Raw genomic sequence first — 230,686 nt, 5'->3', positions numbered from 1 at the left:
ACGATCGCCAGGTCGCGCTGCGCAGGGTCGGCGTCATAAAAGGGGTAACGGCCCATCAGCACAATCTCCTGCGAGGTAAACGAAAGCGTAATGTTATTTTGCTGAGCCAATACCGCCCGTTTTTTGGCGAGCTCTTTCAGTTTGTATTTCCGAAGGTCGCGGTCATGGAAAAGTACCGAGCCTGAAGTAGTGCCCAGTTCGGCAGAAAGCACTTTAATCAATGTGGATTTTCCAGCACCATTAGCGCCCACAATCGCCCAGAATTCACCGGATTTGGCAGAAAAGCTGACATCTTCAAGCAATTTTCTGCCCCGTACCTCAAAACCGGCGTTGCGTACATGGATCATAGCCGTTTCCGTTTTTGTTCCCACAAAATATATATGAAGAACGGGGTGCCGAGCATCGCCGTGAGAATGCCGATCGGGAGTTCCGACGGCGCTGCGATGGTGCGGGAGAGGGTGTCGGCCAATGTAAGTACAATGGCCCCTGAAAGTGCCGATCCGATGATCAGTGTCCGGTGATTGGGTCCGAACAACGTGCGTATAATGTGCGGTACCACCAGTCCGACAAAGCCGATTGTCCCCGCAACGGCCACTGAAGCGCCTACGCCTATGGTCGCGAGGATGATCACCTTTTGCTTCAACGATCTCATATTCACGCCGAGGCTGGCCGCCTGGCTTTCGCCGAGCACAAGCAGGTTCAGTGCCTTGGAAAGGTAGGGCATGAAAATGAGTGAAATGGCTACGAATGGTGCCACGGCTATTACCGACGTCCAGCTGGCCCCGCCGAGGCTGCCGAGATTCCAGAAAGTAATGCTCCGAAGCTGGGCGTCGTCGGCGAGGTAGGTCATCAGGCCCGTCATCGCGCCCACGAACGCGTTGATGGCGATCCCGCAAAGCAATAATGTGGTCACCCCGCCCTCTCCGGTGACTTTGGAAAGCTGGTATACCAATAATGTGGTGCAGGCTGCGCCGAGGAAAGCGACAAACGAAATGCTGTACGCGCCGGCGAGCTCGTTCAGCATTCCGAAATATCTAACGTTGAGCATAATGACGAAAACGGCAAAAAGGGACGCGCCGGAAGTGACGCCAATGAGCGTGGCGTCGGCAATGGGGTTGCGGAAAAGTCCCTGCAACGACGCGCCTGCGATGCCCAATGCGGCGCCGATGAGCACGGCGAGGCATACGCGGGGCAACCGGATGATCCAGAAAACAATCGATTTCTGTTCCTCGACCCCCGTTTCGGCAATCCAGCCGAGTTTGAACGCGATGATTTGCCAAAGTTCGCTTACCGAAATGGGCAAAGCGCCTGTGCAGGCGGAGAAAATAACGCAGGCCAGTAGGACCAAGCCCAATATCCACACCATCTTGCCCGTTGAGGAAGGCAAAAAGTGTTTCTGGAAGGTTTCCTCCCTTGTCGTTTCCAGCTCGTTTAAAGTTTCTGTCAGCATTGCCCGTTACTTTACTTTTAGGGAAAGTTCAATAGCCGCTTTGCCAAGCCGGGGCCCGAAACCGGTTAGGAGCTGGCCGTCCATGGCCACAATCTTTCGGTTTCTTCCGGCATTGGTACTCGCCACGCCCGGTACTTTCAGGAGGCCGTCCATGCCTTCGAGACTTTCGAGGCCACTGGAAAACAGTACGAGCACATCCGGGTTGGCGGTAATGAGCGATTCGGCAGTAAGTGGTTTGAAATCAGTAAAGCCGCTTACTGCATTCTTGTGACCGGTCAATGCAAACATTTTGTCCAGTGAAGTGCCGCTGCCTGAAACCATCAGCGTGCCTGTTCCGCGTGCGTAGATGAAGAGTAATTTTTTCGGATTGGCCGGCGCGGGGATTTTCGCCAGGTCGGCCTGTAATGCTTTGACCATTTTCTCGGCCTGTGCATGGGCATTGAAATAAGCCCCGACCTCACGGATGAGCCGGATAGTGCCCTCTTTGGAATATTCATGCTTGAATGCGACCAGTTTTTTGCCGCTGCTATTGAGTTGCTTCACGACTGCTGGCGAAAGCATGCTCTGGTCGGTGTAAACGATCACGTCGGGGTTCAATGCGAGAATACCCTCGGCCGCAATGCTGCGGTTATGCCCGATCTTCGGAAGTTTTTCCAGAGAGGCGGGGTAGGTACTCGTCACATCCACGCCTACGATCTGTTTTTCGAGACCAAGCCCGACCAGGATTTCACTCAATGTCCCGTTCGCGGACACGATCCGGAGTGCTTTCGCATTACCGGTCCCAGCCGTGAAAAGGGTTAGTATTAAACTGATATAGAATCTCGGAATGGGCTGCATTTCAGGTTTTACTTTTTAAAGGAAAATATTTTATCCACTTCCAAAACCAGCAGCGCTTCCTGGAACATCGTCCTGATCTCCTCCAACTCGGTATCGTCGAAAGAGAGCATGAAGTTCGGGATGGGCGATGGTAACAAATGGGTTTTGCCGTTGGGAAGTGCTTCGCCGAGGTCATGGAGGTGGTATTGATCATACAAAATGGATTGAAAACCCCTCAAACCGTCCTCTGTAAATACAAAAAGCACGTTACCATAGGCGAAATTGAAATGCGTGCAGCAATTACACTGTCCGATGTAGCCTTTGCCCGTGTGGCTCAAAATCCGTAATGAGTTGTATGAATGCGAATCCTCTTGCATAGCCTCTTGATGATCATGGATATTAATGCCAGGCATTTATCTGAGGCAAATATATGGTATTAATTTAGACCAAGTATAAATAGATATTAAAAATTTACTTCTGCCTTCCCGGAATCGTCTGCCAGACTTCTTATTATTGTAAATTGATAGGTTGCCCAACTGATTGTGGGTGACACCCGATACGAACTGTTTCATTCCTATATCTGAACGCCGTTGAAAAAGCTTGTTACCAATCTGACCTTCTGGGTCCTGACGGCCATTACCGCAGGCGCATTGCTCGGTCATTATTTGCCCGACCAGGCGGTTGAAATGAAATTTCTGGGCGAAGGTTTCATTTCGGTAGTGAAGCTTTTTATCAATCCGATCATCTTCCTGACCATCACGCTGGGCATCGTCGGAATGGGCGACCTGAAAAAGGTGGGCAAGGTAGGCGCCAAAGCATTGCTCTATTTCGAAGTGGTAACGACCCTCGCTCTTGTCGTGGGGATTATTGTCGCCAACATCATCCGTCCGGGCGAAGGCGTGGTTACCGATTCACTACAAAAAGGGGATATTTCCAAATATGCCGGCAAAGCACACGATTTCAGCTGGCTGCAATTTTTCTTCGACAATGTGACGTTGCAGGTTTTGCTTTTTGCGCTCGTATTCGGTTCGGTACTGAGCCGTATTGAAGCCAAACAGCGGATTATCGACGGGTTGAATTTTGTGTCCACATATGTTTTCAAAGCCCTGCACCTCGTCATGATTTTCGCGCCCATCGGTGCATTCGGCGGCATGGCGTTCACCATTGGTAAATATGGTATTGACACCCTGTTACCGCTCGCAAAGCTCATGGGTACCGTGTATGCGACGATGGCGGTATTCATTTTTGGAGTTTTAGGATTGATTTTGCGGACTTACAAAATTAGCCTGTGGCGTTTTTTGAAATACATCCGTGAAGAACTGCTGATCGTGCTCGGGACCTCCTCTTCCGAAGCAGGGTTGCCTTCATTAATGGATAAATTACAGAGAATGGGCTGCTCCAAACCGGTAGTAGGGCTCGTGGTACCGGCAGGATATTCCTTCAACCTCGACGGGACGACCATTTACCTCTCAATGGCGACCATCTTCCTCGCGCAGGTTTTCAATGTGCATTTGAATATAGGCCAGATATTTTCGCTGATCGGCATTCTGATGGTCACTTCAAAAGGTGCCGCGGGTGTGACAGGCAGCGGTTTCGTCGTCCTGGCCTCGACATTGACGGCCATTAAAGTAATCCCGGTCGAAGGATTGGCACTTCTTCTCGGTGTCGACCGTTTCATGTCCGAAGCCCGCGCGATCACCAATTTCATCGGCAACGGCGTCGCCACCATTTGGCTCGCGAATAATGAAAAAGAGTTTGATCGCAGTAAAATGGAATACGCGTTTAATAATATTCAGGAGACGGAGAATGTAGTGACGGATAATTTGAGTGATGTGATGCAGCCGGAACAGACGAAATTGTAATTTAATTTGAGTTTTTAACAAAGTACCTTTTATATGTCCAATCAGAAAACACTTCATATACCGAGCCGGGCGAAGCGGCCTTTTATTGGCGAAGAATTTGATTTGAAGAAATGGGATGATGTTCAGCCTTTCTTCGAAAATTTGAAAAACAGGGAAATCAACTCGTTGGAAGATTTGAAACAGTGGTTCTCCGACCGCAGCGAGATTGAATCCTACCTCTCCGAAAATTTTGCATGGCGCTACATCCGCCAAACTTGCGATACAGCCAATACCGGCCTGATCAATGCATTGCAATTTTTTATCACGGAAATCCAGCCGAAACTGGCGGAATATGGCAATGCGCTCGATAAGAAAATTGTCGAGAACCCGTTCCTCGGCGAGCTGACCGAGCCCGGTTTCACAGTCACGTTGCGGGGCATGAAAAAGGCGATCGAGATTTTCCGTGAAGAAAATATCCCGGTAATCACCGAAATGCAGACCGAAGAGCGCAAATATGGCGCTATCGCCGGTGCTATGACCGTCACGCTCGATGGCGAGGAGATGACATTGCAGCGTGCCGCCGACCGCCTGCAGTCTACCGACCGCAATGTGCGGGAGGAGGCCTGGCGTGCCATTAGCGGACGCCGTTATGAAGATCACGGCAAGCTGGACGATCTGCTGAACAAACTCGTCGCCCTGCGCGATACCGTAGGCCGTAATGCCGGTTTCAGCAACTACCGCGATTATATGTTTGCGGCAATGGGCCGTTTCGATTACACCCCGCAGGACTGTTTCAATTTTCACGGCTCGGTGAAAAAGGCGGTTGTGCCTATTTTGAATGAAATGGCAGCGGAACGGAAAGCTGCATTGCAGGTAAGCGAGCTCCGTCCGTGGGATACGAAGGTTGATCCCAAAGGATTGGCGCCTTTGAAGCCATTTGAAACGGGCGAAGAGCTTTTGGACAAAACAATCCGTGCTTTCTCACGCCTGGATCCGTTCCTGGGCGATTGCCTGCGCATTATGAAAACCATGAAGCACCTCGACCTGGAATCACGGAAGGGCAAGGCGCCGGGTGGTTATAACTATCCGCTCGACGAAATCGGTGTACCGTTTATCTTCATGAACGCGACTTCGAACCTGCGCGACATGGTTACGCTCCTGCACGAGGGTGGGCACGCGGTACATTCGCTCGTGACGCGCGACCTGACGCTGAATTCGTTCAAGCACACGCCTTCGGAAGTGGCGGAACTGGCCTCCATGTCGATGGAGCTGATCACGATGGATTTCTGGGATGAGTTCTTTGAAAATGAAGAAGATTTGAAACGCGCCAAGATCACGCACCTGGAATCGATCATCGAAACGCTCCCCTGGGTGGCGACGGTGGATAAGTTCCAGCATTGGATGTACGAAAACCCGCAGCACACACCGGAGCAGCGCACCGAGGCGTGGACGGGCATTTACGAGGAATTTACGGATTCGGTCATGGACTGGTCGGGATTGGAAAACTTCAAAAAGTACTTGTGGCAGCGCCAGTTGCACATTTATGAAGTGCCGTTCTATTATATTGAATACGGTATCGCGCAGCTCGGGGCGATCGGTGTTTGGAAAAACTACCGCCAGGATCCGGCGAAAGGCCTGAAAGGCTACCTGGACGCGTTGAAATTGGGCTATACCGCTACCATCGGCGAAATTTACCAGGCGGCCAACATTCCGTTCGATTTCTCGGAGCGGCATATTGCTGAGCTGATGCAGTTTGTACGGGATGAACTGGCCGAATTAAAAAAATAATATTTCAACGGCCCGCAATTTGGTGGTTATGAAATTGGCGGCTATTTTTGCGCACAATACTATGAACGATCAAAGAAATGAAATTCAATAAAATAGTTGCTTTTGTTGCGTGTGTGGTGCTTCTTTCTTCTTGCGAATACCAACGGTTCAACCGCAAGGACCAGAAAGACGTGAATGCCGGTAACGAGTGGGTATATGGCGTAAGCCCTGATTCCCTGCCACGTCAGATGTCATTCAAGTATGATGCGAAGCCTGAGCTGGATGCCCGCGTAAACGATATCCGTGCGAAACTTTACGGTGGTAAAATTCCTAGCTCGCTGGTAAAAGAATAGCGACCATTCATTGAGAAAATATACGAGATATCCCCACGAAATGGGGATATCTTTTTTTTGCGCCGTTTTCTCTGTTATTGAACAATTTTAATATCGGGTTACGCGTATTATCCTTCTGGATTCTGCCCATTGACTAAGTGAAGTTGTGACGATTGAACATTTTTAATTTACTTTACGTATTCGAGGCAGGGCGAAGCCAAATTTTTAGAAAGAAATAAGCGATTAAAAAGTATTCAAAACATGAACATAGCTTTGGTCACCGGCTCTGCCGGACTAATTGGAAGTGAATCGGTTGCTTTTTTGGCTGGCAAGTTTGATCTGGTCATCGGAGTCGATAATAACCTTCGCCAATACTTCTTCGGCGCGGACGGAAATACCGAATGGAACCGGAACCGTATCGAAGAGGCGTTTGGCAACTATAAACACTATTCGGCGGACATTCGCGAGGTGAGCCAGCTCGAACCCATTTTCAAAGAGTACGGAACGGACATCAAAATGATCGTCCACGCGGCAGCGCAGCCAAGCCACGACTGGGCGGCTCGCGAGCCGTTCACCGACTTCGGCGTGAATGCGGTTGGTACATTGAATATGCTGGAAATGACCCGCTTGCACGCACCCGAGGCAGTGTTCATTTTCACTTCTACCAACAAGGTTTACGGGGATAACCCCAATTACCTGCCATTGGTAGAGCTAGAAACCCGCTGGGAAATCGACGAGAACCACCCGTATTTCGAAAACGGTATCGACGAAAGCCACAGCATCGATCATACGAAACACTCGATTTTCGGGGCTTCCAAAGTCGCTGCCGACATTATGGTGCAGGAATATGGCCGCTATTTCGGTATGAAAACGGCTGTTTTCCGCGGAGGATGCCTTACAGGCCCTAACCACTCCGGTGCGCAGTTGCACGGCTTCCTGGCTTACCTGATGAAATGTGCCATTACCGGAACACATTACACGATTTTCGGTTACAAAGGCAAGCAGGTTCGCGATAATATCCACAGCCACGACCTGGTGAACATGTTCTGGCATTATTACCAAAACCCGCGCCCGGGCGAAGTTTACAACGCCGGCGGTGGCCGTTTTGCTAACTGCTCGATGCTCGAAGCCATCGCATTGTGTGAGCAGATTACCGGAAACAAACTTTCTTACTCTTATTCGGAAACCAACCGCATTGGTGACCACATCTGGTATGTAAGCGACCTTTCGAAATTCAAGTCGCATTACCCGGATTGGAACTGGGAATACGGCCTGACGGAAACGCTCACGCAAATCCACGACGGGATCTCTTCCCGACTAGGAGTAAAAACGGTATAAATTACATCTAAAGCCTCCGGAATAACCTCCCGGAGGCTTTCGTAACTCTCTCCCATGCCAGAAAATTACGTCATTATTATACCCCAATTCAATGACTGGGAGGCGCTGAATCTGCTGATAGAAAAGATTAATGCGGATTTAGATACCCCGATCCTTCAAAATACTACGCTGCTCATCGTGGACGACTGCTCCTCCCGCCTGCGAACCGAGCCATTTGCTGCGTTTGGCGGCAAGGAGCTGAAAGTGTTGCGGCTATACCGTAACCTCGGACACCAAAAAGCGATTGCGATCGGATTGTCGTACGCAGCGGAACATATGCAGACCGACAAGGTGATTGTGATGGACGCGGATGGAGAAGATGCACCGGCGGACATTAATAAGTTGGCAGCCAGATCGATCGAGGAGCCCGGTAAAATTATCTTTGCAGAGCGTAACAAGCGCACCGAAGGCATTTTGTTCCGGTCCTTTTATGTGATTTACAAATACATTTTCAAACTGCTCACAGGCAAGGTGATTACTTTCGGGAATTTCAGCCTTGTACCACAAAGCCGTTTGCAAAACCTGGTACGCGTGTCTGAAATCTGGAACAACTATCCGGGAGGCATTATCAAATCGCGGATACCCTACGATTCGGTACTCACGAACCGCGCTAAAAGGCTCGCGGGAGAGAGCAAAATGAACTTCGTTTCGCTGGTATTGCACGGTTTGAGCGCTATTTCGGTGATGGTCGATACCACAGCGGTCCGTATCCTGATATTCTCGATATTCATGTCGGGCATCGCCATTGCTTTCATATTCTTCATTCTTTTCCTGAAACTAATCGGGAATGCAACGCCAGGGTGGGCGTCGACATTAGGCAGCACACTGATGATCCTCATGCTGCAATCTTTCCTGATTTCGCTATTTCTGGTGTTTATGGTGCTGCAATATCGCTCGCAGCAACATTTTATCCCCGCCGTTCATTACCGCGATTTCGTCGAGAAAGTAGAGTCTTTTAGCTAGTCGTATGATCAGTTTTGATAATTCTCCTCCTGTATACTGGCTTATAGGCTACTTATTGGCGGGTTTTGTCATTCTTGCTTCACAATACAAATCAGTATCGACCCGCACGTACCTGCTGACGGGCGTCATACTGATCGTGTTCATGCGCTTGCCGGTGATCGTTTTCAACCGCGAGCTCAACCAGGACGAGAGCCAGATGCTCAGTCACGCGATCACACTTTTTCAGGATCCGGTTTACTGGCGGTCGGTGGATGGGACCACGATAGGCCCCCTTGACAATTATCTGCTTGTTATTCCAAAATTATTTGGTTTTCAGCTCGATTACAGCTCTGCCCGCTTTATGGGGCTGCTATGTGTAGCTGGCGCATGGCTTTTGCTTTTTTCTTCCATTAAAAACTGGTTCGGAACAGCTATCGCCCGGCGCATTTCCATTGTACCACTGCTTTTCGTGGCATTCACGCAGGAAATCGATTTTGTGCATTATTCGAGCGAGCAGCTTCCGGTGTTGCTGCTTGCCTACTGCGTCTGGCAACTTTCGCGCCTCGATCCTAAAATGGCACCGGCAACGTCCGGGCTCTATTTTCTGGGTTTGGCAGCGGGAGCCGTACCGTTCGGTAAGCTGCAAGCCATACCGCTCGTCGCGGTGCTCGTATTGTCGGCGTTTCGGATCGTTTTCCAGCGTTTTCAGCGGTATAATGAATGGAAATCTGCCATTGCATTGATCCTCGGCGGACTCACCATACCACTGTTTTTTCTCGCATTCACACTGTTCTTCGGTGTGTTCGACGATTTTATCGATTTTTACCTGCTGGGCAATGCCATTTATGCAGGTGGAGCGGGCTTTCTGGACATTCCTTCGCAGTTCTTCAAAATCATCGCATTATCCACCGACTTTCAGTTTTTCAGTCTGGCCTTAATAGTTCCGATGGTCATTGGACTGGTCAGGATAGTAAGGCTCCACCTGCCTGGTAAAATGGATTTCCATGTGCCGTTTACGATTATCCTTCTGATTCTGGCCAGCATTTACGCGGTTACCAAGTCGGGCAATGATTTTATACATTATCTTAATTTCTGCATTATTCCCTGGACATTACTGGCTGCTTACGGGCTGTCGGCAGTTGAAACCTGGTCGTTTGCATTTCCGGCAGTGATAATGCTCTGGTTTGGCGGCTACGATGCGCTCCATTTTGTAAAAGAGCGGCGGCTGAATGCCTTCGACTCTGTGGGCAAGACCAGGTTGCAGGAGAGCCCGGTAGTGACTGAAATCCTGAAAAGGAGGAAGGAAAGCGATTATATGGTGGTATGGGGCTGGAACTGTTCCTATTATGTAGAGGCGCAACTGGCGCAAGGCACCGCTGAAAATCACTCAGAGCGCTCGATTTTCGAGCATCCGATGCGCGATACTTATCGCAAGCGCTACCTATCGGACCTCGGGCGGACGCAGCCTGCATTTGTGCTGGACGCCGTTGGCAAGAACAGCCATTGGGTACAGGACAAAAAAACTCAGGGCATCGAAAGCTACCCTGAGTTGAATCAATATATCCGTAATCATTACACTTTGCTCGGCGAATACGACGATGTGCGGTTGTATGTTCGCAACGATCGCATGGCGGTTCCCCGGGCGGCGACTCTACGATAGAATGTCGGTCGAGGCGGTGCTTTCGGCCTGCAACAGATCACTCAGCGTCGTTTTGTCCAGTACCGCGAGGTTGGCATCTCTCCATCTTTCCAGCACAGTACGCAGGCTGCAAGTCTCTTCATCCTTGCAATCATCGCATTTGCCATAGAAAAACATCGAAACGCAAAGCGCGGGTGCAATAGGGCCGTCGATAATCCGCAGCACCTTGGAAAAGTTTACTTCCGCAGGCGGGACGCGCAACAGGTAGCCGCCGCCTTTGCCCTTCTGGCTTTGAAGCACGCCGTTATTTCGGAGGTCGAGCAGGATCGCTTCGAGAAATTTTTTCGGAATCTTCTCTTTTTCAGCGATATAAGAGATCAGTACCGGTCCCTTTCCATATTGTTCCGCCAGAACTTTGAGGGCCTTCAGAGCGTATTTAGCTTTTTTCGAAATCATTGTTGATCAATGTACTTTTGGGTCAGCAAGCGTAAAGATGAAACATAATTTGGTGAAACAATAATTCCCGATCAGTTTCTGGGTGGTTTTCCGCCGTTCAAAAGCCCCTGCATTCTTTCCAGCGTCTTTTTCTCGCCGCATAGCGAAAGAAATGCTTCCCGTTCGAGGTCGATCAGGTATTGTTCCGAAACCAGTTGCGGATAGCTCAAATCACCGCCATTGATCACATATGCCAGTTTACCTGCGATTTTAGCATCGTGGTCGCTGATGTAATTGGCAAGGCGCATTTGGGTAATGCCTGCCAGAAACAATGCAATGCCTGTTTTGCCCTGTACTTTAATGTCGAAACGCGGCTTGGGCTGGGTATAGCCATTTTCAGCCAGGTCAACCGCCGCCTGTTTTGCTTCCGCGATTAACCGGGACCGGTTCAGTACGATCTGGTCTTTTTCTTGCAGATAATTCATCGCTTTCGCCTCATGCGCGGATGTGGATACCTTCGCCTGCGCGATATTCATGAATGCATTCTGCAAAATGTTCAGCTCCGGATCACCCGCCTGGTACATGTCCGAGCAGCGCAGTGCCATTTCCTTGGTACCGCCGCCGGCTGGGATCAATCCTACGCCAAATTCAACTAACCCAATATAGGTTTCCGCATGCGCAACCACTTTATCCGCATGTAATGTGAGCTCGCAGCCGCCCCCGAGCGCGAGGGTATGAGGCGCCACCACCACCGGAATCGACGAATACCGAGCCCGCATCATGGTTTGCTGGAACTGCGAAATAACGAGGTTAATCTCATCGAACTCCTGCTCAATGGCGTACATGAACAACATCGCCAGGTTAGCCCCGGCAGAAAATGCCTCTGCGGCCTCATTGCCGATCACCAGTCCGCGAAAATCCTTCTCCGCAATGCTGATACCTTTTTGTATGCCCTCGATTACCTCCGCGCCCATCGTATTCATTTTCGATTTGAATTCGAGGTTCAGAATGCCATCGCCAATGTCGTAGAGGTTTGCGCCGGCGTTTTTCCAGAGAATATTGTTGGATAAATTGCTGAGTAAAATGAAGCTGTCCTGCCCCGGGATACGCTTGTAAGATTTGGAAGGAATATCATAATACAACCGCTTGCCATTCTCTACCTTATAAAAAGCCTCATTTCCGCCTGCCAGCATTTCATACACCCATTCGGCTGGTTTCAGATCCAGCGATTCCATGATCGCCAGCATGTTTTTAACACCAATGGCATCCCAGGTTTCGAAAAGGCCATATTGCCAGCCAAAACCTGCCGTAATCGCCTGGTCGATCCGGAATATTTCGTCCGAAATCTCAGGAATGCGGAATGTGGCGTATTTGAAGACATCGGCAAATGTTTTTCTGTAAAAATCACCGGCTTTGTCCTTCCCTGCTACCAGCGCGCCGAAACGTTTGTACACGTCGCTAATGGCTTTGGTACCTTCCAACGTTTCGAATTTCACTTTGCCGGACGGGACATATTCCAGCGTTTTGAAATCCAGCGCCAGAATCACCGACTTGCCTTTCTCGTCTTTGATTTTTTTATAAAAACCCTGACCCGTCTTATCGCCCAGCCATTTATTGTCAAACAGCTTTTGCATGATTTCGGGCAACACAAATGCATCGCGGGACTCATCTTTGCCTTCTCCGGAAGCATACAAATTGTTCGCCACATGCACCGTGGTATCGAGCCCTACCACATCCGAAAGGCGGTAAGTGCCTGATTTCGGGCGTCCGGCTACGGGGCCGGTCAGTTTATCTACTTCATCCACCGTGAGTCCCATTTCTTCGGCCACGCGGATGGTTTGTATCAATGCGTAAATGCCGAGCCTGTTGGCAATAAAGCCCGGCGTGTCCTTGCAGAGCACCGTGGTTTTACCCAAAAACAATTCGCCGTAATGCATCAGGAAATCGACTACGCCCTGGTCGGTATCGGCAGTAGGAATGATTTCCAGCAGGCGCAGGTAGCGCGGCGGGTTGAAGAAGTGCGTTCCGGCGAAATTTTTGCGGAAATCCTCGCTCCGGCCCTCGGCCATTAAATGGATCGGGATACCCGAAGTGTTGGAAGTTATCAGCGTGCCGGGCTTGCGGAGCGCGTCCACCTTCTCGTAAAGGCTTCTTTTAATATCCAGCCTTTCAACCACGACCTCTATTACCCAATCGTAATTTTTGATATCGGCCAGGTTGTCGTCGAAATTGCCGAGTTTGATCCGCGACGCGAACGCGGGACTGTACAACGACGCCGGCGTCGCTTTGAGCGTAGCCTGGAACGAATCATTCACGATCCGGTTGCGAAATGCAGGGTGATCGGTGGTAATGCCTTTGGCCTTTTCGGCATCGTTGAGGTCTTTCGGTACAATGTCGAGCAGGAGCACTTCTACACTTATATTGGCAAAATGACAAGCAATGCGCGAGCCCATAATGCCTGAACCAAGAACAGCTACTTTACGAATGGAACGATTCATTTCTACTAAGGTTGGTTTTCAGGATTTGATTGATGATTATTCCAGGTCCCCGGCGATTTCCCCGGCTTTGAGCTTCTGGTTTTCTTCCTCCACCAATCGGTTTATATCTTTAATGACATCAAAAAACACGACCAGCTTATCGAGCGGTATTTTGTCGCGGACCATTGTATTAAACGAAATCACACCCTCGCGTGCGAGTTCGCGTTTTTCTTTGCCAAGCTCGGTCAGCACAATGCGGACGAAACGCTTGTCGTCTTTACTCACTTCCCGGCGGATCAGGCCTTTTTCTTCGAGATTTTTGAGCATCCGCACAAGGCTGCGCGGCTCCATGCCAAGTAATGGCGCTATTTTTGTAGCCGGCGTGCCGTGTTCGATGTCGATATTCAGCAGGACATACCCGACGGCCATTGTCGTGTCAAAACGGGCGGCATAGGCATTGTACATCCTCGAAATGGAATGCCACGCCCACTTAATCTGGAAATCAATTGTTTTTTCCTTACGCATCGTTTCAAAAGCTATTGGTATCAGGAATGCCCCTATCACAAATGTAAGCAATGTGATGAGTATTATGCAAGCATACTAATTTGTGGCCAATAAAAAACACACCGCCCCGGAAGGTGACGGTGTGTTTCTATCTCTTTTTGCAATTATTTCTCGCTGATCAGCTTGTCCATTAAGGTATTGAAGTCGGTCACGAACTCGTCGTAATAATGGCCGGTGCCGGGGCCGTTGAAACCGGTGTGGATCTCCCGGACTTTACCGTGCTTGTCGATAAAAATGGTAGTCGGGTAGGACATCACCTTGTTCAGCATCGGCAACGCCTTTGCAGTGGAAGCGTCGGAGCTGGTGCCGGCAAGTACCACCGGGTAGTCAATTCCAAAGCGGCTTACCATCCGGTCGATTTTAGGGTTTGCGATCTCCGGCTTGTCGTTCCGCTCGAATGAGAGTCCAACGATCTCGACGCCACGGTTTTTGTTCTTTTTGTACCACGGAGCGAGGTAATTGGTCTCATCCATACAGTTCGGGCACCACGAGCCCATAATCTGGATAATGACGGGCTTGCCTGCAAAACGTGGGTCTTGCAATGACCAGGTTTTGCCTTTGGTGTCTTGTAATGAGAAGTCGACGCTTTCAAAGCCTGGTTTAAGGAATGTCATTTTGGTAGCATCGGGCAGCTTGGCGTTTGCATCGGGTTTCGCAGTCCAGGTTTTAAATGCCTTTACGCCCGACCACTGGTTGCCTTTCAATGAGCCATCGGGCTGGAAACCTGCTTTGAAAAGCATAGCGAAAGAACCGTCGAAAGTGGACAAAAAGAGGCTGTCGCCATTTACACTGCCTGTCAGGAAGCGGTAATCACCGGTTGGGGTCAAAAACGAGCCGGTTACGTCGGTACCCTGCTGCGTGAAGTTCCCAACGGCAATAGTTTCGTCGCCGGTTGCGGGGTTTTTAAATGTAGTGGCCCATTTACCGCTCACATTGCGGCTACTTCTGGCCTCGCCTTTCTTGAAAAACTTATAATTTTCCCCCTGCTCCGCTTCGAAAGGCAATGAACCTGACACCGCTCCGTTGGCATAGCGATAGTAGGTGCCTTTCAATTCATCGCCGGTCGATTTGGCGACGATCTTGGCGTCGAACATCATCATGGGGATCACGAGTGAGTCGTTCTGGAAATAGCTGCTGTCCATTTTGAGCTTTTCCGTTCCGTTAATGATATGCACAGTGAGCGTTTTGCCGTCCGGGTTTTGCGAAATATCAAGTATCAGGGGCAGTTTCTGCTTATCCCGGCTCAACGTCGCGCGCCAGATGCCCGACTTTACGGGAGTGTCAGCGAATGCATTGGAATTGATGGACAGGATAAAAAATGAAAGTATTCCAAACAATAACAGGAGTCTCATATTCAATTTGCTGGTGTTTAATACGATGTGTGGTGCTGAAATTAATTCCCCGCGCGGGCGTGATTCCTACGCTTGAAAATTACTAAGTTTGTAACTGCCGCTTTGCCGGAAATAGTTCCTCAGTACATTGCTTTTAACAAATGGATTCGCCTAGTACCTACCACGTTCCCGTCATGTTGTCCGAGTGTCTGGAAGGCCTTCAAATACAGCCTGATGGCATTTATGTCGACGTTACTTTCGGTGGCGGCGGGCATTCCAGGGCCATTCTGGAAAAACTTACGACTGGCCGGCTGCTGGTGTTCGATCAGGACCCGGACGCCGTAGCCAATGCGCTGGAATTCAAGGACGACGACCGGTTTACATTCATCCCGGCCAATTTCAGGCACCTCAAACGGTATTTGAAACTCAATAAAGCGCCGCAGGTGAACGGCATCCTGGCCGATCTGGGCGTTTCGTCGCACCAGATCAACACGCCCGAGCGGGGGTTTTCTACCCGTTTTGACGCCGACCTGGACATGCGCATGAACCCGAATATCGAAAAAACGGCCCGTGAGGTGCTCAAAACACGTTCGGCAGCGGAATTGCAACGCATTCTGGGGATGTACGGAGAAGTTACCAACGCCCGCACTGCCGCGGAGGCAATCATCGCAGCCCGATACAATTCGCAAATCGAAACCGTTAATGATCTGAAAGGTATTCTTATGCGCTACGCGCCGAAGCACCGCGAGAATAAGTATTTCGCGCAGGTGTTCCAGGCATTGCGGATCGAGGTGAATGACGAATTGGCGGTATTGGAAGAGTTTCTCACGCAGGTACCCGAAGTGCTCGCGCCTGATGGGAGGCTTGTGGTGATGTCGTACCATTCGCTGGAAGACAGGCTGGTGAAAAATTATATTCAGAAAGGGAAGTTTTACGGAGAGGTCGAAAAGGACTTTTATGGGAACGAGATCAAGCCGCTGAAAAGCGTGACACGTAAACCCATCGAAGCGACTGCGGAAGAGGTAGCCGTGAATCCGCGCGCCCGGAGCGCCAAATTGCGGATTGCGGAAAAGGCGTAATTTGAAACACCCCGAAACATGGCAGAGAATAGAAGAAAACCCAAACCAATTCCGCCAAAACCGCCAAAACGGAAGCGAGAATACTCCCTATTCAACTGGCTGAACAGGTTTTTGCCGCTCGATAAGGTTTTCGGCGAGAAGTTGCCCGGGCAGGAAGAACGTCTGCCGGTCAAATATTTTTACTATTTCGGCTGGGTGATCATATTGCTCGTAGCTTACGAGCGGATCGGGTTCCAGTCGGAAGATTATGTGCGGAAAAGCATTAAGCTTAAAAAGGAAGTCGATGACCTGAAGGCGGAATATACTTCCATCCATGCGGAGTATGAGCGGGCCGGGAAGCAATCGGTGGTGGTCGAAAAAGTGCAGGCCGAAGGATTGGTCGAAAATCTTACCCCGCCCAAGAAAATCATTTTAAAAGAAGACGAAGAATAGCCGCGCCTCATGAGAAACGAAGTCGAAAGCGGTCAGAACAACAAAAAAGCGCTGATCAACCGGGCCCGTTTGGTCGGTTGGTTACTGTTCGTATTGGCGATCATGGTTTTCGTGAAGCTGATACGGGTTCAGTATTACGATACCTTCAAAGGAAAAACCTGGGCCGAATATTCGGAAAAGAATGATCTGAAACTGGATACGATCCCGGCCATGCGCGGCAATATATATGCCAGTGATAACAGCCTTTTGGCCACCTCATTACCCTATTACTATGTAGGTTTTGATACAAAAGTCGCCGACTCGTCCTATTTCTATGACCACATCGACGAGCTGGCATCGCTTCTAGCCAAAAACTTCAAGGAAAACACGGCCGAAGGCTACAAAAGCAAGATCATGCGCTACCGCGTGAGCAAAAGCAAGCGTTACCTGCGTCTGAAAAGCAAGGAGATCACACATTTGGAACGTGAGCGGCTCAAAAAATGGCCGTTTTTTGCCAAAAACCGAAAAGGCGGCGGCGGTAAATTCGAGACGATCTACAAACGCTACAAGCCGTTCAGCCCGATGGCCGACCGCACGATCGGCGGCATCGATCCGAAAAGCGGCCGGGGCTACATCGGTCTGGAAGCCAGTTTCGACAAGCAATTGGAAGGAAGGCCCGGTATTGGTTGGGTGGAAAAAGTGGAAGGCGGGCTAAAAATTCCGGTTGGCGACGCATTGAACGTACAACCTGCGGCCGGAAGAGATATTTATACGACGCTGGATATGAATTACCAGGAGCGTACCGAGATCGCATTGCGCCGGAAGCTCCTCGAAATGGACGCAGACTTCGGTTCGGTGATCATCATGGAAGTAGCTACGGGCGAGATCAAGGCTATGGCGAACCTTACCAAGCGCGGCCCCGGCAAGTACGAAGAAGTTTTTAATTACGCCCTGGCGGGTAGCAACGACCCGGGCTCTACATTCAAGCTCGCCACGATGATGGCTTTGCTGGAAGAAACGCAAATGGACCCCGACCAGGTGATGGTCAATACCGGTAATGGCGCGATGAAGTTCCGCAACCATGTGATCCGCGACGCACACCGGGGCGGATTCGGTACCATTACCGCTTCGCAGGTTTTGGAGAAATCATCCAATATCGGCATTGTGCAGCTCATGCAGCGATATTTTGCCAACAAGCCCGACAAATACCTCCAATACCTGAAACAGTTCCACTTGAACCAGCCGACGGGCATTCACATGAAGGGGGAGAAACCGCCATTGATCCGCGACCGAAAATCGAAGCAATGGAGTAGCTATTCGATGTATTTCATGGCGCATGGCTATGAAATGCAAATGACGCCTTTGCAGACACTCGCATTTTATAATGCAGTTGCGAACAATGGTTACTGGGTGCGCCCGATGATCGTGCGGGAGATCCGGAATGCGGAGGAGATCGAAGACAAAATCCCTCCATACGTGGAGGATAAGCCGATTTGCTCGCCCGAAACTATCCGGAAAGTGAAGAAAATGCTGGAAGGTGTGGTAAATGCCGGTTTAGCCAAACATATCAAAAGCGATTTATACCAGATTGCCGGGAAAACCGGCACCGCACGGAAGCTCATCGACGGGGTTTATACGGAAGGCAAAAACTACACCTCGTTTGCAGGCTATTTCCCGGCTGATAAACCCAAGTACAGCTGCATCGTAATCATCGATAATCCGAAAAGCACCGGCGCGGATTACACCCGCTATGCCGGAAGTGTGGCGGCCCCGGTTTTCAAAGAGGTTGCCGACCGCATTTACGCTTACGACGTGGCCATTCAGAAGCCGGTAAGGGATTCAGTTCCTGAAAAATCGGAGGACGTGAAATGGGCAGGCATTACTGAGGACCTTAACGTGATCAGCAAGTCATTGAACATGACGCCGGCGCCGGGAGAAAGCGGGTACGCGGCGGCGTCGCTTTACAAAAAGGGTAAAACCAAATGGAACCCACGCGATGTTGAATCACGCGATGTGCCCGACCTGCAAGGGATGTCGATGCGAGATGCCTTGTATTTGATGGAAAACAAGGGTTTCAGGGTAACATTCAAAGGCTCGGGCAAGGTGGTGGAACAATCGCTGCCGCCGGGCGCCAACAAATCGGGAAGCAAGACGATCCTGCTTACATTACAATAATCCTTCATGGAAAACGATCAAGTTTTGAGCAGCCTGCTCGGCGAAGTTAAAGGAGCCATTATCCATGGTTATGCCGACGTTAAGGTCAAGAATATCATTCTGGATTCCAGAAAAGTGTTGCCGGGAAGCCTCTTCGTCGCGTTACGCGGCACCCAGGTGGATGGTCATCAGTTTATTGAAACTGCCGCAGGGCTGGGGGCAATCGCTATTTTATGTGAAGAGTTGCCAGAAAACGTAAGGGAAGATGTTACCTATATTGAAGTAGAAGATTCGGCCGGTGCAATGGGCCTGATCGCCGCCGCATTCTACGGGCATCCTTCCAAAAGAGTAAAACTAGTGGGTGTTACCGGTACCAACGGCAAAACGTCGGTGGCTACTTTCCTTTTCCAGTTGTTCCGGGCGCTTGGCTATCGCTGCGGCTTGCTGTCGACGGTCCAGAACCAGATCGAGGACGACGTAATCCCTTCCACCCACACCACGCCCGACGCGGTCGCGTTGAATGCATTGCTCGCGCAAATGGCCACCAGCAATTGCAGTCACGTGTTTATGGAGGTAAGCTCACATTCGGTGGCGCAGCACCGCATTACCGGCCTGCATTTCGCGGGGGGTATTTTTACCAACATTACCCACGATCACCTCGATTTCCACAAGACTTTCGATAATTATATCAAGGCCAAAAAGGGCTTTTTCGATGCATTGCCCAAGTCCGCATTCGCATTGGTGAATGTCGACGACCGCCGCGGATCGGTGATGGTGCAAAATACCAAAGCGCGTATTGAAACCTATTCGCTGCAAACGCTCGCAACTTTCAAAGGCAAGATTATCTCGGATACGCTCGCGGGCATGCACATGGAGATCAACAACCAGGAAGTCTGGTTCCGTGTGATCGGCCGTTTCAATGCCTATAATTTGCTTGCAGTATATGGAGCAGCGGTGCTTTTAGGTGAAAAAGAAGAGGGAGTTTTAACCGAACTTTCCAACCTGAAAAGCCCTCCGGGCCGCTTCGAACAGTTCCATTCGGCGGACCACATCGTGGGGATTGTGGACTACGCACACACACCCGACGCGCTCGAAAATGTGCTTGAAACGATCACGCATTTACGGCAGGGGAATGAGCAGGTGGTGACGGTGGTAGGCTGCGGAGGTAACCGCGATGCCGAAAAGCGCCCTAAAATGGCCGAAATCGCCTGCCGGTACAGTAACCGCGTGATCCTGACGTCGGACAACCCGCGTTTCGAGGAGCCGATAGACATTCTCGACCAGATGCGTAAAGGCGTACCGCCATTGGATTACAAAAAAACAACCGTGATCGAAGACCGTCATGAGGCAATTCTGAAAGCGGGGCTCGAAGCGGCGCCGGGCGACATTATACTGATCGCGGGCAAAGGACATGAAAATTACCAGGATGTGAAGGGAGTAAAACACCATTTCGACGACAAGGAAGTGCTGATGGAAGTGTTCGCGAAGCGCGCCGGCAATTAAAAGTCAGCATGCTTTTGGCGTAGTCTATTAAAAAAACCAATTTTGCAGCCGTCATCCCAACAAGCTTTTTCATGCTCTATTATCTCTTCGAATATTTAGACAAACAATTCAACATCCCCGGGGCCGGGGTATTCCAGTACATCTCGTTCAGGGCATTGGGTGCGACGGTTTTGTCACTTTTCATTGCGGCCGCATACGGAAAGTCTATCATTAACCTGCTTCGGAGAAAGCAAATGGGCGAATCGATCCGCGACCTGGGGCTTGCAGGGCAAATGGAGAAGGCGGGAACGCCTACCATGGGTGGTTTCATTATCCTGGCCTCGCTGCTGATCCCGGTGTTGCTGTTTGCGAAGCTAAGCAATGTCTACATTGTTTTGCTGCTTATCACAGCCCTTTGGACGGGCGGAATCGGGTTTCTGGATGATTATCTGAAGAAATTCAAGAATAATAAGGATGGATTGGCCGGCCGATTCAAGATTGTGGGCCAGGTAGGCCTGGGACTGATTGTTGGTATTACCCTTTCTTTCAACAACAATGTGAAAATCAGGGTGTACGATCAGCCGGTGCTGAGTTCGGGCCTCGGGGAGGTACAACGGTATCGCGACATTATACACCCGACGGTTACTACCATTCCATTTATCAAAAACAATGAATTTGATTATAAGACGCTGCTTTTCGGTTGGTTGCCAGAGGAATACACCTGGGTAATCTACACGATCATCGCGATTTTTATCATCACCGCCATTTCCAATGGCGCCAACATTACCGACGGTATCGACGGCCTTGCCGCCGGTGTGTCGGGCATTATCGCGCTCACGCTGGGTGTGCTGGCCTATTTGTCGGGTAACACCAAGTTTTCGCAATACCTGAACATCATGTATATCCCCAACTCAGGCGAGTTGGTAATATTCTGTGCGGCATTCATAGGGGCTTGTGTCGGGTTTTTATGGTACAATGCGTACCCGGCGCAGGTGTTTATGGGCGATACAGGGAGTTTGATGCTCGGCGGGGTCATCGCGGTAGTGGCGCTGGCGATCCGCAAAGAATGGCTGATCCCGGTTATGTGCGGTATTTTTATCGTCGAAAACGCGTCCGTGATATTACAGGTCAGCTATTTTAAATACACTAAAAGGAAATATGGTGAAGGGCGAAGGATATTCCTGATGTCGCCGCTGCACCACCATTATCAGAAAAAAGGCATTCACGAAGCCAAAATTGTAACGCGGTTCTGGATTGTAGGCATTATCCTCGCGATTTTGACACTGGCGACTTTGAAGTTACGATAGAAGGGAGGAAAGGAGGAAGGGGAAGAAAGGGAGGAAGGGACTGTCATCTTCCTTCATCCTCCCCTTCCTCCATCCTCCCTTTACTCCCCATAACCAAAAAGCTCCAATTCATACGAATCGGAGCTTTTTGTGGTTTTTAGTCTGATGATATAGGGGTAATTTATTCTCGTAGTTCCATTAACATCTCATCAGTGATCTTGTTCTTATCCTTGAAGTCGGCCACAGTTTCGGTGAAATCGTTCTGGAGGTTTTCCACATTCTGAAGATTTTTATAAACACCGTCGTAGATCTCGTTCAGTGATTTATCGAGGTTCTGGACGTTGACGTTCATGTTTTCTGTTTCAATCTGACCAATCTTCTTGATCACGGCAGTCTCGCTGTTCTTCAAATCCTCGATCTCGCGCAGGATTTTCTCCATGGTCTTAAACTTTTCGATCTTATCCATAAGTCTTTTCAAGATTGTTTCAGGGTAGATGTTTAAAATATCATACCAAAGCAGATGGACCTCCCGGTAAAACGAGCCGGTTTATTGCTTTTGAAAACTATGAAAACGAAAAGCTTCGCATTACTCTGGCTCGCGGTTTTACTGCTGTCGGTACCCTATATTTCAGCCCAAACCCCCGAAAAAACGACCCAGTGGAAGGGTTTTGAGAAAGTCGAATTCACATTTCAGGACCGGAATGCGTGGTATGTAAAACCACAAAAAGCGATTGAAGGCAATCCTTGGGTGTGGAGGGCACATTTCCCCACATGGCACACGGATATGGACAGTATTCTGCTCTCACGCGGTTTCCATGTCGCCTACGTCAATACCAACGACATGTTCGCGCATCCCAAAGCGATGCAGGTTTGGGACGCATTCTACGATTACCTCGTGAAGGAAAAGCATTTTGCTCCCAAAGTCGCGCTGGAAGGCGTAAGCCGCGGCGGGTTGTACGTTTACGGCTGGGCAAAGCGTAACCCCGATAAGGTAAGCTGCATTTACGCGGAGGCGCCCGTAGCCGATCCGAAAAGCTGGCCGGGCGGCAGGGGAAACGGCAAAGGCTCGCCTAAAGACTGGGAAGCGTGGAAACAAATCTTCAACATAAGCGAAGAGCAAGCTGCTAACTTCACCGACATTCCATTGAACGACCTGGGCGGGCTGGCGGCTTTCAAAGTGCCGATTGTCCACGTCGTAGGTTTAAAAGACGAGCACGCGCCCGTAGCCGAGAATACCGACTTGTTAGTCAAAAATTACCTCGCAGCAGGCGGACCTGTGAGCGTGTACCCGATGACGCGGGGCGAGCAGACGCTCGAAGGCCACCATTTCCCGATCGAGCATCCCGAATTCTTTGCGAATTTCATCGAAGAACATAGCGTACCTGTTCAAAAACCACTGCTTCACACGCCTTACATTACTTTGAATAAGGGCCTGGGCAATGCATTTGAAAAGTTCAGAACCGCAAAAAAGGGCACCGTCGCCTTCCTGGGAGGCTCCATCACCCACAACCCTGGCTGGCGTAACAAGACGTCGCAATATTTACAGGAGCATTTCCCCGACACCGAGTTCACATTCATAGCCGCCGGCATACCATCACTCGGCAGCACGCCGCATTCGATGCGTTTCAGCCAGGATGTGTTTGCGAAGGGGACGCCCGATCTGCTTTTCGTCGAAGCGGCGGTCAACGACCGGGGCAATGGGTTTAGCGAAAAGGCACAGATTAGGGCATTGGATGGTATTTTAAGGCAAATGTATGCTGCTAATCCCAAAGCGAATGTCGTAATGATGGCCTTTGCCGAGCCGAAAAAGAATGACGATTATGAGGCGGGCAAAGAGCCAGTGGAGGTAGGCGTCCATGAGCGGGTGGCGAAACACTATGGCGCGGTTTACATTAACCTCGCCAAGGAGGTGTACGAGCGCATCAAGGCTGGCGAATTCAGCTGGAAATATGATTTCAAAGACCTGCACCCGTCGCCGTATGGCCAGGAAGTCTACGCGCAGACAATCAAAGAAATGCTGAAAATGGAATCGCCGGCGACCGGCGAAGTTAAACTACCGATGCCGATGGACCGGTTCAGCTACGACAAAGGCAGTTATCATAAGCTGGAAGAAGCCAAAAACCTGAAAGGTTTCACCCTCGATCCCGACTGGAAACCCAAAACGAAATTCTCCACCCGTGAGGGATTCGTTGATGTGCCGATGCTCACCACAGAAGCCGCCGGTTCGTCATTGGATTTCGAATTCAAAGGCCGTGGAGTGGGTATCGCCATCATTTCGGGCCCGGATGCGGGAAAGATCACTTACACGATCGACGGCAAAAAGCCTCAGACGCTCGATACTTACACACCTTGGAGTAACCAGTTGCACTTGCCGTGGTACCTGATGCTAAGCGACGAGTTATCAGCGGGTAAGCATAAGCTGCATTTGACGATTTCGACTGAAAAGAATGAGAAGAGTGAGGGGAACGCACTTAGGATTGTGCATTTCCTTGTTAATGAGTAAATAGCGTTTAATTTTTCACACAAAGGCACTCTGGACTGATAGAGTCGTTAGATCGATTGATTTCGGCAATTTTTTGCAAGGGTATGCCGACAAGGAAGAAAGTATTTTCCGAAAAATTCTCGACAAAGATACTTTCGCGCAGACGCGGACCGACGGACGGACAATTTACTGGGATGGATTGACAGAAATGATCGACTACGACGGGGAGATCATATCAGCGCCGCTCGATTTCTGCCCGGACGTCCTCTTTCAACATTCAAGCCTTACCTAATTCCGTCCCGTCTGCGTCGTATAGGTACTCTCAAAAATCTTATCCGCATTCCCCGCCTCAAAACCATCGCGTCGGTGCTTTCTTTGGATTTCACCTGCTGGCAGATTCGTAAACCACGGCAAAACCTTCCGCTCCGCAAACTCCACATAAGATCCGGAAATGCGCAGCTTTTCGCCGTTTGCAAACTCTGCGTCCAGCATTTCGGCCACGGTGGAGCTTTGTAGCAGGCCGCCGTCCGGGCTCACCTTTATTTTACCACCGGAAGTATTCAGTTTAATACCGTGTTTTTCTAGAAAATCGTTGAATGCGGCGACAGTATTGTATCCTTCGGGCAGGTTATGGACGCTGATGGTGAAATGGTTGAGGTAATAGCGGTTGTAAATTACCCAGGCAGCGTATTCACTTTCTTTGAGCAATGACTGGTAATCGGCGACGATAGGTGTGCGCCACAATGGCTGGTGCAGGAATGCGTCCACCGCTTCCCCATTGTCGAGATCGAGGGAGTCGACCGGGTCTGTGGCGACCTCGTCGGTGTAGCTGAGGATGATGCGCTGGCTTTCTTCGGAAAGGTCGCCTACGCGGAGCTCGCTCACGAAAATGCGCGGGTCTGTTTCGCGCGGCGGGCTATACCACCAGGCATCGAGTTTTTTGCCTTCGAAAAAATAATGGTCGCGCTTTTCGTAGCCATAATGCAGGAATATCTTTTCAAAAGACTTCACACCCAGTTGCGGCACGCCCATCGTGCGAAATGCAATATGGTCGTTTTCGATGTCGGCGGTGCTTTTGACGATGCCGTCGCTTACCATCGCGTCGAGGATTGTGCGCACGTCCGGCACACGCTCCTTGTAGCGGCGCATAAGGCCGTTTAATACAATGTCGAGAGTGGCGAGTTTATCGGCTGACGTTCCCATATTTTTCGATGTTTGATGATTAATGTAATTGCTCGTCAGCGCAGTCGAAGGCCGTTTGCAGTACCGGCCTTCGACCGCCCCGGCGGCCCGGTGCGCTCAGGCTGACGAGCCTTTGTTATCCTTTCGACAATTCCGTCGATCGTACCTGCGCGGCGAAAATGCCTTTTTCAAGCGTTTTGTCCAGTTCACCGGCCTCGAACTGGCGCAATGCGGCCTCGGTGGTGCCTCCTTTCGACGCTACCGCTTTGATCAGATCGTCGAGCGACTTATCAGCAGTATTGATCAGATGGTAAGATCCCAGCATCGTTTGCTTCACCAGCAATGCGGCCACCGATTCTTCGAAACCCATTTGCTTACCTGCCTCGATCATCGCTTTCACGACATAAAAAAAGTAGGCCGGACCGCTGCCGCTCAATGCCGTTACTGCGTTCAGTTGGTCCTCATCTTCCAAAAAGACCGACCGCCCGGTTGCATTAATGAGGTTTTCAATTTTACGCAGCTGATGTATATCTACCTCGGGCGACGCGGAGTAAGCCGTAATGCCCATTCCGAGCATGGCCGGGGTATTGGGCATCGCCCGGATTACCGCTTTATGGTCCAATGCATTCTGAATGCCTTCGATCGTCACACCGGCCATGATCGACAATACTACCTGGCCGGGTTTGATGACTTCTTTCAGCGCCCCGGCAACCGAAAGGAAGTCCTGCGGCTTCACCGAAAGGATGATCAGGTCGTATTCACCGATCTGCGGGCCGATAATGCCCGTGATCACGCCCGGCTGGAAGCTTGTGAGGCTGTCGAGACGGTCGGTGCTTTTTTCAACCAGTAAAAAATCCTGGTTTTTGACGAGGTCGAATTTCAGGAAGGCGCGGGCGAAGGCCATGCCCATGTTGCCGCAGCCGATGATAGCAATTTTCATTTTTGGACTAACTAATGGTATCGTAAGGATTTTGGCGAATTACGTAACTTTTAAGGAATTATCTGTCCTGAACAACCCGTGCAGATTAATTAATGCTGAATGAAAAGAGAAAGCGGTATGTTCTTTGTAACACTGGTTAGCTTTGCGGAAGGATTTAACAGCGTTGCATTGGATAAGTAAATGTGTCGAGAAATAAAATTCTGCTTTCTGGATTTAGTTCAACCTAATATTTTGAAAAACAAGCTTAAAGCGTTTGTTTAGAATTTGATAAATCCCTGCTTGCCAAATTATCTAATTATATTGTAATACTCCTATTATGGCTATAAAAGTTGCTATTTCGCATAAAACAAGATATAAGTTCGACCGGAGTGTTTCGCTTTCACCGCATATTTTCAGGTTACGGCCCGCGCCGCATTCGCGTACGCCGATAGAGGGCTATTCGCTGAAAATTACGCCTGAAAATCATTTCATCAACTGGCAGCAGGACCCATTCGGAAATTACCAGGCGCGTGTCGTTTTTCCGGAAAAAACGACCGAGTTGAGCATCGATGTGGAGGTGATCGCCAAGATGCAGGTCATCAATCCATTCGATTTTTTTGTGGAAGATTATGCCGACAAATATCCGTTTCAATACGAACCGACATTAGGCAAAGAGCTCGGGCCATACCTGGAACCCCGTGAGAACGGGCCGCTTTTGACGGACTTTATCCGGAATCTGAAAATTCAGCAGGATATTAAGACGGTCGATTTTCTGGTTTACCTCAATCAGGAGCTTTACAAGGCTATTCATTACAATATCCGGATGGAGGTAGGCGTACAGACCTGCGAGCAGACGCTCACGATCCAAAGCGGTTCGTGCCGCGACTCGGCGTGGCTACTGGTGCAGATTTTGCGGCATTTGGGTATTGCGGCACGGTTTGTGTCGGGTTACCTGGTGCAGCTTACTTCGGATATCAAGTCGCTCGACGGGCCTTCCGGGCCGGAGGCGGATTTTACCGACCTTCATGCGTGGACCGAGGCGTATGTGCCCGGCGCGGGATGGATCGGCCTCGACCCAACTTCCGGGCTTTTCGCCAGCGAGGGGCATATTCCGCTTTGCTGCACGCCCGATTATGCCAGCGCCGCGCCGGTTTCGGGCGCTACGGATGTGGCCGAAGTTACTTTTGAATTCGACAACAAGGTTTTCCGCATTCACGAAGACCCGCGTGTAACCAAGCCTTACTCGGAGGAACAATGGGCCCAGGTAATGCAGGTGGGTTATGATGTGGAAAAGGATTTGCAGGAAAACGATGTGCGTCTCACGATGGGTGGCGAGCCTACGTTCATTTCCATCGACGATTTCGAATCGGCCGAATGGAATACTGCGGCCGACGGGCCGTTGAAGCGGCAGCTGGCTTATGACCTGTCATTGAGATTGAAAAACCGTTTTGCACACGGGGGATTGCTGCATTTTGGTCAGGGGAAATGGTACCCGGGCGAGCAGTTTCCACGTTGGCAATATGCACTGTACTGGCGCAATGATGGCGTTCCGATGTGGAAGAACGACGATCTCGTGGCCAAGGAAGGCGAAACGAAATTCACATTCCGGGACGCGGAAATTTTTACAGCCGAATTGACCAAATACCTCGGCATTGACACCAATAACATTACCCCAGCCTATGAAGACCCCATTTACTGGGCGTTGGAAGAGGGCAAGCTTCCTGTTAATGTCGATCCGTTGAAAGTGAATCTGAAAGATTCCATAGAACGCAGGACTTTGGCGAAATTGCTGGAAAAGGGCTTGAATAACCCCGCCGGATTCGTGATACCTGTCAAATGGGAAGAAAATGGGAAGCATTGGACGAGCACAGCCTGGCAGTTCCGCAGAGGTAACTGCTTCCTCATTCCCGGTAATTCGGCGATGGGTTACCGCTTGCCGTTGAAATCTTTGCCCGAAATCGCCAAGGAGCGGCGCGAACAGCCAGTGGACCGCAGCCCGTTCGAGGACTTGCCCGTACTGGCCGATTATCAGCCGATCGTGCAGGCACGGTATGGTACGGTGGCGCCTGATTATCAATTGCCCTTGAATATCCAGCCGGTTGATACAGAAGAAGATTTAAAGAAAAAGAAAGAAGAAGAATTACAAAATAGCCTGCTTTTCGACGTGCCGGTGATCAAAACGGCACTTTGTGTGGAGGAACGCGACGGCATTGTCTATGTTTTCCTACCGCCTACCGATTACCTCGAGCATTACCTCGACCTGATAGCTTCGATAGAAGCCACCGCTGAAAAGCTAAAAATGCCGGTGCGTATTGAAGGTTATCCGACGCCATCGGATTACCGCGTACAAAAACTGATTGTAACGCCCGATCCCGGCGTGATAGAGGTGAATATCCATCCTGCGAAGAACTGGCAGGAATTGGTAGATAACATCAGCGCATTGTACGAAGAAGCATTCTTCTCACGCCTGGGGACAGATAAATTCATGGTCGATGGCCGGCATACTGGTACCGGTGGAGGCAACCACGTAACTATTGGCGGTGCCAAGCCTGCCGACAGCCCGATATTGCGCCGTCCGGACCTTTTACGCAGCCTGCTGACCTACTGGCAGCACCATCCCGCATTGAGCTACCTTTTTGCAGGCCCGTTCATTGGCCCTACCAGTCAGGCACCCCGTATCGATGAGGGACGCGACGAGCGACTTTACGAAGTTGAAATCGCATTTGATCAGATTCCCGAAGACGGCGAAGTGCCGTTCTGGATGGTGGACCGCATTTTCAGGAACCTGCTCGTAGATATTACCGGAAATACCCACCGCTCGGAGTTTTGTATGGATAAACTCTATTCTCCCGATTCTTCGACGGGCCGGCTGGGTATCCTCGAATTCCGTGCTTTCGATATGCCGCCGCACAAGCATATGAACCTCGTGCAGACGCTGCTCATACGCGCGCTCATCGCGAAGTTCTGGAAAGAACCTTACAAACATAAGTTGATCCGCTGGGGGACAGAGCTCCACGATCGTTTTCTGCTGCCGCATTTTGCCTACCTCGATATGGTGGATGTGGTGAATGACCTGAAAGCGGCCGGCTACAACTTCGATATTTCGTGGTTCGACCCGTTCTTCGAGTTCCGTTTCCCGCATTATGGTGGCATTACTGTTGACAATATCCAATTGGAACTTCGCTTGGGCATCGAGCCGTGGCATGTTTTGGGGGAAGAATTGTCTAATGCTGGTACCGCGCGGTTTGTGGATTCTTCGCTGGAAAGATTGCAGGTGAAAGTGAGCGGATTTGTGGAAGGAAGGCATATTCTGGTCTGCAATGGTTGCCGGGTACCGTTGCGGAGTGCGGGCATTAAGGGCGATTATGTCTCCGGAATCCGCTACAAGGCCTGGAACCCGCCATCGGCATTGCACCCGACGATCGGGGCCGATGCGCCGTTGGTTTTTGATATTGTGGATACCTGGAATAACCGTATATTGGGCGGTTGTACCTATTTCGTTTCGCACCCCGGCGGGCGCAGTTTTGATACTTACCCCGTCAATAGCTTCGAGGCCGAATCGCGCAAAATCAGCCTTTTCCAGGGATTCGGGCACACGCCGTCGGCTACCCGCGAGGTGCCGGTGATCGAGAAGACTGAGGCGGGCGTATCCAGGTTTGTGGCCGAAACGAAGAAGGAAATGAAAAGCGACACCCCGATCGAATTGATCAATCCGGAGTATCCTAATACGCTGGATTTACGCAAATTCTGGAAATCGCGGTAGATTTGCAGTATAACCCTGATCTTGAATATGCTTACCGAGGCTTCCGTGAACCTGTTGCAATCCTACCAAGCCGGACTGACTTCTTACGATGAGGTGCTGGATACTGACGGAAAGTTGAAGCCTTACTGGCGGGCGCTGTTTGCCACGTTGGAAAAATTGGGCATTACAGAACTCAAAAGCCGGAATCAGGAGATTATCAGCAAGTTGCGCGAGAATGGCGTGACTTACAATGTCTACGGCAGTCCCGATGGCATGAACCGCCCCTGGCAGCTCGACCCGATCCCGTTCCTGATCGAACACCGCGAATGGGACCGGATCTCGAAAGGGTTGCAGCAACGGGCGCATTTGCTGGATCTGGTTTTAAAGGATCTTTACGGGCCGCGGAATCTGGTAAAAGATGCCGTTATCCCCGCTGAACTTGTTTTTGAAAACACAGGATTTTTACGCCCCTGCATTGATATCAAAGTCCCTGGTCCACGACAGCTGACATTGTTCGCAGCCGACATGGCACGCGGACCCGACGGCCAGATGTGGGTGCTAGACAGCCGCACGCAGGCACCGTCGGGATCGGGTTATACGCTCGAAAACCGCATTGTGATGAGCAAACTGCTGCCCGAGCTGGCCGACGGCATGTATGTGAGTAAGCTCTCACCTTTTTTTAATAGCATTCAAAACACCGTTCTGAGGCTTTCCGATAAAAGCCGCGACGCCCCCAATATCGTTTACCTCACACCCGGACCGGGCAATGAGGCCTATTTCGAACACGCCTACCTGGCCTCATACCTGGGTTATACGCTTGCTCAGGGAGACGATCTGCTCGTACGCAATGGAAGTGTATGGTTGAAATCCATTGACGGTTTACAAAAAGTCGATGTCATCGTGCGGCGTGTCGACGACGACTGGTGCGATCCGCTGGAATTGCGCGAAGATTCCCGCCTGGGCGTGCCCGGCCTTTTGCAGGCGATCCGCCTCGGTAATGTCCAGGTTATGAACCCGCCGGGCTCGGGAGTACTGGAAAACCATGCTTTTCTGGCATTTATGGAGAATATATGCCAATACTTTCTTGGGGAAAAGCTGCTTATGCCAAATGTCGCCACCTGGTGGTGCGGGCATCAGAAAGAACTGGCCTACGTACTCGATAATATCGATGAGCTGATCATTAAAAAGGCTAACCGAAAATCGAAATTCAGCTCTGTTTACGGACGCACACTTTCAAATGCGAAGAAAGCGGAGCTGATAGCGATGATTACCCAGCGACCGCATGATTTTATCGCGCAGCAGGAGGTAAGTCTTTCAACCACTCCCTCATTGATCGACGGCGTGATCGAGCCGCGGTATGCCGCTTTGCGGGCATTTTTGGTGGCGGATGAAAGTGGCTACCACGTCATGCAGGGCGGGCTCACGCGCAGTTCGGCGGTGAAAGACCGGTTTGTGATCTCCAACCAGCAGGGCGGTTTCTCCAAAGATACCTGGATCGTTTCCGACAAATCCGACGAACCACAGGAAAGGGTCGTCCTCAATACACCTGCCGCTGTCAATAAGCATGTTTCGCTTCCGAGTCGGAGTGCCGAAAACCTGTTTTGGGTCGGTCGCTATTGTGAGCGGGCAATGGCGGTGATCAAGTTCATGAATATTACCATCAATGTCCTTAATCTAGATCGTAACTTCGGCGGGTCGGCGAAACAGGAACATATCAAGGTGCTTTTACAGTCGCTTACGCACGTTTCGTCTGCCTATCCCGGGTTTTTAGACGGCGATGAAAAGCTGAACGATCCTTATAAGGAGATTATCGCGTTGATTTCCGACAACTATCGCCCTGGGTCGATCGCTTCCAATATCGGCTCGTTTCTGAATGCCGTAGGCGCGGTACGGAACCAGTGGGAGCTTGAAATATGGCGGATCGTTGATTTGATCGACAACGGTTACCATGAGATCCGGAATGCATCGCATATGAACAGTACCAACATCCAGCGGACGCTCGACGGGTTGTTTAATAATATGTTTACGTTCCTGGGCGTGATAGCGGAGAGCATGCCGCGGGATAACAGCTATCTGCTGCTGGAAACGGGAAAACTGATTGAAAGGATATTGTCTCGTGTGAGTGTGATCCAGTCCAATTTTGGCGTCGGACGTTCGGCTGCCGTGGAAAATGAGCTGATCGAAGCTACGCTGATCAACAATCACATGCTGGTGAATTACCGGCAGATCTACAAATCGCATTTGAGTGTGGAGGCGATGCTGGATATGATTTTGCTTGAAACACGGCTGCCGTATTCGCTGGCTTACATGCTCGATGAGCTGGCTAAAAACCTGGCCGCATTGCCCACTACGACACGCGGTGAGCGATTAAATGAGGCCGAAAAGCTCGCTTTGAAAGCATCGACGTTGATAAAGCTCTCGAATATACAGGATCTGACCAGGTGCAATGACAGCGATGAGCGTGCGGAGCTTTTCAGCCTGCTTTCCGAAGTGGCGCGGCTGATTAGTGCGGTGTCGATTTACCTGACCAACCAGTATTTCAGCCATACACTGATACACCACTCTTTTGAACCGATGGACTACGATACGGATGAAGTATAAGCTGATCCATAAGACGGAATATAAATATGCCGAGGCCGTGAACAACTACCATAGCCTGGTGTGCCTCACGCCGCGCATGCTGCCCGATCAGCTTTGTCAGGATTTTAGCATTAAAATAACCCCGGAACCGGCGCAGATCTGCGAGCGCGTCGATTTTTATGGCAATACCACGCATTATTTTTCCCTGCATTCGCCGCACAAAACGCTTACCGTGCTGACGACCGCGATCGTAGAGCGTTTGAAGGAACGTACGGGCTCGCTCTTCATTCCGTCGTCGGTAACGAGCAGGGAAGCGAGGGAGCGACTCACGAGTGATCGTGCAATGAAAGTTTCCTTTTTGGAATACACGTTACCCAGCCCCCTGGTGAAGTGGGACGCGGAAATCAGGGCATATGCCGGCGATTGCTTCGATGATGAAGCGCCTTTGTACGATTGCATTGCCCGGCTTTGTGCGAAGATTTACAGGGAGTTTAAGTTTATGCCGGATTTTACGACGGTGAACACGCCGATTAAGGAAGTATTGGCTGCTAAAAAGGGCGTTTGCCAGGATTTTTCACATCTGGCCATCGCCTGTATCCGCAGTTTCGGTTTCGCGGCGCGCTATGTGAGCGGGTATCTGGAAACGCTTCCGCCTCCGGGCAAACCCAAGTTGCAGGGCTCCGATGCTTCGCACGCGTGGATCTCGGTTTTTATACCCGATTACGGCTGGTGCGATTTTGACCCCACAAACAATGTCGTCCCGGGTGAGCGGCATATTGTGACAGCCTGGGGCCGGGATTACAGCGACGTGCCACCGCTGAAAGGCATTATTTTCAGTTACGGAAAACACACGCTTTCGGTAGAAGTGGACGTGATCCCGGTATAATGCAAAATTAGGCCACATTTGCCGCGTTTTTTAAGAGAATGGTTCCGGTAAAGAATTTGAGAATTGGCCGTTGTTCTATAATTTTACCAGATCGTTTTGAAATAAGTGTACAAAACCTCTTTTAATGTAACCGCGCAGGTCGGTCTGTTCAGATGAAATGATCTTGCAGTGGTTTCTTCTAAGAATTAATAATTATCAGAATTACGAATGAAAGAAATAGCATTTAGAGATGCCATTCGCGACGCTATGTCGGAAGAGATGCGCCTTGACAAGAGTATTTTTTTGATGGGTGAAGAGGTTGCGGAATACAACGGTGCTTATAAGGCGAGTCAGGGAATGCTCGATGAGTTTGGTCCCGACCGCGTGATCGATACGCCTATCGCGGAGCTTGGCTTTGCGGGGATTGCGGTGGGAGCTGCCGGAAACGGCCTGCGTCCTATCGTGGAGTTTATGACATTCAACTTCTCGCTGGTGGCGATCGACCAGATCATCAACAGCGCGGCTAAGATTCTTTCGATGTCAGGCGGCCAGTTTGGTTGCCCGATCGTTTTCCGCGGTCCGACCGGTAATGCAGGTCAGCTCGGAGCGCAGCACTCGCAGAACTTCGAAAACTGGTTTGCCAACACGCCGGGTCTGAAAGTGGTGGTCCCTTCGAATCCTTACGATGCGAAAGGCCTTCTGAAATCGTCTATCCGCGACAACAACCCGGTGATCTTCATGGAATCGGAAGTAATGTACGGTGATAAAATGGCTGTTCCCGAGGAAGAATACCTCATTCCACTTGGAAAAGCGGATATCAAACGCCAGGGTAAGGACGTAACCATCGTCTCTTTCGGTAAAATGATCCCCCGCGTGGTAATGCCGGCGGTGCTTCAACTCGAAAAAGAAGGTATCGACGTGGAAGTAGTGGATTTACGCACCGTCCGTCCGATCGACTACCCTGCCGTGATCGAATCGGTTAAGAAAACCAACCGCTGCGTGGTGGTAGAAGAAGCCTGGCCACTGGCTTCCATTTCTTCGGAAATCGCTTACCATATTCAACGCCATGCATTTGATTATATGGATGCGCCGGTGATCCGTGTTACGAGCCGCGATGTGCCTCTTCCATATGCGCCGACGCTGATAGAAGAAATTCTGCCAAACGTGAAGCGCACGGTGGACGCCGTGAAATCGGTGCTTTATAAATAATCCTCAGAGATTCACAGCAAAGCCAATACCGAACCAGGTTTTGGCTTTGTTGGTTATACCCCCTGATGTCAGTGTTAGTAAGTTTCTCATTTGAAAGTGGTTATTAATTAAATACTATTCCGAAATAGGCAGAATACTAGTACTTTTGTGCTTTGAACGCTCCTTGATGTAGACTAACAAATCAATTCAGATTATGCAAGAAGAACGAACAAGATATTCAGAGGAAGAATTAAGGGAGTTTGAAGAACTGATCCGCGGCAAGCTGGAAGCGACAAGAAGTGAGCTCGAATATATTAAAACCGGTTTAAGTAAAAAAAACGATAGCGGCACGGACGTAACTTCCGGTGCGGCAAAATTAGTGGAAGACGGGGCGGACGCGAGTGAACGCGAAAACCTGAGCCAGTTGGCCGCGCGTCTCCAGAAATACTCGGTACAGCTGGAAAATGCGCTGATCCGCATTAAAAACGGTACCTACGGCGTTTGCATCGATACCGGCAAACTGATCCCGAAAGAGCGGCTGCGCATCGTACCACACACACAGCAAACTATTGAAGCGAAACTGAGAAGAGCGAGCTGATTCTTCAAACCAAAAATAGAACGCAAGAGAGGTTATTCCAGAATGGGGTAGCCTCTCTTGTTTAAAAGCGGCCACAGCGTGGCCTTTTATTCCGCTTCGCTGCCCAGTACTTCCCGAAAAACCTCCATTAATCCTTCGGAGGGCTCCTGGCCTTTGTTTTTAGATTTGAAATACTCCTGAAACAGCTTTTCCATGCTTAATGAGAGGTCGACTTCGGAAGAAGTATCGGCCACCTCGCTTCGCTTAATCTGCGGAATGATCTGAACAATGCCCGAATGCGCTTCCATTAACCGCTTTTTGTCGGAGGCTTCGAGGTAATTGTCTGAAATGATGGTCAGTTCGATCAAATCTTCCGAATGTTCACCGAGCCATTCGATTGCTTCATCAATGCTATGAAAGCTTTTACGGCGCAGCTTTTTGCCTTTCAACAATTCAATAGGCTTGTAGCCGACTAGCTTCCCAGCCTCCGCTTCGATCAGGATCACATATTTGGTTTGATTGGCTTCTGAAAAACTGTACGCTAATGGGCTGCTGGAATAGACAGCCGGCGCCGGTAACTTATCGACCTGATGAAAGCGATGCAAATGGCCTAATGCAATGTAATGCACCTGTTTCGGGAAGTTTTCGGTGTAAATGGCCTGGGCGCCGCCAATATGCAGTATCGGCCGCTCGTCGTCAGGCTCTTCGGGTATCGGGCCGCCTTTTTGCATGACGAATAAATGCGTGGCAAGCAGGTTAAAACCTCTCTCATCGAGGTATTGATCTGCGAGCGTTTGCCAATGCTGCTGTAAATGCACGCGCAATGCTTCTTCCGATTCCTCGACGCCGAGGAATGTTTTCAGACGTTGCTCGTTTGCGTAGGGCGTGTGCAGCACGCGCAGAGGGAAGGGGGCATTAGGAAGGCTGATTTCTAGGAAACCCGGCGCGGTTTTGATAATATCCACCTGACCTTGCGTGCAAAATGGCTTGACTTCGGTATTTGGAAATCCGACGAACAGAATGCCGCAAACCTTGGCGAGCGCGTCGGGTACCTGAATGCGCTCGGGGGAATCGTGGTTGCCAGCGATGGCGATGACTGCGCGGATGCCGTTGGCCGACAACCGGTGCAATGTACTGTACAAAAGCTCGGTTGCTTCCGACGACGGGTTGAAGTTGTCGAAGAGGTCACCGGCAACGACGATCGCGTCGACCTGCTCGCGCTCCGCTATTTCGCAGATTTCTTCGAGTACCAGTCGCTGTTCGTCGAGGCGGGAAAAGTTATCGAGCTTTTTGCCGATATGCCAGTCGGCCGTGTGCAGTATTTTCATTCGTGTCGTTAATTTAGCGAAAATAACAGATCATTTCCGAAGTTTTGAAATACATTAAAACCTCTTTGAAGGCATTGAACGGCTTGCTTTGGTTGCTGCTGGCAGTTGTAGCGACGGCATTGTGGGGCTGCGGCAGCCCTTCCGGCAAGCCAGGCGCGGGCGGCATTGCCATTTCATTCGACGACCACTTTATCAAAGAATGGTACGAGCTCCGGCCATTGTTCCATAAATACAATGCAAAAGCGACTTTCTTCATCACGTGTCCCGACAGCCTGAATGCAGAAGAAGTATCGATGTTGAAACAGTTGGAAAAAGAAGGCCACGAAATCGGTTTCCACGGAACCGTTCATGCCAAATCTACCGAATTAATGGCTGCCGGCGGACCGAAAGGATATATCGAAGCCGAGCTCGAAACGGGCCTGCGGCATATGAACGCGGCGGGTTTTAAACCCACATCGTACGCGCACCCGGGCGGGAACCATAATGATCGTGTTGATTCAGTGCTTTTGGCGAAGGGCTTTACGGTTTTACGTGATGTAGCCATTTCGAGAAGGAAATATAAAGGCTTTCAATTCTACGCATGGCCTCCGCGATGGATGAATGCGATTTACTACCCGTTCGATGGGGCGCAGCAAGTGGATGCGTTAATGATCGATTACGACGAGGTGACGGGGGAAGAAGTTGCCGAGGCTATTCAGGAAGCAAAAGAGAATGGCACGGCAGTGATGGTTTTTGGGCATGAACCTTTATACAGCGCTCCTCAGAATGGTAAGTATGGTTTCAATGTAAGCTTTCTGGCTGCGGTTTTACGCGAGGCCCACAAGCAGGGATTGAAATTCTACACGATGTCGGAGCTGCCGAAAACCCGTTAATCAACGTCCGAATTTACGGTCCTTGTAGGCAAGAAGCGGTTTTTCAATGTAGTTGTAGGAAAAAGTGGCCACTGCCACCGAGCCGATAAAGCTCAAAATATAAAGCACTACCTGATAACCGGCGTCACGCCAGCCGGGCGCGTACATTTCGAAGAGATTGATGATCACGACAATCACTGCGACGTGGTACAGGTATAGGCCATAGGTAACCTTACCCAAATGGTCCATTGCCGGGTGACCCAGGTTCACGATCGTATTCGGATTACACGAAACATTCAGCACGAAGAAGGCGAAGAACAGGGCGTATACTTCAAGGAATGCGAAGAAATGCACGCCTGAAAAGAACAATGCGAGCAGGATCGCGTAAGCGGCTATTTGAATGTCTTTCCTGAAAACGAAGTTCAGGATCCGGGTTTTATCCTTGTAAACCAGCCATGCGCAAAAACCTCCCAGCGCCATTGTTTGAATGCGGAACTGCCCGAGGAAAGTGGAGATCATTGATTTTCGGGTTTCTTCCGACGGATCGACGATTTCGAGTCCTACGTAAAGCAGCCCTGCCGTCAATAGAAGGAAAAACAGCAGGATGGGTATGCGTTTTTTGGGATACTTGATCAACCAGGGCCAGAGGTAATAAAACTGCTCCTCTACGCCGATTGACCATGTTTGTGCGCACCAGTAAGGCAGGTCGTAGAGCACGAATGCAAAATTGGGTAAAACGAGCAGGAGCAGGGCGAGCCTTTCCGGCAGGTCTACCGTCAGCTGTTCCTCAATTCCGGGATAATCGAATATGGCGATGTGCGGGAACACCAAAAAGGATAATCCGATAATGAGAAAGTAAACAGGCCAGATGCGGAATACGCGGCGCAGGTAAAACTTTTTCGCATCGACATCGCCGAACCGTCCACGTTCTTCGAGGAGCAAATAGGTGATCAGGAATCCACTCAGTACAAAGAACAGCCCTACACCAAGCCTTCCTGCATGCTGTATAATGGGTATATCATATATATTGGCAATGCCCAACGCATGCTTGGCTTGTTCGAGGTGGTGAAATACCACCAGCGTCGCCGCAATAGCACGGATACCGTTCAGATTTGGGAAATAGCGCTTTTTCTTGTCCACCACCAGCTTTTTATTCAAACCAGGCCATCCATTTCCCCTGCACCTTCATAACCTGCTCTATCAGGTCGCGAACGGCGCCGCGGCCTCCGTTTTTGGGAGAAATATAGTCGGCGATAGCCAGGATTTCATCGGCGGAATCGGCCGGGCATGCGCCCATTACGCTTGTACGCATCACCTCGTAGTCGGGAAGGTCGTCACCCATAAATACGATTTCATCTTCTGTCAGACCGGTTTCTGCGAGGTATTTTTTGAAAACGGGCAATTTGCCATCCGGTGAGGTGCCGATGAAAATATCAGTTACGCCGAGGTATTCGAGCCGTTTACGGACACCTACCTGGCTCTGGGCGGAGATGATAGCCACACGATAACCCATTCTGACCGCCCGGTTGATGCCATAGCCGTCGCGTACGTTGAAAATGCGGGGTTGCTCGCCGGTTTCGAGGGCGATGACGCTGCCGTCGGTCATGACGCCGTCGATATCAAAAATGAAGGTGGTAATGCGCTTGAAACGTTCCGTAAGAGTCGAATCCATGAATAGCCGAATTGTGAATCCTGCAAATATAGCCTAACTTTTTTCGCGACAGTGAGGCTTCTTATTATTTTGAAATGTAGAGATTGCGGATTTTGTCGGTGAGCAGGCGGTAGATTTCCGTATAATCCTCGTTGGTTTCCTGCAAATATTCGAGGTGGCGTGCCGTGGTTTTCCAGTCGCCGCGCCGGGCCGGGCCGGTTTGCCCGATGGAAGGGTCGTCGGAAAGCAGGGCTTTGTCGATCGTTGTTTGAATGAGCGGTTTCAGCAGATCGAAATTGAGCTGTTCGCGGTCGAGGAGGTCGTGGGAGATTGTGAGCATGTAATTCGTGAAATTGCTCGCAAAAACCGCAGCTACGTGCAGAATGAAGCGCTCGTCGGAGTCCATTCGCGTTACGTTATTGCTCACGCTCGAAGCAAGTTGCGTTAATTTGGCTTCAATGAGCTCATTGCGCGACTCGATGCAGAACGGCAACTCGCTGTAATCCATTTCAACATCCTTTGTAAAAGTCTGCAACGGGTAGAAGACGCCCGTGTGGACATATACGTCGCTGTAAATCTCCACAAGTTTCTGAAATTCAGCGAGCGACCGCGTACCCGACGTGTGCACGAGGATCACGCCCTCGGGCAGCACAATGCGTTGGATCACACTCTCGATAGCATCGTCCGTCACCGCGATCACGATCACTTCGGCTTCGCTTTCCGAGAAATTGAGATCGGGCTGGATATTAGTATCATACAACGACGAAGCCAGCTGACGCGCCTTCTGCGTATCGCGGCTGTACACCTCGCAGATCCAATGCCCCGCATCCTCAAACGCCTGCGCCAAGTGCCAGGCCACGTTACCAGCGCCAATGAAGGAGATTTTCATACCAAAAGATTGAAATCTTCAACAAGATATTCGTAGAAAGGCAACTTCCCAAATCAGTGCACCACGGGCGCGACCTGCTCCGGCGTTGTAATGCCGCCCGGTAGCTCCATAATGCGCATGTTTCTGAAATGGATCTCGGCGCCTTCGGCTTCGAGGCAGATGTAGCCTTTCTTGCGCTCGGAGGCGCGCAGGCCGTTGACGAATTTGCCGTTGACAGAGAGTTTTACGGTGCCGTCCACGGCCACAACCACATATTTGTTCCATTCGCCTTTGCCTTTGCAGCGCTTTTCGAGGGACTTGCTGCGAATGCCGCGCGGATTGTCGGGGATGGCCGTCATGCCCATGGTCGGGAACAGCTCGCCGTGGACGTAGTCGTCGGTGGCGTTATGCTGGGGGGCATAGTCTAGTTCCAGCATTTGCACTTCGATGGCCTTCGTGAGCGGGTCGTGTTCCTGGGGAGTGCCTTCACTCCATATAAATACGCCGGAATTGCCGCCGGCTTCCATATGTTTCCATTCCACTTCGAGGATGAAGTTTTCGTACTGCTTGTCGGAGCGCATCACACCGATGGGCTTGCCCGAGCAGATCAATGTGCCGTTTTTGACTTTCCAGGTTTCTTTGGATGTATTGACGTCGACCCAGCCGTTCAGGTTTTTTCCGTTGAATAGAGGCACAAATGCGAGATGATCATTGCTCTGGGCATATAACCGACCGTTAAATAATGCATAAAGGACCAAAATAGCCACTTGTAAACGCATAAGGCGCGATTTGTTGCCGGCATCAGTTATTATTGTAGCATTCATCATCTAACTAGGGGTTCAGCAATGAAAATTTTAAAAGGAGTGATTACCATTTTATTACTGAATGCCACTTTCACACACGCTCAATACGCCTCGTCAGTTGCAGGAGGTGTGGATGTCGGTTTAGGCCTGGGTAGCAATTCGTGGGCCCCTTCTGTAATGTATCACGAGGAGGTAGGGCCGCAAAAACTTCCGTGGCTCCGGCTGGGGCTTGGTTTCAGGGCATGGGGCTATTATGCGGGTCGGACCAATCTGGACACCAAACGCGTTGCCGGAATTGAAGATTACCTGGAATACCGCGATGTGTCGATCAACGGGATAAGCTTTCTGGCGGGCGTCAATGTGAGTTTCTGGAAGCTGGATATCGGCGCTAATACCGACTTGCTGGGTTTGACCTTTGGCTCCAAGCGGCACGGCTACTATGAAAAGAACATCCCCACGAACGGCACCGGCAAGCCGTACTACAACCAATGGTTAGCCAGCAGGCCAACGGTATTCAATGCATTACCGCTCGCGCTCCGGAGGAACAGCGGGCAATCGGAGGCTTTCGTGCGTTTCAAGGCCAGCCGGAGGGTCGGGGTGAAGGTTGGTTACACTTACGGACGGGTTACCTATACGACCAGGAAAATCGACGATTTCAATGTTTACCTCGATAACAACCAGCGACATGTGTCCAAAGTTTACGGCATTCCGTACATCGCATTGGCCTTTGCAGTAGAGGATTAACAAATGAATTTCTCAAACATACTTGTAATTCAATTTGTTAAACTCTATATTTGCACTCCCATTTTGCGATGGGACTGTCTTGTTACAGTGTAAATAATTGAAAATCAATTTAATTTTTTTGTTAATCGTGGATACGTTAAGCTACAAAACCATCTCGGCGAACAAAAACACAGTAAACAAGGAGTGGATTGTTGTGGATGCTGAAAATGCAATTCTTGGTCGTTTGGCCAGCGAAGTTGCTAAAATTATCAGAGGCAAACACAAAGCAAGCTACACTCCTCATGTGGATTGTGGAGATAACGTAATTGTTATCAACGCCGATAAGATCAAGTTGACAGGTAAGAAGATGTCGGACAAGGTTTATGTTCGTCACACTGGCTACCCAGGAGGTCAACGTTTTCAGACTCCTCGCGAGTTGCTCGAAAAACACCCAGAGCGTGTGATCGAGAAAGCCGTAAAAGGCATGCTTCCAAAGAACCGTTTGGGACGTCGTTTATTTACAAACCTGTTTGTTTACGCTGCCGCAGAACACCCGCACAGCGCACAGCAACCAAAGCAAATCCAATTGTAATTCATGGAAGTGATCAACACAATAGGTAGAAGAAAAACAGCCGTTGCTCGTATTTACCTGACACCAGGTAAAGGAGATATCAAGGTAAACGGCCGTGACTACAAAGAATATTTTCCATTTGAAGTACACCAGATCGTTCTTCAGCAGCCTTTCGCTACGATCAGCGGAGGAAATGGTTACGATATTAAAGTAAACGTTAGAGGTGGTGGAATCTCAGGCCAGGCGGAAGCTATCCGTATGGCGGTTTCACGTGCACTGGTTCAATACAACGGCGAATTCCGTGGCGCATTGAAAAAAGAAGGATTCCTTACCCGCGACCCACGTATGGTTGAGCGTAAGAAATACGGACGCGCTAAGGCACGCAGAAGATTCCAGTTCTCGAAACGTTAATATTTCGTCCAGACGTTGCTTATCGTGCCCGATGCTTCGTGCTGCGTAACAAGTCTAAAAATATTTTTTAATCAAATTCGGCAATGGCACAAATAGAATATAAAGAACTATTGGATGCAGGTGTCCACTTTGGTCACCTTACCCGCAAGTGGGATCCACGGATGGCTCCATATATCTTCATGGAGAAGAACGGGATCCACATCATTGACCTGAACAAAACTTTGAGCTGCCTCAACGAAGCGGAAGCTGCGCTGAAACAGATCGTTCGTTCAGGACGTAAGATCATGTTTGTTGCTACTAAAAAACAAGCTCAGGAAATCGTAACGGAAGAGGCGAAACGCCTTAAAATGCCTTACGTAACTGACCGCTGGTTGGGTGGTATGCTTACAAACTTTGGCACGATTCGCAAGTCTTTGAAAAAAATGCAGACTCTCGAGAAGATGCTGAAAGACGAAGCCACGGTTAGCAATATTGCGAAAAGAGAACGCCTGATGCTTACACGTGAAAAGGACAAACTGGAAAGAGTACTAGGTGGTGTAGCGGACCTTACTCGCCTTCCAGCAGCACTTTTCATCGTTGATGTAAAACGCGAGCACATTGCGGTTGCAGAAGCAAAAAGATTGAACATCCCCATTTTTGCGATCTGCGATACCAACTCAAACCCTGAATTGGTTGACTTCCCAATCCCATCGAACGACGATGCTTACAAAGCGATCTCGTTGGTAACACTGGCGATCGGTAAAGCTATCGAAGAAGGTTTGATGGAACGCAAACAAGATAAAGACGATCAGCGCCTGGTTGAGGAAGAAGAAGCGAAACGTGCGGCTGACAAAGGTGAAGAGGCAGCGCCTCGCGCCGAAGTTGCCAGCGTAGAGGCTGCTGAAAGCGACGAAGAGTAAAAAGGGCAATATGGTGCAGTTTCTAACTGCTCATAGTTGAACATACAGAGTAGCCCATAGCCTCTTGCTATGGGCTACATTTTTTTAAATATTAATACAAAAATACTTATTCACGATCATGGCAATTACCGCACAAGATGTAAACAAACTCCGCCAAATGACCGGCGCGGGCATGATGGATTGTAAAAAAGCCCTGCAGGAAGCAGATGGCGATTTCGACAAAGCCGTTGATATTCTCCGTAAACAAGGACAGAAAGTTGCTGCAAAACGTGCCGACAACGCCGTATCAGAAGGAACCGTTCTGATCAACATCAGCGAAGATGGTACCAACGGTAAACTCGTTGCGCTGGCTTGTGAAACTGAGCCTGTATCGAACGTGGAAGATTTCAAAAACCTTGCGCAGTCTATCCTTGAAAAAGCAGTAGCGGATAATATCGCAGACAAAGACGCGCTTCTGGCTGCACCTTTGGCTGACGGCCGCCCTGTATCGGAGCACATGATTGAGCTTACTGGTAAATTGGGAGAGAAACTGGAAATCAGCGCTTACGAAAACGTTTCAGCGGATAAAGTTGTGCCTTACATCCACTCAAACGGTAAATTAGGCGTATTGGTAGCATTCGGTGGTGTAAACGGAACGGATGTTGCTGACCTTGGTAAAGACGTAGCCATGCAGATTGCCGCGATGAAGCCGGTTGCTTTGGATAAAGACGGTATCGACGCCGCTACTATCGAGCGCGAGATCGAAGTGGGTAAAGAGCAGGCACGTGCAGAAGGCAAACCAGAAGCAATGCTTGAGAAAATTGCTCAGGGTAAACTTCAGAAGTTTTACAAAGACAGCACCCTGCTGAACCAGGAGTTTGTAAAGGATTCCTCACTGACTATCCGTCAGCTGCTTGAAAAAACTTCAAAAGGTTTGACAGTAACTACATTCAAACGTGTAGCGATCGGCGGATAAGCCTTTTAGCAACAAAATATATTGACAACGCCTGGTATCTAATTTGGACACCAGGCGTTTTTTTTCATATTTACAGAAAGTTAAATGCAATTTAATTTTCAGCACACGCTATCGGCGGCTTTCATCAAGGCAGAATGGTTGAAATACGGAACGCTCCGTATCAGGAGCATAATTCGACAGACGAAGAATTAGTTAGACTTTTCCTTGAATCGAAGGACAATCGTCATTTTCAGAAGCTTTATGAGCGCTATGCCGTGAAGGTTTACCAAAAATGCGTCACACTTACAAGAGACGCCACCCGGGCCGAAGACATTACGCACGATGTCTTTCTTAAACTGATCCATAAAATGGGCACGTTCAAGACCGGTTCTAAATTTTCCACCTGGCTTTTTACCATTACCCATAACCACTGCATGGATCTCGCGCGCGTAAGCAAGCGCAAGATCACACTCGTCCATGGAGAGTCGCCCGACCGGGGTGAGAAGGCCGAAATATGCCTTCAAGGGCTTTTTGAGGAAGACGTCAACCTGACAATCCTGAAAGAGGCACTGGACCTGCTTGATCTCGAAGACAAGGCGATGGTCTATCTCCGCTACCTCGACGATCGCAGTATCCGCGACATCGCGGGTATTTTCCGGACGACCGAAAGTGCGGTTAAAATGCGGCTGCTGCGGTCGCGCAGGAAGCTTGGGAAGTGGTACCATAAACTTTCGGATAGGGGCAATTTTTTTTGAAAGCGTGAGAAATTGCTTTACTTTGACCGCTACCTCCTCATTTGTCAGCCCTAAAAAGATGAAAATTTAATGAGTATGGTCCCACTAAATACATTGACTATGAATCAACTACTTCAACGAACTTCCTTTATTGCTCTAATTTTACTCGCATTTTTGACATTCCCGGCCGCTTCTCAAAATAAGGTCGACCTTTCCAATTCGATCGCCTCCGGCAGGCTGAAAGCCGCCAAAGATACTGCCTGGCGCAAGATCGAATTCGGGGCTAACCTGAACCAGGGTTCGTTCAGTTCGAACTGGACGGGTGGTGGGGTGAACTCGATCGCATTGGGCCTTTTCCTGAATGCATTAAGTGAAAAGAAGGTGGGCAAGAACTCGTGGAGAAATGACTTCCAGGGCCAGTACGGTATCGTCCGTAACAAGGGCCAGCAAAGCCGCAAGAATGTTGACCGGATTTTCTTCGATACTAAATATAACCGTGAACTGACGAGCAAATGGAGTCTTTTTGCGAATGTGAACTTCCTGTCGCAGTTCGGTAGTGGTTATGAATATTCTGATACCAGTGACGTCAAGCGGAAAGTGTCGGGTATCCTTTCGCCGGCTTACCTGACCGAGGCAATCGGTATCGAATACCGCCCTGTTCCCTACTTCTTTATAGACCTTGCACCCGGCGCATTACGCCAGACGATCGTTGTCGATAAGGATCTGTACGTAAATACGCCCGACCAAAAAAATTATGGCGTGCCCATTGGCAAGCGTGTGCGGACGGAAGCGGCGCTGATCCAGCTGGTAGCCAATTTCGACAAGGATATCGCGAAAGACGTGAACCTTAAATTCCGTTACCTGATGTTTTCGAGCTTCAAACACCCTTTGAATATAGATAACCGCCTTGACGCCCAGCTGACTGCGAAAATCAATAAATATGTCAACGTTAACCTCGGCGCCATCATGGTTTACGACGAAGACCAGAGCAATAAGATCCAGTTTGCTCAGGCCCTCAGCATAGGCTTTTTGTTTGCTTTTTAATCTAATCAACTAACCTCATCTTGTTATGTTAAAGGAATTCAAAACATTCATCGCCCAGGGCAACGTGTTGGACCTCGCTGTCGGTGTCGTCATAGGTGCGGCATTCGGGAAAATCACTACTTCGCTGGTGGAGGACATTATCAACCCGATTCTCGGCCTGATCCTTGGCGGAGTAGATTTTACGCAACTTAAGGTGGTACTGAAAGAAGCTGTCGGGGAAACACCGGAAGTAGCGATCAGATACGGTAACTTTATCCAGACTCTCATCCAATTCCTGCTCATTGCCTGGGTAATATTCCTGATCGTGAAAATGGCTAACAGATTGAGATTATCGGAATCGTTGAAGAAAGAGTAGAACTAGTTTAAAGATCATAAATAGTATTCGAGAGGCATATTTCCTGTGCCTCTTTTTTTATCCATGTTATTGGGAGGGCATTAAAAAAAGTTTTCGGCAAAAGATTTACCTTCGTGGTTATTGCAGATTGTTCAACGTTTAATTCGATTCTTGTGCAAAAAAAGGTGACGATTTTGGGTGGCGGGGAAAGTGGCGCAGGAGCTGCTATTCTTGCAAAATCCAAAGGTTTTGAAGTTTTTTTATCGGATAAGGGCCAGTTGCATCAGAAGTACGCAGACATTCTGAACAGTAAAAGTATTCCATTTGAACAGGGGCAGCATTCGGAAGAGCGCATCCTCCAAAGTGACCTTGTGGTGAAAAGCCCGGGTATTCCCGACAAGGTGCCTCTAATCGTCGCTTTAAAGGAAAAGGGCATTCCGGTGATCTCTGAAATAGAGTTTGCCTCGCGTTACACGGACGCGAAGCTGATAGCTATTACCGGCAGCAACGGTAAAACGACCACGACACTGCTCACTTACCACTTGTTGAAAACGGCAGGTTTGAATGTGGGTCTGGCAGGCAATATCGGCGATAGTTTCGCCTGGGCCGTCGCAGAAAAGTATTTTGATTATTACGTGCTGGAAATCAGTAGTTTTCAGCTCGACAATATCATCGATTTCCATCCGTATATTTCCGTTCTCCTGAATATCACTCCTGATCACCTCGATCGTTATGGGTATGATTTCCAGAATTATGTGAATTCCAAGTTCAATATTATCCGTAACCAGACTGCCGCTGATCATTTCATTTATTACAAAGAAAGTGAAGTAATTGAAAAGGAGCTCGATAAGAGAAACCCGGCTGTTGGAAAGGTGGAGGTATCGTTGGGAGGTACATTGGAATCAGGTTCGTATCTCGAAAACGGGCAGCTGATTTCAAGCATTAATGGACACGCATTTAGGCAGGCGTTCAGCGAGTTGCCGATCAAGGGCCCGCATAATGCGATTAACGCTCTGGCTGCAATTTCAGTGGCACAATTGCTCGGTATCGATGTCGGAAAGATCAGCGAAGGCCTGAAATCGTTCACCAACGCGCCCCACCGGCTAGAACAGGTGGAAGTGATCGGTGGCGTAACCTATATCAACGATTCCAAAGCTACCAATGTGGATTCTGTTTTCTACGCGTTGGGAAGCTTCGATCAGCCGGTGATCCTGATCGCCGGCGGTGTGGATAAAGGGAACGATTATTCGCAGATTGAAGAACTGGTTAGGGATAAAGTGAAGGGGCTGATAGTGCTGGGAAAAGATCCGGCGAAACTTGAAACCTACTTTTCCGGCAAAGTGCCGCAAATATATGTCACCGAGGACGTCCAGGATGCTGTTAACAAAGGGAGAGATTGGGGCGTGCCCGGGGACATCGTTTTGCTTTCACCAGCCTGCGCTAGTTTTGATTTGTTCAAAAACTACGAGGACCGGGGCGATCAATTCAAAGCTGCTGTCAGAAACCTTGTTCAATAACCATCCCTGACAACCACTGACTATTCTTGACAACAAATCATTAGCCGGCAAACGATATGGATTTCCTGAACAAGACAAGGGAAGATACCCAGGCATGGTTTAGCAAAAATCTGAAAGGCGACCCCTGGATATGGGGGATATGCATTATCATGCTGATGTGGAGCATCGTGGTGGTGTATAGCGCCTCGGTGAAGGACGCTTACAGCCAGATGGACGGCAATACCGAATATTACCTTTACAAACATGCATTGCTTTGCGTGCTTTCACTCGCGGTAATGTACTTTGTGCACCGCGTGCCGTACATCAAATTCGTGTATGTGACGCGGCTCGCCGTGTGGAGCTCTATCCTGCTGTTGATATTCACGATGTTTTTCGGGACTTCGGTGAACGACGCGGCGCGCTGGATCGAGATCCCCGTGATCGGGCAGCGCTTCCAGCCTTCGGAGTGGGCCAAGGTCGCATTGGTGGCACATTTATCGCTGATTTTGGCGAGGCATATCAAAGGCGGTTGGAATACCCGTGAGCTTTTCATGGAGCCGCTCGCACTCGTGGGCGTCGTATGCGGGTTGATTTTCGTAAGCAATGTCTCGACGGCGGTCATGCTGGCAGGCATTTGCTTTTTACTGATGTTCGTAGGCAAAGTTCCGCTGCACTACCTCGCATTTACGGCCCTGGGTCTGGTATTTTTCGCGACCATCGCCATTTTGCTGAACTCTACCCAGCGGTCTGGAACGGCGCAGAGCCGGATTTCGACCTTTTTTGATAAGGATGTCGTGGTTTACCAATCCCAGCAATCCTACATGGCTATGGCCCGCGGCGGGTTGTATGGAGAAGGTGTTTCCAAAAGCCGCCAGCGCCGTTTCCTGCCCGAACCTCAGAAAGACTTCATTTTCGCCGTGGCCGTGGAAGAGTACGGAACACTAGGCGGTACTGCGTTGATCGTCCTGTATCTGATCCTCTTATACCGTGGGCTAAAAGCCATCGAGGCGACTAAGCGACCCTTCGGAGGGCTGCTTTCGGCGGGACTGACATTCATAGTGGTGAGCCAGGCGTTTTCGGCTATGGCCGTGACTGTCGGCCTGGTGCCGGTAACGGGGCAAACGCTGCCGTTTTTCAGTCAGGGTGGAACGTCGCTGCTTTTCACGGGCATTGCAATGGGCATGATCCTCAGCGTGAGCCGGGGCGAGATCGTCGAGGAAAAACGCATTTAACATGGCAAAAAGAATCATTATCAGCGGAGGAGGCACCGGCGGGCATATTTACCCGGCTATCGCTATTGCCAATGCATTGCAGCACCGGGAGCCGGACACGGAAATCCTGTTTGTGGGTGCATTGGGTAAAATGGAAATGGAAAAGGTCCCTCGTGCGGGTTATAAAATCGTAGGACTTCCCATCGCGGGCATTAAAAGAAGTCTTTCACTGGAAAACCTGACCCTTCCGTTCAAGATGTTCCGTAGCCTGATGAAGGCAAAAGAGGTGATCAAGGACTTCAGGCCCGACGTAGCTGTGGGTGTGGGAGGCTTTGCGAGCGGGCCGCTGCTCATGATGGCGTCGATGGCCGGTATCCCGACTTTAATCCAGGAACAAAATTCCTATGCGGGCATTACGAACAAGTTCCTCGCCAAAAGAGCAGCTAAAATATGCGTTGCTTATCCCGGTATGGAGGCCTTTTTCCCGAAAGAGAAGATCACTATGCTCGGTAATCCGGTACGCAGCGACATTACTTACGTGCATTTGAAACGAAGCGCGGCTCTGGAACAATTCGAGTTGCGCGAGGGTTTGAAGACGCTATTCGTCATGGGTGGAAGCCTTGGCGCGCGGTCGATCAATGAAAGTATTGCTGACGGGGTGGGCAAGCTGGTAGATGCCGGTTATCAGGTACTGTGGCAGACCGGAAAAAACGATGTTGATAAAGCCAAAGCTGCCATTGAAAAGCTCGGAACCGACCGCGTGAAGGCATTTGACTTTATATATACAATGGATCTGGCCTATGCCGTGGCCGACGTGGTGGTGTCACGAGCAGGCGCATTGTCGGTTTCGGAGCTGTGCCTGGCTGCAAAACCGGCGATTCTGGTTCCGTTTCCATATGCCTCGGAAGACCATCAAACCAAGAATGCAATGAACCTTGTCGACAGCAATGCCGCGATTCTGGTGAAAGACGCGGAAGCGCGCGAAAGGCTGGTCGACCAAGCATTGGCCCTGCTGGACGATGTAACGCGTCAGCGCGAATTGCAAACGAATATCAACAAACTGGCTCGTCCCAGCGCGGCCGACGATATTGCTGCGGAAGTTTTTAATTTGATCCAATAACCCCAAGATTTGAATATGATGTCATCCTCTGTGACAAACTGGAAGTATATCTATTTTGTAGGAATAGGCGGAATCGGAATGAGTGCGCTTGCCCGCTGGTTTAAAGCCAATGGGTTTGAAGTGGCTGGTTATGACAAGACCATGACCACACTCGTCGGTAAGCTGATAGAAGAAGGTATTCCTGTAACGCTTGAAGATGACATTTCGACCATTCCGGCGGCATTTACTGCCGATCCGCAGCAAACGCTCGTTATTTACACGCCGGCCGTCCCGGTGCAGCACAAGCAAATGCATTATTTCCGGGACGAAAATTTTCTGATCCTGAAACGCTCACAGGTTTTAGGCATTTTAACCCAAAACCTGAGAACGATCGGTGTTGCTGGTACGCACGGGAAAACGACCACGTCCTCGCTCGTAGCGCACATCCTGCGTCACGCGCATGTGAACAGCACGGCGTTTTTGGGAGGTATTACCCAAAACTACGGTACCAACCTGCTCCTCAATGAGCCTACCGACAAACTGGAAGAGGTCTTTTGTGTGGTCGAAGCGGATGAGTTCGACCGGTCGTTCCTGACATTGTTCCCCGAAATCGCGATCGTAACGTCCACCGACGCCGACCACCTTGATATTTATGGTAAGCACGAAGCAGTCCTCGAGTCCTTCCGGGATTATGTGAGTCAGATCGACGAGCATGGTGCATTGTTTATGCGCGAAGGGTTGGAAATCGCGGACAGCAGCAAGGCGAAAGTATTTACCTATTCATTAAATAGCGGTCCCTACCACGCAGCGAATATCCATATCGAGAACGCCCGCTTCGTATTCGACCTGATCTATCCCGGTGGCGTGATTGAAGGTATTGCGATGAAAATCCCGGGCTATCACAATATCGAAAACTCGATTGCGGCGAGTGCAGTGGCATTATATATTGGTATTGAACCAGCGAAGATCAAAGAAGCGCTGGAAAGTTACGGAGGAGTGAAGCGCCGCTTTGAATACCAGGTTGAGGAAGAAGGCAATGTGTATATCGACGATTACGCACACCATCCTACGGAAATAGAGGCATTCCTGTCATCTGTAAAGGGTTTGTATCCGGGTCGGCATGTAACGGCGATATTCCAGCCGCACCTGTTCACCCGCACGCGCGACTTTGCGGAGGGCTTCTCGGAAAGTTTATCACTCGCCGACCGCCTTTTGCTGCTGGACATTTACCCCGCGCGCGAGTTGCCGATCGAAGGCGTCAATTCTGAAATGATCCTTGGCAAAGTGACCTCGCCGGATAAACAACTGGTTGCAAAAGAAGAAGTTTTACAACTTTTAAAGGAATTAAATACGGATATTGTGGTCACGATCGGAGCCGGGGATATCGATACTTTGGTAGGACCGATCCGCGATTTGCTGCAAAATCCAGTTGCGAATAATTAGTCAAAGCATTTTTAATATTACTAAGATGTTACGTAAATTTGACTATTCATGGCTTTTGTTGAAACGTAGTTTGTGGCTTATTTTGCCAATTGCCGGCATCGGTATGGCGGAAAGCAAGCTCGGTCAACAGCGTTGTACAAATCTCGTAATATCTATCCAGGGCGATTCAGGTACACGATTTCTGAACCAAATGGATGTGCAAATGCTGCTGACGGAGAACGGCGGCGATCCGCTGATCGGGAGCAGGCTCAGCGATGTGGCCCTGCACGATCTGGAAAACCGCGTCAACCGTAACAAGCTTATTAAGAAATGTCAGGTTTTTCGTGACCTCAGGGGCAATATAGTAGTCGAAGTTGAGCAGGAGAAACCGCTTGCGCGCTGGATTAACACTTCGGATAATGGGGAAATGCGGAACACATCGGGATACTATATCAACCACGAGGGCGTTTTTTTTCCTCTATCAGAAAGTTATTCAGCAAGAACGTTACTGGTTTCAGGGGCGTATTTCCAGAACCCTCAAAAGCTGAGGTCCGAAAAGGGCGCTCAGGTTTTGGAGTTATTGCGTTTTCTGAACACCGACCCGTTCTGGAAAGCACAGGTTACGCAAATGAATGTGGATAAGGATGGTGAGGTAGACCTTCGGACATTACTGGGCGACCAACGGATCGAACTGGGTATGGCGGAGGATTTCGAGTCCAAATTCAAAAAGTTGCGCATCTTTTACGATAAGGTGCTCAGCAAAGATTGGGGCAGGTATAAAAGAATTAGTGTTAAGTTTCAGGATCAAATAGTTTGTGAATAATAATTCACCATCAGCATGGCACACGATAAGATTGTAGTTGGGGTAGATATTGGAAGTACGAAAATAACCGTGGTCGCTGCGCAAGGTTCAGCGACGCGTCGCAACAATATCGAGATTTTGGGCTTCAGCGAAGTCCCTGTGCCGGCAGGAGCAGTAGTAAATGGCTCCGTTGAAAACATTAAACAGGTTGGCAGCGCGATCAAAGAGGCACTCGCGGAAGCGTCGTCCCGGTCGGATCTTGATATTGGAGTTGTAAATGTAAGCTTTGGCGGTACGCACGTAAAAGTGAGTCCGCAGAGCGACGGGGTGATCAGGCCTTCCGCATCATCGGGCGAAGAAGTAACCCAACGGGATGTCGACCAACTGGTCGACGATATGTACCGCGCGAAAATTGAGCCGAACTTCGATGTACTGCATGTATTGCCGATGGACTTTACGGTGGATAACTCGACAGGCGTGCGTGAGCCGGTAGGCCGCACGGGCATTAAGCTCGGGGGGAATTTCCTCGTGATTTCTGCCAACAGCCAGTCGGTGTTGCGTACCAAGAAAAGCCTCGCCGAAGCCGACCAGGCGCTGAAATGCGATAAACTGGTGCTTGCTCCGCTGGCAACCAGCCTGGCCGTATTGACCGATAATGAAATAAAAGCGGGCATCGCCATGGTGGATATCGGCGACCATACCACGGACGTGATCATCTATCACGACCGCATTGTGCGCCATATCGCGTCATTCCCGATTGGCGGGCGGCACATTACTGCCGATCTCGAAGTAGGATGCGGTATTCAGTTCGAGAATGCGGAACATTTGAAAAAGGAATACGGCGTGGCAGTTTCGGCTGACGTGCCTTTGAATGTAGAAATTCTGATTAATTACCTGGCCGGCCGCCAGCCCAAACCGGTTTTGAAAAAGAATGTAGCATTGATCATCGAAGAGCGATTGAAAGAAATTGCGGCGATGGTGTATGCGGAGATCATTAAATCGGGTTACGCCGACAGGCTGATCGGCGGGCTTGTCCTCACCGGCGGCTCCGCAAACATTCCGGAGATAGAGGCTTTGTTTGAAAGAATCACCGACATGTCGGTACGCGTAGGCTACCCTGAGAACCTGGAACGGACTGCCAAAGCCGACGCGGTAAGCAATGCCGCTTTCAATACCGCCATCGGGCTTGCGTGGGCAGGTCTGAAATCGGTCGATTCGCGGATAAAATCCGTTTGCAGGCCTGCATCGGCATTCAATACAGGCAATGTGGTGCAGAAGGAACCAGTGAAAGAGGTAAAAGAAGCGCAGAAACGAAACGGAACGTTTTGGGATAATATTACCGGTATTATAGGAAAGAAAGACGATAGTCTCGGAGACTATTAACAGCCATATCACGCATACTCAACCCCGGAAAGAATATGAACAATAGCTTGTTGCACGCATTAGACCAGGACTATATAGTGAACGAAATCATCAAAGACCCAAACGGAGAAGGCCACGGCGAGCCGGCTATCATCAAGGTAATTGGTGTCGGCGGGGGAGGTAGCAATGCTGTGAACTACATGTTTGAGAAAAAAATCAAGGACGTGGAGTTTGCGGTTTGTAACACAGACAGACAAGCGCTTGCCAACAGCCCTGTACCCGTGAAAATCCAATTGGGGGCAACTTTGACACAAGGCCTGGGAGCCGGTACCGATGCTTCGAAAGGAAAGGAAGCGGCTTTGGAAACGATCGAAGAAATAAAAGGGCTTCTGGGAGGCTCTACACAAATGGTCTTTATCACGGCCGGTATGGGCGGTGGAACAGGAACGGGGGCCGCGCCGGTGATTGCGCAGCTTGCCAAAGAAATGGGCAAACTGACGGTGGCTGTCGTAACAGCACCTTACACCTGGGAAGGACTTGACAAGAAAGAGCAGGCGCTCGAAGGTATTGAGCAGCTGAAAGAATATAGCGATACTGTTCTCGTCGTTTTGAACGACAAGCTCGAAGAACTGTACGAGGACATGACATTGACGCAGGCCTTCGCGGAAGCGGACGGTATTTTGCTCAATGCGGTGAAAAGTATTTCCGAGATCATTACCACCAATGGTAACATCAACACCGACTTCAAAGATGTGGAGAAAGTGTTGAAAGGTGCCGGACAGTCGGTAATGGGAACGTCGGAGTCCACCGGCGCCGATCGCGCGCAGAATGCGATCAAGGAAGCGCTCGATTCGCCGCTATTGAACGACCGCGATATCCGCGGCGCGAAAAGGATCCTCGTAACGCTCGCTACCAGCAAGAAGAAAGAGGCTACTATGCGGGAGCAGCGCGAGATCTGGCAATATGTGCTTTCACAAGTGGGCGGCGAAGCACGGATGTTCAAACTGGGTACGATCACCGACGATTCGTTGGGCGATAAGCTCCGGGTTACCGTAGTGGCGGCTGGTTTTGACAGTATCGAATCGCCGATCCCCGGTATTCAGCTCAAAGGCGTCAAAGGACAGCCTCTGCAAGCCCCCGTGATTGTGGAAGAGCCGAAAGAAGAAATTCCCGAACCGGTGGCTGTGGATGAAGAGGAACTGGTATTGACCGGAGAACTGGAAGAAAATACGCCGACGGGTTCGATCGACCTCGTTCTGGAAGATGAAAGGGTAACGCACGGCTTCGAGCCGATCAATATTTCGCTGACGGAAGTCGAGCCGACGAACGACTGGACGGACGAAGATGCCCTGAAAATGGAAATGATGATCAAATCATTCCGCGATGGGCTTGTGAAATTCGCTGATCTGGAAGGTCCGGCTTTTCGCCGGAGCAGGGTTGAGCTTTGGAAGCGCCCCGCCATTCCGGCACATGAAATGGAACAACACTGGCTGAAATAGTAAAAAGGGAGCGAAGAGCTCCCTTTTTTAATGTCCTAGAAATGAATAAGCTGCCCGGCTTGTATTTCAAGCAGTTCCTTATACAATGCATTTGAAATGACATTATCGCTGTAATGCGAGCGTATCTGCGCAAGCTTCACGCGTAACGCGAGCGTATTCATGCCCAGGTAGCTGAAAACGTCGTTCAAATGGCTCAATGCGATGGCCGCGCCTTGCATATTGGAAGATAATCCTACCAATGCGGCTTTTTTATTGGAGAAACTGTTGGGGTAGGGCAGTCCGTCGATAAATGCTTTCAGCACGCCAGGGTATGAACCGTTGTACTCGGGCACGATGAATACGAACTTGTCGGTTTGTTCCAGCAATGATTTCAGGTTGTTAAATGCTTCATTCTTACCGCTGTTCGCATACAATGCCGAGACCGTAAAATCATCGGGCAGGTTCACCAGATCAAGAATAATACTGGGCGCGTGCAGTTGTTGAAGGATTCCCTGATAATATTCCGCTATTTTCCTGGACATCGAGTTGGGCCGGTTAGTGCCAACGATGATCACGATAGGAGATGTGGATGGAGTCATGTGCCGGTTAATGTTCTGTAACTGGTAACAAATAAAGTTTGAAATTGTTCTTTCGATGCCGTTACCAGTGGCAAAACTAACCGTCAAACCGACACGTTACCAGGCCGGTTTTCATGATACACAACAATTATTGTTATATTTGAGCCCATTATTCAACATGAAATTGAAATAATTATCTGATTTTCAGATTATTATACATAAATCAACCCACATAAAATATGTCCTGGTTTATTCGGAAAGAGAAAGGTATCAATACACCGACTGAAATGAAGCGCGAAGCGCCGGACGGTTTGTGGTATCAGTGCCCCAATTGCAAAAAAATCACTCCTACCAGGGAACACAAGCAGAATGCTTTTACCTGTCCGCATTGTAACTACCACGAGAAAGTGGGGTCCGATGTGTATTTCAACCTGCTTTTCGATGACAACGAGTTTATCGAGCTCGATGCCAACCTCATATCCGGCGACCCGCTGGGCTTCGTAGATACGAAGGCTTATCCCGACCGGATCAAGTCGACCATGAAGAAGACCGGGCTGAAAGATGCGGTACGCACAGGTCATGGTAAAATGAATGGATTGGACCTGGTGATCGCATGTATGGATTTCAGCTTCATCGGCGGTTCGATGGGCTCGGTGGTAGGGGAGAAAATCGCCCGTGCGATTTCTTATGCCCTCGAAAAGAAGATCCCGTTCCTGATGATTTCGAAGTCGGGAGGAGCCCGGATGATGGAGGCGGGATTTTCGCTGATGCAGATGGCCAAGACCTCGGCACGCCTGGCGCAATTGTCGGAAGCCAAGGTGCCTTATATTTCATTGCTAACCGACCCTACAACCGGAGGTGTTACGGCTTCTTATGCAATGCTCGGCGACTTCAACATTTCGGAGCCGGAGGCATTGATCGGTTTCGCGGGCCCTCGGGTTATTCGTGAGACGATCGGCAAAGACCTGCCAAAAGGTTTTCAAAGTGCCGAATTCGTGCTGGAACATGGGTTCCTTGACTTTATTGTCGACCGTAAGGATTTGAAAGATAAATTGACAAGCCTGCTGAATATGCTCAAATAGGTACTATTATTTAGTAAAGCGGCCCGTCAGGTTATCTGGCGGGCCGCTTTGCTATTATGGTGTTCGATTCATTTGATCAGGGACAGGCATCTTTCCGGCGCGTGTCGGTAATATCGTTGATCTTCCAGCCGGTGTTTGTTTTGATCAGATTAAAGACGTTGACGCCGCAATGCGAAAACTTATCGCCCAGATAAAACTTGTAGGGTGCCCAAACGACGGCCATTGGCCCGTCGATGGAGACTTTGACCTCGTAAATGCGTTCGTCCCATTTATCCTTGTGCGGTGTACCGACGGCCTTTACGAAGCTGTCCACGGTACCTTTGTGCGCGACGGTGGAATCGGCGGCATTTTTGGAAATGGAGGTTAATGTGCATTGTTTGGTAAACACGCTGCGTACGGCGGTAGAGTCGCCGTTTCGCATTCCGTCGAACAGTTTATCAACCACCTGGCGGGCATCGGTTTCGTCCGATGGGCGTGTGGCGGCGTTTGCTGCATACGAAAGTGTGTTTGCGAGTAATGCAAGTGTTAGGAAATGGCTAATACGTTTCATTGGTATAGTTTTAACAAAAACTTAATTTTGAGCCCCTTTGTAAATTTTGGGAGTCGATATGTCGGAAAAAATAGTCAAAAAAGTAGATATAAGGAACAGACGGGCCTCGTTCGAGTATTTCTTTCTGGAAGAGTTCACGACCGGTATGGTGCTCACGGGCACCGAAATCAAATCGATCCGGCAGGGTAAGGTCAATTTTCAGGATGCTTACTGTTTTTTTATGGATGGAGAGTTGTTCATTCGCAGCCTTCACATTTCACCTTACACAGAAGGTACGCATTACAATCACGAACCCATGCGCGACCGCAAGCTGTTGATTACCAAGCGGGAGCGGAGGAAATTGACAGAAGGATTGAAAGACCAGGGGCTTACTATTGTGCCAGTACGATTGTTCACCAGTGAGCGTGGCTTAGCGAAGTTGCATATTGCATTAGCGAAAGGCAAGAAGCTTTATGACAAGCGCGACAGCATCAAGGAGCGCGACGTGAAGCGGGAGAACGATCGGGCTGGTTATTAATACGCGCCCCGGCGAGTGTGAAAAGTGCTAATGAGGTGATAATGGGCACTTTCGGATAGATTTTTACAACAATATTGGAAAATACCGGATCGTCTTTTTCTGGTGAAAAATTCTTATATTGTGGGAATTAACTACCACAGGGCTCATGGGTAAAGTACTGGTTCTGAATCAAGATTATAGCGCACTAAGTGTTTGCACGGTTCCGAAGGCATTTTTGCTGGTTTATATGAAGAAAGCGGAAATGCTCGCCGAATCTCAACAGGAACATCTCAGGACTGTCAACGACAGGTATCCCATGCCAGTCGTCATACGCCTCCATCGCTACATACACATACCATACAGGGGCGTAGTCATGACCAGACAAAACCTCTTCAAGCGGGACGGCAACAGGTGCCAGTATTGCGGAACCCACGATAATCTGACACTGGACCACGTGATGCCGAAAAGCAGGGGAGGGAAAACCACCTGGGACAATTTGGCCACCGCATGTAAAAGATGCAACTCCCGCAAAGGAGACCATACGCCGGAAGAGGTTGACATGCCCTTAAAGCAGCGACCGTTCCGGCCTTCTTTTTTAATGTTCATCCGGGACTTTTCGGGCATGGCTGATGTAGAGTGGCTGCCCTACCTCGGATCGAAAGAGCGGCATTGCTGAAATCCCCTTCATCCGGCTGACGAGCAGACTTTTAAGCGCCTGAATGGTGCACCTTCGCCCAGTTTCCAAATTAAATTATCCAACCCTTCGGAATTTAATCTGGAATCGCGTAATTTTGCGTCCTAATTTTTCAAAAATACTTGTTGAACTAATTTTCAGCCGTTTAGCTCGGCGGCTGATGTATCCAAGAGCCATTATTCCTATTTATGTCTAAGGAAAAACAAAATCAACCGCTTCCCGAATTCGATTGGGATAAAGCATCAGACAAGGGTTTCGGAACTGCTTATTCATCTGCTGACCGTACCCGTCTGGAACAAATGTATGAAACTACCCTTTCTCCGGTTTCGGAAAAAGAAGTAGTTAAAGGTGTTGTAGTAGGTATTACAGACCGCGAGGTGATTCTTAACATCGGTTTCAAATCTGATGGTATCGTTTCATCCAATGAATTCCGCGACCTGCCAGGTTTGAAAATCGGCGACGAAGTGGAAGTTTACGTAGAGAACCAGGAAGACGCACAAGGTCAGCTGGTACTTTCACGCAAAAAAGCGAAAGTTATCACTGCATGGGATAACATCCAGAAATCATTCGATGAGGATGTTGTTATCGATGCAAATGTTAAGAGAAGAACCAAAGGTGGTCTTATCGTTGATATTTTCGGCATTGAAGCATTCTTGCCGGGTTCACAGATCGATGTGAAACCAATCCGCGACTTCGACGTATTCGTCGGAAAGCGTATGGAAGTAAAAGTTGTGAAAATCAACTACGCTAACGATAACGTAGTAGTATCTCACAAAATCCTGATCGAGAAAGACCTCGAAGCACAACGTCAGCAGATCCTGAACAACCTTGAAAAAGGTCAGGTACTGGAAGGCGTGATCAAAAACATGACCAACTTCGGTGTGTTCATCGACCTTGGTGGTGTTGACGGTCTGTTGCACATTACTGATATTTCATGGGGCCGTATCAACCACCCATCTGACCTGTTGTCACTGGATCAGAAACTGAACGTGGTTGTTCTGGACTTCGACGAAGAGAAAAAACGTATTTCTCTTGGTTTGAAACAACTCCAGTCGCACCCATGGGATTCTCTGGCAGACGAAATCCAGGTTGGATCGAAAGTTACAGGTCGCATCGTTAATGTTGCTGACTACGGCGCTTTCCTTGAAATCAAACCAGGTGTAGAAGGTCTGATCCACGTTTCTGAAATGTCATGGTCTCAGCACCTGCGCAATCCACAGGAGTTCATGAATGTGAACGACGAGATCAGCGCGGTTGTATTGACGCTTGACCGTCAGGAGCGCAAAATGTCTTTGGGCATCAAACAATTGACCGAAGATCCTTGGACTCAAGGTTCATTGAAAGAGAAATATGCGATCGGTACCCGCCACAAAGGAGTAGTTCGTAACCTGACCAACTTCGGTCTGTTCATCGAACTCGAAGAAGGCATTGACGGTCTGGTACACGTTTCTGACCTTTCATGGACTAAGAAAATCAAGCATCCTTCCGACTTCGTGAAAGTAAACGACGAGCTGGAAGTAGTTGTACTTGAACTGGACGCGGACAACCGTCGTCTGGCTCTGGGCCACAAGCAGCTTGAAGAAAACCCATGGGATACTTTCGAGAGCATTTTCGAAGTAGGTTCAGTACACAAATCTACCATCGTTGCGAAAGGTGACAAGTTCGCTACACTCGAACTTCCTTACGGAATCGAAGGTGTTGCTTCTATCAAAAACCTTGCGAAAGAAGACGGAACATTTGCTGAGGTAGGTGAGAGCCTTGACTTCACTGTTCTTGAATTCCTGAAAGACGAGAAGAAAATCGTTTTGACTCACTCTAAAGTGAAAGGTGTTCCTGCTGAGGAAAGAAAAGAGCCGAAAGCTGCAAAAGCTCCTGCTACTGAATCCGTGAGCAAAGAAGCTGAGAAATCAACTTTTGGAGACCTTAGCGTTCTGTCTGCTTTGAAAGAGCAGTTCGAAGAGAGCGAGAAGAAAGGAAAAAAGTAAAATAAGTTGTGGTGCGGAAGAATTTTTTAATACTTTTGCACCCGGATTAGCTGTCAGCCTTGCGCCGGCAGCTAATCTTTAAAAATGGTTCCGTGGCCGAGTGGCTAGGCAGAGGTCTGCAAAACCTCGTACAGCGGTTCGAATCCGCTCGGAACCTCCCCTTGAATTGTGGTCATTTTCCCCAGATTTTGCACACAATAAAATGCCTGAAAAATACCATTTGGATTAAGCTTTTTGAAAGAGCTCCAAATGGTATTTTTTTTGCTAGTTGATTGAAAATCAGCGCGTAGAATTTTTGTAACCCGGGTTAAATTAGGGATGCAAATTAGACAAATTATAAATAAGATGGTGGGGTAAAATATCCCTTAAATACTTTTGTGGATAAAAAATCGTGAGCTAGTTTTGTCTGTTGAAGAATAATGAATAGTTGATTATGAATATACCATTCCGAATGGACGCTAAGTTTTGTTCCTTCTTTAATTACTCAAAAACCTTTGTAGCTATCCTCTTAGCTATCTTTTTAAGCGTACCTACTTTAGTATCTGCGCAGGATAGCACTGCTACTGCCGCCGCGGCACCTGCCGGTGGTGGAGATGCTGCAAAAGGTGAGTCGATCTTCAAAAATAACTGCGCCCAATGCCACGCTCCGACTGACGAACGTGTGGTTGGCCCGGGTCTGAAAGGCGCAAGTTCCCGTCACGATTTTGCTTGGCTCTCGAAATGGGTACGCAACTCTTCAGCGGTGATCGCATCAGGCGATGCTTACGCTGTCAAAATTTACAACGAATATTCGAAAGCTCAGATGACGAGCTTCCCGAATCTTTCGGACGATGATATCAAAGCGATCTTCGCTTATGTGGATCAGGCGTCTGCTGCTCCTGCCGCTGCTGCGGGTGGTGCAGCTGCTGGCGGTGCTGCGGCTGCTGCCGGTGATGCCAAAGGCGGCGCGCCTTCCGATCTGTTCGTGATCGTATTAGTTGCATTGGTCGTAGTAATGGTACTGGTACTCGGCGTTTTGCTGGTTATCGTATCGCTTCTGTCCAAAGCCGTTAAAGGCGGATCAGCTGAAACCGAGGCTCCTGCCGGTGAAGGTTTCGGGGGTTTGCTGAAAAGAATCACGGTCGATCCGGCTATCCGTTCTGCGACACTCTGGATATTCGTCCTGCTCGTTTTGAAGTCGACTTTGGACGGAGCGTTTAATGTGGGCGTTCAGCAGGGATACGCTCCTAAGCAGCCTATCTCTTTCTCTCACAAACTGCACGCAGGCGAATATAAAATCGACTGTAACTATTGCCACACCGGCGTTAACCGCGGTAAGTCGGCGCACATCCCTTCTGCTAACATCTGTATGAACTGCCACGGTGTTATCAAGAAAGAATCTCCTGAAATTCAAAAGATTTATACTTCTATCGAGAACAACCAGCCTATCGAATGGGTGCGCGTTCACAACTTGCCCGACCTGGCTTACTTCAACCACGCACAACACGTAAACGTAGGTGGCCTGGAATGCCAGAACTGCCACGGCGAGGTGGAGAAAATGGAAGTAATACAGCAACGTTCGTCACTGACGATGGGATGGTGTATTGATTGTCACCGTAAAACTGAGGTAAATACCAAAGACAATCAGTACTACGATAAGCTGGTACAGTTGCACGCTTCTGAAAGTAAAGAGGCTTTGAAAGTAGCGGATATTGGTGGTCTGGAATGTTCTAAGTGCCACTACTAATCAAGAAATTAATACCGGATACAACTCATTGTATTGAATAGTTTTATGGAAAATACTAATAAAAGATACTGGCGGGGACTTGAAGAGCTGAGGAATGATGAGAAGTTTGTAAAAGATGCAAGTTCAGAGTTCCCAAGCGCACCGACCGAAAGTCAGTATGAAAGCCTGGTGGATGGCGTAGGTACCCATCGCCGTGATTTCCTTAAAGTTTTGGGCTTTGGAATGGCGGCTGTATCCCTCGCTGCCTGCGAAGCACCGGTCAAGAAAGCCATCCCTTACGTTAATAAGCCGGAAGGCGAATTTCCTACTATATCTAACTGGTATGCATCCACTTACGCAGAAGGTGGAGATTACGCGAGTATCCTGGTCAAAACCCGCGAGGGCCGACCAATTAAAATAGAAAGCAATTCCCTTTCAAAAGTATCTTACGGTGTGAGCTCACGGGCGCACGCTTCGTTGCTCGGCTTGTACGATAACGAAAAACTGAAAGGCCCTAAGAAAGGAGAAGATACAAAAGTAAGCTGGGAAACTGTCGACAAGGAGATCGCTGATCAGCTTGGACAGATCGCAGCAAAGGGCGGAGCCATCCGTATCCTTACTTCCACGATATTGAGCCCGTCGACCAAGGCGGTTATTGCAGATTTTACTGCAAAATATCCAACCACAACCCATGTCGTATACGATGCCAACTCCTCTTACGCAATTGTAAAAGGTAATGAGTTGTCATTCGGCAAAGCGGTTATCCCGTCTTACGATTTCAGCAAAGCGAAAGTAATCGTAGGCATCGACGGCGACTTCCTGGGAACATGGCTTGCCCCTGATACATTCTCGAAACAGTTTGCCGAAACACGTCGTGTAAGCAGTGATAAAGAGGGTAAAAAGGAAATGTCCCGCCTGTATCAGTTCGAATCGACCCTTTCACTGACTGGCGCCAATGCGGATTACCGTACTGCGGTAAAACCTTCACAGATCGGTCTGGTAGCAGCGGCGCTTTACAACAAAGTAGCAGCGAAACTGGGCGGCGCTTCTATTGCCACGCCTGCATTGAGCATTCCTGAATTGGACAAAGCAGCAGCTGAACTTGTTGCGGCAAAAGGACAGGCATTGGTTGTATCGGGCATCAACGATCCTTCGGTGCAAGTAATAGTGAACGCGCTGAACAGCCTGCTGGGAAGCTACGGTTCGACTATCAATCTGGATAAACCTGTAAACTATCGCCAGGGTAACGATATCGCTACCAACCAGTTGATCGACGAGGTTAAAGGCGGTAAAGTTTCTGCATTGATTTTGTGGGGTGCCAATCCGGTTTACGACCACCCACGTGGTGCTGAGCTGGCGGGCGCATTGCCACAGGTTTCATTGAGCGTATCGTTTAACGACCGTGCAGATGAAACATCTTCACTTTTGAAATACATCCTTCCTGCACCCCACTACCTCGAATCATGGGGTGATGCGGAACCCGTTGCAGGATCATATAGCTTGATGCAGCCGGCGATCAGCTTGATTTTCAGTACTCGTCAGGCACAATCATCGCTTTTGAAATGGGTAGGAGCTTCGGCTGACTACCATGAATATGTAAAAGCCTATTGGAGAAAAAACATCTATCCGCAAGCCGGAGGTGGTGACTTCGAGAAATTCTGGATTAAATCGCTGCACGACGGTGTGTTGGATGTGGCTTCGGCCTCCACGGGTGCTGGCGCAACATTCGCCGGAAACCTTCCTACCGCTGCCGCTGCGATTGCAAAGAGATACAAAGCATCGTCATCAGGACTTGAACTGGCGATTTTCGAAAACGTAGGTTTGGGTACCGGCTTCGCTGCAAACAACCCATGGTTGCAGGAAAACCCCGATCCGATCACAAAAGCTTGCTGGGATAACCACGCAGGTCTTTCACAAAAAACTGCCACTGAACTCGGCCTTGCGCAGGGTGACGTCGTGAAAGTAGATGTGAAAGGTAAATCGGTTGAATTGCCGGTGATCATTCAGCCTGGCCTTGCGCAAGGAACAGTAGCAGTAGCAATTGGTTTCGGACGTGAGAAAGCGGGTAAATCTGCCAATGGTGTTGGTAAGAACGTATTCCCGTTTGCCACATTCACCGACGGCTTCCTGAACTTCACACCAGGCGAGGTAACTGTTTCGAAAACAGGCGAGACGCGCGAAATCGCTCAAACTCAGACGCACAGCACAGTAATGAACCGGAAGTCGGTTCTGCAAGAGACAGTATTGGCTCACTTCCAGAAGGATCCGATGGCGGGACGCTTTGTTCCGAAAATCCAGACTTCCGAAGGCGAGGTTGATGCAACAGACTTGTCGCTCTGGAACGGCCACAAATACAAGAACCACTCGTGGGGTATGGTGATCGACCTGAACACATGCTTCGGTTGCGGGTCTTGCGTGATCAGCTGCCAGAACGAGAACAATATCCCAGTTGTAGGTCGTCAGGAAATCATCAATGCCCGTGAAATGCACTGGCTGCGTATTGACCGCTATTACAGCAGCGATGCAGATGTAGAAGATTTGCGTGGATTGGAAATTGCTTCTGAAAACCCTGAGGTAACGTTCCAGCCAATGCTTTGCCAGCACTGTAACAATGCTCCTTGCGAAACGGTATGTCCTGTATTGGCAACGACCCATAGCTCGGAAGGCTTGAACCAAATGGCTTATAACCGTTGCGTAGGTACAAGGTATTGTGCAAACAACTGCCCTTATAAAGTACGTCGCTTCAACTGGTTCAAATATTTTGATAACGACAACTTCGATTATGCATTCAACAATGACCTTGGTAAAATGGTCATTAACCCTGATGTAACAGTACGTTCAAGAGGGGTTATCGAGAAATGCTCGATGTGCGTTCACAGAATCCAGGAAGCAAAACTGACTGCGAAGAAGGAAAGAAGACGCATTGTTGACGGTGAAGTAAATGTGGCTTGTGCATCTTCATGCCCGACAGACGCGATTACTTTTGGCGATATGAACGATCCGGAAAGCAGAATTTCGAAACTGCTTGAAGTCGAAAGAGAAGGACGTGCATTCCACATGCTGGAAGAAATCAACGTTCGTCCGCAGATTTCTTACCTCACCAAAATCCGGAACAAGGATGCTGCCGCCAAAGCGGAGAAGGTTGAGAAAGAGCACGCTTAATATCAGAGTTTAGAATTATTGACGATCCAATCATTATAAATAAATAGTAGTATGCATGTTACTTCACCTGTAAGAGAACCGCTGATTCAAGGTGGGAAAACGTACGCGGACGTAACGGAAGACATATGCCGGCACGTGGAGGCAGCTCCAACGAAAGAATGGAAAATTGCTTTCGGCCTTTCGCTCATCGTACTGGCATACGGATCTGTGTGTCTTGCTTGGACCTGGTGGGAAGGCCTCGGAGTTTGGGGTTTGAATAAAACAGTAGGTTGGGCCTGGGACATCACCAACTTTGTATGGTGGGTGGGTATCGGTCACGCGGGAACGCTGATCTCCGCGATCCTCTTGCTCTTCCGCCAGAAATGGAGAACTTCCATCAACCGTGCAGCGGAAGCGATGACGATCTTCGCCGTAATTTGTGCTGCTTCTTTTATTTTGATGCACATGGGTCGTCCCTGGATGGCTTACTGGGCTCTTCCATTGCCAAACGCGTTCGGTTCATTGTGGGTTAACTTCAACTCACCGCTCGTTTGGGACGTATTTGCGATCAGTACTTACTTCTCGGTTTCACTGGTTTTCTGGTACATCGGTCTCATTCCCGACCTTGCTACCATCCGCGACCGCGCAACCAGCAAAGTTTCGAAATTCATGTACGGCACATTTGCAATGGGTTGGGACGGTTCAGCGAAAACCTGGGCTCGTTACGAATACATCTCTCTGATCCTTGCGGGTCTTTCTACACCACTCGTACTTTCGGTACACACCATTGTAAGTATGGACTTTGCTACCTCGGTGATTCCGGGATGGCACACGACCATCTTCCCTCCGTACTTCGTTGCAGGTGCGATCTTCTCCGGATTTGCGATGGTACAAAACCTGATGCTTATCACGCGTGTAGTTTATAAACTTGAAGACTACATCACCCTCGAACACATCGAGACGATGAACAAGGTAATCACGCTGACCGGTTCGGTAGTAGGTGTGGCCTATATTACTGAATTCTTTATCGCATGGTACGGTGGGGTTGAATACGAATACTACGCGTTCTTCAACCGTATGACCGGCCCTTACTGGTGGGCATACTGGGCGATGATGACCTGTAACGTAATCTCTCCGCAGCTTTTCTGGTCAAGAAAACTGCGTCGCAGCATCACGTTTACATTCTTCATTTCTGTTGTGGTAAATATTGGTATGTGGTTCGAGCGTTTCGTAATTATTGTAACCTCACTGCACCGCGACTACATTCCTTCAAGCTGGTCGATGTTCTCGCCAACGAGATACGATATCGGGGACTACATTTTCTCCTTCGGTTTGTTCTTCACATTGTTCCTCCTGTTCTCGAAATACCTGCCGGTAGTAAACATGGCGGAAGTAAAAGCGGTATTGCGTTCAACTTCTGCGCAGCTGCCTGCTAAGATCGCCGGAGTTGCAAAAGTAAGACAGCGCGGAGCTGCCGAACCCGCTTACAATAAGGATCAGGAATAAAAAGCATTGCGTAAAAGCGAATTATAGAGATTATAATTAAGTAATAGTATGGCAGAATTATCTGGTAAATATTTGGTCGGAGTTTACGACGATGACGATACTGTTCTTCACGCGGTTCCCAAGTTGAGAAAGGCCGGTGTGAAAATTAAAGAAGTATATTCTCCATTTCCTATCCACGGGTTGGACGAAGCACTGGGGCACCCAAGAACGCGTATCGGTATCGCTGCCTTTATGTTTGGCGTGACAGGATGCTGCTGCGTGCTGACGTTAATGATTTGGACAATGGGATATGACTGGCCGATGATCATCGGTGGTAAAGATCCTATCTCGATTCCTAACTATATCCCCATTACATTCGAAGGAACAGTACTTTTTACTGCATTCGGTATGGTGATTACCTTCTTGATTTCAAATGGACTCGGACCCGGTACCCATTTCCATCCAAGGTTTGATGTACGGGCTACAGACAACAAGTTCATCATGGCGATCGAGGTGAGCAGAAACTCGATGAGCGAAGAGGAGATATCGAGAGCGTTGAAAGACAGCGGCGCAGAAGAAGTCAACATTAAGCAATTCTAATGGAGTTTAAAGCAATGAAATTTAAAGATTTATATAAATATCTATTGGTTGCTGCCGTATTGCTTACTGCTGCCGCTGGTTGTAAAAAGGATCCTAACAATCCCGGAAAGGAATATGCACCAAACATGTACCTGCCCGTAGGTTATGAACCATACAAGCAGGAAAAAGCCAACCCCATCAACCCGCAGGGATTAACCATGCGTCTGCCGGTGGCTGGTACCGTTGCAAGACGTAACTATCATACGCAATTCGGTAACTCTGATTCAGCCGTTGTCGATCTGATGGTATACAACATTCCCGCCGATAGCATTGAGATTGCGGAAAGAGTACTTAAAAACCCGGTTCCTCTGAACGAGAAGACTTTGGCAGAAGGAAAGGTATTGTACGACAGATATTGCCAGCACTGCCACGGTGCAACCGGCGCCGGTGACGGAAAAGTGGGAGCGATGTACAAAGGTGTTCCCAACTACGCAAGCGACGCTTATAAGAACCTGAATGAGGGACATATTTTCCACGTGATCACACACGGGAAAGCGCGCATGTGGCCTCACGGATCGCAGATCAATCCGGAAGAACGCTGGAAGATCGTACACTACGTACAGAAATTGCAGAAAGGGGCTTAAGTACAATTTTGAAAACAGAGAAATAATTTAAATAATGGCATCAGCACATTCGATTCCTTCTATTGAAGAACGGTTTGAATTTACATCGGGAGCTAAGAGAAGTTTGCTCATTGGTGGCGGTGTAGGACTGGCTCTTGTACTATTAGGAGCATACCTCGCAGCCAATGGCGGTGGTGGTCATGAAGTGGCTGCACATGGAGCAGAACATGCTGCGGCGGCAGGCCATGCGGCGGCTGAGCACGGAGCGGCAGCTGCAACACATGGCGCAGACGCACACGGCGCTGCGGCTGAGGGCGGTCACCATGCCAAGAGCTGGGTGGCACGCATTTGGGCCAACCTTTGGGTAAATGGTGTATATTTTACCGGGATGTCCGTTGTGGGGATGTTCTTCCTTTCTTATAACTACCTGGCGCAAGCCGGTTGGTCTGCGGTATTCAAAAGAGTACCTGAGGCGCTTCCCGCATTTCTTCCTTTTACAGGTGCAGTGCTTCTGATTACTTTCCTTTTGGGTGGACATGATTTGTTTCACTGGACACACAAGGGGCTGTTTGAAGTAGGCGGCGCGGAGTATGACAAGATTATAGCCGGTAAGCAGGGATATTTGAATACGCCTTTCTTCGTGGGACGCCTTGTTATCTATTTCGTAGTTTGGTACCTGATGTGGAAAAAGCTTCGCAACCTGTCATTACAAGAAGATGAGATCGGCGGAACTGAGTTCTATGAAAAATCAATCCGCCTTGGCACTGCATTTCTTGTGGTATTCGGTGTTACTTCGTCTACCTCTGCCTGGGATTTTGTGATGTCAATCGACACGCACTGGTTCAGCACCATGTTCGGTTGGTATACTTTGGCTAGCTGGCACGTTGCCGGTCTGGCGGTAATTACCCTGACCATCGTATTGCTTCGTGAAAGAGGTTACCTGAGAGCGGTTAATTCAAGCCACTTGCGCGACCTTGGTAAATTTGTATTTGCATTCAGTATTTTCTGGACATATGTCTGGTTCGCACAATTCCTTCTGATCTACTACGCTAACCTTCCGGAAGAAACGATCTATTTCATCGAGCGTTTCCGTGGACACGGTGGATTCTACAAAGCGCCTTTCTTCATTACATTGTTCCTGAACTTCTTCTTCCCGTTCCTCATCCTGATGACCCGTGATGCGAAGTTCACGCATTCGATCCTGAAAGTAGCTTGCTGGAGTGTAATCGTCGGACACTGGTTCGATTTCTACACCAACATTATGCCTGGAACAGTCGGTGCGGAAGCTTCGATCGGTCCATTGGAGTGGGGCTTCTTCCTGATCTTCCTTTGCGCGTTTGCATATACCATCGCAAATCAATTGACCAAGGCAAATCTGATCCCGAGAAATCACCCGATGTTGGAGGAGTCACTGCATCACGATATCGCCTAATTGCAAAACCAGTAAATCATCATGTATATTATTATCGCATTAGTTGCTCTTGTATTTATTGTCCTCACCGGGGTGGTTATATCCAGGTTGCAGGGTGTTTTGAAGAGTATCGACAAGACCGGTTCTGAGGAGGTTGAAACGTCTGGTAATAAAGTAAACGGTGCCATGTTTATCGTGATCCTGATTGGGGGCGCTGTTTCCATCACCTGGTCATACCTGCATGCACGTGAGTTTTTCCTTCCTGAGGCATCTTCGATCCACGGTAGAAGAACCGACGACCTGTTCTGGTTCTCGATGGGAATTCTGACTATCCCTTTCATCCTGGTAAACTTCCTGGTATTCTATTTCGCCTGGAAATACCAACACAAAAAAGGACACCGAGCTACATTCTATCCTGAAAACCATAAGCTTGAATTGGTCTGGACTATCATCCCTGCTATTGTAATGGCATTGCTGGTATTTACAGGCTGGAAAGCGTGGTCGGATATCACAGCGGAAGCTCCACGCGATGCGGAGGTGATCGAGATTACCGGTAAGCAGTTCAACTGGATCGCGCGTTATGGCGGTGTTGATAATAACAAACTAGGTGACTACAATTATAAATTGATTGATGCACAAAACGAAGTTGGTATCGATTTGTCGGATGAAAATTCGTTCGATGACTTTACCAACCCTTCTGAAATGCATATCCCTGTAGGCCGTCCGGTGCTATTGAAAATCCGTGCCCGCGACGTGTTGCACAGCGTTTTCATTCCTCACATGCGTGTGAAAATGGATGCAGTGCCAGGTATGCCGACCAAATTCTGGTTCGTACCGGACAAAACAACCGCTGATATGCGTGCCGAAACCGGTAACCCGAAATTTGACTACGAGATTGCTTGTACGGAGGTATGTGGACAAGGTCACTTTTCAATGAAAATGAGATTGATCGTAGACGATGAGGCTACATACAAGAAATGGGTTTCAGAACAGGCTACTTTCCTGTCGACTTACCCAGAGTATCTTGCGAAAGTTCCTGAGAACCTGAAAGCAAAGGCCATGAAATATGTGCCTGCCGAAGCAGCGACTCCTGCGGCTGACAGCTCAGCAACCTCTGCTGGCGGTGCCGGAGCAAGTTCTAGTCTACGATAATTCTATTAATTAAAATTACAATAAAAGTATATGTCAGCTATTGAAGGATTGGAAACAGCTCACCACCACGCAGACGAGCATGACCACCACCACGAAGCACAAAGCTTTTGGCAGAAATATATATTTTGTGAAGATCACAAGGTAATTGCCAAGCAGTATCTGATCACGGGTATTTTGTGGGCTATTATCGGGATTACCATGTCGGTGATCTTCCGTATTCAGCTGGGTTTGCCCGATTCTAACCTGTCCTGGTTGAAGCCTGTTTTGGGTGGATGGATCAGCGACGCTGGAAAGCTGGATCCCAACTTCTACCTGGCTTTGGTTACGATGCACGGTACCATCATGGTATTCTTTGTATTGACGGCCGGTTTGAGTGGTACTTTCAGTAACTTCCTCATCCCACTTCAAATCGGAGCGCGCGATATGGCGTCAGGTTTTATGAACATGCTGTCATACTGGTTCTTCTTCCTGGCCAGCGTGATCATGTTCGCTTCTTTGTTCTTGCAACAAGGACCTGCTGCCGGTGGCTGGGTAATTTACCCCCCATTGAGCGCGTTGCCGCAAGCGCACCCGGGCTCAGGCATGGGTATGACATTGTGGTTGGCTAGTATGGCATTCTTTATCGTTTCGCAGCTGTTGGGTGGTATCAACTACATTACTACTGTTATCAACCTGCGTACTAGAGGTATGTCTTTCGACCGTCTGCCTCTGACGATCTGGTCATTCCTGATCACCGCGGTATTGGGTCTGATCTCTTTCCCTGTATTGCTTTCGTCTGTATTGCTGCTGATCTTCGACCGTCACTTCGGTACCAGTTTCTATCTTTCCGACATTTATATCAATGGTGAAGCGCTGCCAAACGTGGGTGGTAGCCCGATCCTGTTCCAGCACTTGTTCTGGTTCCTTGGTCACCCTGAAGTATATATCGTACTCTTGCCAGCTTTGGGTATTACATCCGAAGTAATCGCAACAAACTCACGCAAGCCGATCTTCGGCTACCGTGCGATGATCGCTTCCATGCTCGGTATCGCATTCCTCGCGTTTATCGTATGGGCGCACCACATGTTCGTAACAGGTATGAACCCGTTCCTGGGATCTGTCTTCATGTTCCTGACGCTGATTATCGCGGTACCTTCTGCGGTGAAAGGTTTTAACTACATCACAACACTCTGGAAAGGTAACATCGTGTTCACCCCCGGTATGTTGTTCTCGATCGGTCTGGTTTCTCTGTTCGTATCAGGTGGTCTTACCGGTATTATCCTGGGTAACAGCGCATTGGATATTCAATTGCACGATACCTACTTCGTAGTTGCCCACTTCCACCTGGTAATGGGGGCTGCGTCGGCATTCGGTCTGTTCGCAGGGGTTTACCACTGGTTCCCTAAAATGTTCGGCCGCATGATGAACACCACATTGGGTCAGATTCACTTCTGGATGACATTCATCGGAATTTACCTGGTGTTTATCCCAATGCACTACGTAGGTATCGCGGGCTTCCCTCGCCGTTACTACCAGTTCACCAGCTACGACTTTACGCATAAGTTCATGGATATGAACATGTTTATCTCCGTTGCAGCGATATTCACCTTCCTTGCACAGTTCATTTTCCTCTGGAACTTCTTTTACAGCATTTTCAAGGGAAGAAAAGCTCCGCAAAACCCATGGCGTTCAAACACGCTCGAATGGACTGCTCCTATTATTCCGGGTCACGGAAACTGGGAAGGCGAAATTCCTGCGGTATATCGTTGGTCATATGATTACAGCAAACCGGGTGCCAAAGAGGACTTCATCCCTCAGAACATCCCGTATTCTCAAACACCTGAATCGAACTTCCCTCATGAGAATGAGTTGATCGCGACAGAAAAGGTGATTGAGTCACAGAACTTCAATGACCAGTTCAAAACACATCATTGATCTTAAAGCGAATCGCCGGTTCCGGCGATTCGCTTTAAATACGCTCATTTCGCTGTACCTGGTAGTAATAGCAGGCGGCGTCGTGAGAAGCACAGGCTCAGGAATGGGCTGCCCCGACTGGCCTAAATGCTTCGGCAGATGGGTTCCTCCTACCGAAGCATCACAACTTCCTGCCAATTACAAGGAGATTTACGGTGCCAAGCTGAAAGGAGAAGTCGAGTTTAATGCGACGAAAACCTGGACCGAGTACGTAAACAGGCTTGTAGGAGCGCTTACGGGCATCATTATTTTTTTGATGCTGCTGGCCTCCATTCCTTTTCTGAAATCGGGAAACAAGCAAATATTCTTTTGGAGCCTCGCGGCTTTTTTGTTGACGGGCTTCCAGGGTTGGCTCGGTGCGAAAGTAGTTTCTTTCGAGTTGCACCCGCTGATCGTCACAGTACACATGCTGCTCGCCATAGTGATCATTTTCATCGTGCTCTATGTGTTTACATGGGCTGGTTATGTTGGGAAAGTGCTCACATTGCGTGAAGGTAGCGAGAAAGTGCTTAGTGGAATCGGGATCGTGGTCATGGCGCTGTCTTTGTTCCAGATCCTGCTCGGAACGCAAGTACGTGAGGCAATGGATGTAGTGATAATGCAGCTCGGTTACGATGCAAGGTCACAGTGGATCGATGAATTAGGAGCTAATTTTTACATACACCGGTCGTTTTCAATTCTGGTCTTTATTGTGAATGCAATCTGGATCAACAAAGTTTTGAAATCAGGTAACCAGGGCACAGCAGCGGGTAAAATCGCAAGGGCTTGCTTCTGGATATTGATAGCGGAGATCGCAACAGGTGTGATCATGGCGTATTTCGGGGTTCCCGCATTTGCGCAGCCCGTTCACCTGACATTCGCGATACTTTTGATCGGCTTGCAGTTTATCGTCTGGCTGGTTGTGAATGGTAAGAAGTATTTAAAATATGAAGGCGTGGCCGCGACGGCTGGTAGCCAGTTTTAGAATTTTCAATTTCTGTAATAATGATTTCAGTAGAGGAAAGTGTAAGCGGGGTTGGGAAGATCAGAGAGAGATTAGGGGTTTTATTTGAATTATTGAAATTCCGGCTGGCGTCGTTGATTGCCTTCTCCGGGGCAATGGGATATTGCCTGGGTTCGCGGGATGTGAAAGCCGGCGATATGGTACTTTTTGTGCTCGCATCGATCGGTATTACCGGTGCAGCGAACATTATCAACCAGATTTTGGAAAAAGATCTGGACAAAATGATGAAAAGAACGGCGTCAAGGCCGTTGCCAAGCGGAAGGATTACCGTGGAGCAGGCTGCTGTCTGGGCGGTTATCCTCGGAGTAGCTTCGCTGGTGATATTTGTGATGGTATTTAACCTGACAACGGGGCTTATTTCCCTGCTGTCGCTTGTGCTTTACGGCTTTGTTTATACGCCGTTGAAGCGCGTCGGTCCGATCGCGGTGTTCGTGGGTGCATTCCCCGGCGCATTTCCTCCGATGATCGGTTGGGTAGCAGCTACAAACCATTTCGGTCTGGAACCTGGTATCCTGTTTGCGATCCAGTTTTTCTGGCAATTCCCGCATTTCTGGGCGATTGCATGGGTGCTGGACGAAGATTACAAAAGAGCAGGTTTCAAATTGTTGCCCGCCAACGGTTTGAAAGACTCTGATACGACATTGCAGATCATGATCTATACCTTGTTCCTGCTTCCGATTGGCTGGTTGCCGTACGAGCTGGGAATGACGGGCATCAACTCCGCATTCATTGCGACGATTTTTGGGGTTTTGTTCCTCGCGCAGACGTTCCATCTCATGCGCAAATGCACAGACAAGACCGCGAAGCAGCTGATGTTCGGATCGTTCATTTACCTGCCGATCGTGCAGATTGCTTTTTTGTTGGATAAATTGTGATATTGAATCGAGAGAAAATGGAAAACGTTCAGCAATATAAATTGGAAAGAGAGCCGCAGGAAACACTGGCGATGGACCCGAAGAAGTTTATTCTCTGGCTGTTCCTCGTGACGATCATCATGCTTTTTGCCTCTCAGAGCAGCGCCTACCTCGTGCGCCGCGCGGAAGGTAATTGGCTGGAGTTCGAAATGCCGCAGATATTCTGGTACAGCACCGTGGTGCTCATAATGAGCAGTGTAGCGATGCAATGGTCCTATTTCTCGGCAAAAAAAGATCAGTTCCAACAATTGAAAATAGCAATTTCTATTACTTTTGTACTCGGCCTGATCTTCCTTTATATGCAGTTTCAGGGCTGGAAAGAGCTGGTGGCGATGAATGTTTATTTTGTAGGAAACCCGTCTGGCTCGTTCTTTTACGTGTTTACAGGACTTCACGGTTTCCACATCATTACCGGGCTGATTGTTTTGGTATTTGCGTTATTCTCGGCATTTAAGCTGAACGTGCATTCCAAAAATCTGAGAAGAATACAGATCAGTGCTACGTACTGGCACTTTTTGGATATACTCTGGTTATACCTTTTTGTTTTTTTATTGACCTTTAATTAATAATTTTTTTATCAATGGCTTCACATGTAACAACACCCGGCGCGGTAGAACCCAAAATGTGGTTGGGGGGTATTGAGCCTATGAAAGCGAGTTACGGTAAACTGATGATGTGGTTCTTCCTCATCTCGGATACCTTTACTTTCTCTGCCCTGCTGGTGGCATATGGTACAGCCCGGTTTAGTTTCCCTGCATTCACCGGAAAGCACGAAGATTTTACCTTCTCCAACATGTATTGGCCGGTACCTGAAAGGGTTTACGAAGCCGTACCATTCCTGCACGGCATTTCCCTGCCGCTGGTGTTTGTTGGTATCATGACATTCATCCTCATCGCGAGCTCCGTGACGATGGTACTTGCAGTGGAAGCTGGTCACCGCATGGACCGCGCGAATGTTGAGAAATATATGCTTTGGACAATCCTCGGCGGTTTTACTTTCCTTGGTTGCCAGGCTTGGGAATGGAGCCACTTTATCCACGGAACCGAAGCCGGTTCGGTAATGAAAGTGATTGAAAACGGCACCTGGATCGAGAAGACGATCTTTGGAGCTAACCTGACGGAGAACCAATACGGGCCTCCTGCATTCGCCGATTTCTTCTTCTTCATCACCGGTTTCCACGGAACGCACGTGTTCTCAGGTGTGATCCTGAACATTCTGATCTTCTTCCGTGCTGCCACAGGGTTCTACGACAAAAGAGGAAGCTACGAAATGGTTGAGAAAGTAGGTCTCTACTGGCACTTTGTGGATCTGGTTTGGGTGTTTGTGTTTACATTCTTCTACCTGGTTTAATTTATAGGACAATATTTAAAATTGAAGTAAAATGGCGGAAGTACATCATCACCACGTACATAACCAGGATCCCGAAGCAGGAGCTGAGCAACGTAAAGCGATCTGGAAGACTTTTTGGATTCTTTTGATCATCACCTCACTCGAGTTCTTGATCGCATTTACAGTTCCCCACGGAATTTTGAAGATTTCTATCTTCATCATCATGACGATCGTGAAGGCATTCTATATCGTAGGGGAATTCATGCACTTAAAACATGAAACAAAAACGCTGATCTGGTCGATACTCGTTCCGATAATATTTGTTGCCTGGTTGATCCTGGCGCTCATGCTCGAAGGAAATGCGATTTTCGAGGCGATTTTCGGATAATAAATTAGAATGAGAAAATTTCCCAAAGCCGGATTACTGATCGTCACATTAGTAATACCGGCTTTGATTTTTGCTTTACTGAAACTGTTCGGAACGAACCATTACGATCTGCCCTATTTTGTGGCGGAGAAAGACGGAAAAGGTTCGGTGATCGTGCAAAGCGGCGACACGCTGTTTCACAAGGTTTCTGCGGGTTGTGGCATATTCGGAGGCGTAAATCTGGATGGACGATTGACGGTGGTAAGCAGAATGCCATCGGAATGTGGAGAGCCTTGCGAAAGGGCGACGGACGAGTTGGAACGGATAGCGGCATTGAAAACAGCGATTCCCGAATTGCAGGTATTATTGGTTGCTACGGATACGGTAAGACGTGGAGAATGGCAATCGGTGAAAGCGGATAGCGCCACGATAGTAAGCTGTTTTACGAAGGAACTGACAGATGCTGCCAAAGGAAGTGATGCTTTAAATGGTCGAGCCGGGCAAATAGTACTGATCGACCGCGATAAGCATGTCAGAGGCTGTTATAAAGCCGGAGATGGAGAGGAAACCGACCGGCTGATGGCCGAGATCAAGATCCTCGATTATGAAAAGAAGAATGAGAAATAAGGTGGTATGGCTACATTAACAATCGAAAGAAAACCAAAGTACGAACGCATAATCAATATCCTGGCCATCGTCATTCCGGTGGTGGTTGCATTGTTGCTGGGAATCCGGCAGAAGATTGACCTCGGCACGTGGACGAAAGTATTGCCGCATATTATCGGGGTGATCAATACCCTTACGTCCATGTTGCTGATCATGGGCTTCTATTTTGTTAAGCAGAAAAATATTTCCGCTCACAGGCAGACTATGACGGGGGCATTCTTGCTAGGAGCTGTGTTCCTGGTGTGCTATGTGCTTTATCACATTTCCAACGAGGCAACACCATTTGGCGGGACAGGTTTTATCCGGCCAGTTTATTACTTTTTGCTGATCTCCCATATCGTGTTGTCGATCGTGGTCGTTTGGTTTGTATTGAGAGCGGTGTATTTTGGTTATACCAACCAGATCACCGAACACCGGAAGGCCGTGAAATGGGCGATGCCGATCTGGCTGTATGTAAGTGTTACCGGTGTGATCGTTTACCTGATGATTAGTCCATATTACGTATGAAAAAGTTCTTGACGATATTCGGATTGGTTGTGTTGTTCGTGATGAACAGTGCGGGTGCATTTGCGCAATGCGCGATGTGCCGGGGATCGGTGGAAAGCTCCATGGGTAACGGGCGCAATAATGTGGGTGTGGGTTTGAATACCGGCATTATGTTTCTCTTTGTGATCCCCTACATTCTCGTAGCGGTGATCGGTTACCTTTGGTACCGCAATTCCAAGAAAGCGCAGGCCGAGCGGCAATTTGTTGCGGCGCGGGTACGGTCGGCTTACGACAACTGACCTCTCGATGAAGATATTCCAGGGCGGGACCACATTGGTCCCGCCTTTTTTGTTTTTAACAAATTATTCCCGTGTAGTGGCGTAGATAAACCAATGAGCGTCTTTAAAGAAAAACACTATCCCATCATGCGCCGGATTTTCCTCGTTCTCCTCCTGATACTCGCTCAATTTGGTAATGGCAATGCGCAAAACTTATCGACTGCCAAACCCTGGACTTATTGGTGGTGGATGGGCAGCGCGGTCACCAAAACGGATATTACGGCTCAGCTCGAATATTTCAGCAAATCGGGGCTTGGCGGGGTGCACATCATCCCTATTTACGGGGTGAAAGGGTATGAAAAAGCAGCTATTCCTTTTCTGGGAGTGCAGTGGCTGGAAGTAATGCAGCACACCGTCCGCGAGGGCAAGCGTCTGGGATTGGGTGTGGACATGACCACCGGCACCGGCTGGCCCTTCGGCGGCCCGAATGTAACACAGGCTATGGCGGCACAAGGTATGACCGTTGTGGATGGAAAGCCCGCGGTGAAGCCAACCGGACAAAAGGTGAAACGCGCTGCGCCGGGCGGGGAAGGTTTTGTGCTCGATCCATTCAATGCAAACGGGATGAAGCAATACCTCTCCCGGTTTGATTCCGCATTTGCTAAATCGTCGGACAAGCCGCGATCGATGTACAATGACTCTTATGAAGCCTACGGTGCTAACTGGACTGATGATTTTGCAAACCAATTTCAATCGCGCAGGAAATATGATTTGTTAAGCAAACTGGCATTGCTCAACGACTCGACGGGAAACCCGGAGGCTAAATTAGTTAAAATAGATTACCATCAAACACTGGCCGAACTGCTGCTGGAACGGTATGCGAAGCCCTGGACTGATTGGAGCCGTGCACACGGGTTTGTGACCCGCTACCAGGCGCATGGCTCGCCGGGGAACCTGCTCGATCTCTACGAAGCGGCCGATATTCCGGAAACGGAATCATTTGGTACCAGCCGCTTCAACATTCCCGGCCTGCGCGTCGATCCTGATTATTCGATCGATCAATTCGGAACGCCGAACCCGTTGGCAATGAAGTTTGCTTCTTCGGCGGCAAATTTGTCGGGCAAGAAACTGGTGAGCTCCGAGACCGGTACCTGGCTTGCGAATCATTTCAAGGTTTCATTATCTCAAATCAAGCCGCAGATCGATGAGCTATTTACGGCGGGTATCAACCACATTTTTTATCACGGCACCACCTACTCGCCGGAAAAGGAAGACTTTCCTGGCTGGCTGTTTTATGCTTCCACCAATTTTGGCAAGTCATCCCATTTTTCAGAACATTTCCCGTTGCTGAATCAGTATGTAGAATGGTGCCAAAAACTATTACAGGATAGCAAACAGGATAATGACGTGCTGGTATATTTTCCGATCCATGATTTGTGGGCTACCAAGGCGAAATCGGGCGGTGGAGTGCATTTGCTGGAAGTGCATCATGTTGAGCGCTGGCTGCTGGATTTGCCGTTCGGGAAGCTTTCGGAAAGGCTCTGGAAGGAAGGTTATGCGTTCGATTTTGTGTCGGATTTGCAGTTGAAGAAGTTTACCGTTGATGCGAATGGCGTTTTGAATTCAGGGAATGCTACTTATAGAACTTTGCTGATCCCGTCGGCGACATACTTTCCCGAGGAAACAATGGCAGAGCTCCAACGATTGGCTGGTGGGGGCGCAAAAATCATTTTTGAAGGGAAGCTACCGGCTACCGTTACGGGCAACGCAGATCATGCGCAGCGGCAGAAGGTATTCTCAGAAAATTTAACACAACTTTCAAAACTTAAAAATGTGCGGATTTCCAGCGACCTGCATGGCGACCTGGCGGCGAATGGCGTGATTAGGGAAGAGCTTTCGCGGAAAGGGTTAACATTTATTCGCAAACGGGATTCGCGCGGAATGGCCTTGTATTTTGTCGCCAATCTCGGCAATGCATTTAAAGAAGGGTGGGTGAAAATAGGCAACGGAGAGCTAGTGCGCCGCGACACGCCGCTTCGTGGGCAGTCGCTTATGCATGTTCGTGAAGCGGACGGGAAGTATGAAGTCTTTTTACGGCTGAAACCGGGCGAATCTTGCTTTTTACAGACGTCGGGCGACGGATCAGATATACCTTTTGTAAAAAGCCGGGACCAGCAGTTGGATATCAAAGGTAATTGGCAGCTTACCTTCACAGACGGAAGGCCGTATTTGCCTGCACCTGCGAAATTAAGCCAACTGAAATCTTGGACGGAGCTTTCCGACTCAACCACTTATTTTTCAGGCAAAGCAAAGTACAGTATCAAATTCGATGTTCCGGCCCCGGTGCTTAAAAGGGAAAATGCAGTTTTAGATTTGGGAGATGTGCGTGAAATTGCAAACGTAAAATTGAATGGGAAAGACCTGGGCACAGCCTGGCATATCCCTTTCCAGCTCTATGCCGGGTATGCGCTCAAAGCAAAAGGCAACGTTCTTGAAATAGAAGTCACTAACCTTTCAGCCAACTACATGCGCCTGCGCGATCAGCAGCAGCCCGATTGGAAGAAATTTTACGACATTAATATCGTAGACATTACCTATAAAAAGTTCGACGCTGCCCGCTGGCAGCCTATGCCGTCGGGCTTGCTCGGGCCTGTGAAGCTGCTTTATTAGTACTTTATTCCCACAACGGATAATGTTCCAGCTGGATTTGCCGGCCAAAGAAGATGTTGGTGGATTGCTCGAACGACAATGTATAATCCGAAACATAGAATTGTCGCTTGCCTTCGCCCTTTTCATTGATCAGGTAGTGTTGTTGGAGCCAGGCTTTCAGCGAGCGGGCTACAATATCGGAAGTGTCAAGCGTTTCCACAGTTTCGCCGTAGAATTTGCGGATCTGGGTTTTGATCAAAGGATAATGCGTGCAGCCGAGTATCAATGCTTCGATTCCATTTAAAGTGGGATCCGATAGGTAATTGGCGATCACGCTTTCACTGATATTGTTGTCGAAGAATCCCTCCTCGATCATCGGAGCGAGTAACGGGGTAGCGAGCGATTTCAGGTGAATATTACGATCCAGTGCATCAACCTTCTTTTTGTATACATTGGAGAGAACCGTCTGCTTGGTACCGATGAGGCCGATGGTTTTTCCCTCATAATGCTCCTTCACATAGTCCACCACCGGGTCGATCACATTCAACACCTTTGCTTTGCTTCCCACATACTCGCGCACGAGCTCGTAGGCTGCCGCGGAGGCGGAGTTGCAGGCGATCAGGATCAGCTTGCAGTTTTGCTGTAAAAGCATGTTGCAGATTTTGATCGAATAGGCCTGTATGGCAGCGGTAGATTTATCGCCATAAGGCAAATGCGCCGTGTCGCCGAAATAAATGGTGTTTTCCTGCGGAAGCAATCTGGTTACGGCGCTGGCGACGGTCATACCGCCGATTCCGCTGTCAAAAATTCCGATGGGCGCAGAGGAGTCGAGCATTGTGGAAAAGTCCTTTTGGTGTTTAATAAATGATATTCGCATCAAAGCTAAAAAAATATCAAAAACTTTTCGGGCACATGCAACCTCATGCGCAGGAATGCGCATCTTGCTGTTGAAACCACCAATTAGAATGGGTCGAATTTTAGCACTATTTAGCCAGGAAGCACAGCTCGTTAAAGCCCTCAGGAAAGAAGATCCGAAGGCGCAGCGACAGCTTTATGACAAGTACAGCCATCGAATGCTGGCTTTGTGCTTCCGCTATGTGTGCGACGAAATGGCGGCTGAGGATGTGATGGTGGAAGGTTTTTTAAAGGTTTTTGAAAAAATAAATCAATTCAGCGGTGAAGGAAATTTTGAGGGGTGGATCAGGAGGATCATGGTGAATGAGTCGCTGGGGTATTTGCGGAAGCAAAAGCGGATTTTGGAGGACAATCTTTCCGACGAAGCCAATAATATCCCGGACTACATCCACGCGGATCAGAACCTGGAAACACAAGAACTGTTGGCATTGATCGAATCGCTGCCTGTGGGTTACCGGACGGTCTTTAACCTGTACGCCATTGAAGGGTACGCACATATTGAAATAGCCCAGATGCTGGGTGTTACCGAAAGTACATCGAAATCACAATTGCACCGTGCCCGTGCCCTGCTGCAAAAGATGGTCGCGGAATGGGAGAATGATTATAAAAAAAAAGTAGACTATGAAAAAGCATCCTGTTGATGATCTTTTCAAACGCAGACTCGAAGGATTGGAAAGGACACCTTCGGAAAATGCGTGGCTAAAAATTCAGGAAAAGCAACCGGCAAAACATCGTTCGGCTGTGTGGGGCTGGTATGCTGCGGCGGGAGTGGCGGCAGCGGTGATGGGAGGATACCTGGTTTGGCAAAATCAGCAGGTTGCGTCGCCGGGAAGTATTCGATCGAATCCGACAGTAGCAGTTGCAAAACCTGCGCCGTCCGAGCCGGCAGTTTTGCCTGTTGACAATACAAAACAGCCGATAGAGCATTTGGCGGCCATGGAGGGAAAAAGCGATGAACATGCCGTGGCAGGGTCAAAACAGACTTCCAAAATACCTGAAACTGGCAAGAATCAAATAGCGCAATCGGAAATAGGGCAGGCAGAAATTATCCGGCCAGGCTACGATGCGCCCGTTGTAGCAATCACAGAAAAACCATCGGTTCTGGTGGAAGCAATCCAGCCAGAACCTGTAAATACCCCTGATATCCAGGGAGCCAAGATTTTGCCTGATGAGCCAGCTGTTAGTCAGGTAAACAAGCCGGTAACGGAACCGACAAGGATGATTGTCGTCGCCGTGGAGACCGGTACAGATGAAGCGGATGACAAACCACGCGGCTCCCGGTTCTCCCGGGTTTTCCGTCAGCTCAAAAATGCGAGGGCCGGCGAGAAAGTCGATTGGAATGAAGTCGGTTTTAATCCAAAGAATCTTGTAGCACGTGTGGACGATCGCCTGCGTGGGAAGGATGAAAGAAGTAATGAAAGAGACCACCCTAAAGACAAGACAAAACTGTAATCTGTTAAGCCATGAAAAGTAAAATATATGCAATGGCATTGCTGGTATTGTTTGCCATTGGCGCGCGCGCCGGTTCGTTGAAATCCAACGATGAGTTTTCTGAAAAGGACTCGATTATCGTGACATTCGGGGATAAAACACGGCTGATCATTTATGGAGAGAACCGTACGGAGCTGGAAAAGATCATGAAATACGACCTCAATGCACTTTTAAGGGATCTGAAAGTAAGATTGGATAGTACGCAGGGAGATACGACGTTTCTGCGGGAGGAATTCAACGGGAACAAATACCTCAAAAACCCGGACCATGCGGTGGACAAGGATTATGTCAGAATTGGCGTTCGTGGAATTCACATTAAAGATGGTGATACGAAGGTTTCCATCGACGGCTCGGGCGTGGAAGTGAAGGAAGGCGATGAAGTAGTAGGTTCGGACTCGACTTACAGGCGCATCGGGAAACGGTTTCACAGGAGGTCGTGGGGCGGTTCGAGCCCGCGGAAGGGATTTAATATCGCATTAGGCCTTAATACATACGGTACCAACGAAACCACTCCGGGGTTTAACAAAAGCGACTATGATCTTAAACCATTCGGATCTCGTTTTGTGAGCCTGGGATATGTGGCCAGTGCAAACGTGGTCAAAGGGAAAGATGCCAGGCTGCATCTGGATTTCGGGATCGACTTTTCGTGGTACAATATGATGTACGATGGAAACAACACAATCGCGAAGACAGACGACAGGGTCGAGTTTAAAGAGATTGTGAACGACCAGGGGCAACCTGTGGAAGTGAGGAAATCGAAACTTGTGGTGCCTTATGTAAACCTGTCGATTATGCCGACATTGAGCTTTTCGAGATCATTCATATCCTATATCAGCGCGGGTGTTTACGGAGGGTACCGCATTGGCAGTTACACAAAGGTGCGGGTAGTGGGAACAAAGGATGTGGATCACGACAGACGAAATTTCTACATTGAAGATCTGCGCTATGGTTTGGCGGCTGAAATAGGTATCCGTAACTTTCCTGACTTGTTTGTGAACTACGATTTAAACAATCTATACGAGGCTAACCGGGGTCCTTCGGTCCGGATGCTGAGTTTCGGGGTGAGATTGTTTTAAGTCTAAAAAGTGCCTATACGGCTCGGAATCGCCATTTTTGATTCCGAGCCGTATTTTTTTTTATTTTTTTTTCAAAACAATTTGAGAATCTAAAAAATGGGTATAATTTTGCGACTCCAAATTGTGAAACAAACGGTTTTCACGCTTGTGTTGAAATGTTGTCTGGGGGTGTACCAGAGTGGCCAAATGGGGCAGACTGTAAATCTGCTGGTGTATGCCTACGGTGGTTCGAATCCATCCGCCCCCACAGTTTGAGTCTGAAAAAATGCTTCAAATCATACCAGTTTTGGAGCCTAGGACGAAGACAAATGCGGAAGTAGCTCAGCTGGTAGAGCGATAGCCTTCCAAGCTATAGGTCGCGAGTTCGAACCTCGTCTTCCGCTCCATTAAAAGCATCATCGAAGCGATTAGCGAAAACATTCAATAGATACTTTTTCGCTAATCGCTTTTTGGTTCTAACGACAATGCTTTTAATAGCAATGCTTTTGTAGCTCAGGGGTAGAGCACTTCCTTGGTAAGGAAGAGGTCAGGGGTTCAAATCCCCTCAAAAGCTCAGGAGTTTTTTGAGCACTTCCTTGGTAAGGAAGAGGTCAGGGCCGGGCGGCCGGTGCCGTTCAAATCCCCTCAAAAGCTCACAGTATTTTGAGTTCGGTATTTTAACGGGCTCAGAAAGCAGGAAGTTTCCCTGCATTGGTTTTGATCCTGATTTGGTAACGATTGCGGTGTTTGATTGCAGGATGCCAGCAGGATCAATTAGTAGTGTATAATAAATTCGTAATAACTTAAATTTTAAGCGTACTTAAGTCATGGCAAAAGAGACGTTTGACCGCTCGAAACCCCACGTAAATATTGGTACTATCGGGCACGTTGACCACGGTAAAACTACCCTTACAGCGGCGATTACAACTGTGTTGGCTGATAAAGGTTTTGCACAGAAACGCGACTTCTCATCAATCGACAATGCTCCTGAGGAGAAAGAGCGCGGTATCACAATCAATACTTCACACGTAGAATACCAGACAGCCAACCGTCACTATGCGCACGTTGACTGCCCAGGTCACGCTGACTACGTGAAGAACATGGTAACTGGTGCTGCTCAGATGGACGGCGCAATCATCGTGGTTGCTGCTACTGACGGTCCTATGCCACAAACTCGTGAGCACATCCTTCTTGCTCGTCAGGTAGGTGTTCCTCAGCTTGTTGTGTTCATGAACAAAGTGGACATGGTTGATGATCCGGAACTTCTTGAACTCGTTGAGATGGAAATCCGTGAGCTTCTTAGCTTCTACGAATTCGATGGCGACAACATTCCTGTTGTACAAGGATCTGCTTTGGGTGGCCTTAATGGCGATCCGAAATGGGTGAAAACTATCGAAGAATTGATGGATGCTGTTGATAGCTGGATTCCAATTCCTCCACGTATGACAGATCTTCCATTCTTGATGCCTGTTGAAGACGTATTCTCGATCACTGGTCGTGGTACTGTTGCAACTGGTCGTATCGAGCGTGGTATTATCAACTCAGGTGAAGCTGTTGATATCCTTGGTATGGGTGCAGAAGGTCTTAAATCAGTTGTAACTGGTGTTGAGATGTTCCGTAAGATCCTTGACCGCGGTGAAGCTGGTGACAACGTAGGTTTGCTGCTTCGTGGTATCGACAAAGAAGATATCCGTCGTGGTATGGTTATCTGTAAGCCAGGTTCCGTTAAGCCTCATTTGCACTTCAAAGGTGAAGTTTACGTACTGTCGAAAGAAGAAGGTGGACGTCACACTCCATTCTTTAACAAATACCGTCCTCAGTTCTACTTCCGTACCACTGACGTGACAGGTGAAATCACACTTCCTGCTGGTGTTGAAATGGTTATGCCAGGTGATAACATCACAATCGAAGTGAAACTGATCAACAAAATCGCTATGGAAAAAGGTCTTCGTTTCGCGATTCGCGAAGGTGGACGTACCGTAGGTGCTGGTCAGGTAACTGAAATTCTTGACTAATCAAGATAGCAATAATAAAACAAGTGCATTTCTTCTGGGATGCACTTGTTTTTTATAAAAAAATCGTATCTTTGCAGCCCCAATCAGTAGGTTGTACGATAAACGGGTGTAGTTCAAGGGTAGAATAGCGGTCTCCAAAACCGTTGATGGGAGTTCGAATCTCTCCACCCGTGCATAAATCGAAAAGGTGAAATGGAAAAATTTACTTCTTTTTTGAAAGCGTCCTGGGAGGAGATAACCCAGCATGTAACATGGCCGCCTTTCAACGAGCTGCAAGCCAATACCACGCTGGTGCTTGTGGGTTCGCTCATTTTTGCCTTTGTGGTAGGTGTGATGGATTTCGTTTTCGAAAACGCACTGAAACTGTTTTATCAGTCTTTCTAAGGCTATTTTATTAAAGATAACCCCCCGAAAGGTATGAGTAGTCTAAATTGGTTTGTATTAAGGGCGGTGTCCGGACAAGAGAAAAAGATCAAGTCCTACATTGAAAATGAAATAACACGCCAGAAGCTGAACGAATTCGTTCCGCAGATCCTGATCCCTTCGGAGAAGATCTATGAAATGCGCAACGGCAAGAAGCGTGTGAGGGAAAAGAATTTTTTTCCCGGCTATATTATCATTTCGGCCGATCTGTCAAAAGGGGAGGTTCTGCACATTATTACAAGTATCCCCGGCGTAATTGGTTTCCTGGGCAATGCCGAAGGAAATTCCAAAGTGCCCGTTCCGCTTCGTCAATCCGAAATTAACCGTATCCTCGGTAAGGTAGATGAGGCAGAGCAGCATGAAGAAGCGCCAAGCATGTCTTTCATTAAAGGCGAAACCGTGAAGGTTGTAGATGGTCCGTTCAGCGGATTTATCGGTCTGGTGGAAGAAGTGTTCGATGAGAAGAAAAAACTCAATGTAGTTGTAAAAATATTCGGGCGTAATACACCCGTGGAACTCAGTTACGCACAAGTAGAAAAGGATAGTTGAGCGAATAGCGGGCAGGTAGGCTTCCAACTGCATGTGAGCCGCTAGTCAATCAATGAACCGACAAATTCCAAAACAATGGCAAAAGAAATAGGTGGATACGTCAAACTGCAGGTGAAAGGTGGCCAAGCCAACCCATCACCTCCGATTGGTCCTGCATTGGGATCGAAGGGTTTGAATATCATGGAGTTTTGCAAGCAGTTCAATGGCCGTACCCAGGATAAAATGGGTGTGGTATTGCCGGTAGTTATTACATACTACAAAGACAAGTCTTTCGACTTCGTCATCAAAACCCCCCCGGCCGCTATTCTTCTTCTGGAAGCCTCAAAAGTGAAAACAGGTTCGGCTCAGCCAAACCGTATTAAGGTAGGATCAGTTTCATGGGATCAAGTTAAAACGATCGCTGAAACAAAAATGCCCGACCTGAACTGCTTCACCGTAGAGTCTGCTATGAAAATGATCGCGGGAACGGCTCGTAGTATGGGTATCACCGTGGCTGGCAAAGCCCCATGGGAAGAAAACAACTGAGCGTAGATTAATAAATACGCCAAAGAAACAAAGAACATGGGAAAATTGACCAAAAAGCAAAAAGAAGCTCTTTCAAAATACGACGCAACCCAGGCGTTTACCCTGGAGCAAGCTGCGGATGTTCTGAAGACGATTTCCTATACCAAATTTGATGCTTCCGTAGATATCGACGTTCGTTTGGGCGTAGATCCTCGTAAAGCTGACCAAATGGTGCGTGGCGTGGTAACATTGCCACACGGAACCGGCAAAGAAGTTCGTGTACTTGTATTGTGTACTCCCGACAAGGAGGCAGAAGCGAAAGAGGCAGGAGCGGATTATGTTGGTCTTGACGAATACATTACAAAAATCGAGCAAGGCTGGACAGACATCGACGTGATTATTACAATGCCAAGTGTAATGGCAAAAGTAGGTAGACTTGGTAAAGTATTAGGTCCTCGCGGCTTGATGCCAAACCCTAAGTCAGGAACTGTAACTCCGGATGTAGCGAAAGCTGTAAAAGAAGTGAAGGCTGGTAAAATCGACTTCAAAGTTGACAAAACCGGTATCATTCACACAAGCATCGGAAAGGTATCTTTCGGAACTGATCAGCTTGCACAGAACGCAACGGAGGTTATCAATACCTTGGTTCGCCTTAAGCCTTCATCGGCAAAAGGTACTTACGTAAAAAGCATTCACTTGTCAAGCACGATGAGCCCGGGTGTTATTATTGACAAAAACACGATTCCAGGACTGTAATATGACACGGGAAGAAAAAGCAGTAATTATTGACGAGTTAAGTCAGAAATTCGCCAGCACGCCGTACTTCTACATTACCAACGCAACCGGGATGACCGTGAGCGAGGTGAACACCCTCAGAGGCCTTTGCTTCGAGCGTGGTGTTGAGTATCGTGTTGTGAAGAATACATTGATTAAAAAAGCGCTTGAAACACTAGATACGGACTATTCTTCTTTCGACGAAGTGTTGAAAGGATTTTCCGGAGTAATGTTTCACCCGGAGTCAGGTAAAGTTCCTGCACAACTGATTAAGGATTTCAAAAAGAAATCAGGTAGCGACAAACTGAAGTTTAAAGGAGCTTCTGTGGATACTGCCCTTTTCGTTGGAGAAAGCCAGCTGGACGTTCTGATTTCTCTGAAATCGAAACAAGAACTGATCGGCGAAGTGATCGGATTGTTGCAATCGCCTGCCAAAAATGTTATCGGCGCTCTTACAAGCGGCGGACAGAACCTGGCTGGTATCCTCAAAACTTTATCTGAAAAAGAGGACTAATTTGAATAGCCAGGTCTAGCTCTCCGGGTTAATATTAAATGGAGCTTTTTTAAATCATCTTATTGTATAATCAAAAAAATCAAAATAAAAATGGCAGATTTGAAAGCTTTCGCAGAACAGCTTGTTAACCTTACGGTTAAAGAAGTGAACGAATTGGCTACAATTCTTAAAGACGAGTACGGCATTGAGCCAGCAGCAGCTGGTGCAGTAGTAGTGGCAGGTCCTGCTGGTGGTGGTAGCGATGCTCCTGCAGTTGAAGAAAAAACATCTTTCGATGTGATTTTGAAATCAGCTGGTGCAGGTAAACTTGCTGTTGTGAAATTGGTTAAAGACCTTACTGGTCTTGGCCTGAAAGAAGCGAAAGAACTCGTTGACGGCGCTCCAAAACCTGTAAAAGAAGGTGTTGCGAAAGACGAAGCTGACGCTTTGAAAAAGCAACTTGAAGAAGCTGGTGCAGAAGTTGAAGTGAAGTAATTTGCTCCACAGCATTAGAAAATAAATTCTACGGGAATAGGCCTGACAACCGTCAGGTCTTTTCCTGTTTTGTATACAAACCAAACGAAAAGCACTTTTTTATCGTTCTGGTTAAGGTGGTGACGAGTTCGCCCCCCATAATCTCCCCAAGCTGACTGCCCGAAACACTTCTTTACTCGTAGGAAAGGAGAACAGGGGCGTCAACTTTACTCTTCTACGAGGCATTAGATTAGGTTAAAACTAATTAGTTTTTCTGCTAACCCAAATCACACATAGCCTTGGCTACAATTAATCCAAAAACACCAAGAAAGAACTTCTCTCGGATTAATCAGATTATCGATTATCCTGATCTTTTGGGAATCCAGGTACAATCGTTCCGTGATTTCTTTAGTCTGGATACATCGGTTGAAGACCGTTCCGGAGAAGGATTGTACAAAGTTTTCGCTGAAAACTTCCCCATCGCCGACTCTCGTGAGAATTTCGTTCTAGAGTTCATCGATTACCTCCTTGAACCACCGAAGTATTCTGTCGACGAATCCATTGATCGCGGTCTGACTTACGCAGTACCTTTAAAGGCGAAACTGCGGCTGATCTGTAACGACGCCGATCATGAAGAATTTGAAACCATTGAGCAGGAAGTGTTCCTCGGGAACATTCCTTACATGACCGAACGCGGTTCGTTCGTAATCAATGGTGCTGAGCGCGTAATCGTATCTCAGCTTCACCGTTCACCGGGCGTGTTCTTCTCTATGAGCAAGCACACCAACGGTTCTAAACTATATTCTGCGCGGATTATTCCATTCAAAGGTTCCTGGATCGAATTCTCTACGGACGTGAATAACGTGATGTACGCGTACATCGACCGTAAGAAGAAGTTCCCTGTAACAACCCTTTTGAGAGCGATCGGTTTCGGATCTGATAAAGATATCCTCGACCTGTTCGGCCTTTCTGAGGAAATCAGCGCAACACCTGCTAACCTGAAAAAGGCAGTAGGACGCCGGTTGGCGGCAAGGGTTCTCCGTACATGGACTGAGGACTTCGTGGATGAGGATACCGGTGAGGTAGTTTCTATCCAGCGTAACGAAGTGTTGCTGGAACGTGACTCTTCCATTTCAGCGGATGATATCGATGTAATCCTGGAATCAGGGCAGAAGTCGATCATCATGCACAAAGAAGACATGAACGTAGCGGATTATAATATCATTTATAATACGCTTCAAAAAGATAGCTCAAACTCCGACAAGGAAGCTGTTGAGCAAATTTACCGTCAACTGCGTAATGCAGAAGCTCCTGATGAGCAAACTGCACGTGACGTGATCCAGAGCTTGTTCTTCTCGGATAAACGTTATGACCTGGGTGATGTAGGCCGTTACCGGATCAACAAGAAATTGGGATCGGATACCAGCCTCGACGTTCGCGTTCTGACAACCGGTGATATTGTTTCCATCGTGAAATACCTGATCGGTCTGATCAATGCGAAAGCGGTAGTCGATGATATCGATCACTTGTCAAACCGTCGTGTACGTACGGTGGGCGAGCAGCTTTATGCACAGTTCGGCGTAGGTCTTGCACGTATGGCGCGTACTATTAAGGAGCGTATGAACGTACGCGACAACGAAGATTTCAAACCTGTTGATTTGATCAATGCAAGAACATTGTCATCTGTAATCAACTCGTTCTTCGGTACCAACCAGCTTTCTCAGTTCATGGACCAGACTAACCCATTGGCTGAGATTACCCACAAGCGTCGTATGTCGGCACTTGGACCAGGTGGTCTTTCCCGCGAAAGAGCAGGTTTCGAGGTTCGTGACGTTCACTACACCCACTATGGTCGTCTGTGTACGATCGAAACTCCGGAAGGTCCGAACATTGGTCTGATCTCGTCACTTTGCGTATTTGCAAAAGTGAACGGTATGGGCTTCATCGAAACACCTTACCGTGTGATCGATAGTGCAGGTAAGCTGACCAACGAGCTGATCTACATGACAGCGGAAGAAGAAGATTCCAAATACATCGCGCAGGCGAATGCGTCTGTTGATAAAGAAGGAAACTTCACTGTTGAGAAAATCAAAACGCGTTTCGAAGGTGACTTCCCGATGGTGGATCCTTCGCAAGCATCGTATATGGACGTTGCTGCGAACCAGATCGTATCGGTAGCGGCTTCGTTGATTCCGTTCCTTGAACACGATGATGCGAACCGTGCCTTGATGGGATCTAACATGCAGCGCCAGGGGGTGCCTCTGTTGCGTCCGCAGGCTCCTATCGTAGGAACTGGTCTGGAACGCCGCGTGGCAATGGACTCCCGTGCATTGGTAGTAGCGGAAGGCAACGGCGAAATCGAATTCGTGGATGCGAAGAAGATCGTCGTTAAATACGACCGTACAGACGATGACCGCCTTGTTAGCTTTATCGACGACAGCGTTTCTTACGACCTCGTGAAATTCCGTCGTACCAACCAGGATACCTGCCTTAACCTTCAACCAATGGTTCTTAAAGGCCAGAAAGTGAAGAAGGGAGAGCCGCTTTGCCAGGGATATGGTACAGAAGGCGGTGAGCTTGCATTGGGCCGTAACCTTCTGGTTGCATTCATGCCTTGGCAGGGATACAACTTCGAGGATGCGATCGTAATCTCTGAAAAAGTAGTACGCGAAGATATCTTTACTTCGATCCACATCGAAGAATTTGAGCTCGAAGTACGTGATACCAAACGCGGAGAAGAAGAATTGACTGCCGAGATCCCGAACGTAAGCGAGGAAACTGTGAAGAACCTCGACGAAAACGGTATTGTCCAGGTAGGAACAGAAGTAAAAGAAGGTGATATCCTGATTGGTAAGATCACTCCAAAAGGAGAATCTGATCCTACCCCTGAGGAAAAACTGCTTCGTGCAATCTTCGGTGATAAGGCTGGCGATGTGAAGGATGCTTCGAAAAAGGCACCACCATCGATGAAAGGTGTGGTAATCGATACCAAACTGTTCTCCCGCCCAACCAAAGAAGAGCGTGCAAAACATAAGGACGAGCTTCGTCTGTTGATGAAAAAATACAGCCGCGATCTGACTGCATTGCGCGGTCGCGTGATCGATAAGCTGGTAACATTGACGGAAGGCAAAACAAGCTCGGGTGTAAAACATAAATTCGGCGACGAGCTGATCAGCAAAGGAATGAAGTTCAACGTGAGAAATATCTCCGAGAACCTGTTCCCTGCCAACAACCCGTACCGTGACGAAAGCCAGTATGCAGTTCCTGAGGAGGTTAACCTCATCGGAGACGTTCTGACCGACTCATGGACCGAGGACAGCAACGTAAACCTTCAGGTTTCATTGGTGTTGAAAAACTACCTGAATGCGCGCAGCGAAGTTATGGGCCGCTTCAAACGCGATCGTTTCGCATTGGAAGTGGGTGACGAGCTACCTGCTGGTATCGTGAAACTGGCGAAAGTATACATCGCCAAGAAACGTAAACTGAAAGTTGGGGATAAAATGGCGGGTCGCCACGGTAACAAAGGGGTTGTAGCCCGTATCGTTCGTGACGAAGATATGCCATTCCTTGAAGACGGAACACCGGTAAACATCGTGTTGAACCCACTTGGGGTACCTTCACGTATGAACATCGGTCAGATTTACGAAACCATCCTTGCATGGGCTGGTCTGAAACTCGGCCGCCGCTACGCAACACCGATCTTTGACGGTGCTACTGAAGCGGAAGTTGCTGCTGAGTTGAAAGAAGCAGGTCTGCCGGATTGGGGACGTACTTATCTGTACAACGGTCTTACTGGTGAGCAGTTTGACCAGCCGGTAACTGTCGGTCTGATGTACATGATGAAACTGGGTCACTTGGTTGACGACAAAATGCACGCGCGTTCTATCGGGCCATACTCGCTCATTACCCAGCAACCATTGGGTGGTAAAGCGCAGTTCGGTGGACAGCGTTTCGGTGAGATGGAAGTGTGGGCGCTTGAAGCGTTCGGTGCATCGCACATTCTTCAGGAGATCCTTACTGTGAAATCCGATGATGTGGTTGGCCGTGCCAAAGCGTATGAAGCGATCGTGAAAGGTGAAAACCTTCCGAAACCAAATATCCCAGAGTCATTCAACGTACTTGTCCACGAACTTCGCGGACTAGCATTGGAGATTACACTGGACTAATTTCTAGTCGTTGGCGCGGGTGACCGCGCCATAGAAATGCAAACAAATTAGTTTCGACTAACAGACAAACGACTCTTTATTATGTCTTTCAAAAAGAATAAAAAATTAAATAGCGACTTTTCCAGAATGACGATCAGTCTGGCGTCACCGGAGTCTATCCTAGAAAGCTCCTTCGGTGAAGTAACCCAGCCTGAGACCATCAACTACCGGACCTACAAGCCGGAGATGGGCGGTCTGTTCTGCGAGCGCATTTTTGGTCCTGTAAAAGACTGGGAATGCCACTGCGGGAAATACAAGCGCATTCGTTACAAAGGAATTATCTGCGACCGTTGCGGTGTAGAGGTAACCGAGAAAAAGGTTCGCCGCGAGCGCATGGGTCACATTGAACTGGTGGTTCCTGTTGCACATATCTGGTACTTCCGCAGCTTGCCGAACAAAATCGGTTACCTGCTGGGACTTTCTACCAAGAAACTCGACCAGATCATTTATTACGAACGGTACGCGGTTGTTCAGCCAGGTATCAAGGAAGAGGACGGCGTAAGCTACCTCGACTTCCTGACCGAAGATGAATACCTCGACATCATCGACAAACTTCCACGCGAGAATCAGTTGCTTCCTGACACGGATCCCAACAAATTCATCGCGAGAATGGGTGCCGATGCACTGGAAATGCTGTTGAGCCGCATTAAGCTTGACGAACTTTCTTACGAGCTCCGTCACCAGGCTGCTACCGACACTTCACAGCAACGTAAAGCGGAAGCTTTGAAGCGCCTGAAAGTAGTAGAAGCATTCCGTGATGCGAATACCCGTATCGAAAACCGCCCTGAATGGATGGTGATCAAAATGGTACCGGTTATTCCACCAGAATTGCGTCCGCTTGTGCCCCTGGATGGTGGCCGTTTCGCGACTTCGGATTTGAACGACCTTTACCGTCGTGTAATTATCCGTAACAACCGTCTGAAACGCCTTATCGAGATCAAGGCACCAGAGGTGATCTTGCGTAACGAAAAACGGATGTTGCAGGAAGCGGTTGACTCGCTTTTCGATAACAGCCGTAAAGTGAATGCGGTACGTTCAGAAGGTAACCGTGCTTTGAAATCACTTTCAGACATGCTGAAAGGTAAGCAAGGCCGTTTCCGTCAAAACTTGCTGGGTAAGCGTGTCGACTACTCTGGTCGTTCGGTTATCGTGGTAGGTCCTGAATTGAAACTGCACGAATGCGGTTTGCCAAAAGATATGGCGGCTGAACTTTTCAAGCCGTTCATTATCCGTAAGCTGATCGAGCGCGGAATCGTTAAAACTGTAAAATCAGCGAAGAAGATCGTAGACCGCAAGGATCCTGTGATCTGGGATATTCTCGAAAACGTACTGAAAGGTCACCCGGTATTGCTTAACCGTGCTCCGACACTTCACCGTTTGGGTATCCAGGCATTCCAGCCTAAACTGATCGAAGGAAAAGCGATCCAGCTTCACCCATTGGTTTGTACGGCATTCAACGCTGACTTTGACGGTGACCAGATGGCGGTACACGTACCGCTGGGTCAGGAAGCCGTATTGGAAGCGTCTATGCTCATGCTTTCCTCGCACAACATCCTGAACCCTGCCAACGGTGCACCGATCACGGTACCATCTCAGGACATGGTTTTGGGTCTGTATTATGTGACCAAAGGACGTGTAAGCACAGAACAATACCCGATCATCGGAGAAGGCAAAATCTTCTACGGTCCTGATGAAGTTATCATCGCGATCAACGAAGGCAAGCTTTCAAAACATGCGAATATCAAATGCCGTCTGCGCGTACGCAACGACGACAATACATTTGAAACCAAACTGGTTGACACCGTAGCCGGACGTATCCTGTTCAACCAGGCCGTTCCTGAGGAAGTGGGTTATATCAACGAACTGTTGACTAAAAAGAAACTTCAGCAGATCATCGGTTTGGTATTCAAACAGGCTGGTGTGGCCCGTACAGCACAATTCCTTGACGAAATCAAAGAACTTGGTTTCCAAATGGCCTTCAAAGGTGGTTTGTCAATGGGATTGGACGATGTAATGGTTCCAAGTGAAAAAGAAAAACTCATCGAGCAGGCGAAAGCCGACGTTGAAAACGTCTGGAACAACTACCTGATGGGTTTGATCACCGAGAACGAACGTTACAACCAGGTGATCGATATCTGGACGCGCGTTAACTCACGCATTACAGAAACGTTGATGAAGCAGCTGGAATCAGACAAAGGCGGATTCAACTCAATCTATATGATGATGCACTCCGGAGCCCGCGGTTCCCGCGAGCAGATCCGTCAGTTGGGTGGTATGAGGGGTCTTATGGCCAAGCCTCAGAAAAACATCGCTGGTGGTGCGGGTGAAATCATCGAAAACCCGATCCTTTCTAACTTTAAGGAAGGTTTGGACGTTTTGGAATACTTTATCTCTACCCACGGTGCGCGTAAAGGTTTGGCCGATACAGCGTTGAAAACTGCGGATGCGGGTTACCTGACCCGTCGTTTGCACGACGTTGCACAAGACGTGGTAGTAGTGGAAGAAGACTGCGGATCGCTCCGCGGTATCGCGATCTCTGCATTGAAAGATAATGAGGATATCGTAGAGCCATTGTCAGAGCGTATCCTTGGTCGCGTAAGTGTACACGATGTATTCGATCCGTTGACCAACGAATTGATCCTTACATCAGGACAGGAAATCACAGAAGAAATTGCTGCTTACATTGACGAGACGGCTATTGAAACTGTTGAAATCCGTTCGGTACTGACTTGCGAAACCCGCGATGGTGTTTGTGCAAAATGCTACGGACGCAGCTTGGCGTCTGCCCAGATGGTGAACATCGGTGAGGCAGTTGGTGTAATCGCTTCCCAGTCAATCGGTGAGCCAGGTACACAGCTGACACTCCGTACATTCCACGTGGGGGGTACGGCTTCCAACATCTCTGTTGAAGCCAACATCAAAGCGAAATTCGACGGTTTGATCCAGTTCGAAGACCTTCGTTTAGTACAATCTGTTAACTCAGAAGGCGACGAAGTAACAGTAGTAATGGGCCGTTCAGGTGAAGTGAAAGTTGTTCACCCTGAAACGAAACAACTCCTGATCTCGAACAACGTACCTTACGGTGCACATTTGCAAGTGAAAGAAGGCGACACCGTGTTTAAAGGACAGGAACTTTGTACCTGGGACCCTTATCACGCGGTAATCCTTTCTGAATTCACCGGAACTGTTTCCTTCGACGCTATCGAGGAAGGTATCACATTCCGTGAAGAATTTGACGAACAAACAGGCTTCCAGGAGTCGGTGATCATTGAAACGCGTGACAAAACCAAAAACCCGGCTATCGTGGTGAAAGGTAAGTCTACCTTGTTGAAAGATCAGACAGAAAAAGGTTATAACCTTCCTGTGGGTGCACGTTTGGTTGTGAAGGCAGGTGCAGCTATCAAGGCTGGTCAGCCGCTGGCGAAAATCCCACGTGTTGTTGGTAAAACACGCGATATCACGGGAGGTCTGCCACGTGTGACCGAATTGTTCGAAGCACGTAACCCATCGAACCCAGCAACGGTTTCTGAAATCGACGGTGTAGTATCTTATGGTGGCGTAAAACGCGGTAACCGTGAAATCCATATCGAATCGAAAGACGGAACACAACGCCGTTACATGGTACCTCTTTCGAAACACATCCTCGTTCAGGATGGTGACTTCGTAAGAGCCGGTGACCCGCTTTCCGATGGTGCTATCACGCCTGCGGATATCCTTTCTATCAAAGGACCAACCGCGGTTCAGGAGTACCTGGTGAATGAGATTCAGGAAGTATACCGTCTGCAAGGTGTGAAGATCAACGATAAACACATCGAGTGTATCGTACGCCAGATGATGCAGAAAGTGGATATCCTGGACGCTGGTGACACCAACTTCCTCGAAATGCAGGCTGTCGACCGCGTGGTATTCCGCGAGGAGAACGACAAGATCCTGGATATGAAAGTAGTTGAAGACTCTGGTAGCTCCGAGACACTGAAGCCAGGTATGATCGTTTCGGTTCGTCGTTTGCGCGATGAGAATTCAAGCCTGAAACGTCGTGACCTTAAACTGGTTACTGCCCGTGATGCGCAAGCAGCAGTTGCGAGACCTACCTTGATGGGTATCACACAAGCTTCTTTGGGTACTGAAAGCTTTGTTTCCGCGGCTTCATTCCAGGAAACAACCAAAGTACTGAGCGAAGCGGCTGTTCGTGGAAAACGCGACGAACTGAAAGGTTTGAAGGAGAACGTGATCGTTGGTCACCTGATCCCTGCCGGTACAGGTATGCGTCAATACGAAAACCTGATCGTAGGGTCGAAAGAAGAATACGATGCGCTGTCAGATTCTCGCGAGAGACAATCCCGCAAGAAAAAAGAGTTGGCGTAATCCGACTGAATATGAGTAAGCAAAGAGCCGGCCTGCAAATGCAGGACCGGCTCTTTGCTTTCCAAGCCGGGCTTTTCCAAGCGCGGCATTTTTAGTAATTTCCCCATTAAATTCGATAGCGCAGCTATTTAAAACCAGCAATGAAAGAAGAAAACAAGGAAAACGAACAACAGATCAATGTGGAACTGTCGGAAGAAATGGCAGAAGGTGTTTATTCCAACCTGGCGATGATCGCCCATTCCAACAGCGAATTCATTCTTGACTTCATCCGCCTCATGCCCGGCGTGCCGCGCGCGAAGGTGAAAGCCAGGATTATCGTAACCCCGGAGCATGCCAAACGCCTCGTAGCCGCATTGCGTGATAACATCCAGAAATACGAGGACCAATACGGCCCTATTCAAAATTCACAGGATAGCGAGCCTACATTCAACTTCCCGATCAGTTTTGGCGGTCCCGGCGGCGAGGCTTGATCATTTATTTTTGATGATTTTCCAGGACCGTTTACTGCCATTTTGAACGGTCCACAAAATATACGTTCCCACGCTCAGCCTACTGATATCCCATTCGGTAAGCTTCTCACTAATTTGCATGGAATCCACGATAACACCTTTCGAGTCCGCAATGTGGTATTCGAATGGCTTGTTATTTTGGTTTTCAAATTCGAGTAAGATCTTACCCGCACTTGGATTCGGATAAACTTTCACCCCAGGCCACGATGGTTCGGCGACCCCTGTAATCAGATTAGCCTGAATCTGAATACTATTGCCCACATTCCGGCTGTAACAATGCTTGTCTCTCAAACCGCTGATGGTCAGGTTTTCGCCAAGATAATTATGCAGAACATATGGCCGGGAATAATTGGATAATTCCGTAGAAACTGAGTCGCCGTTCCAGATTGTGAACGCCCACGGTTTTTCTCCGGTCAATTGGATGTTAACCGTGGCGGTATCTACCAACGGTCTCAGGACCGACTGGGTCACGGACATCGTAAAAAGCGGCAAACCGTGAATTACCACGCGCAATGCATTGCTCGAATTGACCTCCGGCTCTGCGCTTTTTACGCGTATTTCGACCTCCGGCCCTGTGACTCCATCAGGAATAATGAAGCTTATTTTGTTGCTGCTGGCAAAGACGTTAGGCACCGATTCAGTGTCCCCGTTCGCTTTTTTCAACACAACGGTAAATGGCTTGGTGGCATCTACTTTCCCTCCGACATTCATTGTCACCGTAACGCTGTCATTCACACAATACTCTGCTTTATCGGTCTCAACCAGGTCGAGCTGTGTCGCGGTCAGCCGTGCCACGCCATACTGGCCTGTAAGCCAGATATGATCATTTTCGCCGGGAACAATGTTGGTGGCAATATTGCGAAAGGGAATATCCGACCCCACTTTTTTCCAAACAGAACCATCGTATTTAAACACGCGAGTTTGTTCCCCGTCCGACAGCACATAGAAATTCCCGGCACGATCGCTCGCGATGGCCTGGATGGTACCGCCTGAAAATGGGACATCCCATGGTCTTAGAATCGACCATTTTTGCTTATCCCAAAATGCAAGCCGGTAGCCATTGAAACTCGGATCGTACTGCATGATCATCAGCTTTCCGTCCTTTCCGAGTACAAATTGTTCCATATTTGCCAACAATTCGGGGTGGGTGAAGGAATTGATCCGCGCTGTCTCAGCACCGGATGAGGGATCCGCCAATATGATCTCTCCGAGGCCGGTATTGCTGTAAACCAATATCCACATCTTACCGGCCGTAATCGCAACTTTGCGAAAATTCCAGCCATAATCTACTGTTTTGAAAGGAACAAGCGTATGATTTTCTTCCTTGTAAATGGTGTTACTATTCCAGTAAATCTTATGTGATGGACTGAAATCCAGGAAATAATCGGAGGAATAGAACCGGTTTACCGATGCATTGCTATCGGGCGTGTCGTCGACGAGTTCAACCCTGCGAAAGTTGGAATTACTTTCCTGGCCTATGATATGCAGTTTGAGGCTGTCATCTGTCTGCATTGTAACGGCCGCAGATGTAAAGCCGATCAGGCCGTCGGTGTTTTTCCGGTTGAAGACTTTATAGGAAAGATCTTCATTGTTTAACCTGATATAACCATTGCTTTGGGATGTCAGCCATAAGTTTTCGGCTGTGGCGGCAATTCTCGGATAAGATTGATCGAAAACACCTGGGTCGAGGCTTGATAAAAATGTAAGATTGCCCGGTAAAGACCGGCTGCCGGTTTTAAAAGGGAACGTATAGTCTATAATTTTTTTAAGCGGGAAATTCGGACTACTCAGGTTCCATTCTTCAAGTCTGAAATATAGCTGACTGTTCGCGGGCAGATTTGACACAACATCGCTTACCGTTCCAAAATTCGAATACTCCTTCTTGACAATCGGATGGGTAAATGATTGATTATCGGCGATTGTGATATTCAGTTTTGAATACGGAATCATCGGAAAGTAGCAGAAAGGAAAAGAGGTAGGCATGTTTTCAGAGACCGGGACATACAGTTGATATCCGGGAGTAGGATTGACGGAGAAGAAGCCGGCATCGGACCACTTGCCTTTGTCCTGATCGTTGAATGCCCGGACGCGCCATCTGACAGTCATCGGATAATCGGGCGTATAATAAAAGGCCGAGGAGCTTGAAGTAGCGGAAAAGTATGGGTAATCGAATGAAACATCGTTGATACCGGCCGTTTGGATTTCGTAACCCGTAGCGCCGGAAACTTCTGAATAGGGTAACAGAAAAGGTCTGCCTTGTTGGGCGATCGGGGATGCTTCCGGTGCAGCAACGTCCGGAGGAGGAAGCTGTCCCGCACCTATTGTCATTTGAACAGGCTCCGACCATGCAGAACTTCCCAGTGTATTCAGGGATTTAATTTTAAGATAAATGGTTGCGCCCTGGGCAAAGTCTTTCACATGAAAACCGTTGAACGGAACGGAAACGGTTTTACTGCCGGTGAAGTTGGGATTGTCGGCATAACTGACTTCGTACGACAACGCATTGGTGATCACTGGCCAAGTCAGAAAATCGCCTTTCGAAACTTCTGTATTTGCACTCAATTTCGGAGTTTCCGGAGCGGAAGTGATTTTTGAAAACGCATTATCTGCATGATTCCGCATGATCGCCTGGGAAAGGGGGTGGAACGTGGGTTCCCAAATGCAGTAGCTCATAAGGGTGCCGGACCTGTCGGTAAGCACTTCAATCGCCTTGTCGTAACAACCACCCTCCGGACTTGAACAGAAGTCGATAGGACCTCCCGGCCAGTAACAGCTATGCGTATGGGGCGACGCAAAATTGTGCCCGAATTCATGCATCATCAATTGCGGCATCCCCAGCATCGAAACACTCGTAACACCTCCTATATAAGCTACCCCCGACGCATTGCCGGTAACCGGTTTGGTGTAGAAATAGGCGCGCTTGTCGAAGTTCGGCGCTGCGGGAGGAAGGTTGGTCAGAATGTCGAGCAGGGAAAAGATATTCTCGCTGGCTGCAAACGGATCAGTGTCGGGATTTTTGAATATCCGGATATTCGTCACGAGCATTCTGGTATTGATTTCCTTCTCGTACACTTCCGAGACCTTTTCAATGTCTTCCAATACTTTTCTAAAAATGACATTAGTGTCCTGCTCGAACTTGACAAAAGTCTTGTAATCCACTTCAATATGAATGCGGCAGATATTCATTTCCCCGGCGCCTACCCTGGCTTTTTGCTGTCGCATGATGGCAGGTAACCTTGCCATGTTGCGGAGCACATCCTGCGGTATTGCATCGTCACTTGTCCCGCAACGCACCGGTTTTTGCTGAGCGATGGCACTGGAAAACGCAAGGAATGTGAGTATTATAAGGTAGAAAAGGCGCATAGCGATGGAAGGGAGTTAACTAATATTATTCTAAGTAACCAAAAATGCGTTAGAATGAATGAGTTTCGGTTTTTTGTAAGGACACTGAAAGCTGTTCACGCCGTTGTATCCACCGGTTAAGAAAAGTAAACTTTTGAAATCGTATACTTCTAGTGGGATAATCCTGTGATAACAAGCAACTTTGCCACAATTTGACTAATTTAGGTATCTGCTGCCCTCACGCGATTATTTCTAAACTCAATTTATTCACCATGGCATTGTTCAAATTATCAATCAACAACCGTGCATACAGCGCAGATGTGGAGGGCGACACTCCGCTGCTGTGGGTATTGCGCGACAATCTGGGCCTTGTGGGTACCAAATACGGATGCGGGATCGCCCAATGCGGTGCCTGTACGGTTCACCTCGATGGCAAGGCGGTCCGTTCCTGTGTGTTACCGGTATCATCGGTAGGTAAGGCGAAAGTGACAACAATCGAGGGACTATCCGAAAAAGGCGACCACCCGGTTCAGAAAGCCTGGGACGAGGTGGATGTAGCGCAATGCGGCTATTGCCAGGCCGGCCAGATCATGACCGCCGCGGCGTTCCTCAAAGAAAAACCCAAACCGACCGAAGAAGAAATCGTCGGGGCGATGAGCGGCAACCTGTGCCGTTGCGGAACTTACCACCGTATACGCGAGGCAGTGAAAGTAGCAGCCACTAAAACCAACTGACCATGAGCACAATCAATCAAGCATCGCGTCGCGACTTCATGAAGATCGCGGCAGCGGCCGGTGGCGGTTTGTTCCTGGGTTTTAACTGGTCGGATTCGACGGCAGCACCAGTGGTGGTCGACGCTCAGCAGATCGCCGCGGGATCGGTGAAGTTCAATAGCTATTTGTCAATCAGTTCGGACAACAGCATTACCATCGTTTCTCCAAACCCGGAAATCGGGCAGGGTATTAAAACGGCATTTCCTATGGTGGTTGCCGAAGAGCTGGACGCCGACTGGAAACTCGTAAAAACGGTACAAGGCAAATTGGATAGCGCACAGTTTGAACGCCAGGTAACGGGCGGTAGCGGTGCCGTTCCGCATTCGTGGGAGCGCCTGCGCAAGGCAGGCGCGACGGCGCGTTTCCTGCTCGTGAATGCAGCAGCGGCCAAATGGGGTGTTCCGGCTTCGGAAATCACCACTGCGGATAGCAAGTTGCTTCACAAAGCATCGGGTAAGTCGGCTAGCTATGGCGAATTTGCGGAGGCAGCCGGCAAGTTAACCGCGCCAACGGACATTAAACTGAAAGACGAAAAGACATTCAAACTGATCGGCCAGTCGGTCAGGAATGTTGACAACAAGAATATCGCAACGGGCAAGCCGCTTTTTGGCCTTGATTTCTATCGCGAGGGAATGCTTTTCGCAATTATTCAGCGGCCAAAAGCCTTTGGGTTTAAATTAAAATCGGTGGACTCGGCGGCTGCGAAGGCAATGCCGGGTATTGTGGACGTGGTTACTTTCGAAAACAGTGTGGCGGTAGTCGGTAAATCGACCTGGCAATGCAAAAAAGCACGCGAGGTACTCAAAATCGAGTACGAAAAAGCAGCCGACCTCGAAAGCTCGGAAGACCACAACCGTATTTTCTCTAACCTGATGGATAATGGCGAAGCGACTGTCCGCCGTAAAAATGGAGATGTGGAAGCGGCATTCAAGAGCGCTGCCAAGGTTATCAAGGCAGAATACCAATGCCCGTTCCTGCCTCACAGCCCATTGGAGCCAATGAACTTCTTCGCGCACGTACGCGAGGACGGCGTGGAGCTCGTAGGCCCTACGCAGACACCCGACCGCGCACGCGGGGAAGCGGCCAAAATCACCGGCCTTCCTCCTGAAAAAATCACTGTCGAAATCACACGGCAGGGAGGCGGATTCGGTCGCCGGCTTTCGGCCGACTTTGCTATTGAAGCCGTGCACGTTTCTAAACTGGTAAAAGCACCTGTGAAGGTAATCTGGACGCGGGAAGACGACATGACCGGCGGTACTTACCGCCCCGCCGTTCGTTACCGTTTTGAGGCTGCATTGGATAAAAACAATGAACTGATCGGCTACAAGCTACGTGGTGTCGGCATTAACTCGGGTAATCCTACCCGGGAGGATAACTTTCCGTCGGGCTCTGTCGAGAACCTGCTGATTGACTCCGTGGAGCATAAATCTGCGATCACGACCGGCCCGTGGCGCGCTCCTATTACCAACTTCCTGGCCTATGCCGAGCAGTCGTTTATCGATGAAGTGGCTGAGGCGGCTGGCAAAGACCCGGTGGAATTCAGGCTTGCACTTTTGGAAAAGGCTAAAAAATCACCGGCTGGTGAGGTAAAATATGATGTAGACCGGATGATCGCGGTGATCAAGCTGGCGGCTGAGAAAAGCAACTGGGGCAAAAAGAAAGGCGTTCATCAAGGCTTTTCCGTTTATTTCTCGCACAGGTCGTATGTGGCGCAGGTAGGGGAAGTGGTGGTTGAGAAAGGCAAGCCTGCATTGAAGAACATTATTGCGGCGGTCGATTGCGGCATTGTGATTAATAAAAGCGGCTCGTTGCAGCAGGTACGCGGCGGAGTAGTGGACGGAATCGGCCATGCGATGTACGGCAATATGACTTTCAAAGGAGGCACGCCGGACCAGAGCAACTTCAACGGCTTCCGGCTGATCCGTATGAACGAAATTCCCGAGGTGGATGTGCATTTTGTGGATAACGGTATATCGCCGACCGGCCTCGGAGAACCGGCATTGCCTCCTGCCGGAGGTGCGGTAGCCAATGCGTTCTACAAAGCCACCAAGCAACGGCTTCGGAATCAGCCTTTTATTAATGAAGAGGCATTTAAAGGGATTTCGTAAGTATTAAATATTGCAAATTGTAAGACAGTAAGGTGAAAATGTGATACCGCATTTTTATCTTACTGTTTTTATTTACGTTCTTCCTAAACCATTGAAATACAAATGAAAAAGATCGTTACGCTGTTTTCTGCTTTGCTATCCCTCGGTATAGCCGCATTTACGGTTGCCGACTTCCCCGAAACCGATATATCCAACGGGTTAATCAAAGCCAAGCTCTATCTGCCGGATGCGAATGAAGGCTATTACCGTGGTGTGCGATTCGATTGGGCGGGTGTGGTGCCCAGTTTGGAGTACAAGGGCCATACTTACTTCGGGGCATGGAACCAGGCACCTTATGACCCCAAATTGCACGACGCGATTATGGGGCCGGTGGAAGAGTTTACGCCATTGAATTTCGACGAGACCCAACCAGGGGAGCAATTCGTGAAGATTGGCGTAGGTGTTTTGACTAAGCCCGATGACAAAAAGTATTCGTTCGCGACGAATTATACGATTAAAAATCCTGGCAAATGGTCGGTAACGAAAGGCAAGGACCAGGTTGCTTTTGCCCATGAATTAAAAGATGAGACTGGTTATGGCTACAATTATCACAAGACTTTAAAACTCGTAAAAGGCAAACCGCAGCTCGTTTTGGAACACACTTTAAAAAACACCGGCTCCAAACCCATTGTGGCAAGCACCTATAACCACAACTTTTTCATGATCGACAACGAGCCGTCGAACGAGAATATCCGCATTGTGTTCCCTTTTGAAGTGAAGGGTGAGGGCAAAGGTTTCGGGAGCATTATCAATGCAAATGGCAAAATGCTGAACTACTCGCGGGAGGTTGTCAGGGGCGACCAGGTTTTCAGCGCCGGTTTGCAGGGTTTCGGACCTACGGCGAAGGATTACGATATCCGCATTGAGAATACCAAAACGAAGGCAGGTGTGAGGATAACCTGCGATCAGCCACTGGAAAAGCTGGTTTACTGGGCATGTCCAACCACCTCGTGTCCCGAGCCTTACATCAGGATCGCCGCCCAGCCGGGGCAGGAGATCAAATGGAAGGTGACTTACGACTTTTACACCTTTTAACGTAGAGCGGCTGGATTTTTCTAAATTCGCACCGCATTTCAACAAACTAGTCAATGGGTTCGCATAAACACCTGGATAAAGCATCGGCTGCCGGCCTTTTAGTCGCATTAGGGATTATTTACGGAGATATCGGTACATCTCCCCTTTACGTAATGCAGGCCGTAATCGGTACCAATAAAATTACGAATGATGTAGTGTACGGTGCCGTGTCGTGTATATTCTGGACGCTTACGTTACAAACGACCATCAAGTATGTGATCCTGATTCTCAGGGCCGACAACAAGGGTGAAGGCGGGATCCTCGCGTTATTCGCCCTGGTACGGCGGCGGGCAGCGTGGCTGACGGTTCCAGCCATCATCGGCGCAAGTACCTTGCTGGCCGACGGGATCATCACTCCACCCATTTCGGTATCGTCGGCCGTGGAAGGCTTGCGTATACTTTATCCCGACATTCAGACGATACCGATCGTGATCGGTATTCTGACGCTGCTGTTCATCATTCAGGTATTTGGAACAACCATTGTAGGACGTGCATTTGGTCCCGTGATGATGATTTGGTTCGTGATGCTGGCCGTGTTGGGTGTTTCGCAGGTGATCGATCATCCCGAGATCATGAAATCGCTCAGTCCGGTTTATGCCTACCAACTGCTCGCGAACCATACTGGCGGTTTCTGGATGCTTGGCGCTGTTTTCCTTTGTACAACAGGCGCAGAGGCGTTGTATAGCGACCTCGGGCACTGCGGACGGGGCAATATCCGAATCAGCTGGGTTTTTGTAAAAACCTGTTTGATCCTCAACTATTTCGGTCAGGGAGCGTGGCTTATCGTACATTCGGGCGATCTGTTGAATGGGCGGAAGCCTTTTTATGAAATCATGCCCGACTGGTGGCTGTTACCCGGGATCGGTATCGCGACAATGGCTGCCATTATTGCCAGCCAGGCTTTGATAACCGGCTCCTTTACACTCATTTCCGAGGCTATCCGTCTTAATTTCTGGCCAAAAGTAAGACTCGTTTACCCGAGCGACAAGAAGGGCCAGCTATATGTGCCGAGCGTGAACTGGCTGCTTTGGGCAGGTTGTATCGGCATTGTATTGTATTTCAAGGAATCCTCGTATATGGAAGCCGCGTATGGGCTTGCGATCACCCTCACGATGATCATGACCACGATCCTAATGTCGGTGTACTTGTATGTAAAACGGGTAAGCAAATGGATGGTAGCCGTTTTTCTGGTCATTTACCTGGCCATTGAAGGTTCATTTCTCGCCGCCAACCTGTTGAAATTCACACATGGCGGCTGGGTATCGCTCGTACTGGCAACCGTCATTGGGATGGTGATTGCTGTTTGGCTGAAAGCGTACTATATCAAGCTGCGCCTGACGGAATTTGAAAGCCTGGAAAAATACATCGGTAAGCTGAAAGAACTGAGTAACGACATTAGCATACCTAAATATTCGACACACTTAATATTCATGTCGAATGCGGCGCGCGAGAGCGAGATCGAGACCAAAATCATTTATTCAATCTTCTATAAACGTCCGAAACGTGCTGATATTTACTGGTTTGTGCACGTGGAAACCACCGACGAACCTTACACAATGGACTACCATGTGAATATCCTGGCGGAGGACGATGTGATCAAAGTGACGTTCCGTCTCGGCTTCCGGATCGAGCAGCGCATTAACCTTTTCTTCCGTAAAGTGGTGGAAGATATGGTGCTCAACAAGGAGGTGGATATTACCAGCCGATACGAGTCATTGAGCCGGCAAAATATCACAGGTGACTTCCGTTTCATCGTACTCGAGCGTTATTTGGCACTGGAAAACAATCTGCCTTTCATGGAGGAGCTGATTATGAAAATCTATTTCGGAATTAAAAGCACCACCACTTCGGAAGATAAATGGTTTGGGCTCGACAGCAGTTCGGTGAAGGTAGAGAAGGTGCCCCTGGTACTGACGCCTAGCCAGAAAATCCGGATGAAAAGAGTATATAGTTAGGAAATTGAATGCGAAGTATTTCAAAATAAAAGTTTCATTCCAAAACCATCACTTACCCAACGGTTTATCGCCCATTTTGGGTAGATCGGTACGCATTTTGGGGATGGGCCGTAGCCGGGCAGCTGGCTGGCTTCTGGAACGCTTTTAGTGCAAGCAGGCACCTATGTTATGGGTAACTTTTGTTCACTAAACCAGAATGAACGATGAAATATCTTGCATGCATATTCACAATGCTACTCGGGATTACCGGAGCATTTGCGCAGAACCCGGCTACACCCGCGCCGTCTGTGCCACAGCCAGTACCGCAAACAAGTCCTGCCCCAACGACAGCACCTGAAACGAAGCCTGAATTCAATTCGCCACAATCCCCAGCCCGGCCAGCCCAGGTGCCATCCGAAGATACGCTTATCAAAGGACAAAAAAGTTCGGGAGCGGTCATACGAGACACGCTGATGCCTGCTGACAATAAGCGAAAAGACCGCTCGGAACGCCGTAAGAACCGCAAAGGAACCGTAGAAACCGGTGATACTACCTCACCGCAGCCTCAAACCGACCCAGCCAGAAAGCCCTGACACCAGGCGACATTACGTAAAAAAGCCCGGAACCATTTCCGGGCTTTTTTACGTAATGTCGGGAAGAGAGAAACGACTTCTCGGGATTAAAGTGTTTGGTTTAGAGAAGGATAGGCGTGGATCTCGGCCTGGCGGTAGGTGGCCGGTTCCAGGTCGTCTTCCCAAAATGGCTGTGTGACCACGGCTTTGTTCTTATTAACCCAGGTACACCAAACCTTTCCACTGAAAATCCGCCGGGTGAGAGGAAGAGAAGTCGATCCGTTCTGACTGGCAGTGGTTTCGACGACCTGATATTCGTCAACCTGCATCAGCTGGCTCCCGCCTTTTTCTTTCACCCAATCGTCTTTCATGAACTTAAAAGTATCCATCGGTCTTGTGGTTGAATTTATGCTGAGGTATGACAATCAAATCCTGTGCCACAAATTATACATTTTCAAGAGCCAATGAGTTAGATGCCCCCTGCCGAATTAAGGAGTAGAATTATTTTAACAAAACTACGACAAGTTCAGGATAGGCGGATTTCCAGTCACTCACCCGCATGGTACGCTTGCTGGATATATATGGTGGAGCCGTCGCCGAATGTTTATTTAGGATTTAATAGACATTCTTGAACATGAGGGACTTCATTAGGCTAGGGCTATTTGCCTTTGTTTTGCTGATTGGCCATCACTTGCAGGCTCAATGGGGCGCTCCATATTCAAACAGCTGGATTAACTACGGCAAGCCTTATGTAAGAATAGGCATCCAGAAAAAGGGGCTGCACAGGGTTTCGTTCTCATCTCTGCCCAAAGGGTTTCCAACCGGTTCGCCGGAGAAATTTCAATTGTGGCGACGCGGCAAAGAAGTGTCCATTGTCAGCACGGCCAATCAGGAAATTATTTTTTATGCGGTTCCGAACGATGGTGCGATCGATTCGCTGTTATACCGGCCCATGAGTGCTCGCATGAATCCCTATTATAGTTTTTACTCGGACGAAGGCGCTTATTTTCTGACGGTTGGAGACAGGCCGGGAGCCAGGGCGCGGACGGCCGATCAGCTTAATGGTGCTTCGGCGCCGGTTGTAACGCATCACCATGAGCTGTTCACCAAGATTTTTCAGCAGGATTATTCCCTGGGGACCAACTATCCGATCAACCCCGGCTTTTTCAACAGCTATTTCGAGCTGGGGGCAAGTAGGACAGGACAAGTGTATTCGGAAGGGAAGGAAGCAATAATCGATTATAAATTAAACGATTTTGCCAATAATGCAGGTAATCCGCAAATCAAGCTGCTGCTGCACGGGCGTAGCAAGAATAGCAGGAAGTTTGAATTTCACATTGGCAGAAACAAGAACGCGTTGCGGCTGGTGAACGCGCTGGACAATGCCGGTTTTGCAGGAATAGAATATGCGTTTGAAATCAAGCCGGAGGATATGGATCCGGAGAAGAAAGGTATGCTTGCAATCCGATCCGTAAGCGGCGATCATCTGGAGCGGTTCTCAATCGCCTGTTATTCCATCGAATATCCTCAAACGCTCAAAATCGGAAGCCAGCCGGATAAGGAGTTCAGACTGGTCCCGGTTTCGGATAAGTGGAGCAGCATACCGGTTAAAGGTGTTCCCGTTCAATTTACTTTTATCGATATTTCGAATGCCGACAGCCCGGTGTTATTGAAAAGGGTCGGAGACAATCTGATGATACCGCGGCAGCCAAACAGGAGCTTGGTTTTGCTTGCCACCGACGAAATAACCGATATTAATGCTTCGAAAATCAGGGAGGTGCGTTTTGAAAAATACGATCCGAAGTCGGCCAACTATATTATCATCACAACAGCAGCACTGCGCGAAGGTGCGGCGAGCTACGCCGATTACCGGGCATCATCGGCCGGGGGAAATTTCAAGTCGGCGATTTTTGAAATTCAGGACCTATATGATCAATTCAACTACGGCGAACCCAGCCCGGTCGCCATTAAGAAATTCATGTCCTATATGCTTTCCGATGGGATCAAAGACAAATATTTGTTCCTGATCGGAAAATCCATTACCCAAAACGAGCGAATGGTCAGGGAACTGCCCGGCGAAGTCCCGACGATCGGCTTTCCCGGTTCCGACGCTTTGCTCGTGGAGGGTATAGCCGGCGGTGCGGTTAATACGCCGGTTATACCGGTCGGCAGATTGTCGGCAGTGATAAACCAGAATATCGCCGATTACCTTCAAAAAGTAAAGGCTTACGAAGCAACCGGGCCCGAAGAATCGGGTTGGCGGAAGAAGGTTCTTCATCTGAGTGGCGGCAAGACTACCAGTGAAATTGTACAGCTCCGGGATTATCTACGTGCATTGGAGCCGATGGTCCAGAAGGGAATTGTAGGGGGCACCGTGAAATCTTATGTAAAACACCAGCCTACTCAGGAAGTGGAAAGCGTCGATATCGCCGCAGACGTGAATGAAGGCGTTGGGATGATCACTTTCTTCGGGCATGGTTCGCCAATTATAACCGATCCGAATATAGGTCACGTCAGGGATGCGACAAGGGGTTATCACAACTTGAATAAATACCCCATCATGTATTTTAACGGTTGTGGCGTTGGGAATGTGTTCTGTAACCGGTTTAACCCGACTCCCGCCAATCCGAAATCAAGTGAAAGAATCACGCTCACCCTCGACTGGCTCGTAGCGCCGGACCGGGGTGCAATTGCCGTTATTGCAAGCTCTTTCGAAAGCTTTGTGAGTCCTGGTATTGCTTATCTGCACTCGCTATATCGTCACATGTTCGAAAATCCCGCCACGGCCAGCCTGCCGATCGGCAAGATCCAGTTGGCCGTGGCCGACGACATATTGTCCAAATACAAAGACCAGTACAATATCGCCTATGTGCATCAATCTCTGTTGCAAGGCGATCCGGCGTTGCGGCTATTCACCGCCTCGGAGCCCGACTATGCGGTGCAATCCGAGGAAGGTATTACATTGCTTTCCGACTCTGGAAACAAGACGATCGGTGAGTCGGATTCGCTCAGGGTTAGCATTGCCCTGACGAATCTCGGCAGGTTTGCAGCAGGGCAAACTGTGCCGCTGGAGGTTGTTTGTTCAGGAACCAAAGCGACATTTTCCCGGAAGGTCGAGGTTAAATCTTTTGCGGCCCGGCACGTTTTACAAATATCTTTCCCGAATCGAAAGGACGTAAAATATATCAAAGTGCAGATCGACCCCGGCCAGACTTTGAAGGAACTCACGCGCGACAATAATGTTTCGGAACTACACATTGACTGGGAATTCGTGAAGAACATTTCGCTATTTTCCAACAAGGCGGTGAAAGACTATATCCCGCCACTACTGTCGGTAAAGGTGAACGACCGGCCACTCAAACAAGGCGAACCCGTATGGCCGGAGCCGGGGATAAGCATTACATTCTCCGACGACCGGCAACTTGCTTCCGACACGGCGCTGGTCGATCTTTTTATAAAATCCTGTACAACTGACGCATGCGAATTCGAACGGGTAAGTTACAAAGGTAGCAATGCAACGTTAATTGCATCCGGCCGGGAGTTGAAGTGCGCCTATCCGACTCAATTAGGGCCAGGCGTTTACGAAATGCTCGTGAATGCAAAAGACCTTGCAGGAAATGCCGTCGTGCAACCGTACAGAATGCGTTTTGAAATTGCTAAGCCGGAAGAAATGCGACACAGCCTGGTCGTGAGCCCTAACCCTGCTACTTCCTATTTGCGATTTGAGTTAAAAACCACGAAATCGCTGCCCATTAAGGAGGTTCGTTACCTTATTTATGATCAGCGGGGAATTGAGCTGGACGATAAGACTTTGACGATCTCAGATGGGGCATCGACCACTGAATGGTACTGGCAGAGGCGCGAATTTAGCGCAGGAGTTTATACTTACAAGGTTTTCCTGATCGGCGAAAAAGCCAAAATACTTGACATAAAGACCGGCAGGGTGGTATTTGTGCCCTGAAATTGAAACAGCCACTGATAGGTTACCCCGGAGATTTTACCTGGTGATCAGCATCCGCTGGGTCACTGTTGAATTGTCGGTCCTAGTAACTTTTACCGTATAAATGCCGGGCGTCAACTTTTTGGCGTCTATGTAACCCTTGAAAATGTCCACATCTTTTGCGATAATCTGCCCAAGGCTGTTTATTAAGCTGATAATCCGTACATGTTTTTCATCAAAATAAATGTTTCCGGCACTGGGGTTGGGGTAAAAAACCAAATTGTCCTGACCACTGAATAAGACATGCTCAATACGACTGTATGCATAGCTGCCATCGTAATCTACCATTTTGAGCCGGTAATACATTTCAATTTGATCTGCACCGGTACCTGGCAGCATATCTGTGAAGGAATAAGTCTGTGATGTGAAATTTTCCGAATTAGACAAGACTTGTCCAATAGTCGCCCACGTACGCGAATCGTTACTTCTTTGAATTTCAAAATGATCATTGTTGATCTCGCTTGACGTGGTCCAGGTCAACCGAGCCTGGTTTTCAACCCGGGTAGCCTTAAATGTGCTGAGTATCACGGGAAGAGGATCCGTGGGCCCGAAAAGATAGACGGCTCCGGCGTTAAACAAAACACTGGGCTGAAGTTGGTCCTCATAGGGGGCACCAGCAAGTACATAATTGCCGCTAATAGCGATTGGCGAGCCGAAATTATTAATCGAGCCGCGAACAGACGCAACTAATTTCTGCACGACGCCCCAATTATTGGCTCCGCCAATATCTTTTTTGAAAATATATGCAGCTCCTGCATCAAATACATTATTATTGTTGAGAGCGTCTTTATCGTCACCAATTGCGCCAACGATTACCTGCTCGCCATCAATTGCAACCGAGGCACCAAAGTTGTCGCCGGTAGTGCGTGTACTGGAAGTTATCTTTTTGACTTGCCCCCAATTATCTGCACCTCCTTCATTCCGATACAGAATATACGCCGAGCCTGCGCTCTCAATAGTGTTAGTTTCTGAGGCATCTTCATCTTCACCGGGTGCGGCTACGACGGCAATGTCGCCACTAACCGCCACAGACGTACCAAAGCGATCGCTCGCTGCCCTGGAATTGGAAGTGATTTTTTTTACAAGGCCCCAGTTGTCCACTCCCCCCTGATCTTTGGCGAAAACATATGCAGACCCGGAGCCGTTCAGCGTATTGGTTTCCTGGGCATCTTCACTTTCGTTGTACGCACCTGCGATTATGGTGTTCCCGCTTATTGATACCGACCACCCGAAAAAATCAGTGATGGCTCTTACGGGTGCCGTAATTTTTTTAATCTGTCCCCAGCCATCCGGCCCTCCCTGATCCTTTTTAAAGATGTAAGCGGAGCCAGCAGAAAATAAAGCATTGGATTCTGTGGCATCAAAACGATCTAGCGCTGAACCAACAACTATATAGTCGTCGGTCATGGAAACCGAATTGCCGAATTCAGCTTGCGATGAACGGGTACTGGCTGTGATTTTTTTGAGAAATCCCCAGTTATTCGCCCCTCCCTGATCTTTTTTAAATACGTATGCAGAACCGGCATTATCGACCGTGTTTGCCTCGTTCTCGTCCAGGTCATTTCCTCTCGCACCGACGACGGCGTAATCTCCATTGATAGAAACCGATATTCCGAAATAGTCGAAAATGGCGCCTGTCGGAGGGGTGATTTTTTTCACCTGTGCCCAAACGCCTGCGTTGTTGTAGAAAATATGGGCAGCACCCACGCTACCTTCGCTACTGCTGCCGACAATGGCATAGTTACCGGATATGGCGACCGAACTGCCGTAGAAACAGAATTCGCTAGCGGAGGGTGAGCCGTCCGTGTTCGTTGCAGTTAGTCTGCTGATTTCTGAGAGGTCTTGTGCGGAAACCATGGGTATTTGGCATACTAACAGGAGTAAAAGAAGAATTAACTCAGCGATGTAGAGAAGGATTTTCATAAGATACAGGGTTGAAGTTCAAAAACCAGCTTTGAAAACAGACCATATCCGATGAGTAAAATCTATAATAAGTTATATTTTTTATCTGATAATAACTAGTTCTTGCGGGGGTAAATCTGGAAATTGATTGAATCGTTTGTCGGGTAGGGGGAAGGGGTGTTTTCATCCTGGCTATGATGATGAGGGCCAATTGCATATATTAAGGCCCTACAAAAACGCCGGACGATGGATGCAAAAGAAATTCTGAAACAACATATTGCTAAAACCGCCGCACTGACCGATGAGCAGTTCGATTACGTATTTTCACACTTCAAACCCCGGTCTTACAAGAAGGGGCAAGTGGTGATTTCGGAGGGAAGTCGTGTAGATCACGAATATTTCGTGGTTTCCGGCTGTCTAAAGGCTTTTTTTGTCAACGACGAAATCAAAATGTATATCCTGCAATTTGCCATGCCTACCTGGTGGTCGTCGGATTATGGCGCTTTGTACAACCAGACGCAGGCGACCATTAATGTTGATTGCATTACTGACGCGGAAGTTCTCTGCCTTTCCAACGACGACCGTGAAAAGATATGCAGTGAGCTGCACCCGGTTGAGCACTTTTTTCGCTGGCGTACCAACAGGGGATACCTCGCATCTCAAAAAAGGCTGTTATCATTTATGAACAACGATACAAGGGCCCGTTACGAAGAACTGCTGGCACTTTATCCACAACTCTACAACCTGGTCCCGAAACATCTGATCGCCGCCTACCTTGGCGTTTCCCGCGAGACGCTCAGCAGGCTTTACAATACACATAAGTAGCTCCCTTTCGAAAGTGATTTACATCACGTAACGCCTTGCGGATTCCTGCGGTCCTTTGTGCTATCAAATTATTAACTGATAACATAAAAGAAAATGGAAACTAAAAGATTTGAAGTCGAGAGTTCAGAAAGCAACATCGACTGGACAGGCAAAAAAGTCACAGGAGCGCATAATGGCACTATTGATATCAAAACGGGGGAATTAACGGTGCAAGATGGGAATCTGAGCGGCGGGAATTTCATTATTGACACTACATCTATTAAGATCCTGGACATCACCGATCCGGATACCAATCAGCAGTTTGCGGGCCACCTGTTTTCGGCGGATTTTTTCTCAACCGAAAATTTTCCCGAGGCCTCATTCGTCATTACCACCACAGATCACCTGGAAAGCGACAGCTATCTGATCAACGGCGATCTGACCATTAAAGGGATCACCCACGGGGTTACTTTCGGGGCTCAGGTAGCTATTTCAGGCAATAAGATCACCGCTTCGGGCAAGGTCGTCGTCGATCGTACTCGCTACGAAATGAAGTTCCGTTCAGGTAATTTCTTCACCAACCTGGGCGATACACTTATCTACAATGAGTTTGAGCTCGATGTACAGCTCACAGCATTTGCATCTCTTTAAAAACCACCGGGTATGCGCCGGATCATGATACCGGCGCATACCCGCTAAAACGGGAAACACAATGGACACTTACACAGATCGTGCAGCCGATATTACTGCGGTATTATCGGATTATTTTAACGGGGTTTTTAAAGGGGATACGGACTTGCTCCGCAGCGCATTCCATCCACAGGCATTGGTGGCGGGCGATGTGAACGGACAGGCATACTTCAAAACACTGGACCAATACCTTGACGGCGTCAGAAACAGAAAAAGCCCCTTTGAGCTGGGCGAAAGTTTTCGGATGGAAATTATGTCCATTGAGGTCATTAACCAGATCGCCGTCGCGAAGGTCCGTCTGCCGATGTTCGAGTTTAATTATCACGACCTGTTGTCGCTAACCAAGGTCGATGGTAAATGGTTGATTGTAAACAAGTTATTGACCAATGTGGCGATGGTATAATCCTACAATAGCCCAACGATGGTGCATGAAAAAGCCCGGTCGAAAGACCGGGCTTTTTCATGCCTGGCGAGTTTCGCCTCCTGGAAAGGTGCGACATCACGGGTTGCATTTAACAGGAAGAGAAGCGAACGTATAGCGTTTTGGGGTATTTGTAAATAACCACATGAACTACTTGTTGTTTTGCAAATTATTGTCATTGAAGTTAGATTTTAATTATAAAAAATATTAACCAATCTTCAATTATTAAAAAAAATTACTAACATTGTCCCATATTTAGTTTAGCGCTGCAACTTGGTCGGCAGGCTAGTATCCATCTATCTCTTAACTAAAATTACTCTATGCGAAAACTTCTACTGGGGCTTATTGCCGTTATGGCAATAAGCGGTTCGGCGGTTGCACAAACAATCACCGGGAAAATTACGGGCAAGTCCGATGGCCAGCCTCTGGCTGGAGTCTCTGTCCTTGTAAAGGGCACAACGACCGGAACCACTACTGATGCGAGCGGGAGGTTCAGCGTCAACGCGACGGCTGGTAAGTCATTGATTGCTTCATTTATAGGTTTTAGAACCGCCGATGTGTTAATCGACAGCAGGACATTCTATGAAATTGCCCTTGAAGACGACGCGACCTCCCTGGGCGAAGTGGTTGTAACGGCTTTGGGTATAAAGCAGGATAAGCGATCGATCGGGTATGCTGTCCAGCAGGTGAAGGGAAGCGATGTTACCGTTGCCGCCCCGGTGGACATCGCCCAGGGATTAATGGGAAAGGTTGCCGGTCTGAACATCTCGACAGGGAATGGGATCGGAAATGCCTCATCTAAAATCGTAATCAGAGGAAACAACAGCCTCACGGGCAACAATCAACCGCTGATTGTAATTGATGGCGCGATCGTCGACAACAACCCCACGGCTCAATCCAGGATTACAGGCACCGATGCTTCCGTAACCCAGGACTGGGGTAATTACCTGAGCTTCCTCAATATGGACAACGTAGAAAGTGTCTCTGTTTTAAAGGGACCCAGCGCAGCTGCCTTGTATGGTGCAAGAGGCGCTAACGGTGTATTGCTCATAACCAGCAAGAAGGGAATGGTACAAAAAGGTCTTGGCCTGAGCTATAATTTCTCGACCAATTTTTCCAATGTTTACCGGTTTACAGATGTTCAAAACGAGTACGGAGGAGGATTTGCCGCAGGATTATGGACAGCCAACCCGGAATTGCCCAAAACCAGTACAGGCGAATACTACCTGCCTACCTTATATGGGGGATCAAGTTACGGCGCAGGCGGAACAGGAATAAGTGCTTCGCATGGTACTATTCCCGGCGGGTTTTATACAGCGGATATTTTTAGCTGGTTTGGTGCGAGTGCTTCCTGGGGGCCCAAATTGAATGGACAGATGGTACGCTGGTGGGATGGAGAGTTGAGACCATATTCGCCTCAACCGGACAATAGGAAGGCATACTACCGGCAGGGTAATGAAACGTCCCATAACGTCTCATTTTCAGCAGGTAATGATTTTGGAACGGTACGCCTCGCATTAAGCCGCACGGATGCCAAGGCTGTGGTGCCCAACACCGGCAACAACAATACGAACTTGTCATTGGGGTCGAGTCTCAAAATTTCCAAGATGTTGAGCGCCGACGTAAATATTGGATACAACCAGAGCTTCCGCCTCAATGCACCTGAGATCGGGAATAATAATTCCTGGTCTAAGTTTTCCGTTTACGGCATGTCCAGGGAATATAAGCCGCTTGAAGAGCAATACTATAAAAACCCTGATGGCTCCAAACGTGACTTTGGCAGCACCTACCCTCACCAGGAATACGGGAAGGATCTCTACTGGCGGTTTTTTGAACAGAATAGCCGCCTAAACAGGGATGAGTTGCTGTCGACCATTAAGTTAAACGCGGAAATTACGCCATGGCTAAATGCCTTTGTCAGAACCTCAGCCAATCTGATTGCCGCTAAATTCGAAACAATCAATAATACCTCGAACGTCGACAAATTATCCGGAGGGATGTATCAGAAAGATCTGGACAAAACCAAAATCTTCAATACAGATTTGATGGTTACCGCTCATAAGGATAATTTTTTTATTGAGGGTTTTAATGCCAGCGCTTCTGCAATGCTCAATGCCTACTCCAACAAGTCTACGGGAATGAGTGGAAAAAATGCAGGGAAGTTTCTGGTGCCCGGTATTTATTCATTAAACAACATCATAGCCGCCGACAGGTCAAATACCGATAAGTTCTCCATTGGGGAAAGAAGGTATGAAGTGGAATCACGATCTGTGCTGGGCATATTGAACCTGAGCTATCGGGACTACTTGTTTTTGGAGGTTACGGGCAGAAACGATGTAAACTCAACATTGACACCGGGTAAAAACGCAACTTTTTATCCTTCGGCAAGTCTTGGATTTGTCTTTTCCGATGCGTTCAATCTCGGTAAAGCAAGCAATGTGCTTTCTTATGGTAAACTCCGGCTGGCCTACGGAAAGAGCGCCAATGCGAGTGATCCTTATAAACTCGGACTTACTTATGATGTAGGCTCGTTCGGCGGTCAGAATATCAATTCGATCCCTTCGACTCTAAGCCCTGCCGAACTTGGCTTCCAGACTTCCAGTTCTGTGGAAATCGGCACGAACCTGGGCCTTTTCAATGACAGGTTGAATCTTGATGTTACTTACTACAATATCGTTTCGAAAAACCAGATATTGTCCGCGGACATCGCTCCGTCTTCGGGCGCTAGTGTTGTTACATTCAATTCAGGCGAACTGAGAAACAGAGGGTTCGAGTTTATCGTAAATGCATCGATCATCAAAACGGCCGACTTTGGCTGGAACCTTACGCTCAACGGGGCAAAGAATGATAACCTTGTTGTTTCGCTGGCACCAGGTGTGAGAGAACTGCGGATTGCTGACGTATTTGGCAACCTGGGTGCGTTTATGAAAGTAACACCCGGCGATAAATACGGAACCATCTACGGAACTGATTTTGTAAGGGACGAAAAGGGGAACAAGTTATTATACAATATCAAAGACGCTGCTGGCAAGGTATACGGCACTAAATACAAGACAACCAATGAACCTGTGGCCATAGGCAATGCAGCACCGAAGCTTACAGGAGGTATCGGAAATTCATTCAGATATAAGAATTTCGCCCTTTACGGACTGGTTGATTTCAAATTGGGAGGTGACATTTATTCAGTCGATCACTCCACAGCTATGGGAAGCGGCCTTGCTCCTGAAACACTGGTAGAAAGAAATGGTGGCGGGTTGCCATACACGTTTCCCGACGGGACAACGGCCAACGTAGGGGTGATCATGGACGGTTATAACGTTGATGATGAAAGGATAAATGACCGGGTCGTAAATCCTATCTATAAATATGCAGGCTCTTATGCGGGGTGGACACACCTCAATGTGCCGAGAAGCTTGTCTGTCTTTGAAAATAGCTGGGCTAAACTTCGTGAAGTCACTTTGTCCTACAAGGTGCCCGAAGGCGTACTGGCCAGAACGAAAGTCTTCCAAAACCTGTCTGTCTCGCTGATCGGAAGAAATCTCTTCTACCTCTATTCCAGTTTGCCCATGCATCTGAACCCCGAAGCTGTTAACGGGATTGGAAACGGGCAGGGTTTGCAGTGGTCGGGCATGCCAAGCATCAGATCATTCGGAGTAAGCTTGAAAGCGCAGTTTTAACCATTAATTTTCTGTAAAATGAAGAGATATATAAAGAAAGGAGCGTTGTCATTGGCAATGCTATGTTCGATGGCCTTGACCGTGTCTTGTGAGAAGGATTTCGGGGACATCAATGATCCCTGGGAGAATAAACAGTATACGGTCGAGCTTCCTCCGCTGTACAACAGCATCGTATCGACAATGACCGAAACCGGCAGGCCGATCACGTCATCGTTTTTGTATCACGCAACACAGCTGGCAGCCAACTACGCTGCATCCGGTTACCGGTTGGACAACCAGGTGGGCGGAACATGGGAAAACTACTATTTTGCGCTGGTCGATTACCGCAAGGCGATAGAGTTGATCGATGCAGATCCGCGATCGGCAAAAATGACGAATATCAGGGCAATGCTTCAAACATTGATTGCATTAAAAACCCTCAGAACAACGACGCTCTATGGTGATATGCCCTATAAAGACGCCGGGAAATCTATTTATGGATCAGCGTACTTCAGGCCGGTGTATGACAAGCAGGCAGATATCTTTACTGCTGCATTGGCGGATCTGAAACAGGCTGTTGACGGGTTCAGTACCAGTTCCGATCAGGTTTCATTAGGCGAGTATGAAACGTTGCTCAAAAATGACATACCTACCTGGATCAAATTTGCTAACTCGATCAGGCTTAGGTATGCGATGGTGATGAGAGGAAAGAACCCGGCCGCGGCAGACGCGATTATCGCCGAGGCGCTGACCAAGCCGCTGTTGGAAGCAGACAAATACGTAGGAATAGAAGCAGCATTAGTTCCTGGATCGCAGATTGACAGAGCGGGTAATTACCGGGGCAATTCGTACGTTCGAATGGGCTCTACCATGTGGCGTGCAATGTCAAGCACCGATGCCGAAGATGGAACGGGTATTTATGATCTAAGGACTAAAATTTTCTTTGAACCCAATAGTGCGGGTAAGTGGAAGCCCTATCCTCAAAATCCTCCTACGGGAACAGTGGCCGAAACAGGGAATGGTGGAGCAGATGATCCTTATGCTGAAATGAGATTGACAAAATGGGCGTCTGGTGGAACTTACAACTACTCGCCTTTGAATTTCTACTATGTGGCAGATAAAACATTCCCTGACTTGATCCTTGCCGGAAGCGAGATCAGCTTCTTAAAAGCGGAAATTTATAACAAAGGCATTGGTGGAGTTACTGCCAATCCTGCAACTGCTAAACAGTTTTACGAGGAAGGGATTACTGCGTCGGTTCAGTTTTGGTATAAGCTGGCAAACGGGTCCGCTGTTTGGGTAGTGAATAAACCGGCAGCGTCGCCGGACCCGGCGGCCCTGAAGGCCATGTTAACTAATCCGGCTGTTGCATACTCAGCGACACCCGCAGAGGCGCTGACCCAGATATACAAGCAAAACTGGATAGCATTGTTTCACCAGCCTTTCGACGCATGGGTTTTACAGCGCAGGACGGGTAATGCAACGCCTAATACACCGCTCGCCCCCACCAGCGAATCGCTCAATTTGAATAGGCTGGTTTATCCGTCTGGAGAAGTCACTTCCAATTTCGACAACTGGAAAGCGGTTACCGGTGGCACGGATGACAGGTCAGTTAAGCCCTGGTTTATGCCCTAATGACTAATTTAGTTAGGATTAAATTGCTTACTATCAAAAAGTTAAATGACCATGATCGCTCAGTAAGCCACGCGGCTTATCGGGCGGCCTATTGAAAAGCCACTTACAAGATGAAGTTGTAAGTGGCTTTTCAATGTCGGGATGAAACGCACCATCCCATTAAAGATTTCTCTTTCTCCACTTGCGTGTAAGGGCTGTTGTCTTTCGAAAAATTGCTAGAAATTATACCCAAAATGTAATCCCGGCTGCCCGAAGAAGAATCTTGACCATCTATCGTCAACCTGTTTAAACGAATCAGGCATTTTTGATTGATAGGGACGATAAGTTATTGCAATTGAAGGTTGGAAAAAAAACCTATCCTTGAAAAGTTTAATGTGATAGCCAATGGAATAAGTGTTAAAGATCTGAAAGCCATTGTCAATCTTATTGCCGTTCTCATTTGCAAAAGTTTGCCAAGCAGGCATCACGTCAACTTGTGTATAAAGACCTTTCCATAAAAACCTGTAATAAGAAAGTGAAACTCCGTATTCACGAATGTAACCTGGAAACCCTTCTCCTTCCGCTTCATATGATTTTCCAAATGGAATGCCAATTGGCCAGGCATATTTCCAAGTTTTAAATTCAAGTGAAACTGCATCCTTTCCTGTAATGCGATAACCTACGTTCAGATAAACCATCTCAGGCGGATTGTTATCAGGTATAAGATTAGCTAGCATAAACAAGGTACTTCCTACAAAATACTTTTTATAAGTACTGTCTTGTTTGGCATATTGAGCTTTAACTTGTAGGGAGCCTGCCATCATTAAAATCAAGGCGAACCATAAAATTTTCTTTTGCATATCTTTTCATTGGTAAAATGATACTGCAAAATTAGATTGGCAGGTAGCTTAAATACGTTCACTTAAGTTAAGAAATGACTCTTGACCTTTATTTTTCTCCAAAATCCTTGCCCTTAACCTGCTTAATGATTGTGGTTTTATGCCAAGATAACTTGCTAGCTGGTGTTGTGGAACACGTTGAATCAGATCTGGTCTTTTTTGTAGTAGATTCAAATAGCGTTGTTCGGGTGAAGAAGTCTTAAACTCATCAAAATTAATTTGTTGTTTAACCAGAAGTTCTTCTGCCAATATTCTGCAAAGGGTTTCAAACTTCGGAAACTTACTAAACATTTCAGTTTCCATATCAGGGTTTGAAATTATCAGAATTGTATCTGCCACACAAGATATGTAATATTCGGAAGGGGCTTTATTGATAACACAATGCGGTGTCAAGGCATCCATTTCTGTGTAGAAGGCGGTTGTTTTTTCTTCTCCGCCTATTATGTAATAGCTCCGAATACAACCTTGAAGAACAAAGTATCCATCATTGGACTTTTGTCCTTCTTTGAGTAAAATGGTTCCTTTTTTAAAAGAACGGAATACGTCTAAGGAAATGATAGCATTCTTTTCATCATCTGTCAGCGAAATGTATTTTGATATAAAGTCGAATAGTAAATCTTGCATCATTTTATGTTGTTACTGTCGTTTGTTACACTTGCCAAAAGTTGCTGACTATGTTACCTTCAACAAGTTACAATATTTTTAGATGAAATTGTACTAACAATTTGGCTCTTACCTGAAATAACGCATTAGCACCTTTACCATCTTTTGCTAGGTTTAGCATACCAAGACAGGCATGATACCCTGGTTCCTTTCCCAGCGACCGTCATGGTAATCGTTAGGCATTTGAAAATCCAATGTAGAAGAGCGACCTTCCCGTGGTCATCATTGGGCCTCTCGAGGGGAAAATGTGGGTAAATGCAGATCATCACCACAAAATGTTCGACCTAACAAAAAAAGCCACTTACAACTTTCGCTGTAAGTGGCTGAAATCAATGTCGGGATGACAAGATTCGAACTTGCGACCCCTAGCACCCCATTGGATATTTATTGTATTTTTCCAAGAAGTTTTATTAAGTATAATTATCGTAAAATGCTCTGAATGAGCATTTTGATTATTTTTAGTAACTTTGGTTAACTTACGTTAGACACGAATGTTCGACCTATGTTCGACCTGAAGTTGTAGTGCTATGGCTATTTCGACCAAGTTTGTATTGCGGAAGAAACGTGATTCGGAGGAAACTCAGTTCCCGATAATGCTTCAAATCATTATCGATAGAAAGAACCTGCTGGTGAGTACAAGGAAGATATGTGCCGAAATTCAATGGCAGCCTAAGTTTCAATCCGTTGCAAAAACACATCCGAAGCACAAGGAAATCAACCTCCTGCTCCGCACCATTGAGTCGGAAGTAGACTTCATGATCATCTCCTATGGGAAGCAAAATAAGCGCCCCTCGTTTGATGAAATCAAGGCGTTGGTCAAAAAACTGACGGGCGGCCACACGGAACCTGAAAAGAAAAAGCTATTTGTACTTTTTGAAGAACACATCGCCAAACTTAAGGGCCAAAACCGGCTGGGCAGTGCAGAGTCACATAATTCGACGCTGAAAAGCCTTAAACACTTTATGAACCAAAAGGATCAGGATATCCTTTCGATCGGCTTGCCATTCATTAACCGTTATGAACAATGGCTGATCGACAAAGGCTGCACGATCGTCACGAGAAGCTTTTACCTGAGAACCTTCCGTACGCTGTGGAAAGTCGGGATTAAGGAAAACTATTATCCCGAAACACATTATCCCTTCAAAGACTTCTCTTTCTCTAAATACAATAACCCTCGCACGAAAAAGAGGGCGATCTCCAAGGAGCAGATCGAATTGATCGCAGGAGCTGAAATCGATCCGGAAAATGATTCGTTAATCAACTCGCGTAACTACTTCCTGTTTAGCTTCTATTGCCGAGGCCTGAACTTTACAGATTTGGCCGAACTGAAATGGACGAACATTGTGGATGGTGAGCTCCATTATGTAAGATCAAAAACAAAGGAGGAGTTCCGGTTTCGTTTGCACCCCTCGGCAGCTCAAATACTAGATTTTTACAAAGACCTGAAAGGTAACAGTGATGCTGGCTTTGTATTCCCAATCTTGTACAAGCGTCACGCAACGATTCAATCGGTACGGGATCGGAAGAAAAAGATCTTGACTAGGGTCAACAAACAAATTAAAGAGTTGGGCATATCCCTCGGTATTTTGAAGCCTTTAACTACCTACGTGGCCAGGCACTCGTACGCGACCACGCTTCGGCGAAATGGTATATCCAAGGAGAACATAGGGAGATCGTTGGGCCACGATAGCTTGAAGACCACTGATATTTACCTGGAAGACATTGGAGACCCCGTGCTGGATGATTTGATCAACTCAACGATTTGAACGAATGTATTTTTTCAATTTGCCAGGCTTCGATCCTGATCTCGGTATAAACCTCGACGATCAAGGACGGTTTCCGTATCTGAGATTCGTGGATCATGTTTTTCGCAGAGGAAACGTAGACTACCTATCACGCAACTTCCATTTTGAGAACATTGCCGATAAAGCAAAGCTGCCGGTTTTCCTCAGTGAGCCAAACCTCAAAGCTATTTTCGATCTAAAAGGCCGGAAGAATATCATCGTAGATCATCACAGCCCAATCTCGGAGTCTTATGCCGACGAACTGAGAGCGCAATTTGAAAGAGGGTACTTCGACGCGATGAATGAGTATCCACAACAGATAATCTCCATTTTGTACAATCCTGATAACGAGAGCAAAATTGCTCATTTGGAGCAATTAATTGAATTCTGCTCTTATCATTTATACTTCGAGGGATTTGCTGTTCCTTCCTGTTTATACGCGCTTGGATTTATTCAGGCGTACCTTGTACGTGCGTGCGGCGATAGAGTAAATACGCTTCGCCTGGCTAAGTACCAACATCGTTCTGTTTCACAGAAGCAAGAATTGCCAGTGGCCGAAGTGCAAACTAAAGGCCCGGAGCGGATTCCGCTTGACTATGCGGTTGACGAAATCATATCCATGTGGTTGATTTTAGTTGATGCATGGAAATGTAAGGCAGTGGGCTCGATTCAGGTTTTTACCAGAGAAGAGGAAGTGTTGCAGCTGTTGGGAATGATGTTCGAAGAAAAAGGAGGCAGACTGCCTCGACCTGAACATAAGTACTTTGAAATGCCTCCGGGAAACTACGAGCGCGTTTTAAACCTACTTATGCATGCCACCTATAAGCTGAACACAGATCGGAACAATATTGGGCTTGACAGATACTGTCAATTACTGCTCGATACTTTTTCTTGCTACTCGAAAACGAAGCTGGAAAGTCTTCGCAGCAACATCAACAAAGCACGTGGAAACATCGTGCAGAGTATAGGGAATCTGGCTGACAGCCCGCATTCTAAAAATGTTTTGAAAACATTAAGGAAAATAAACGAGTACGGTGTCGCAGATCTGACTTAGTCAACTTCATATTGTTTTTCCCCGATTTTCTAGCCTTGCTTTGCCCATCACCAAAACGCAAAAGGGATGAGCACAACAGTTCTAGTTTCGATGAACGATCAGCAGTTATCAGAACTGATCGAATCTTCACTGCGCAGGGTTTTGGAGTCAAAACCCGAGACTGCGACCGATACCAGCGACACTTTGTTGGACACCAAGGAAGCGGCACGCTTGACCAAATACAAGGAAACGTCTATCTATGGGCTGGTGAAAAGAAAAAAGATTCCTTTCTGTAAAATGGAAGGCAAGTTGCTTTTCTCCCGCAAGGAGCTTCTGGAATGGATCGCCAACGGTCAGCAAAAAATCGGGGGTAGTCATGAAAGATAGTCCTGTTTATCTGCGCATTGGCACCGGTTACTTTAAGAAAGTCAACCGGCCCCTATCGTCCGGCGACACCATATCCTCTTTGATCCCCTGGTCGGCCGAATGCATCCGCCTGGATCATAGCCGCGACTATTTGAAAGACCGGGTGGACTGCTACGACGGCTTTTGCTTCGTGCCGAGCCATCTGGACTATCAGCAAAAAGTGGGTGGGTTTTACAACCGCTACCAGCCATTCCAGCATGTGGCCCGTCAGGGGGACGCATCGACGATCTTCCGGTTCCTGGCCCACATTTTCGGGGAGCAGATCGAGATGGGCTATGATTACTTCAAAATCCTGCTCGAACGTCCGACGCAGATCCTTCCGATCCTGTGCCTGGTCAGCGAGGAACGCGGAACGGGAAAGACCACATTCCTGCATTTTGTCAAGTCCATTTTCGGAGAAAACATGACCATCAACAGCAATGAGGATTTCCGCTCCAACTTCAACATCGAATGGGCCCAGAAATTGGTCATCGGCGTGGACGAAACGTTTCTGGACAGAAAGGAGGATTCCGAAAGGATCAAAAACCTGAGCACGGCGCGATTCTACAAAGTGGAGGCGAAAGGTTTGGACAGGCAGGAAGTCGAGTTCTTCGGCAAGTTCATACTTTGCAGCAACAACGAGGACCACTTCATTATCGCTGAGCCCGGAGAGATCCGATACTGGGTCAGAAAGATCCCACCGCTCAAATCGGAGGATCACCATCTGCTTGCCGAGCTGCGAGCGCAGATCCCCTCCTTTCTGCATTTTCTGGTAACCCGGGACTTTGTTCACCTGAGTAAAACACGCATGTGGTTTACAGCAGAGCAAATCTCGACGCCGGCATTGAAGAGACTGCTCAATCAGAACCGCAACAAGCTGGAAGTAGAGATCGCCCATATCCTGCTGACGATCGCCGATGAAAAAGACCTGGACGAAATCCGGTTCTGTACCGGCGATGTCCAGGATTGGCTCAACAAAAAGCACATCCGCTTCAAAGACGTCTCTCAGATCAAGCGAATCTTGCAAAGTGCGTGGAAATTGAGCCCCGCAAGTAACTCGCTTGCATACCCGCTATACAGATTTCTGAGCGATGGTACTGTCTTCGAACAGACCGGAAAAGGGAGGTACTATACCCTCTCCCGAGAGCGCATAAATGAGCTCAACGAATTGCCCTGATTTTTGATGATTTGATGCGCATCATATTTAATTAATTGATTAATAAATAATTACAGCGCATCAAAATCCGCATCAACGCGCATCAAACCCAAAATAGCGATGCAGGCCTTGATGCATTTTGATGCTCTTTTGATGCGGGGATAAGCGGTTGAAATACAAAAAGTTAGAAGCCTGCCGCATCAATTCATCAATTTTTTCAACTTTTAACCCCAGTAAAACTATGACTTGCGAGCAAGCCAGAGAGATCCCTATTGTGGAGCTCTTGAAACACTGCCATATCCTGCCCCAGTATGTGAGGGGACAAGACCATTGGTACCTCTCCCCATTCCGGGATGAGAAGACACCTTCATTTAAAGTCAATGCCAAGCTGAATCTGTATTATGATCACGGAAACGGCCAGGGAGGGGATATTATCGATTTGGGTAAAGCGCTTTTCCGTTGTGAGACCAAAGAGCTACTCGAAAAACTAGACTCCGGATTTTTTTCTTTTCAACCGCAACACTTCAAAGAGGCCGGTTCGCATATACGCAGGGACGTTACGCAGGTGCCTGATCAGCCTACGATCCAGATCACCGGAACAAAGGACTTAGGCAACAATCCGGCGATCACCCGATACCTGGAATCACGGCACATCGATCTGGACATTGCGGGATCTTATTGCCAAGAGGTCTACTATCAAGTGGGCGATAGAAACTATTTCGCGGTAGGCTTTGAAAACCGGTCAGGCGGCTATGAGCTCAGAAGCGAATACTTCAAAGGCAGCTCTTCCCCCAAGGACATCACCCATATCGAGAGCGGCCACAAATCAGTCTGCGTGCTGGAAGGCTTCACAGATTTCCTCTCCCTTCTAACGCTGCGAAAACCCGAGCCCGTCCGGAGCGACTTTGTTGTTTTGAACTCGGTGAATATGGCAGAGCGCAGCTTGGATGTCCTCAAAAATTACCGCACTGTTTTTGTGTATCCAGACCACGATGCTGCCGGCAGCAGGCTGCTTGAAAAGTTCGAGCATGCTGGGATCAACTGTGTTGACGTGTCTGGGATCTATCAAAATTATAAGGACCTTAACCAGATGCTGGTGGCAGGCAAAGTGGCGGAAGATCATGTCCGGGAACAGCTACACAAAAGATCGCGGGGATTGCGCATGTGAGTTTTATTTTCAGCAGTTCCCCCAAAACCGTCCACAGATCAGATGGCGGCGACAGCTGCCAACCGTGTCCTTTTCTTGCCAAAGAAAAGGAGCAAGCGGAAGTTGGGCAGAGCCCTACTTTGCTTGCCATTTGCGCTGCAAATGGGGTTTTGCGTATCCTCCGGGGATACGCTACGGCATTTTCGCTGGTGAAAGAAAAGAAAACAGGATACCGGAGGGTATCCGTGATACAGAAACAAAGGCATTTGGGCCTCTAGGCTCCTTTGTCATCAAATAGAACCTACAATGAAAGATATCAATGTAAAATCGGTCAGGTACCCTGCTACCGTCGACGAAAAGTTTGAAAAGATCGCCCTTAAACTAGGGCGAACAAAGCGGCAGGTCTTCATCCAAATGGTGGACTATTTTTATAAAAGCAAGAAAGATCCCTCAGATTTGAATGATGAACTTTTGAAGAATGCCTTAATGAAAAGCCACAAGGATTATATCGGCTTTATCCGAAAGCAGGAAGAGATACTGCTCATCCCGATCAAGACCGAAATGGAGCGGGTAGCTGAATCACAGGATGAGATTGTCCAGCGGTTTAATACCCAAGTGGTCAAAGCTAACGCGGACCTCCTTAATAGTCAGAACGAGCTGTCGCGCAGGTTCAGGGAAACCGACGCTCTAATGGAAACGATCAGGAAAAACCAAAGGGTCAAGGAGCTTTTGAAAGCGCAGTTCCTATATATCCTGGACAGCTATATCAAATCCAGAGACTCGTTTAGCATGATGACACCAGGCAGGGAGAAAGAAGAGCTGATCGCTGCTACCAAAGCGCAGGTCAATTTATTGTAAGTAATGGATATAACAGTTTAGCAGATCATGTTTATCAATATCACCGACAGCAAGGAAGCCAACAATAAAGGCAGTAGTGGCGGACTGGTGCATTACCTGGAAAAAGAGAATCGGCTTGATCCCAAACAAAAAGTGGAACACTGGTTTAACGGCCAGCAGTCGGGGATCCGCCCCTATGAGGTCGTTAGCAAGATCGATAACAATATCGCCAAGCTAGGCAAGACCGATGCCAAATTCTTTCTGGTCAATATCAGCCCGAGCCAGAAAGAGATCGCCTTCCTGAAAAAGCAGTACGGCGAGGATGGTGCGAAAGAACAAATGAAAGAATTCGTCGCCAGTGTGATGGACGCCTATGCCCGGAACTTTAACCGCGATGGTATCAACAGTTATCAAGACCTTATCTGGTTCGCTAAACTGGAAAACTACCGCTATTATGGCTATAATGACCCCGAGGTCAAGCAAGGGATTAAAATGCGGGGAGAGCGGAAGGAGGGCGAGCAGATGCACGTACAGGTAATCGTTAGCAGGAAGGATGCCACAAATAAGATCAAGCTTAGTCCTATGAATACCTCGCGGGGAAAGAATGCGGAGCATTCCAAAAAGATGGGCCAGTTTGACCGGGTGGCTTTTAAACAAAGCGGAGAGAGCCTTTTTGATAACAAGTTCGGGTTTGACAGGCTGCTTAAAGAAACGCTTGCTTACGCTAATATCCAGAAAAACGGTAAACAGATGCAGCGTGAGCAGCTCGACGTGTTGACCAAAGCTTCTTCGCGGAACTATCAAAGTAGGTCGGTGGTCAATGAACTGGCCCAGGGCATTTCTCAACACTTGTTCGTTAACACGGCCGATATGCTGGCCGAAACCGGCAAGTCAACAGCAGACTTTCTGAAAATATTGCTGGAACCGTCCTCTACAACCAGCGCTGACCTAGTTCCAGAAAACCTAAGAAAAAAAATAAAGAAAAAATCGAGAGGCCAGCAAATCTCGCGCTGAAACTTGGGGCGACATACGCCGTTACGCGCAGAACTGTGAAACCAGCTGTATTCCCAACTCATTCATCCACCACGAGTTGCTACAATGACTCGTGAGAGGGCTATTTGAGGCTCTTTTTAGTTAGATTTTGATCGGCGTGGCTGCCCGCGCGCAGTGTCGTACAGAACGGGGGTTTAGAGACTAGTTTAGCGATGCAATTTTCATTAATTTGCACCCGATCCTTACGAAGGGCTATTCCATGCATATTTTTAATACAATCACTGGCAGTCTGCTTCTTGCAAGCTTTTTTATCAAAGCAATTCTCCACTACCTACATGATCGTGCTTCTGGAAAGCCTATAAAAAGTGCTTCTTACTATCTTGCAGCCTTTCCGATTATAGACAATCACAAATCAGTTTATAAGCCTGTCATAGTAGTGTTGGTGGTGTATCAGTATGTAATGACCACGATGGCATTGGTGCAGAATCGGGAGCTGCTCATTCAAATATGGAAGGACTGGGAAAAAATCCCGTGAAATCCGAAATATCTCCCTGCGTAAACCATTCACCTGGCGCTTGGTAATTCCTGATGTTGCAAAGTCGCGCCTCCTTGCACAAAACGACGAATTTTCACAAAAGGGTCCGCGACCTCTTATTTTGTGTTTTCTCATTTAACATAAAATCCATTATAGAGCGATATAATATATTGATTTTCAATCACTTATAAATTATTAAAGACAATGAGAATTTATAAATGACGTTGAGAATCTATACCGGAAGAAGTTTTATTTTGTAGCCAAATTAGCCTGATACTAAAATGATTACTCGCATCACCCTGAAAAACGTTTTGAATTTCTTCCGCCAAAATCCTAATAATTCTATACATGGTCTCAACCAGTACCGCTACTAATTGCCCCTGTCCACGCAACTAACAAGCCCACGTGTTGTAACCAGAAAAATATTTATGGTAAGTATTGAAAAATAAAAATTATTCACATACTATTGTAGCAATAATATTATCCAAAAGTAGAAATAACGGATATTTCTACAACCGCACCCATCAAGTTTCACTATTATCTGGGCATTTTCAAATGCCTAATCATCTCTTATTTCTCATATGAAAATTTTTTTTAAGTGCATACTTGCACTAGGTACTATCTGTACCCTTTATTCACCGGTTGCTACAGCACAAGAAGGCACAAAAGATGAAAAAAAAGTACCATCCTACAAATCTGATATCAGCCTCGATCTCTATCAGCTCTTCTCAAATGGAAAAGCTAATGTAATGTTCCGTTACGGCACATGGGAAAAAGGAGCTTTAAGAATACAATTGGGAAGCTCATATTTATCCAACAGAGAAAATAATTCTTCCAAGTTTGACACTATACCAGATCCTCCAAATTCAAAGTTTAAGTATAAAACCGGGGACATAGATGTTAGGATTGGTTACGAATTTCACAAAAGTGTAAATAAGCATCAAATTTTTTATGGTTCAGATATAGGGTATACCCATTATTTCGCAAATAACAGTCAGGTAAACAATGGGGTTATTAGAAATAACTCCATATCAATAACTCCATTTTTCGGACTAAAGTACCGTATTCTTCCTCGATTATCCGCATCTATGGAAATGGCACTATCATTAAATTATTATGTTCAAAGTGCATTTAGTCACCAGAACGTTAAGCTAGCCGAAGACAATGAATTATCCTTATCTTTTTTCCCACTTCGATTTTTGAATGTTTCCTACCACTTCTAAATCAAATTAGCATGAAAAAAAAATTTATCATCGGTCAAATAGTACTGTTACTATTTTTCTTTTATTCGGCACAAGCTCAACAACAAACCTTGAATATCGGTTGTACGGCACCAGTTGCAAACAGCTTTGATGGTCAGCCTGGTAACACGTTACATGTCTATGTGGCAACAATATCAAATCTAGACAACTGCGGGATCTTAGGTGCTACGTGTTATTACAAGTGGGAAGTTACTGAGGGCATAATCATTGGAGCTCCTCCTGCAACTCCAAACAAGCGCGAAGGAGCATCATTGAATACCATTAATGTTAAATGGAATAATACTACCAATCCAGGAAAAATAAAAGTTACTTCGGGAGCTGGCGGCTGTTCAGGCTGCCCGGGCTTGACGAAAGAGCAAAGTATCAATATCAGATATTTGGGAACTCCGGGAGCTATATCCGTAAACGGTACTCCACAATCCGGATTTGTTAATATTCCTTGCCCTAACACTACAATAACCCTGTCTGTGGGCGCTGTTACCAATGCAACAGATTACTATTGGGAAACACCATGGGGCAATGCAAATGGTCAAACAGTCAATGTCACAACGGGTACCAATTTGTCAGGAATCATCAAAGTCCGGGCAAGTCGGTCAGACGTGTCGGGCTTTAGTACATATAGTAACGACTATACTGTTTATCCAGATATACCATATAGTTTAGATATGTATTTGGGAGGAAATGACTTTCCAGGAGTAGTTGAGTTCTGTAATACCTCTCAGTCAATAACTGTATCACCGGATTGTCTAGATGGAGATAGCTTTCAATGGGTTACAACTGGTGGTGCTAAAGTAAATGGTTCTTCAGGAACCATAATCACGCCTCTTGGAACCCCAGTTGTCCTAAGTGCTACGTCGCATGGGTCGGTCACAATGCGAGGCCGTATCGCCTCTTGTGGAGTACTTTCTACCACCTATATTACAAAGCAACTTTACCAAGGCCCACCTACCTATACTAATGGATATTATACTACAAACGGATTGAATTACGGGCTTGTAGAATCTGATGACAGTTATCCAAATTCTTTTTGTTGGACAGGAAACCCTACGCAAGGAGACGCCAAATTAGATATCGCTGGACTTGTTACCAACACATGGACAAAGCTGTCCTCAACACCTGCAAATTTACCTTGGGCGCAAAATCAGTGGAACGGTATTGGCTTGACATTTAAAGCACCGGGCCAACAGGGGATGTTTCGCATCGTCTACGGTAATTCTTGTGGATCTTTCGAAAAGTGGTATGGGTTTACGGTAGCAAATTGCAGTCAGCTATTGACAGTTTTCCCGAATCCATCAACTCAAGATGCAATTACCATTCAGTTTGATAACGTAGAAAATGAAGAAGCGATGCCACAGCAGATTGCACTATTTTCCGAAAAATCTACTAGCCCAGTAAGAACCGTTTCCGCGGTTGATGTTTTTAAAAGAAAGGCATTTAAGGATAATAATAAAATAGAAATTGACACTCGTGGTTTAGAGAAAGGAGTATATTATTTACATATCGCACATGGGAAAAAAGTCAACAAGGAAAAAGAGAAAATACGATTGCTAATTGAATAAAAAGCGATCCAAATTACCAACAATGAGTTATGGAATTTGAATCATAACATATAATATATTTTAAATCGAATAAACCCAACCTATAAGGTATAGGCTGGGTTTATTTGGTTCAAGTGGCAGTATTATTTAATTTTCACCAAAACACTATCTATTACTTGTAATATACCATTACTAGCATTAACATCCTTGGTAACCACCCGATTCGAGTTAACTAATATATCATTATTGTCAGAATCTTTAGTTACCGTAAGTTTTTGTTTACTGATACTTAAAAGTTGACCTGTCGAAAGTTCTGAATAGACAATCTTTTTTGAAATCAAATGCTGCTTAATGAATTTTTTTACGGAATCCTTTGGGATCTTAGTAATTTCCGAAGTACCACTAATTTTTACTTTCTCTAATGCAGTGTTGCTAGGCGCAAACATTGTAAAGGTTCCAACAGAAAGCGTGTCAGACATATCCGCATATTGAATGATAGAATACAATGTACTGAATTCTGGATTACTTGAAATAACCTCAGTTATTGACTTTGCTTTGACTATGTCTTGCTCCTTTTCACTACATGAAAAGAAAAGCAACCCACCAATTACAAAAAAGTTACCGAACAAATATTTTTTCATTTCTAGTTTATTTAGTAATAATTGTTAGCAAAATGGCATTCTATTTAACTAATATTCCTTCACAAAGAATGGCGCGTACAAGAATATAGTGAAGCCAAGAATCATCGTGCTTCAAAACTATAAAAAATTTCCCCATCTATTTCAAACTTCACCTTTACGGTCTCTAGTAGTTGGATTCAACCCTGGCACAAATCAGATTACTTCACACATTCTAAACAGATGCATTCAATGATCGGCCGCAATCCTTTCTGCTCAGCCAAGCGAAGTTCCGTCGTCGTTGCGCTGATCATGGCACTGATACAGACACGGGCTCCATCCAAACAGTACAGGCTCAGTCAAAGCCTCCCTCAATTACAAAAGTGCCAAATTTACCCCTGGTGGACCATTAATCACCATGGAATGGCGACCCCATTTAATTCAGGTATCAAACTCTCTTTGATGCTCAGACCAAAGTAGTTATTGGTTCATTCAGAAAAATTGTTCTTCGGTCCAAAAAGCTATAAATTCTGAACCCTTCGACCAATCACCCCGCTATCGCCCGGCATGATCAAAAATACGGACCAAAAAGTAGATCCTGAAATAAACGCCCTTTTTGACTTTATGATACTAACTTTTTGACCTTAGGAACTAAGCTCTTGGCTACGCACGAGTGTGTCTACACTCGGCCAGAACTTGGGCAACGGTTAGGCAAATCAGCCAGATATCATCATCCTGCAGACCTTCCGGTTAACTGATACCTTCAGGCTATACCCTTTAAGTTAGTGAAGATTCCGGCCATGATCCGCTCATAGCTCTACCGGTTACTTTGCTCGACCTGGCTGCTCTTGATCCGATCTAAAAACCTGTGCCGGCACTATACCGCCCACCCGGCTTCTGTGAAGCTATGGGCTTGCCTTTCCTGGCAGTAGCCCCCTCTCCTCCCGCGATCCAGATCCTTCTTTTGGCACGCTTCCGTAAAAAAACCGCTCCGAGCTACCCTACCGCAGTGGTTGATAGTTTCTCTCCGCTCTGCCTCGATGTTGATCAGCTGGCAGTGCTGATCGAGTATCAAAAGCTAACATTTGGATCTCCTGTTGCTACCCGTTTTTAGTGCTCCACAAACGCGGGTCGATATTGAATGGTTGACTACTTAGGATTTCGATATCGCCAAAATCTCTATGAAGTGGATGAAGCAGAAAATTGTATGACTCGGCAACTACCGCCGAAGGCACCTTTATCGACATGACATCCGGTTGGTTCAACCAATCTTTTAATAGCCGATGGTTCTGGTGATAGTTTGCCGGATCCCGCCAATTTCCAGGTAAATCCTTTACAGCTGTTGGGGTTTCTGGCAAAATCATGGTAATCAAGAACAATTTTGGAAGGTCCTCGTATGCTAAGGCTGGTAGGTGAACCAACTGTTCCAGCAATGCTAGCTCCGGGCTCGACGACGTGTAAAGAATCCCAATTCCCACAGGATTCCATCTGCCACCATATCTACGCGCTCCCTCTGATGATAATGGCATATCAGCAAATCACTCTTTTACGAGGCGATACGCTAGCGGGCGAGTATTTGATGCAGGATCTGAAAGCTGAAACTCACGCATAAACGCCATACTCGATACGCCCTAAAACAGTGTGTACCATAGCAAAGCCTGTTGTTGTATCAAGCAGTGTAAGTGGTGATTGCCCGTGAAGTTCTGATAAAGGGGTTCTAAACCATCTTCCCAAAACATCCGTCCTGTGATCAAAGACGTCCAATCCGTGATGGATTAACTGATCCATTAACAGTAGCCTCTCGGAAGAATTGTTGTCCAGTAGCGCGTCTGGACGAAGCCGATGCAGGGTGCGCTCTGATAGGTTCAAAATACGTGCAAGCTCTTTGTCCGTTAAGGCGAGCGCATGAGCAACTTCATCAGCTTTTCCACGCTCCACGCCGGACCGAGCTTGCTGAATGACTTCGAAGCCGTCATGTGAGAAACCAGTATCTAAGACCAAATCCATACGATAGCTTTTTGTCATATATACAACTGCCATCTGGCATCTTTGCAAGCTATTTGCTTAGCTATTACCCTCAACTGACTTGATATTAATTGCTGGCGCGAGAAGTTGTGAGCTAAAAAACATAGAATCGGCGGTGGCGGAGCTCGTCAAAGCAGACAAAAACTGGATCAAACTGACCAAAAATGTTCGACCTATGTTCGACCTATTGAAAAAGCCACTCACAACATGAAGTCGTAAGTGGCTGATTTTCAATGTCGGGATGACAAGATTCGAACTTGCGACCCCTAGCACCCCATGCTAGTGCGCTACCGGGCTGCGCTACATCCCGAACTTTGCAGATTGCTCTGCCGTATTCTTTGGGGTTGCAAATCTAAGAATGTTTTGGATTATTGTTCATTTCGGGTTGAAAAAAAATTGATATGACCCGAAATGAACAATAAACGTGCCTTTTGTCTAGATGCTCTCGTTCTGCCAATCCGGGTTCACGACTTCGACCTTGCCCTTGCGGAACCATTTGTCGCGGATGCGCTCATTGACGTAATACATACACGGTACCATAATGAGTGTCAGCAGGGTAGAGAATGTGAGACCGAAAATGATCGTCCAGGCGAGGATGTTCCAGAAGACGGAACTTGGGCCGCCGACAATCAGGTGAGGTTCAAGATCACGGAAAAGGCCTACAAAATCGACTGTGATACCCAATGCAAGCGGTACAAGACCGAGTACAGCGGCGGAAGCCGTGAGCAATACGGGCGTCAGACGTATCGCCCCGCCTTCGATGATGGCCTCGCGCATAGGATACCCGCGCCCTCGGAGCTCCTCGATGAACTCGATGAGGAGAATACCGTTTTTCACCACAATACCAGCCAATGCGATAATACCCACACCCGACATGATAATCGAGAAATCCTTATTGAAAATAATGAAGCCCAGCAATACCCCGATCAGCGAAAGAACGATCGTGAAGAAGATGATGAATGGCTTGATCACCGAGTTGAATTGTGTGGCGAGGATGAGGTAAATCAGCATAATCGCGGCGCCAAATGCGGTTCCAAGGAACGCCATAGACTCAGCCTGTTCTTCCTGCTCACCGCCCATTTTGATAATGTAGCCGTTCGGTACCTCCATTTCCTGGATCAGGGTCTGGATCTGTGCCACGATCTCATTCGCATTGTAGCCCGGCAGGACGTCGGAGCCCAAAGTAACGATGCGGCGCTGATCCTGGCGGTTGATCTGGCTGAAAGTGGTCGAGTAGTGGATATTCGCGACGGAAGTAATAGGTACCTGGCGCAATGCGCCGCCCATATTCATATCGCGGTAAACGACATTAAGGCTCAACAGCTTCTCGATCTGCTCACGATCGTCTTTTTCCAACCTTACCATAATCGGATATTCATCCTTGTCGTCGCGGAATTTGGAAACTTCCAGACCGAACAATGCCGTACGAACTGCCAATGCGATCTGCTGCGAGCTGATGCCTTCGCGCTGGGCCTTTTCCCGGTCGATATCGATGACGATCTCGGGTTTGTTGGTGACGAGGTCGGAGCGGAGCTGATCGATACCCTCAATGCCCGAATCCTGCACCTTTTTCAGTACGTCTTTTTCCAGTTTTTGAAGTACCTCAAATTCATCACCGGAAATTTCGATCGAAATAGGTTTACCAGTAGGCGGTCCCACCGCTTCGCGTTCCACGGAGATTTCGGCGCCCGGAATGCCGGCAACCGCATCGCGGATCTTGCGTAGGATCGCTTCGGACGACCTACCACCACGTTCGGTCCCATACACAAACGCAACAGTCACTTTCGATTTGTGTGGTGTTGCCGAGCGGTCGGGATTGTATGGATCACCGGCGTTTTTACCTACGTTGGCAATCACGGAGTTTACCATATCCATTGCTTTTTCTTTTTCCAAAACATCAAAAACACGCTTTTCGATGATCTTGGTCACAGAATCGGTGACGCGGGCGTCGGTACCGATCGGTAATTTGTTATAAACGTACACGTAATCCGGGTCGCCGCTTGGGAAAAACAGGACTTGTGGTTGTACGATACCGGTAAGCACGAATGTGAAGATCAACAGGCAAAATACGCCCACTATCGCCACTACCGGACGCCAGCCTCTGAGCAGCCAGTCAATAAGCTTGCGGTAGCCGTTTTTCAATGCAGGCAGCAAGTTGTCCTGAAACGGGACGAGAATACGGGGCGTCAGAATATAGTGGTTGAAAATCCAGAGTATTAATATAAATACAAAGAAATTACCCACACCACGGTCCATCGCATAGCCAATCGCCGCGGCAGCCGCGAGGATAATGACCGGCCGACGGATCGCCTTGAAACTCGTATCGTGCGCTTCCTTTTCATCGTCATGGCGACCCATGAACGACACCGCAAATACCGGGTTCATCACATAAGCGACGAAAAGCGAAGCCCCAAGGGTGATAATGAGGGTTAGCGGCATGAACTTCATGAATTCCCCGACAATACCCGTCCAGAAGAGCAGCGGGAAGAATGGCGCGATGGTTGTGAGTGTACCCGAAAGTACCGGGATAAATACCTCACCGGCAGCCGCTTTTACTGCTTGTTGGATCGTCCAGTCCTTATGCATGTTGAACAAGCGGTGCGTGTTCTCGATTACCACAATGGCGTCGTCCACCACAAGCCCGATACCGAGCAGGAATGCAAATAGTACAATGGTATTCAGTGTAAATTCGGTACCGACCATCGGACCGATGATCGGCATTAGTACAAAGGCTACCAACGCAGATAATGGTACCGAAAGACCCACGAAAATCGCGTCGCGAACACCCATGAAGAACATCAGTACCAGTACCACGAAAATAAAGCCGAGTACAACCGTGTTGATCAAATCATGCAAGTCCGCACGCGTTTGTATCGACTGGTCGGCAGTGATTTTGACATCCAAACCGGCAGGGAAGCGGTTTTCTTTAAAATCGGCTATTACGTTTTCGATTTTGTCCGCTGCATCCACAAGGTTTTCTCCCGAACGTTTAATCACGTTCAAGGTGATTACCGATTTGTTGGCCAGACGGGCGAAATCCTGTTGCTCTTCAAAGCTGTCGGCTACCTCGGCAATGTCGCCCAGGCGCACGGTCGCGCCTGTCGACGTGCGTATGCGTATGTTCGCCATATCGGCTACATTCGTATACTCGCCTTTCACGCGCAGCGTACGACGCACGCCCTGCACATTGAGCTCGCCGCCCGAAACGTTGATATTTTCACTTTGGATCGCCGTTTGAACATCGTAGAATGTCAAGCCGGTCGATTTCATCCGGTCGAGGTTCACATTGATCTGGATCTCGCGGTTCAATGCACCGAGAATATCCACGCGGGTAATCTCGGGCAATGCTTCGATCCCGTCCTGCAAATCTTCGGCATATTCTTTCAGTTGTTTCAAAGAATAATTACCAGCAATGTTGACGTTCATGATCGGGAACTCGGAGAAGTTCACGTCCTGGGCCGTCGGGCCGGAGTCGAGATTTTGAGGCAAATCGGTTTTGGCCTTATCCACCGCATCTCTCACCCTTTGCAATGCGACCTCCACGGCCACATCCGGCGTAAATTCGACGAGGATTACCGAAACGTCCTGCAATGCATTGGATTTGATCTTCTTGACCCCGTTGAGGGATTTGAGCTGCTTCTCGATCGGTTTGTTGATCGTATTTTCGATATCGGCCGGCGCGGTCCCGAAATACACCGTATTAATGTAGATCTGCGGGATCTTAATATCCGGGAACTGCTCCTTCGGCAGGTTATTGTACACCATGAACCCCGCCAAGGTGATGATGAACGTAAAGATGTAGATCGTCGTCCTGTTCTCTACGCACCAGTTGGTGAAGCTTAGGGTTTTGTATTCGCTAAATTTCATAATGTTGAATGAGTGAATGAGTGAATGAGCGGGCGCCGCTGCGATGAATGATTCCGCCGGGACGGAAAAGAGTCGCGTATTCCTGACAACTCCTGACTACAAATGACCTTTGACGGTCGTCATTCTTCATATTTAGTAGCTAATCGGCTGACCATCCGATACTTCCTGGTAGCCCAGTGTGATCAGTGCGTCTCCTGCCGATAGGCCCGAAAGAATCTCGACTTTGCCATTGTAGCTCAGTCCCGTCTTCACTTCTTTCGCTTTGGCTACCTTTTTGTTGCCTTCTGTCACGGCTACATACACCACATTTCCCTTTTCCGTGCTCTGAACATAATTTTGGTCGATAGCCAGTGCATTTTTGCTGGTCGCGTCGTTGATCTGCACCTGCGCCATCATATTAGGCTTGATATCGCGGTCGGAAGGCAGGCTGGCCTCGATCGTAAATGTTCTCGACAACGGATCGACCGCAGTGCTCACGAACGTTATTCTGGCTTTGTATTCCTTTTTCAAATCAGGAAACTTGACGATTACTTCGTCGCCTTTTTTCACGCTGGCTGCATAAACGTCGGACACTTTCGCAGAGACTTTGAGGTTGCTCAGGTTCACCACCCGCACTACACCTACGCCCGGGGAAGCCATTTCACCTACTTTGATATTGACCAGATCCACCACACCGGACATCGGCGATACGATGTTCGTTTGGGCAATCTGCGTATTCAATGTCGCCAGTTTTCTTTCGAGGCCCTCTTTATTGTTTTTGGCTTGAAGATATTGCAGCTCTGTGCCTATCTTCTGGTCCCAAAGGTTTTTCTGCTTTTCAAAAAGCGTGTTAGCGAGGCTCAGCGAGGTTTTTAGTTCTTCTACGGATTCGGTCAGGATGCTATTGTCAATCTTGCCGATCACGGTTCCTGCCTTCACGGCGTCGCCTTCCCGCACGTACATGGCCACGACGGCACCGCCGGTTTTAGGGGTAACGAGCACGTTGTTTTTAGCATCAACCGTGCCTTGCAACTCCACGTAATGCTTGAAAGTCTCCGCATTCAGCGTGTCGATGGATACCGGCTTCACTTTCGCTTCCGTGACTTTGTTCGGCGAAAGCTTACCAATTTCGATTTCGAGTGCCTTGATCTTCTTTTCGTTCTCAACCTGCTGAGTTTTCAGCGCGGCGAGCTCTTCTTTTTTGCCTTCCAAACCTTCTTTCTTGGCTGAGCAGGAAGCCAGAATGGTGGCAATAGCGGTTATAATCAGAATATTGCGTTTCATGGTATTGGTAAGTAGCTGTTTCGAATTTTGTTAAGTGTTAATGGTATTATTCGGCATAAAGCTCGCCTTTGGCCTTGCTGAGATCAACTTTGGCGATCATCAGGTCGTACAATGCGGTGAAGTAGTTCGTCTGCGCTTCCTTTAAAGAAGATTCGGCGTTGACCACTTCGATGTTCGATCCTACGCCTTCTTTATATTTGATCTTCGTGACGCGCACGATTTCTTCGGCGAGCGTCAGGTTCCGTTTCTGGGTTTCCAGCGTGGCAAATGCATTCTTGATATTAATGCTCGCCTGGTTGTTTTCGAGGTCGATCGACTGTTTCAGCAAAGTCTGATTGTTCTTAACCTTGTCGATCGCGATCTTTTTCTGGCTGATCTGGTAGTGTTTCGAAAAACCATCGAAAATAGGAACGTTCAGCGTTATGGTTAGAACCGAGTTGTTGAACCATTTTGAGCCGAAAAGGTCATTGAAACTGTCTCGACCGTTATTGTGACCATAGCCGACAGAGGCATTGAGCGTAGGTAAATATCCGGCCCGGACATTCCGCAGATCGAGTCCTGCCAGTTTTTCCTGGGTGTTGAGCAATGAAAATTCAATCCTGTTTTCATAATTAGGCAGCGCATCGGCTGTACTGGCTCGCAGCGCCTCTACATCCAAAGCATTGATATCGTCAGTCAGTTGGATAGGATCGTTAGCAGGCATGCCCATTTGGTATTTCAATAAGGCATAACTCAATTCGATCAGGTTCTGGACTTTCTGCCGCTCGGTTTGCAGGTTATTGATCTGCACTTCAAGGCGGTTGACGTCCAGCAGCTCCACAAACCCGCTGGCGTTCATCGCTTTTGTTTCGCGCATGGACGAATCCACACGTGCAATGTTAAGATCGAGTAACTTGGCGCGTTGCTCAGCAACCTGTGCCGAATAGTAAGCTTTGGTCACAGCTTCGGCAACCGTAACTTTCGATTGGGTAACGCCCTTTTGCGCAAGCTCCCGATAAGTGGCGGCGGCTTTCAATCCAATAAAATAAGAGCCATTGAAAATGAGCTGATTAAGCGTTGCGGAAGCGGAGCCCTGGTATTTCACCCCGAACTTCAATGCTACCGGCGGTGCGTCCGCAGGCGCGTTCGGATCAGCAAAGTTGGCAGGAAGGAAGAAGCGCTGGATGATCAGGTTGTCGGTATAAGAAAAGTTTGCATTTACCTGCGGCAGACCTGCCGCGCGGATCTCTCCAATACGCGCTTCGGCTGAAATCCCGTCGAGTTGTGCATTCTTGACATTTAAATTATGCTTGATCGCGTAATCAACGGCTTCTTTAAGCGAATAGCCGGTTTGTGCATACAATGGGACAAAATTGATCAGTGCCGCGAGCAGCATCAAAGTGCTACGTATTGTTCTGGCATTTTTCATGGATATTGAGTTCAGTTGCTGGTTTATCTTTTATGGTGTTGTAGTATTCAAAGCCTTTTTCCGAAAGTATCCCCCTTAAAAAATGCATGAGAAACTGAGTTTGCACATGCATCATGTTGAATCTCTTGGCTGGATAAATGGTCGGGTCAAATGCAAGCACGATCTGTTCCACGCGCAGGAGCGAAAGTACATCCACATCGATATCGGGGCGATAAAGGCCCATTTCGATACCTTTTACCAGGTTGTCGCGGAGGTTCCGGATAATGTACTCGTGTTTGTAGTTCTGAAAAAGTTCCCAGGCATTGGGGTAGTACTTTTTTAAATCATACAAAAGCGTTGGGTTCATGTCCGCGAGCGTTTCCTGCATTTGTACGGTGGCATACATCGCTTCCTCTATCGGATTTTCGGCGAGCTCTTCGAGCTTCTCCATTTCGCATTTCTGGGTCCGTATCTCCTCCTGGATCACGAGGGCGAGAATGGCCTCCTTGTCGGAATAATGCTGGTAAATGGTACGCTTCGAAATCCCCAGGTCACGGGCAATGTCGTCCATTGTGACGCTTCGTATGCCGTAGCGCCAAAAAAGGTTCAGTGCCGATTTGATAATTCGCTCTTTCACAGCGACAAATTTGAAATTTTCGAATGACAAAAACCAAGAAAACTTTAAAAATGTTTAAAGTTTTCGACGCATTAGTAGTCTGTTATTGGCAAAGTAGGCACAAAATGGACTGCAAAAAGCCCTTGTACGCTGATAACTAGCAGCTTTGGTCGTATTTCGGACGCTTGATGAGCACTGCCGATTGGAGAAGAATCATAGGAATGGTTTTTAGCTGTTGAGAAATGTATAAATCTTGAATAGGATTATATTGAGAATAAATAGGTCGATACAAAACGCTGGGAATGAGTCGAGAAGCCGGATGTTCTCACCCGTTTTCCGGTTTTATGGCCTGAAAATAGGCATCTCGTCGCCGGTTGGTCAATTAAAAAATTATTAAGCGGCGATTTTCGGGTATGAACTTGGCAAATAGAGCGATAAATTGCTTTCGAAAGGGAATGATTTGACAGTGATCCGTGTTTGGAAATGACACATATTCTGCCCAATTTTCGGGCCTTTTTCGTTCCTATTTTTTAACACCCAATTCACTAATTGCCATCGCGACAAACAAATCAATGAAAAGCTACATTGACCTGATTCAGCAGACGTTCGAGTTTCCGACCATGGAGTTCAACGTCGATAATAATCAATTGCTGTTCAACAATGTACCTCTGATGGATATCATCAAGGAACATGGTACGCCGTTAAAGATCAATTATCTGCCCAAGATCGGAGAACACATTGAGAATGCCAATATGTTTTTCCGGAATGCCTTCAAAAGACATAACTATAAAGGCACCTATACCTATTGCTACTGCACGAAATCGTCGCATTTCAGTTTCGTACTGGAAGAAGCTCTGAAGCATAATATCCATATCGAAACGTCTTCCGCGTTCGATATCCCAATTATCCGGGAGCTTTACCGCCGGGGCAAGGTCAACAAGAGCACGTACATTCTCGCGAACGGCTACAAGCTGCCGCGGTACACGCAATACCTGAGCGAGCTCATTAACGAAGGGTTTAATGTGGTCCCTATCCTGGATAACCTCAAAGAAATCGAATCGTACGAGCAGCAGGTGACTGCCGACACGGTTCAGTTTGGAATGCGCATCGCGACGGACGAGGAACCGAATTTTGCATTCTATACCTCGCGTTTGGGTATCCGCTATAATGATGTACAGCAGCTTTACAAAGAGAAGATCGAGACGAATCCTCGTTTCAAGCTCAAAATGCTGCACTTCTTCATTAATACCGGTATCAAGGACAGCGCCTATTATTGGAGTGAATTGACCCGCTTCATGTTCAAGTACTGCGAAATGAAGAAACTCTGCCCCGACCTCGATTCGATCGACATCGGCGGAGGCCTTCCGATCCAGACTTCATTGCAAGCCGGCTACGATTACCAGCAGATGATCGATGAGATCATCGAGAACATTCAGTGGATCTGCAACAAGAACAATGTACCGGTTCCGCACATTTTCACCGAGTTCGGGAGCTATACCGTCGGCGAGAGCGGCGCGGTGATTTATGAAATCATCGATAAAAAGCTTCAAAACGATAAGGAGCTCTGGTACATGATCAACGGATCGTTCATTACCCAGCTTCCCGATTCATGGGGTATGAACCAGAAATACATTATGCTGCCTATCAATAACTGGGATAACCCTTATCAAAAGGTCAATCTCGGCGGATTAACGTGCGACTCGCAGGATTTCTATAACAGCGAAATGCACAGCGCAGATTTGTACATGCCTATTTTCGAGGATAACGAACCACAATACATTGGGTTTTTCCATACTGGTGCGTACCAAGAGTCGCTGGGAGGCTATGGCGGCATTCAGCACTGCCTGATCCCGGCGCCGAAGCACGTACTCGTAGACCGCGACGAAGAAGGCCGCATTACTACACGCGTTTTTGCCGACGAGCAGAACAGCGATTCGATGTTGCGGATCCTGGGTTTCAAAGAGGAGCCTTTCGGAGCGCAGGATGGAAAGCAGGTTGTTGAAAAACCAGTTGCTGAAAAGTCCCGTGTGAAGCCGCAAGAGGAGTTGGCAGAAACAAAAATCTGATACCGTATATAAAGTTCTTTGAGTGAGTTCGTTATTAGTCAAGCTAAAACGCTCATTCAAAGAACTTAATTTTATATTTTTGTAGTGACAAAATCTTATACGAACTGGAAAATGAAAAAGATCTTACTTCTTCTGGCTGTTTGCGGAACATTGGCGGTTGCATCATCTTGCACCAAACACGCCTGCCCTGCATACGGATCAGTACAGAAAACCCAGCCAGCGCCGGTAGTAAAAGCCTAAGCGTTACCGTTTCAATATCAGCTTAGCTGCTTCCAGCAAATTCACAGCGGCATAATCTCCCGTCGACTCTTCTGCATGCGGGATAATATGTATCGTTTTCAAACCCACATTCTTTCCTGCCTCCATATCCCTGTCCCTGTCGCCTATCATCCACGATTGGTCCGGATCGATATTGTATTTGGCCATAGCCTTCTCGATCAGCAACGAACCTGGCTTCCGTGACAACGAGTTGCCGGAGTAGGAGGGGTGAAATGGAGCGAAATACAGATCGTCCAGCGCATTATGCGACGCGCGTTGCATTGCTTCATGAATAGCATACACATCATCGGCCGTGTAAAGGCCTTTTGCAATGCCTGCCTGGTTGGTAATGACGATCAGCAGATAACCCGTTTCTTTCAGCATTTGCAATGCTTCCGTCACCCCATGGGGAATCACCAGTTCTTCCAGCTTATAGAGATAATCCGGGCAATCCTCGTTCAGTACTCCGTCACGATCGAGGAATACGCATTTGTTCAAATGAGCAGCCATATTTAGAGAGAAGAATACTCTTTTACCGCCTCGATGAAACATCTCACCTTGTCGGGGTCGGTGTCGGGGTATACGCCGTGGCCGAGGTTGGCAATGTAACGCTGCGTACCAAACTGGCCTACCATTTTCTTCACCTCCGCTCGGATCTGGTCGTAGGAAGAATACAGTACACAAGGGTCAAGATTACCCTGCAATGTCTTATTTGGGATCAGCTCGCGCGATTCGGCGATGTCCATATTCCAGTCGAGGCCCACCACTGAGCAGTTCAGCTCGCCGATCTCTTTTCTGGCGAAGAATGCGCCTTTTGCAAAAACAGTCAAAGGCACCTCGGTAATGGCGTCGCAGATCTGTTTGATATAGGGCAGGGAAAAAACGCGGTATTGCTCCGGCGACAGAATGCCTGCCCAGGAGTCGAAAAGTTGTACAATATCGGCGCCGGCAGCGATCTGCGCTTTCAGGTAAGCGATCGTGCTGTCGGTGATTTGTTGTAATAATGTATGTGAAAATTCAGGATCGGCGTATAAATGCTTTTTGGCAACCGAGAAAGTTTTGGAGCCTTTGCCTTCCGTCATGTAACAGAAGATGGTGAACGGCGCGCCCGCGAAACCGATCAGCGGTACGCGGCCTGCAAGGCCTTGTTTTGTTATTTTAATGGCGTCCAGCACATATTTTAAATCCGTTTCCGGCTCGGCGATGTGCAGTTTTTGAAGGTCTTCCAGCGTATGGACCGTGCTTGGAAAAACCGGCCCGCGCTGTTCCACCATTTCGTAGGGCAATCCCATTGCCTCGGGAATCACCAGAATGTCGGAAAATATAATGGCAGCATCCACGCCCAGCAAGTCGACAGGTTGCAGGGTCACTTCTGCTGCCATTTCAGGTGTAGTGGCCAAATTGATAAAGCTCCCGGCCTTCTCGCGAACGGCCCTGTATTCTGCAAGGATGCGTCCAGCCTGGCGCATCATCCAAACAGGCGTGCGTTCGGTCTTCTCCCCCCGCGCCGCCCGAAGCAAAAGGTCATTTTTCAGATTCATGCGGCAAAGGTAGGGAGAAAGTGGTTATGGCGGAGGGGTGGGGTGGATTTATAGTCTCTCAAAGTCAGTTCGCGATGTACATCGAAATGCAAATGGTCGTTTGCCTTTACAATGCTTCTTGATATCACGCCAGCGTTTGATGATTTGTTCTACCATCTCCCAATATTGATAACCGGTTTTGGAAGGCGGACTAAGGAAGAAAACACCTACGTGGTGCTTTTCAAATAACACTCGCTGACTTCTTGTCCGATAAATATTTATATCCTGTGTAATGACCACAGCTTTTTCTTCTCCGATTTTCGGGAGCCATTCCTCGTCCAAAGCCCCGCGTCCAAACACACTTTCGATAGATAGGACTTCGAACTGGTCCCCGGTTGGCTTTTCAAGAATGGCAAGGCCTGCTGCTATGTGCGGAGAAATATTTTCATCAATATAAATCTTTGTCATGCGGCACTGCGGTGATAGTCTACTAATCATGCTGACCGATTCGCCGCCTTTAAAAAGATTAAAAATGGTTTCCGTTAAAACATTCGTCTCGCCCACTACCGGTTGTCCAAACTGCCTTTTCGGATCGATGATCACATTATGATTTCGCCCCATTGGGAAGAATCTTTCTGCTAAATCGTTTTTATTAAAATCAACTTTTTTACAAAACGGGGAGAAGATTTCTTTAATCGTTATCTGTAAGGTCTCATCTGCACGGATAATCTCACCAACTTCACCGGAGAACAAAACAGCCTTACCATCGGTGAAAATTGGGGATTTGGCAAACGGGTACCGGGTTTGAAATGTTTTTTCGAGAATATTGTGAGCCTTAACGATCTTCTGGGCACTCACTCCTTCTTCGCGAAGCTGATAGAATGTGAAAAATTCTATCAGGGTCAGAAAATTGGTGACGCGGTCCCGCCCCGCCCCATTTGTAAAAATGGATTGTGCAGTTTTGCCAAAATGTAAATTCCATTATTCATTCATCCACCTGCTTACTTTAGCTGGCGGTAGTCCCAGAATAGTCGCGATGTCGGCGAGGGTATAAATTCCCGTTCCTATACCGATCAGTTCTTGTTTTTCGAAGGGCATGATTATTGGAAATGTGTGTTAGTGAAGTATTTGACCCCGGCAAGTTAGAAAGAAAAAGCGGCTCCGAAAAGAGCTTCCGGAGCCGCTTGAAAAGTGCTAATGCAATTATCAAAACTTAAAATTCACCCCAACTAAAAAATTCCTTCCTGCCTGTGGAAAGTAGAAATTCTCCTGCGTCAGTGCACCGCCGGCGATATAACCATACGTGTAGCCGTTCGATTCGTACTTCTCGTCCAGCACATTGTTTACCAGCAAATTGAAAGCAATTTCATTCGCCCAGGATGGTTTGATGATCCAGGAAAGGCGGATATCGTTGGTCAGGTAAGCGTCGAGTCTGCGGGTTTCGGTTGAAGTATTGTCCAGATATTGTTTACCCACATATTTCGTCAGTAGGGCCAGCTCAAGGTTTTTACGCAGCGCGTAAGTGAACTGGCTTCCCGCGATCACATTCGGTGAGAAGGAAATATCCGACTTGCCGTGATTCACGGTTTGATAACCGCCGTTATCATAGTCGACAATGTATTCCGTAAAGTTTTTGATTTTATTCAGACTGAAGGTAACATTTGCATTCCATTTCAGGTGGTTATTGAAAACTACCGCCCCTTCCAGCTCGATGCCGGTGCGGTAGCTTTTAGGCACGTTCACGCGTACGGAACCGCCTACGTCATTGATCTGGCCGGTGAGTACAAGCTGGTTTTTGTAGCTCATCAGATAGTAGTTCGCTGAAAACGCCCATTTGCCTTGCTGCGTACGGAAACCGGCTTCGACATTCTGCAAACGCTCGCTTTTTGGGAAGAGATTGGCGGTAGAGGAAGTGAAATCATCACGGTTAGGTTCGCGGTTTCCGATGCTGTATGATGCGTAAACGGAACTTTGCTCAGCCAATTGATAAGTAAGACCTGCCTTTGGATTAAAAAATGAATACGACTGATCGAACGCGAGCTGAACGAGGTCATTGTCGGTTCCATGAATGGCATGGCTTACGCGACGGTATTGCAGATCGGCAAATGCGGTTAGCTTGTCTGTAAAAGCATAGTAGAGCTTTCCGTACAGGTTAAAATCTTTCTTTTTGCCCGTGCTGAAATAGTATTGATGCTCGTTTTCGATATTTCCCGCATTGCGCGCCCAGATGATCTGTCCGTAATGGTCGCCGTCGTACTGGTTCCAGCCGCCGCCAAAACTGGCGGTAAGTTTTTTGAAACTGTTATAGTCGAATGAAAATGTAGTTCCGTAAAAGTAATTATCCAGCCAGCGGCGGCGGATGATATCGGTGCTGGTGAGGGTGTCTTTGCCGATAACCACGTTAGGCAGGTTGTATTTGCTGTAATCGTCTGCCGCGCGGTATTGTTCGTAATAGCCCAGGCCGCGTACGAGGAACGCGTTGAGGTTGAATGTCAGTTTGTTACTCAGGTTGTGGGAGGAAACGATCTGGTAATGGTCCTGGCGGTAGTTGTCGACTTCGTTTTTGTAAGTATATGAATTATAAGTCCGGTTATCGGAATTGAGCAGGTTTTGTGCGTCTTTTTCTCCTAAATAATTTCTGTCAATATAAGCCAGAACGCCCTCGCGGTCCCCGCGGAGTTTAGCCTCCGGTACACCGTTCCACGACTGGTAAGTGCGTTCTTTGCCCGAAAATACATTCACGCGCACAAAACTCTTCTTGCCGAAATACCCGCCCGAAAGGTAATAGGAGTGCAATTCCGAGGAAGCACGATCTACAAAGCCGTCCGAAGAAACCCGCGATAGCCGTGCATCGAATGTGAACTTATCCTTAATCAGTCCCGAGCCGACTTTCAATGTGTTTTTGAACGTATTGAAAGAGCCGTATGAGTTATTCAGCTCCGCATAAGCCGTTTCGCGAAATGCATTGGTATTGATATTCACCGAAGCGCCGAACGCACCGGCGCCGTTGGTAGAGGTCCCCACGCCGCGTTGGATCTGGATGCTACTCACCGACGACGCAAAGTCGGGCATATTGACCCAGAAAACACCCTGGCTTTCCGCATCATTATAAGGAATGCCGTTCACTGTCACGTTAATGCGGGTCGCATCGGAGCCCCGTATGCGTATACCCGTGTAGCCCACACCACCGCCCGCGTCGCTCGTGCTCACGAGGGAAGGAGAGAAGTTGAGGAGCACGGGAAGGTCTTGCCCCATGTTCTGCTTGTCTATTTGGGCGGCGGTTACGTTGGTGTAAGCCATACCCGTTTTATCATTCACGCGGGTGGCGTTGATAATGACCTCATCGGCCTGGTAAGTGCTCTTTGTCAGTTTAACATTGACTTTTTCGGAGCCGCCAAGCGATATCTTCGAAGTTTGGTAACCGATGTAGGAAATGTCGAGGGCGTCGATATTGTCTGAAATGTTTTTCAGAATAAAATTCCCGTCCTTATCCGTGCTCGTGCCGCGGATTTCGCCTGCTTTGACCGTCGCGCCGGGCAGAGGTTTACCGTCTTCGGCATCTGTAATGCGGCCGGAAATGCTTTTTTGTGCAAAAGAGAGGAGCGAGGTGGTGCTTAACGACAGCGCCAGTAGATAGGTAGTAATTTTTCGCATTGCGATAGTCAATTACAACAGGCAGGGGCCACCTATCCGAAAGTTCGATAAAATGTGAACAGAAAACAGCCGGTTCCGGCTTTCTCTCCCTACGCCGGCATTACCCGGATCAGGTTAAATGGGTATGATCTCAGCCCGTTCGGTAGGGCACCCCTTGAGATTATGCTGCAAAATTAAGTGTTTGGAAGGGATGTTACAAGTGACCCCGGTTTATTGTCCTGGCGCGACTCAGGATTAAGGTTTTGTACATGAAAGGTTTTCAATAATAATATAACCAATTAAATTCAACACATATCTTGCGTGTATCGGCATATTAACGTCGTTTTCTGTATTTTTACATATTTCAATGCGAACTTAATAACTGCCTGAATTACAATGCCAAACTATACAGACACACCCGATATCAGCGCCTCCAAACACGCCATTGACCTCGAATACCGCTTTGGCGCGCATAACTACAAACCGATGCCGGTAGTGATCGAACGGGGCTCGGGCGTTTTTTTGTGGGATGTGGAAGGGAAGCAGTACTTCGATTTTCTCTCGGCTTACAGCGCGGTGAGCCAGGGGCATTGCCACCCAAAGATCGTGCAGGCGATGATCGAACAGGCACAAAAACTAACGCTGACGTCGCGGGCATTCTATAACGACCGCTTGGGCGAATGCGAGCAATTTCTTTGCGAATACTTCGGGTATGATAAAGTTCTAATGATGAATTCCGGCGTCGAAGGAGGTGAAACTGCGCTGAAATTGACCCGGAAATGGGCGTATAAAGTGAAGGGTATCGAGCCCGGCAAAGCGAAAACGGTGTACGCGGCAGGTAACTTCTGGGGCAGGACACTGGCGGCGATATCTTCTTCGACGGACCCGTCGTCGACCAATGATTACGGTCCGTTCCTGCCCGGCTACGAAATCATTCCCTACAACGACCTTGGTGCACTTGAAAATGTCCTGAAAAGCGACCCCAATATTGCCGGATTCATGGTGGAACCCATTCAGGGAGAGGCTGGTGTGGTGGTGCCGGATGAAGGTTATCTGAAAGGTGTGCGCGATTTGTGTACAAAATACAACGTGCTTTTCATCGCCGATGAGGTGCAAACCGGCATCGGGCGTACGGGCAAGCGCCTGGCGTGCGACTGGGAGGGCGTGAAGCCGGATATTTTGGTACTCGGAAAAGCATTATCCGGCGGTACCATGCCGGTTTCGGCTGCTTTTGCCGATGACGAGATAATGCTGACGATCGCTCCCGGCGAGCATGGCTCCACATATGGCGGTAACCCGCTCGCATGCGCGGTCACGATAGCTGCATTAGAGGTAGTTCAGGATGAAAAACTGGCGGAAAATGCCGAGAAAATGGGCCAAACCTTTCGCAGGAAAATGCAGGAACTTCAAAAGCAATGTTCGCTGATCGAAAGCGTTAGAGGGAAAGGGTTGCTGAATGCGATCGTAATCAACGATTCGGAAGATAACAGCACGGCGATGGACCTTTGTTATAAAATGATGGAAAAAGGGCTGCTGTGCAAGCCTACCCACGGCAACAAAATCCGTTTCGCACCGCCATTGGTGATCAATGAGCAGCAAATGGACGAAGCCTGCCGCATTATTGAAGAGGTATTTATAGAAATGAACGGAAATCTATGAAACTGAGACTTTTCCTGCCTGTGATCTTGCTGGCTGTGCTCGTTTTTTCGTGTAAGGATAAAAACGTAGACCCCAAGAATGATACCGAAACCAACCAATGGATCTATACCAACATGAAATATTGGTATTACTGGACGGATCATATTACCGCGTCACCGGATTATAACAAAACACCCGGCGATTTTTTCAACTCGCTGCTTTATAAATATGACGCTACGGCCCGCCCGGATGGCGACCGGTTTTCATGGATGCAGGAAAGTGCGAAGGAGCTGGAAGCGTCTTTGGGAGGTGAATCCAAAACCAGCGGCATGGAGTACAAGCTGGTTTACTTCCCGGCCAACACCAGCAATATAGTTGGGATTGTGCTCTATGTGATACCCGATTCGCCCGCTGCCAAAGCCGGTTTTGTCCGGGGGGATGTGTTCAGTAGTGTAAATGGCCAGAAACTGACGGATTCGAACTATTCGAAATTGCTGAATACGGAAGATAAGGTGAGCTACACCCTGGCTGACATCACGGACGGTACATTAAAGGAAACTAAAACGACAAGGGAGGTCGCACCGGTTGTATTGCAGGAAGACCCGGTGTTTTTTGACTCAGTGTATACGATCGGCGCCAGTAAAATCGGCTATGTGGTTTATCATCAGTTCATTCCGGAGCCCTATCAGACCAGCAGCAAAGCATACGACAAAAAGCTGGACGCTATCTTCGGCGAGTTTAAAAATAGTGGCGTCAATGCGCTGGTGCTCGATTTGCGCTACAACCCCGGAGGTTATGTAAGTTCAGCGACGAACCTGGCGAGCCTGATCGGCAAGGTTACGGCAAACGACGTGTTTTATTACAAAGAATATAACAAGCAAGTGACGGAAACGAGCCTCAAAAAATACGGCGAATCCTATTTCTACGACAAGTTCGTATCCAAAAGCCAGAATGTGGGCGGCAACCTGCAACACCTCGTGGTGCTGGTGTCGTCGCGTACAGCGTCGGCGAGTGAATTGCTGATCAATGGCTTGAAGCCGTTTATGGCCGTGACTTTGGTCGGGGGTAAAACGGTCGGAAAGAATGTGGGGTCGATAACGATCGCCGACGAGAAGAATGGAATTAAAGTGGGTTTGCAGCCCATAGTTTCGAAATCTTTGAATAAGGATAAAAAATCGGATTACCATGTAGGCTTCGAACCGGATGTGAAAATAAGCGAAGGCAACATCCTTTATCCTTACGGCGACCCTCGCGACCCGTTGTTGGGTGAGGCACTGTTTCAGATCACGGGCACGCACGTGACCCGCCAGGGCCGCAGCGCTCGGGTGTTGCAGGAAGAAGCAAGTACGGAACTATCCTCGTCGATCAGCCGCAAAGCGGGCGGTAGCAACATGTTCTACGACAGATAACGACCGGCTGGTATATTTTTTTTGAATGGTGCGAGAACGGCTTCCAACTGTTCTCGCACCATTTTTTATTGCTATTTTTACAGACTTGCGTATTTCTAACTAATTGACCTTTATGAAGCTGGTAAATGATATGACTGTCTGGTTTTTGAAGCGACGCTTCGAACGGATCGAACAGTTTATGAAGTACCCCATTGAAACCCAGCAGCGTATATTTTCCGAATTGATCGAAACGGCCCGCTACACCGAATGGGGTAGCCGCTATAACTACGGGCAGATCAAAACGGTGAAGGAATTTCAGGAACAGGTGCCTGTTTCGGCTTATGAGCAGCTTTACCCTTACATCGAGCGGGTGCTGAAAGGCGAACCGAATGTGCTTTGGCCGTCGCAGATCGAATGGTTTTCCAAGTCGTCGGGTACGACCAACGCGAGAAGTAAATTCCTGCCTGTTTCGCCCGAGGCGCTCGAAGAATGCCATTATGAAGGCGGCAAGGACATGATGACCCTGCTGATTAACAACCGCCCCGATACCCGTGTTTTCGATGGAAAGGGCCTTTCGATCGGCGGAACTTTACATGCCAACCCTTTTGACGATTATACCCAGATCGGGGACGTGTCGGCGGTAATTATGCAGAACCTGCCTTCCTGGGCAGAGTTCATGCGCACACCGCCATTGGAAGTTGCATTGATGGACCACTGGGAAAGCAAGCTGGATAAAATGGCGTCGATCTGTTCGCAGGAAAACGTGACGAGTATTCTCGGCGTGCCTACCTGGACGATCGTGCTGCTCGATCAGATTCTCGAACGTACCGGGAAAAAGAATATGCTGGAGGTCTGGCCCGATTTCGAGGTTTTCGTGCATGGAGCGGTCTCATTCGAGCCCTACCGCGATCTGTTCATGACCAAATACTTCCCTTCCGACCAGGTGTTGTACCTTGAAACTTACAGCGCTTCGGAAGGCTTTTTTGCGATCCAGGACGACATTAGCCGGGTAGGAGAAATGCTGCTCATGCTCGATTACGGGATTTTTTACGAATTTATACCTATCGAAGAGCTCGGCAAGGAGCATCCCCGGGCGCTGTTGCTGGATGAAGTGGAAGTAGGGAAGAACTACGCCATGGTGATTTCGACAAATGCAGGCTTATGGCGCTACCTGATCGGCGATACGGTGAAATTTACGTCCATCTATCCATTCCGGGTGAAAGTAAGCGGCCGTACCAAGCATTTTATCAATGCATTCGGCGAGGAGGTGATCGTCGAGAATGCCGACCACGCCATTAAGGTAGCAGCGCACCAGACCGACGCGCTTGTAGCGAACTACACCGCGGGCCCCGTGTACATGGGCGATGGCTCGCGCGGCTGCCACGAATGGATCATAGAGTTCACCAAAGAGCCCGAGGATCGCGGTGCGTTTGTTCTCGCATTGGATAATGCATTGCGGGAAGTTAATTCCGACTACGATGCTAAGCGCTATAAAGACATGGCCCTCACGCTCCCGCGAGTGCATTTCGCCCCCGCAGGTACCTTTTACGCGTGGATGGGCAGGAAACACAAGCTCGGTGGCCAGAACAAGGTGCCGCGGCTGAGCAACACGCGGGAGTATCTGGACGATTTGCTCGCCAGTTTGTAAAGTGTCGTTGGGAAACTGACGGCCGATTTGATACTTGCGAATCGAATATTAAACAGTAAATATTAAAGTAATCGGCGGTCGGTGGTCAGCGGTCGGCGGCCAAATTCTTCCGACGCTACCACTACCGCAACGCCGCATCAATGATTCCCAAACGCTTAAAAATAAAAGGACTATACTCTTACCAGACCGAGCAGGAAATTGATTTCGATCCGCTGACGGACGCTTCGTTGTTCGGGATATTCGGGGCTGTGGGAAGCGGGAAATCTTCCATTCTTGAGGCGATTACCTTTGCGCTGTACGGTGATACGGAGCGGCTCAACAAGTCGGGGGACGACCGGACCTATAATATGATGAACCTCCGCTCCGACGATTTGCTCATCGATTTTGAATGCATTGCAGGAAAGAACGGCGATCGTTACCGGTTCACGGTGCGTGGAAAACGGAATAGTAAGAATTTCAAGGATGTAAAAACCTTTGACAGGAAAGGTTACATCTGGCAGGAAAACGACTGGGTGCCCTTGGCCGAAAACGAGTCGACCGAAAGCATTATCGGCCTCAGTTATGACAACTTTCGCCGGACGATCATCATACCCCAGGGGCGTTTTCAGGAATTTATCGAACTGAAAGACGCCGAGCGGACACGGATGATGAAAGAGCTTTTCCAGCTCGAAAAATATGATCTAAGCCGTAACGTAGGCTCGCTGAGCAAGCAGAACGACCTCGCATTATCGAATGTCGACGGCCAGTTACTGGGACTTGGCGAGGTAACACAGGAAATGCTCACGGAAGGCGGGCAGCGGTTGGAACAGCTCCGGCAACAAATTCAACAGATTACCGATGAGCTTGCCGTCCAGACAGCACTCGAAAGTGATTTTCAGAAACTCAAACTTGCCGGCGAGAAAATTCAGGTTCTTCGCAACAGATTGGCCGTGCTCGACTCCCAGCGAGCGACAATGCAGGAACGCGAGGCCATGTTGAAGACTTTTGAGACCTGTTCGCTGCATTTCAAATCCATTTTTGACCAAAAAAGCAATCTGTTGACCGCAATAGCGAGAGACCAGCGTATTTCAGAAACAAACCAGGAAAGGTTGTCGAAGCTGGCGGGTTTGCTGGAAACACAGAAGGAAACATTGCAAATGCTGCGGCCGCGCTATGAAAAGCGTGAAGAGCTGCTGGCCACCGCTGAGGAGCTTGAAAAGGTCATTCGGATTATCGAACATTCACAAGCAGTTATCAAACGGAAAGAAGCCTTACAGCGGGGCGAGGAGCAGTTGAAGGAGAAGGAAATTGCTATTGAAATACAAAAACAGCAAAGACAGGAGCTGGAAGCGACCAACGAAAAGCGAAAGGCAGGCCTCGGCGATGTGCTCGAAATGAGCCTTGTAAAATCCTGGTTCACGACAGCCGACAGCCTCGCAGAGAACCGTCAGGCGATTAAAACAGAAGCTGAGGCGCTTGCAGCGGAGATCCAAACGCTTAGTGACGGACTTGGGGAAAGATTACAAGAGATCACCCGCGATTTTGGTATTGGTTTTGGGGTAGAGAAATCTTTGGAGGCTTTTCAAGCGGGCATTTCTAATTACCTGGAAAAAAGCGAAAATGATCGAAAGGGACTCAATCGTCAGTTGCTGCACATCAAAACGAGGGTTGCGCTACACGAATATGCTGGTAACCTTGAAGACGGAGAGCCCTGCCCGCTTTGCGGTTCGCTGCACCATCCGGAAGTTTTGACAGCCGATGGCACATTATCCGAAGAAACGGTCGCAATAGAAAAGCAGTTGAATGCATTGGATGAAAAAGAAAGGCTGTTAAGGCGTTTACAATCGCCGGTAGAGCGAGTTTTCAATCAAATAGAAAGTCTTGAAAAACAAAAATCGTCGATAAAACAACGATTCGCGGATGCGAAGGCAAAGCTGGAATCGCATGATAAAACATTTGAATGGGCCGCATTCAATAGAACAGACCGTGAAGGTTTTGAAAAGCGATTTTCGAAAAGCAGCCTTTTACAGGCAGAGATCAAAGCTGGGGAAACAGCAGTGAAAGCCTTCACGGAGCAAATAGAAGCGGCTACCAGAGAAAAAACCGAAAAGATCGAAAAGCCGCTTCAAGTGTTGAAAGACGAGATTCTGAGGTTTGAAAATACCGTTCACACGCTTTCGGAACAGTTATCGAGGGTTAATCTGGCGGATTTTGAAACGACCGACAAAAGTGAGATTTCAGAGAAGATTAACGAACTGAAAGCGGATTATCAGCAGCTTTCAACCGCATTTGCCGAGGCTGAAAAGCAGGTAGATGCCATTGAAAAGGACCGGAATACGCTTTGGGGGAGCCAAACTACCTTGCTGGTGGCGCTCGAAGGAAGCCAGCGTGATCTTGCCGTGGCGCAGGAAAAGATCGATAACCAGCTGGCCGCCTATGGATTCGAATCGGAATTGCAGGTGGTGGAAATACTGCAAAAGCCCATCCGGATCGAAACCGAGCGGCAGGCGATCGACGAGTTTAAACTCGCATTGGAAACGACCGGTGCGGAGTTGAGAAACCTGCTCGAAGAACACGCCGATGAGCAATACGACGCCGTAAAACATGGAGAGGTTACTGCATTGAAAAATATGCTGACTGAAAACCTGAGTTCCCAGCGGAAGGAAGAAGGTAATATTGGGGGGCGGCTGAAACAGTTGACAGAAGATCTGGCTAGAAAAGTAGCGTTACTTGCCGAAAAAGGCCGTTTGCAGCTCAGGAAGGAACATTTAGACGATCTTGCGAAGTTGTTCAGATCCAGCGGGTTTGTGGATTATGCGTCGAGTATTTATCTGCAAAATCTCATTCAGGCGGCAAATCACCGTTTCCACCAGATGACCCACCAGCAGCTTCACCTTGAATTGGGCGAAGGCAACAGTTTTTGGGTGAGGGATTTACTCAATGGCGGCCATATGCGGTTGCTGAAAACACTCTCGGGCGGACAGAAATTCCAGGCAGCCTTGTCGCTGGCACTGGCCCTGGCCGACCACATTCACGTCAGAAACGAGTCGAAACACAACTTTTTCTTCCTGGACGAAGGTTTTGGCTCGCTCGATAAGAATGCTTTGCAAACCGTTTTTGAAACGCTGAAATCATTGCGGAAGGAAAACAGGATTGTGGGTATTATCAGTCATGTCGAGGATTTGCAGCAGGAAATCCAGACGTACCTGCGCATTACCGAAAGCGACGAGGGGAGCAGGATCGTGCCGAGCTGGAAATGAGTATCAGACATAAAATGTATATTTGGGCCTATTTGCCCAAGCCGTCCTATGCTTTTGGAAAATTTTTACGGGTCGTTTCTACTTTGGATTGAAGCACAATTATCGGGAAAGAACTGGTTGTGGAAGCTCACCTTCCTGGCTGTCGCGCTGTCGCTTTTTCTTGCTTTTCCACCCTATTCGCTGCTGCTTAATCATTTGAGAAACAACGGTGTGAGCCTGGACGCGTGGGTGTTTATCCAAAATCAGGCGCAGGACCTGCTGCACCCCAAAGACATGGACTATGACGTCCGTCGCGAGAATATGATATTCCGCTGGACATTGCCGCTGCTCTCGTTTCTGACCGGTCACAATGTATTGCTGATCCTGATCATCCAGGCCGTTTTGGGTGTGCTGTTTTTGTACAAAATAGGGGTTTATATCTATTCAATTTCGGGCGACAAGGTAAGTACAGCGCTATTTGTGACGGCTATTGCCAACATTTTCGTGAGCGTGTGGGCATTCGCGGACGTGCACGGGTATGGCGATGAATTTGCCTTTTTCTTCCTGCTACTGGCGTTGCTGAGCAAGAATCCGCTTGTGATATTCCTGTCGCTTCAGATCGCGTTCTTCACCGACGAGCGCGCTGTCGTGGCGGGAGGCTATTTAGTGCTCTGGTGGATGGGTACGAAGGCCTACCGCAACAACAATTTCGGTGTTCCTGGCCTGCTGAAATCGGCGTTTACGGGCGAGAGCCTGGTGGTTTGGGTGGCGTGGGCGATCTATTTCACAATCCGGGAGTATGTGCAGGTTACGTATTTTCCGCATCACTCCTATTCTACGATCGGAACGCCGGTATTGCTGGCAAATGCCCACCGTAACGGCCTGGGAAGCAGTATCTGGAGTACATTCGAGGGGGGCTGGCTTATCCTGACCGCCGCATTTGCGGTACTGTGCCTCACGAAACGCTATTGGCTTCTCTTGGCGCTGATGGCCGGCTTTTCGGTGCTCGTGGCCACCGGAATCTACGTGCATGATATCGACAGGGCGTTATCGTACGGCTTCCCGTTTATTCTTCTTGCGGTTTTTATATTGATCGAAACCTCTTCCACATCCGCTGTGCGGCTCATTCTGTTTTTCACAATGCTCATTTGTGTGGGGCATCCGCAGGTTTTTTATATGGGCTACAACAAAATACTGTGGCTGGAACCGCTCCCTCTCAAACTGTTCATGCTGATCGACCATCGTCTGCATTGGGGCTTATTCGGATAGGGTCGCCCGGATAGGGGTCGGGCCGATTATTTTCGTCCTCTCCCAACCAATGCCTGGCAACATTGGTCAACGCGAGTGTGTCGGCACTCCGGGCAGGATCCGTTAAATGATCATTAAGCCTTGCCTCAGAGTAATCGATTTTTTTATGTGAAAGGTATTTTTGTATTTTAAAGGAAAAATATCTGACATTTACTAATCGGTTACTTTTGAAGCGGATCGCGTATCTGAAAGAGTTTAGCCACACCCTAACAATCTATAAATTGCCATATGCCGCTATTAGTAGAGCTGGATACATTTAACACCGGATCGGGTAACCTCACAGTCTTCGAAAAAATCATCCCCGGTACGATCAAACGCGTATTTTATATTTACGGCGCGAGTGAGACGCAGAGAGGTGGCCACAGGCATCACAAAACCTGGAATGCCCTGGTTTGTATTCATGGAAGTTGTCGTATATACTCCAACGACGGTGTAAAAGAAGAAATTTTCATTCTGGATAATCCCGTTTCCTGCCTGATTCTCGAACCCAAAGACTGGCACATTATGGATTCTTTTTCGGATGATGCGATCCTGTTGGTACTGTCCAATGAATATTACGACAAGGCCGACTACATCGACGAGCCCTATCCGCTGAATCAGCTAATCCAGACAGTATTTCAATGATCCCATTTCTGGATTTAAATCAGGTAAATGCCCCTTATCTGCAAGCGATCGAAGATGCTTCCCTCCGGGTGATCCGGTCGGGCTGGTACATCCTGGGCAATGAATTGAAAACATTTGAAAAGGCATTTGCCGCATATTGCGAAGCGGAGCATTGCGTGGGCACGGCCAACGGCCTGGACGCTATTACGCTGATACTGACGGCCATGGATCTTCCGAAAGACAGTGAGATCATCGTGCCTGCCAATACTTATATCGCATCGGTACTGCCGGTAAGTTACCTGCACCTTACGCCGGTTTTCGTGGAACCCGATCCGCAAACGATGCTGCTCGATCCTGCGTTGATCGAGCAGGCCATAACACCGCGGACAAAAGCGATTATCACAGTAGATCTTTATGGTAGAAGCTGCGAAATAGCAGATATTCTTGATGTGGCAAAAAAATACAGTCTGAAAGTAATAACCGATGCCGCTCAGGCACACGGAGCTACGCACGCAGGCAGGAAAGTAGGTGCCTGGGCAGACGCGACAGCATTCAGTTTTTACCCTACCAAAAACCTGGGTGCGCTGGGCGATGCCGGTGCCATCACGACCAATGACGCCGCATTGGCCGAAAAGATACGCTACCTGCGTAATTACGGCTCGGTGATCCGGTATCAGAACGAGTATCAAGGTGTAAATAGCCGTCTGGATGAAATGCAGGCCGCTATTCTTAGTGTAAAACTACCTTACCTGGATCCCGAAAACGCACGTCGACGGGAAATCGCCGGCCGGTATTTGCGGGAATTACAATGCCGCGACCTTACATTGCCGCCCGGTGACAGGCTCTCGGAAGATGCCTGGCATCTCTTTGTAGTGCGGCACCCGCGGCGTTCGGAGTTTATCGCGTTCCTGGATGCGCACGGGGTGCAGACGAACGTTCATTATCCGCAGCCTATTCATAAACAATTGGCTTACAAAGAATTTAAAGATTTACATTTGCCTCTCACAGAGCAGATCCACCAGCAAGTGATCAGTTTGCCGCTCAACCCGGTTCTAACGGATCATGAGGTGGCTTACATCATTCAAACCGTCAATCAATTCGATCGTCAATGAAGCTATCGGTCATCATTCCGGTTTACAACAGTGAAAAGACCATTCGGCCGCTGATCGAAAAGCTGCAAGCGACTTTATCAGAAATATCATTCGAAATCGTGATGGTCAACGATGGCAGCCACGACCGCTCCGAGCAGGTTTGCCGGGAACTGTCGGATGCCTACGCGAATGTCCGGTTTATCTCTCTTCGCAGAAATTACGGCGAGTTCAATGCGGTAATGTGTGGCCTCAACTGGGCTTATGGTAACTATTGCGTGATGGTCGACGATGATTTTCAGAATCCTCCGGAAGAAATATTAAAGCTGGTGGAAACGGCAGAATCGGGAGATTATGACGTTGTTTACACACATTATGCCAAAAAACAGCACTCTGTCGGCCGGAACATGGGCAGTAGGTTTGTCAACTGGCTTACGAGCTATCTTCTGAATAAACCCAAAGACCTGTATTTATCCAGCTTCAAACTGATCCGGCAGGAAGTTGTGCAGGAAATAATCAAATACCACGGTCCCTATCCGTACATCGACGGACTGATATTCCGGATCACCCGCAACATCGGTACCGTGCAGGTAGCGCACGAGAAGCGTGAAGAGGGGGCTTCCAATTACACATTACACAAGCTGGTATCCCTCTTTCTCAATATCCTGTTCTGCTACTCGTCACTGCCTATCCGTCTTTTTGTACCCATCGGCGTTGGTTTGTTCAGCCTGGGCTTTTTACTTCTGCTCTTTCTCACATTACAATGGATTATCGGTCCCGACCCTAAGGGCTGGCAGGTGGTAACGGCCACCATTATCTTCATTGGCGGCATTCAATGCATGCTGCTGAGTGTGCTGGGGGAATATATCGGCAAGAGTTTCATGGCGCAAAGCGGACAGCCGCAATATGTGATCAAATATAACAGCTCTGAACACGTATGATCGATAACCGGCTCGAATACCTGCGCATGTACGAAACCGAGCGCAAGCTGTGGTGGTATCAGATCCTCCACGGCAAGGTTTTGAGCCAGATCCGCAAACATTTCAGAGCGATGGACCCCGATCTCAAAATCCTCGATGCAGCTTGCGGTACGGGCGGGTTAATGTCTTTTTTAAAAGAAAATGGTTATTCCAACCTTCGGGGCTTCGATTATTCACAGCATGCCATCGATTTCTCGAATGAACGCGGACTGAATGTCGTCTTCGGCGATCTTCGGAATGTGGATGCATTCGAACCGGGTGAGACGTTCGACATCATCACCTGCAACGACGCGCTCTATTTCCTGACCGACGAAGAGATCGTCCGCGCACTGACCGCGTTCAGAAACCGCCTGAATCGCAATGGATTGATTATCATTAATATTCACGCATTCGAAGCCTTTTCCGGCACGCACGACCTCGCGGTAGGCAGTTCGCGACGATTCAAGCTGGAACAGTTCCAGGCATTCGGCAAAGCGGCCGGGCTGCGGATCGGTTACACTACCTACTGGCCATTCGCGCTTTCGTTGCCGATTCTGCTTGTGCGGCAATGGCAGAATTACCAGATCCGGAAGAAGAAGATCAATGTTGATCATCTCGATTCGGATGTCGAATACCCTGGCGATGCGTTGAATGCGGTTTTAAAGACCATTACCAAAGCCGAATCCGCCATTCTGGGTAAGGCACCATTCGGGAGCTCGCTCTTCATGACTTTCCAGCCGGCCTGATTTCCCTACTTTTTGGAATATCCCGACGAACTCACGGCATCAAACAGTGCTTTCGTTTTGGCAATGCCATCCTCTGCGTTGAGTGCGAAATACCAGAATACTTCCAAATCGCCCCGGTGCATTGCCTGGTTCATATCGCCGCTTTGCGATTTGTGGGCGGCTTTCACCCAGTCGGCGACGATCATATAGCTGTGTTTTTTATCCTCTCCGAAGCTGTGCGAACGGTCGAATTCGAAGACAGGAGCAGTTTTGAGGACATTGGTTTCGGGATAACCTGCAAGCCCGGTGAATTGGAAAGTGTACCCCTTATTTTGTGATTGGCCCCCCAATACAACCGGTTTCTTCGTGCCTTTATAACGCTGCACGGCCCTTATCGCGCTGATGGACGCCGTTTTGTGGTGCGCGTGCTGGCCCTCGTGCGGGATGAGGCAGAATACGAAATCATAGTTTCCTTTGGCCAGAATATTGTCGAGCTTTTTCTCCACGTAGGCAATATCCCAGTTCTTACCTTGTAAATAAGGCTTTTCGTCACGGTTGTAGTAATCGTCGAGCTGGTCGAGGAAGAAGAAATTGCCGATGCCCATCACCTCGCCGGAAGCCATGAGTTCTTTTTTCCGGATCAAGGGCAAATGCTTTCTGCCCGTGGCCGAATCAACCAGGTTCAGGCCGTAGTAGCTCGATGCTACCAGCCCATTGTAGCCGCCCGACGCGTCGGTGATTAATGCAAGGTCGGCAGAGCCTTTTAATTCACGGGTTACTTTAAAAACAGTCACCGGAAACATCGTTTCATCGTCCGGGTGCGCTGTAACGATCAGAACGCGCGGGCCTTGCGCATATGAGTTCAGGGAAAACAGCAATAGTAACAAAAGATAAATGTTTCTCATGCGATGATTTCGTTAGGTGATGTGTTGTAAAAATATCGATTGTTCAAATATTCATCACGCTCTTATTATCAAAGTTTTATGGATTTGAAACTCAACGGGAAAACTGCATTCATCAGCGGTTCAACACAGGGTATCGGCTTTGCCATCGCACAAAGCCTCTTGAAGGAAGGTGCCAATGTGATCATTAATGGCCGCTCGGAAAATAAAGTAGCCGATGCCGTTCAAAAACTAAAAGAATCATTGTCCGGCGGGACGCCTCCCGGAGCGAACGCCAGCGGTATTGCAGCAGACTTTTCCAAAGTTGAAGAAGTGAATGCATTGCTGGAACAATTACCGGATATTGATATACTTGTCAACAACGCCGGGATTTTCGAACCCAAACAGTTTACCGAGATCTCGGATGAAGAATGGTTCCGGTTCTTTGAGGTGAATGTGCTTAGCGGTGTGCGGCTTGCGAGGTATTTCTTCCCGAAAATGATCGCCAAAGACTGGGGCAGGATCATCTTCATTTCCAGCGAATCGGGCGTTAATATCCCGGAAGAAATGATTCATTACGGTACTACCAAAACTGCTCAGCTGGCGGTGAGCCGCGGTTTGGCGGAACTCACCAAGGGGACAAACGTGACGGTAAACACGGTAATGCCCGGCCCGACCAAATCGGAAGGGGTGGCCGATTTTGTAAAACAATTGGGTGAGGCCAATAATATGTCCGCCGAACAGGCCGAGAAGGATTTCTTCAAAAATGCACGTCCGACATCGCTTTTGCAACGTTTCGCATCGGTGGAGGAGATTGCCAACCTGGTAACTTACGTCGCGAGCCCGCTTTCGTCCGGGACCAATGGATCGGCTCTGAAAGTGGATGGCGGCGTGGCCAAGTTCATTATCTGACGCTTTGCATAGTCTGCGTTTTTGTACAATGATCAGAAAATATGCCAATTCTGGAACGTTCGTTCTGAAATAATTGTCTGATAGTCATGGCACGCAACAAAGCATTCGAACCGGAAGAGAGGCTTGAAAAGGCGAAATGCCTTTTCTGGCAAAAAGGCTACAACGCCACCTCCATGCAAGACCTCGTCGATACGATGGGGCTGAACCGCGGGAGTATTTACGACACCTATGGCGACAAGCATAGCTTGTTTCTGCAATGTCTGCGGAGTTATACCGAAGGCATGTTTGAAGACTACCGGAAAGTGGCTGAGGAAACGAAGTCGCCGATAAAGGCGGTAGAAAAGATCATCAGAAAGGCGGCGATCAGGACGGTGGAGGAGGAAAGGACTTGCCTAGGTGTGAAATCGACGTTCGAGCTGGCTTCGGTAGATGAGGAAGTGCATGCCATATTAAAACAAAATACCGCCCACCTGACGACCCTGCTGAGAGACCTTTTGAAAAAAGCGCAGAAAGCGGAAGAAATCAGTGGTAAAAGGGATCCGGGTATGCTGGCAAATTTTGTCGTATCGAATTTTACCGGTTTCTGGCAGACGTACCTGGTGTATGGTGATGGCGAGCTGGTAGAGCAGCAAGCCGAATTTTTAATAAAATCAATCAAAAAATAATATTTGTCCAATGGTGGAACAAGCATTCCATAATGACAATGCTTACGGACATGTCAGGATTAATTACAGAAATCGCAAATAAATCAGGTATTGTAAAAATCTACAAACAAGGAGCGCCTTCGGTGCTGGGTTACGAAAGAGAGACCATTACAGAACCAGGCCCGGGAGAAGTACGGGTGCGCCAGGAGGCCATCGGGCTGAACTTTGTAGACACTTATTACCGCGACGGCAAGTTTCCCGTCAAATCCTTTCCTTACACGCCTGGCGTGGAGGCCGCGGGCGTCATCGAGGCCGTTGGGCCGTGGGTAACGGAATTCAACGTCGGTGATCACGTAGGCTACCACTTCATTACCGGTGCTTATGCGGAAAGCCGCGTTGTATCGACCCAGCAACTGATCCATATTCCGGCGGGAATCACCTCGGACGAAGCGGCGGCTATTCTGGTAAAGGGGTTTACTGCCAGGATGCTCGTGAAGGCCGTCCATCCTGTTAAGCCGGGCGATGTGGTGCTCGTACATGCGGCCGCAGGGGGCGTGGGCACGCTCGTAACCAAATGGGCGAAGGCGCTTGGCGCTACGGTGATCGGAACGACGGGTTCGGAAGAAAAGAAGGAAGTAGTGCTTGCCAACGGGGCCGATTACGTTTTCCTGGCAGAATGCCGGGAGTTTGTACACTCGGTGCTGGAAATCACTAGTGGCCAGGGCGTGGATGTCGTGTTCGACGGGGTCGGAAAAGATACTTTCACCCATTCACTGGATCTGATCCGGAAAGGCGGTAAAATCGTACTCTACGGATCGTCGTCCGGTCAGCCCGAGCATATCGATCACGCGTTGCTGCGCGAAAGGTCCATTATAATGGCTACACCTACGCTCAGCGCATACATTACCGACCGCGAGGTGCTCGAAGAATATGCTGCCGACACATTCGGTGCATTCCAAAACGGGATATTCGAGAAACTGGCTATTACACGGTATCCGTTGTCAAAAGCAAATCAGGCGCAGGCGGATCTCGAAGCACGGAAAACAACAGGTTCCGTTATTTTGGTACCGTAATTTTTCGCATTAATTCAATGTTATGTCCAAGGTCCTCATTCAATTTGCACACCCCACTCACAGCAAATCCAATGTGCAGAAAACATTGGAAAAGTATGCCCGCAAGGTAAAGGGAGTTACTTTCAATGATCTCTATGAACATTATCCGGATCTTTTTATCGATGTCAAAAGAGAACAAGAATTGCTGGCAAAGCACGATATCGTCATATTCCAACATCCTTTTTACTGGTACAGCAGCCCGCCGATCCTGAAACAATGGCAGGATCTTGTGCTGGAATACAACTGGGCTTACGGGCCGAAGGGGCATGCTTTGAAGGGTAAAAAGATATTCAACGCGGTGTCGTGCGGGGGCGGGCGAGATGCCTATTCTGCCTCGGGATACAACCGCTTTCCCGTCGGGCAATATCTGCTGCCATTCGATCAGACGGCCCATTTATGCCGGATGGATTACCTGCCGCCTTTCGTAGTGCACGAAACTTACACGATCGAAGATTACACGCTGAAAGCCTGCGGCGAGCAATATGCCGAATTGCTGGACGCGCTCGTAAATGATCGCATTGATCCTGCGAAGCTGGCGGGAATAGAATATCTGAACGAACTTTTTCCACACTAAATAACTCTTAACGATGCAGCAATCCTTCTTTTTCCAGGCAATGATATACCTCGCAGCGGCGGTGGTGATGGTCCCCATTGCCAAACGGCTGGGGTTGGGGTCGGTACTGGGCTATCTGGTTGCCGGGGTGATTATCGGTCCGGCGGGTTTGAAATTCATTGGGATGGAAGGCCAGGATATTATGCACTTTGCCGAATTCGGGGTGGTGATGATGCTTTTTGTGATCGGTCTCGAACTCGAACCTTCGCGCCTGTGGCGTATGCGCAAGAATATTGCGGGACTTGGCGGCCTGCAGGTAGGTGTTACGACTCTACTGGTGGCGGGTATTGCCATGCTTTTGGATGTGGGCTGGAAAGAAGCGTTGGCGCTGGGGATGATTATCGCGATGTCGTCCACGGCTATTGTGATGCAGACCCTGAATGAAAAAGGCTGGCTGAAAACGATTGCGGGACAAAGTTCCTTCGCGGTGCTGCTGTTCCAGGATCTGGCGATCATTCCGATGCTCGCATTGTTCCCGTTGCTGGCTGATCATACCGGCGTGGCCGATGGGCATGGTGCCGGTGGCTCGCTGGTGAGCGCATTACCCGCCTGGCAGCAGACTATTGTGGTATTGCTATCAGTTTCGGCGATTGTGCTGACGGGGAAATATCTGTTAAGGCCGGTTTTCCGAATGATGGCTCGCACAGGGCTCCGTGAAATGTTTACTGCTACTGCATTGCTGCTTGTCGTGGGCATTGCGGTGCTGATGACCTCCGTAGGCCTGAGTCCGGCGCTGGGGGCGTTCGTGGCGGGAGTGGTGCTTGCCAATAGCGAGTACCGCCATGAGCTCGAAAGCTCGATCGACCCTTTCAAAGGCTTGCTTCTGGGATTGTTCTTCATTTCGGTAGGGTCTTCCATTGATTTTTCACTGGTTACTTCCAAACCGCTGCTGATCATCGGACTGGTGGCCGGGCTGATGTTGCTGAAAATGGCCATTCTCTTTGTTTTAGGCAAGATATTCCAGGTACGCAATGCGCAGAATTTCATATTCAGCATTGGGTTAAGTCAAATCGGCGAATTCGCATTCGTACTGCTCAGCTTCTCGGTTCAGCAAGGTGTTTTGGGGAAAGAAGTGTCTGACACGATGACGGCTGTGGTGGCGATCAGCATGGCTATGACGCCGTTGGCGATGATGGTCAATGAGAAATTTATACTAACCCGTTTCTGCCTGGTAAGCGCAGGTTTGCAGACGGCCCAGCGGCCGAGTGACGTGGAAGAAGAGGACAACCCGGTCATTATCGCCGGTTACGGGCATTTTGGGAATATCGTGGGGCGGTTTTTGCGTGCCAATGGTGTGGAAGCGACGGTTCTTGATAATGATAGTGATAATGTCGACTTCCTGCGCCGTATTGGTCTGAAAGTGTATTATGGTGACGCTACGCGCTATGAACTGTTGGACATTGCCGGTGCGGGCCGCGCGCAAATGATTATTATCGCGATCAGTGATGAGGAAAAAAGATTGGAACTGATTGAAACAGTAAAAAAACACTTTCCTCACCTGCACATGCTCGTACGCTCGACGAACCGCAATGATGCCTACGATCTCATGAACGCGGGTATGATGCATATTTACCGCGAAACGTTTGATACAAGCCTCCGATTAGGCGTGGATGCATTGAAACTCCTCGGGCATCGCGCACATGAGGCGACCCGGATGGCGAAGACGTTCTTTGTTCATGATGAGCGGACGTTAAAACACTTGTCGCGTATCCGGAACGACGAAGAATATATTCACGCGGCGCGGGAACATATGGAAGAGCTGGAAATGATTATGCAGGCGGATAGGGAAGCTGTCCACTTGAATGCCCTCGCCGGCTGGGACCGCAAAGCTGAGACGGAAACAGCCTGATCGTCTCAGGCTTCCTGATTTTCCACAATCCACTCGGTAGTAGCATTAATAGTGCCCATTTCCCAAAAAATGGAAGGGCTTAGTTCTACGCCGAGCCATTCCTGCAATTCGGTAGTGATGTCTACCATAAGCAGGGAATCCAACCGGTAATCGATGATTTCGGCGTCAAGGTCTACTTCGGAGGGGTCTATTTCCGCGTGGTGAGCAATGCGCTCAACTATCCAGCCGGAAATTTCGGTAAATGTTTTACTCATTTAGTTGATGTTTGTAACAAGCACTGAATGCTACGGTGAAAATAGTACTTAGACAGGTTTTTTGAAAGTGAACAGCTTTTTAAGTAACCGACATTAGTCTAGAATGCTCTTTTTGGCAAATAGCTCGCGTGCCTTGAGACGCTGGATTTTACCGCTTGATGTCTTCGGCAGCTTACCGGGCGGGATCAGGAGAATCTCATGAGGGATAAGTCCGAACGCCAATCCCACACTCTGCGCCATTTTGTTTTTGATCGACTTTTCATCATCCGGCGTTTGTGCTACGCGACGTACTTCACTCACGATCATCAATGCTTCGCCCTGTTCTGTTTCAACGGAGAATGCCGCCGCGGCATTAGGCTGGACATCCGGGTGGCTTCCACCCACCACCTCTTCAATATCCTGTGGGTAATAGTTGACCCCCCGAATGATGATCAACTCCTTGGTGCGGCCGGTAACAAAGAGTAAACCATTTTTTAGAAACCCTAAATCCCCTGTTCGCAGGTATGGGCCGTGACCGTCGCTCGTGTAAGCTCGAAAAGTTGCCTTTGTAGCATCGGGCTTTTCCCAGTAACCTGCGGCAATGGCATCGTTCTTTACCCATATTTCCCCTTCTTCTCCCTCCGGTAGACTCGCGTGGCTCGCGGGATTTACGATCGTCACCTCTGTAAATTCCACGGGAGGGCCGCAGGCGACAACTTCCTTGGCATTACTGAGTTTAAGATAGGTCATTGGAATGCCGTTCAAATGCAGGCTTACGGCCAGTGTAGCTTCCGCTAGCCCGTAGGACGGTACGAGGCTGTTTTTCTTGAATCCGGCGACTTGTGTGGCGGCGGCAAATCTTTCGAGGGTGGAAATCCGGATTGGTTCGGCGCCCACATAGAACACGCGCATCGAACTGAGGTCGAGCGCTTGCAGCTGTTCTGCCGGAATGCGTGCCAGACAATGATCGAGCCCGAAACCCGGCCCACCGCAAAAGCCGGCCTGGTAGGTGCTGATCGTCTGTAACAGCAGCGCAGGTTTGGTGATGAACAGCAGCGGAGAAATCACATAGCCCGTACCGCCGGTAAAAATCGGAGACAAAAGACCGTCAACAAGCCCCATATCATGGTAATGCGGAAGCCAGGTTACCGAGGCATCGTCTGCGGTGCGCCCGAAACAATTATTGATGGCACGCAGATTGGCCGTGAGATTGACGTGGCTGATCATCACGCCCTTGGGATGGCTTGTAGAGCCGGAAGTATATTGTAAATAGGCTGTGTCAACTGACTCCTTGTGCCGCCGGATAGCTCCTGGTGTCGCCGGCGCGGCCATCAGATCGTCGGTGAAAACCCATTCGGCATCATATTCCTGTAATGCCGAAGAAGCGGTGTTTTTGCGCTGAAACAGCATTTTATAGGTTTTAGCATTGGTAACGATCCCGGCGGCGGAACAATCGCGCATAATGCTCAGGATACGGCTTATACCAGGCTCGGAATAACTGATGGGCGTAGGCACGACAATAATGCCGGCATGGAGCGCGCCCAGGAACGAGCATATAAAGGCAGCTTCCGCGGGTAGCAAAAGGATAACCCTTGCATTGACGGGAAATTTGGCACTCAGCAGGTGAGACGCAGCCAACACGCGCTCATGAAGTTCGGTATAACGAAGTTGCTCTGCCAGCTCACCCTCTTTGCCAATGTAACCGTAGGCAAGCTTGTCTGGATGTAAACCGGCATTGGTTTTTAGTACATCAAGTATATCCATAAAACGCAAAATAAAAAGAAAAGGCCAGATAAAAGTGGCTTTGTGCACAGTATCAGGCCTTTTTTTATCTAAAGGTATTTCAATTATCGTCTGGATCCGCGATGACGGCCGTTGTTTCCATAATGGTCGTTCCGGCGATATTGTTTGCGGTAAACCCGGTTGTCGTGCCGGCGGTAACTGTGGCGGTCGGCATAGATAATGCGTCGCGGCGCCGGTTTTACTACCACAACACGCGGTGGTGGTGGTGCATTGTAATACCTGTAACTATGCCGGTAGCCGTAATCATAGCCCGGATCATAAGAGCGGTAGGTACAGGATGAAATCGATATAGCTGCGACCAACGTCATGACGACCGACAGCAAAATTCTGTTTGTTTTCACAGTTCTAGTTCGTTTTGTACTGTTTCTAGAACGAATTGGACGGCCTAATAGTGCCGTTAGAGGGGAGTTGCCAGTGCTTTTGAAGAGTTATCCACATTGTTAACAACGCTTAAATGTAGCTTAACCGGCTGAAAATGTAGTATTTTAGAGGTTGTTAACAAGTTATACACATTTGGTATGTGGATAACTTGTTAACAAATATTAGGCTATGCTTCTACGTCGTAGATCAGTACCCGCTCCCAAAGATGCGCGCAATCCTCGATGAATTTTTTGTGCAATGGATGCACCTGGTATACGTCATGCGCAGCCTCGTCTGCGAAAATCAGGACCTCCGCGAAATCATAGGTGGCGTCGATAACCGGACGGCGGGTGGCAGCAGGCGGGCCGATATAGGCCGTTTCAATGGATTCGATCGCTTCGAGTGATTTGATGCCGGCGAGTAGGGCTTGTCTTGCTTCTTCGTTGTCCTTCTCCTTCAACCAGAAGAATACATTGTGGATAAACATGGATAATGGTTTATGGTGTTAGAAATTGATTTAAGGATTCAATTGATTGACGACATCGTCCGTTTTTGCCTCCGGCAATTGCTGGTGGTACGCTTTTTCGAGCTTGAATGAAAAAGTCGTACCCTTTTCCGGCTTCGACATGACGGCGATTTTGGTGTCGTGGGCGTTCAATATATGTTTTACAATGGCAAGTCCCAAACCCGTACCGCCGATTTCTTTGCTCCGGCTCTTATCGATCCGGTAAAAACGTTCGAAAATGCGGTTCAAATGCTCGTGCGGGATGCCGGGGCCATTGTCCTTTACCTCCACTTCGATGTACTTTTTGCTCTCGCTGAAATGAACAATCACTTTGCCGTTATCATGGCCATATTTGATGGCGTTTTCAATCAGATTGAGCATCACCTGTTCCATCCGGTCGGCGTCGGCCTTGATCCAGACTTCCGGCATGTCGTCCGGTTTGACTTTCAATGACACGTTGCGGTTTTTGGCAATGTGTTCGAGCCGGCTAAAAATACCGAGGGTAAGCTTGCGGAGATCTGTGGGGATGATATTCATTTTGATATCTCCGGTTTCCATCTGCGAAAGAACGAGGAGATCCTTCACCAGCACGTCGAGGCTGTCGAGGTTATTGGCGGCTTTGCGTAAAAAACGTTCGCGGACTTTTTCGTCATCCATGGCGCCGTCGAGGAGCGTGTGGATAAAGCCCTGTGCGGCAAATATCGGTGTTTTGAACTCGTGCGAAACGTCGGCAAGGAACTCCCGGCGGAACAGTTCCAGCTTTTTCAGCTCATCGATCTCCTTTTGTTTTTTGGTTACATAAACAAAAATCTCATCGTTGATCGTCTTGAGTGGGTTGGATTCTCTGATGAGCTTCTTGCGCGGGGCCATATTGAAATCCCTCATTTTTAACTTATGGATCGTGCGGTACATTTTGTTCACCTCGCGGAAAACAAGAATATCGACGGCGTAAAGCACGAGGAAAAACGAGGAAATAAAGGAAGAAATAGCCGAAACGAAGAGCATCCCCTTCGAAACGCCATCCACAAATGCTAGAAATGTGGTGGTAATGAGGGATATCAGGAACGCCAGAATGACGGCAATGAAACGGGGACTTAGCGACATCGTACTTTAAAGCTTGCCGGATGCGGGAACATATTCTCCCGCATCCGGCGAATCAGTTGAAATTTAGCCTTAAAGTTAACACTTTGGAACCGTTTTAGATTCGGTTTCACCTCCGAAGTGGCTTGTTAAGAAATTGTTAAGCGACCAAGGTGTATCGCCAAACCACACATGACCTTTCCTGACCTTTTAAAATCCCCCGCGGTACTTATATGTGCTCGCGACCTTATCTATCGCCACAATGTACGCCGCAATCCGGAGTGACACTTTGTATTTCAGGGACGTTTCGTACACTTTGTCGAATGCGTCCTTCATAATACGGTCGGTACGGCGATTGATGCGTTCGAGCGTCCATTTATAGCCGATCCGGTTTTGTACCCATTCAAAATAGGAAACTGTAACGCCGCCAGCATTCGCAAGAATGTCGGGCACCACCATAATGCCCTTTTCATTAATAATATCGTCGGCTTTGGCGGAGGTAGGGCCGTTGGCACCTTCGACAATCATCCGTGCCTGAATGCTGGATACATTTTTGCGGGTAATTACATCCTCTTTCGCAGCCGGTACCAGCACGTCGACAGGCAAAGTGAAAAGGTCGTCGCCGGAAATGAGCTCGGCTTTGGTATAACCTTCTAAAGAACCCTTGTTGGCGTCGCGGTAAGCAACGGCGTCGGCCACGTCGATTCCCTTATCATTATAATATGCGCCCGAAATATCGCTGATCGCGTGAATGGCCGTACCGCGCTCTCGAAGGAGCAGGGCCGCGTGTGAACCGACATTACCAAAGCCCTGAACCGCCGCCGTGGCACGGTAAGGGTTAATGCGAAGCTTTTCCATGCCCGCCAATGCGGATACCATTACGCCCCGGCCTGTGGCTTCGGTGCGCCCCAGTGAGCCACCGAGTACGAGCGGTTTGCCGGTTACCACGGCTGGGATCGTCATGCCTTTTGATTTGGAATACTCATCCATGAGCCATGCCATTTCGCGCGGGCCTGTGCCCATATCCGGTGCGGGAATATCCTGGTCGGGCCCGAAAACGTCCAGCAATGCCGTCGTGTATGCGCGCATGAGGCGTTCGATTTCACCGGCCGACATTTCGCGCGGGTTGCAGGCGACGCCGCCTTTGGCTCCGCCATAAGGAATATCGACCACGGCACATTTCCAGGTCATCCAGGCCGCGAGTGCGCGCACTTCGTCCAGGTTCACATCGGGATCAAACCGGATACCGCCTTTGCTGGGGCCGAGAATGGTGGAGTGGATTACGCGGTAACCTTCGAAAGTCCGGATCTCACCGGAGTCCATGGTCACCGGCAGCCCCACTGTTACCTGTTTGCGGGGTACTTTGAGGATATAATACATTTCTTCTGATATTCCGAGGAGGTCGACGGCCTTATCAAATCGCTGCATCATTGACTCCAACGGATTGTCCTTATCCTTAATCGGAGCCGGTTCTATGTAAGACATCATTTGATATTTAAATTGTTGATATTGAAATGGTTAGCTCAAATGTGCTAAGTTGGTTATACAAACTACGTTATTTGTTACTTTAAAAACAAAAAACTAATTTTTCTTGAAATAGTAATAAAATAATACCGGCATAGAATGTTCCACGGGAGTAACAAACATTAAAATTATACCACAGGTTTTGGCAGGAATCCCAAATTTTCTGGTTGGATCGGGGTAAATATTGAAATGCAGAAAAAATAAAAAAAGGAGGCAAATAATTGCCTCCTTTTCGGGTTTGGAATATCGGGCTTGGATTAAGCCATTTCCATTTTGGACGCGTAGCGCTTGCGCTCGTTCTCGTCCAGGTATATTTTCCGCATACGCATGCTGGTAGGCGTTACTTCAAGGTATTCGTCTTTCTGGATGTATTCCATGGATTCTTCCAGAGAGAAGTTGATTTTCGGTGCGATACGCAGGCCATCGTCCGTACCGGAAGCACGCATGTTGGTCAGTTTTTTCGCTTCCTGCAAGTTTACAACGATATCGTTCGGGCGGTTGTGCTCTCCGATAACCTGTCCACCATAAATTTCATCCCCCGGCTCTACAAAGAAACGTCCGCGGTCCTGCAATTTATCGATGGTGTAACCCGTGGCAGGTCCTGTATTTTTTGAGATGATAGAACCACTGATACGTCCCGGGATTGGTCCGCGGAATGTACCGAACTCTTTAAAGCGGTGCGTCATTACGGCCTCTCCTTGGGTTGAAGTCAACACGTTCGAACGAAGTCCGATCAAACCTCTTGAAGGAATGAGGAATTCAAGGTGCTGCAAATCTCCTTTCGGTTCCATGATGAGCAATTCGCCTTTACGTTGTGTCGCTAATTCGATCACCTTACCCGCAGTTGCTTCCGGAACGTCTACCACCAATGTCTCGATCGGTTCCAGACGCTCGCCGTTTTCATCTTCTTTGAAAAGAACCTGTGGCTGGCCTAATTGCAATTCGTAACCTTCGCGACGCATGGTTTCGATCAATACCGACAAGTGAAGGATACCACGTCCGAAAACAAGGAATTTATCTTCAGTATCCGTAGCCTCTACGCGAAGTGCAAGGTTCTTTTCAGTTTCTTTCATCAAACGGTCACGAAGGTGGCGTGATGTAACAAACTTGCCTTCCTTACCGAAGAATGGAGAGTTGTTGATCGTGAAAAGCATGTTCATAGTAGGCTCATCCACGGCAATACGAGCGATTGGCTCAGGATTTTCGAGATCAGCGATTGTATCACCAATTTCGAAATCTTCAATACCCGTTACTGCGCAAATATCACCTGCTGAAACTTCCGCCACTTTCACGCGGCCAAGTCCTTCAAATGTCTGAAGTTCTTTTACTTTCACTTTCTTGATCACACCGTCGGCTTTGCAAAGCGACAATGTAGACCCTTCTTTGATTGTTCCTCTTTTCACACGACCGATGGCGATACGGCCAACGAATGCGTTATAGTCGAGAGAAGTGATTTGCATTTGCAATGTACCTTCGTCGATCACCGGCGCAGGAATGGATTCGATGATCGTATCCAGCAAATAGGTAATGTTATCAGTTGGGTGCTGCCAATCCGGGCCCATCCATCCTTGTTTTGAAGAACCATAAACGGTAACGAAGTCCAATTGGTCTTCGGTAGCGCCCAGGTTGAACATCAAATCAAAAACGTTTTCCTGAACTTCTTCCGGGCGGCAGTTTTCTTTGTCTACTTTATTTACAACCACGATCGGTTTCAGCCCTAAATCGATGGCTTTGCCCAATACGAAACGGGTTTGCGGCATCGGGCCTTCAAATGCATCGACCAGCAACAATACGCCATCCGCCATTTTAAGTACGCGTTCCACTTCACCACCGAAGTCTGCGTGACCTGGTGTATCAATTACATTGATTTTCACATCTTTGTAACGCACCGATACGTTCTTGGAAACAATTGTAATCCCACGCTCACGTTCCAGATCGTTGTTGTCGAGGATCAGGTCGTCGAACTCCTGATTGTCGCGAAACAGCTTTGACGCGTGGATGATTTTGTCGACCAAAGTCGTTTTACCGTGGTCAACGTGCGCAATAATTGCGATGTTACGAATGGCTTGCATTGTTTTATAGATCAGTTGTTTACGGCGTTGCTACGAATTGGTAAAAACTACGCGCAATAGCCGTTTGGCTTTTGTCTGGATGTAATTTGGCCAAACAGGGTGCAAATGTACGCACTTTTCCTCTGAATAACAGTATTTTACAATTAAATAATTGTTATCCCGTGAAAAACAGCCTTTAAGCTAAAAGAAGTGCAAAAAGGAAAAGAAAATATTAAAAGGGTGCAATTTCCTTTTCAGACATGCGGTATAGGTTGTCAGGATCAAAATCGACGCCATTATCCCAGACCAGCGTTCCGTAGGAATCCAGCTTCACGGATTTGAAATAATCCGCATCGGACAATCGGCTGTTCAGACCGTCATTTATCCTACGGTATTTCTCAATTATCGCTTTCAGGTTCACAGTCCTTACTTCGTCAGTGTTGAAAAGGCAGGTCACTGCGTAATCTTGTATAGTAACGATTTTTTTGATGTAGTAAAGCATGTCTATTGAAGTGGATCAATCTTGTTATAGCTTTTAAAATCCTTGCCCAGATTGATAAAGTTTTCCAATAACTCTTTTTGGTGGATTAATGCCCATGCCTGAACCAGTTTTAGTTGTTTTGGAGGGAGATAGCCGTCCAGCAGCATTGGATTTTGAATGTCGATGATCGCCCGGTGTTCCTGAAACTCTGCATGAAAATGGGGGGATTGTGGTCATCAAAGTACATTCTGATGATAATGCCGAAAAAGCGGCTGATTTCTGGCATTGTATAGTGTGCATGTTTTGTTATTCAAAGATAAGAAGAATTGGGGTAACCAGTCTATTTTGCATTCGCTTTCACGTTTCGTTAATTTGTAAGGATTGAAATACCTTTAAACCACATGATGAACAAGAACATACTGGCTGGGCTACTCCTCTTCTCTATCAATACTTTGGCATTCGCACAGGAGCGCCTGCAGGATGATGCAGCCAAATATGCGGCGGGCATAACGCCGGCCGATCTCAAAAAGCACCTCGTGATTATCGCTTCCGACAGCCTGGAAGGGCGTGATACCGGTTCTCCGGGCCAGAAAAAGGCGGCGGAATACGTGTCGAAGTACTATAAGCAATATGGATTGCAGCCCATTGCGACCGATGCCGACGGCTCGAAAAGCTATTTGCAAAAATACAAGCTTTATAAACGCAGCTGGGGAGAGGTGTATGTAAAGTCGCATGGCAAGAAGTATGAATTCAATAAAGACTTCTATCTAAACGGATTGCTGGATGTTCCTGAGGAGATCAGTACCGATCTCGTGTCGGTAGGTTATGGAATAGAAGACGGAAGTTATAGCGATTATGCCAGTATCAATGTAAAAGGCCAATCCGTGATAATATTCGATGGCGAACCCAAAGCTCCGGGTGGAAAATACCTGCTCAGCGGCAATTCGGAGAAAACCAAATGGAGCGGCCCGGTTTCATGGCAGGTAAAGGCTAAGCTGGCCAGGGAAAAAGGTGCTAAGTATGTCTTCATTATTACCGACAAAACCGGCGAGGACCTGGACAAGGAGATCCGTCAGCGTGCGGTAATGGCCCGGAGATTCAGTGCACCCACATTAAAACCGGTGCAGGAGAACCCTTTGGGAACTGCTGCGTTTGTGTTTTCAGCGAAGAGGGCGGCAGAAATGCTGGGAACTTCGGTGGCAGAACTCATGAAACTGAAATCCGAGATTGATAAGTCGGGTAAACCTGTCCTCGAAAACTTCGCGAACACGGTTTCCTTGAAAGTGGGCCGCGTGAGCGAAACGATCGATACCGAAAATGTGGCCGCATTCATGGAAGGTACCGACAAGAAGGATGAGGTGCTGGTTATCAGTGCGCATTTGGATCACATCGGTATTTCGGAGAATGGAGAAATTAATAATGGCGCTGACGACGACGGGTCGGGTACAGTGTCGTTGCTGGAATTGGCGGAAGCATTCAGCAAAGCCAAAGCCGAGGGTAAAGGACCTAGAAGAAGCATTCTTTTCCTGAATGTTACCGGTGAAGAAAAGGGACTCTTTGGTTCGGAATATTACGCTGAAAATCCGCTGCTGCCTCTTAAAAATACGATCGCCGACTTGAATATCGATATGATCGGCCGCGTGGACGAAGCACATAAAAATGATCCGAGATACGTTTACCTGATCGGTTCCGACAAGCTTTCTTCAAAACTGCACGAGATAAGTGAGGAGGCCAATAAGAAATACGTGAACTTAAAGCTCGACTACACTTTTAATGATCCGAAAGATCCCAACCGCTTCTATTACCGTTCCGACCATTACAATTTTGCCAAAACGGGTGTTCCGGTAATTTTCTATTTTACAGGCGTTCATGAAGATTACCACCGTCCGGGAGATGATGTTGAGAAAATTCTCTTTGATAAGCAATCGGAGATCGTGAAGCTGGTATTCCATACCGCATGGGAATTGGTGAACCACGACGAGCGCATTGTGGTGGATAGTCATAAGGAGTAGTTTTGGAGGAAAGGGAGGAAGGAGGAGGGAGGAAAGGGAGGAAGGAGGAGGGAGGAAAGGGAGGAAGGGGAGGAAAGGTGGTTTTAAACTAATGACTGAAATATGAATCGGGTTTTGATGTTGCTGGTTTTTTGTGTGTTAAGCACAACCTCACGGGCGCAGGTGCCTGCGGAAAATTCGCTGCTTTGGGAAATCAGCGGTCGTGGGTTGGCAAAGCCTTCATATTTGTTTGGGACGATTCACCTTATTTGTCCAACCGATTTCTCGCTTAGTGATTCCTTGAAAAGCACCATGTCGCGCACGCAACAGGTGGCGTTGGAAATGGATATGGACGACCCGGGCATGATGGCCGGAATGATGAAAACAATGAACATGGCTGCCGGTAACGAGTTGAAAAAGCTCGTTACCGAGCAGGAATATCAGCGGCTGGACCGTTTTTTTAAAGACTCGGTGCACGTGGGTCTGGCCATGTTCGAGCGGGCGAAGCCGTTTGTGCTAATGGGCCCGCTGTTCAATACCGTGCTGGATTGCCAGCCGCAATCTTATGAAATGGCGCTGGTAGAACTGGCAGGCAAGCAAAAATCCGAAGTGATCGGTATCGAGACGCTCGAAGAACAAATGGCCATTTTCGATACAATTCCCTACAAAGATCAGGCGAAAATGCTCCTTAACCTGATCGACAGTCTGCCGTCGGCACGCAAAGAGTTTAGAAGCCTCATCGCATTATACAAAGCTCAAAACATCAACGAACTCTACGGAATGACGCTGAAAAGCGAATTCGGAATGGAGGGCAACGAAGAAGTCATGCTCTTTGCTCGCAACCAGAAGTGGATCCCGCGCATACGTAGGATCGCCAGTGCGAAACCGACCTTTTTCGCTGTTGGTGCAGCACATTTGGGCGGGGAAAAAGGGGTTATTGCTTTATTGAGGAAGGAGGGGTTTACAGTGAGGGCGGTGAAGTGAAATAGATCCAAGGGAAGAATACAAAAATAGCACCTCAAAACGCCGAAATCCACCGCGTCAGCCACTCGGGGCTGAAAAACAGCATCAACAAGGCTACCAGAAATAATCCGGCGATGAGCTTGCCGGAAGCACTATTATTTGTGCTAACTGCCTCGGCTCTTACCGTTTTGAAAAACAACAAATAAGGCAACCGCATATAATAGGCAAGCGAAATGGCTGCATTCAGAATCCCTCCGACGAGCAGCCAGAGCATCCAGGTCAGTTCCTGGTCGTGATAGCTTTCCCAGAGGGCCGAAAATACCAGTAGCTTCGAGGTAAAGCCGCCGGTAGGAGGTAAACCAGCTAACGCAATCATTACTACCGTCAGAATTCCGGAAACCCACACGTAGTTGCGGCCGAGGCCTTCGTAGTCTTTGAGTTGGGTTTCTTGCCTTGGTTGTAAAAGATCTACGAGGAAGAATGCGGCGAGGTTGATGACGAGATAGGCAGTGGTGTAAAACACGGCAGCTTCGAAACCAAAACGGCTGTATGCGGCAATACCAACGAGCAGGTAGCCGGCTTGCGCAATAGAAGAATAAGCTAGTAAACGGCGTGCATTAGTTTGCCAAAGGGCCGCCACGTTCCCGATGGTCATGCTGATTAATGCGATTCCACCCAAAACAGGGAAATATTGGGCCGGTAAAATTCCGGCGAGGCGCATGAGTACCAGTATCACCGCCGCCTTGGGCGCCACGGACAGGAATGATACCAACGGTGTTGGCGCAGCTTCATAAACATCGGGCGTCCAGATGTGGAATGGTACGAGTGAAAGCTTGAAGAGCAGGCCGGCGAGCGTTAGTACAATGGTGACCGTTACCACGAGGTCGGTGTTGCTGCTGAGCGCGACGGTCATGGCGTCGTTGGTAATATCGAGCGTGCCGGTGAGGCCGTAAATCAATGAAATGCCATAGAGCATTACCGCCGAACTGGCCGTCCCAAAGAGCAGGTATTTAATACCGCCTTCGGCTGCTTTTTTGTATGGCGACAATGCGACGAGCAGGTACGAGCTGATCGAAATCAGTTCCAGCGAAAGGTAAATCGATAGCAGGTGTGTGGACATTGTCAGCAAATGCATGCCAGTCACAGCGGCTATCAACAATGCGTGGTATTCGGGCGGGAAATCGTATTTTAGAACGCGGACGTGCAATAATGTGAAGATCCAGGCCAGTGTGATCAGGATTTTGAAAAATACGGCCTGCCTGTCGAGGAACAGCAGCGGTTGAAATCTGAATGAAGGTTCAGCATTCCATTGGCCGATAACTAACAATAGGGTAATCAAACTGCCAAACAGCGCTACATTTAGCAAATAAGATATAGATTTTTCCTTGCCAAAGCGCTTGGTAAAAATCAGTTCAGTGAGCAGGAACAGACAAAAAAATACGGCCAGAAATATTTCAGGAATGATTCCGCCCAGGCTCTGGCGTATATGTATGAGCTGATCGTTGATGTTCAAGAGAGCAGGTACAATTTTTGTGCAAAAGTACGGAAACAATCCAGCCCTTCGGCTTTCAAACTTCGAACTTATCAAATTAACCAACTTAAATCATGAAATATCTGCTAAGAATTTTCTCGCTGGCATTCTGCATCATGAGCATTCAGGCAAACGCGCAGGATTCGACGGGACTGGCGGGAACGCCTTATCAGGAGACGCAACCGGCAGCGGGGGGAAAGTCCCCTTATCTCTTGAAGGAGTGGTATTCGGGGACAGTGAGGACGAGCGACGATCGCGTTCATGACGGCGTCCAGCTCCGGTACGATTACGTGAAAGACGAGGTGGAATACAAAGCCGGTTCGAATGTCTACCGCGTTTCGAACGGTGTAACCGAATTTTCGATCCCAAGCGGCGTAGAGCTGTACACTTTCAAAAATGGTTATCCGGCAGTGGAAAATCAAACTGACAAGAGCTTCTACCGTTTGCTTTACGATGGGAACACCAAGCTTTTGAAAAAATACACGAACCCCATTAAGGTAGAAAAAGCCAGCGCCACTAGGGAAATGGACGCCGGCGCTAAGTTGTATTTGTTGAAAGATAATAAGATGAACCCGGTGCAGCTCAATAATCGAAACAGTTTTCTAAAACTGCTTACCGACGAGAAAAACAAGCTGAACTACGTGATCAAAGAACAACAGCTGGATTTTGCAGGTGAAGATGATCTGATCCGCCTTTTGGAAGAATACGATTCGTACAAGGCGGGTCGCGGGGGCAACTAACCTACTTTTCTACAATCCAGCGGTTCACGCTATTATATTTGCCTTCGAGCACGATCTTGAAAAAGCCGGATGGATATTTCGAAATATCTATTTCGGCTTTTTCGTTGGTAACGCCCACTTCATCCATCAGGTAATAAAGGTCGCGGCCGCCTTTTTCGAAATGATTCGTCGTTGTGAGCCAAATCTTAACTTTTCCTTCCTTTTCAACGGCTTTCCATGAAATATCGATCTTGCCCGACGATTTCTGTATTACGGGCGCTGTTACCGAAAGTTTTCCCGTAAATGGAACCCCGTCGACTTCAAATGCCTGTTCTTTTGGAATATTGATATCCATATGCCTCGCTACGGTCGGGAAGATGTCGACAATGCCTGGTGTGGATTTAAAATTAGGGTTCAGCCCTTTCGCGTTGGTGACGATCCAGGTGCCGCGCTCACGGTCGCTCTGGCCGCCGTGTCCCTGACCGGTTTTGCTATCGCGGCCGTGATCAGTGGTAACTACGATAAGCCAATCTTCATTGAAGCTTTTTTCGCGGTAGCTAATGGATTTCCAAATGCGGCCCATCTGAGCATCCATCATTTGAATGGCCTTATGAAACTGTTCGCTATCGCCGTACTTGTGACCCATATCGTCGGTATATTCGAGGTAAACCCACGACATGTCGGGGCCGTTGTCGTGAATGTAAGCAGCCGCTTCGTCCACAACTTTCTCATCGATTTTATGAATGTACTCGCTCTGCTTATCGTGTTTGAAGTGCACGGTATCGAGTTCGAATCCATCAAATGAATAATCGATTTGCAGTTGCTCAGTTTGCGGCAGATTGGTACCGACGAGCTTAGTCCGGTTGTCGAGCCAGGTCGAGAAAATGGCAGTCCGTTTTTGTGGATATTGTTCTTCAAGAAAGCGAAACAGCGTCCAGTAGTTATAATTAGGGTCTTTGATATCGTTATCCCAAACATTATGCTTATTGACCCATGTGCCGGTCAGAAGGCTGTTGTAACCTACCGCGGAAATGGTCGGAGTTTGCGAGTAAGTGCCTTTGCCCCCACCTACGTGTGCACGCGTGTAGCCGCCTACCTTCGCGATGGCGTCCAGATGTGGCGTCGCGATCTTTTCCTTGCTGTCGCTGGAAATGCCATCCACAATTATAAAGACGACTTTTTTGGGTTTACCAGCCTGGGATAGTGCATCCGGGACCATGATTGTGGCTGACATCAGCCAAAGCAGAAAGGAAAAACGGGTTTTCATAAATTGAATGACTGTTTAATAAAAAATCCCTCAAATTAACGGCTATTCCGCCGAATTTGAGGGATTTTAAGACAAAGAAATTATTATTAAATTATAATTTCTTCGCTACTTTTTTATGGACTTACCGGCTGTTCAGTTGCGGTGTCGGTTTTCTTTTTTTTACCAAATGCGTAAACTATTCCAAAGTGGGTTTTGAGCACACCGCTGTCGAATTTGTCCTTCACGTACGGGTTAAGTTCCAATGCGAGCATAATGCGGCGGTTCATCGGAAGCGGCGAAACACGTACCCCTATATTTACGGAATAACCGTCAATGGTGATCAAATCTGCGTCGGCATCGGCAATGCGATAAAGCGGGTTGAGCCTAAGGCCGCCTCCGATGTACCATTGCGCCACTTCGCCTCTTTTAAGGTTAATCATCGGCAGCAGATCGACGCTCAGGCTGCTGAACAGCGAATTCGTTTGCAGTCGTGTATCCAGCCAGATTGCCTTTTTTGCATTCGTGCTGACGGTCAGTAAGTTGCTCCATGGATAATAACCCACCGACGCTTGCGCCCGGAGTTTTTCCTGACCCAACAGGAGCATCAGCATCAGTACAAAAAGAACTCGTTTCATCGAGGAGTGTTTATCAGCGGCGCATTGCTTTGCCCAGCTTGCCTGCCGCCTGCATGGTATTCATTTTTTTCATCATTTTCCGCATTTCATCAAACTGTTTGATCAGGTTGTTGACTTGCAGAATGGAGGTGCCGCTACCGTTAGCAATGCGTTTTTTGCGGCTTCCGTCGATAATGTCGGGGTTTTCACGCTCCTTTTTGGTCATCGACTGGATGATTGCCTCAATAGGTTTGAACGACTCGTTATCGATATCAAGGTTTTTAATGGCTGAGCCCATTCCGGGGATCATTCCGATGAGGTCTTTCACATTACCCATCTTTTTGATCTGCTGCAACTGGCCGAGGAAGTCGTCAAAATCGAATTTGTTCTGACGCATTTTGGCGTTGATGCGTTTCGCCTCGTCTTCGTCGAATGCCTGTTGGGCACGCTCAACGAGGGAGATCACGTCACCCATGCCGAGGATCCGGCTCGCCATACGATCGGGGTAGAAGGAATCGAGTGCCTCCATTTTTTCCCCGGTACTGATGTATTTGATTGGTTTTTCGACGATCTGGCGGATCGAAAGCGCCGCACCACCGCGGGCATCACCGTCCAGTTTCGTTAGTACAACACCGTCGAAATCGAGTCTTTCATTGAAGGTCTTGGCCGTATTCACCGCATCCTGACCAGTCATAGAGTCGACCACGAAGAGGATTTCAGAAGGTTTTACAGAAGATTTAATGTCTTCCACCTCTTGCATCATCACCTCATCCACTGCCAAACGGCCCGCCGTATCGACGATTACGATCTTTTTGCCCGTCTTTCTTGCGTGAGCAACCGCATTCTGCGCAATATTGACGGCGTTTTTGTTCTCCGGTTCCGAATACACTTCGACGCCGATCTGCTCGCCGAGCACTTTCAGCTGGTCGATCGCCGCGGGACGGTACACGTCGCAGGCGGTAAGAAGCACCTGGCGGCCTTGTTTTTTGAGTAATGCGGCCAGTTTACCCGAGAAAGTCGTTTTACCGGAACCCTGCAAACCGGCGATCAGGATTACTGCCGGGTCTCCTTTGATATTGATCCCTTCGGCATTCCCGCCCATCAGCTCGGTCAGCTCTTCCTGCACGATTTTGACGAACATCTGGCCTGGTTCAACAGAAATCAGGATTTTTCGGTCGAGGGCCTTTTCACGGATGCGGTCGGTAATTTCTTTGGCTACCTTGAAGTTAACATCGGCGTCGACCAATGCTTTACGGACTTCCTTGGTAGTAGCGGCAACATTTATATCGGATATCCTGTCCTTTCCTTTTAGTGTGCGAAAGGCGTTATTAAGCTTGTCCTGTAAGTTTTCAAACATGGAATAATATCTATGGATCTGAACCTGAATTTGAAATAAAACACAAAGGTATAAATAAAATGAGGAGTACAGGAAAGTTACGTCCCGTACTCCTCAATATTCGCTGGTTCGAAGGTTCTGCTTTGCTAGTTCGAGTTCCTGCTTCGGACTTTGTTATTGCTTCAATGCAACGCTCACTTCGGCGGGTTTCGGTGCCTGAATACCGTCTTGCGCGAACTGGCGGCTGATGCCTTCGTGTACATTATAATAGGTGTCCCAATACGTCGCGCTTGGTGTCCACACGCGCACGTCGAAGAAAATGGCATTCTCGGTGAGCTTGGTGACCAGAATATCGTGCGGCACGTCCTTCAATGCAGTCGGGCACGCGTCCACTACCTTTTGTACCGAAGCTCTGATCTTGTCCACACCATTCTGGCTTCCTGCGGCAAATACCATATCGACGCGGATCTTCCCTTTTCCCGAAATATTGGTGATCGGCGACGTGGATAGTGCACCGTTTGGGAGGATAATCGTCCTGTTATCAGGCGTTACCAGGACTGTGTTGAAGATCTGCACTCCTTCGACCGTCCCCGTGAAGCCTTGTGCGTTGATCAAATCGCCTACGCGGTAAGGCTTGAAAATGAGGATCAATACCCCGCCGGCAAAATTGGCCAGGCTACCCTGTAATGCCAAACCGACCGCCAAACCAGCCGCACCCAATACCGCCACGAATGAGGATGTTTCGATGCCCACGATGCCTGCGATACTCAGCAGCAGCATTACATTCAGCAAGACGATGATCAGCGAGCTCAGGAATGGCTGCACGTCACGGTCGACCTTGCGTTTTTCCATCACATTGGTGAGCATCGAACTGATTTTGCCTACAATGAAACGGCCGATGATAAAAGCCAGGAGTGCGAGCAGAATCTTGCCGCCATAGAGTGTTGCCAGCGTCCAGATCTGCGCTTTGATAATGTCAAAATTCATGCGTGTAGAGGTTTTGTTGATAGATGTGAATGACGTGAAAGCGTAAACATTAAATATCTTCCGGTTGCAAAGTGATTTATTCCCCGCAGATTAGCAAAGGGAAAATATTAAATATTCAGGTAGAAATAAATCCGATTAAGGTAGAATAAAAATGACAAAGGGTGAGCAATGGCTGTTTACCATCTGCTCACCCTTCGGTGTATACTTTGCATTTCGCTTATTTCTTGAACTTCGCAGCTATCCAGCGGAACATTTTCTTCTCCTTTTCCCAGAAAAACGAGAACTGGCCCAACAGAAAACCGTACAGCAACAATAAGCTCTGATAAGTAGGGAAAATAAAGAGAATGTAGGTAATGGTTTTGAGCCACATTGGCGTGGTGTCGTCGTATCCGAGCAGATAAAATAGCCCTTTCCGGAGCCATACTACGGACGAACCCGACAAACTGAAAACCGCGAGCACCAATAAAACCTGCCTGGTTGTTTCCAATCCCCATTTTTCCTGCATTTTGCCCAACCAGGGCTGTGCATTCTTTTCTCCGCTTTGCATATGTGTTACTGTATTGACTGCGACTGAATTTCCTGCAAAGAAACAACGCGAATCGCAGAAATCCTTGGTTTTAATGAAGGTTTAATAGCTGAGTTCGTGAAAGGCGACCTATTTATTTGATCTTCAAAAATACCAGTAACCCCAGCACACTCACGATCAAAACACTCGCTGCCGCGGCGGTCATGACCCCGTCTCGTGCGTTCTTGCCCAGGAAATCCAGTCCACTGTATTTGTGCAGGAATGCAAAGCTGAATCCCTCGCGCCGGTTGCGGTCTTCTACCTTTGTGGAAAGGCGGCTGGTTGTTGTTTCGATGTAATACGTCGTGTGATCGGGCGTGTCGTACGCGAGTTTGACGACCGGGAGCCTTTTGTTCACGAAACCATATTCCCCTGCGAAACTCGTTACGAGTGAAGCTTTCTCGACTTCCGCATCCGAAATGGGTGATGAAATTTGCGCTTCCATCAGATCGCAGCAGCTTTCGGCATTGCGCTCTTCTTGCGCTGCGAACTTGCGCGCTAGGTATTTCGCGAAACGGATATTGCCGTCTTCCAGTTTTTTGCCGTCGCGGATGTTGGTATAATCCACCACCGTTTTGTCGGTTTCCCAGTCTTTCCGCATGGTTTGCCAGAAAATATTCTCGCCCCATTTGATCAGTCCGATGTTGTCGACGCCTTTAAGATCGATCACCGACGCCTGGGCGATTTCTTCGGTTTTGATCACGGGGTCGTAAACATATTTCTGACGTTGGTCGGGATCGAGCTTTTGCACGGCATGATAGGCGCCTGAGAATGCAAATGTGAATGTGAAAAGGCTGCACCAGATGCCGATCGAACGATGGTACTTACGCAAAATCCCGCGCTGGTTGCCCGAACGGCCGGTTTTAAACTTTTTCCACATTAATCCGTACACTGCTACCCCGGCGACCGCCGAAAGGATAATGAGGCTCAGGAACGTCACCATTACCGCAATGCGGATCGTATTGTTGGTGATGATATCCATAAAACCCCAATTATGGAAGGTGCCGAATACCCAGATGAATGCTTTGCGCCCCTTGTCATTGAAGGTAGCAAAGCGGCTCTGGCCCGTTTCAACATAAATATCCATCTTCCGGTCGTCGTCGAAGCTGATTTTCCATACTGGCAAAAAGCGGTTCACATACTTGTACTGATCGGTGAATCCGGTCAGTAAAGTGCTGGAAATCATCTTCGATTTGGGCTCGCCGAGCATGTTGCGCGCCATATGTTCGGCATATTTCCGGTCGCCATCGGGCAATTCGGCCCCTGTTGTGGTATTGAAATACCTTAATTTATCATCAACACCTTTTACCTGATACCAGGCATTTCCCTCAAATTTGATTAGCCTGAAATTCTTGAATTCCGTGATCTTGTTCTGGATTAAAACCTGTCCTAGTTGCAAAGTCACGTCCGCCGGCGCAACTGGCTCGGCTTTGTAAAATTCGTGTGCAATGGTCGTTTTGAACCAATGCGACATGAATGGGTGCATGACACCCGATGCGGTCCAGAAAATGGTGGGAATAATGGTCAGCAGTCCTAACATGCGGTGCCAGCGGTAAATGTTCCTGCGGATCGCCTTTTCGGCTTTTGCCTTAAACGATTCTTTCGGTTGAATAGTAATTTCCTCGATCATAATCCGCTATTTTTTGCCGGTGAAGGTGTACTGCGCGCCAAAAACGAATGTCCTCGGTGCGGCAGCGTTGTACGTTGTTCGGTCGGTGGCGCTGTTGCCGCGCGTTGCATTGGTGGCATAGAGCACGTCGGTAAGGTTGAGGACGTTCGTAAACAGCTCGATGCCCTTCCAGTTGTACCCCATCCTCATGTTCAGGACGTCGTAACCTTCGTATCTGACGGTGTTGACCTGGTTTTGATAGTAGGAAGCCACATGTTGCCATTCCACCGACGACCGGAAATTCTTAAACCATTTTGGATAATAACTGAACTCGGTATTCCAGAGCCAGCGTGGCGAGGACGGCATATCTTTGCCATTTACATTCTTGACTGCATCGGACGGGCGGTTGCTCAAAATGAATTCCTCGTACCTGTGAATGGCCGTAGTCCCGCCGAAACGGAAGAAGAATTCCTTCGTCGGTTTGTAGGTCACGCCAAATTCCACGCCGCGGTGCAGCGTCTTTCCTGCCGATTGGTAATCGTAGGAATTATCCGGCAACCGCACATTCAGTAGTTCATTGCGGCCATTCATCTGGTAGAATGCGAGGTCGATATAGATCTTGTTGGCCAGCAATGAGGCCCAACCGCCGATTTCCGCATTGTTGAATTCCGCCGGTTTCAGGTTGTAGTAAAACAGGTCACCGTTTTCGGCCGGTACCGTGCGTTTGCGGAATACCGACGTCAGTCCCGGAGGAGAGAATCCTCTCGAATAGTTAGCATAAATACCCTTTCCTTTACCCAAATCATAGGTAGCCCCGATTTTCGGTGTAACCTTGCTGTACGACTTGCCACCCGAAGTGCTGTCGAGGAAGTTGGTGTAGTTGAAGGACATACGATCATAACGTAGGCCCGCGGACACGCGGAGTTTTGGCAACAGTTCGAAATCATATTGTGTGTAAGCAGCCATATTCTTGATGTCCGCGTCGTAATCCGCATTTTTAATATCCGGACGCTCCTTGACGATGGTATATTTCTCCACCGACTTCTTATCAGCTCGCAACCGGGCAGCCAGATCGACCTGGTAGGACCAGTAGTTTGATGGCGAGAAGTCGAAAACAGCACCTGTGATCAGTTTAGAATTAAGAAAACTGAATCGCTGGCTGTGCTGGGCGAGTATTCCGAGGCTCTTGAAATTGCTCGAATTGATTTCGCCCTTCGCGGTCGTCTGGCCGGACGTCCAGCGGATGCCGTAGTTTGGATTTTGTCCGTGCTCATTCTTTCTTGCAAAAGCGGTTACGAATGTCTGTGAGCCATTTTTCCAGTCTTTTTCAAGCGTAAGCCGACTGCGCAGCGAGTTCACTTTGCGGTAGGTAAAGTCAGTGGTGCTCACATATTGGCGGGAGTAGAATGCAAGGCTATCGACACTGCCGCTGGTTTGCGAATCGTATTTGCTGTAAGCGAGGGTATAAATCAGGCGGGTCGACGGCGTGAAGTGATATTCCAGCCGTGCATTGATCGCATTTTTGTCATAGTCCGAGCTCTTCATCCAAGCATCGCGCTGGCGGGCAACGAACCCGCCCACGTAAATGCCGAACTTCCCGATCATGCCGCCCGCACCATACTGAATGCGTTTGTAGCCCCACTGATCTGCCTGGACGCCGATTTTGGCTGTCGGCAATATGGTGGGGCGCTGCGTGATAAAGTTGATCGCGCCGCCCACTGCTTCGGGGCCGTAAATGGAAGAAACCGGACCTTTTACCACTTCCACAGCGCTGATCGCAAACTGGTTGAATTCCAGAATGGAGTTGTGGTTGAAGACACCCATCGGCCGGATCGGCACGCCGTCTTCCATGTAAAGGAAATAGGCATTGGTCGTAAACGGCTGACGGATCGCCATCGAATGTTGCTCGTTGCCGAGGTTCACCATCATCACCCCCGGTACCTTGTTCACAATCTCGTACATGGCCGTCGGCTTGGCCTCATCGATCATCCGGGGAGTGAGTTTAGAGATGGCGATCGGGCTTTCGGTGCGCAATGTCGCCTCTCGGTTGCCGGTAACGACTACCGATTGCAGGTTTTCCGTAGCGGGATCCAACCCGATCTTAATATTTTTGCCATTTTCGATCTTCACTTCTTTGGCAGAAAATCCTATGCTGGAAATGCGGAGTACCACCTCGGAAGCGGGGCTATTGAATGCGAAATGGCCGTTATTGTCGGTTGTGGTACCAAGATTGGCAGAAACGATCTGCACGGTCGCGCCCGGAATGGGCTCTTTGGTTTGGGTATCGAAAACACTGCCCTCGATGCCCTGTGCCGCCGCCGCGTGCGCACATACATACAGGAAGAATGCCTGTAAAATTACTTTCAGGTTCATTATAATGCTTTAAGAGATTAAAATTCAGTTAGGTATCGTGAATCTTATCTCCTGGGCGGACGCAGCAGTTTGCCGACCGGGGCGGCGTAGAAAAGCAATTGGTGGAAGAAACGAACCGGTTCACGGAACACTGTGACCTCCTGTTCGAAATTGTAAAAGTAGGATTGCGGTGTAAAGAGTTGGATAACAGGTATATTATGAACCTTCTGGGAAGTTTCCTTATCCTGCTTATCCTGTTGTTGTTTGAGTTTTTTAGCCAGGTAACATTTACCGTCGCAACGCAGCTCGGGGCGCTTACGGTTTTCGCAGAGCACCTTGGCAATGTATTCCCGGTTCAGTTTAAAATACGCGATCGTACCCCACGGGCTGAGCGTGGGTAGCATAATAGCTGCAAGCAATATGTAGGCTATGAACGAGCGCATTAAAAAGAGGTCCCTACGCCGGGGTCGGAAAACCGTTTGTCTTTGATAAAATCGTCGTCATTCAATGTTCTCAAAAATGCAATGATCGATTGCTTTTCTGCGCTTGTCAGGCTGATCCCGCGTTTCTGACCTGCGGCATTGAGCAGCGGATCCAAAGTCGGGGAAACGTAAATGCTGTCTTTACTGCCGGGTTTGTCGTTCGCATAATGATCGAGCACCTGTTCCAGTGTCGTGAAACGGCCGTCGTGCATGTAAGGCGCCGTCAGTCCCGCATTGCGCAGGCTTGGTACCTTGAATTTCAGCCGGTCGTCGGCATTCAAAGTAATGGCATACCTGCCCTGGTCGTTTATCCGGTTTGGCGTCAGGCCATTGTTTCTGAATTTCTGGTCTGTAAAAAGCTCTCCGGCGTGGCAGGAAGCACATTTTTGTTTAAAAATACTTAAACCATCCTTCTCCTGCGCAGTCAGCGCGGAAGCGTCGCCTCTTACAAAATAATCGTATCTGGATGTGGCCGAAACCATCGTCATCATAAACTGCGACAGGGCTTGTATCATACGGTCGGCTGTGATGCTATCGCTACCGAATGCAGCTTTGAACATTTTAGGGTAATCCACCTGCTTGGCGGCACCAGCTACCGGCGTTTTCTTCAACTTTTCAATCACATTGGAAACGCGCTCGTCCATTTCCACCTTGTTCTGAATGGGCACCGACGGCACCATATCCAGATCATGCACACCGCCATCCCAGAAGAAGGAAGTGTTCCAGGCCATATTCTGTACCGACGGTGCATTACGCGTGCCGATCTTATCGTCCACCCCATGGCTAAGATCGTGGCCGTGGTGCGTGAATGCGGCCTGCTGCTGGTGACATGTCCCGCAGCCAATATTGTCCGTGCGGGAAAGAATGCCATCGTAGTACAGGAACTTCCCAAGTTCAACACCTTCGACAGTCAGCGGATTTTTGGATAAATCATAAACGGGATCGGGGAAATAGGAAGGTTTTGTCCATTGCAATGGAGTAGGCGTATTGTCCGATGGCTTAGGTTCCGGATCATCGGTGCTGCTCTTTTTGCAAGAGACCGCCAACGCCAGCAACGCCGCCAAAAAGCTCATTATGCCTGTAACCCTCCCCATTTCGGTTGCTTGTGCGATTAATTGATTTTTATCTCTTTGACATTAAACATACCGGCGTAATTGTCGGCGATGATCTTCGAAGAGTCGGAAAACATTACGCCGGAGCTCTTCTTGATGCTCCACTGCGTTGGGCCGTTGAAAATTTTCAGGATATCGGCCTGGATAAGTACATTGGAAACAATGCTCGTCGTAACGATCGCCTTCTGGCCAGGGAAATTCAGTTTGATGGTTTTGAGATTGTTGAGCGTCTTTTCCGTTCTGCCTCCAAAACCGCCGATGTGGTAATAGTATTTGCCGTTGGCAGTTGTTGCCGAATCGGAAGCACCTTCCAGTTTCAGAAAAATATAGCCCGGATTCCAGTCCCAGTACATTGCTTCCTCGTTGGTTGGGCCTGTATCCTTGTCGAGAATTCCCTTGCGCCCGGGTTGGGATGGGTCCATCACACTGCGCAGGCTGTCTATGCCCACCATGAATTCTATACCGGTATAATCGCCGGTCAACACGTTCCGGATCGTCAGCTTTTGCGATCCGGAATTCGCCTCGCGAATCAGGAAATAGCTTGAATCCTGCGGCACCGTAAACACGCGACCGTCGATCCTGGTGAGTTTGATATTCGAAATATAGTAATTCAGCTTGCTGACCGTGAAGTCCTCACCCGAGGCATTGACGTATCTGGTACTGTCGAGCTGCAAATCCTGGTTGCCCACGATATTATCGAATTGCAACTGAATGGTGCCGGTTTCGATGGGGTCGGTATCGTCTTTTTCGTCCGGGAAAGAGCATGAAACCATCAGTAGCCCGGATGCAAGCGCCCATGCCGACAGCCATGAAAATGTTCTTTTCATCATGTGTATTTTGTAAAATAAGAATTTACACGCAGTAGATAGGCGTGCTTTGAGCCGACAAAATTGCAAACAGAATCTGTTCTAACTAATAATAGAACTGCAAACGGGGTGATTTTATGCTAAATCAGACGAGCGGGGGATGAAAAATATCGTCCACCGCGACGCGGGGTGCGAAGCTGGGGGCGAGGGCGAAAACTGCCCGCGGCAGCAATTCGATCCCAACCGGTTGTTTGGTAAAGGAGAAAACCGCGCGCTGGTCCATCACCTGGTCGATCAGCCGCGACATGTAGCTTTTTTCGGCCTGCCTTTTTTCGTGCTCATCGAGCGAAGCAATGCGTTTGGCAAGGTAACATTTGCCATCGCAATGCAGCTGTGGCCGGTTTTTATTCTCGCAAAGGTTCGCGACGATGTATTCACGCCTGATTTCAAAATCCAGGTATAACAAAGGAATCACCCACACTTTGACCAGCATGAGGCCAAGCAGGCTGAGGGATATCCATTGTTTCGCAGAATTTCTCACAATATCAGAAACGAAGGGGCCGGTTTAAGTGGTATTCGATCATGCAAAGGTATTGACGAAAAGGTTAGAAAAGATGTTTTTCTTCATGAGGATACATCACTCACTAGCGTAATTTGTAATAAAGCTGAAATGAAAGACCTCCGGAGTAAAGAAAACGGTTATTGAGCACTGGCGGTGTATAGCCGAAACCCGGATAATACTGCACATAAACGGAGGCTTTGGTCCGCCGACCCATTACGTTTCGCAGTAAAAACCGGAGAGACAGGTCATGACTTAGTTTGAGGTCGTAAGCAATATAGCCTTCCCAGCCTATTGCGACATTATTCCTTTCCTGGAAAGAACCTTCATAATCGCCAAATGTAGGCCCTTCAAACCGAAACTTCCCATTGTACCCGGCAAATGAGATGATAGGGCCATAACCGACGCTGATAAACCGGGGGCGGTATTTGAACTCGTATGAGGCCCGGAAATAAGCCCCCCGGAAACTCTGGGACGGATTGAATTCATCGTATTGATGGGTAGAACCTTTTGCAAAGCCTGCACCGATCACAATACTTGCGTCCGGCTTTTTGATATCAAACCGATAGTAGGGCTCAATGACGATCGTTTTTCGAATGTAATACCAATTGGGTAGGACATACGTGGGTACGCTGTTGATCACATCAAGACCAAGGTAGCGGCCTCTGGTGCTGTCTTCCTGGGCGTAGGTTGTAAACGCCAGCGAGACGATGGTGATGAGAGCGGCGAGTGTTTTCATCATTTGATCTCGACATAAATCCCTGTGGAAGTATCCTGCGCGCCCACCTTCCAGCTATTCGGTGCGACGTAGGTGCCATACCGCACCTCCACTTTTTCGAATGTCGACCGATGCGTGCGGCCATCCCGCGGTTTATTGGCATTCACTACAAATCCGCAATCACCCTTATAGCGGAACTCCCGTTCATAAAAGATTGTCAGGGTGTCTGCGTTTTTTTTGCTGCCTTCATACGTGTATACATATGTAGTGCTATCCGCCCGCAGGGAAATCGGGAATTCTTGTATTCCCGTAATATTTTTGGATACCAGCTGTCCCTTAGAATCCAAGGCATTCAGCGCGAATATGGAGTCTACCTCAGCAGAGTCCAGAAATGTATTTGTGGAGCTTACGACAATTGTCAGTTCGCGCTGTGGACCGCAGAAGACACAGCCGAGAAGCAAGAGCGATACAGACACTGGGATTATCGACATCAAATATTTCATGAAGATCCGGGGGGGTATGTTTCCAGGAGACACAATTTCTTCAAGGAGCGTTGCCCGCCGCAGGATAATCGCTCTTTTTATTGGGAGCAGATTTACAGTATTGTAGGTATATTTGAGAAAAACACACTATGACAACATTAGCACTTGTACGCCCGACCATGTACTCAGAAGAGGAATATCTCCGGCTTGAAAACGACGCCTCTGAGAAGAGTGAATTCTTTCAGGGGAAGATCGTCATGATGGCCGGGGCTGCGCCGAACCATAACCGGATTAAGGATAATTTGGTTGGAGAGATATACCTTGTACTCAAAAAGAACAAATCCTGCAAAAGCTATTCGAGCGACCAACGCATACATATTCCTTCTAATTCTCTTTACACCTATCCTGATATTGTGATCGTCTGCGGACCAAACAAATATTCGGAACTGGATCGCAACACAATTGTTAACCCATCCGTAATTGTCGAAGTACTTTCGCCGTCCACTACTGATTATGATCGAAGTAGGAAGTTCAGGTTATATCGGGACATAGAGACCTTGAAGGAGTACGTGATAATGGATTCCCTCAGTGTATCGGCAGAAGTGTATCGCAGAACAATAGATAATCAATGGCTCCTTGCCGACGACGCTTTTTCTTTAAATGATTCTATCACCATTCAAACAATTGGCGCTACACTGCAAATGGCCGATCTTTACGACGGTACTGAGAATGTAAGCGGCCTCTTTCCCGCGCCCAAAGAGTAATTTTCCTATATTTGCCCTTTGAACAATAAGGGGCTTTTTGCTCCGTTTAAGATCAAAATTGTTTTTGAATAGAATCGACCTCTGTTTCATTCGCTTAACCATTCACTTTTTATTTCTGATATGATGCTTCTGCAAGCACTTACTGACTCTACTGCGGCTGCACCCGTCGCTGAGCAGGGCCTTTCTGTAATTGATCTGCTCGCCAAAGGGGGGTGGGTAATGTTGCCGCTCGGATTGTTGTTCCTGGCTACATTGTTCCTCATCATCGAACGTTTCCTCGGAATCGGTGCCAATGGTAAAATCGAGCCGCAATTTGTGGACAATGTCAAGGATTTTATCCAGCAGGGAAACCTGAAATCGGCGGAGTCACTTTGCAGAAACCAGCGTAACGCTGCGGGCCGCATTCTTGAAAGAGCTATCGGTCGCATTGGTTATCCGATTAAAGACATTGAAACAACGATCGAAAATGCCAGCCAGATCGAGATCCAGCGCATGGAAGGTAACCTGCCCTACCTCGGGGTGATCGCGGGTATCGCGCCGATGCTCGGGTTTGTGGGTACGATTTCAGGTATCATCCGTATTTTCTACGATATTTCGATCTCCAACGACTTTAATATCAGCACCATCGCGGGCGGTATGTATGAGAAAATGATCACCTCCGGTTCCGGTCTGATCATCGGTCTGATCGCCTATGCGGGCTACCACTTGCTGAATATGAAAATCGACCGTTTTGCATTGCGCCTGCAAATGGCTGCTTCTGATTTTCTGGATGTGCTTCAAAAGCCTGTGGCTGCAAAATAGATAATTTACAAGCCTGGCAGGTCTTTGGGATTTGGCAGGTCAACAACTCATTTCCAATATGAAAATACGTCGGAAGAGCCGGTTTGCCCCGGAGGTGTTCACGCACTCGCTCAACGATATTATGTTTTTTCTGCTGCTGTTCTTTTTGATCATCTCCACGATGTCCAATCCGAACGTGATCAAACTGATGCTTCCGAAAGCATCGGCTACCCAGCAGATGTACAAGAAGCAGATTACGCTGTCCGTGGATGACAAAAAGGCTTATTTTATCGATAAGGAACCAATCCCGTTCGATCGCCTGGAAGCTGAATTGCAGAATATTTTTGCCAATGTGGAAGAAAAGACAATTGTATTGCGGGTAGATAAGAACCTCGCCGTGCAGGACCTGGTGGATGTGCTCGAACTGGGCGCCAAGAACGATATCAAAATGGTGATGGCTACGGCCAAATAGATTTTAGAGAGTAAAGGGAAGAGGGAGGAAGGAGGAAAGGGAAGGGTTTGAAGATTTTGGTCTTCAAACCCTTTTTCCGTTTTAGTGGTCGGTGGCACTTTGGTAGATTTGCTCCACAATGGATTGCAGGACGGCGCCTTGCGCTCCGTCGCAGATGTTGGCCTGTTTGCCGTCGCAAAGGTCCATGAATGCAGTTGTGTTTTGTAACTGAACGTCGATGCCGCCCAAATGCGGGAACCGGATATCAGCCAGCTCGCCTGCTATTTCGGTGTGTACCGAGAGCGGGAATAATTTGGCTCCGCCTTTTGTGCCGAAAACTTCCAGATTGATGGCCTCCTCCTGCTCCATATTCAGCGCAAATGATGTGGATAATGCGATGCTCACATTGCCGGGGAACGACAGATGTGCAAAACAGGCATCCTCCACTTCGAAAGTAGCGGGGTTCCATGCGCCTTTCAGACCCTTTCCGCCGGTTTTACCAATAAAATCATAGGTATTAGCCACAATGCGGGAGGGATGCTGATAACCGGTTAAACCTAATGCAAGGTCGAGGATATGCACGCCTAGATCAATCAGCGCTCCGCCTCCCTGAATGGTTTTATTGGTGAAATTGCCCCAGCCCGGAATACCGCGACGGCGCAGGTAGTTGGCTTTGATGTGGTAAATGTCGCCGAGGTTGCCAAGGGCATGATAGTTTTTCAAAGTCGTATAATCCGGAGCATGGCGGCGCTGGAAGTTGTACGCCAACGTTAAGCCCTTCTTTTTGGCCAGGTCGGCCATTTCGCGTGCTTCGCGTGCATTCATCGCAGGTGGTTTTTCGCAAAAAACGTGACAGCCGTTTTCGAGCGCCTGCATGGTGAATGGGTAATGCAGGTTGTTAGCCGTGCAGTTGACGACAATGTCGGGTTTACCTTCGCTCCGGTACATTTCATCGGGATTGTCGTACGCAAACGGTACGCCATGCTTGTCGGCCAGCGCCCGGGCTTTATGAATGTCGCGGCTGCATATCGAAATGACCTTGACGCGATCGGATAATTGGGCTAATGCTGGAAGATGGTTCTGGTCGGCAATGTGCCCGCCGCCGATGATGGCAGCTTTCAATACTGACATGAATGGGAAGAATCGGTTAATTATACTTCCAAATATCAGCAATTATTTGGTTCTACCTTCCATCGACCGGTGGGCTCTGATTCAGGTAAATGCCGCCGTAATTGAAAAACCTGGCCTTGCCGGATTTTTCATCGACATATCCCTTGTTCGTGGTTCTTGGAATGAGACTCCATTTTCCCCCGTACGCAACTTCAGTGAATTTTCCTGCGGCAGAGGGATTTAGCGTCCCATTGAGGAAGGCGCCAATCTCGTCCATTTTGGGAAGAGTAGATGTGCCTTTTGTATTGAAATCCAGAAAGCCCTGACGTTTGTCCTGATTATCCTTCTCAATTTTAAAGTCAATTTCAAGGGTATACTCCATTTCAACCGTCTTGCCGTTCTGCACCGCCGGATTCCATTTTGGCATCTCATTTACGACACGCAGTGCTTCCTTGTCAATACCGTAGCCAATCTCCTTAAGGCTTTTGGCGTTACGGATATCGCCGTTTTTATCCACAGTGAAAGACACCAGCGCGATCGCTTCCACATTTGTTTTGCGCGCAGTTTCCGGGTATTGCAGGTTTTGAAGCAAATATTGCATCAATGCCTCCCTTCCGCCGGGAAATGAGGGCTGTTGCTCGACAACCTTCATATCATCGCTGGTTGGGGAAGAATTTGGTACAGACGTAACGGTATGGTCGCCGGTTATTGGCTGGCCGACGATTACCGGCCCCGTGATTTGGTTTACGGCCTTTTTGATAATCAGTCCAAGCTCCTGATTATTGTCGGTCAGCTTAAATTCCTGCGTTTCATAGGCAACGTGCGTGATCACGAGCCTGGAATTGGCCGGCACATTATGTAGTTCAAAACGGCCGTTACGATCCGTGGTTGTGCCGCGGGTTGTCCCTGCAATGATGATGGTAGCATCCTCGACCGGCCCGTCGATTTCGTCGGCAATGAGGCCTCTTACGCGAATGGTCTGGTTAATCTCCGCTTTCAACTGACCGATGGCCTGCAACGGCGAACGTGAAGCCGTAATGGCAACCGAACACGCCACTACTGGTAGAATCAGCAAATACTTGGTCAGTAACCACCGTGAACTACGTTTTTTGTAAATCATCTGAATCCTGCGTTTTAGCAATGAGGAATTGAAAAAATGATTGGCAATGGCAATGTCCGGGCTGCGCATGGCATATGCGACCAGAAATGACGCATAATCGTTTCGGTCCGGAACAGGCTGATCGGCCAGGTATTCGTGTACGGTTTCAATGGAGCGCTTGTATAGCCACACAACCGGGTTAAACCAGAAGCCTATTTTCAGTAGCTCGATCAACAGGACATCCGCAGTGTGCCATTGCCGGATATGTTCGTACTCGTGCCGGATGATCGCGTCCGGGTTATGCCGGTAGTCATGAGGGCTTAGAAATAGCCAGCGAAAGAAAGAAAACGAGCTTCCGCCTCGGCTACCGGCGTTTTCCGGCAACATAAGTAATGTGTAATAACCCATATCGATTCTTTCGCTCCGGCGGGCCATTTTACCAAGCCTGAGAATGTCCGAAGCGAATTTCCAGGTTAACGCCAGCGCGACGGCCGCATACAGCCCGGCAATCCAGGGCCATATATGAATGCCCGTTTCCGGTGCTTTGTCTGCAATTACGGCTACTGAGATGGTGGCTTTCTGGTATACAGTTTCCGGCACGTAGATGGTCGTAACCGGTTCTGCAAAGTGGATCGCAGGTAATGCAAATGCAATCAGTAACGTGCCCAGCAGGTAGAACCGGTTCCATTGAAAGAAAGTATGCTTTCGAAGCAAAAGCCAATAGCAGGCATAAAACAATAACCAGTATGCATTGACTTTTGCCAGATAGAGGAGCGTTTCCATGCAGGGATGCGTTTCAGGTTGTTATTTGTCTTTGGTGTTGATGGAGACGACGCCCTTCGCACCTTTTGAACCGTAGATTGTAGTAGCCTCTGTACCTTTAAGGACGCTGACACTCTTTATCGTGTTAGGGTCTATTGTATTTAGTAACAGACCATCCATTACTTCGCCGTTCAAAATATAAAGTGGCTGATTTTCTGCCGTAAACGGTCCGGATGTTCCCCGAATTTGTATTTTGGCATCCGATCCTTCTCCCACGGTGAGGGTGGTTCTGTCTTCGAAAGTTTCAGCGAGCAGCGGCACCTCGGTATTGTTCTGTTGCACAACTGGCTGCGCTTCAAATGTCTGAGCAACTGGTTTTTTGAAACCTACAATTGTGGACTCTTTGTCGGTGGTCGTGTCTTCGCCTTCTTCCGCCAGCTGGAAATTGATGGGGACCGTGTATTTTACACTGACGGATTTTCCGTCCTGCTTACCCGGAGTCCATTTAGGGAATTTGGAGACTACGCGGAGTGCCTCTTCATCGCACCCAAAGCCAATGCCTTTCAGAATTTTGACGTCCTGGATGTCGCCCGCAGAAGTCACCACAAAGTTGACAAAGACTTTGCCTTGTACATTAGCTTTGGAAGCACGTGTGGGGTATTTGATATTCCGGCCGAGGAATTTGAACATCTCCGCATTGCCACCGGGATATTCCGGTGTGACTTCGACGGCCTCTAAAACAGGGCTGGCTTCTAAACGTTCCCCCGTTCTTATTGCCTCATTTTCTTTCGAAACCTGGCTTTCACAACCAGCGACAAGCAGTGCGCTGGTTCCGATCATTGTTGCAGCAGCCACATAGGTGCCCAGCATCCATTTGGATGTACGATTCTTATAGATCATCTGGATGCGGTTTTTTAGCTGAGATGGTTTGAAAAAGTGGTTAGTCAGCGACGCGACAGGCGCATTGAGCGCATATGCGACGAGGAATTGGGCATAATACTCACGATTCGGGGCTTGCGCATCGGCCAGGTACTCGTGAATTTCTTGCAGCGACCGCTTGTACAGCAGCAGCACCGGGTGGAACCAGAAAACAGTTCGCAGTATTTCTATCAACAGAATATCGAGACTATGCCGCTGTTGCGTATGCACCATCTCGTGCCGTAGAATAGCGTCGAAGTGGTTTTCATAGTCGTTGCGGTTAATGACAATCCATTTCAGGAATGAGAAAGAGCCGACCTCGTTGGAGTCGATCAGGATCACTGTGCAATCTTCCAGCTCGATAAGCTCGCCTGAGCGAAGGTATTTTACGAGCTGGGCGATGTTGCGGGCCAGTAGCGCAGCGGATACAGCCAGTCCTGCGGTATAGATCGTCGTCAGAATTTGCACCCAGGTCCAGCTTTCCCGTTCTTTCGGGGCCTCTTTAATCACTGCGAACGTCGAAGCGCTCATTTCGTAGATCACGGGCAGCTCGGGTGCCGCCGACGGATAAATGATCTCCGGCAAGGCAAAGGCAATCAGGAGAGAGCCGATCAGGTACCAGCGGTTCCATTGAAAGAACGTATGCTTGCGCAGCATCACCCAGTAGCAAGCGTACAACATCACCCAGTAAAGGCTCACCTTGCCGATATATATGAAATTTTCCATGGCTAACAGACGGTTTACTGGTCGTTTTTATGGTGGTTGATCAGCTTCATGATTTCATCCAGATCCTTGGTGTTCAGGTCATTATCCTTTACAAAAAAAGAAACCAGGTTAGGGAGCGAGTTATTGAAGTAGTTGACCATCAACTGCTTCATTTCGTGGCGTTTATATTCCTCTTCGGAGATGAGCGGATAATATTCGTGTGTCTTGCCGTAGGCATTATAGCCAACGACCTCTTTCTTTTCCAGAATACGGATGATGGTCGATACGGTATTATAGGCCGGTTTTGGCTCGGGCATTTCGGCAAGAATGTCTTTCACAAACGCCTTTTTCAGCTGCCAGAGAATTCTCATGACCTCTTCCTCGGCCCTCGTCAGGTTACGGATTTCCATAGTGTTCTTTCTTTAAAAATGGGTTATAAGTAATGGGTAATTCAAATGTATTACTATTTTGTTAGTTTCAAAACTATTTTATTAGTTATTGTGAAAAAATAAAAACCGTCACGGGAGTGGTGACGGTTGGGGTTGATTTTCAATGTTCAATGTTACGCATATTTTGAGCCTTTGCTACGAAGATATTGACCTATGTTACACAGCGCTCCTGGCATTAATACTACCTCGTCGTTCCAGTCAAAAGTTGTCCAACTACCAGGCGTAGCAATCATCACTTTTTTCGTTTCCGTGAAGAACCATATCACTTTCGCCACTCCGAATTCCAGGAGTTTCATGGTTTTCAAAGTCACATATTCGCTTTCTGTAGCATCTTGCAACTCTACACGCGTGTCAACCTCAATACACATTGCAGGCGGAACTTGTGCATAATTCAGGTTGATCTGGTCTGTCGTAAGAATATTGTAATCAAAAACCATAATATCCGACGCGAGGTTGTTTTTTCTGTCAATATGCAGACCAGGCTCGTTGGTGGCAATGAAGTATTGATTCTCGTCGATCGAACGAAGGAGAACACGTACCAGAAAAGTGACGATAAATGCTTGTAAAGTAGAGCAACCCATAACGCCTTCTGCATCTTTATTACCTGCAAGAACCTCTGGGTAGCCTTTGAAGTAGTAAGGCTTCCCATCAATGATCTCGCGGATCAGTGATGTTGGAATGCTTTCTTCTAAGGCATTTTCGGGGATGTCGAAGCCTGGTCTCAATGAAGCTATCATAGTTTGGATCGGTTAGCCCATTATCGAATATACAAAAAATGGACGTTGATATTCAACCTAATGTACAAGGTGACACGCTCAATGAGCAATCTGCAAAAACAAAGGGCGACGGAATCAAATCCCGTCGCCCTTACATTATGATATCTAAATTGCCTATTCAACCACGCTCAACTTCACAGTATTCGTCTTGCGCTGTCTCGAAACCGGCATGCTCAGTGTATTGATGAACACGTCGCCTTTCTGCAATTCGCCTTTTTCAACGAGGAATGTTTTGATGTCCTCGATGAGATCGTCGGTAGAAACGCCCTGGTCGCGGTCGTAGTAGAATACTTTCGTACCCCAGTACAATGCAAGCTGGTTCATCAGCATCCGGTTCGATGTGAAGATCAACAGATTCGCTTTCGGACGGTGGTGCGACAGGCGGAATGAAGTATAGCCTGAGCGTGTAATGCCGATAATCGCCGCAGCCTGGGTGTCACGTGCCAGACGGCAAGCGCTCATAACTACGTTGTCGTTCAGCTTGTAGGTGCCTGGGGAGTCGTTAACGGCAGCATGGTGTCTGAAATAGATGGTTTTGCTGTTAGCCTCGACTTTTTCAATGGTTCTGGTCATGCTTTCCACAGCCAGAAGTGGGTATTTACCGGAAGCAGTTTCAGCCGAAAGCATTACCGCATCGGCACCATCTAGTACCGAGTTAGCCACGTCGTTCAGCTCGGCGCGGGTTGCGCGAGGGCTTTCGATCATGGATTCGAGCATTTGCGTAGCCACAATTACAGGCTTGCCGGCACGGTTACATTTCTCCACGATCATTTTCTGGATCATCGGAACCTCTTCGGCAGGAAGTTCTACCCCGAGGTCACCGCGGGCTACCATGATACCGTCCGTAGCTTCGATGATCTCATCGATATTTACGATCGCCTCAGGCTTCTCAATTTTCGCTACAACGCGGGCAAATTTGCCTTTGCTGGCGATATATTCCTTCACTTTTGTGATTTCGTCAGCTGTGCGGACGAACGACAATGCGATCCATTCTACATTGTTTTCAAGGCCGAAATCCAGATCTTCCCAGTCTTTCTGTGTTACCGAAGGCATCGAAACGCGCGTATTAGGCAGGTTTACGCCTTTTTTGGATTTCAGTAAGCCACCATAGATTACCTCTGTGATTACGTCCGTTCCGTCAATTCCGGTTACCAATACTTCCAGTTTACCATCGTCCATCAACACGCGGTCGCCGATCTTTACATCATTGTACATTCCGTCGTAAGGTGTGCTTACTTTCTCGGCAGTACCCAGCACTTCGGTATTTGAAAGGATCAGTTTCTTACCTGATTCGATCAGAACGCCGTCTTTTTCCGCCACCAGACCGATACGGATCTTTGGCCCTTGCAAATCTTGAAGAATAGCCAGGTTAAGGCCGTGCTCTTCGTTGATCTCGCGGATGTTGGTGAGTCTCTCCAGATGGTCAGCGTGGGAGCCGTGGGAGAAGTTGAGACGGAATACGTTCACTCCTGCTTTGGCCAATGCATATAATGTTTCTTTCGATTCCGAGGTCGGGCCTACGGTTGCAACAATTCTGGTTTTTTTGGAAGACATAAAGTTAATGTGCAGTAAAAATGATGTTTTTATAAACAATCCACGTCGATTATTACCTGGATGCTTTTTAGCGTCTTGTCAGTCAGAATGTCAATTACTTTTTCCTGTATAAATGACTTTGCCGCCTTAAAATTAATCTTTTCTCGTTCAAGTTTGATGAGAATATCGAACAAAAACTGATTTCTTACTCTTTCGACCAGTGGCGGCTGGGGCCCGAGAACCCTGCTGGCACCCAAATGGGCCGTCAGTTTTTCAGCCAGCACTTTCGCGGCGCGGTTCGAAGTTCCCTCGTCGACATGCTTCACCGTAACCTTGATAAGCCGGGTGAACGGCGGATAGTTAAACTTCTCGCGCTCCGCGATTTCGGCCTCGTACATGCCCTCATAATCATTATTAATGATTTTTTCGAGCAACGGCTGAGAAGGATTTGCCGTTTGGATCAAAACTTTCCCGGGCTTGTCGGCCCGCCTGCCTGCGCGCCCGCTCACCTGCGTAAGCATTTGGAACGCACGTTCGGAAGCGCGGAATTCGGGGAAGTGGATAATGCGGTCGGCGTCGAAAATGCCCACCACGCTTACATTATCGAAGTCGAGCCCCTTGCTTACCATTTGCGTGCCCACCAATATATCGATCCCGCCTTCTTCAAAATCCTGGATGATCTGCTGATAGGCATTCTTGGCACGCGTCGTATCGAGGTCCATCCGCTGCACCCGCGCCTCCGGGTACATTACATTGATTTCCTCCTCAATTTTTTCAGTACCGTACCCCATCGTTTTGACCTTGGGTGACCCGCAATGCGGGCAAGTACGAGGCACTTCCTCCTTATGCCCGCAATAATGGCAGCGAAGCTCGCGCGCCTTCATGTGGTAGGTAAGGCTCACGTCGCAGTTGGCACATTCGGAAATCCAGCTGCATTCTTCACATTGCAAATAAGGCGAGTAGCCGCGTCGGTTCTGGAAAAGGATTGTTTGCTCCTTGTTTTTAAGGTTGTATTCCAAATGGCTGAGCAGCACAGAAGAAAACTCATTCTTCATCTGCTTCTGCCGCTTTTCCTTCTTGGTGTCGATCAGTTCAAAGCGGGGTAATGCGGCATTTCCGAAACGCTGCTTCATCTCCACCAACCCATACCGGCCGCTTTGCGCGTGAAAATAGCTTTCAAGCGACGGTGTCGCCGAGCCGAGCAGCGTTTTACCTTTGTGCATGTACGACATGATCACGGCTACGTCACGCGCATTGTAACGCGGGGCGGGGTCATGTTGTTTGTAGGACGTTTCGTGCTCTTCGTCCACGATGATCAGTCCCAGATTATCAAACGGCAGGAAAATAGCCGACCGCACGCCCACAACAAACTGGAATTTTCCATCCAGAATGCCCTTCCAGACTTCCACACGCTCGTTATCCGAAAATTTGGAATGGTAAATACCCATTGCATCGCCAAACACTTTGCGCAGGCGGATGACGATCTGGGTCGTCAGCGCAATTTCGGGAAGCAGGAATAATACCTGCGAGCCACTTTCGAGCGCTTGTTTAATAAGTTCGATGTAAACTTCCGTCTTACCACTGCCGGTAATACCGTGGAGTAGTACCACCTCTTTTTCCGCGAACAGCTCGTGGATTTGCCGGGAAGCCTCTTCCTGCGTTTCGGTGAGCGTAATGTTGCCCATATTGCCCATAGGAATGTCCTCGAAACGGGAGACAAATATTTCGAACTGCTCGAAAATGCCTTTCTTGACAAGGGTATTCAAAGAGGCATCCGAAATGGTGTCATCCTGGCTGAATATCGATTTGTCCAGACCCTTGGCGTTCAAATCCGGATTATTGTAAACCGGTATGAAGCTGAGGTATTTCAAAAGGATTTCCTGCTGTTTTGGGGTCTTGTCAAGATCGGCTGCCAACTTTGAAAGCGCTTCATTCGTAGTATAAGCAGCCGTCAGCCTGATCTTCTTAGCAACTTTCGGTTTGTAGCGTTCTTTGACTTCTTCATACAATATCACCGCCCGCTTCCCGACGAGTGATTTGATAATGGAAGTTATATTCGATTTCTGCAAAAGCCTTTCCACTTCTTCATAAGAAAGGGTTTGGTGCTTCTTGATCTCCTCAACTACCAGATGCTCCTGGTCGGTGAGCAGGTCTTCATATTCAAATTCAGGATTTAACTGAATGCGCGACTGGCTGGTGATTTTCAGTCCGGCGGGCAATGCGACATTCATCACTTCGCCGATATTGCAGAGGTAATATTCAGCTACCCAATTGAAAAGTTCAAGCTGATGTGCGGTCACGATCGGCTGCTCGTCCAGCAATTCCAGAATGTATTTGGCCTGATACTTTACGGGCGGATTTGTGTGCAGCTGCGCCACCACGGCCGTGATGACCCTTTTTTGACCAAACTGTACGATCACCCTTGCGCCCACCTTGATGAGCGAGGCCATTTCCCGTGGTACGCGGTACGTAAACAGGCTTGGAATCGGTACCGGGAGGATCAGGTCGGCAAAAAAGGTAGTTTCTTCCTCAAACAAGGAGGTCATTGGCTCAATTCTTTAATTCGGCGCAAGTTCGCAATTTGTGGTCAAGCAATCAATGAAACATCGAGCGTAGCGGCATGCGCCCAGTCGACCATTGCATTGAAAAGCCTGATATTCTGGAATTTGGCAATATCACTTTCCCGGATTTCTGCCAACCTGATAATGCCCTGATCGAGCAAGAGCGCGCGTTGTGTACCGGGCAGGAGCGGGGTTGCGGGTGCCAGCCAATCGCTGCCGTCGAAGAATGCGACATTGCAATAATTGGAATCGGTTACCAGCCCTTTTTTAATAATCAGTATTTCGTCCGCATCCCCGCGCTGTGCAAAAAGTGCATTCAGCGCGTCGCGGTTATCATATTTATATTGGTAATCGATCTCGTCGTCGTACACCCGCCGAATCTTGCGGATCGTGCGCCGTGAATAGGGTTCCCATTGGATATTGTCGATCTCTTTATCATAAGCCAAACGGCATTTGTGCATGCTGTCGTCGACGTGATCGGGTATTTGCAGGCGCGTTGTCAAATTCCAATCATCCGTACAACCCCAAAGTTCCCTTCGGGTTTTGTTCAGGCGTGCTTCGTGATACGACAGGTTTTTCAATTGCCGGTTTTCGACACAGATCGTTTCAAAGCACAGCATGCGGGGCGTAGCTAAATGGGAGATAAACCTTATCGACAATTTCCTGGTATTCACTCGATGCATTGCTCCGCGCAGTAATGCCGCCACCGCTTTTAAAAACCAATCTGTCTTCCTGCTGCTCGATGAACCGGATCATTACGGCACTTTCGAAATTCGTGCCATCGAAATAACCCATTATGCCCGTGTAATAACCACGGTTATAATCCTCGGCCTCCTGGATGATTTCCAGCGTACGCGGTTTCGGCGCGCCGGTAATGGAACCTGCGGGTAATAATTTTTTCAAAAGATCGCCATATTGGCCGTCAAAAGTGGCCGGGAGTATCCCTGCAATTTCGGAACTAACTTGTAAAAGCGTTTTATCAGAAGTCTGAATGCGGTCGATGTAGCGGTAGCGTTCCACCCACACTTTTTCGGCCACCATACTCAAATCGTTTCTAATCAAATCGACGATCGTCGCGTGCTCGGCGGCTTCCTTATCATCCGAAAGAATTACTTGTTCCGCGTTTGGTATCGAAGCATCGATGGTGCCTTTCATCGGAAATGAGGCAATGCGGTTGCCCTGAATGCGGACAAATAACTCAGGAGAAAAGCAAACAAACCTGTTTTTGAATAGCAACCGGTAAGGCGCTTCGCTGTGCCGGAATATCTGTTCGAGCGTCAGGTTGGTGTCGATCGGCGTGGGCACCGAAAGGTTGACCAGAAATGAGTTTCCGGCATTCAAATGACGTAATACGCAATCAAATTTGGCGTGATATGCCTCGAAGGAAAGCGGATGTTTGTCGAACTGAAAGTGCTCGGGAAGCTCGTCGCGAAGAAGAGCAACGTCGTTGGAAAAACCATTCAGATTGAAGAGAATCTCGTTTGGATCGAGCTCGTCGAGTTGCCAGGCCTGCGGTTTTTGAAATTGGTAGTCCACCAAAAAAAAGAACGGGGTTTTGGCTTTGCCCCATTCATTCAGTTTCTCCGTAAAGTCCCCTGCCGCGTTTTCCAAGCTTAAAAAGGTATTATCAGACTTTTTGAACAGTTGGCTAATTTACAAAGTTCAGAAACCAATAGCTAAATTAGCGGGTTAAAACACTAAGGACGGCCGGTAGCAAAGGGTCGTCGGCTCAAACGATGCACATTTACGACGCAATTATTATCGGAGGCGGCCCTTGCGGCCTCGCAATGGGTATCGAGCTGGCCAAAAGCGGTCTCGATTACCTGATCCTCGAAAAGGGAAACCTTACCGAATCGATCCGCAGGTATCCACGGCGGATGAAGTTTTTTTCCACTGCCGAAAATATCGAAATAGGCGGTATACCGTTCGCGATTTCGGATGTAAAAGCCAACCGCAATGAGGCTTTGCAATATTACCGGAAGGTAGCAGGGTATTATCATTTGAATTTCAGGCTATTTGTAGATGTCGACCGGAGCGAGAAACAGGCCGACGGCACTTTTCTTACCTATTCGAATGATGGACAGGTGTTCCAGTCGAAAAATGTGATCCTGGCCACGGGTTATTTCGATGTGCCCCGTATGTTGAATGTACCGGGCGAGAACCTGCCACACGTTTCGCATTATTATGATGAGCCATTTAAATACTCCTATACCAATGTGGTGCTGGTGGGCGGTTCCAATTCGTCGGTCGAAGCAGCTTTGGAGCTGTATCGCCACGATGCAAAAGTGACGATCGTGCATAAGGAGGCCGACTTCCGCACAAAGGTCAAGTATTGGCTCGTGCCGGATGTGAAGAATAGAGTGAAGGAAGGGAAGATTCATACGCGTTTCAACTCGGTTACGCGTGCGATAGAGCCCGGACGTTTGCTGATCGAGCACGTTGAAACCGGAGAGCTGGAGTGGTTACCGGCCGATTTCGTATTCCTGTTGGTAGGTTACCTGCCCGACGAGCATTTGCTGGCCCGTTGCGGAGTCACCCTCGACCCTGTTACGAAGGTACCCGAGTATGATTCGGAAACCTTTGAAACGAATGTGCCGGGCCTTTACCTCTGCGGGACTGTGCTGGCTGGTGTTTTTACGGAAAAGGTCTTTATAGAGAACGGCCGTGAGCATGCGGCGGCTATTGCTGATCATTTGGCAGGCCGCGAAGTCCGGAAGGTTAATGAGTTGATTGATCGAATTTAAAACGCCCCGGCCGCTAATTATCCGTCTACCAAAATCAGCTTCTTCCTTTTCTTTTTAGAGGAAATTTTCTCGATTTTACCAATCAAACCATTTGCTCCGACGGCATAGCCTACGTTTCCTGCGAAGCTCAGTGCGTGGAAACCTTCGGTGCCGAGTGAAATCCAGCTTTTGCCACGGTCCAGTGAGACGCTGCTGCCGGAAGGGCCGGAGGCTACCAACGCGTAGTTGTCGGATCGGATCTGCGTGTCGCCGTTCCAGGTGGCGTTGGTTTTGTGATAAACGGCTGCGGATTCTTTGAGACCGGTGGGTTTTGTCATGCCGGATAATGTCCAGGTAATGCCGCCGTCATTGGTCAGCAACACGTTTTGTGTCGAGTCTGTTGTTTTTTTATAGTCTCCACCTACTGCAATACCATTCTTTTTAGACCAAAACCTTAATCCGAATATGCCGCTTGTCGGGCCGGCTGCCAGCGGCGTGGAGGAAACCTGCCAGCTCTGGCCATAATCTTCTGAACGGAATACCCGGGCCATCTTACTTCCGCCTGTTCCGATAAACACGGTTCCTTTGCCGTTAACAAGAATGGAGCTGCCGCTGGCGGCGAAACATGCTTCGCCGGGTTCGGCTGCCGGGCGCTTGTCGAATGGTAGTTCCTGCCAGGTGTTACCGCCATCATCAGTTGTCAAAATGAATAGTTTCCCCTGCGTCGGGTCGCCGAGGCAAATTCCCTTATTTTTATCCCAAAAGTCGATTCCATCCAGAAAAACCCCATTTTGTGTAGTTTGGTACACAAGCTTCCAGCTTTCTCCGCCGTCTTCGGTCTTGTAAATTTTAGCTTTATCCTTCTCAGATTCGCCTGCACTCATCGCGATCGCAACTTGTTTGTCGAATGCATGAATGTCGCGAAAATCGAGCGAATCGGCGCCGGCGACTTTGTAGGTTATCCATGTGTGGCCGCCGTTGGTCGTTTTCAAAACAGTGCCCCGTGTGCCGCCGATCCAGCAGATTGTTGGTGATACGGCATGTACTGCGCGCATATGGATCTTCGTTTTGATATCGATGACTTTCCATTGCGCCTGGCTTGCTGTCGCTGTCAGGAAAATCGTCAATAGCATTGTGACAGCAAAAAGGCCGTTCACGTAAAATCGGGGCGCTGGTTTGCGAAGTGGCACAGTATTTTATTATTTTTCAGTTCTAATGTTTTATCAACACAAAATAGGGAATTCATATGAACAAGAACCAAAAATTTTTGATTGGCTCGATCGGAGCATTGCTGACCGGCATTGCGATTGGCCTTTTGGTAGCTCCAAAAAATGGCAAAGAAACCCGCAAATTGATCAAAAATAAGGCGAACGACCTTGGTGGAAATGCGAAGGACACGTATGAAAAAAGCCTTGAAGAGCTTTCTCACCTGGCCGACAAGCTTAAAGACGGGTTCTTGAAGAATGTAAGTACTGCAAAAGATAAAGCTAACGGCCTGGCCGACAATGTGAGTGAAAAAGCTCGCAGCGTGGTCAACAATAATGTTTAGTAACTCCGATATTGACTACATTGAAAGGGTTGTTTCCGATAACGAAGCGACCCTTTTTGCTGCCTTTAATCAGGGTATTTTGGCTACAACTTCGCCGATTACCCGATTAATATCTTCCGTGAAATTCTTCGTTTTCTCAGGAATGATGCCGCTCGCACCCCCTTGCCACACCATCCTGTTGTTGGCAGCGTCCACCAGGTCGATCACGATCGTACCTTCGCGGTATTTGCCGGTCACTACTTCTTCACTTTTCCAGGAATAGCGTCGCTGGCCCATGTAACGCGGTAGCCCGTCGGTGCGGAAGTCCGTCTGTCGGGTTTGCAATTGTTCCCGTACATTCAATGCGATATTAATTTTTAGTCCTGGATCGCGTGCTTCGTCCAATCCCCGGGATTGCAGATTTTTAGCAATGGCTTCCCGGATGATATTCACATTCTTTTCGAAATTTTTAGAAACGGTGTCGCCGGTCGCTTCGATGTCATAGAAGCCGTAGGTCGCGTAGTCGGCAAGCTTGAAGGTGTTTTCTTTCTTGACTTTCAGGAGTTTGTAGGAAGAGCTGCACGCGGTAATCAAAAAGGTGGAGCACAAAAAGACCAGTGCCGGTAGATTTCTCATAACAGCGAATATTTAGGTTATATTATCCGATTACGCTTCCCAATTCCTTGGCGGCGGCCATACTAATGCCTTTGTAGAACATAAATTCGGTCATGACGGCATGTTGCTCCTCTTCCGTCTTCGCATGCACCGCCTGTTGCAGGCATACCTTCATTTTCTCTTCGATGAATGCCTTTTTCAGTCTTAGAATATTGTTAAATGCCGTTCTATCTAGTACGTCTGTCTCAAAAGGCACGTAGATCTCGTATTTTTCCTTCCAAAGTTCACTGAGCTCGTGTTTCTGTGTTAGCCATTCGATGGTGAGGTTCCTGATCTCCGCCTCGTGGTGTTGCAGGAAATAGTCGGTGGTGAGTACATGGTTTCTATTAAAATTCTCGCGGAATAAAGTCAGCAAATGACTGTACACCGGATCTTTCAACTCGATTCCTTCAATTTGTCCAAGCACATACTGGCATACAGTGATGGTCGGTTCGAGCTCACGCGCGCCGTGTACGACGAGCAGGCGCACGAACGCTTCTTCCTGATAATGCAGTTTGGTGCGCTGAAATGCTTCAACTTCTTCGGCAATGGACGGGCTGACATCCGGCTCACCGGCAAATGGCCCGAAGCCATCGCTGAACAACGCGTCCAGGTCATCCGGGCCTTCTGGTTGATGAAACTCCTGGCGGGGACCTTCCGGTGTTGCATTACTTTGCCGGGGTTGACGTTCTGTCGGTTTGGCGGTGTGCTGTTTCCGAAGCAGTTTGTTTCCCTCGGTGATCAGCATCTGCTCGTCCACCCGCAACATTTCCGATGTGCGGTGAAAAAATACCTGCCTTTTGATCGCGTCCGGTATTTTGACAATGCTATTGACGACCTCCTGGATCACCGCGGCCAACCGGAAAGGGTCATTTCCCGCATCCTGCAACAGGATTTCAGTTTTGAAAGTGATAAAATCTTTCGAAGCCTTTTTCAGGTGTGCTTTAAATGCTTCCGCACCAACCCTGCGTACATAGCTGTCGGGGTCCTCGTTATCCGGGAAAAGGACGACATTCACATTCAGCCCTTCTTCCAAAACAAGGTCCAAACCGCGCAGTGCCGCTTTGATACCCGCCATATCGCCATCGTAAAGAATGGTAATATTGGGTGTGAAACGGCCGATCAGCCGTATTTGCTCCACCGTTAGCGATGTTCCCGACGACGCAACGACATTCTCGATCCCGGCCTGATGCAGCGAAATAACATCCGTGTAGCCTTCTACCAGATAGCAATGTTCCAGGCTGCGGATGGCGTTCTTAGCCTGGAAAATACCATAAAGGACTTCACTTTTATGGTAAACTTCGGTTTCGGGCGAGTTGAGGTATTTGGGCTGATTTTTATCAGTCTTTAATATCCGCGCACCAAAAGCGATCGTTTTCCCGGCAATATTGTGGATCGGGAAGATCACCCGGCCCCGGAAACGGTCGTAGCCTGCGGTTTGGCTGCCCTCCTTATGAATGAGCAGGCCCGCTTTTTCCAGAATTTCGGCGGAATAGCCCTTTTCGAGTGCTTCTTTTGAAAACGAATCCCAATTATCCAGACTGTAACCCAACTCGAACTTCTTGCGGATTTCGTTTGTAAAGCCACGTTCGCGGAAATAGCTCAGACCTATCGCCTGGCCTTCTTCGCTGTTGTGGAGCTGGTGCTGGTAGAAATTTTTGGCATAATTGAGGATGATGTACAAACTTTCCCGCGCATTCTGCCGGATCGTCTCTTCATCTGTCAGCTCTTCTTCCTCAATTTCAATATTGTATTTGCCTGCCAGATACCGCAAAGCCTCGCCATAGCCAATCCCGTCGATATCCATCACAAACTTGATGGAATCACCCGCAGCCCCGCAACCGAAGCATTTATAGATTTGTCTTACGGGGTTGACGTTGAACGAAGGCGTTTTTTCGTTGTGAAACGGGCAGCAAGCCGAATAGTTGGCTCCTTTTTTCTTTAAGGACACAAAATCCCCTACAACCTCCACAATATCTGCGGCGTGTTTGATCCTCTCTACGGTTTCGGGGTTAATGCGCATAATTTTCTAATGTTTCAGTTCACGTGGTCGCGCAGCTTCACCGGATTTTTTGTCTTTTTATCCAGTTTCATGTTCAGCAGTTCCACCAGGAAAGAGAATGCCATCGCGAAATACGCATAGCCTTTCGGGATTTCATAGTGAAATGCTTCTGCTACGAGCAGCGTGCCAATCATCAACAAAAATGACAGCGCTAAAATTTTGATAGAAGGGTGATTATTTACAAAATCCCCGATTTTACCCGCAAATGCGATCATTATAAACGTGGACGCTATGACCGCTATGATCATGATCGGTACTTCTTTTACCAGACCGACGGCCGTAAGCACGGAGTCGAACGAGAAAATGATGTTCAGCAATGCGATCTGTACCAATGCGCTGCCGAATGTCAACGTTTTTTTGCCTGAAATGTCACCTGACGGCAGTTCTTCGGCCTCGCCTTCCAGTTTGTGGTGAATTTCTTTAGTGGTGCTGTAAAGCAGGAAGAGTCCGCCGCCCAGCAGAATGAGATCGCGGCCGCTGAAACCGTGGCCAAATAGGGTCAGAACATCCTCTTTAAGGCCGATCACCCACGAAATAGCAAAGAGGAGCGCGATTCGTAGCACCAGCGCGATGAGCAAGCCATTGTTTTGCGCTTTTTTCCTTTGATTAACAGGCAGTTTCCCGGAAACAATTGTGATGAAGATTACGTTGTCAATTCCAAGGACGACTTCCAGTAAGGTCAATGTAAGCAAACTGATAAGTGCGTCGGTGGTGAAAAGTGATTCCATGAATGAGTTGGTGAGCGTTAGTTGCACGAAAGTAATCAGGCAGAGTAGTTTGAGCAATAATTACGCCAATTTTCCGTAAATTTGAATAACAGCGCAATTCGATAAAAAGAATTTAGGGAAATGTCCACTATTTTCTGATTAGAATTTAGAAATTCGCATCCTAAAGTTTTTTTCTGATCACTTTAGTTTGTTATTTTGCGGTATTGAAATTCGATCTGAAATTTTATCCAAGCGATATATAGATATTAAAAATATAGTGTGTGTATAGTGTGAAACAGGGCATGGAAATTTTTCTATGCCTTTGTTTTTATAGGCTGATTATTAAATGATTAGCTATGCAGTCAAGCAATCTCCTGGTATAGTTTGATCAGTTCGCCCACCGCATCATATGTCGTGCCCGGCAGGGTGATCAATCGCCGCGCCTCTTCCAGTTTTTCCTTTAAATCAGCTTTCGAAAAATCTTGAAAAACGCTGCAAAATGGCGGCCGTTCCACGGCTGCGGAAGCCAGGACGGGGATTCCAAGCTCCCGTGCTTCGTGGATCGACAATGACCCACCATCGGTAGTAGTATTTCGGATGAATGCGTCGGAAAGTAAAAGAATACTTTTGAAATCGTGTAGCTGACTGATAAAAAGCAGGTTATCAGGAATGTGCCATGCGTGCTTTTCAATGTACAACCGGTAGTTGCCGGCCGGGTCGGAGACCAAAAGTTGATACTCCGGATAATCGGAGAACCGGGCGATCATCTCTGAAATCCCATAAGTTTCCTGACCATTCTTATCAAATGTCACATTCCACGCATTTGTGCAGAATGTCGCCTGGTAATCATTGCGGCGCGATGCTATTGCCGCCTGTAACCGGGCCGGGAGGGGAAGTATGTCCGCGTCGGGGATATAGGTTGAGATCTGGCGGGCGCGTGCGTTGCAGTTGAGCGCTTGCAGCAGGCTCGCCCGCTCCTGCACAATGGGTACGTGCGCGAGGTATGCGGATAACTTTACGGCCCAGTTCCCTAACGCGCCATACCTGCCCCAACGTCCGTGATAAGTAATGATGAGTTTCTTAAATGTAAGCCGGCAGAAAGCGGCAAACAGGGCCTGCGTACCCGGGTTTGAAAAGTGGATATGAATGGTGCGGTGGGTAGCTATCTTAAAAAGAATGCTGGCCAGAGAAGCTTTTCCAGGATCGCAAAAATCGAAGGGGAACCCGGTTCGTCGCAGATTTTGCATCAGCCTCCTCACATGCTCTGTCACTCCGCCGATCGGTGGTGGTGTTTGTCCGATAATCAGCAGTTTAGCCATGATGGAATGACGGGGAACTCTCACAAATGCTTTTTGAATAATAATACATGCAGAGCAGCAGGAGCGGTGCGATGCAATTGATCGTGAGACTTTTGGCCGGAATGATCACCCAAACGGACCCTACCGAATGCACAAATAGCAGGTACGCACACAATGCAGTGGGCAGAAGCCGGTATTGGCGTCCTGATACCTTCGTTTTCAACAAACAATATCCAAGTCCCAGGAAGAGTGCGTACAGATACAGCATTCCGACAAGCCCCTGCTCCGCGAGAATGGTAAAAAACATCGAGTGTGCCTCGCGATAGCCTGGGCCCAGCAGCTCAAAACTTCCTGTGCCATGGCCGTAAAGCGGACTTTCGAGAAACAGTTTGTACGCAAACCTGCGAATTTCTGCCCGCCCGCTGGCTTCCTGTAATTTTTGGAGGGCCGGCCCGGCTGCCTGGAAATCGGCGAAACGGAGTTGCCAGGAGTAGGCGAGCTCCGTATTGATGAGTTGGAGGAGGTCTTTGAAAGCCGCGCTGAGCAGAATGCCGATCGAACTAAACCATACGACTTGTTTTAAGTTGTTTATAATCAATAATGTAGAAAATAAGTAAGGTAATACAATAAAGACCGCACCGCGCGAAAAGGACAGCAACACCACGACAGCGAAAAGTAGCACCAGTAAAAGTGTCAATAGAAATGTATGTCTTGAACGCCTGGCATATCGCAATGCAAATGGCCAAAGGAGAATAAAGTAAGCCATTGTCACATTGGTGTCCGATATATTTCGGGTTACCAGCAGGTTGCTGGCACCCTTGTATTGTGCGCCGAAGAAGACGAGCCCGAATGTTCCAAACGCAAGCACGATGAACAGAAGGCAGAGGGATCGCTCTAAATCCGTTGAGAATGAGGGACGTTCAGAACACAGTCTTAAATAGCAAAAATACAAGGGAAGGGTGATGACTACCAAAACGAATGCCCCGGTAATGATTCCCGGCAGATTGGGCGAGATGATGATGGACAGAAAGTTAAGAGCTATCCATGATGCAACTACACCTTTTTGTGTGGCGGTAAGATTCGTTTTAAAACGAATCAGCGCAGATACAATGTGGAGATCGACAATTATAAAGGGTAGCAGCCGCCATGGAGAATTGGCGCCGGGCGGGAAATCGTACTTTTGAAGGAGGTGTAGAAATTGGGTCAGAATAGGGATACTGAGTACGTAAAAGAGTTTGTGCTCGGACGGAACAACCAGCGTAAGCACACAATAGGCATAGAAACCGAAAACGAGCACAGTTTGAATGGTACTTTCGCCGAAAATGAGCAACGAGCTGAACACGATCGTAGCGAACCACACCACGCAGACAGACAATGCAGCCATGCTGCCTGCCGCAAGGATCAGCCTAACCATTCCCTGATATATTGAACGGACAACAGGGCGGAATCGGGCGAGTATTGATTAGTGAAACACTTTACCGCTTTCCCGAGGTCAGTTGTCACGTAGCGACCGCCTAATATTTTATCCAGTTTTCCGAACAGCTCCCGGCGATCATAAACAATGTATTTCCTGTGGATTTTGTGAAGCGGTAACTGATGAGAATAGTCATAGAACCGCCTCACCGATCCGGCATAGTCCACACCCGGATGGGCATCGTAGGCAATGCTGATACATGGTTTGTTGCAGGCAGCGGCATCCAGGAACATTGTAGAAGCGACTTGTACGCAAACAGTGCAAGTCGTTAGCTGGAAATGCAACATTTCAAGAAAATCGGCGGGTGGCACCTTGCCTGTATTTTCACCGAAAGATTGAAAAACACGCAGATTTTTGACCGAACCGAAATGGTCGTATCGCCGAGGGTCATCTCGGGGGTGACACCTTACGAGGATCAGGACATCGGGCCGGCTTTGCGCATATTCTAAAAGGTCTTCAATGACATAATTTTGGCACGAGTGGTGTTTGACAGCGCCTGTCGGAAACAGGATAATGCGGGTATTCGCGTCGGTTCCGGGCACTCCGGCCGGGTTGGAACTTTCGTCGGCCGGGTTCCTGAAATATATATCGAACCTCGGAATACCGGCAATGCGAATCGCAGCAAGTTCTCCGAACATTGCATAAAACCGCTGGTACTCGAGCGCCATAGATGGATTCCAAACCAGCACCAGATCGGGCCTCGCATTCATCAATCCTTTTGAAGTAAAATTGTCCCAGCTGATGATGATTGAAATATTCGGTATTCCATGTATTTGAAGCGAATTAACGATTGCGTTCTCACGCAAATCGAATGGGGAAGTCGAGACCACCGCGAGAAAGTTGTGAGCTGCAAGCGGCACGTAGAGATCTGACAGCGTTGTGCGACGGATCAGCCAGTTTCTGATAAAAACCATCACCGAGGTACTCAGAAGGATGAGCGTAAGGCTTTTTTGTGATATCGAGAAAAGCCAATGAAAGACGCGGCCCCGTTGCATGACTTTAATGCGGATAGTTTCCAGGCCGAAGCAATAGCCGAAAAGTAGCGTCTCTACCGCTCTCAGCCATTTCTCAAACGTTGAAACTGAGGGTACCGGCGTTTTTAACAACTGCATGTTCAGTTGGAAATGTTTGTTGAAATGATCAACATCTGCTACCGTCAGCAGATCGGACATGACCGAGATCCTGTAACATTTCCCAAGCTGACCCATGAGGCCGGAATGAATGGTGTTGAGCACCGCGAATGGATTGGTAATTAATACGAGAATATGTTTTTGGTCTGATCTTTCCATTGATTAAGGAGTGTTTCTGCCCGCATCCAATCGGCAGGCGTGTCTATATTGATCTCAAACCGGTTATCGTTCAACCACCCGGCTATCTTCCCTCCGGTGATCTCGCCTGCGCGGATCAGTGAGGTGCGTGCGATGTAAATCTCTCCGTCCCGATGGTACGTAGCAGTCAGGTCCTGTCGCCGTGTTGGTCGATTTACATCCGGTACCACATGCTGTAATTTGTCGTTTTGCAGGGTATAAGACCAGAAAGGGTTATGCGGATCGGGAATCTTTCGAATGGTCATCAGACTGTCGGCCTTTTGCTGGACAACGTGACGGATGGTTTCGTCGATCATGCCAGGTTTGCGAAACGGGCAGGTAGGTTGGAGTAGCAGCACATAGTCAAAGCGATAGAGATTGCGTTCGGCACTGTTTAGTGCGTGTATGACCACTTCGATCATTGGCGTATGATCCGTCGCGAGATGCGCGGGACGCACAAACGGTGCCGTTATTCTGTCAAAACAGTTCACAAAGGCGGCGATTTCGGGGCAGTCCGTGGAAACGAGAATGGTATCCAGCAGCTCCGACTGCCGGGCCGACTCGATGGTGTATTGTATGAGCGGCATTCCGCCAAGCAGTTTCATGTTTTTGCCAGGAACTCCTTTCGACCCCTTTCGTGCAGGAATGAGGCCCAGGATTTTTGGAAATAGCGCTGTCATGCCGGGAGAAGGTGTTTTTTGAGAATCAATGGAACAGTCGCAAGTTGCTCGGCGATTCGTTCCCCGGCGTCACCACGCCCGTATAGCGTTACCTGCTGGTAATGTCCATGGGCGAGCTGGTGTTGGACGGCGGATGCAATTGCCTCAGTGTCCGGAAGGCAATCCAACACGTTCGGGCCTCGCTCCCGGCCGCGTTGCCTGCTTCCGATGTTCACTGCCGGAACGCCCAGCGCACTGCATTCGCGTATCCCTACGCTGGAATTGCCGACAAAGGCTGCACAATTCTTGAGCAGCTGAATGAAGTGGCTCGATTCCATATTCTTGAAAAAATGGAAGGGGAGATCCGGATGTTGCTCCCGGAAAGTACGAATGCCCTGGGCGGTGCCGGCCGTCCCGGGATCGGCATTGGGCCAGAACCAAATGCTGGGCATATCCAGGGCAGCAATGGCATGCAGAGTGTTGCCAATCTGCCATTTAGAATGTCCTGTTTCGGTCGTTACCGGGTGCTGCAATACCACCAGGTAGGGTGCGTTCAAGTCGGGCTGCGTGCCCACACCTCCGTAACTTTCGTAAGGGTTGAAATAGAAATCCTTGTGCCGGTACACCAAATCGATGGAGGGACACCCGGTGCAATGGACTTTCTGTCGCGAAAGGCCCATCCGCACTAATCTGTCCCGTGCGTTTTCGGTAGCTACAAAATGCAGGTCAGCAAGTTGCGAAATGCTGTTTCGGATACGGTCGTCGATATTGCCGGTGGTCTCTCCGCCCTGGACGTGAGCGAGTGGAATGTTCATATTCACCGCGGCAATGGCCGTCGCGATGGTTTCGTACCGGTCGGCAACGGTGACTACTAAATCAGGTCGACGGTTCGCGAAAAAAGTAGCGAGTTCGATCACAGCAAGACCGGTTGTTTTGGCTGAGGCTGTAGTGTTTTCGACGTCTAGCAGGTTTGGGATGATAGCGGAAACAGGCAAGTTTTCAGCTTCCAGGTGTGGAATGATATTTCCGAACCTTTCGACCAGTGCGCTGCCGGTTACGACAATCTGTAATGTGAGCCGTGGATGAGCCTGGATGGCCGTCAGCACGGTTTTGATCCGGCTGTAACTGGCCCGAGCAGTGATTACAACGCAGATTTTACGCATGGCTAAGGTGGTTTTCAGTGAGAAAATCCCATTGAGCAATATCTCTTGTCAGGCTCTTCCCCAGCACTTCCTGGTACCGCGCCGCCGGTACGCCAAAACCGGCCGGTTTTTTAGTTTCGAGATCGGCGTATTGGATCTGCTCGCCTTTCCGCAGATCGCGATTGACGGCTAGTGATTTACCGAAGAGACTTTTTAGTCGCGAAAAAGCCGCATTTGCATCTTTGTCAACAGGGAAATTGAGCGCCGTTTCGATCCTGCGAACGCCGGTGATCAAAGTATTCGCCTGCCGAAGGGTTAACGATGCGGAGGCGTCGGGGTTGCTCATCCTTTTGTCGAAAGTAATATGGAATTCCAGGATACGAGCGCCGAGAGATGCCGCTGCGAGGCAAGCGAAAATGTCGCCCGAGTGGTCCGAAAGGCCGACCGGGACCTGGTAGCGCTGGCTCATTTCATACAAAACATTCAGTCCCCATTGATGCGGTTTGGCAGGATAGGCGGTCGTGCATTGGAGTACGGAAACGGTCTGCCCCCGGGATTGGAGGAGGAAAACAGCCCGATCGAGTTCGGCCCAGGAGCTCATTCCCGACGATAGTAGAACCGGTTTCCCAGTGTCTGATATCTTGTCGAGCATGGGCAGGTTGTCCACTTCGCCGGACCCGATTTTAAATGCGGACACCCCGATTTCGTTGAGCAAATCGACTGCCGCCAGTGAAAATGGACTGGCAAGAAAGTCCAGCCCGGCTTTTTCGCAATGTTTTTTAAGCCCGCTCCATTCCTGTGCCGAAAACTCCATGCCTTTCCAGTACTCAAAGCGAGAACCATTCTGATAGGGTATTTTGACCCGGAAATCCTCGTAAATACTGCTTTCGGCATCGGCGATATGGACCTGAAACTTCGCAGCGTTGGCTCCTGCGTGTGCAAGCGCATCTACGTATGCATGCGCAAGACCAATGCTCCCCTCGTGGGCCTGCCCAATTTCCCCGATCATATAAATCTGCTGCTTCATAGGTGTGTTTGTTTATTGGTTAAATGAATATCAATAGTAGTTGTATTGGTACCGGTGTAAGTCTCGGGTGCCGTTGAGAACAACATATAAATCAGGTAGTTGTCGTTGCTCACACGCTTTCTGCATATTGGCGAGTTGGTGAATGAAAGTGAAATGCTGCCGGACGATAAACAAGGTCATGTCGGCATGTTGCCCCAGAAGGCGTGCATCGGCCACGAGACCGACGGGCGGGCTATCCAGCAGCACATAATCGTATTCTTTTTTAAGTGTGGAAACAAGCGCGGCCACTTTCGGCGAGAGCATCAATTCCCCTGAGCCCGGATGTAGTGCGCCGGCGGCGAGAAAATCAAAGGGATGCTCCGTACCACACCGTTGAACAAGCGGCTCGTTTCCAAGGGTAATGCATTCTGTAACGCCTTCGGGCCGTAGATCAAGGAGCTTGGCCAGCGTCGGTTTTCTGAGGTCGAAGTCGATGAGCAGCACCTTCCTGGTCGCAAGCGCGAATGAGCGTGCGAGGTATGTAGCGACGAATGATTTTCCCTCGTTGGCCATCGCGGAAGTGAGGAGTATCACCGTGCTTTGGTGCGCCCCGGTAATAAACTGGATATTTGTTCGCAACGAACGGAACTGTTCCGTCAACAGGCTGCGGTTATCAGCTTTGGTAAACAACGCAGACCGGCTTTGCTGGCCGATTTCTCCGATTATCGTGGTGTCGCATTGCTGTAATATATCCGCCTTCGATGAGATCTTGTTGTTGAAAATCTGCCGGACGTAGAGCATGCCGACCGGCGCCAGACTGCCTCCCAGGAAGGCCACCAGCATGGTAAGCTGGTAATTGGGATAAGCAGGCTCCGGGCTGACTTTAGGCGGATCGATAACTCTTGCATTGGCGATATTTGCCGAGCGGGAGATCGCGGTTTCCATGCGTTTTTTTAGCAAAAACAGATACAACTCCTGTTGAATGCCTTGCTCGCGGGACTGCGACAAAAATGCACGTTGATGTCCGGGCAATTGCGCAATTTCCGCATTGAAGCCCGCACCGTATTCGCGAGTCGCGGCAATGCTCAATGCCAGTTCCCGCTTTTGGTGCTGGATGGCGTCCAGGAGACCACTTCTGAGGGTGGCCATTGCATTTTCCAATGTTTTGACCTCGGGATGGTCGGACGTGAGCGACGTGAGGGCCTTTACGCGCGACAACTGCGCCTCATTGTATTTCCCGGCCAAATCGGCAAAGATATCGTCTTGAGGGTATAGCGCCGAGGGGATGGCCGTGGCGGGCTTCTCATGTAAATGCGTTTCCAGCAATTGAATGATTTTTAAATGGATCGTCAGCTCCTTTTCCTTCGCCGCATTGATGGCGAGCTTTTGAAGTGCCTGACGACTGTCTTCCGCGAGGTCGATGACTTGGTGGCGCTTACGGAAATGTTCGATGTCTCTTTCAACCCCGGTTAGTTCGGAGGAAACGCGCGTCAGGTTTGCATTGATAAAGTCGATCGTGTTATCCGCTATTTTGTTCTTTTCTTTGATGCTTGCCGCCTGATACCGGGCAATCAGCTGCTTCAAAATAGCTTCGCCTTTCCGCGGCAAGATCTCCCGTATGGAAAGATTGACCAGGCATGCAGTTTTGTTCGGGGCCTGAATGTTCAGAACACGCGCGTAATGGGCGAGGACTGTCTCGCTTCGGGATATTTCGAAGGAATACTGATTCTCGGAGGCGGGTTTAAAATGGGTGGTGTCAATTACTGTAAAGCCATTCGGCAGGCTTAATTTTTGGCCAAATATGCCTTTGTATTCGCCATCAGGAGTTTGGAGCGTAAATGAAGTGCCATCTACGCGACCAATGCGGTAGATCCCGGGTTTCGCAGGTCGACGCTCGGGAAACCGGACTTTGTATGGTGTCTTTTCGTAAAGTTCGGCCGTTTTAAGGTGACCCGAAGCGAAGTATTGAGTGGTTAAACTCAGGTCCTCAATCACCTGGCTGAGTAACGTGCGGCTTTTGAGTATTTCAATTTCGTTTTCCACGCTGCTGGTAACGTCAGGAAGCCCGAGTTCTTTCAGCAGTGCGGTTTCACGAAAATCACTTCCTCTCGAATCGTCACGGACTAGAAGAGAGGCCGTAACGTCGTAATATGGCGTTTTGTATCGCAGAAACGCCAACCCCAGGAGCATTGACAGGCAAGGGGAAATCAAAAACCAGTACCATCGGAACCGGATGGCTTTCCAAAACGGGTTGTCGGCCCAGTCTTGAAATGATGTGAAGTTCGCTATCGGAGGTTTGGGTGCCAGCATTGCCTACACGTTTTAGGTGATAGCATTTAGACGCTGACATGTAATTTTGGTAACGCGACTTCTACAATTTTTTTTTCAAAATATTCTTAGAAAACAAAAAAACCTGTCTCAATACGTTGAAACAGGTTTTTGTAAGAAAAAATATTTTTCAGGAATCGAAATGTACTTTCACTTTTTTGAGTGCCGACGCTACGACCTGGTGCATATCATAGTAGCGGTATTCAGCCAGCCTTCCTCCGAAAATAACGTTCGGTTCATGGGCCGCAAGCGCCTTGTATTGATTAAACACGGCGGTATTTTTATCGTCATTCACGGGGTAGTAAGGCTCGGCTCCCTTCACCCATTCCTGCGGGTACTCGTGTGTGATCACGGTTTTCGGCTGGGTGCCAAACTCGAAATGCTTATGCTCAATTATGCGTGTAAAAGGCGTTTCTCCGTCGGTATAGTTCACTACCGCATTTCCCTGATAGTTTTCCTGATCTAGCAACTGGTTGTCGAAGCGCAGGCTGCGGTATTCGAGCTGGCCGAAGCGAAAATCGAAATATTCGTCGATGGGACCGGTATAAACGACTGTTTCAGCGAGGGCAGCAAGTGTTTCTCTTTCTTTGAAGAAATCTATGCCCAGGCGCACGTCTACGTCTTTCAGGAGTGCTTCCGTCAGTTTATTGTAACCTCCGATCGGGATGCCCTGGTAGCGGTCGTTAAAGTAATTATTGTCGAATGTGAACCTTACGGGAAGCCGTTTGATAATAAACGCTGGCAGTTCGGTAGCTTTTCTTCCCCACTGTTTCTCGGTGTATGCCTTGATCAGCTTCTCATAAATGTCGGTTCCTACCAGTGAGATAGCCTGTTCTTCGAGGTTTTGCGGATCTTTAATTCCCGCTTCTTCAACCTGCTGGCGGATTTTTTCCTTAGCTTCCTCGGGCGTACGTACCCTCCACAACTGGTAGAAGGTATTCATATTAAAAGGGAGGTTATACAGCTCTCCGTTGTAATTGGCCACGGGGGAGTTGGTATACCTGTTAAATTCTACAAATGAGTTTACGTAATCCCAGATGTCCTTGTCGTTGGTGTGAAATATATGAGCGCCGTATTTATGGACGTTGATACCCTCGACATTTTCGCAATATACATTACCGCCGATATGGTCGCGGCGATCGATTACAAGACATTTCTTTCCGCGTTTGGTCGCCTCATGGGCAAATACCGATCCCCACAAACCCGCACCTACTACCAGATAGTCATATTGTTTCATTAATTCCTGTTGTGTTGTTATGATGTGGCTAATTGACTTCTATAATCAGCGTGTGAATATATTAAAAAGAGAAAGGCTCCCGACGGGAGCCTTTCTCTTTAAGTCGTTTCTTCAATTATTAGGGAAGAAGTTTCAATTCTACGCGACGGTTTCTCTGCAAACCTGGGCGGGTTGCGCTGTCGGCGATAGGCTTGAACGATCCGAAGTAGTCCACGATCACTTTGCTTGGGTCTTGCAGCCCAGCTTCGTTGACCAAGAAGTTTTTCACTGCATCTACGCGGCGTTTCGAAAGCGCGATGTTGTAACGGTCAGATGCACGACGGTCTGTGTGACCAGCCAATTGCAAGCGGCATCCGTTTTTATTCATCAATGCTGCTACGTTTTTCAGCAATTCCTGGAATTCAGGTTTCAATACGTTTTTGTCGGTATCGAATGTTACGTTAGCAAAGATTTCGGAGCATGCTGCACCTGTTGCCAATGCGTTTTTCACGTAAGAATCGAAGTCGAGTACGCGACCGGCACCATCAACAATGCTTCCTGCTGGTGAGTTTGGCTCTTTATCGAAGAAGTCGGATACACCGTCACCGTCGGTATCAAGCAACAAACGTGGGTCGATATCTTTTGGACGGTTTGCTTTTGCAACAGAGTCCATTTCTTCCAGTGTAAGGATTTTCGGTGGTTTAACCAGTACACGCGGATCTGTGTAACGTAGGTGGTAGTAACCGCCTTCGTCTGGTTTGTAATCCCATTTGCCATCCACTTTCGCAACTTTCAAAGGCTTTTTGCCCAACTTGTAAGTTACCTGGATTGCACCGTATCCGTAGCTGTCAAGTTCAGAATTTCCTTTGTGAGAAGTTTTCTGATCTTTAATGTTGAAACTGTTTGGCGTTCTGTCATAGTCACCACCGTAAGTAGCGTCCAGGTAGTCAGAGTTGGTGTGAGTCAAACGGAAGTCAACACCGATGTCGATTCTTGGCGTTACTTCGTAGTTCACGTTCAAACCAGTCGGAACGATCCAGTCGTTCATATTCCCGGTTTCACGAAGTTTCACACCGCCTGTCAGGTCATATGCCGTAGCATCGTAAAACACCTGACCGATACCTGCATACGCATCGATCTTCCAGCGCTTCATTTTGTTGGGACCCATCAGGAGTCCTTTCAGGTTAACAGTTCCTGAAAGCGAAACATCGAAGTAATTGCCTTCAAAATAGCGGTTATAATTACGACGTTTCATACCTCTAAGGTTACCCAAAGATGCGTCCAGACGAGCGCCGAACAGGTACGAAAGTTGTTTGTTCAGTGTGAGGCCTCCTTGAAAAGTTCCGGATTCCTTGTGGCTGTCAGAATTTGTCTTGGTAACAGGCCAGAAGTCATATTCTCTTAAATCACCAAAAAAGAGCGTCGGGCCAAAGTGTGCGGAAATTGACCAGGTGTTCAATTTGTAGGGGCCATCGTACGTCGCTTTTGGATTGTAATCCGGAGAATTCGGTTGCACCAGCGGCTGTGCGAATGAAGGCAGCGCCATCATTGCTCCCAAGGCAAACGAACCAATCAACTGGGATACTTTTTTCATACTATTCAAGTTAGCGTTATTAAGATTAACTAGGATTGATCTATATCCAATTTTATGAGTAAAGTTATATATTGTTTTCACGGCTAATCGTAACATTAACCAAATGCCTAGTGCGCACAAAAATAGGTTATCAATATCACTTAATCAACCGCAAGTTGATACAAATGGAAAAGTTTCCTGATATTTAATTCAAATTTTACCCGAAAGAAACCTCCTTTTTTGAACTTTCAAAGCCGTTGATTCAATTTTTTTTCCATTTCGCGCTTCCATGAAGCGAAACTTCCATCGATAATTTTCTCTCTCGCACTGTTAACCAGCCACAAATAGAATGTCAGGTTATGAATGCTTGCAATCTGCGCGCCGAGCATTTCCCCCGACTTCACCAGGTGCCTCAGATACGCCTTACTGTAAAATGTACTAACGTGCCCTCCAAGGCCCGAGTCTATCGGTGACATATCATCCTTCCACTTTTCGTTGCGGATGTTGATAATCCCCTCGGTTGTAAAAATCATGCCATTGCGTGCATTGCGGGTAGGCATTACGCAATCGAACATATCTACTCCCAGCGAAATGCATTCCAGAATGTTGGCAGGCGTACCCACGCCCATGAGGTAGCGTGGCTTATCCTTCGGCAGGATATCGCAAACCACCTCTGTAAGTTCGTACATGATCTCGGCAGGTTCACCTACCGAAAGACCGCCTATCGCATTGCCTTCGCGCCCTGCGGAGGCAATAAACTCGGCCGATTGCTTGCGGAGGTCTTTGTAAACACTTCCCTGAACGATAGGGAATAACGTCTGACCGTGACCGTACTTCGCTTCGGTGCTGTCGAAGCGGTTGCAACAGCGGGTGAGCCAGCGGTGTGTCATCTCCATCGACTTCCTGGCATACGTAAAATCGCACGGGTAAGGCGTACATTCGTCAAACGCCATTATGATATCGGCGCCGATTGCTCGCTGGATGTCCATGACGTTCTCGGGCGTGAATGTGTGTACGCTACCGTCAATGTGTGACTTAAATACCACACCTTCTTCATTTATCTTACGGCCGGTTCCAGCCAGCGAATACACCTGATAGCCTCCGCTATCGGTAAGTATAGGCCTGTCCCAGCCATTGAATGCATGGAGTCCGCCGGCCTTTTCGAGAATGTCGAGCCCAGGGCGGAGATACAGGTGATAGGTGTTACCTAATATGATTTGTGCTTTGACATCTTCCTTCAATTCGCGCTGGTGGACGGCCTTCACAGTCCCCGCTGTACCCACAGGCATGAAGATGGGCGTTTGGATTACCCCATGATCCGTCTCAACTAATCCGGCCCTTGCTTTAGAATGGGGATCCTCAACTTGTAATGTAAACTTCATTAAAAGGTTTTAAATTGCTGGTGTGCAAAAATAGGGGGAACGTCTCTAACATTCCTGTCAATGACAGTATATTTGCATGAATATGGAAAAATTTTACATCTCTCTTCTATTGTGGCCGATTCTTTACTCTATGCGCTAGGGGCGTTCGTAGCTGTTCAGGTATTCTATTATCTCTTCTTCTTTACACGACTGGCATTTTACGGAAAAGGGGCAAATTATGGCAATGCTATGCCCGGTGTAACCGTATTGGTGTGTGCCTGGAACGAAAGAGAGAACCTGACGGAGCTCATTCCACTGCTGGACGCCCAGGAGTATCCCGAATATGAGGTGATCCTGCTCGACGATCGGTCCGACGACGGGAGTGAAGAATATATCCGCGAGAATATCAACAGCTGGAAGCATATCCGCTATATCCGTATCAACGATCAGTTCAACCACGTCACGCCCAAGAAATACGCATTGACGGTTGGAATGAAGCAGGCTAAATATCCCATCGCGTTGATGACCGATGCCGATTGTCGGCCGGCTTCGAACCACTGGATAACTGCCATGACCTCCCGGGTAACCGAGGACAGGGATATTGTACTGGGATTTTCACCCTATTTTAAACAAAAGGGCTTACTCAACTGGTTTGTTCGCTGCGAAACCTTCTACGCCGCTGTTCAATACCTGTCTTTCACACTGGCTGGAATGACTTACATGGGCGTCGGTCGTAACATATTATATAAGCGCTCTGTATTTTTTGCCAATAAGGGCTTTTATACGCACAAACACGTTTTCGGCGGCGACGACGATATTTTCCTGAATGAAGTAGCAACCAGCTCCAATACGACCATTTCCATCGAGGAAGATTCCTTCGTTTATTCGGTTCCCAAGACCAACTGGAAAGACTGGTTCCGCCAGAAGCGCAGACACATTTCTGTAAGCCGGTATTACAAGCCGCGGAATAAGATATTGCTGGGGATGCTTTCCGCAGCACACATCGGCACCTGGTTTGTCGGGTTAGTGACATTGGTCTGGGGGCTAATCGTGAAGGACATGCTGCTGCTGCAATATCTCGGTGTCGTTTTTGGCACCCGGTGGGCCATTCAATGGTTTCTCCTTATCATTATTAATATAAAGCTGGACAAAACCGTGGAGTGGTTCAGCTTTTTACTGATGGACTTCGCACTTTTTGTTTATTACCTCGTTTTCGGGTTTTTGACCATGACGAGCAGAAAACCCCGTAAATCATGGAATTGATTGATAAATACTTCCCGGACCTGACCGCTGTCCAGCGCGAGAAGTTCGGACAAATGGGCGAATTGTACGAGTACTGGAATGCCCGCGTGAATGTGATATCGCGCCAGGATATCGACACCCTGTATGAACGCCACATCCTGCATTCGCTGGGCATTGCGAAGGTACAGGAGTTTAAGCCCGGCACCAACTTGCTCGATGTAGGCACCGGCGGTGGCTTTCCCGGCATTCCGCTGGCCATTATGTTCCCTGAGGCGCAGTTTCATCTGGTCGATAGCATTGGTAAGAAGATCCGCGTCGTGCAGGAAATTGTGGATGCATTGAAACTTGAGAATGTGCGTGCGGAGCAGGTGCGGGCCGAGAGGCTGGAAGACAGCTATGAATTTGTAGTGAGCCGCGCCGTAACCCGGATGGCGCCGTTTGTGGGCTGGGTCAAAAAGAATATCAGCCGTAACTCGTTCCACGAGCGCAGGAACGGTATTTTATATCTAAAAGGTGGCGACCTCGCCGAAGAGCTCTCCGAGATCAGGGAAAAGGCTCAGATTTATGAGCTTTCGAGCTTTTTCGGGGAAGAATTCTTTGAAACTAAGAAAGTCGTATATGTACCTTTGTAAGCATTCATTTAATAACCTATTCAAAATATGAACGAGCGATTCAGCGCCAGTGGGCTCATGAACCCGTTTTTTCCCGATGAAGTAACTTTCGGAGAAAAAGGCGTGACTTTTAAAGTCAGGAAACTTTTCAAGAGCAACGATAACTTTGTTTTTTATTCCGACATCTCGGGTGTAGAAATCGAGAGTGGCGTATTCTTTTCGACGATCCGGGTCATTCCGCGGATGCGTCCTGAAATTATTATCAACAATTTTACGAAAGGAGATGCCAAGAAAGTCAAGGAGTTAATCCTTGCGAAAGTGCAAGCCTAATAAATTTTTAGAGTTTAGACTTGCGCTGTATAAGTTGAATTACTAGATTTGCACCACAATTCGAGTACAACAACCGGATAATGATTCCCGAATAGCTCAGCCGGTTAGAGCATCTGACTGTTAATCAGAGGGTCGCTGGTTCGAGCCCAGCTTCGGGAGCAACAAATAAAGCGCCTGGCAATTCATTGCTGGGCGCTTTTCTCTTTAGATACAGTGTGAGCTGTAAAAGTCTGTTGAGCCTGAAGCCGTAAGGTAGGGCAAGTTGGACGGGCGACGAAGTAGGAAAGGCAGGGCTTAAAAAATTTAAAAAATATTTTACCCAACGCTTGCAACTTAAAAATAAGCTTCCTACTTTTGCAACCCCAATCAGGAAACGGTAGCGAAAACGATCGGTACCACTAGTTCTGAGAAGATTCAGAGCAAAGTTCTTTGACATGATGAAGAGAGCAATAAGATAGGTTCGTTAGAAACATTGGTCGGTTTCTTCGGAGACCAGACTGCAACAAAATTTACAATGGAGAGTTTGATCCTGGCTCAGGATGAACGCTAGCGGCAGGCTTAATACATGCAAGGCGAAGGGGCAGCAATGTC

General features: G+C 48.4%; 197 protein-coding genes, 7 tRNA genes, 1 rRNA gene and 1 riboswitch (1 of these 206 cut by a window edge). Of the genes, 122 read left to right on the top strand and 83 right to left on the bottom strand.

Annotation, left to right across the window (positions count from 1 at the left end):
* The 4 genes in view from ACTJJJ_RS27020 to ACTJJJ_RS27005 are tightly spaced (at most 8 nt apart) and all read right to left on the bottom strand, a layout consistent with a single transcriptional unit that may run on beyond the window.
* Nucleotides 1-347, bottom strand: partial view of a heme ABC transporter ATP-binding protein gene (locus ACTJJJ_RS27020; RefSeq protein ID WP_440703587.1) — the 5' end (the start) only. Its footprint begins 448 nt before the window's first position; 347 of the gene's 795 nt are visible here — the first part of the coding sequence; it begins with the start codon at nt 345-347; its stop codon lies off the left edge, out of view.
* Nucleotides 344-1,450: a FecCD family ABC transporter permease gene (locus ACTJJJ_RS27015; RefSeq protein ID WP_440703586.1), complete on the bottom strand. Its 1,107-nt coding sequence runs from the start codon at nt 1,448-1,450 to the stop codon at nt 344-346. The genes ACTJJJ_RS27020 and ACTJJJ_RS27015 overlap by 4 nt, the downstream gene beginning before the upstream one ends.
* A gap of 6 nt (nt 1,451-1,456) precedes the next feature.
* Nucleotides 1,457-2,287, bottom strand: a complete 831-nt coding sequence (locus ACTJJJ_RS27010) for a heme/hemin ABC transporter substrate-binding protein (protein WP_440703585.1) — start codon at nt 2,285-2,287, stop codon at nt 1,457-1,459.
* Nucleotides 2,288-2,295: 8 nt separating this feature from the next.
* Nucleotides 2,296-2,643 carry a DUF6686 family protein gene (locus tag ACTJJJ_RS27005; protein WP_440703584.1) on the bottom strand — a complete coding sequence of 116 codons (348 nt, stop codon included), beginning with the start codon at nt 2,641-2,643 and terminating at the stop codon, nt 2,296-2,298.
* Between the two features lie 213 nt (nt 2,644-2,856).
* Between ACTJJJ_RS27005 and dctA the strand changes: the two genes are divergently transcribed.
* The 6 genes from dctA to ACTJJJ_RS26975 all read left to right on the top strand — a co-directional run bounded on the left by dctA (nt 2,857) and on the right by ACTJJJ_RS26975 (nt 10,185).
* Nucleotides 2,857-4,128: a C4-dicarboxylate transporter DctA gene (dctA, locus tag ACTJJJ_RS27000; protein WP_440703583.1), complete on the top strand. Its 1,272-nt coding sequence runs from the start codon at nt 2,857-2,859 to the stop codon at nt 4,126-4,128.
* A 33-nt stretch (nt 4,129-4,161) separates the two neighbouring features.
* On the top strand, nt 4,162-5,895 hold the full coding sequence (locus ACTJJJ_RS26995) for a M3 family oligoendopeptidase (protein ID WP_440703582.1): 1,734 nt from the start codon (nt 4,162-4,164) through the stop codon (nt 5,893-5,895).
* Nucleotides 5,896-5,972: 77 nt separating this feature from the next.
* A complete protein-coding gene (locus ACTJJJ_RS26990) occupies nt 5,973-6,227 on the top strand; it encodes a hypothetical protein (RefSeq protein WP_188938581.1) in 255 nt (84 codons plus the stop codon).
* Between the two features lie 240 nt (nt 6,228-6,467).
* Nucleotides 6,468-7,544, top strand: a complete 1,077-nt coding sequence (locus tag ACTJJJ_RS26985; protein ID WP_188938580.1) for an NAD-dependent epimerase/dehydratase family protein — start codon at nt 6,468-6,470, stop codon at nt 7,542-7,544.
* Between the two features lie 54 nt (nt 7,545-7,598).
* Nucleotides 7,599-8,546, top strand: a complete 948-nt coding sequence (locus ACTJJJ_RS26980) for a glycosyltransferase (protein WP_188938579.1) — start codon at nt 7,599-7,601, stop codon at nt 8,544-8,546.
* Nucleotides 8,547-8,550: 4 nt separating this feature from the next.
* A complete protein-coding gene (locus ACTJJJ_RS26975) occupies nt 8,551-10,185 on the top strand; it encodes a hypothetical protein (protein ID WP_440703581.1) in 1,635 nt (544 codons plus the stop codon).
* Here the strand turns inward: ACTJJJ_RS26975 and ACTJJJ_RS26970 are convergent.
* From ACTJJJ_RS26970 to ACTJJJ_RS26955, 4 genes are all read right to left on the bottom strand, one after another.
* Nucleotides 10,177-10,620, bottom strand: coding sequence for an RrF2 family transcriptional regulator (locus tag ACTJJJ_RS26970; RefSeq protein WP_188938577.1), 444 nt, complete (start codon nt 10,618-10,620; stop codon nt 10,177-10,179). The genes ACTJJJ_RS26975 and ACTJJJ_RS26970 overlap by 9 nt on opposite strands.
* A 71-nt stretch (nt 10,621-10,691) precedes the next feature.
* Nucleotides 10,692-13,097 carry a 3-hydroxyacyl-CoA dehydrogenase/enoyl-CoA hydratase family protein gene (locus tag ACTJJJ_RS26965; RefSeq protein WP_440703580.1) on the bottom strand — a complete coding sequence of 802 codons (2,406 nt, stop codon included), beginning with the start codon at nt 13,095-13,097 and terminating at the stop codon, nt 10,692-10,694.
* Between the two features lie 36 nt (nt 13,098-13,133).
* Nucleotides 13,134-13,601, bottom strand: coding sequence for a MarR family winged helix-turn-helix transcriptional regulator (locus ACTJJJ_RS26960; protein WP_188938575.1), 468 nt, complete (start codon nt 13,599-13,601; stop codon nt 13,134-13,136).
* A 143-nt stretch (nt 13,602-13,744) separates the two neighbouring features.
* Complete coding sequence (locus ACTJJJ_RS26955; RefSeq protein WP_440703579.1) at nt 13,745-14,992, bottom strand: TlpA disulfide reductase family protein; 1,248 nt, start codon at nt 14,990-14,992, stop codon at nt 13,745-13,747.
* 140 nt (nt 14,993-15,132) lie between these two features.
* Here ACTJJJ_RS26955 and rsmH point away from each other — a divergent pair, with 140 nt between their 5' ends.
* From rsmH to mraY, 5 genes are all read left to right on the top strand, one after another.
* Nucleotides 15,133-16,050 (top strand): 16S rRNA (cytosine(1402)-N(4))-methyltransferase RsmH, encoded by a 918-nt coding sequence (gene rsmH / locus ACTJJJ_RS26950; RefSeq protein ID WP_426292283.1) that lies wholly within the window; start codon nt 15,133-15,135, stop codon nt 16,048-16,050.
* Nucleotides 16,051-16,068: 18 nt separating this feature from the next.
* Entirely contained in the window at nt 16,069-16,482 is a 414-nt protein-coding gene (locus ACTJJJ_RS26945; RefSeq protein ID WP_188938573.1) for an FtsL-like putative cell division protein, read from the top strand.
* A 9-nt stretch (nt 16,483-16,491) separates the two neighbouring features.
* Nucleotides 16,492-18,636: a penicillin-binding protein gene (locus ACTJJJ_RS26940; RefSeq protein ID WP_188938572.1), complete on the top strand. Its 2,145-nt coding sequence runs from the start codon at nt 16,492-16,494 to the stop codon at nt 18,634-18,636.
* A gap of 6 nt (nt 18,637-18,642) precedes the next feature.
* Nucleotides 18,643-20,118, top strand: coding sequence for a UDP-N-acetylmuramoyl-L-alanyl-D-glutamate--2,6-diaminopimelate ligase (locus tag ACTJJJ_RS26935; protein WP_440703578.1), 1,476 nt, complete (start codon nt 18,643-18,645; stop codon nt 20,116-20,118).
* Nucleotides 20,119-20,189: 71 nt separating this feature from the next.
* Nucleotides 20,190-21,404 carry a phospho-N-acetylmuramoyl-pentapeptide-transferase gene (gene mraY / locus ACTJJJ_RS26930; protein WP_188938570.1) on the top strand — a complete coding sequence of 405 codons (1,215 nt, stop codon included), beginning with the start codon at nt 20,190-20,192 and terminating at the stop codon, nt 21,402-21,404.
* A 160-nt stretch (nt 21,405-21,564) separates the two neighbouring features.
* On the opposite strand, the gene ACTJJJ_RS26925 is transcribed toward mraY, so the two are convergent.
* Complete coding sequence (locus ACTJJJ_RS26925) at nt 21,565-21,849, bottom strand: hypothetical protein (protein WP_188938569.1); 285 nt, start codon at nt 21,847-21,849, stop codon at nt 21,565-21,567.
* Between the two features lie 99 nt (nt 21,850-21,948).
* On the opposite strand from ACTJJJ_RS26925, the gene ACTJJJ_RS26920 reads away from it, so the two are divergent.
* Nucleotides 21,949-23,886 carry a GDSL-type esterase/lipase family protein gene (locus tag ACTJJJ_RS26920; protein ID WP_440703577.1) on the top strand — a complete coding sequence of 646 codons (1,938 nt, stop codon included), beginning with the start codon at nt 21,949-21,951 and terminating at the stop codon, nt 23,884-23,886.
* 73 nt (nt 23,887-23,959) lie between these two features.
* Nucleotides 23,960-24,157, top strand: coding sequence for a hypothetical protein (locus tag ACTJJJ_RS26915; RefSeq protein ID WP_440703576.1), 198 nt, complete (start codon nt 23,960-23,962; stop codon nt 24,155-24,157).
* Here the strand turns inward: ACTJJJ_RS26915 and ACTJJJ_RS26910 are convergent.
* A complete protein-coding gene (locus tag ACTJJJ_RS26910) occupies nt 24,154-25,068 on the bottom strand; it encodes a DUF1338 domain-containing protein (RefSeq protein WP_440703575.1) in 915 nt (304 codons plus the stop codon). The genes ACTJJJ_RS26915 and ACTJJJ_RS26910 overlap by 4 nt on opposite strands.
* Before the next feature lie 115 nt (nt 25,069-25,183).
* Complete coding sequence (gene proC / locus ACTJJJ_RS26905; protein WP_188938565.1) at nt 25,184-25,987, bottom strand: pyrroline-5-carboxylate reductase; 804 nt, start codon at nt 25,985-25,987, stop codon at nt 25,184-25,186.
* Nucleotides 25,988-26,303: 316 nt separating this feature from the next.
* Here proC and ACTJJJ_RS26900 point away from each other — a divergent pair, with 316 nt between their 5' ends.
* The 5 genes from ACTJJJ_RS26900 to ACTJJJ_RS26880 all read left to right on the top strand — a co-directional run bounded on the left by ACTJJJ_RS26900 (nt 26,304) and on the right by ACTJJJ_RS26880 (nt 34,939).
* Nucleotides 26,304-29,729: a DUF2126 domain-containing protein gene (locus ACTJJJ_RS26900; protein ID WP_426292278.1), complete on the top strand. Its 3,426-nt coding sequence runs from the start codon at nt 26,304-26,306 to the stop codon at nt 29,727-29,729.
* A 27-nt stretch (nt 29,730-29,756) separates the two neighbouring features.
* A complete protein-coding gene (locus tag ACTJJJ_RS26895) occupies nt 29,757-32,309 on the top strand; it encodes a circularly permuted type 2 ATP-grasp protein (protein ID WP_440703574.1) in 2,553 nt (850 codons plus the stop codon).
* Nucleotides 32,299-33,174, top strand: a complete 876-nt coding sequence (locus ACTJJJ_RS26890; protein WP_188938562.1) for a transglutaminase family protein — start codon at nt 32,299-32,301, stop codon at nt 33,172-33,174. The genes ACTJJJ_RS26895 and ACTJJJ_RS26890 overlap by 11 nt, the downstream gene beginning before the upstream one ends.
* 207 nt (nt 33,175-33,381) lie before the next feature.
* On the top strand, nt 33,382-34,362 hold the full coding sequence (locus ACTJJJ_RS26885) for a pyruvate dehydrogenase complex E1 component subunit beta (protein ID WP_188938561.1): 981 nt from the start codon (nt 33,382-33,384) through the stop codon (nt 34,360-34,362).
* 190 nt (nt 34,363-34,552) lie between these two features.
* On the top strand, nt 34,553-34,939 hold the full coding sequence (locus ACTJJJ_RS26880; RefSeq protein WP_188938823.1) for a TraR/DksA family transcriptional regulator: 387 nt from the start codon (nt 34,553-34,555) through the stop codon (nt 34,937-34,939).
* 86 nt (nt 34,940-35,025) lie between these two features.
* Here the strand turns inward: ACTJJJ_RS26880 and ACTJJJ_RS26875 are convergent, their stop codons facing one another.
* Nucleotides 35,026-36,246 carry a metallophosphoesterase family protein gene (locus ACTJJJ_RS26875; RefSeq protein ID WP_440703573.1) on the bottom strand — a complete coding sequence of 407 codons (1,221 nt, stop codon included), beginning with the start codon at nt 36,244-36,246 and terminating at the stop codon, nt 35,026-35,028.
* A 44-nt stretch (nt 36,247-36,290) separates the two neighbouring features.
* Between ACTJJJ_RS26875 and ACTJJJ_RS26870 the strand changes: the two genes are divergently transcribed.
* Nucleotides 36,291-37,118, top strand: coding sequence for a polysaccharide deacetylase family protein (locus tag ACTJJJ_RS26870; RefSeq protein ID WP_440703572.1), 828 nt, complete (start codon nt 36,291-36,293; stop codon nt 37,116-37,118).
* Here ACTJJJ_RS26870 and ACTJJJ_RS26865 read toward each other — a convergent pair whose 3' ends face one another.
* The 4 genes from ACTJJJ_RS26865 to ACTJJJ_RS26850 form a co-directional block, all read right to left on the bottom strand.
* Complete coding sequence (locus tag ACTJJJ_RS26865) at nt 37,119-38,255, bottom strand: acyltransferase family protein (RefSeq protein WP_440703571.1); 1,137 nt, start codon at nt 38,253-38,255, stop codon at nt 37,119-37,121.
* Entirely contained in the window at nt 38,248-38,769 is a 522-nt protein-coding gene (locus tag ACTJJJ_RS26860) for a KdsC family phosphatase (RefSeq protein ID WP_426292272.1), read from the bottom strand. Before ACTJJJ_RS26860 ends, ACTJJJ_RS26865 begins: the two co-directional genes overlap by 8 nt.
* Before the next feature lie 64 nt (nt 38,770-38,833).
* On the bottom strand, nt 38,834-39,637 hold the full coding sequence (locus ACTJJJ_RS26855) for a Rossmann-like and DUF2520 domain-containing protein (RefSeq protein ID WP_188938557.1): 804 nt from the start codon (nt 39,635-39,637) through the stop codon (nt 38,834-38,836).
* A 53-nt stretch (nt 39,638-39,690) separates the two neighbouring features.
* A complete protein-coding gene (locus ACTJJJ_RS26850; RefSeq protein WP_440703570.1) occupies nt 39,691-40,395 on the bottom strand; it encodes a 3-keto-disaccharide hydrolase in 705 nt (234 codons plus the stop codon).
* 66 nt (nt 40,396-40,461) lie between these two features.
* Between ACTJJJ_RS26850 and ACTJJJ_RS26845 the strand changes: the two genes are divergently transcribed.
* From ACTJJJ_RS26845 to ftsZ, 15 genes are all read left to right on the top strand, one after another.
* Nucleotides 40,462-41,163, top strand: a complete 702-nt coding sequence (locus tag ACTJJJ_RS26845) for a hypothetical protein (RefSeq protein WP_440703569.1) — start codon at nt 40,462-40,464, stop codon at nt 41,161-41,163.
* Between the two features lie 127 nt (nt 41,164-41,290).
* Nucleotides 41,291-41,734: a 50S ribosomal protein L13 gene (rplM, locus tag ACTJJJ_RS26840; RefSeq protein ID WP_188938821.1), complete on the top strand. Its 444-nt coding sequence runs from the start codon at nt 41,291-41,293 to the stop codon at nt 41,732-41,734.
* Nucleotides 41,735-41,737: 3 nt separating this feature from the next.
* A complete protein-coding gene (gene rpsI / locus ACTJJJ_RS26835) occupies nt 41,738-42,124 on the top strand; it encodes a 30S ribosomal protein S9 (RefSeq protein WP_015812950.1) in 387 nt (128 codons plus the stop codon).
* A gap of 83 nt (nt 42,125-42,207) precedes the next feature.
* Nucleotides 42,208-43,023 (top strand): 30S ribosomal protein S2, encoded by an 816-nt coding sequence (gene rpsB / locus ACTJJJ_RS26830; protein ID WP_188938554.1) that lies wholly within the window; start codon nt 42,208-42,210, stop codon nt 43,021-43,023.
* A gap of 118 nt (nt 43,024-43,141) precedes the next feature.
* Complete coding sequence (gene tsf, locus ACTJJJ_RS26825; protein ID WP_188938553.1) at nt 43,142-43,978, top strand: translation elongation factor Ts; 837 nt, start codon at nt 43,142-43,144, stop codon at nt 43,976-43,978.
* A gap of 134 nt (nt 43,979-44,112) precedes the next feature.
* Entirely contained in the window at nt 44,113-44,712 is a 600-nt protein-coding gene (locus tag ACTJJJ_RS26820; protein ID WP_440703568.1) for an RNA polymerase sigma factor, read from the top strand.
* A gap of 99 nt (nt 44,713-44,811) precedes the next feature.
* The gene (locus ACTJJJ_RS26815) at nt 44,812-45,735 is read left to right on the top strand and encodes a DUF3078 domain-containing protein (protein WP_188938551.1); all 924 of its coding nucleotides are present in this window, start codon (nt 44,812-44,814) and stop codon (nt 45,733-45,735) included.
* A 25-nt stretch (nt 45,736-45,760) separates the two neighbouring features.
* Complete coding sequence (gene mscL, locus ACTJJJ_RS26810; protein WP_188938550.1) at nt 45,761-46,090, top strand: large-conductance mechanosensitive channel protein MscL; 330 nt, start codon at nt 45,761-45,763, stop codon at nt 46,088-46,090.
* A 152-nt stretch (nt 46,091-46,242) separates the two neighbouring features.
* Nucleotides 46,243-47,586 carry a UDP-N-acetylmuramoyl-L-alanine--D-glutamate ligase gene (murD, locus tag ACTJJJ_RS26805; RefSeq protein WP_440703567.1) on the top strand — a complete coding sequence of 448 codons (1,344 nt, stop codon included), beginning with the start codon at nt 46,243-46,245 and terminating at the stop codon, nt 47,584-47,586.
* Nucleotides 47,587-47,642: 56 nt separating this feature from the next.
* Complete coding sequence (locus tag ACTJJJ_RS26800; protein ID WP_188938549.1) at nt 47,643-48,797, top strand: FtsW/RodA/SpoVE family cell cycle protein; 1,155 nt, start codon at nt 47,643-47,645, stop codon at nt 48,795-48,797.
* 1 nt (nt 48,798) lies between these two features.
* Nucleotides 48,799-49,896, top strand: a complete 1,098-nt coding sequence (gene murG, locus ACTJJJ_RS26795) for an undecaprenyldiphospho-muramoylpentapeptide beta-N-acetylglucosaminyltransferase (protein WP_440703566.1) — start codon at nt 48,799-48,801, stop codon at nt 49,894-49,896.
* A gap of 18 nt (nt 49,897-49,914) precedes the next feature.
* Complete coding sequence (murC, locus tag ACTJJJ_RS26790; RefSeq protein ID WP_188938819.1) at nt 49,915-51,318, top strand: UDP-N-acetylmuramate--L-alanine ligase; 1,404 nt, start codon at nt 49,915-49,917, stop codon at nt 51,316-51,318.
* Nucleotides 51,319-51,343: 25 nt separating this feature from the next.
* The gene (locus tag ACTJJJ_RS26785) at nt 51,344-52,120 is read left to right on the top strand and encodes a cell division protein FtsQ/DivIB (RefSeq protein WP_188938547.1); all 777 of its coding nucleotides are present in this window, start codon (nt 51,344-51,346) and stop codon (nt 52,118-52,120) included.
* A gap of 15 nt (nt 52,121-52,135) precedes the next feature.
* Nucleotides 52,136-53,482: a cell division protein FtsA gene (gene ftsA, locus ACTJJJ_RS26780; RefSeq protein WP_188938546.1), complete on the top strand. Its 1,347-nt coding sequence runs from the start codon at nt 52,136-52,138 to the stop codon at nt 53,480-53,482.
* Between the two features lie 35 nt (nt 53,483-53,517).
* Nucleotides 53,518-54,960: a cell division protein FtsZ gene (ftsZ, locus tag ACTJJJ_RS26775; protein WP_188938545.1), complete on the top strand. Its 1,443-nt coding sequence runs from the start codon at nt 53,518-53,520 to the stop codon at nt 54,958-54,960.
* 35 nt (nt 54,961-54,995) lie between these two features.
* On the opposite strand, the gene ACTJJJ_RS26770 is transcribed toward ftsZ, so the two are convergent.
* The gene (locus tag ACTJJJ_RS26770) at nt 54,996-55,538 is read right to left on the bottom strand and encodes an NADPH-dependent FMN reductase (protein ID WP_188938544.1); all 543 of its coding nucleotides are present in this window, start codon (nt 55,536-55,538) and stop codon (nt 54,996-54,998) included.
* Nucleotides 55,539-55,756: 218 nt separating this feature from the next.
* On the opposite strand from ACTJJJ_RS26770, the gene accD reads away from it, so the two are divergent.
* Nucleotides 55,757-56,599 carry an acetyl-CoA carboxylase, carboxyltransferase subunit beta gene (gene accD / locus ACTJJJ_RS26765; protein ID WP_188938543.1) on the top strand — a complete coding sequence of 281 codons (843 nt, stop codon included), beginning with the start codon at nt 55,757-55,759 and terminating at the stop codon, nt 56,597-56,599.
* A gap of 76 nt (nt 56,600-56,675) precedes the next feature.
* On the opposite strand, the gene ACTJJJ_RS26760 is transcribed toward accD, so the two are convergent.
* Nucleotides 56,676-57,149 carry a nuclear transport factor 2 family protein gene (locus ACTJJJ_RS26760; RefSeq protein ID WP_426292268.1) on the bottom strand — a complete coding sequence of 158 codons (474 nt, stop codon included), beginning with the start codon at nt 57,147-57,149 and terminating at the stop codon, nt 56,676-56,678.
* Between the two features lie 58 nt (nt 57,150-57,207).
* Here ACTJJJ_RS26760 and smpB point away from each other — a divergent pair, with 58 nt between their 5' ends.
* From smpB to ACTJJJ_RS26655, 21 genes are all read left to right on the top strand, one after another.
* Complete coding sequence (gene smpB, locus ACTJJJ_RS26755; protein ID WP_188938541.1) at nt 57,208-57,666, top strand: SsrA-binding protein SmpB; 459 nt, start codon at nt 57,208-57,210, stop codon at nt 57,664-57,666.
* Nucleotides 57,667-57,811: 145 nt separating this feature from the next.
* Entirely contained in the window at nt 57,812-58,321 is a 510-nt protein-coding gene (locus ACTJJJ_RS26750) for an HNH endonuclease (protein WP_188938540.1), read from the top strand.
* A 206-nt stretch (nt 58,322-58,527) separates the two neighbouring features.
* Nucleotides 58,528-60,324, top strand: coding sequence for a 30S ribosomal protein S1 (gene rpsA, locus ACTJJJ_RS26745; RefSeq protein WP_188938539.1), 1,797 nt, complete (start codon nt 58,528-58,530; stop codon nt 60,322-60,324).
* 86 nt (nt 60,325-60,410) lie between these two features.
* Nucleotides 60,411-60,481: transfer RNA gene (locus tag ACTJJJ_RS26740), tRNA-Cys, on the top strand.
* A 294-nt stretch (nt 60,482-60,775) separates the two neighbouring features.
* Complete coding sequence (locus ACTJJJ_RS26735) at nt 60,776-62,050, top strand: c-type cytochrome (protein WP_440703709.1); 1,275 nt, start codon at nt 60,776-60,778, stop codon at nt 62,048-62,050.
* Between the two features lie 45 nt (nt 62,051-62,095).
* On the top strand, nt 62,096-65,191 hold the full coding sequence (locus ACTJJJ_RS26730) for a TAT-variant-translocated molybdopterin oxidoreductase (RefSeq protein WP_440703565.1): 3,096 nt from the start codon (nt 62,096-62,098) through the stop codon (nt 65,189-65,191).
* Nucleotides 65,192-65,242: 51 nt separating this feature from the next.
* Nucleotides 65,243-66,676: an NrfD/PsrC family molybdoenzyme membrane anchor subunit gene (gene nrfD, locus ACTJJJ_RS26725; protein ID WP_440703564.1), complete on the top strand. Its 1,434-nt coding sequence runs from the start codon at nt 65,243-65,245 to the stop codon at nt 66,674-66,676.
* Nucleotides 66,677-66,724: 48 nt separating this feature from the next.
* Nucleotides 66,725-67,255 (top strand): DUF3341 domain-containing protein, encoded by a 531-nt coding sequence (locus tag ACTJJJ_RS26720; RefSeq protein WP_188938536.1) that lies wholly within the window; start codon nt 66,725-66,727, stop codon nt 67,253-67,255.
* Nucleotides 67,255-67,878, top strand: coding sequence for a c-type cytochrome (locus tag ACTJJJ_RS26715; protein WP_188938535.1), 624 nt, complete (start codon nt 67,255-67,257; stop codon nt 67,876-67,878). The genes ACTJJJ_RS26720 and ACTJJJ_RS26715 overlap by 1 nt, the downstream gene beginning before the upstream one ends.
* A gap of 34 nt (nt 67,879-67,912) precedes the next feature.
* The gene (locus ACTJJJ_RS26710; protein WP_188938534.1) at nt 67,913-69,289 is read left to right on the top strand and encodes a quinol:cytochrome C oxidoreductase; all 1,377 of its coding nucleotides are present in this window, start codon (nt 67,913-67,915) and stop codon (nt 69,287-69,289) included.
* Between the two features lie 21 nt (nt 69,290-69,310).
* Nucleotides 69,311-70,420 carry a cytochrome c oxidase subunit II gene (locus ACTJJJ_RS26705; protein ID WP_188938533.1) on the top strand — a complete coding sequence of 370 codons (1,110 nt, stop codon included), beginning with the start codon at nt 69,311-69,313 and terminating at the stop codon, nt 70,418-70,420.
* Between the two features lie 30 nt (nt 70,421-70,450).
* A complete protein-coding gene (locus ACTJJJ_RS26700; RefSeq protein ID WP_188938532.1) occupies nt 70,451-72,334 on the top strand; it encodes a cytochrome c oxidase subunit I in 1,884 nt (627 codons plus the stop codon).
* Complete coding sequence (locus ACTJJJ_RS26695; RefSeq protein WP_440703563.1) at nt 72,309-73,337, top strand: COX15/CtaA family protein; 1,029 nt, start codon at nt 72,309-72,311, stop codon at nt 73,335-73,337. Before ACTJJJ_RS26700 ends, ACTJJJ_RS26695 begins: the two co-directional genes overlap by 26 nt.
* Before the next feature lie 20 nt (nt 73,338-73,357).
* Nucleotides 73,358-74,251, top strand: coding sequence for a heme o synthase (gene cyoE / locus ACTJJJ_RS26690; RefSeq protein WP_229223298.1), 894 nt, complete (start codon nt 73,358-73,360; stop codon nt 74,249-74,251).
* Nucleotides 74,252-74,268: 17 nt separating this feature from the next.
* Entirely contained in the window at nt 74,269-74,856 is a 588-nt protein-coding gene (locus tag ACTJJJ_RS26685; protein ID WP_440703562.1) for a cytochrome c oxidase subunit 3, read from the top strand.
* A gap of 14 nt (nt 74,857-74,870) precedes the next feature.
* Nucleotides 74,871-75,641: a cytochrome c oxidase subunit 3 gene (locus ACTJJJ_RS26680; protein ID WP_188938529.1), complete on the top strand. Its 771-nt coding sequence runs from the start codon at nt 74,871-74,873 to the stop codon at nt 75,639-75,641.
* A 31-nt stretch (nt 75,642-75,672) separates the two neighbouring features.
* Complete coding sequence (locus tag ACTJJJ_RS26675; protein WP_188938528.1) at nt 75,673-76,008, top strand: cytochrome C oxidase subunit IV family protein; 336 nt, start codon at nt 75,673-75,675, stop codon at nt 76,006-76,008.
* Nucleotides 76,009-76,017: 9 nt separating this feature from the next.
* Nucleotides 76,018-76,614 (top strand): hypothetical protein, encoded by a 597-nt coding sequence (locus tag ACTJJJ_RS26670; RefSeq protein ID WP_440703561.1) that lies wholly within the window; start codon nt 76,018-76,020, stop codon nt 76,612-76,614.
* A gap of 6 nt (nt 76,615-76,620) precedes the next feature.
* Entirely contained in the window at nt 76,621-77,160 is a 540-nt protein-coding gene (locus ACTJJJ_RS26665) for a DUF420 domain-containing protein (RefSeq protein ID WP_188938526.1), read from the top strand.
* Nucleotides 77,157-77,438: a hypothetical protein gene (locus ACTJJJ_RS26660; RefSeq protein ID WP_426292263.1), complete on the top strand. Its 282-nt coding sequence runs from the start codon at nt 77,157-77,159 to the stop codon at nt 77,436-77,438. Before ACTJJJ_RS26665 ends, ACTJJJ_RS26660 begins: the two co-directional genes overlap by 4 nt.
* A gap of 93 nt (nt 77,439-77,531) precedes the next feature.
* Nucleotides 77,532-80,087, top strand: a complete 2,556-nt coding sequence (locus ACTJJJ_RS26655; protein ID WP_440703560.1) for a glycosyl hydrolase — start codon at nt 77,532-77,534, stop codon at nt 80,085-80,087.
* Nucleotides 80,088-80,091: 4 nt separating this feature from the next.
* On the opposite strand, the gene murI is transcribed toward ACTJJJ_RS26655, so the two are convergent.
* Entirely contained in the window at nt 80,092-80,901 is an 810-nt protein-coding gene (murI, locus tag ACTJJJ_RS26650) for a glutamate racemase (protein WP_440703559.1), read from the bottom strand.
* A gap of 130 nt (nt 80,902-81,031) precedes the next feature.
* On the opposite strand from murI, the gene ACTJJJ_RS26645 reads away from it, so the two are divergent.
* From ACTJJJ_RS26645 to ACTJJJ_RS26565, 17 genes are all read left to right on the top strand, one after another.
* Nucleotides 81,032-81,622 (top strand): RNA polymerase sigma factor, encoded by a 591-nt coding sequence (locus ACTJJJ_RS26645; protein ID WP_188938522.1) that lies wholly within the window; start codon nt 81,032-81,034, stop codon nt 81,620-81,622.
* Nucleotides 81,603-82,433 (top strand): hypothetical protein, encoded by an 831-nt coding sequence (locus ACTJJJ_RS26640; RefSeq protein ID WP_440703558.1) that lies wholly within the window; start codon nt 81,603-81,605, stop codon nt 82,431-82,433. Before ACTJJJ_RS26645 ends, ACTJJJ_RS26640 begins: the two co-directional genes overlap by 20 nt.
* A gap of 11 nt (nt 82,434-82,444) precedes the next feature.
* The gene (locus tag ACTJJJ_RS26635; protein WP_426292260.1) at nt 82,445-83,548 is read left to right on the top strand and encodes a hypothetical protein; all 1,104 of its coding nucleotides are present in this window, start codon (nt 82,445-82,447) and stop codon (nt 83,546-83,548) included.
* Nucleotides 83,549-83,712: 164 nt separating this feature from the next.
* Nucleotides 83,713-83,795 (top strand) — tRNA-Tyr (locus ACTJJJ_RS26630).
* A gap of 63 nt (nt 83,796-83,858) precedes the next feature.
* Nucleotides 83,859-83,934 (top strand) — tRNA-Gly (locus ACTJJJ_RS26625).
* A 95-nt stretch (nt 83,935-84,029) separates the two neighbouring features.
* Nucleotides 84,030-84,101 (top strand) — tRNA-Thr (locus ACTJJJ_RS26620).
* A gap of 253 nt (nt 84,102-84,354) precedes the next feature.
* Complete coding sequence (gene tuf, locus ACTJJJ_RS26615) at nt 84,355-85,542, top strand: elongation factor Tu (protein WP_090381988.1); 1,188 nt, start codon at nt 84,355-84,357, stop codon at nt 85,540-85,542.
* Nucleotides 85,543-85,644: 102 nt separating this feature from the next.
* Nucleotides 85,645-85,715, top strand: a tRNA-Trp gene (locus tag ACTJJJ_RS26610).
* 19 nt (nt 85,716-85,734) lie between these two features.
* Nucleotides 85,735-85,926, top strand: coding sequence for a preprotein translocase subunit SecE (gene secE / locus ACTJJJ_RS26605; RefSeq protein ID WP_031528323.1), 192 nt, complete (start codon nt 85,735-85,737; stop codon nt 85,924-85,926).
* Nucleotides 85,927-85,959: 33 nt separating this feature from the next.
* Nucleotides 85,960-86,514: a transcription termination/antitermination protein NusG gene (nusG, locus tag ACTJJJ_RS26600; RefSeq protein WP_015812908.1), complete on the top strand. Its 555-nt coding sequence runs from the start codon at nt 85,960-85,962 to the stop codon at nt 86,512-86,514.
* Nucleotides 86,515-86,589: 75 nt separating this feature from the next.
* Nucleotides 86,590-87,039: a 50S ribosomal protein L11 gene (gene rplK / locus ACTJJJ_RS26595; protein WP_019944910.1), complete on the top strand. Its 450-nt coding sequence runs from the start codon at nt 86,590-86,592 to the stop codon at nt 87,037-87,039.
* A 36-nt stretch (nt 87,040-87,075) separates the two neighbouring features.
* Nucleotides 87,076-87,774, top strand: coding sequence for a 50S ribosomal protein L1 (gene rplA, locus ACTJJJ_RS26590; protein ID WP_188938519.1), 699 nt, complete (start codon nt 87,076-87,078; stop codon nt 87,772-87,774).
* A 1-nt stretch (nt 87,775) separates the two neighbouring features.
* A complete protein-coding gene (rplJ, locus tag ACTJJJ_RS26585) occupies nt 87,776-88,306 on the top strand; it encodes a 50S ribosomal protein L10 (RefSeq protein WP_090381982.1) in 531 nt (176 codons plus the stop codon).
* Between the two features lie 90 nt (nt 88,307-88,396).
* A complete protein-coding gene (rplL, locus tag ACTJJJ_RS26580) occupies nt 88,397-88,780 on the top strand; it encodes a 50S ribosomal protein L7/L12 (RefSeq protein ID WP_019944912.1) in 384 nt (127 codons plus the stop codon).
* A gap of 278 nt (nt 88,781-89,058) precedes the next feature.
* Nucleotides 89,059-92,925, top strand: coding sequence for a DNA-directed RNA polymerase subunit beta (gene rpoB, locus ACTJJJ_RS26575; protein WP_440703557.1), 3,867 nt, complete (start codon nt 89,059-89,061; stop codon nt 92,923-92,925).
* Between the two features lie 81 nt (nt 92,926-93,006).
* Nucleotides 93,007-97,329: a DNA-directed RNA polymerase subunit beta' gene (gene rpoC, locus ACTJJJ_RS26570; RefSeq protein WP_188938517.1), complete on the top strand. Its 4,323-nt coding sequence runs from the start codon at nt 93,007-93,009 to the stop codon at nt 97,327-97,329.
* A gap of 140 nt (nt 97,330-97,469) precedes the next feature.
* Nucleotides 97,470-97,799: a DUF3467 domain-containing protein gene (locus tag ACTJJJ_RS26565; protein WP_041736494.1), complete on the top strand. Its 330-nt coding sequence runs from the start codon at nt 97,470-97,472 to the stop codon at nt 97,797-97,799.
* Here the strand turns inward: ACTJJJ_RS26565 and ACTJJJ_RS26560 are convergent, their stop codons facing one another.
* Nucleotides 97,800-101,201, bottom strand: a complete 3,402-nt coding sequence (locus ACTJJJ_RS26560) for a M12 family metallo-peptidase (protein ID WP_440703556.1) — start codon at nt 101,199-101,201, stop codon at nt 97,800-97,802.
* Nucleotides 101,202-101,452: 251 nt separating this feature from the next.
* Between ACTJJJ_RS26560 and ACTJJJ_RS26555 the strand changes: the two genes are divergently transcribed.
* The 5 genes from ACTJJJ_RS26555 (at nt 101,453) to ACTJJJ_RS26535 (ending at nt 107,701) form a co-directional block, all read left to right on the top strand.
* Entirely contained in the window at nt 101,453-101,914 is a 462-nt protein-coding gene (locus ACTJJJ_RS26555; protein ID WP_188938515.1) for a (2Fe-2S)-binding protein, read from the top strand.
* Nucleotides 101,915-101,916: 2 nt separating this feature from the next.
* Entirely contained in the window at nt 101,917-104,061 is a 2,145-nt protein-coding gene (locus ACTJJJ_RS26550) for a molybdopterin cofactor-binding domain-containing protein (protein ID WP_440703555.1), read from the top strand.
* Nucleotides 104,062-104,163: 102 nt separating this feature from the next.
* Complete coding sequence (locus tag ACTJJJ_RS26545) at nt 104,164-105,135, top strand: hypothetical protein (RefSeq protein WP_440703554.1); 972 nt, start codon at nt 104,164-104,166, stop codon at nt 105,133-105,135.
* Between the two features lie 53 nt (nt 105,136-105,188).
* Nucleotides 105,189-107,129, top strand: coding sequence for a KUP/HAK/KT family potassium transporter (locus tag ACTJJJ_RS26540; RefSeq protein WP_188938512.1), 1,941 nt, complete (start codon nt 105,189-105,191; stop codon nt 107,127-107,129).
* A 203-nt stretch (nt 107,130-107,332) separates the two neighbouring features.
* The gene (locus ACTJJJ_RS26535; RefSeq protein ID WP_426292256.1) at nt 107,333-107,701 is read left to right on the top strand and encodes a hypothetical protein; all 369 of its coding nucleotides are present in this window, start codon (nt 107,333-107,335) and stop codon (nt 107,699-107,701) included.
* A gap of 86 nt (nt 107,702-107,787) precedes the next feature.
* Here the strand turns inward: ACTJJJ_RS26535 and ACTJJJ_RS26530 are convergent, their stop codons facing one another.
* Nucleotides 107,788-108,069: a hypothetical protein gene (locus tag ACTJJJ_RS26530; RefSeq protein ID WP_229223285.1), complete on the bottom strand. Its 282-nt coding sequence runs from the start codon at nt 108,067-108,069 to the stop codon at nt 107,788-107,790.
* 245 nt (nt 108,070-108,314) lie between these two features.
* Between ACTJJJ_RS26530 and ACTJJJ_RS26525 the strand changes: the two genes are divergently transcribed.
* Nucleotides 108,315-111,641: a C25 family cysteine peptidase gene (locus ACTJJJ_RS26525; RefSeq protein WP_440703553.1), complete on the top strand. Its 3,327-nt coding sequence runs from the start codon at nt 108,315-108,317 to the stop codon at nt 111,639-111,641.
* A 36-nt stretch (nt 111,642-111,677) separates the two neighbouring features.
* Here the strand turns inward: ACTJJJ_RS26525 and ACTJJJ_RS26520 are convergent, their stop codons facing one another.
* Nucleotides 111,678-113,603 (bottom strand): T9SS type A sorting domain-containing protein, encoded by a 1,926-nt coding sequence (locus ACTJJJ_RS26520; RefSeq protein WP_440703552.1) that lies wholly within the window; start codon nt 113,601-113,603, stop codon nt 111,678-111,680.
* A 225-nt stretch (nt 113,604-113,828) separates the two neighbouring features.
* Between ACTJJJ_RS26520 and ACTJJJ_RS26515 the strand changes: the two genes are divergently transcribed.
* The 5 genes from ACTJJJ_RS26515 to ACTJJJ_RS26495 all read left to right on the top strand — a co-directional run bounded on the left by ACTJJJ_RS26515 (nt 113,829) and on the right by ACTJJJ_RS26495 (nt 120,788).
* Nucleotides 113,829-114,407, top strand: a complete 579-nt coding sequence (locus ACTJJJ_RS26515) for a Crp/Fnr family transcriptional regulator (protein ID WP_440703551.1) — start codon at nt 113,829-113,831, stop codon at nt 114,405-114,407.
* A gap of 93 nt (nt 114,408-114,500) precedes the next feature.
* Nucleotides 114,501-115,037: a YceI family protein gene (locus tag ACTJJJ_RS26510; protein WP_188938507.1), complete on the top strand. Its 537-nt coding sequence runs from the start codon at nt 114,501-114,503 to the stop codon at nt 115,035-115,037.
* Between the two features lie 61 nt (nt 115,038-115,098).
* Nucleotides 115,099-115,479, top strand: coding sequence for a nuclear transport factor 2 family protein (locus ACTJJJ_RS26505; RefSeq protein ID WP_440703550.1), 381 nt, complete (start codon nt 115,099-115,101; stop codon nt 115,477-115,479).
* Between the two features lie 338 nt (nt 115,480-115,817).
* Nucleotides 115,818-119,174 carry a SusC/RagA family TonB-linked outer membrane protein gene (locus ACTJJJ_RS26500; protein WP_440703549.1) on the top strand — a complete coding sequence of 1,119 codons (3,357 nt, stop codon included), beginning with the start codon at nt 115,818-115,820 and terminating at the stop codon, nt 119,172-119,174.
* Nucleotides 119,175-119,192: 18 nt separating this feature from the next.
* Nucleotides 119,193-120,788 carry a SusD/RagB family nutrient-binding outer membrane lipoprotein gene (locus tag ACTJJJ_RS26495; RefSeq protein ID WP_440703548.1) on the top strand — a complete coding sequence of 532 codons (1,596 nt, stop codon included), beginning with the start codon at nt 119,193-119,195 and terminating at the stop codon, nt 120,786-120,788.
* Between the two features lie 215 nt (nt 120,789-121,003).
* Here the strand turns inward: ACTJJJ_RS26495 and ACTJJJ_RS26490 are convergent, their stop codons facing one another.
* Nucleotides 121,004-121,627, bottom strand: coding sequence for a hypothetical protein (locus ACTJJJ_RS26490; RefSeq protein WP_440703547.1), 624 nt, complete (start codon nt 121,625-121,627; stop codon nt 121,004-121,006).
* A 48-nt stretch (nt 121,628-121,675) separates the two neighbouring features.
* Nucleotides 121,676-122,290 carry a Crp/Fnr family transcriptional regulator gene (locus ACTJJJ_RS26485; RefSeq protein WP_440703708.1) on the bottom strand — a complete coding sequence of 205 codons (615 nt, stop codon included), beginning with the start codon at nt 122,288-122,290 and terminating at the stop codon, nt 121,676-121,678.
* Between the two features lie 566 nt (nt 122,291-122,856).
* Here ACTJJJ_RS26485 and ACTJJJ_RS26480 point away from each other — a divergent pair.
* The 9 genes from ACTJJJ_RS26480 (at nt 122,857) to ACTJJJ_RS26440 (ending at nt 133,040) form a co-directional block, all read left to right on the top strand.
* Nucleotides 122,857-124,095 (top strand): phage integrase SAM-like domain-containing protein, encoded by a 1,239-nt coding sequence (locus ACTJJJ_RS26480; RefSeq protein WP_440703546.1) that lies wholly within the window; start codon nt 122,857-122,859, stop codon nt 124,093-124,095.
* Nucleotides 124,096-124,099: 4 nt separating this feature from the next.
* Entirely contained in the window at nt 124,100-125,167 is a 1,068-nt protein-coding gene (locus tag ACTJJJ_RS26475) for a hypothetical protein (RefSeq protein WP_440703545.1), read from the top strand.
* A gap of 66 nt (nt 125,168-125,233) precedes the next feature.
* Nucleotides 125,234-125,533, top strand: coding sequence for a helix-turn-helix domain-containing protein (locus ACTJJJ_RS26470; RefSeq protein WP_439584068.1), 300 nt, complete (start codon nt 125,234-125,236; stop codon nt 125,531-125,533).
* Nucleotides 125,523-126,728: a primase-helicase family protein gene (locus ACTJJJ_RS26465; RefSeq protein ID WP_440703544.1), complete on the top strand. Its 1,206-nt coding sequence runs from the start codon at nt 125,523-125,525 to the stop codon at nt 126,726-126,728. Before ACTJJJ_RS26470 ends, ACTJJJ_RS26465 begins: the two co-directional genes overlap by 11 nt.
* A gap of 220 nt (nt 126,729-126,948) precedes the next feature.
* Nucleotides 126,949-127,875 (top strand): toprim domain-containing protein, encoded by a 927-nt coding sequence (locus ACTJJJ_RS26460; RefSeq protein WP_440703543.1) that lies wholly within the window; start codon nt 126,949-126,951, stop codon nt 127,873-127,875.
* Nucleotides 127,876-128,160: 285 nt separating this feature from the next.
* A complete protein-coding gene (locus tag ACTJJJ_RS26455) occupies nt 128,161-128,712 on the top strand; it encodes a BfmA/BtgA family mobilization protein (RefSeq protein WP_440703542.1) in 552 nt (183 codons plus the stop codon).
* A gap of 27 nt (nt 128,713-128,739) precedes the next feature.
* Nucleotides 128,740-129,705 carry a DUF5712 family protein gene (locus ACTJJJ_RS26450; RefSeq protein WP_440703541.1) on the top strand — a complete coding sequence of 322 codons (966 nt, stop codon included), beginning with the start codon at nt 128,740-128,742 and terminating at the stop codon, nt 129,703-129,705.
* A gap of 1,095 nt (nt 129,706-130,800) precedes the next feature.
* On the top strand, nt 130,801-131,442 hold the full coding sequence (locus tag ACTJJJ_RS26445) for a hypothetical protein (protein WP_440703540.1): 642 nt from the start codon (nt 130,801-130,803) through the stop codon (nt 131,440-131,442).
* An 11-nt stretch (nt 131,443-131,453) separates the two neighbouring features.
* Nucleotides 131,454-133,040, top strand: coding sequence for a T9SS type A sorting domain-containing protein (locus ACTJJJ_RS26440; protein ID WP_440703539.1), 1,587 nt, complete (start codon nt 131,454-131,456; stop codon nt 133,038-133,040).
* Nucleotides 133,041-133,162: 122 nt separating this feature from the next.
* Here the strand turns inward: ACTJJJ_RS26440 and ACTJJJ_RS26435 are convergent, their stop codons facing one another.
* A complete protein-coding gene (locus tag ACTJJJ_RS26435; RefSeq protein WP_440703538.1) occupies nt 133,163-133,660 on the bottom strand; it encodes a fasciclin domain-containing protein in 498 nt (165 codons plus the stop codon).
* A gap of 844 nt (nt 133,661-134,504) precedes the next feature.
* On the opposite strand from ACTJJJ_RS26435, the gene ACTJJJ_RS26430 reads away from it, so the two are divergent.
* Nucleotides 134,505-134,750 (top strand): hypothetical protein, encoded by a 246-nt coding sequence (locus ACTJJJ_RS26430; protein WP_440703537.1) that lies wholly within the window; start codon nt 134,505-134,507, stop codon nt 134,748-134,750.
* On the opposite strand, the gene ACTJJJ_RS26425 is transcribed toward ACTJJJ_RS26430, so the two are convergent.
* From ACTJJJ_RS26425 to ACTJJJ_RS26395, 7 genes are all read right to left on the bottom strand, one after another.
* On the bottom strand, nt 134,737-135,165 hold the full coding sequence (locus ACTJJJ_RS26425; protein ID WP_440703536.1) for an RES family NAD+ phosphorylase: 429 nt from the start codon (nt 135,163-135,165) through the stop codon (nt 134,737-134,739). The two genes, ACTJJJ_RS26430 and ACTJJJ_RS26425, sit on opposite strands and share 14 nt — an antisense overlap.
* Before the next feature lie 73 nt (nt 135,166-135,238).
* A complete protein-coding gene (gene parS / locus ACTJJJ_RS26420) occupies nt 135,239-135,676 on the bottom strand; it encodes a type II RES/Xre toxin-antitoxin system antitoxin (RefSeq protein WP_440703535.1) in 438 nt (145 codons plus the stop codon).
* Nucleotides 135,677-135,897: 221 nt separating this feature from the next.
* Nucleotides 135,898-135,971: transfer RNA gene (locus ACTJJJ_RS26415), tRNA-Pro, on the bottom strand.
* Between the two features lie 125 nt (nt 135,972-136,096).
* Nucleotides 136,097-139,528 carry an efflux RND transporter permease subunit gene (locus ACTJJJ_RS26410; RefSeq protein WP_188938477.1) on the bottom strand — a complete coding sequence of 1,144 codons (3,432 nt, stop codon included), beginning with the start codon at nt 139,526-139,528 and terminating at the stop codon, nt 136,097-136,099.
* Between the two features lie 132 nt (nt 139,529-139,660).
* Nucleotides 139,661-140,791: an efflux RND transporter periplasmic adaptor subunit gene (locus ACTJJJ_RS26405; protein ID WP_188938476.1), complete on the bottom strand. Its 1,131-nt coding sequence runs from the start codon at nt 140,789-140,791 to the stop codon at nt 139,661-139,663.
* 46 nt (nt 140,792-140,837) lie between these two features.
* A complete protein-coding gene (locus ACTJJJ_RS26400) occupies nt 140,838-142,199 on the bottom strand; it encodes a TolC family protein (protein ID WP_229223262.1) in 1,362 nt (453 codons plus the stop codon).
* The gene (locus ACTJJJ_RS26395; RefSeq protein WP_229223260.1) at nt 142,174-142,815 is read right to left on the bottom strand and encodes a TetR/AcrR family transcriptional regulator; all 642 of its coding nucleotides are present in this window, start codon (nt 142,813-142,815) and stop codon (nt 142,174-142,176) included. Before ACTJJJ_RS26395 ends, ACTJJJ_RS26400 begins: the two co-directional genes overlap by 26 nt.
* A 551-nt stretch (nt 142,816-143,366) precedes the next feature.
* Here ACTJJJ_RS26395 and ACTJJJ_RS26390 point away from each other — a divergent pair.
* A complete protein-coding gene (locus ACTJJJ_RS26390) occupies nt 143,367-144,860 on the top strand; it encodes an arginine decarboxylase (RefSeq protein WP_188938474.1) in 1,494 nt (497 codons plus the stop codon).
* A gap of 243 nt (nt 144,861-145,103) precedes the next feature.
* On the opposite strand, the gene ACTJJJ_RS26385 is transcribed toward ACTJJJ_RS26390, so the two are convergent.
* From ACTJJJ_RS26385 to ACTJJJ_RS26370, 4 genes are all read right to left on the bottom strand, one after another.
* Complete coding sequence (locus tag ACTJJJ_RS26385) at nt 145,104-145,628, bottom strand: D-glycero-alpha-D-manno-heptose-1,7-bisphosphate 7-phosphatase (protein WP_440703534.1); 525 nt, start codon at nt 145,626-145,628, stop codon at nt 145,104-145,106.
* A 2-nt stretch (nt 145,629-145,630) separates the two neighbouring features.
* Nucleotides 145,631-146,659: a uroporphyrinogen decarboxylase gene (hemE, locus tag ACTJJJ_RS26380; protein ID WP_426292246.1), complete on the bottom strand. Its 1,029-nt coding sequence runs from the start codon at nt 146,657-146,659 to the stop codon at nt 145,631-145,633.
* Nucleotides 146,660-146,707: 48 nt separating this feature from the next.
* Nucleotides 146,708-147,496, bottom strand: coding sequence for a DUF433 domain-containing protein (locus ACTJJJ_RS26375; RefSeq protein ID WP_440703533.1), 789 nt, complete (start codon nt 147,494-147,496; stop codon nt 146,708-146,710).
* Between the two features lie 348 nt (nt 147,497-147,844).
* Nucleotides 147,845-150,292, bottom strand: a complete 2,448-nt coding sequence (locus ACTJJJ_RS26370; protein ID WP_440703532.1) for a TonB-dependent receptor — start codon at nt 150,290-150,292, stop codon at nt 147,845-147,847.
* Nucleotides 150,293-150,362: 70 nt separating this feature from the next.
* A riboswitch (TPP riboswitch) is annotated at nt 150,363-150,457 on the bottom strand.
* 210 nt (nt 150,458-150,667) lie between these two features.
* Between ACTJJJ_RS26370 and rocD the strand changes: the two genes are divergently transcribed.
* The 9 genes from rocD to ACTJJJ_RS26325 all read left to right on the top strand — a co-directional run bounded on the left by rocD (nt 150,668) and on the right by ACTJJJ_RS26325 (nt 162,867).
* Complete coding sequence (gene rocD, locus ACTJJJ_RS26365) at nt 150,668-151,930, top strand: ornithine--oxo-acid transaminase (RefSeq protein ID WP_440703531.1); 1,263 nt, start codon at nt 150,668-150,670, stop codon at nt 151,928-151,930.
* Nucleotides 151,927-153,318 (top strand): S41 family peptidase, encoded by a 1,392-nt coding sequence (locus tag ACTJJJ_RS26360; protein ID WP_188938470.1) that lies wholly within the window; start codon nt 151,927-151,929, stop codon nt 153,316-153,318. Before rocD ends, ACTJJJ_RS26360 begins: the two co-directional genes overlap by 4 nt.
* Nucleotides 153,319-153,430: 112 nt before the next feature.
* Entirely contained in the window at nt 153,431-154,945 is a 1,515-nt protein-coding gene (locus ACTJJJ_RS26355; RefSeq protein ID WP_426292240.1) for a GH3 auxin-responsive promoter family protein, read from the top strand.
* Nucleotides 154,946-155,085: 140 nt separating this feature from the next.
* Entirely contained in the window at nt 155,086-158,184 is a 3,099-nt protein-coding gene (locus ACTJJJ_RS26350; protein WP_440703530.1) for an AAA family ATPase, read from the top strand.
* 48 nt (nt 158,185-158,232) lie between these two features.
* Nucleotides 158,233-159,432: a hypothetical protein gene (locus ACTJJJ_RS26345; protein ID WP_188938467.1), complete on the top strand. Its 1,200-nt coding sequence runs from the start codon at nt 158,233-158,235 to the stop codon at nt 159,430-159,432.
* 267 nt (nt 159,433-159,699) lie between these two features.
* Nucleotides 159,700-160,095, top strand: coding sequence for a sugar 3,4-ketoisomerase (locus ACTJJJ_RS26340; RefSeq protein WP_188938466.1), 396 nt, complete (start codon nt 159,700-159,702; stop codon nt 160,093-160,095).
* Complete coding sequence (locus tag ACTJJJ_RS26335) at nt 160,092-161,186, top strand: DegT/DnrJ/EryC1/StrS family aminotransferase (protein WP_440703529.1); 1,095 nt, start codon at nt 160,092-160,094, stop codon at nt 161,184-161,186. The genes ACTJJJ_RS26340 and ACTJJJ_RS26335 overlap by 4 nt, the downstream gene beginning before the upstream one ends.
* Nucleotides 161,183-162,103 carry a glycosyltransferase family 2 protein gene (locus ACTJJJ_RS26330; RefSeq protein WP_440703528.1) on the top strand — a complete coding sequence of 307 codons (921 nt, stop codon included), beginning with the start codon at nt 161,183-161,185 and terminating at the stop codon, nt 162,101-162,103. The genes ACTJJJ_RS26335 and ACTJJJ_RS26330 overlap by 4 nt, the downstream gene beginning before the upstream one ends.
* Complete coding sequence (locus tag ACTJJJ_RS26325) at nt 162,100-162,867, top strand: class I SAM-dependent methyltransferase (protein ID WP_440703527.1); 768 nt, start codon at nt 162,100-162,102, stop codon at nt 162,865-162,867. The genes ACTJJJ_RS26330 and ACTJJJ_RS26325 overlap by 4 nt, the downstream gene beginning before the upstream one ends.
* Nucleotides 162,868-162,872: 5 nt before the next feature.
* Here ACTJJJ_RS26325 and ACTJJJ_RS26320 read toward each other — a convergent pair whose 3' ends face one another.
* The gene (locus ACTJJJ_RS26320; RefSeq protein ID WP_440703526.1) at nt 162,873-163,751 is read right to left on the bottom strand and encodes a PIG-L family deacetylase; all 879 of its coding nucleotides are present in this window, start codon (nt 163,749-163,751) and stop codon (nt 162,873-162,875) included.
* A 78-nt stretch (nt 163,752-163,829) separates the two neighbouring features.
* Here ACTJJJ_RS26320 and ACTJJJ_RS26315 point away from each other — a divergent pair, with 78 nt between their 5' ends.
* From ACTJJJ_RS26315 to ACTJJJ_RS26295, 5 genes are all read left to right on the top strand, one after another.
* A complete protein-coding gene (locus ACTJJJ_RS26315) occupies nt 163,830-164,639 on the top strand; it encodes an SDR family NAD(P)-dependent oxidoreductase (protein WP_426292233.1) in 810 nt (269 codons plus the stop codon).
* Nucleotides 164,640-164,725: 86 nt separating this feature from the next.
* Complete coding sequence (locus ACTJJJ_RS26310) at nt 164,726-165,304, top strand: TetR/AcrR family transcriptional regulator (protein ID WP_440703525.1); 579 nt, start codon at nt 164,726-164,728, stop codon at nt 165,302-165,304.
* 50 nt (nt 165,305-165,354) lie between these two features.
* Entirely contained in the window at nt 165,355-166,356 is a 1,002-nt protein-coding gene (locus ACTJJJ_RS26305) for a quinone oxidoreductase family protein (RefSeq protein WP_440703524.1), read from the top strand.
* A 22-nt stretch (nt 166,357-166,378) separates the two neighbouring features.
* Nucleotides 166,379-166,969 (top strand): NAD(P)H-dependent oxidoreductase, encoded by a 591-nt coding sequence (locus tag ACTJJJ_RS26300; protein ID WP_188938458.1) that lies wholly within the window; start codon nt 166,379-166,381, stop codon nt 166,967-166,969.
* A gap of 13 nt (nt 166,970-166,982) precedes the next feature.
* Nucleotides 166,983-168,857 (top strand): monovalent cation:proton antiporter-2 (CPA2) family protein, encoded by a 1,875-nt coding sequence (locus ACTJJJ_RS26295; protein WP_188938457.1) that lies wholly within the window; start codon nt 166,983-166,985, stop codon nt 168,855-168,857.
* A 5-nt stretch (nt 168,858-168,862) separates the two neighbouring features.
* Here ACTJJJ_RS26295 and ACTJJJ_RS26290 read toward each other — a convergent pair whose 3' ends face one another.
* The 9 genes from ACTJJJ_RS26290 to ACTJJJ_RS26250 all read right to left on the bottom strand — a co-directional run bounded on the left by ACTJJJ_RS26290 (nt 168,863) and on the right by ACTJJJ_RS26250 (nt 177,061).
* Nucleotides 168,863-169,111, bottom strand: a complete 249-nt coding sequence (locus ACTJJJ_RS26290; protein ID WP_188938456.1) for an acyl carrier protein — start codon at nt 169,109-169,111, stop codon at nt 168,863-168,865.
* A gap of 93 nt (nt 169,112-169,204) precedes the next feature.
* Complete coding sequence (locus ACTJJJ_RS26285; RefSeq protein WP_440703523.1) at nt 169,205-170,854, bottom strand: fatty acyl-AMP ligase; 1,650 nt, start codon at nt 170,852-170,854, stop codon at nt 169,205-169,207.
* An 83-nt stretch (nt 170,855-170,937) separates the two neighbouring features.
* A complete protein-coding gene (locus tag ACTJJJ_RS26280) occupies nt 170,938-171,234 on the bottom strand; it encodes a hypothetical protein (protein ID WP_426292229.1) in 297 nt (98 codons plus the stop codon).
* Nucleotides 171,235-171,440: 206 nt separating this feature from the next.
* Entirely contained in the window at nt 171,441-171,740 is a 300-nt protein-coding gene (locus tag ACTJJJ_RS26275; protein ID WP_440703522.1) for a Dabb family protein, read from the bottom strand.
* Nucleotides 171,741-171,770: 30 nt separating this feature from the next.
* Nucleotides 171,771-172,862: a sensor histidine kinase gene (locus tag ACTJJJ_RS26270; RefSeq protein ID WP_188938452.1), complete on the bottom strand. Its 1,092-nt coding sequence runs from the start codon at nt 172,860-172,862 to the stop codon at nt 171,771-171,773.
* A gap of 186 nt (nt 172,863-173,048) precedes the next feature.
* Nucleotides 173,049-174,323 (bottom strand): Glu/Leu/Phe/Val family dehydrogenase, encoded by a 1,275-nt coding sequence (locus tag ACTJJJ_RS26265; RefSeq protein WP_188938811.1) that lies wholly within the window; start codon nt 174,321-174,323, stop codon nt 173,049-173,051.
* 296 nt (nt 174,324-174,619) lie between these two features.
* Entirely contained in the window at nt 174,620-176,434 is a 1,815-nt protein-coding gene (gene typA, locus ACTJJJ_RS26260; protein WP_188938451.1) for a translational GTPase TypA, read from the bottom strand.
* A gap of 211 nt (nt 176,435-176,645) precedes the next feature.
* Nucleotides 176,646-176,915 (bottom strand): DUF2442 domain-containing protein, encoded by a 270-nt coding sequence (locus ACTJJJ_RS26255; RefSeq protein ID WP_440703521.1) that lies wholly within the window; start codon nt 176,913-176,915, stop codon nt 176,646-176,648.
* Between the two features lie 2 nt (nt 176,916-176,917).
* Nucleotides 176,918-177,061: a DUF4160 domain-containing protein gene (locus ACTJJJ_RS26250; protein ID WP_440703520.1), complete on the bottom strand. Its 144-nt coding sequence runs from the start codon at nt 177,059-177,061 to the stop codon at nt 176,918-176,920.
* Between the two features lie 234 nt (nt 177,062-177,295).
* Here ACTJJJ_RS26250 and ACTJJJ_RS26245 point away from each other — a divergent pair, with 234 nt between their 5' ends.
* Together ACTJJJ_RS26245 and ACTJJJ_RS26240 are read left to right on the top strand one after the other, a co-directional pair.
* Nucleotides 177,296-178,906 (top strand): M28 family peptidase, encoded by a 1,611-nt coding sequence (locus ACTJJJ_RS26245; protein WP_440703519.1) that lies wholly within the window; start codon nt 177,296-177,298, stop codon nt 178,904-178,906.
* 102 nt (nt 178,907-179,008) lie between these two features.
* Nucleotides 179,009-179,869: a TraB/GumN family protein gene (locus tag ACTJJJ_RS26240; protein WP_440703518.1), complete on the top strand. Its 861-nt coding sequence runs from the start codon at nt 179,009-179,011 to the stop codon at nt 179,867-179,869.
* Between the two features lie 34 nt (nt 179,870-179,903).
* Here the strand turns inward: ACTJJJ_RS26240 and ACTJJJ_RS26235 are convergent, their stop codons facing one another.
* A complete protein-coding gene (locus ACTJJJ_RS26235) occupies nt 179,904-181,361 on the bottom strand; it encodes an NADH-quinone oxidoreductase subunit N (RefSeq protein WP_440703517.1) in 1,458 nt (485 codons plus the stop codon).
* 92 nt (nt 181,362-181,453) lie between these two features.
* Between ACTJJJ_RS26235 and ACTJJJ_RS26230 the strand changes: the two genes are divergently transcribed.
* Nucleotides 181,454-182,119: a hypothetical protein gene (locus tag ACTJJJ_RS26230; protein ID WP_426292223.1), complete on the top strand. Its 666-nt coding sequence runs from the start codon at nt 181,454-181,456 to the stop codon at nt 182,117-182,119.
* 1 nt (nt 182,120) lies between these two features.
* Here the strand turns inward: ACTJJJ_RS26230 and ACTJJJ_RS26225 are convergent, their stop codons facing one another.
* The 13 genes from ACTJJJ_RS26225 to ACTJJJ_RS26165 all read right to left on the bottom strand — a co-directional run bounded on the left by ACTJJJ_RS26225 (nt 182,121) and on the right by ACTJJJ_RS26165 (nt 194,987).
* Nucleotides 182,121-183,365, bottom strand: coding sequence for an alkaline phosphatase family protein (locus ACTJJJ_RS26225; protein WP_440703516.1), 1,245 nt, complete (start codon nt 183,363-183,365; stop codon nt 182,121-182,123).
* A gap of 113 nt (nt 183,366-183,478) precedes the next feature.
* Nucleotides 183,479-183,979 (bottom strand): hypothetical protein, encoded by a 501-nt coding sequence (locus tag ACTJJJ_RS26220; protein ID WP_440703515.1) that lies wholly within the window; start codon nt 183,977-183,979, stop codon nt 183,479-183,481.
* Between the two features lie 13 nt (nt 183,980-183,992).
* Nucleotides 183,993-185,315 (bottom strand): signal recognition particle protein, encoded by a 1,323-nt coding sequence (gene ffh / locus ACTJJJ_RS26215; RefSeq protein WP_188938444.1) that lies wholly within the window; start codon nt 185,313-185,315, stop codon nt 183,993-183,995.
* Between the two features lie 153 nt (nt 185,316-185,468).
* Complete coding sequence (locus tag ACTJJJ_RS26210) at nt 185,469-186,281, bottom strand: mechanosensitive ion channel family protein (protein ID WP_188938443.1); 813 nt, start codon at nt 186,279-186,281, stop codon at nt 185,469-185,471.
* Nucleotides 186,282-186,498: 217 nt separating this feature from the next.
* Nucleotides 186,499-186,828, bottom strand: a complete 330-nt coding sequence (locus ACTJJJ_RS26205; RefSeq protein WP_019944969.1) for a DUF6787 family protein — start codon at nt 186,826-186,828, stop codon at nt 186,499-186,501.
* 112 nt (nt 186,829-186,940) lie between these two features.
* A complete protein-coding gene (locus tag ACTJJJ_RS26200; protein ID WP_440703514.1) occupies nt 186,941-188,476 on the bottom strand; it encodes a PepSY-associated TM helix domain-containing protein in 1,536 nt (511 codons plus the stop codon).
* Between the two features lie 6 nt (nt 188,477-188,482).
* Nucleotides 188,483-190,828, bottom strand: a complete 2,346-nt coding sequence (locus tag ACTJJJ_RS26195) for a TonB-dependent receptor (RefSeq protein ID WP_440703513.1) — start codon at nt 190,826-190,828, stop codon at nt 188,483-188,485.
* A 44-nt stretch (nt 190,829-190,872) separates the two neighbouring features.
* Nucleotides 190,873-191,250 (bottom strand): hypothetical protein, encoded by a 378-nt coding sequence (locus ACTJJJ_RS26190; protein WP_440703512.1) that lies wholly within the window; start codon nt 191,248-191,250, stop codon nt 190,873-190,875.
* The gene (locus ACTJJJ_RS26185) at nt 191,250-192,362 is read right to left on the bottom strand and encodes a cytochrome-c peroxidase (protein WP_440703511.1); all 1,113 of its coding nucleotides are present in this window, start codon (nt 192,360-192,362) and stop codon (nt 191,250-191,252) included. Before ACTJJJ_RS26185 ends, ACTJJJ_RS26190 begins: the two co-directional genes overlap by 1 nt.
* Before the next feature lie 38 nt (nt 192,363-192,400).
* Nucleotides 192,401-193,231 carry an MbnP family protein gene (locus ACTJJJ_RS26180; protein ID WP_440703510.1) on the bottom strand — a complete coding sequence of 277 codons (831 nt, stop codon included), beginning with the start codon at nt 193,229-193,231 and terminating at the stop codon, nt 192,401-192,403.
* Between the two features lie 121 nt (nt 193,232-193,352).
* A complete protein-coding gene (locus tag ACTJJJ_RS26175) occupies nt 193,353-193,748 on the bottom strand; it encodes a hypothetical protein (RefSeq protein ID WP_229223245.1) in 396 nt (131 codons plus the stop codon).
* Nucleotides 193,749-193,851: 103 nt separating this feature from the next.
* The gene (locus tag ACTJJJ_RS26170) at nt 193,852-194,508 is read right to left on the bottom strand and encodes a hypothetical protein (RefSeq protein ID WP_440703509.1); all 657 of its coding nucleotides are present in this window, start codon (nt 194,506-194,508) and stop codon (nt 193,852-193,854) included.
* Nucleotides 194,505-194,987 (bottom strand): hypothetical protein, encoded by a 483-nt coding sequence (locus ACTJJJ_RS26165; RefSeq protein WP_440703508.1) that lies wholly within the window; start codon nt 194,985-194,987, stop codon nt 194,505-194,507. Before ACTJJJ_RS26165 ends, ACTJJJ_RS26170 begins: the two co-directional genes overlap by 4 nt.
* 128 nt (nt 194,988-195,115) lie before the next feature.
* Here ACTJJJ_RS26165 and ACTJJJ_RS26160 point away from each other — a divergent pair, with 128 nt between their 5' ends.
* The 3 genes from ACTJJJ_RS26160 to ACTJJJ_RS26150 all read left to right on the top strand — a co-directional run bounded on the left by ACTJJJ_RS26160 (nt 195,116) and on the right by ACTJJJ_RS26150 (nt 196,982).
* A complete protein-coding gene (locus ACTJJJ_RS26160) occupies nt 195,116-195,730 on the top strand; it encodes a Uma2 family endonuclease (RefSeq protein ID WP_426292213.1) in 615 nt (204 codons plus the stop codon).
* Nucleotides 195,731-195,850: 120 nt separating this feature from the next.
* Nucleotides 195,851-196,531 (top strand): MotA/TolQ/ExbB proton channel family protein, encoded by a 681-nt coding sequence (locus ACTJJJ_RS26155; protein WP_188938436.1) that lies wholly within the window; start codon nt 195,851-195,853, stop codon nt 196,529-196,531.
* Nucleotides 196,532-196,589: 58 nt separating this feature from the next.
* Nucleotides 196,590-196,982 (top strand): ExbD/TolR family protein, encoded by a 393-nt coding sequence (locus ACTJJJ_RS26150; protein WP_188938435.1) that lies wholly within the window; start codon nt 196,590-196,592, stop codon nt 196,980-196,982.
* Between the two features lie 81 nt (nt 196,983-197,063).
* On the opposite strand, the gene ACTJJJ_RS26145 is transcribed toward ACTJJJ_RS26150, so the two are convergent.
* From ACTJJJ_RS26145 to ACTJJJ_RS26105, 9 genes are all read right to left on the bottom strand, one after another.
* Nucleotides 197,064-198,092 carry a Gfo/Idh/MocA family protein gene (locus tag ACTJJJ_RS26145; RefSeq protein ID WP_440703507.1) on the bottom strand — a complete coding sequence of 343 codons (1,029 nt, stop codon included), beginning with the start codon at nt 198,090-198,092 and terminating at the stop codon, nt 197,064-197,066.
* 52 nt (nt 198,093-198,144) lie between these two features.
* The gene (locus ACTJJJ_RS26140; RefSeq protein ID WP_440703506.1) at nt 198,145-199,953 is read right to left on the bottom strand and encodes a TonB family protein; all 1,809 of its coding nucleotides are present in this window, start codon (nt 199,951-199,953) and stop codon (nt 198,145-198,147) included.
* A gap of 21 nt (nt 199,954-199,974) precedes the next feature.
* Nucleotides 199,975-201,576 carry a TonB family protein gene (locus ACTJJJ_RS26135; RefSeq protein WP_440703505.1) on the bottom strand — a complete coding sequence of 534 codons (1,602 nt, stop codon included), beginning with the start codon at nt 201,574-201,576 and terminating at the stop codon, nt 199,975-199,977.
* A 14-nt stretch (nt 201,577-201,590) separates the two neighbouring features.
* Nucleotides 201,591-201,965 (bottom strand): BlaI/MecI/CopY family transcriptional regulator, encoded by a 375-nt coding sequence (locus ACTJJJ_RS26130; RefSeq protein WP_188938431.1) that lies wholly within the window; start codon nt 201,963-201,965, stop codon nt 201,591-201,593.
* A gap of 152 nt (nt 201,966-202,117) precedes the next feature.
* On the bottom strand, nt 202,118-202,741 hold the full coding sequence (locus ACTJJJ_RS26125) for a Uma2 family endonuclease (RefSeq protein WP_440703504.1): 624 nt from the start codon (nt 202,739-202,741) through the stop codon (nt 202,118-202,120).
* Between the two features lie 153 nt (nt 202,742-202,894).
* The gene (pyk, locus tag ACTJJJ_RS26120; protein WP_188938429.1) at nt 202,895-204,334 is read right to left on the bottom strand and encodes a pyruvate kinase; all 1,440 of its coding nucleotides are present in this window, start codon (nt 204,332-204,334) and stop codon (nt 202,895-202,897) included.
* A gap of 29 nt (nt 204,335-204,363) precedes the next feature.
* Entirely contained in the window at nt 204,364-206,859 is a 2,496-nt protein-coding gene (gene priA / locus ACTJJJ_RS26115) for a replication restart helicase PriA (protein ID WP_426292208.1), read from the bottom strand.
* Between the two features lie 41 nt (nt 206,860-206,900).
* Nucleotides 206,901-207,494, bottom strand: coding sequence for an aminotransferase class IV family protein (locus ACTJJJ_RS26110; protein WP_440703503.1), 594 nt, complete (start codon nt 207,492-207,494; stop codon nt 206,901-206,903).
* Nucleotides 207,481-208,485: an aminodeoxychorismate synthase component I gene (locus ACTJJJ_RS26105; RefSeq protein ID WP_440703502.1), complete on the bottom strand. Its 1,005-nt coding sequence runs from the start codon at nt 208,483-208,485 to the stop codon at nt 207,481-207,483. The genes ACTJJJ_RS26110 and ACTJJJ_RS26105 overlap by 14 nt, the downstream gene beginning before the upstream one ends.
* Before the next feature lie 125 nt (nt 208,486-208,610).
* Here ACTJJJ_RS26105 and ACTJJJ_RS26100 point away from each other — a divergent pair, with 125 nt between their 5' ends.
* Nucleotides 208,611-209,618, top strand: a complete 1,008-nt coding sequence (locus ACTJJJ_RS26100) for a YpdA family putative bacillithiol disulfide reductase (RefSeq protein WP_440703501.1) — start codon at nt 208,611-208,613, stop codon at nt 209,616-209,618.
* A 17-nt stretch (nt 209,619-209,635) separates the two neighbouring features.
* Here the strand turns inward: ACTJJJ_RS26100 and ACTJJJ_RS26095 are convergent, their stop codons facing one another.
* Nucleotides 209,636-210,730: a WD40/YVTN/BNR-like repeat-containing protein gene (locus tag ACTJJJ_RS26095; protein WP_440703500.1), complete on the bottom strand. Its 1,095-nt coding sequence runs from the start codon at nt 210,728-210,730 to the stop codon at nt 209,636-209,638.
* 113 nt (nt 210,731-210,843) lie between these two features.
* On the opposite strand from ACTJJJ_RS26095, the gene ACTJJJ_RS26090 reads away from it, so the two are divergent.
* The gene (locus ACTJJJ_RS26090; RefSeq protein ID WP_188938424.1) at nt 210,844-211,146 is read left to right on the top strand and encodes a YtxH domain-containing protein; all 303 of its coding nucleotides are present in this window, start codon (nt 210,844-210,846) and stop codon (nt 211,144-211,146) included.
* A gap of 69 nt (nt 211,147-211,215) precedes the next feature.
* Here the strand turns inward: ACTJJJ_RS26090 and ACTJJJ_RS26085 are convergent, their stop codons facing one another.
* The 13 genes from ACTJJJ_RS26085 to tgt all read right to left on the bottom strand — a co-directional run bounded on the left by ACTJJJ_RS26085 (nt 211,216) and on the right by tgt (nt 227,933).
* On the bottom strand, nt 211,216-211,761 hold the full coding sequence (locus tag ACTJJJ_RS26085; RefSeq protein WP_188938423.1) for a DUF4136 domain-containing protein: 546 nt from the start codon (nt 211,759-211,761) through the stop codon (nt 211,216-211,218).
* A 22-nt stretch (nt 211,762-211,783) separates the two neighbouring features.
* On the bottom strand, nt 211,784-213,802 hold the full coding sequence (gene dnaG, locus ACTJJJ_RS26080; protein WP_426292202.1) for a DNA primase: 2,019 nt from the start codon (nt 213,800-213,802) through the stop codon (nt 211,784-211,786).
* 14 nt (nt 213,803-213,816) lie between these two features.
* The gene (locus ACTJJJ_RS26075) at nt 213,817-214,569 is read right to left on the bottom strand and encodes a TerC family protein (RefSeq protein WP_188938421.1); all 753 of its coding nucleotides are present in this window, start codon (nt 214,567-214,569) and stop codon (nt 213,817-213,819) included.
* Between the two features lie 341 nt (nt 214,570-214,910).
* On the bottom strand, nt 214,911-215,867 hold the full coding sequence (locus ACTJJJ_RS26070; protein WP_440703499.1) for a hypothetical protein: 957 nt from the start codon (nt 215,865-215,867) through the stop codon (nt 214,911-214,913).
* Entirely contained in the window at nt 215,860-217,260 is a 1,401-nt protein-coding gene (locus tag ACTJJJ_RS26065; RefSeq protein WP_440703498.1) for an O-antigen ligase family protein, read from the bottom strand. The genes ACTJJJ_RS26070 and ACTJJJ_RS26065 overlap by 8 nt, the downstream gene beginning before the upstream one ends.
* Entirely contained in the window at nt 217,248-218,609 is a 1,362-nt protein-coding gene (locus ACTJJJ_RS26060) for a hypothetical protein (RefSeq protein ID WP_440703497.1), read from the bottom strand. Before ACTJJJ_RS26060 ends, ACTJJJ_RS26065 begins: the two co-directional genes overlap by 13 nt.
* Nucleotides 218,573-219,307, bottom strand: a complete 735-nt coding sequence (locus tag ACTJJJ_RS26055; RefSeq protein WP_440703496.1) for an acylneuraminate cytidylyltransferase family protein — start codon at nt 219,305-219,307, stop codon at nt 218,573-218,575. Before ACTJJJ_RS26055 ends, ACTJJJ_RS26060 begins: the two co-directional genes overlap by 37 nt.
* Nucleotides 219,304-220,449, bottom strand: a complete 1,146-nt coding sequence (gene neuC / locus ACTJJJ_RS26050; protein ID WP_440703495.1) for a UDP-N-acetylglucosamine 2-epimerase — start codon at nt 220,447-220,449, stop codon at nt 219,304-219,306. The genes ACTJJJ_RS26055 and neuC overlap by 4 nt, the downstream gene beginning before the upstream one ends.
* Complete coding sequence (locus tag ACTJJJ_RS26045) at nt 220,442-221,455, bottom strand: N-acetylneuraminate synthase family protein (RefSeq protein ID WP_440703494.1); 1,014 nt, start codon at nt 221,453-221,455, stop codon at nt 220,442-220,444. Before ACTJJJ_RS26045 ends, neuC begins: the two co-directional genes overlap by 8 nt.
* A 30-nt stretch (nt 221,456-221,485) precedes the next feature.
* Nucleotides 221,486-223,744 carry a GumC family protein gene (locus tag ACTJJJ_RS26040; RefSeq protein ID WP_440703493.1) on the bottom strand — a complete coding sequence of 753 codons (2,259 nt, stop codon included), beginning with the start codon at nt 223,742-223,744 and terminating at the stop codon, nt 221,486-221,488.
* 148 nt (nt 223,745-223,892) lie between these two features.
* A complete protein-coding gene (gene glf, locus ACTJJJ_RS26035; RefSeq protein WP_440703492.1) occupies nt 223,893-224,999 on the bottom strand; it encodes a UDP-galactopyranose mutase in 1,107 nt (368 codons plus the stop codon).
* A gap of 118 nt (nt 225,000-225,117) precedes the next feature.
* A complete protein-coding gene (locus ACTJJJ_RS26030; protein ID WP_188938412.1) occupies nt 225,118-226,572 on the bottom strand; it encodes an OmpA family protein in 1,455 nt (484 codons plus the stop codon).
* Between the two features lie 227 nt (nt 226,573-226,799).
* Nucleotides 226,800-227,933 (bottom strand): tRNA guanosine(34) transglycosylase Tgt, encoded by a 1,134-nt coding sequence (gene tgt / locus ACTJJJ_RS26025; RefSeq protein ID WP_188938411.1) that lies wholly within the window; start codon nt 227,931-227,933, stop codon nt 226,800-226,802.
* A gap of 60 nt (nt 227,934-227,993) precedes the next feature.
* Here tgt and ACTJJJ_RS26020 point away from each other — a divergent pair, with 60 nt between their 5' ends.
* The 5 genes from ACTJJJ_RS26020 to ACTJJJ_RS26000 all read left to right on the top strand — a co-directional run.
* Nucleotides 227,994-229,175, top strand: a complete 1,182-nt coding sequence (locus ACTJJJ_RS26020) for a glycosyltransferase (RefSeq protein WP_440703491.1) — start codon at nt 227,994-227,996, stop codon at nt 229,173-229,175.
* Nucleotides 229,166-229,786 (top strand): 16S rRNA (guanine(527)-N(7))-methyltransferase RsmG, encoded by a 621-nt coding sequence (rsmG, locus tag ACTJJJ_RS26015; protein WP_440703490.1) that lies wholly within the window; start codon nt 229,166-229,168, stop codon nt 229,784-229,786. The genes ACTJJJ_RS26020 and rsmG overlap by 10 nt, the downstream gene beginning before the upstream one ends.
* A 27-nt stretch (nt 229,787-229,813) precedes the next feature.
* A complete protein-coding gene (locus ACTJJJ_RS26010) occupies nt 229,814-230,095 on the top strand; it encodes a hypothetical protein (RefSeq protein WP_188938409.1) in 282 nt (93 codons plus the stop codon).
* A gap of 85 nt (nt 230,096-230,180) precedes the next feature.
* A tRNA-Asn gene (locus ACTJJJ_RS26005) sits at nt 230,181-230,254 on the top strand.
* Between the two features lie 352 nt (nt 230,255-230,606).
* A 16S ribosomal RNA gene (locus tag ACTJJJ_RS26000) occupies nt 230,607-230,686 on the top strand; the annotation flags it as partial.

The organism is Dyadobacter sp. 22481, assembly GCF_052044875.1.
GTDB classification, from domain to species: Bacteria; Bacteroidota; Bacteroidia; order Cytophagales; family Spirosomataceae; genus Dyadobacter; species Dyadobacter endophyticus.
The sequence above is the reverse complement of the archived record's forward strand: the minus strand, read 5'-3'. Positions and strand labels throughout refer to the sequence as shown.

Excerpts from the sequence above, each read along its gene's own strand:
- ACTJJJ_RS27015 (WP_440703586.1), bottom strand. The coding sequence starts at position 1,450 with ATGCTGACAGAAACTTTAAACGAGCTGGAAACGACAAGGGAGGAAACC.
- ACTJJJ_RS27010 (WP_440703585.1), bottom strand. The coding sequence starts at position 2,287 with ATGCAGCCCATTCCGAGATTCTATATCAGTTTAATACTAACCCTTTTC.
- ACTJJJ_RS27005 (WP_440703584.1), bottom strand. The coding sequence starts at position 2,643 with ATGCAAGAGGATTCGCATTCATACAACTCATTACGGATTTTGAGCCAC.
- ACTJJJ_RS26995 (WP_440703582.1), top strand. The coding sequence starts at position 4,162 with ATGTCCAATCAGAAAACACTTCATATACCGAGCCGGGCGAAGCGGCCT.
- ACTJJJ_RS26990 (WP_188938581.1), top strand. The coding sequence starts at position 5,973 with ATGAAATTCAATAAAATAGTTGCTTTTGTTGCGTGTGTGGTGCTTCTT.
- ACTJJJ_RS26985 (WP_188938580.1), top strand. The coding sequence starts at position 6,468 with ATGAACATAGCTTTGGTCACCGGCTCTGCCGGACTAATTGGAAGTGAA.
- ACTJJJ_RS26980 (WP_188938579.1), top strand. The coding sequence starts at position 7,599 with ATGCCAGAAAATTACGTCATTATTATACCCCAATTCAATGACTGGGAG.
- ACTJJJ_RS26975 (WP_440703581.1), top strand. The coding sequence starts at position 8,551 with ATGATCAGTTTTGATAATTCTCCTCCTGTATACTGGCTTATAGGCTAC.
- ACTJJJ_RS26970 (WP_188938577.1), bottom strand. The coding sequence starts at position 10,620 with ATGATTTCGAAAAAAGCTAAATACGCTCTGAAGGCCCTCAAAGTTCTG.
- ACTJJJ_RS26965 (WP_440703580.1), bottom strand. The coding sequence starts at position 13,097 with ATGAATCGTTCCATTCGTAAAGTAGCTGTTCTTGGTTCAGGCATTATG.
- ACTJJJ_RS26960 (WP_188938575.1), bottom strand. The coding sequence starts at position 13,601 with ATGCGTAAGGAAAAAACAATTGATTTCCAGATTAAGTGGGCGTGGCAT.
- ACTJJJ_RS26955 (WP_440703579.1), bottom strand. The coding sequence starts at position 14,992 with ATGAGACTCCTGTTATTGTTTGGAATACTTTCATTTTTTATCCTGTCC.
- rsmH (WP_426292283.1), top strand. The coding sequence starts at position 15,133 with ATGGATTCGCCTAGTACCTACCACGTTCCCGTCATGTTGTCCGAGTGT.
- ACTJJJ_RS26945 (WP_188938573.1), top strand. The coding sequence starts at position 16,069 with ATGGCAGAGAATAGAAGAAAACCCAAACCAATTCCGCCAAAACCGCCA.
- ACTJJJ_RS26940 (WP_188938572.1), top strand. The coding sequence starts at position 16,492 with ATGAGAAACGAAGTCGAAAGCGGTCAGAACAACAAAAAAGCGCTGATC.
- ACTJJJ_RS26935 (WP_440703578.1), top strand. The coding sequence starts at position 18,643 with ATGGAAAACGATCAAGTTTTGAGCAGCCTGCTCGGCGAAGTTAAAGGA.
- mraY (WP_188938570.1), top strand. The coding sequence starts at position 20,190 with ATGCTCTATTATCTCTTCGAATATTTAGACAAACAATTCAACATCCCC.
- ACTJJJ_RS26925 (WP_188938569.1), bottom strand. The coding sequence starts at position 21,849 with ATGGATAAGATCGAAAAGTTTAAGACCATGGAGAAAATCCTGCGCGAG.
- ACTJJJ_RS26920 (WP_440703577.1), top strand. The coding sequence starts at position 21,949 with ATGAAAACGAAAAGCTTCGCATTACTCTGGCTCGCGGTTTTACTGCTG.
- ACTJJJ_RS26910 (WP_440703575.1), bottom strand. The coding sequence starts at position 25,068 with ATGGGAACGTCAGCCGATAAACTCGCCACTCTCGACATTGTATTAAAC.
- proC (WP_188938565.1), bottom strand. The coding sequence starts at position 25,987 with ATGAAAATTGCTATCATCGGCTGCGGCAACATGGGCATGGCCTTCGCC.
- ACTJJJ_RS26900 (WP_426292278.1), top strand. The coding sequence starts at position 26,304 with ATGGCTATAAAAGTTGCTATTTCGCATAAAACAAGATATAAGTTCGAC.
- ACTJJJ_RS26895 (WP_440703574.1), top strand. The coding sequence starts at position 29,757 with ATGCTTACCGAGGCTTCCGTGAACCTGTTGCAATCCTACCAAGCCGGA.
- ACTJJJ_RS26890 (WP_188938562.1), top strand. The coding sequence starts at position 32,299 with ATGAAGTATAAGCTGATCCATAAGACGGAATATAAATATGCCGAGGCC.
- ACTJJJ_RS26885 (WP_188938561.1), top strand. The coding sequence starts at position 33,382 with ATGAAAGAAATAGCATTTAGAGATGCCATTCGCGACGCTATGTCGGAA.
- ACTJJJ_RS26875 (WP_440703573.1), bottom strand. The coding sequence starts at position 36,246 with ATGAAAATACTGCACACGGCCGACTGGCATATCGGCAAAAAGCTCGAT.
- ACTJJJ_RS26860 (WP_426292272.1), bottom strand. The coding sequence starts at position 38,769 with ATGGATTCGACTCTTACGGAACGTTTCAAGCGCATTACCACCTTCATT.
- ACTJJJ_RS26855 (WP_188938557.1), bottom strand. The coding sequence starts at position 39,637 with ATGAAAATCTCCTTCATTGGCGCTGGTAACGTGGCCTGGCACTTGGCG.
- ACTJJJ_RS26850 (WP_440703570.1), bottom strand. The coding sequence starts at position 40,395 with ATGCGTTTACAAGTGGCTATTTTGGTCCTTTATGCATTATTTAACGGT.
- ACTJJJ_RS26845 (WP_440703569.1), top strand. The coding sequence starts at position 40,462 with ATGAAAATTTTAAAAGGAGTGATTACCATTTTATTACTGAATGCCACT.
- rpsI (WP_015812950.1), top strand. The coding sequence starts at position 41,738 with ATGGAAGTGATCAACACAATAGGTAGAAGAAAAACAGCCGTTGCTCGT.
- rpsB (WP_188938554.1), top strand. The coding sequence starts at position 42,208 with ATGGCACAAATAGAATATAAAGAACTATTGGATGCAGGTGTCCACTTT.
- tsf (WP_188938553.1), top strand. The coding sequence starts at position 43,142 with ATGGCAATTACCGCACAAGATGTAAACAAACTCCGCCAAATGACCGGC.
- ACTJJJ_RS26820 (WP_440703568.1), top strand. The coding sequence starts at position 44,113 with ATGGTTGAAATACGGAACGCTCCGTATCAGGAGCATAATTCGACAGAC.
- ACTJJJ_RS26815 (WP_188938551.1), top strand. The coding sequence starts at position 44,812 with ATGAATCAACTACTTCAACGAACTTCCTTTATTGCTCTAATTTTACTC.
- mscL (WP_188938550.1), top strand. The coding sequence starts at position 45,761 with ATGTTAAAGGAATTCAAAACATTCATCGCCCAGGGCAACGTGTTGGAC.
- ACTJJJ_RS26800 (WP_188938549.1), top strand. The coding sequence starts at position 47,643 with ATGGATTTCCTGAACAAGACAAGGGAAGATACCCAGGCATGGTTTAGC.
- murG (WP_440703566.1), top strand. The coding sequence starts at position 48,799 with ATGGCAAAAAGAATCATTATCAGCGGAGGAGGCACCGGCGGGCATATT.
- murC (WP_188938819.1), top strand. The coding sequence starts at position 49,915 with ATGTCATCCTCTGTGACAAACTGGAAGTATATCTATTTTGTAGGAATA.
- ACTJJJ_RS26785 (WP_188938547.1), top strand. The coding sequence starts at position 51,344 with ATGTTACGTAAATTTGACTATTCATGGCTTTTGTTGAAACGTAGTTTG.
- ftsA (WP_188938546.1), top strand. The coding sequence starts at position 52,136 with ATGGCACACGATAAGATTGTAGTTGGGGTAGATATTGGAAGTACGAAA.
- ftsZ (WP_188938545.1), top strand. The coding sequence starts at position 53,518 with ATGAACAATAGCTTGTTGCACGCATTAGACCAGGACTATATAGTGAAC.
- ACTJJJ_RS26770 (WP_188938544.1), bottom strand. The coding sequence starts at position 55,538 with ATGACTCCATCCACATCTCCTATCGTGATCATCGTTGGCACTAACCGG.
- accD (WP_188938543.1), top strand. The coding sequence starts at position 55,757 with ATGTCCTGGTTTATTCGGAAAGAGAAAGGTATCAATACACCGACTGAA.
- ACTJJJ_RS26760 (WP_426292268.1), bottom strand. The coding sequence starts at position 57,149 with ATGAAACGTATTAGCCATTTCCTAACACTTGCATTACTCGCAAACACA.
- smpB (WP_188938541.1), top strand. The coding sequence starts at position 57,208 with ATGTCGGAAAAAATAGTCAAAAAAGTAGATATAAGGAACAGACGGGCC.
- ACTJJJ_RS26750 (WP_188938540.1), top strand. The coding sequence starts at position 57,812 with ATGGGTAAAGTACTGGTTCTGAATCAAGATTATAGCGCACTAAGTGTT.
- rpsA (WP_188938539.1), top strand. The coding sequence starts at position 58,528 with ATGTCTAAGGAAAAACAAAATCAACCGCTTCCCGAATTCGATTGGGAT.
- ACTJJJ_RS26735 (WP_440703709.1), top strand. The coding sequence starts at position 60,776 with ATGGACGCTAAGTTTTGTTCCTTCTTTAATTACTCAAAAACCTTTGTA.
- ACTJJJ_RS26730 (WP_440703565.1), top strand. The coding sequence starts at position 62,096 with ATGGAAAATACTAATAAAAGATACTGGCGGGGACTTGAAGAGCTGAGG.
- nrfD (WP_440703564.1), top strand. The coding sequence starts at position 65,243 with ATGCATGTTACTTCACCTGTAAGAGAACCGCTGATTCAAGGTGGGAAA.
- ACTJJJ_RS26720 (WP_188938536.1), top strand. The coding sequence starts at position 66,725 with ATGGCAGAATTATCTGGTAAATATTTGGTCGGAGTTTACGACGATGAC.
- ACTJJJ_RS26715 (WP_188938535.1), top strand. The coding sequence starts at position 67,255 with ATGGAGTTTAAAGCAATGAAATTTAAAGATTTATATAAATATCTATTG.
- ACTJJJ_RS26710 (WP_188938534.1), top strand. The coding sequence starts at position 67,913 with ATGGCATCAGCACATTCGATTCCTTCTATTGAAGAACGGTTTGAATTT.
- ACTJJJ_RS26705 (WP_188938533.1), top strand. The coding sequence starts at position 69,311 with ATGTATATTATTATCGCATTAGTTGCTCTTGTATTTATTGTCCTCACC.
- ACTJJJ_RS26700 (WP_188938532.1), top strand. The coding sequence starts at position 70,451 with ATGTCAGCTATTGAAGGATTGGAAACAGCTCACCACCACGCAGACGAG.
- ACTJJJ_RS26695 (WP_440703563.1), top strand. The coding sequence starts at position 72,309 with ATGACCAGTTCAAAACACATCATTGATCTTAAAGCGAATCGCCGGTTC.
- cyoE (WP_229223298.1), top strand. The coding sequence starts at position 73,358 with ATGATTTCAGTAGAGGAAAGTGTAAGCGGGGTTGGGAAGATCAGAGAG.
- ACTJJJ_RS26685 (WP_440703562.1), top strand. The coding sequence starts at position 74,269 with ATGGAAAACGTTCAGCAATATAAATTGGAAAGAGAGCCGCAGGAAACA.
- ACTJJJ_RS26680 (WP_188938529.1), top strand. The coding sequence starts at position 74,871 with ATGGCTTCACATGTAACAACACCCGGCGCGGTAGAACCCAAAATGTGG.
- ACTJJJ_RS26675 (WP_188938528.1), top strand. The coding sequence starts at position 75,673 with ATGGCGGAAGTACATCATCACCACGTACATAACCAGGATCCCGAAGCA.
- ACTJJJ_RS26670 (WP_440703561.1), top strand. The coding sequence starts at position 76,018 with ATGAGAAAATTTCCCAAAGCCGGATTACTGATCGTCACATTAGTAATA.
- ACTJJJ_RS26665 (WP_188938526.1), top strand. The coding sequence starts at position 76,621 with ATGGCTACATTAACAATCGAAAGAAAACCAAAGTACGAACGCATAATC.
- ACTJJJ_RS26660 (WP_426292263.1), top strand. The coding sequence starts at position 77,157 with ATGAAAAAGTTCTTGACGATATTCGGATTGGTTGTGTTGTTCGTGATG.
- ACTJJJ_RS26655 (WP_440703560.1), top strand. The coding sequence starts at position 77,532 with ATGAGCGTCTTTAAAGAAAAACACTATCCCATCATGCGCCGGATTTTC.
- murI (WP_440703559.1), bottom strand. The coding sequence starts at position 80,901 with ATGCTCGACTCCTCTGCGCCCATCGGAATTTTTGACAGCGGAATCGGC.
- ACTJJJ_RS26645 (WP_188938522.1), top strand. The coding sequence starts at position 81,032 with ATGGGTCGAATTTTAGCACTATTTAGCCAGGAAGCACAGCTCGTTAAA.
- ACTJJJ_RS26640 (WP_440703558.1), top strand. The coding sequence starts at position 81,603 with ATGAAAAAGCATCCTGTTGATGATCTTTTCAAACGCAGACTCGAAGGA.
- ACTJJJ_RS26635 (WP_426292260.1), top strand. The coding sequence starts at position 82,445 with ATGAAAAGTAAAATATATGCAATGGCATTGCTGGTATTGTTTGCCATT.
- tuf (WP_090381988.1), top strand. The coding sequence starts at position 84,355 with ATGGCAAAAGAGACGTTTGACCGCTCGAAACCCCACGTAAATATTGGT.
- secE (WP_031528323.1), top strand. The coding sequence starts at position 85,735 with ATGGAAAAATTTACTTCTTTTTTGAAAGCGTCCTGGGAGGAGATAACC.
- nusG (WP_015812908.1), top strand. The coding sequence starts at position 85,960 with ATGAGTAGTCTAAATTGGTTTGTATTAAGGGCGGTGTCCGGACAAGAG.
- rplK (WP_019944910.1), top strand. The coding sequence starts at position 86,590 with ATGGCAAAAGAAATAGGTGGATACGTCAAACTGCAGGTGAAAGGTGGC.
- rplA (WP_188938519.1), top strand. The coding sequence starts at position 87,076 with ATGGGAAAATTGACCAAAAAGCAAAAAGAAGCTCTTTCAAAATACGAC.
- rplJ (WP_090381982.1), top strand. The coding sequence starts at position 87,776 with ATGACACGGGAAGAAAAAGCAGTAATTATTGACGAGTTAAGTCAGAAA.
- rplL (WP_019944912.1), top strand. The coding sequence starts at position 88,397 with ATGGCAGATTTGAAAGCTTTCGCAGAACAGCTTGTTAACCTTACGGTT.
- rpoC (WP_188938517.1), top strand. The coding sequence starts at position 93,007 with ATGTCTTTCAAAAAGAATAAAAAATTAAATAGCGACTTTTCCAGAATG.
- ACTJJJ_RS26565 (WP_041736494.1), top strand. The coding sequence starts at position 97,470 with ATGAAAGAAGAAAACAAGGAAAACGAACAACAGATCAATGTGGAACTG.
- ACTJJJ_RS26560 (WP_440703556.1), bottom strand. The coding sequence starts at position 101,201 with ATGCGCCTTTTCTACCTTATAATACTCACATTCCTTGCGTTTTCCAGT.
- ACTJJJ_RS26555 (WP_188938515.1), top strand. The coding sequence starts at position 101,453 with ATGGCATTGTTCAAATTATCAATCAACAACCGTGCATACAGCGCAGAT.
- ACTJJJ_RS26550 (WP_440703555.1), top strand. The coding sequence starts at position 101,917 with ATGAGCACAATCAATCAAGCATCGCGTCGCGACTTCATGAAGATCGCG.
- ACTJJJ_RS26545 (WP_440703554.1), top strand. The coding sequence starts at position 104,164 with ATGAAAAAGATCGTTACGCTGTTTTCTGCTTTGCTATCCCTCGGTATA.
- ACTJJJ_RS26540 (WP_188938512.1), top strand. The coding sequence starts at position 105,189 with ATGGGTTCGCATAAACACCTGGATAAAGCATCGGCTGCCGGCCTTTTA.
- ACTJJJ_RS26535 (WP_426292256.1), top strand. The coding sequence starts at position 107,333 with ATGAAATATCTTGCATGCATATTCACAATGCTACTCGGGATTACCGGA.
- ACTJJJ_RS26530 (WP_229223285.1), bottom strand. The coding sequence starts at position 108,069 with ATGGATACTTTTAAGTTCATGAAAGACGATTGGGTGAAAGAAAAAGGC.
- ACTJJJ_RS26525 (WP_440703553.1), top strand. The coding sequence starts at position 108,315 with ATGAGGGACTTCATTAGGCTAGGGCTATTTGCCTTTGTTTTGCTGATT.
- ACTJJJ_RS26520 (WP_440703552.1), bottom strand. The coding sequence starts at position 113,603 with ATGAAAATCCTTCTCTACATCGCTGAGTTAATTCTTCTTTTACTCCTG.
- ACTJJJ_RS26515 (WP_440703551.1), top strand. The coding sequence starts at position 113,829 with ATGGATGCAAAAGAAATTCTGAAACAACATATTGCTAAAACCGCCGCA.
- ACTJJJ_RS26510 (WP_188938507.1), top strand. The coding sequence starts at position 114,501 with ATGGAAACTAAAAGATTTGAAGTCGAGAGTTCAGAAAGCAACATCGAC.
- ACTJJJ_RS26505 (WP_440703550.1), top strand. The coding sequence starts at position 115,099 with ATGGACACTTACACAGATCGTGCAGCCGATATTACTGCGGTATTATCG.
- ACTJJJ_RS26500 (WP_440703549.1), top strand. The coding sequence starts at position 115,818 with ATGCGAAAACTTCTACTGGGGCTTATTGCCGTTATGGCAATAAGCGGT.
- ACTJJJ_RS26495 (WP_440703548.1), top strand. The coding sequence starts at position 119,193 with ATGAAGAGATATATAAAGAAAGGAGCGTTGTCATTGGCAATGCTATGT.
- ACTJJJ_RS26490 (WP_440703547.1), bottom strand. The coding sequence starts at position 121,627 with ATGCAAAAGAAAATTTTATGGTTCGCCTTGATTTTAATGATGGCAGGC.
- ACTJJJ_RS26485 (WP_440703708.1), bottom strand. The coding sequence starts at position 122,290 with ATGCAAGATTTACTATTCGACTTTATATCAAAATACATTTCGCTGACA.
- ACTJJJ_RS26480 (WP_440703546.1), top strand. The coding sequence starts at position 122,857 with ATGGCTATTTCGACCAAGTTTGTATTGCGGAAGAAACGTGATTCGGAG.
- ACTJJJ_RS26475 (WP_440703545.1), top strand. The coding sequence starts at position 124,100 with ATGTATTTTTTCAATTTGCCAGGCTTCGATCCTGATCTCGGTATAAAC.
- ACTJJJ_RS26470 (WP_439584068.1), top strand. The coding sequence starts at position 125,234 with ATGAGCACAACAGTTCTAGTTTCGATGAACGATCAGCAGTTATCAGAA.
- ACTJJJ_RS26465 (WP_440703544.1), top strand. The coding sequence starts at position 125,523 with ATGAAAGATAGTCCTGTTTATCTGCGCATTGGCACCGGTTACTTTAAG.
- ACTJJJ_RS26460 (WP_440703543.1), top strand. The coding sequence starts at position 126,949 with ATGACTTGCGAGCAAGCCAGAGAGATCCCTATTGTGGAGCTCTTGAAA.
- ACTJJJ_RS26455 (WP_440703542.1), top strand. The coding sequence starts at position 128,161 with ATGAAAGATATCAATGTAAAATCGGTCAGGTACCCTGCTACCGTCGAC.
- ACTJJJ_RS26450 (WP_440703541.1), top strand. The coding sequence starts at position 128,740 with ATGTTTATCAATATCACCGACAGCAAGGAAGCCAACAATAAAGGCAGT.
- ACTJJJ_RS26445 (WP_440703540.1), top strand. The coding sequence starts at position 130,801 with ATGAAAATTTTTTTTAAGTGCATACTTGCACTAGGTACTATCTGTACC.
- ACTJJJ_RS26440 (WP_440703539.1), top strand. The coding sequence starts at position 131,454 with ATGAAAAAAAAATTTATCATCGGTCAAATAGTACTGTTACTATTTTTC.
- ACTJJJ_RS26435 (WP_440703538.1), bottom strand. The coding sequence starts at position 133,660 with ATGAAAAAATATTTGTTCGGTAACTTTTTTGTAATTGGTGGGTTGCTT.
- ACTJJJ_RS26425 (WP_440703536.1), bottom strand. The coding sequence starts at position 135,165 with ATGCCATTATCATCAGAGGGAGCGCGTAGATATGGTGGCAGATGGAAT.
- parS (WP_440703535.1), bottom strand. The coding sequence starts at position 135,676 with ATGGCAGTTGTATATATGACAAAAAGCTATCGTATGGATTTGGTCTTA.
- ACTJJJ_RS26410 (WP_188938477.1), bottom strand. The coding sequence starts at position 139,528 with ATGAAATTTAGCGAATACAAAACCCTAAGCTTCACCAACTGGTGCGTA.
- ACTJJJ_RS26405 (WP_188938476.1), bottom strand. The coding sequence starts at position 140,791 with ATGAAACGCAATATTCTGATTATAACCGCTATTGCCACCATTCTGGCT.
- ACTJJJ_RS26400 (WP_229223262.1), bottom strand. The coding sequence starts at position 142,199 with ATGAAAAATGCCAGAACAATACGTAGCACTTTGATGCTGCTCGCGGCA.
- ACTJJJ_RS26390 (WP_188938474.1), top strand. The coding sequence starts at position 143,367 with ATGAAAAGCTACATTGACCTGATTCAGCAGACGTTCGAGTTTCCGACC.
- ACTJJJ_RS26385 (WP_440703534.1), bottom strand. The coding sequence starts at position 145,628 with ATGGCTGCTCATTTGAACAAATGCGTATTCCTCGATCGTGACGGAGTA.
- hemE (WP_426292246.1), bottom strand. The coding sequence starts at position 146,659 with ATGAATCTGAAAAATGACCTTTTGCTTCGGGCGGCGCGGGGGGAGAAG.
- ACTJJJ_RS26370 (WP_440703532.1), bottom strand. The coding sequence starts at position 150,292 with ATGCGAAAAATTACTACCTATCTACTGGCGCTGTCGTTAAGCACCACC.
- rocD (WP_440703531.1), top strand. The coding sequence starts at position 150,668 with ATGCCAAACTATACAGACACACCCGATATCAGCGCCTCCAAACACGCC.
- ACTJJJ_RS26360 (WP_188938470.1), top strand. The coding sequence starts at position 151,927 with ATGAAACTGAGACTTTTCCTGCCTGTGATCTTGCTGGCTGTGCTCGTT.
- ACTJJJ_RS26355 (WP_426292240.1), top strand. The coding sequence starts at position 153,431 with ATGAAGCTGGTAAATGATATGACTGTCTGGTTTTTGAAGCGACGCTTC.
- ACTJJJ_RS26350 (WP_440703530.1), top strand. The coding sequence starts at position 155,086 with ATGATTCCCAAACGCTTAAAAATAAAAGGACTATACTCTTACCAGACC.
- ACTJJJ_RS26345 (WP_188938467.1), top strand. The coding sequence starts at position 158,233 with ATGCTTTTGGAAAATTTTTACGGGTCGTTTCTACTTTGGATTGAAGCA.
- ACTJJJ_RS26340 (WP_188938466.1), top strand. The coding sequence starts at position 159,700 with ATGCCGCTATTAGTAGAGCTGGATACATTTAACACCGGATCGGGTAAC.
- ACTJJJ_RS26335 (WP_440703529.1), top strand. The coding sequence starts at position 160,092 with ATGATCCCATTTCTGGATTTAAATCAGGTAAATGCCCCTTATCTGCAA.
- ACTJJJ_RS26330 (WP_440703528.1), top strand. The coding sequence starts at position 161,183 with ATGAAGCTATCGGTCATCATTCCGGTTTACAACAGTGAAAAGACCATT.
- ACTJJJ_RS26325 (WP_440703527.1), top strand. The coding sequence starts at position 162,100 with ATGATCGATAACCGGCTCGAATACCTGCGCATGTACGAAACCGAGCGC.
- ACTJJJ_RS26320 (WP_440703526.1), bottom strand. The coding sequence starts at position 163,751 with ATGAGAAACATTTATCTTTTGTTACTATTGCTGTTTTCCCTGAACTCA.
- ACTJJJ_RS26315 (WP_426292233.1), top strand. The coding sequence starts at position 163,830 with ATGGATTTGAAACTCAACGGGAAAACTGCATTCATCAGCGGTTCAACA.
- ACTJJJ_RS26310 (WP_440703525.1), top strand. The coding sequence starts at position 164,726 with ATGGCACGCAACAAAGCATTCGAACCGGAAGAGAGGCTTGAAAAGGCG.
- ACTJJJ_RS26305 (WP_440703524.1), top strand. The coding sequence starts at position 165,355 with ATGTCAGGATTAATTACAGAAATCGCAAATAAATCAGGTATTGTAAAA.
- ACTJJJ_RS26300 (WP_188938458.1), top strand. The coding sequence starts at position 166,379 with ATGTCCAAGGTCCTCATTCAATTTGCACACCCCACTCACAGCAAATCC.
- ACTJJJ_RS26295 (WP_188938457.1), top strand. The coding sequence starts at position 166,983 with ATGCAGCAATCCTTCTTTTTCCAGGCAATGATATACCTCGCAGCGGCG.
- ACTJJJ_RS26290 (WP_188938456.1), bottom strand. The coding sequence starts at position 169,111 with ATGAGTAAAACATTTACCGAAATTTCCGGCTGGATAGTTGAGCGCATT.
- ACTJJJ_RS26285 (WP_440703523.1), bottom strand. The coding sequence starts at position 170,854 with ATGGATATACTTGATGTACTAAAAACCAATGCCGGTTTACATCCAGAC.
- ACTJJJ_RS26275 (WP_440703522.1), bottom strand. The coding sequence starts at position 171,740 with ATGTTTATCCACAATGTATTCTTCTGGTTGAAGGAGAAGGACAACGAA.
- ACTJJJ_RS26270 (WP_188938452.1), bottom strand. The coding sequence starts at position 172,862 with ATGTCGCTAAGTCCCCGTTTCATTGCCGTCATTCTGGCGTTCCTGATA.
- ACTJJJ_RS26265 (WP_188938811.1), bottom strand. The coding sequence starts at position 174,323 with ATGTCTTACATAGAACCGGCTCCGATTAAGGATAAGGACAATCCGTTG.
- typA (WP_188938451.1), bottom strand. The coding sequence starts at position 176,434 with ATGCAAGCCATTCGTAACATCGCAATTATTGCGCACGTTGACCACGGT.
- ACTJJJ_RS26255 (WP_440703521.1), bottom strand. The coding sequence starts at position 176,915 with ATGCTTTACTACATCAAAAAAATCGTTACTATACAAGATTACGCAGTG.
- ACTJJJ_RS26250 (WP_440703520.1), bottom strand. The coding sequence starts at position 177,061 with ATGCTGCTGGACGGCTATCTCCCTCCAAAACAACTAAAACTGGTTCAG.
- ACTJJJ_RS26245 (WP_440703519.1), top strand. The coding sequence starts at position 177,296 with ATGATGAACAAGAACATACTGGCTGGGCTACTCCTCTTCTCTATCAAT.
- ACTJJJ_RS26240 (WP_440703518.1), top strand. The coding sequence starts at position 179,009 with ATGAATCGGGTTTTGATGTTGCTGGTTTTTTGTGTGTTAAGCACAACC.
- ACTJJJ_RS26230 (WP_426292223.1), top strand. The coding sequence starts at position 181,454 with ATGAAATATCTGCTAAGAATTTTCTCGCTGGCATTCTGCATCATGAGC.
- ACTJJJ_RS26225 (WP_440703516.1), bottom strand. The coding sequence starts at position 183,365 with ATGAAAACCCGTTTTTCCTTTCTGCTTTGGCTGATGTCAGCCACAATC.
- ACTJJJ_RS26220 (WP_440703515.1), bottom strand. The coding sequence starts at position 183,979 with ATGAAACGAGTTCTTTTTGTACTGATGCTGATGCTCCTGTTGGGTCAG.
- ffh (WP_188938444.1), bottom strand. The coding sequence starts at position 185,315 with ATGTTTGAAAACTTACAGGACAAGCTTAATAACGCCTTTCGCACACTA.
- ACTJJJ_RS26210 (WP_188938443.1), bottom strand. The coding sequence starts at position 186,281 with ATGAATTTTGACATTATCAAAGCGCAGATCTGGACGCTGGCAACACTC.
- ACTJJJ_RS26205 (WP_019944969.1), bottom strand. The coding sequence starts at position 186,828 with ATGCAAAGCGGAGAAAAGAATGCACAGCCCTGGTTGGGCAAAATGCAG.
- ACTJJJ_RS26200 (WP_440703514.1), bottom strand. The coding sequence starts at position 188,476 with ATGATCGAGGAAATTACTATTCAACCGAAAGAATCGTTTAAGGCAAAA.
- ACTJJJ_RS26195 (WP_440703513.1), bottom strand. The coding sequence starts at position 190,828 with ATGAACCTGAAAGTAATTTTACAGGCATTCTTCCTGTATGTATGTGCG.
- ACTJJJ_RS26190 (WP_440703512.1), bottom strand. The coding sequence starts at position 191,250 with ATGCGCTCGTTCATAGCCTACATATTGCTTGCAGCTATTATGCTACCC.
- ACTJJJ_RS26185 (WP_440703511.1), bottom strand. The coding sequence starts at position 192,362 with ATGAGCTTTTTGGCGGCGTTGCTGGCGTTGGCGGTCTCTTGCAAAAAG.
- ACTJJJ_RS26180 (WP_440703510.1), bottom strand. The coding sequence starts at position 193,231 with ATGATGAAAAGAACATTTTCATGGCTGTCGGCATGGGCGCTTGCATCC.
- ACTJJJ_RS26170 (WP_440703509.1), bottom strand. The coding sequence starts at position 194,508 with ATGATGAAAACACTCGCCGCTCTCATCACCATCGTCTCGCTGGCGTTT.
- ACTJJJ_RS26165 (WP_440703508.1), bottom strand. The coding sequence starts at position 194,987 with ATGAAATATTTGATGTCGATAATCCCAGTGTCTGTATCGCTCTTGCTT.
- ACTJJJ_RS26160 (WP_426292213.1), top strand. The coding sequence starts at position 195,116 with ATGACAACATTAGCACTTGTACGCCCGACCATGTACTCAGAAGAGGAA.
- ACTJJJ_RS26155 (WP_188938436.1), top strand. The coding sequence starts at position 195,851 with ATGATGCTTCTGCAAGCACTTACTGACTCTACTGCGGCTGCACCCGTC.
- ACTJJJ_RS26150 (WP_188938435.1), top strand. The coding sequence starts at position 196,590 with ATGAAAATACGTCGGAAGAGCCGGTTTGCCCCGGAGGTGTTCACGCAC.
- ACTJJJ_RS26145 (WP_440703507.1), bottom strand. The coding sequence starts at position 198,092 with ATGTCAGTATTGAAAGCTGCCATCATCGGCGGCGGGCACATTGCCGAC.
- ACTJJJ_RS26140 (WP_440703506.1), bottom strand. The coding sequence starts at position 199,953 with ATGGAAACGCTCCTCTATCTGGCAAAAGTCAATGCATACTGGTTATTG.
- ACTJJJ_RS26135 (WP_440703505.1), bottom strand. The coding sequence starts at position 201,576 with ATGGAAAATTTCATATATATCGGCAAGGTGAGCCTTTACTGGGTGATG.
- ACTJJJ_RS26130 (WP_188938431.1), bottom strand. The coding sequence starts at position 201,965 with ATGGAAATCCGTAACCTGACGAGGGCCGAGGAAGAGGTCATGAGAATT.
- ACTJJJ_RS26125 (WP_440703504.1), bottom strand. The coding sequence starts at position 202,741 with ATGATAGCTTCATTGAGACCAGGCTTCGACATCCCCGAAAATGCCTTA.
- pyk (WP_188938429.1), bottom strand. The coding sequence starts at position 204,334 with ATGTCTTCCAAAAAAACCAGAATTGTTGCAACCGTAGGCCCGACCTCG.
- priA (WP_426292208.1), bottom strand. The coding sequence starts at position 206,859 with ATGACCTCCTTGTTTGAGGAAGAAACTACCTTTTTTGCCGACCTGATC.
- ACTJJJ_RS26110 (WP_440703503.1), bottom strand. The coding sequence starts at position 207,494 with ATGCTGTGCTTTGAAACGATCTGTGTCGAAAACCGGCAATTGAAAAAC.
- ACTJJJ_RS26100 (WP_440703501.1), top strand. The coding sequence starts at position 208,611 with ATGCACATTTACGACGCAATTATTATCGGAGGCGGCCCTTGCGGCCTC.
- ACTJJJ_RS26095 (WP_440703500.1), bottom strand. The coding sequence starts at position 210,730 with ATGCTATTGACGATTTTCCTGACAGCGACAGCAAGCCAGGCGCAATGG.
- ACTJJJ_RS26090 (WP_188938424.1), top strand. The coding sequence starts at position 210,844 with ATGAACAAGAACCAAAAATTTTTGATTGGCTCGATCGGAGCATTGCTG.
- ACTJJJ_RS26085 (WP_188938423.1), bottom strand. The coding sequence starts at position 211,761 with ATGAGAAATCTACCGGCACTGGTCTTTTTGTGCTCCACCTTTTTGATT.
- dnaG (WP_426292202.1), bottom strand. The coding sequence starts at position 213,802 with ATGCGCATTAACCCCGAAACCGTAGAGAGGATCAAACACGCCGCAGAT.
- ACTJJJ_RS26075 (WP_188938421.1), bottom strand. The coding sequence starts at position 214,569 with ATGGAATCACTTTTCACCACCGACGCACTTATCAGTTTGCTTACATTG.
- ACTJJJ_RS26070 (WP_440703499.1), bottom strand. The coding sequence starts at position 215,867 with ATGGCTAAACTGCTGATTATCGGACAAACACCACCACCGATCGGCGGA.
- ACTJJJ_RS26065 (WP_440703498.1), bottom strand. The coding sequence starts at position 217,260 with ATGGTTAGGCTGATCCTTGCGGCAGGCAGCATGGCTGCATTGTCTGTC.
- ACTJJJ_RS26060 (WP_440703497.1), bottom strand. The coding sequence starts at position 218,609 with ATGGAAAGATCAGACCAAAAACATATTCTCGTATTAATTACCAATCCA.
- ACTJJJ_RS26055 (WP_440703496.1), bottom strand. The coding sequence starts at position 219,307 with ATGACAGCGCTATTTCCAAAAATCCTGGGCCTCATTCCTGCACGAAAG.
- neuC (WP_440703495.1), bottom strand. The coding sequence starts at position 220,449 with ATGCGTAAAATCTGCGTTGTAATCACTGCTCGGGCCAGTTACAGCCGG.
- ACTJJJ_RS26045 (WP_440703494.1), bottom strand. The coding sequence starts at position 221,455 with ATGAAGCAGCAGATTTATATGATCGGGGAAATTGGGCAGGCCCACGAG.
- ACTJJJ_RS26040 (WP_440703493.1), bottom strand. The coding sequence starts at position 223,744 with ATGCTGGCACCCAAACCTCCGATAGCGAACTTCACATCATTTCAAGAC.
- glf (WP_440703492.1), bottom strand. The coding sequence starts at position 224,999 with ATGAAACAATATGACTATCTGGTAGTAGGTGCGGGTTTGTGGGGATCG.
- ACTJJJ_RS26030 (WP_188938412.1), bottom strand. The coding sequence starts at position 226,572 with ATGAAAAAAGTATCCCAGTTGATTGGTTCGTTTGCCTTGGGAGCAATG.
- tgt (WP_188938411.1), bottom strand. The coding sequence starts at position 227,933 with ATGAAGTTTACATTACAAGTTGAGGATCCCCATTCTAAAGCAAGGGCC.
- ACTJJJ_RS26020 (WP_440703491.1), top strand. The coding sequence starts at position 227,994 with ATGACAGTATATTTGCATGAATATGGAAAAATTTTACATCTCTCTTCT.
- rsmG (WP_440703490.1), top strand. The coding sequence starts at position 229,166 with ATGGAATTGATTGATAAATACTTCCCGGACCTGACCGCTGTCCAGCGC.
- ACTJJJ_RS26010 (WP_188938409.1), top strand. The coding sequence starts at position 229,814 with ATGAACGAGCGATTCAGCGCCAGTGGGCTCATGAACCCGTTTTTTCCC.